Raw genomic sequence first — 196072 nt, forward strand, 5'->3', positions numbered from 1 at the left:
GTCGACGATGAAGGTACGCCAGCGGGTAATAACGTACTGATCGAGAAAGGTCGGCTGGTCGGTTACATGCAGGATAAAATGAATGCCCGGCTGATGGGAGTGGCGCCAACCGGTAACGGCCGGCGTGAGTCTTACGCGCACTTACCAATGCCGCGTATGACGAACACCTACATGCTTGGTGGTGACTCGGCACCGGAAGAAATCATTGCCAGCGTTAAGCGCGGCATTTATGCACCGCAATTCGCCGGCGGCCAGGTGGATATCACCTCAGGCAAGTTTGTCTTCTCAGCTTCGGAAGCTTATTTGATTGAAGATGGCAAAATTACCGCGCCGTTGAAGGGAGCCACCCTGATCGGCAATGGCCCGGACGCGATGCGCCAGGTCTCCATGGTCGGTAACGACCTGGCTCTGGACACGGGTGTAGGGGTTTGCGGCAAAGACGGGCAAAGTGTGCCGGTCGGCGTCGGGCAGCCAACCTTAAAACTGGATGCCCTTACCGTAGGTGGTACCGATTAAACGGTAGCCACCTCACGTAAATATTTGAACAGCTCACGCGCCGCTGCTGGCGGCTTGCCTTGCTGTTGTTGTTTTTGCGCCTGGCGGTAAAGCTGTCGCAGTTTCTGCCGATCAGCAAGGGGATAATCCGCCAGAAAATCCTGAATGGCGCTATCGCCGTCAGCAAGGATTGCATCGCGGTATTTTTCGAGCTGATGGAACAACGCGTTTTGTTCATGATGCGCATGCTCGAGTTCGTGTAGCGCTTGCTCAATCGGCGCAGTATCCCGATGGCGCATCATTTTACCAATGTGTTGCAGTTGGCGACGAAAGCCTTCGCGTTTATTGCGAATGCGCTGCGCTAACAAAATAGCCTCGAGCAGCTCTTCATCGAGCGGCATTTTGTCGAGTTTACCGACAGAAAGATCGACAAGTTGTCGGCCGAGTTCTTGCTGCGCTTCTGCATCACGTTTGAGTTGTGATTTACTGACGAGATCTTCGTCCTGGTCGTGGTCTTGGCTATCGTGCATGTTTTTTCCTCTGTGCAATAGCGACATTTTAACAGGCTAGTGACCAAGCAACCAATGGAGTTTACTTTGAAACCAGATTTAAATGAATTACAGGCCGAGCTTGTTGACGTAAAGCAGGTCGTTGCGGAAGCCCTGGAGTACGGAAAATCTCTGGGTTCTACTGCGATGGAGTGCGATTTGTCGCGCAGTCGTGGGATTAGCGTTGAAACGCGTTTAGGTGAAGTGGAAACTGTCGAGTTCAACCAGGACGGCGCCTTAGGTATTACCCTTTATCAGGGCCAGCGAAAAGGCTCAGCCTCTACCACCGATTTATCGCCGCAGGCGATTCGTGCCAGCGTGGAGAAAGCCTTTGATATCGCGCGTTTTACCTCACCAGACCCCTACGCCGGATTAGCGCCGGAAGAGTTGATGGCCTATGACAATCCGGATCTTGACCTCTGTCATCCGGGTGATCAGTCGGCTGATTATGCACTCGAACAGGCATTGCAGTGTGAGCGGCACGCGTTAGCATTGGATAAACGCATTGTGAACTCAGATGGTGCCAGTTACAGCAGCCATGTGGGCTATCGGGTGTACGGCAATAGTCATGGCTTTCTGGACGGCTACCTGCAGTCGCGACATGCAATCAGTTGTTCGTTGATTGCAAAACATGGTGATGCCATGCAGCGCGATTATGCCTATACCGTTGCGCGTGCTACTGCTGACCTGGACAGCCCGGAGTACGTCGCTGAACAGGCGGCTCATGAAACCCTGGCGCGACTGGACGGGCGGAAGATTGATACTGCCAAGGTACCTGTTATCTTTCGTGCTGATGTAGCGAACAGTCTGTTCGGCCACTTTGTTGGCGCTATCAGTGGTGGCAATCTCTATCGTAAGTCGAGTTTCCTGCTTGACCAGTTAGGCAAATCAGTGCTGCCGGATTGGCTAACTATCAAAGAAACTCCACATCTGCGCGGAGCATTGGCGAGCTCACCGTTTGACCATGAAGGCGTCGCCACTGAGGATCGCGTTATCGTCGATAACGGGGTACTGCAAAGCTACTTGTTAACAAGTTATGCGGCGCGGAAAATGCAAATGACACCGACCGGACATGCCGGTGGTATTCATACCTGGCAAGTCAGCCAACAGCAGCAAAGTCTTGCAGATCTCTGTAAGACTATGGGTACTGGTCTGCTGGTCACTGAACTTATGGGGCAGGGCGTGAATCTGGTCAATGGCGATTACTCACGTGGTGCCGCCGGCTTTTGGGTAGAAAATGGCGAGATCCAGTATCCCGTCGAAGAAATTACTATCGCCGGGAATTTACGCGATATGTTGCGCAATATTGTTGCCATTGGCAACGATACCGATATGCGCCACGGGGTACGGACCGGTTCGGTACTGCTGGAAAGCATGCGGGTTGCCGGAAACTAAGCCGCTCTGGCTGCTTAACTTAGCAACAAAGTCGCAGTGCCAAGGAAGGCAAAAATACCGACGACATCGGTGACGGTGGTCAGGATAACACCGCCTGCTAATGCTGGATCTATATTGTATTTTTTCAGAATCAGCGGCACCGTCACCCCAGCCAGGCCGGCTGCGAGTAAGTTGGCCATCATGGCAAAGGCGATAATTCCGCCAATTAACAGGTCCTGCTTCCAGACGGCCACCACCGCCGCAATCAGTAATGCCCAGATAACCCCGTTTAAGGCGCCAATGGCGAGCTCTTTCCCGATGAGCCAGCGTTGGTTGCTCGCGCCAATATGGCCTAATGCCATGCCGCGAATCACCAGAGTTAGCGTTTGTGAGCCGGCGATACCACCCATACTCGGTACGATGGTATTGAGGATGGCCAGGATGGCCATCTGCGCCAGAATATCTTCGAATAATGAACTGACCGCAGCAGCGAGTAGTGCGGTTGCGAGGTTTACCGCGAGCCAGACGGAACGACGGCGGGTACTTTTCAGGACCGGAGCGAAGGTATCTTCGTCGTCGTCAAGACCGGCCATGCTGAGCATTGAGTGTTGCGCATCTTCACGGATGATATCGACAACGTCATCGATGGTGATACGACCGACCAGGTGATTTTCAGTATCAACAACAGGGGCGGAAATCCAGTCCTGGCGTTCGAACAGCTTGGCCACTTCAGTTTCGTCCATGTCGACCGGAATACTTTGTACGTCGGACTCCATGACGTCGATAACAAGCTTGGACGGATCAACGGTGACTAAGCGGGAGATTGAGATCTCACCAATAAACTGATCTTCACGACTGACAACGTAAAGTTTGTCCGTTGCTTCGGGTAGCTCACCTTTTAAACGCAGGTAACGCAAAACCACGTCAATGGTTACGTCGGGGCGCAAGGTGATGGTATCGGTGTTCATGATCGAACCGGCGGTCTCATCCTCGTAGGAGAGGGCTTTTTCCGCCCGGTGCCGATCCTGTTCGTCCATGGACTTCAGAACTTCCTGATAGACCTGCTCAGGAAGGCCACGAAGAACGTAAGCAAGGTCATCGGTATCCATGCCCTCGGTGGCTGCCGCGAGCTTCTCAGGCGCCATTTGACGGATAACCGACTTCTGAACTTCTTCAGAAAGTTCTTCGAGGATGTCACCATGCTCGTCAGCATCGACAAGCTGCCAGATAATGGCACGTGCTTTAGGTGGTGAGGATTCGAGTAGGAGTGCAACATCCCAGGCCGGCAGATTATGCAACTGCCGACGAGCCTGCACGTACATGCCACGCGCAAGTGCTTCGGTCACGTCCTGGAGCCGTTGTTCGGCAAATTCTTTTTCGGCGACTTCTGGAAGCATAATGAAAACTCCTATGGATATGAGGAGTTTATCGTATTAAACGCATTTCGTCATGCGTCTTTGCTAGGCGTCTTCGTCAAACCGGGATTCGATAAGGGTGGCGATGGCATCAACTGCGGATTGCGCTTCACTGCCGCGCGCAACCACTTCAATTTCTTTGCCTTGCCCACTGGCGAGTAAGAGTAAACACATAACACTGGAGGCATCGACTTCTTTACCGTCCTGCACAATGGCCACTTTAGCGTCGAACTGTTGGGTAAGCTTTACCAGCTTGGTTGCCGCGCGGGCGTGCAAACCAAGTTTGTTGGTAATGATGACGGACTTGCGGGCTTCCTGGGTCATTTGCGGCGAAATCCTTCACGGTGGCGAACCTGAACTTTAAATTCATAATCTTTAAAGCGCTCCGCCAATTGTTCAGCAATGTAAACCGAGCGATGCTGACCGCCGGTGCAACCAATTCCGATAGTAAGATAACTACGGTTACTGCGTTGGAAGTAGGGGAGCCAGGTATCCAGAAAAGTTTCTACCTGATGAATAAACTTGGTGACCAAAGGCTGCTGTGCAAAAAAATGTTGTACTGCACTGTCAGAGCCGGTCAGTGGTTTTAATTCTGGTTCCCAGTGTGGGTTCGGCAGAATCCTGGCATCGAAAGCATAGTCTAGATCTGGAGGTAAGCCGTATTTATAGCCAAATGACTGGAATACAACGATCAACCTCGATGCGGCACGGCCCAGCACGCGCTCGCTGACCTGCTCGCTTAACTGATGGACACTGAGTTCACTGCTTTCGATACGCCAGGTGGCTCTTTCTGCAAGCGGCTCCAGCAGTTTTGATTCCATCTGCAATGCCTCACTGAGAGGCATCTCATTGCGTGACAAAGGATGCAGTCGCCGTGTCTCACCGAAACGTTGCAGAAGCACTTTGTCGTTGGAGTCGAGGTATAAAATTTCGGGCTTGATGTTATCTGGCAGAAAGTCGAGAGCATCGCTGAGGTCATCGTGAGAATCCGGAAGATTTCGCACATCGACGCTGACGGCGACGGTGGTGTATTGCTCCTGAATTGCATGCACTAATGTCGGCAATAACATAATGGGCAGGTTATCGACGCAGTAGTAGCCAAGATCTTCAAGCACACGCAGCGCTATAGTTTTTCCTGATCCTGAACGGCCACTAACGATGATAAGTTGCATTATTTAGCCACATTCGTCCTGGGTGAAGCGGTCGAACAGCTCCTGATCGTCACTAGCCTCGCGCAGTGCCCGGGTACAGCTCTTATCATTAAGGCGTTGCGCTACCGCAGCAAGTGTCTGCAAATGTTGCTCGTGCTCGTCTTCAGGTACTAACAGGGCAAACACGATATCGACAGGTTGGTTGTCGATAGCATCGAAATCAATGGGTTCGGCCAGGGTTATTAAAATAGCCACAGGTTTATTGGCGCTACTCAAACGACCATGAGGAATCGCGACACCTAAGCCAATGCCCGTGCTGCCAAGCCGCTCGCGATTGAGCAGACTTTCAAACACATCGAAACTGGTGGTCCCCGATAAGCGTGGCGCAGCAAGCTGACCAATGAGTTCGAGAACCTTCTTTTTACTTGAGCCCGAGACTGCACGACGCGTGCAGTCTGGGCTTAACAGTGAGGATAAATCCATGATTTAGTGACGTTTCATCTTTTCTTTGTGTTTAATCACCTGACGATCGAGTTTATTGATTAAACCATCAATCGCCGCGTACATATCTTCGTGCTCGGAATCGGCAAAAATTTCGCCACCACTTACATGCAGGGTAGCTTCCGCTTTTTGGGTTAACTTTTCAACATTTAAAATCACATGGACATTACTAATGTGGTCAAAATGACGCTCTAGCTTGGCAAACTTGGTGTTGACATAATCTCTCAACGCGTCAGTAATCTCGATATGATGACCAGTCAGATTAATTTGCATAACATCTTCCTTCTATTGTCCAAGTTTTAAATAAGACGTTTGCGTTGACTCGAAGGCGGTATCTGTAGCGCCTCCCGGTACTTAGCAATCGTCCGTCTAGCAACCTGAATACCCTGTTCCGACATGAGGTCAGTAAGTTTACTGTCGCTCAAGGGTTTTTTCGGGTTTTCGGCGGCAACTAGCTTTTTAAGCAACGCCCGGATCGCAGTTGAAGAACAGTCTTCACCGCGGTCGGTGCTGAGCTGACTGGAGAAAAAGTATTTCAACTCAAAAACACCGCGGGGCGTATGCATATATTTCTGGGAAGTAACCCGAGATACGGTGGATTCGTGCATCTCGATGGCTGCAGCGATATCAGCCAGTACCATAGGTTTCATCGCTTCTTCGCCAAGCTCGAAAAAAGCTTGCTGACGTTGCACGATGGAGGTCGCGACTTTCAGCAGGGTTTCATTGCGGCTTTCAATACTGCGAATGAACCATTTTGCTTCTTGTAAATGCTGGCGAATGTAGCTCATATCGTCGCTTGGTCTGGCATCCTGTATCAGTGCTGCGTAACTACTATTTACTTTTAGTCTAGGCAAACTTTGTGGATTTAGCTCAACTATCCAGCGACTATTTTTTTGCCGCACCACCACATCAGGAATAACATAAGCTTCATCGCTCTGCGCAAAGCTGTCCCCAGGATGCGGTTGCAACTGCTGGATAATAGCTAAGACCTCAGTCAATTGCGGTTCGTTCAGTTTCAGGTGACGGGAAAGTGACCGGTAATCGCGTTGACCCAGCAGTTCGACGTATTCGGTGACCGCTTTCTTTGTCTCAGCTAGAAAAGGTGTTGCTTCCGGAAACTGCTGGAGCTGGAGCAGTAAGCATTCACTTACGTCCCGAGCGCCAACTCCCACAGGGTCGAAATGCTGGATGCGCTTCAATACAACCGCAACTTCATCTTCCTCAATGGGTTCGTCGAGTTGGGCTGCGAGTGCCTGGGTCAGTTCGCTGACCGAAGTGGTTAGATAGCCGGTCGGGCTAATGGCATCTATAACCGCGAGTCCGATTTGTTCGTCTACCGGCGAGAAGTGCGAAAGCTGCAACTGCCACCGCAGGTGGTCATGCAGCGTTTCGTGGCCGCAGCCAAAGGTCATGGCATCGTAGTCGGCATCGTTTTGGCCAACAGCACCCATCAATTCAGCGGTGTAGTTTTGATCCCACTCTTCGGCGTCGGGAGTCGTTGATTCGTCACCATGATCCCGCAATGGGTCTTCGGTTTCTTCCTGCTCGAGTAACGGGTTCTCTTCGAGCGCTTGCTGGACTTCTTGTTGCAGTTCGAAGCTGGAAAGTTGAAGCAAACGGATAGCTTGCTGCAACTGCGGTGTCATCGACAGCTGCTGGCTAAATTTGAGTTGCAAGCCTTGCTTCATAAGGTAACCACCGAAAGTTGCGGTTGTGCGCTTACAGAGTGAATTGTTCGCCGAGGTAAACGTCTTTCACCTGCTGGTTACTTAAAATAGTATGGGCGTCGCCTTCAGCAATCAACTCCCCATGGCTAACAATATATGCATGCTCACAAACAGAGAGGGTTTCGCGTACATTGTGGTCGGTGATCAAAACGCCTATCCCGCGGTTGCGCAGGTGCTCGATAATCTTTTTAATATCTATTACGGAAATAGGATCAACCCCGGCAAATGGCTCATCCAGCAGAATAAACGCTGGTTCAGCCGCCAGCGCGCGGGCAATTTCGACGCGTCGGCGCTCGCCACCAGACAGACTCATACCGAGACTATTGGCGATATGACCGATGTGGAACTCTTCCAGCAAGCTATCAACTCTTTCTTCGCGAGCATTGCCATCAAGTCCTTTGCGGGTTTCCAGAATGGCCATGATATTGTCGCGCACCGTAAGCTTACGGAAAATCGATGATTCCTGCGGCAGGTAACCGATGCCTTTACGGGCACGTTCATGCATGGGAAGCAATGAAATGTCTTCGTCATCAAGTAAGATGCGGCCTTTGTCATGCCCGACCAGACCCACGATCATATAGAAGGTGGTCGTCTTACCCGCGCCATTAGGGCCAAGTAAGCCGATAACTTTACCCGACTCCACCGTCAGACTTACGTCTTTTACGACCTGACGTTTTTTATAAGATTTAGCAAGGTGCTCAGCGATTAATTGGCTCATTGTCATTCTTTTTATTGGGCTTAAAGATGGTGGTGACGCGGTCACTTTCATCGTCGCCACGGCTGGCGCGCAGTTGCTGCGTCGCAAAGTTGTAAACAATCTCGTTACCCTGAATTTCGCTGTTATCCTGGGTGACTTTAACCTCACCTAACAGGGTAAGAAGCTGCGCCGTTTCATCATAACGAATGATCTGCGCCTGCGCCTGAATCAGGCTACCGTCTTCTAACTCCTGCTGATACGTTGCTGGTGAGCCTTCTGCGGTGAAAGTGCGCACACCATCTTCGCCTTGCTGGGCGACTTCCAGATGGTCAGCGGTAATTTTCAGGGTGCCCTGAGTAATCACCGCATTATCTTCAAAGATTGCAATTTTATTCTGGATATCAAACCACTCACGCTCTGAGTCGATGATAATGTCCTGCTCGAAGTCCGCTTTCCCTTGCGCGGCCGCCGGTGGGCTCCAAAGCATGATGCCCAGCAGCAATAAACTGCCGCCAATAAGCGCTTTACGGATTGTGAGTGAAAGTAGTTTGTACATGCTCATTCAATTCCAATGTTTCGGCGCGGAGATCAGCAATCATGCCGTTACCGCGCACTAAAAAATTCTTACCAAAAATGGTTACCGGCTGATCTGTCACCATGGTTTCTGCCAGGGTATCAATGGTCAGATAGCTCGTTTCAACACGTTCCAGGTAGTCATCAGACGAAAGATGGGTTATCACGATACCACGCTCAAGTACGAGCGTCTTATCGTCATAAAATGAACCCTGTTCGGCCACTACACGCCAGGTGTCCTGCTTGCCGTCCGTGCGGACCTGATAAACCGGATCATCGAGCTCCGTCAACCCAATTGGACTGTAATGCGTCATTTTGGTTGCATTAATCTGATGTTCAAGCTGTCCTTTGCTATTGTACACGCGTGTGGCCAGGCCTTCAGCAATAAAGTCAGGCGGGATTTCGCGAAATTGCGGATCCGTCGCGGCCGTTTCGTCGGTGTCAAACGGCCGCCAGATAAGCAGCGCCCCAAGCAGAAAAATAATCGCTAAAATCCAACTAAGCTGGCGGTTCATAGGCTGACCCCACCGTGCAACTGTAAGTGTCCCTGGCTAAGTAAAATCAGGTCACTAAGTTCACGCACCGCGCCAAAGCCACCACGCATACTGGTGACGTAATCGGCTTGCTGTTGCACCCAGGGATGCGCATCCTGTGGCGCGACGCCAAGGCCAGCGTGTTGCAGCATAACGACATCGGGTACGTCATCGCCGATACTGGCAATTTGCGCGTTTTCTAACTGATACTTCTCGGCCAGGCGTTGATAAACAGCAAGCTTTTCGGTGGTGCCCTGAACTATATCCTGTACCCCAAGTGCCTGCATACGTTGCTCAACGATCTGCGATTGCCGCCCAGTGACCACAGCTACGCGAATGCCATTATTAAGTAGTGCTTTAACACCGAAGCCATCACGGGTATGGAACGCTTTTAATTCTTCGCCGGAGTTGCCGAGATAAATCCGGCCATCAGAAAAGACCCCATCGACGTCGCAGATCACCAGCTTAATCGCTTTCATGCGCTCAAACAGAGTTTCGTTGATGTCACCGTACCAGGTGCTAACGGTAGCTAATGCCATTACATGACTCCTGCTTTTAACAGATCGTGCATGTTGAGAGCGCCACGCGGATGGCCGTGGTCATCAACGACAAACAGACCGTTAATCTTCCGGTCTTCCATTAACTTCAGACCTTCTGCGGCAAGCACGTCGGCGTGAATGGTGATTGGATTTTTCGTCATCACCTCGGCAATCCGGGCTTGATGCACGTCCAGTCGTTGGTCGAGAACGCGCCGCAGGTCACCATCGGTAAACAGGCCGACCAATTTGCCATCTGGATCCGTGACCCCGGTCATGCCCAGTCCCTTGCGGGACATTTCCAGTAATGCCTCGCTTAAGCTTGCCGACTGTTCGACTAAAGGCATGCGCTCAGCGCTATGCATTACATCATGAATGTGCAGCAACAGTCGCCGTCCAAGGCTACCACCCGGGTGCGACATGGCGAAGTCGTCAGCCGTGAAGCCGCGGGCATGCAGCAGGGCAACAGCAAGGGCGTCACCCATGGCAAGTGTAGCTGTGGTTGATGAGGTCGGCGCCAGGCCCAGCGGGCAGGCTTCCTGCTTAACCGCGATACAAATATGTACATCGGCAAGTTCTGCAAGGGTCGAATCCGGATTGCCGGTCATACTGATAAGGTGCGCGCCCCGGCGCTTGATAAGGGGGGCGATGCTTAACACTTCGCCGGTCTCGCCCGAGTTAGACAGTGCCAGCACTACATCGTCTGCAGTGATCATGCCTAAGTCACCATGACTTGCTTCGCCAGGGTGGACAAAAAACGCTGGGGTACCGGTGGACGCAAGTGTTGCGGCTATTTTGCCGCCGATATGGCCGGACTTACCCATACCAATCACAATCACGCGACCTTTGCAGGCGAGTAAGTACTCACAGGCCTGAGTGAAATTTGCATCAAGGAAGCGTTTCAAGTCGCTCACCGATTGTGCTTCGATATCGAGTACACTAGCGGCAAGAGAGATAAAAGAGTCGGTTTTGGCAGCAGTCATAGCAAACCTTTAATCGCCGAAAAACATGAATGACTGCAATCATAACCGATCGATTCTGTAAATGCAGACGTAAAACGTTCAACAACTCATGATTTGTCACAAATTTTACCACCCTGCGCTAGGGAAAAGTCACGATTTCAGGTAAACTAGGCGGTCTAGAAAAAAGGGATGAGCCAGCTATGACAAGCGCTGACGTAGACGATCTCGTCGTTATTGAAAATGTGGATTTTGCCCACGGCTATGGTGCAAACAAGGTCTACAAAGGCCTGGAAATGCGGATCCCGCGCGGTAAGATCACTGCGGTGATGGGCCCGAGCGGCATTGGTAAAACCACCTTGTTGCGATTGATAGGTGGGCAACTCAAACCACAGCATGGCAGCATTAAATTTGCTGGTCATGATATTCCGCAGCTGTCGCGCAGTGCGTTGTACGAACAACGCAAACGCATGAGCATGCTGTTTCAAAGCGGGGCTTTATTTACCGATATGTCGGTATACGAAAATATAGCGTTCCCGATCCGCGAACACAGCGACCTGCCGGAAGAGATTATTGAGACCATCGTGCTGATGAAGCTGGAAGCTGTGGGCTTACGCGGTGCGCGCGACCTGATGCCTGCTGAATTGTCAGGTGGTATGGCTCGCCGTGCGGCACTTGCCCGCGCGATAGCGCTGGATCCCGAACTGATCATGTATGATGAGCCTTTTGCCGGACAGGATCCGATTTCGATGGGCGTTATTGTCAAGCTCATCAAATCATTGAATAACTCTCTGGGTATTACCAGCATTGTGGTTACCCATGATGTTGCAGAAGTCTTAACTATCGCTGATAAGGTCTTCATTATTGCCGATAAGAAAGTTGTTGCCGAGGGGACACCGGACGAACTGAAAGCGTCGGACGATGACTTAGTGCAACAGTTCTTATCAGGTGAGCCTGATGGCCCGGTGGCATTCCATTACGATGGACCAAGCTTTGCTAAGGATATTTTCGGGCAGGAGCTTGACTCCGACAGCGAGAAGTCCAGGGAAAGAGAATCAAAACAGCAAGAGTCAGCGGAGCAGAAGGGGAACGGCAATGCTGGATAAAGTCGCAGCACTGGGGAAATCAGTCCTTGATACGATAGCCGGTGCGGGCCAGGCTATGGTCATGCTGTTGCGGGCGCTGATAGGCAAACCGCAACTGCGTAAATCCTGGCCGTTGCTAATGCAACAGATGTATTCCGTTGGCGTACTGTCATTGGTCATCATTGTTGTGAGTGGGCTTTTTATCGGCATGGTTCTCGGCTTGCAGGGCTATACGATTCTGGTGGATTTTGGTGCCGAACAAAGCCTTGGTCCCATGGTCGCATTATCGCTGTTGCGTGAGTTAGGCCCGGTAGTTACGGCGCTATTGTTCGCCGGACGGGCAGGCTCGTCGCTAACGGCGGAAATTGGACTGATGAAAGCCACAGAGCAGCTTTCGAGCCTTGAAATGATGGCTGTCGACCCACTACGTCGCGTGATTTCACCGCGTTTCTGGGCGGGCTTTTACAGCATGCCAATACTGGCGATCATCTTTTCCGCTGTTGGTATTTATGGCGGTTATCTGGTCGGTGTGCGCTGGCTTGGCGTCGATGAGGGCGCGTTCTGGTCAGTGATGCAATCGAATGTCGAGTGGGGACAAGATATTCTCAACGGCATTATTAAAAGTTTAGTTTTTGCCTTTGTAGTGACGTGGATTGCACTACACAAAGGCTTTCATTGTACTCCAACCTCGGTCGGTATTAGTCGGGCAACGACATCGACTGTAGTGACAGCTTCATTGGCTGTTTTGGGGTTAGATTTTGTTCTCACCGCACTGATGTTTGGGTAACAGATTATGGAATCAAGAAATGCACAGTTAGCTGTTGGTTTTTTTGTCATTATTGGTGTTTTGGCACTGCTGTTTTTAGGCTTGCGTGCAGCCAACACCAGCATCGGAAGTAATGGTGAAACCTATAAACTCTATGCGAAGTTTGACAATATCGGCGGCTTGAAAGAACGTTCACCAGTCAAGGTTGGCGGGGTGGTTGTTGGCCGCGTTAGCCGTATCACCCTTGATGGTGACTACTACGAACCACTGGTCGAGATGACGATAAGCGCCAAGTACGATGAATTTTCTAACACTTCATCTGTCTCAGTACTGACCTCGGGCTTACTTGGCGAACAATATCTCGGTCTCAGCCCGGGTTTCATTGATGATACCGTCGAGATGTTAGATGACGGCGACTATATCCAGGACACAAAATCTGCATTGGTTCTGGAAGATTTGATTGGGCAGTTCCTGTTTAGCCAAGGTAACGATTAAGGAGTGGTGATGAAAACCTGGTATGCATTCTTGATGACAGCGCTGTTAGTGGTCTCTGGAACAGCCGTGGCGAAATCTGATTTGATCCGTTCTGACAACCCTTATGAGTTACTTGAAAAAGTCGCTAATAAAACTGCTGAGCGTATTGAAAACGAGCGTAGCAAGATTGATGAAGACCTTGACTACCTGCGCGTGATTATTCGCGAAGAACTGATGCCTTACGTTGATTCTACTTATGCTGCAAAACGTGTCTTAGGTCGAAACCTGAAAGACACTACGGAAGAGCAACGGCAAGAGTTCTATACGGTTTTTCGTGAGTACCTGATCGCAACCTATGGCCGCGCATTTACTCAATATGATGAAGAAAAGCACGACTTTAAGTTTGAACGTGCGCGCGAGGTAAGCCCCAGTGATCGTATGGTCGAAGTGGAAACCCGACTGATGGAGCCAGGTCGTCCGCCAATCCGACTGGACTTCAAAATGCGTTACGACGAAGATGAGAAATTATGGAAAGCCTACGATCTGGTCGTTGAAGGCGTGAGCTTGCTGAACAGTAAGGCGGCAGAAATATCCTCAGTTATTCGTAGCCGCGGCATTGACGGCACCATCGAGTTGTTGCGCGAAAAAGGACAAGACCCAATTCAACCTTATGAAGAAGAAGGTGATAGTTAAGCTTATGTCTGCACAACTGAGCTGGGAAATGGCTGATAAAAAGTTAAGCTTTAAGGGTGAAATGACCCGCGCTACCGTAGCTCGTGTCTGGCAGGAACGCGATGATTGGCTGACCGACGGACAAGAGCAGTTAACGGTAGATCTGGAAGCAGTCGATCATGTCGACTCCGCTGGTGTGGCACTGCTGCTGCAACTCAAAAAGTATTTAATGCAGCACCAATGTGAACTTCTTATCAGCAATCCGAGTCAACAGTTTGACGCCATCGTTGAAGTTAGCGGTGGCACGTCGTTGCTCAAGCATGTTTAAATGCTAAATCCACTCAATAAGAACTAAGTCCGATGACAATAGATACAATCAAAGAACTTATCCAAGCTGCTCTCGAGTTAGATGAACTCATTGTTAAAGTTGATGGTAGTCAGGCTTCGATTACTGCTGTCAGTGAAGACTTCGCCGACTTAAGCAGAGTGAAGAAACAGCAACTGGTATATGCACCGCTGAAAGACATTATTGCCAGCGGCGAATTACATGCTGTTTCTATTAAAACCTATACCCCAACTGAGTGGCAGCGCGAGAAAAAGCTCGCAATGCTGAGTTAAAGCGAGTAGCGAGCGATGCAAAAATTTGTGATTAAAGGTGGCCAGGCGCTGCACGGTGAAGTACGGATTTCAGGTGCGAAAAACGCAGCACTGCCAATACTGATGGCGAGTTTGTTAGCCACAGATGACGTTGAACTGCAGAATGTTCCAGCGCTGCAAGATGTGCAGACCTCGCTCAAGTTGTTGGCTGATTTAGGCATTGATAGCGATCGCCTGGATAGCAACAGCTATCGGATTCATCCTCAGACCATTGCTAACCATGTCGCCAGCTATGAGCTGGTGAAGACCATGCGTGCGTCTATTTTGGTTTTAGGACCACTGTTAGCGCGGCAGGGTAAAGCTCAGGTATCCTTACCTGGCGGCTGCGCAATAGGCGCACGTCCGGTGAACTTGCATATTGAAGGCTTACGGCAAATGGGCGCCGATATCACCGTCGAGAACGGTTATATCAATGCTCAGGTCGAAGGGCGTTTACAAGGCGCAGCAATTTTACTTGATACCGTTAGTGTAACGGGCACCGAGAATTTGATGATGGCCGCGACCTTAGCTGAGGGCGTGACTACCATTGAAAATGCTGCTCGGGAACCGGAAGTCGTCGACTTAGCAAACTTTTTGAATACTCTCGGTGCCGATGTGCGCGGTGCCGGAACTGACACCATCGAGATACATGGTGTTGAGAAACTGCACGGTGGCAGCTACGCAGTGCAACCGGATCGTATCGAAACAGGTACTTTTCTGGTCGCGGCGCTGGTTACCGGTGGAGATGTTACTTGCCGTAATACCGACCCGAGCATGCTTGATGCGGTATTGAAAAAATTAACTGAAGCTGGTGCCACTATAACTAAAGGTGCTGACTGGATTCGTCTACAGGCGCCAAAACGCCCGCATTCAGTAAACGTGATCACCGCACCTCATCCGGCTTTTCCTACGGATATGCAGGCGCAGTTCTGTACCCTCAATGCGATTGCTGACGGCACCGGTTGGGTACGTGAGACTATCTTTGAAAATCGCTTTATGCACGTGCCAGAATTACAGCGTATGGGTGCGCAGATCGAATTAGAAGGTAACACTGCAATTTGCAAAGGAACCGATCGGTTGGCGGGTGCGCAGGTTATGTGTACGGATCTTCGTGCTTCGGCTTCGTTGGTTATTGCCGGCCTGGTCGCAAGCGGCGAAACCACGGTACAACGTATCTATCACATTGATCGTGGTTACGAGACGATTGAGAAGAAATTATCTGCGCTGGGTGCACAAATCGAACGTCACGACTGATAACGTAGTTTGGCAATGGTTACCGTGGTCGTGAGTTCTTCATTGCCACGGAAATAACGAATTTCCAGCTCCGTACCCGGAGTAGTCGTTGATATCAAAGCGAGACCCTCAGCGGCGGATGAAATCTGCTCGCCGGCAATCTCGACAATATAATCCTCTGCCCGTAAGCCCGCGCGATCTGCCGGGCTGTTTGGATCTACGCCAGTAACAAAAATACCGGGCTGTTGGTAAACCTGTGCGGCAGGGGTGTCACCGGTATTTATACCTAAGTAGCCGCGCACCACCTCGCCTTCTTCTATCAGTGTTTTCATGATCGTCCGTGCCAGTGAATAAGGCACCGCAAAATAGATACCTTCAACCCCCTGGCCAGCAGGACCACGAAATTGTGCGTTGTTGATACCGACTAAATAACCTTCACTATTGACCAAAGCGCCACCGGAGGCACCTTCATTGATGACGGCGTCCATTTGCATCAGGTCAGCATGGCTATTGATCACGCCCATGCGGCCACCGGTCGCACTGACAATACCTTGCGTGATGGTTTGTCCAAGGTTCAGTGGATTGCCAATTGCCAGTACCACATCACCGACGTTTGAGCGGAGCTGGTTATCCTGCGGAATAACGGGGAGGTTATCGAGTTCAATGCGCAATACTGCCAGGTCGGTAACTGGATCCATGCCAATGACCTGGGCGCTGGTACGGCGACCGTCCTGCAGCGCGACCTCGATGGAACTGACATTGCCAACTACATGAGCAGCGGTCAGAACGTGGCCTACATTATCCATGATAACGCCCGAGCCTAACCGTAAAACTGTACTCGGACGACGGCTGTAATAGGAGCCGCGGAATTCAGTTAAACTATAGATATTAACCACTGCAGGAGCCGCACGGTTCACGGCTTTGGCAAAGCTCATCGGTTGGTTGCTCTGCTGCTGGGACGTCTGCCAGTTTTGCAACAATGGCTGCAGCCAAATCACCAGTGCCGCAACAACCAGACCTAGAACAATCGAGCGTAGGATGTAACTAAACCAATTTTTAGGCCGGGTCGATCGCGTCATTATTCTTCCATTAATGTGTTGAGCAGAGTTGATCACGAATTACTGAATAAGCATACCACTTCTATAAAAAAGAAGGCAGCTTTGTTAGGCTGCCTTCGGAACTTGCGCTGTGTGATTCACTTACTGTAGAAATTATATGGGGTTAGCCACCTCGTAAAACAAGGTACAACGATGAATTTCCGCGTTGAATATTGAGTGCGACAACTCCCCGTGCACTGTCCAGAGCGTTTCTTAGCTCACTTACCGATGCGACCGGCTGACGATTTACCGCCATAATGATGTCGTCCTTACGCAAGCCATAACGGGCAGCTATTGAGCCTTCAACAAGCTCGGTGATGATGACACCACCGTCTTCATTTGCGGCTAAGGTTGCACCTTCCAGCGCCGGATGCAGGCTTGCTGCTTCGACCGCTGTTTCTTCTGCACTGAGGGTAACTTCAAAATTCCGTTCATCACCATCGCGCAATACGGTTAACTCAATAGGTTTACCAACGCCCATGGTTTTTACCCGGGCACTCAGGTCTGAGAAGCTGCGAACTTTCTCGTCGTTAACTGCCACGATAACGTCGCCAGATTTTAATCCAGCGCGCGCCGCTGCGCTGTCGGGCAGAACTTCGGCAATAAATGCACCTTGCTTAGCTTGAAGGTTCAGTGCTTCAGCAATATCTGCAGTCAAGTCGTTACCGCGAACGCCAAGCACTCCACGGCGCACTTCACCGAACTCAATCAGCTGTTGTACAAGTGCCAGCATCATATCGGATGGAATCGCAAAACCGATACCAATGTTGCCGCCGCTGGGGCCTAAAATAGCGGTGTTAATGCCGATAAGCTTGCCGTTAAGGGTGACCAGAGCGCCGCCAGAGTTACCACTATTGATGGCAGCATCGGTCTGGATGAAGTTTTCAATCTCTTCAATACCCAGGCCGCTGCGACCCAATGCACTAACAATGCCTGAAGTAACCGTTTGACCAAGACCGAATGGATTGCCAATGGCCACAACAAAATCGCCGACCCGCAAATCTGCAGAACTACCGATTTCGATTTCGGTAAGACCTTCACCATTTTCGATTTTTAACAGTGCGATATCAGAGTTAGCATCTGTACCTATAACTTCGGCATCAAATTGCGTACCGTCTTTAAGTGTCACTAAAATCTCTGATGCGCCGTCGATAACATGATTATTGGTCACTACATAGCCTTTATCGGCGTCAATAATAACGCCTGAACCTAAGCCCCGGAATGGACGTTCCTGCACTTGCTCACGAGGGCTATCCGGACCAAAGAAAAAGCGGAACATATCGGGAACGCGCTGCCGCACTTCGCGACTGCCTTTCACTGAGATGTTGACCACGGCGGGGGTCACTTCTTCCAGCATAGGCGCCAATGTTGGCGTTTCGTCCTTATCGCTGAAAAACGGGATATTGGCCTGAGCGGGGCTCAAGGCCAATAAACTTGTCAGGGTAATAACTGCAAAGAGTTTAATTCTCATAGGGTACAGGCTCCTTTATACAACACGACTGTTCGTGCAAGTAAAGACCGACCCTAACGAAATAAGTTCAGCTTAGAGATGTTTCAAGATGTTTTTTGCTTTGATGAAGAAAAAAGTCCACTTTTCTTATCAGAGTAGTCCTGCGGTGGTTGTTCCGCAGACTCATTCTTAGCCTGGCGACTATCATTTTGTAGCTTGCTGGCCATCCGTAGTTGACGCATGGTGTCTTCGGCAAAGAATGGCAAACTTGGTTGCGTCTGCTCTTGTTGCAGGAGTTCCGAGCTATGGTTCAGATAGGCTTTTAGCTTGTCCTGAGTTTCCTCAAGTTGCTCTACCAAAGCGCTGGCGGTGGAAAAATGTTCTGCAACTTCTTGCTGATAGGCTGCTAACTGTTCGCGGCTTTGCTGCACTTCTTCAGTTAATCGCGCCTCGTCAGAGTGTTCTTTGAGCCAGTAACGCGCTACAAAAAAACCGAAAACAGCTCCTGCCAGCACTAACAGAATGCCAATGATTGCATCCATAAAAACTCCTTAAAAACACGATTCGCATGATAAACTAGTACCCCATAGCATAATGCAGAATAGGGTCGAAGTGGTAGTGACAACGCAAAACATCACCCCATTAATTAAATACGAAGCCGATCTGGCAACCGGCGGATTCAGTCCGGACGCAGCGCAACGTCGCGCTGTTGAGGCGTTGCAGCGATTATATGATGATTTGATCAGCTATCGTGCGCAGCAAAAGAGCAGTTTGCTGTATAAGCTTAAAAGCGTATTCGGTGCGACTAAACCGGCTCCCAAAGGCCTCTACTTTTGGGGTGGCGTAGGGCGTGGCAAGACCTATCTGGTCGATACGTTCTATGAAACCTTACCCTTTGAAGAGAAGTTACGCGTGCATTTTCATCGGTTTATGCACCGCGTCCACAAAGAGTTAAAAGAACTCAAAGGGCAAAGTGATCCCTTGCCGATTATCGCCGACAAGCTTGCCAGTGAAACTCAGGTGATTTGCTTTGATGAGTTCTTTGTTCAGGACATTACTGACGCAATGATTCTTGGCACCCTGATGCAGGAACTCTTTAGTCGCGGAGTTGTATTGGTTGCGACATCGAATATTGTTCCCGATGACCTTTATCGTAATGGCTTGCAGCGGCAGCGTTTTCTTCCAGCGATTGCCTTAATCAAAGAGCACTGTGAAGTCATTAACGTTGACAGTGGCATTGATTATCGGTTGCGGACCCTGAGCAAAGCTGAAATTTATCATTCGCCCCTTGATGCCACAGCCGATGCCAATTTAAAGCGCTATTTCACTGAACTTGCTCCCGATCATTGCAGTCGCAACACCGACGGCACCATTCGCATTAACGGTCGCGATATCCCTGTGCGTCTTGAGTGTGATGATGTTGTATTGTTTGATTTCGAAGCGATCTGCGGCGGGCCGCGTTCACAGAACGACTACATTGAACTGGCGCACCTGTACCACGCAGTACTGATCAGTAATGTGCCGCAACTGGGCGCAAATAAAGATGATGCCGCGCGCAGATTCTTAGCCTTGGTGGACGAATTCTACGAGCGGCGGGTCAAGTTGATTTTGTCTGCTGCAGTGCCACTGGAAGACATTTACGCCGAAGGTAAGCTGGAGTTTGAATTCCGCCGTTGTATTTCGCGATTGCAGGAGATGCAAAGTCATGATTATCTCGCGCAAGCGCACAAACCCTAAAACAGCAAAACCGTTATTCGCTATCAGATATTAGTTATTGGTTTAAAACACATACCTTTTTCCAATAACGAGTATCTGATAGCGAATAACGCTTTTGTCTTTCCCAATAACCACTAGCTGATATCCAATAACGCTGTTGATCTTTTAAACTGTTTTCCCTATAATCCGCGCAGCCCACGTTACAGGTACAACTAACCAGTGAGTGGCGATGCCACAACGGTTGTTGTGGTTCGCGGGGAAGCCCGGAACTACTGTCGTGAACCTTTAATAAAGAGTATGTTTCAATGAGTACATTTGTTGCAAAACCAGAAACCGTACAACGTGACTGGTATGTTATTGACGCCGAAGGTAAAACCTTAGGTCGTTTGGCGACTGAAGTCGCTCGCCGTTTACGCGGTAAGCATAAGCCTGAGTACACGCCTCACGTCGACACTGGTGATTACATCATCATCGTTAACGCTGAGAAAGTGGCGGTTACTGGCCGTAAGGCACAGAACAAGATTTATTATTCACACTCTGGGTATCCAGGTGGTATCAAGGAAATCAGCTTCGAGAAGTTGATCGCCAAGGCACCAGAAATGGTCATTCAGAAAGCGGTGAAGGGTATGTTGCCTCGTGGTCCACTAGGTCGTGCCATGTTCCGTAAACTGAAAGTATATGCAGGCACTGAGCACAACCATGTTGCTCAACAGCCTAAACAACTTGAAATTTAAGACGGAGCATTAAGACAATGGCAGAGAATCAATACTACGGTACTGGTCGTCGCAAAAGCTCAACTGCACGCGTTTTCTTGCGTCCGGGCAGCGGCAACATCAGCATCAATAACCGCACCTTAGAAGAATACTTCGGCCGTGAAACCGCACAGATGGTTGTTCGTCAACCGTTAGAGCTGGTAGACATGGTTGAGAAATTCGACTTATACATCACTGTTTCTGGTGGTGGTTCAAGTGGTCAGGCTGGCGCAGTGCGTCACGGTATCACTCGTGCGCTTATGCAATATGACGAAGCTCTACGTGGCGACTTACGTCGTGCGGGTTATGTAACTCGTGACGCGCGTCAGGTTGAACGTAAGAAAGTCGGCTTGCACAAAGCACGTAAACGTCCACAGTTCTCCAAGCGTTAATCTATCGCTTACGAAGCTGTACGTTACAGAAATACAAAACCCGGCCTTTGTGCCGGGTTTTTTGTGTTTATCCTTGTAAAAATCAGGGTATTTCTTTATCATCTGAAAGCATTTTTATTGCCGTTCGCCTGTGCCGGTTGGTATGGGTGGACCTAACGCAGCAGCTAATTACTGACTTCACGGCAATGTCCCGTGAAGCGTCCAAACTGGAGAGTAAGTGGATGAGCAATGCGCCTGTAGATAAAGGCCGCCGTCGTTTTCTGACTGTCGCAACCTCTGTGGTTGGTGCAGCAGGCGCGGTGGGTGTTGCTGTTCCTTTCATAGCGTCATGGAACCCGAGTGCGAGAGCTAAAAACGCGGGTGCCCCTGTGGAAGTGAACATCGGAAAAGCCGAACCGGGTCAACTGATTCGGGTGGAGTGGCGAGGCCAGCCGGTATGGGTGGTACGCCGTACACCAGAAATGTTGGCGAGCCTTGAAGGTTTAGCAGACCAACTTCGTGACCCTAATTCAGAACAACCTCAACAACCAGAGTATGCTGAAAATCTCTATCGCTCGCGGAAGAAAGAATATTTCGTGGCGGTCGGTATTTGTACGCATCTCGGCTGTTCTCCGCAGTATTTACAGAATGACTTCGCGGAACAGGTTGAGGGCGTCGACGCGGGCTTCTTCTGTCCTTGCCATGGTTCAAGGTTCGATATCGCTGGTCGCGTATTTGAAGGTGTTCCGGCACCTTATAATCTGGTCGTGCCTCCGCATTACTACATAAATGAAAACACCATTTTGGTAGGTAAAGACGGGGAGCAAGCGTGATGAGTAAATTAATCGCATGGATTGACGAACGCATTCCGATGACCAAGACGTGGAACATCCACCTTGCGCAATACCCGGCTCCGAAAAATTTCAACTTCTGGTACCTCTTTGGTGTACTCGCCATGTTGGTATTGGTGAACCAGATTCTGACCGGAATTTGGTTGACGATGAACTACGTGCCTTCTGCTGATGGTGCTTTCGCGTCAGTCGAATACATTATGCGTGATGTCGACTACGGTTGGTTACTGCGCTATATGCACTCAACGGGAGCCTCAGCGTTCTTTGTTGTGGTCTATCTGCATATGCTGCGGGGGATGATGTACGGGTCTTACCAGAAGCCACGCGAGCTGCTGTGGGTATTCGGTATGCTGATCTTCCTGGTACTGATGGCCGAAGCTTTTATGGGCTATCTGCTGCCGTGGGGACAGATGTCGTACTGGGGTGCGCAGGTTATTATTTCGCTGTTTGGCGCGATTCCGGTTATCGGTGATGACCTCACACTTTGGATTCGCGGTGACTATGTCATCTCGGGTGCTACGCTGAACCGCTTCTTTGCATTGCATGTTATCGCGCTACCATTAGTACTGGTTATTCTGGTGTTCCTGCATATTGTTGCACTGCACGAAGTAGGCTCAAACAATCCGGAAGGTATCAACATTAAGAAGCCGAAAGGCTCGATACCTGAGGAAGAGAAACCCAAGTTCAAATTCCATGAGCGCTTCACGAAGAAGTACGACATTGTTGATGCGTTCCCGTTCTTCCCCTATTACGTAGTGAAAGATCTGGTCGGTATCGGTATTTTCCTGTTCTTCTTCTGCTATGTGATTTTCTTCGCACCAGCGATGGGTGGCCTGTTCCTTGAGCCACCAAACTTTGAGCCGGCGAACCCGTTGAAGACACCTGATCATATTGCTCCGGTCTGGTACTTCACGCCGTTCTACGCAATCTTGCGCGCGGTTCCAGAGAAACTGCTCGGTGTCATTCTGATGTTTGGCTCGATTGCGGCATTGTTCGTATTGCCATGGCTTGATCGCGCTAAAGTGCGCTCAATCCGTTATCGCAGCGGCTTCCACAAGGTTAACCTTGCGATCTTTGTAGTTAGCTTTGTGGCACTTGGTTACTTGGGTCTGAAACCAGCAACGGAGGTCTATACCTTCTTTGCCCGAGTCTTCACCTTCTTGTACTTTGCGTTCTTCGTTTTACTGTTCTTCTATAGTAAAAACGAGAACACGAAGCCAGTTCCAGAGAGGATTACTAAGTGATGAAACAGTTTCTTAAAACGACTCTGCTGGTAGCCGCAACCCTATGGTCAGTAGCAAGCTTTGCTGCTGACCCAACGGTACCACTTGATGAAGCTAAAGTAGATTTGCACAACAAAGCCTCGTTACAGCGTGGCGCGCAATTGTTTATGAACTATTGCCTTGGTTGTCACTCTATGGAGTATCAGCGTTATAACCGCACTTTCGAAGACCTGGGTATTCCGGAAGAAATCGGGATGGAAAACCTGCAGTTCACTGGCGAGAAAGTAGGTGATCTGATCACCAATGCTATGCCGGCTGAGTCAGCAGGCAACTGGTTTGGTACTGCGGCACCCGATTTGACCCTGGTTTCACGCGTGCGCGGTGCAGATTGGATTTACACGTACTTGCGTTCATTTTATGTAGACGAGTCTCGCCCATTTGGCGTGAACAATGCAGTTTTCCCTAACGTGGGTATGCCTCATGTGTTGGAAGAGTTGCAGGGTATACCGCGTAAGACCTATGAAGAACAGATGGTCGATGGCGAGATGACAGAACGTTACGTGGGTATTAAAACCGACGGTAGCGGCATGTTAAGCCCGTCTGAGTACGATCAAGCTATGCTCGATTTAACCAATTTCCTGGTGTATACCGGCGAACCGATGCTGCTTGAGCAGCGTCGTATGGGTTGGTACGTCTTCGGGTTCTTATTTGTCTTTACACTCTTCGCGTGGTTCTTGAAGCGCGAATTCTTTAAAGACGTGAAGTAATGATGGAGAAAGACATGTCGGTTGCGGCAAATAAACGGTCAGTGATGACTTTGTATTCGGGACGTAATGACTTACGTAGTCATCAGGCTCGAATCGTGTTGGCAGAAAAAGGCGTAGGTGTTGAAATTACCTATGTCGACAACGATCAAATACCGGAAGATCTGTTGCAACTTAATCCTTATCCGGATGCGTTGCCAACTTTGGTGGATCGTGAGTTGGTTCTGTACAACGCGCACATCATCATGGAATACCTTGATGAGCGTTTTCCGCATCCGCCATTGATGCCTGTGTACCCGGTTGCCCGTGGTACCAGCCGTTTGATGATGTACCGTATCGAACGCGATTGGTATGCACTTGCTGATGCAATCGTTAAAGGTGGTAAAGGGGTAGAGGCAGCACGTCAGGAACTGCGCGAAGGTATCCTTGCCCTCGCGCCGATTTTTGCCGATACGCCTTACTTCATGAGTGAAGAGTTCACTCTGGTTGATTGCTACCTGGCACCGCTGTTGTGGCGTCTGCCAAGCTACGGTATTCAACTCGAAGGCGCTGCCGCAAAAGCTGTTAAAGCTTACATGCTGCGGGTATTCGAGCGTGACTCCTTCCAGGAATCTCTCACTGATGTCGAGCGAGACTTAGGTCGGTGAGTGAATTGACGGCAATGTCCGCACGTCGCCCGTACATGTTACGGGCGGTGTACGAGTGGTTAGTAGATAATCAGTTAACCCCACACCTTGTTGTCGATGCAGATGCACCTGGTTGTCAGGTGCCACGCGAGTTTGTCCAGGAAGGGCAAATCGTACTCAATATTGCGCCAGGCGCGGTGGGTAATCTGCAACTGCTGAATGACTGTGTCGAGTTTAATGCTCGCTTCTCGGGTAAGCCACAGCGTGTTTATGTTCCGATGATTGCGGTCAGTGCGTTGTATGCGCGCGAGAACGGCGCGGGGACAATCTTTGAAGAAGAACCTCAGCTGGAAAATCAGGCGCCGGAGCCACCTCCTGAGCCACCAACTCCAGGCAAGAAAAAACGGCCCAGCCTGAAAGTGGTCAAATAACAACAAGAGCGTTAGTAGCTATCAGTTATTAGTTAGTAACGCTTTCCTTCTAATAACCACTATCCAATAACCAATAACGCTCTTGCCTTTTAAATTAACGGGTTTCGAAGGCGTCGATGACGCGTTCTACACCATTGGTGTTGCGCGCAATATCAATTGCCTTTCGCGCCATGTTGCGATCAATCAGCCCCATTAAAAAGACCTCACCATTCTCAGTCACGACTTTAATTTTGTTCGCATCGACGGTTTCATCGGTGACATATTTGGCTTTGATTTTACTGGTTAGCCAACTGTCGTTACTGATGGTTTTCATGCCAATAACAGGTGCGGTCCGCAGCTCATTGTGAACCCGTTGAACACCCTCGATATCGCGGGCAATACTTGCAGCTAAACCGGCTAAGTTGGCCGACGGCACCTGCCCAATCAACAATACCGAACGATTGAATGACACCACCTGAATACGGGTCGTGGACAGGCGTTCTTCGCGTTTCAGTGCGGTGATGACTTTGATCTCAATGGCCTGATCGTCAACCTGTGTGCCTACAGTGCGCGAATCCGTTGCCGATGAAATACCAATGGCAGTGGCGCCAACCAACGCTGCCGCGCAGCCGGACAGACCAAGCATAACGATGAAAGCAACTAGTGGCAGACTTAATCTATTGTTCACGAGTCGTCCTCCTGAGGAAATATCTGTTGTTCGGCAAGACTGCATAACATATTGACCAGCTGCAGTAAGTGTTCACTAACGCGGGCGGCATTGCGTGAGGGAATGCGGATTTCCACATCGTCCGGACCAAGCAAACCCACGACGTCCTGATCGGCGTCATTGGTGAGCGCTATGATAAGCATATCGCGGCTCAGCGCGGCTTCCATTGCGCGGCTGACACGCGGAGCCTCGGCACCAGCGTTTAGTACCAGCAACAAGTCGCTGGGCTGACCTACGGCAAGGATCTGTTGGGCGAAAATACCTTCATGGTCGTTGGCACCATAGTCGGCGTGCAGTGCGTTCACCGGAAAAGGCGGCCGCTCAAACTGTAGTCCGGTGAGCATGATATGGGCAAAATGACGCGCGCTGGCGTGGGCCATACTCTCCCCACAACAATAGATTTTCTGTCCTCTTAACAGCGAATCCACTAACAGCTCTGCAGCGCGCATGAGTGGCTCCTGCAGCTGATCTGCAGCAGCAATCTGGGTTTGAATGCACTCTGTAAAAATTGCTTTTACCGGTTCTTGCATACGTCCTCTTTAAAAAGCATCTTGCAACCAATGCAGTTGCGCGGGCTGCTGACAAATCGCGATAACATCAAAGCGCATATAGGTCTGATGTTCATCAAGTTTGTGTGATAGTAAATAAAATTGTGCACTGCGTCGAACCCGCTGACACTGGGCTGCGGTGATTTGCTCAACCACCGTGGCAAAGTCCTCATTACTGCGAGATTTGACCTCAACGAAGACCCAATGTTCACCGTCACGCATGATGATATCTATTTCGCCGAGGTCACAGCGGAAATTGCGTTCCACCAGGGTGAGTCCCTGTTGGGTCAGGTGATCTATCGCTTGATCTTCGCCGGCGTTGCCCTGCGCTTTACGAAGCATATTAGTCAGCTACTGCGGCCGGCTTAACAATATGGCCGTCATAGCGTGCCCAGTCTAGCTCACGCTTGATACCACCTGGTTGGCGTCTCAGATCACCGGTTAATCCGGCAATCCGAAAACCAGGTAAAGCTGCCATGGTGGTCAGGTTCTGGGTAAGTAACACGGCGTCATGGCCAAAGGCTGCGAGTCGTGCAAGGTTATAATTCCAGTGGCGACGTAACTGCAATAGTTCACGCAGTCTGGGATACTGCGGGTGATTTGGCAGTAGCCACGGAACTTCGGTGAAGCGCACGTTATCAAGATCATTTTCGCTTAACTGATCACCGCGGATATGGCTTGCCGAGGTCGCGTATACCGGAATGGGAGTCATGAATGGCGCAATATTAACGTCGATAAAAGGCTTTAACAGGCGGTTTTGTTCGATAGGGCCGGGCAAAAATATCGCGTCAATATCGTCACGACTGCGCGCCTGAGCATCAACCAGAATCTTTCCCGCTGTTATTTTAACTTCCCAGATGCGTGCCTCACTAGCGGTAACGCCAAGCTTGTCCTGAACCACAGTTTTCATGTCGTCGGTGGTGCGGTAAACGCCGCTCTCAACGGTGCCATCGGGCTGTTTGGCGAGGAAGTAGTCGCGGAACACGCTGATAGCTTCCTGGCCCCGGTTGCTATCTGCTGCAAGAATTAACGGGTGCTTTACTCCACGTTCGACCAGGGTTTCCGCCACCTGGCGGATCTCCATTTCTGGCGCCAATGCGTACCACAAATCCGGTTGTGCCATAAGCTCATCAACGGTATTTAACGCGATCCAACGCACCTCTGTGCTGGCTAAAATCTGGTTGTCGATCTTACCAATCTGCTCGCGTAATAATGGACCGATCAGGGTGTCCGCCTGGACCTTCTGCAGTTCTTCACCGAGGTTTGCGTAATCGAAAGTGGTACTATCGCGAACGGTAATACTCAGGTCCTGCTGGTCCTCCAGGGCCATTACCATACCATCGAGCACAGCCTGGCCCTGCTCGGCAAATGGGCCACTTAGCGGTAACAGGACCAACGCATGGCGATCGGTTTCGGCGTACTGGAGTTGCTCACGCAGTTGACTTGCGAGTGCGTTCGCCTCATGTCTTGGATGACGTAGTTGCCAGCCCTGAACGGCACTGGAGTCACTGGCTTCGGCTTGCTGATGAGCGGCGCGCAACAGCGACAACCAAGCTTCCGCATCGGCCCCACGGGCAGTGAGAGCCGCTGGGTTTTGGGCACTACGTAAATACAGCCACGACTGCTCAGGTTCTGTGGCGGCCTGACCCAATGCGAGCAAATTGAGTTGATACTGTGCGGTATCCTGTGTGCGTTGCAGCTGCCAGGCGAGGTCGCGTGCGAAACGTAGGGCGTCCACTTGTTGTTCACCGCCTTGTTGCGCATCTTTAGCCAGTAGCTCGGTTAAACCTTCCTGCGCTTCACGTAATAGTCCCTGACTAGCAAGCCACTGCAGTCTGGCAAGTCGGTATTGGCGTTGTTGCGAAGGCGATAAGGACGCAACTGAAGGCTCAAGCTGGCTTAGCAATAATGCACTGGTCTGCCACTGATTTTCGCTTTGCAGTCGTTGCACCTGCGTAAGCAGATAACGCCGTTGGGCTGCTTCATTGGGTTGTCTTTCGAGCTCGGCCAGGATCTGTTCCAGCGATTGTATTGAAACCGCAGCTTCTGGCTCACTGAAATTAGGAACCTGGGGTTCGACAGTGGATGAGTCATCGGTTCGATCCGGTGCCGATGCGCAGGCCACCAAACTACAAACAACGATGCACAGGGCTAGTTTCTTTGGCACAATAGCAAAGTTCACCAATTTAACACTCACACTTGGTTCGGCTGTAAAGGTTTGACATAGACATACTATAAACCTAGCTGTGCAGTGACACAACGCAACAGAGCGAATCTTACAAGGGGTTAACATGCTTCACGCAGCTCCGGGCATACTTTATATCGTGCCGACACCTATTGGTAATCTTGGCGATTTATCGCCCCGGGCCCAGGATGTGCTTAGTTCCGTAGCGGCAATCGCTGCAGAAGATACCCGTCATAGCCGTCAGTTGTTGCAGCAATTTGCTATAAAAAATGACGTCTTTGCGCTGCATGAACACAATGAGCGTGAGCGCGCCGCTAAGGTCATCGAGCGATTACAGAGTGGCGACTCAATTGCTTTGATCAGCGATGCCGGTACACCGTTGATCAGCGACCCTGGTTATGTGTTGGTACAGCAGTGTCGTGCGGCGGGCGTTAAAGTTGTGGCCTTGCCGGGGCCTTGTGCTATTACCACAGCGCTTTCTGCGGCCGGATTACCAACGGATCGTTTTACTTTCGAAGGTTTTCTGCCGGCGAAACCACAGCAACGTCGGAAAGCCTTGAGCGCCTTACTCGATGAGCCACGCACCATGGTGTTTTACGAATCACCGCATCGCATCCTGCATACGCTGAAAGACCTGCAAGAGGTGATGGGCAATGATCGTTCATTAGTCGTCGCCCGTGAGCTGACCAAGCAATTTGAAACTTATTTAAGCGGTAGTATCAGCGAGGTACTGCAACAGGTTGAAGTGGACAGCAACCAACAACGCGGTGAGTTTGTGCTGGTGTTGGCCGGCGCTCCGGTACAGGAGTTTGCCGCAGCAGATGAACAACAAGCTTTGCGGACCGTACAACTATTGCGTCAGCATCTGCCTTTGAAGAAAGCCGCCGCCTGCGCCGCGGAAATTCATGGTGTGCGTAAAAACCAGTTGTACCAACTGGCGTTAGACGCCGATAACACGTAGAATGCGCCGCAGAGTTAGCCAGACAATCGCTGCTTGCCAGAGTTCGCTCAGGTAAGGGGAGGAAAGTCCGGGCTCCACAGGGCAGGGTGCCAGATAACGTCTGGGCGGCGCGAGCCGACGACCAGTGCAACAGAGAGTAAACCGCCGATGGCCTGCGCAAGCAGGATCAGGTAAGGGTGAAAGGGTGCGGTAAGAGCGCACCGCGCGGCTGGCAACAGTTCGTGGCACGGTAAACTCCACCCGGAGCAAGGTCAAATAGGGGTTCATTGGCGCGGCCCGCGTTGAACCCGGGTAGACTGCTTGAACGCTAGAGTGATTTAGCGGCTAGACGAATGATTGTCCACGACAGAACCCGGCTTATCGGCTAACTCGCTGATTAAAACGTTTGGTGTAGTCAATGAAGGTGTCCAGGCGCATGCTTTGGCCATAGTAGAAACCCTGCTGATAGTGACAGTTTTTGCTTTGCAGAAACTCAACTTGAGCGCGGGTTTCGACACCTTCGGCGACCACCTGTAGCTCCAATGTGTGGGCAATTCGGATAAGCACCTCAACCAACGCCTTCTGCTGTTTATTTTCCGGCACACCTTTCATAAATGCGCGATCGATTTTTATCACGTCAATCGGGTAATAGCGCAAGTAATTCAGACTCGAATAACCGGTACCAAAGTCATCTATGGCTAAATGCACACCGGCGCGGCGTAGCCGGCGTAAACTTTTTACCTGTCGTTCCTGATTGCGCATCAGCATGGATTCGGTGATTTCCAACATCAGCCGATCAGGCGGCATGTTTGCCTGCTCCATGGCCATGAGCCAATCGCCAGCAACGTCTTTATCGTTAAACTCTCGCGGCGAGCGGTTAACCGCGACGGTCAAATCTAAACCGGCATCGCGCATCACTTGCCAGTCATGAATGACTTGTTTCAGTACAAACTCACCTAACCAGACGATGGCGCCGGTTTTTTCCGCAATCGGAATAAATTCACAGGGTGGAATTTCGCCATGTTCCGGATGGTGCCAGCGAATTAAGGCTTCGCAACGGGTCAAGCGGCCACTTACCGTTTCTATAACCGGCTGATATTCTACATGAAATTCGTTGGTGTCCAGCGCGTTGATCATCTGATGATGTAAGGCAATGTGCTGTTCGGTGTTTTGTCGTAAGGTTTCATCGTAAAACGCAACCGACAGTGAGCCAGTCGATTTGGCCGCATACATAGCCAGCTCAGAACACTTAATCAGTTGCTGCGGCTGCCGGGCATCCTCCGGATACATCGCGATGCCAACGCTTGCCGTGACATTAATATGATTTTGTTCGATATCAGCGGTATTAAGGAGATCACTGACAATAGCTTTAGCGCGTTGCTCGGCTTGCGCAGGAGTTTGCACGTCGGCGAGTACCACGCTGAACTCGTCGCCGCCAACCCGGGCAAGCAAGTCATGTTCGCGCAACGATTGGCGGATTTGCTTGGCGACATGCATCAACAGGGCATCGCCCACATCCTGGCCGAGGGCATCGTTGATATCGCGCAGGTGATCAAGATCAAGCATCACCAGCGCGAATCGATGCTGCTGACTGCAGTCACGGATACGCTGCTGCAGTTGTTGCTGAAAGTAATTGCGGTTAGCCAGACCTGTCAGCGGGTCGAAGCGCGCCTGATAACTGATGGTATGCACGGCCCGGCGCAAGCGTTGCTGGGTGAGAATTAGTATGGCAAAAGCGGCAACAATAAGTCCGGTTAGAGACAAGCCGATCAGCCAGTGCAAAAAGAAGTCGTTTTGCTCGTCAATCCAGCTACCGTCGCGCGGCGCAATAGCAAGTTCCCACCTGTCGCCCGGTACTTGTACATGGCTAATGATCGGGTCGTGCTCAAGTACTTCGGCATCACCAGCAATCAAAGTGCCGCGACCGGAGAGTGACTTGCGATGAATTACAAAGTGGTATTCGGGGTGATCATAAAAGGCAATCTGACTGAACAAGTGTTCGTGCTTGATTACCAGCGAAGCAATCCCCCAGAAACTACCATCGGCCTGGAAAATCGGTAAGCGCGCAATAAACGCCGTGCCTCCCTGCAGCAAATCGACCGGACTACTTAAAATAATGTCGCGACTACCGATAGCCTGCAGAATTTCATGATATTGGTCTTTAACATTGCGGTAATCGAGACCCAGTAACTGTTCATTACCAGCCAGTGGATAAATAAAACTGATGCGCAAGTCAGGAGCGAGGGCCAGGTGACTGATATCAAGATCTGTATTGAGGAATTCATCAATAATTTTTTGCAGCCGCATGCGGTCAGGGGTGTCCTGCCACAGAATTTCTGGTTTCAACGCGCGCAATACCAGCACATTCGCCTGAATGCGTTGCTCTATACTTGCTCGCATCGAGCTCATGTGTTCCAACGCACGGCGTTTCTCGGCTTCGCGCTCTTGTTCACGTTCGGTATCGACAATCAGGTAAACAGCAAAGAGCAAAGCGCTGGCAATCAAAGCGAGGGCAAAAAAATCACGGAACATGCGCCAGCGTGCCTGAGCCGGCGTAAGTGGGTGGGATGCTCTCGTTAAGTCGCTGATAAATTTACGCAATGTTTTAATTATTTTTGTTAGTCAGGCGTGTTTTAGCATCTTCTAGTACATTGTGCGGTGCGTCAAGCCCTGTCGCATGTCGCAAACTCCCCTTTTTTTCTTGACAGTAGTAAAGATCGGCACCTAGACTGTCACATTGTGGGGATTTGTGGGTAATAGTGGATCAAATTTATGTTTCGTGGTGCAGCAGCATTAAGTCTAGATGACAAAGGCCGTCTTGCGATACCAGCAAAGTATCGCAAGAGCCTTATGCTTGATTGCGAAGGCCAAATGGTCTGTACCATCGATATCAAGCAGCCTTGCTTGCTGTTATACCCTTTGCCGGAATGGCAAATCATCGAACAAAAGCTTACCACCTTATCCAGCATGAACCCCGCGGAGCGTCGTCTCCAACGTTTGCTGTTAGGCCACGCCGAAGACTGCCAGATGGACAAGAATGGCCGTATCCTGATCGCGCCAACCCTGCGTCAACACGCAGATTTGGATAAAAAGATCATGATCATCGGTCAGTTGAACAAGTTCGAACTCTGGTCAGATGCGGCATGGCAAGAACAGGTCGCTGCTGATATGGCAGCAGAACAACAAGACGATTTGGCACTTAGTGATCGACTACAAGACTTCTCATTATAATGACAAAAGCGCCGCAACATGTCTCGGTGCTGTTACAGGAGTCACTTGAGGCTCTTGCCATCAGACCAGACGGAATTTATCTCGATGCCACCTTCGGAAGAGGGGGGCACTCACGTGCCATTTTGTCGCAACTCAATGACCAGGGACGTTTAATCGCGCTCGACCGTGACCCCACCGCGATCGAAGCTGCTGAAGCCCTGCGTGATGACCCACGCTTTACTATAATCCACACTCCCTTTTCGCGTCTTGACGACGTGCTGGACGCGCAGCAATTGCGCGGCAAACTTGACGGTATCTTGTTTGATCTTGGCGTCTCATCCCCACAACTTGATGATGCCGAACGGGGCTTTAGCTTTATGCGCGAAGGCCCGTTAGACATGCGCATGGATACCAGCAGCGGCGTAACAGCAGCTGACTTTCTGAATACCGCAAGCGCTGATGAAATTGCCTTTGTGCTGCGTGAGTACGGCGAAGAACGCTTCGCCTGGCGTATCGCGCAGGCCATCGTGCAGCAGCGTGAAGCAATGCCATTGAGTACTACCAAGCAGTTGGCGGACTTGATTGACAAAGCCGTGCCGTTTAAGGATAAGCACAAGCATCCGGCGACCCGCAGCTTTCAGGGCATTCGCATCCACATTAACGGTGAGTTAGAGGAGATTGAGCACGCGTTAGCAGCGGCAGTCAGTGGTCTGAAACCCCATGGCCGACTCGCAGTGATCAGTTTTCACAGCCTTGAAGACCGCCTGGTTAAACGTTTCCTGCGCGCTCAAAGCAAAGGTAAAGAGATTCCGCCAGGGTTACCCCTGCGGGACGACCAGATTGATCGTGGACAGACCGTGAAATTGATCGGCAAAGCACATAAACCAAGTGCCGCAGAGACGCGTGAGAACCCGCGCGCACGCAGTTCGGTGTTAAGGGTTGCGGAGAGGTTAGCTTATGACCAGTAGCCGCGTACCAAGCTTGTTAACCGTATTATTTAACGATCTGCAACAGCAGAAGCTGGTACTGCTGCTGTTTAGCTGTATTTTGGCGACGGCGCTGGGGGTCATTTACGTTGCCCATGCCAATCGGTTGTTGACGATTGAGCGCGATGAGTTGTTGTCTCAACGTGACCAGATCGACATCGAGTGGCGCCATTTACAAATTGAGCAAACCGCCCTGACAGAGCACAGTCGGGTTGAGCGCATTGCCCGGCAGCGGCTTGGTATGGTCCGCCCGGAAGGTGAACAGGAGGTGCTGGTGCCATGGCAATAACACCTCGGAAAAGGAATCAGAAAAAAGGAATTCAGCCACATCTGGGACAGGGCCGGTTTTATTTCGCTCTGTTCATTGTATTTGGTGTGTTTGCCAGTCTGGTTGCGCGTGCCGCCTATATCCAGGTGATTGAGCCGGAGCAACTTATCTACGAAGGCGATCGCCGCTCGTTGCGCATGGATCCAACCACGGTACAACGTGGCACTATCGTTGACCGTCATGGCCGGGAACTGGCAGTAAGTGTGCCGGTGCAAACGGTTTGGGCAGATCCGCAACGGGTCCATGAAGGTCAGGGATTAGCCAATCGCGAACGCTGGCTGGCGCTGGCCGAGGTGTTCCGCACCGACGTCGACAGTCTGATGGAGCGTGTGGCGGATCCCAAGCGCCGTTTTGTTTACCTTGAGCGCAAGGTAACGCCGGCAGTCGCTGACTACGTACGCCAGTTGGGAATTCCCGGGGTGTACCTGAAAACTGAATCACGCCGGTTTTATCCGGTCGGTGAGATTACCGCGCATTTGGTGGGTTTCACGGACATAGATGGAAACGGTATCGAGGGGCTTGAAGCCGCTTATAACGAGGTTCTTACAGGGAAGCCGGGTGAACGGCTGTATCGCAAGGATGCACAAGGACGGGTTGTTGAGGAAGTGCGAGCCACAGACGCTGAACAACCACAACAACTAACGCTAAGTATCGATCAACGTTTGCAATCCCTGGCCTATGCCGAGTTAAAAAAAGCCGTGCGCTATCATCAGGCAACCTCGGGTTCAGCAGTGATTGTTGATGTTGACACTGGCGAAGTGCTGGCGATGGTCAACAGCCCGTCCTTTAACCCGAATAACCGCACTGACTGGCAGCCGCACCGGATGCGTAATCGCGTGATTACCGATGCCTACGAACCCGGCTCCACCATGAAGCCGTTGGTGGTTCTGGCCGGGCTCGAGTCAGGTGCAATTGAGGTCGATACAGTCATCGATACCAATCCGGGTTGGATGCGACTCGGCGGTCGTCGCGTCAGTGACCCTACCAATCGCGGCGAGCAAAGCATTACCGAAATTTTACAGAACTCCAGCAACATGGGTTCATCCAAGATTGCTCTACTCACAGGCGTTGAACAGCTGTTGGCGACTTACGCTGCAGTTGGACTCGGCAACGACACAGGTATTGGCATGATTGGTGAAAGTTACGGGGTACTGCAGCATCGTACCCGTTGGTCCGACTTTGAAGTCGCGACTTTGTCTTTTGGCTATGGACTGACAGCAACAACTTTGCAGCTGGCCCAGGCCTATACGGTAATAGCAAATGGCGGCGTATTTCGTCCGCTGACCATTCAGCGTCGCGCTGAAGGTGAACTCCCGCCCGGACGTCAGGTGGTATCTCGCGAGAATGCTGAGGCAGTATTGCTGATGCTGGAACAAGTGGTCGCCGATGGCAGTGCAAAAAACGCCCGGGTACCTGGCTATCGCGTGGCTGGCAAAACCGGTACGGCCCGTAAAGCCATAGCAGGCGGTTACGGTGACGAATATGTGACACTTTTTGCCGGAGTGGCTCCAGTCAGTGATCCGCGCATTGCGGTGGTTGTGACTATCAACGAACCAAGTGGTGATGACTACTACGGTAGCACCGTGTCGGCGCCAATTTTTGCTGAGATTGTCGGTGATGCGTTGCGCGCCATGAATGTGCCACCGGATCATTTAGAAGACACTCAGTTACACGTCGCGGGTTTTGGAGGTGGACAATGATTCATCTGCCACAATTGTTGCCCGTTTACCCATTACCTTTACCTGATGTTGCCATCGGCGGTCTCAAGTTGGACAGCCGGCAGGTGGCATCAGGTGATGCTTTTGTCGCGGTACCTGGCTATCAGGTGGATGGGCGCGATTACATTGACGCTGCAATCACCGCTGGCGCAAGTGTAGTGCTGTGTGAATCCGATGGTGTTGACGTCGAGCAACGCGGCGACACCATCATTGTTGAAGTGCCCCAGCTAAAAGAGCAGTTATCAAAAATTGCTGCCCGTTTTTATGACGAACCGGCCCGTCATATACAGGTCGTCGGTGTCACCGGGACCAATGGCAAAACTTCAGTGACGTACCTGATTGCCCAGCTACTGCAAGCATTAGGCGTAAAAGCTGGGGTGATTGGCACCACCGGCAGTGGCTTTCCAGGCGCATTGTTGCCGGAAACTCATACCACGCCGGACCCTATCGCAGTGCAGCAACGTTTGGCGACCTTGCGTGCTGAAGGCGCGGCCGTGGTGGCAATGGAAGTATCTTCCCATGCACTGGTGCAACGTCGGGTCGAAGCTATTCCGTTCGCCATTGGGGTGGCGACCAACATTAGCCGGGATCATCTCGATTATCACGGCACTATGGCCAACTATGCCGGGGCAAAACGCCGGCTGTTTACCGAACTGGATACGGCGCAATCTGTACTCAATTGTGACGACGCCGCACTTAGTGCCTGGTTACCGGATCGTCCTGACACCTGGCGCTTTAGCCTACACCCACAGCAACACGAGCATGGCGTGTATGCCACAGCCATCCATTACGGTGATAGCGGTACTGAGTTTACGCTCAATGTGCCTGATACCGATGGTCGGTCAAGCTATCCGGTAGCTTCGCCGCTACTGGGCGAATTTAATGTCTATAACCTGCTGGCAGCGATTGTCACGGTTGCGCGCTTAGGCCATAGCTGGGATGTGATTTGTCAGGCGGTGCGAACCCTGCACCCAGTGCCCGGGCGGATGGAAGCCTTTACTCAGCAGGGCCGGCCATTAGTAATCGTTGACTACGCCCATACTCCGGACGCGCTACAACAAGTCCTGACCGCTGTGCGGCGGCATTGCCATGGTGAGCTTTGGTGTCTGTTTGGTTGTGGCGGCGACCGTGATCGCGGGAAGCGTCCACAGATGGGTGCTGTTGCCGCTCAGTTTGCCGACCGTGTGGTCGTGACCGATGACAATCCGCGCACCGAAGATCCTGCCCAAATTGTACGCGATATTCTGACAGGAATACCGCAGCAGGATCATGTGGAGGTAGTGGCGGGGCGTCGGCAGGCCGTTACGGCAACCATTGCTAAGGCTCAACCCAAAGATGTGGTGGTGTTGGCAGGCAAGGGCCATGAAGATTATCAAGTGATTGGTCAGCAGCGCATTGCGTACGACGAGCGAGCGCTGGTGGCTGAGTTATTAGCGACCCAAAACGTGAATGGGGGGCTGTCATGATTAAAACTGATATGCAGTGGATATGTCGTGCCGTTGATGGTCAGTTGTTTGGTGATAACTGCAGTATCGATGCGGTCAGCACCGATACCCGTGACTTACCCGAAGGCTGCTTGTTTATCGCGCTGCAGGGCCCTAATTTCGACGCCCATGAGTTCGCCGCAGACGCCGTTAGCAAAGGTGCAAAAGCATTGATGGTTGCGCGCCACGTGCAGTTGCCGGAAGGACAGCAGGTACCCCAAATCGTGGTGAAAGATACGCGCTACGCGCTCGGGCAGTTAGGTGCCGCAGTCAAAGCCAGTGTGCAGCCCAAGACCATCGCGATTACCGGCAGCAGCGGTAAAACCACAGTGAAAGAAATGCTGGCGGCCATTTTACGGACCCAGGGCAACGTTCTCGCTACGGCGGGGAATTTTAACAATGACATCGGTGTGCCGCTTACTTTGTTGCGTTTAGAGCCAAGTCATGACATAGCGATCATCGAGCTTGGCGCCAACCATATAGGTGAGATCGGTTACACCACCCGTTTAACACAACCTGACGTGGCAATTATTAATAATGTTGCACCTGCTCATGTTGAAGGCTTTGGCAGTGTACATGGCGTGTTCCGGGCAAAATCTGAAATTTTTAAAGGCTTAAATGCTGATGGTCTGGCGCTGACGCCGATCCGCTCGGAATTTGCGCCAAGCTGGCAGAAGCAGATTACCCATTGCCAGCATTTAACCTTTGGCCAAGACGAAGCTGCGGCGATTCGCGCCACCGACGTGACCCTGAATGAACAAGGCTGCGCACATTTTCGGGTACACCTCGACAGTGCCCTGACCGGTACCGCCGAAACGGCTGAAATTCAGCTGAATCTGCCAGGTTTACATAACGTTGACAATGCACTGGTAGCCATAGCTGCGGCGGTTGCGGTAGGTTGTCCGCTCGCTGATGCCCAGACTGCACTGGCCGGACTTAAACCCGTCCCCGGACGCATGCACGTGATGCCGTTAAGTGACCAGATCAAACTCATTGATGACAGTTACAACGCCAATGTAGGGTCGGTCAAAGCCGCGCTCGATATGCTCGCGGTATACCCCGGCTGGCGCATGATGGTGCTCGGCGATATGGGAGAGCTTGGTGAGCAGGCCCGCCACTATCATGAAGAGGTGGGAGCTTATGCGATTCAAGCCGGAATTGACAACCTCTATACCTTGGGTGTGCTCAGCCAAAGTGCCAGTGAAGTCTTTAATGGCCGTGGAGGTAAACATTTCTCCACCAAAGATGCTCTGGTCGACGCCATTATCGACGTTGCCCAGCAGGCAAGTACGCCAATCACCATTTTAGTAAAAGGCTCGCGCAGTGCGCACATGGAGCAGGTGATTAGTGCATTACAGGAACGCGCGGCTGAATTGCACCCAAGCTTAAGCAAAGAAGAAGGAACCCAGGCATGCTAGTTTGGCTTGCTGAATACCTCACCCAGTTTGCGACCGGCTTCAACGTCGTCTCGTACCTGACCATGCGCGCTATCCTGAGCGTATTGACAGCATTGCTGATTGCGTTGTGGATGGGACCGCGGCTGATACGCTACTTGCAGCGGTTACAAATTGGTCAGTCGGTACGTGATGATGGTCCACAGTCGCACCTGAGTAAAGCGGGCACTCCGACCATGGGCGGCGTGCTCATTATTGCCGCTATTGTGCTCTCGACCCTGTTATGGGCGGACCTTTCCAATCGTTATGTACAGGTTGTACTTGGTGTGGTGATTGGCTTTGGCCTAGTTGGCTTTATCGATGATTACCGCAAAGTGGTACAAAAGAATTCACGTGGCTTACCGGCGAAATGGAAATATTTCTGGCAGTCGTTAATTGCCACAGTTGCAGCAGTATTCTTATACGCCAACGCTACCGTTGGTGCTGAGACACAGTTGCTGGTGCCGTTTTTTAAAGACGTGATGCCGCAATTGGGCATGCTTTACATATTGTTGGCTTATTTTGTCGTGGTCGGCACCAGTAACGCGGTGAACCTGACCGATGGCCTGGATGGTCTGGCGATTGTGCCGGTGATTATGGTTGCCGGAGCTTTAGGGATTTTTGCCTACGTGTCGGGCAACATCAATTTTGCTGCGTATCTGAATATTCCGCACCTGCCATTATCCGGCGAGTTGCTGGTTGTCTGTACTGCAATTTGCGGGGCAGGGTTAGGTTTCCTTTGGTTTAACACCTACCCGGCGCAAGTATTTATGGGCGATGTCGGCTCACTTACCTTAGGTGCTGCGTTAGGCATTATCGCTGTGATGGTTCGTCAGGAACTCGTTTTATTCATCATGGGCGGGGTGTTTGTGATGGAAACCGTATCGGTGATGTTGCAGGTGGGCTCGTTTAAGTTGCGCGGTAAACGCGTATTCCGGATGGCACCTATCCATCACCATTATGAATTGAAAGGCTGGCCGGAGCCGCGCGTTATCGTGCGGTTCTGGATCTTATCAATCGTGTTCGTGCTGATTGGTCTGGCGACCCTGAAGCTGCGTTAAGGAGATACCTTGAGTTACCTTGCTGCACTACGCAATTACGAAGTTATCGGAGTGGTCGGCCTCGGCCAATCCGGACTTTCGTGCGTGCGTTTCCTGCTGCAACAAGGTATCCGGCCGCTGGTATTTGATACCCGCAACGAACCACCGCTAACTGACGCGTTACGGGAGCTCGACACTAGTATTGAGCTGTTTGCCGGCGAACTTGATATCGGTGAACTTGCAGCGTGCGATGTATTGATTGTCAGCCCGGGGCTGGACTTACGGATGCCGGCACTGCAAATGGCACATGATGCGGGTATTCCGTTGGTTGGCGATGGCGATATTTTCGCCCAGTATGCGAAAGCCCCGGTCATAGGCATTACTGGCTCGAACGGTAAATCAACGGTTACTAAGCTAGTCGGTGAACTGCTGGCCGCAGCAGGTAAGAAAGTAGCCGTTGGCGGTAACATTGGTGTACCGATGCTGGATGTGCTGGCTGACGATATTGATTTTTATGTACTGGAGCTTTCGAGCTTCCAGCTTGATAGTCTGCATGATTTACAACTGCAGGCGGCAACCTTACTGAATATCAGCGACGACCATCTGGATCGTTACGCTGACCGTCACGCCTACGCTCAGGCCAAGCAAAATATTTATACCAATGCCAGACAAGGTGTATGGAATCGTGACCAGCGTGCTACCGCACCGGAGCATCTGCCGCTCGCACGGCAGTTAAGTTTTGGCAGCGATGCGCCCGATGCGGAAGCGCCGGGGCTGTTCGGTCTGGTTATGCATGACAATGCGCTGCACATCAGTGTTGCTGAGCAGCCGTTAATCGCCGCCAGTGAATTGCAACTGACCGGCATCCACAACCTGCTGAACGTTCAGGCAGCGCTGGCGTTAGTGCACAGTGTCGGCGTTGAATTGTCTCTCATTCTCCCTGCGTTACGCGAATTCAAAGGTCTGCCGCACCGCTGTGAGCTGGTTGCAGAGCACCATGGCGTGCGCTGGATAAACGACTCCAAGGCAACCAACATTGGCGCAGCGGAAGCTGCGATTCAGGGACTGCGGCCGTTGGTTAGTGGCAAACTGATACTGATTGCAGGCGGCGATGGCAAAGGTGCAGACTTTGCAACATTCCGCGATGCTTTAGATCAGGTTGATGAGCTTATTGTGCTCGGGCGTGACGCAGAACGGATCGCTCAGCATCATCCGTGTGTGACCCGGGTGCAAACGCTGGATGAGGCGGCGCACGCTGCCGCCAGACTAGCGGACAAGGACAGTGTTGTGCTGCTTGCGCCTGCGTGTGCAAGTCTGGATATGTTCAGTAACTACCAGGAACGCGGTGAGCTATTCAAGCGCGCGGTGCAGGAGCAGATTAAATCAGCGGGTAAAACTACGGAGGTGGCACATGACTAATGCTGCAGCGCTTCGTAGTAAGAAGCTACAAGAGCAGAAAGCGCGCAAAGAGCGTAATGAACAGCAACTTGAACTGAGCATACAGGAAGTTGCGGCGGCGCAATCACCCTGGACACGGATTCGTGACTGGTGGTTGCCTGAGCAAAGTATATTATTCGACCGCGTGTTGCTGTGGCTGGCGCTAGGTTTGTTAACCTTTGGCTTTGTTATGGTCAGCTCCGCTTCATTCCCGATAGCCGAGCGGTTAACCGATAATCCGTTCCATTTCGTGGTTCGTCACTGCATGTACCTGGTGCTGGGTGTCGCCCTCTTAGCAACGGTCATACAAATCCCGTCAGACTGGTGGTTTAAAGGTAGTGGCGTGTTATTGCTAGGCGCGTTGGCCTCCCTGATTCTAGTGCTGATCGTTGGCCATGAAGTTAACGGCGCCCGTCGCTGGATTAAAATAGGGCCGATGACCTTACAGGTGGCAGAGCTGGCGAAGCTGTTCTTCGTGGTTTACCTGGGTAGCTATCTGGCCCGGCGTATCGACCTGGTGCAGGAAAACCTGCGTGAATTTATAAAACCGCTGGTAGTGCTGTTTTTCTTCGCGGTGTTGTTGTTGATGCAACCGGATTTTGGCTCGTTAGCGGTGATGGTCAGTATCGTTGTCGGCATGCTGTTTTTAGCCGGTGCACGGTTGTGGCAGTTCTTCGCCATTATGATCGTACTGGCCTTCGGACTGACCCTGCTGATTATTAAAGAGCCTTACCGGATGCAGCGGGTCACCTCCTTTCTCGACCCCTGGCAAGACCCCTTCGGCAGCGGCTATCAGCTGACCCAGTCACTGATGGCCTTTGGTCGCGGTGACTGGTTCGGTCAGGGACTTGGCAACAGTATTCAGAAATTACAGTACCTGCCGGAAGCTCATACCGACTTCATTATGGCAGTGGTTGGCGAAGAACTGGGCTTCATCGGTATCGTTGCGGTATTGCTGGCGGTGTTTGGCATTGTGATACGCGCCTTGCTGATTGGCCGTCGTGGACTGCAGATCGACCAACGCTTCGGCGCCTTTGTCGCCTATGGAATTGGTATTTGGTTCGCTTTTCAGGCGCTGGTCAATATTGGCGCCGCAGCCGGCATGTTGCCCACCAAGGGCTTGACGCTGCCGCTGGTATCTTATGGTGGTACCAGCTTGCTGATCAGTTGTGTCGCTCTGGGGTTATTGCTGCGTATTGATTATGAAATTCGGGTGGCGAGTGTGAAGGTCGCGCCACGTTCAGGGGTACGGCGCCGGAGGGCTTCGACATGAGTCAGATTATGATCGCAGCCGCTGGTACTGGCGGACACGTGTTCCCTGCCTTGGCAGTTGCCGAACAGTTACGTGAGCGTGGACACGAGGTGATTTGGCTGGGTACCACGGAGCAACGGCTTGAAGCGCAGGTGGTGCCAGCGGCAGGCTTTACACTCGAGCAGATTTCCATGCAAGGACTGCGCGGTCACGGCTTCTTGCGCAAGCTGATGATGCCACTGCGTATGATGAAAGCTATTAGTCAGTGCCGCAACTTATATCGCAAGCACAACACCCAGCTGGTGTTGAGTTTCGGTGGCTACGTTTGTGGGCCGGCGGGGCTTGCGGCGAAAGCGGCGGGCATTCCGCTGCTGGTACACGAACAAAATGCCGTCGCCGGACTTACCAATAAGATGCTGGCGCGTTTTGCTCAGCACGTGATGGTTGGTTTTGCCGCGGCGCAGCAGCAGCTCCCGCAGGCGGAAGTGACCGGTAACCCGTTGCGCGCCGACTGGCTCGCGGCACAGCAACAGAGTAAAGCGAAATCTGACGATAACTTACGCCTGCTGGTCGTTGGCGGCAGCCTCGGCGCCCAGGCGTTAAACCAGGCGGTGCCCGAGGCGTTGGCGCAATTGAGCCAGCGTGACAAATTAGAGGTGCTGCACCAGTGTGGCAAAGGTCGTATCGCTGAAGTTGAACTTGCCTACAGGGAGCGTGGCCTGGAGCAGGTTGAAGTGGTCGAGTTTATTAACAGCATGCATGCAGCTTACGCCAATGCCGATGTGGTGATTTGCCGGGCGGGCGCCTTAACTGTCAGCGAGTTGGCAGTCGTGGCTACTCCGGCAATATTTGTGCCGTTACCGCACGCAGTGGATGATCATCAGACTGCCAACGCCAACGAACTGGTGCGCGCAGGTGCTGGCGCCTTGCTGCCGCAGCATGAATTAGAACGTATCAAGCCGTTAGTCGAATTACTTGAAGCCTGGCTGGCGGCACCTGAACTATTAGCACAAATGCGTACGCGTGCAGAAGCCGCTGCGCGTCCGGATGCCACCGCTGTCGTGGTCGAGAGGTGTGAGCAATGGCTATGAAGTCACCATCATTTACCGTCGTAAGCGTGCCAGAGATGCGTCGTGTCCGCCGTATCCATTTTGTCGGTATCGGCGGCGCCGGTATGGGTGGTATTGCCGAAGTTCTGTTAAACCAGGGCTATGAGATTACTGGCTCTGACCTGGCTGAGAATACCAACACCAAACGACTGGCTGAACGGGGCGCGACCATTTATATCGGCCACGACGCAGCCAATGTCAGCGGTGCTGATGTGATTGTGGTCAGTTCAGCCATCGATGCCGGTAATGCCGAATTAAAAGCTGCTCAGGCAGCCTTTATTCCGCAAGTCCGGCGTGCCGAAATGCTGGCTGAGCTAATGCGTTTCCGTCATGGCGTCGCTGTTGCCGGAACCCATGGCAAAACCACCACCACCTCATTGCTGGCGAGTATTTTCGCTGAAGCTGAGCTGGACCCAACTTTTGTCATTGGCGGTTTGTTGAACAGTGCCGGCAGCAATGCACGACTGGGATCGAGTAAATACCTGATTGCCGAGGCTGATGAGTCTGATGCATCTTTTCTGCATTTGCAGCCGATGGTCGCGGTGGTGACCAACATTGAAGCGGATCACATGGACACCTACGGCGGTGATTTTAACCGCCTGCTCGACACTTATATCGACTTTTTGCATAACTTGCCGTTCTACGGGTTAGCCGTAATGTGCATTGATGATCCGGTGATCCGGAACCTGTTGTCGCGCGTTGGCCGTCAGTTCACCACTTATGGTTTCAGCGACGACGCTGATGTGCGTGGCGCGGATTACCAACAGCAGGGCGGGCAAAGCCATTTTACCGTACATCGGAAAGATAAAGCGCCATTAACGGTCACGGTGAATTTGCCGGGCCGTCATAATGTGTTAAATGCGCTGGCGGCTATTGCCGTCGCAACCGATGAAGGCATCGATGATGAAGCCATTCAGCGGGCGTTAGAGAAATTTGATGGCATCGGCCGGCGGTTTCAGTTGCTGGGGCAGTATCCAGCAGAACGAGACGACCAGCGTGGCGAAGTCATGCTGATTGATGACTATGGTCATCACCCGACGGAGGTCGCGGCGACTATTGCTGCTGCGCGCGCCGGTTGGCCTGACCATCGTTTAGTTATGGCGTTTCAACCGCATCGTTACTCGCGTACCCGCGATCTTTATGATGAGTTTGTCTCAGTTCTGGCCGAGGTTGATGTATTGCTGTTGCTTGATGTGTACAGCGCTGGTGAGGCACCGGTGCAGGGTGCGGACAGCCGCTCGCTGGCAAAGTCGCTACGTTTACGCGGCAAGGTCGAGCCGATTTATGTCGGCGACCGGGGTGAATTAATGCAAGTGCTGGCCGACGTATTGCAACCAAATGACATGTTGCTGGCGCAGGGTGCCGGGAATATTGGCGCTATCGCACGGGATCTGGCGGCCACTGAGTTGCAGCCCGATGCGCTGCGCAGTGCCGGCAAAGCTTTTACGGAGGAGCAGGCATGAGTGAATTTGGCAAAGTAGCTGTACTGCTTGGTGGTGACTCCGCAGAGCGCGAGGTTTCGCTACGCTCAGGTCAGGCGGTGGTGAAGGCGTTACGCAATGCTGGCATTGATGCGCATGCCTTTGATCCAGCGCACAATCCTCTGGCCGAACTTAAAGAACAAGGCTTTGACCGGGCTTTCAATGTATTGCATGGTCGCGGCGGTGAAGACGGTACCATTCAGGGGGCGTTGCACTACTTAGGCGTTCCTTACACAGGCAGCGGTGTACTGGCCTGCGCCCTGGCAATGGACAAAGTAAAAACCAAGCAGATCTGGCAGGCGTCCGGCTTGCCTGTCGCCCCGAGTGTGGTGGTGCAGAAAGGTCAGACGCTGGACTATCAAATGTTGCTTGGTGAACTGGGTGGCAAGGTGATGGTGAAGCCGGCACAAGAGGGTTCCAGCATTGGCATGAGTTCAGCGGCAAACGCCGAACAACTCGAGCAAGCGCTGGCCCTGGCATTTGAGTTCGACCATGAAGTGTTGGTGGAGAGCTGGTTAACCGGACCTGAATATACCGTGGCGTTATTAGGCAATAAGGCGCTGCCAGTGATTCGGCTGGAAACCACCCACGAATTTTACGATTACGATGCTAAGTATCAGGCTTCGGATACGCAATACCATTGCCCGGCTGGCTTGCACGAGGTTGAAGAAAACGCCTTACGCCATCTGGCTGAAGTTGCTTTTGCCAGCCTGGACGGAGCAGGCTGGGGACGCATCGATGTGATGTGCGATAAAGCCGGCAACTACCGGCTACTCGAAGCCAACATGGTGCCGGGAATGACAGAAAAGAGTTTAGTGCCGATGGCAGCAAAAGCAGCTGGAATGAGCTTTGAGCAGTTAGTCGTGGCGATATTACGCCACAGCGAGGGCTAATATGGCCGCTGCAGAACGTAAACCGAACTGGCAATTTTGGTCAGGACTTGCGTTCTTTTTAGTGGTTATTGCCAGCACTTTCACGGGTATAGGCTGGTTGTATTACACCGCCATGGATGCTCAGGAAGTGCCGTTAAAACGGCTGGTAGTGCAAGGTGAACTGAATTACATGACGCCAAATGATGTGCGTGACACCTTGCTTGGCGAACCGCTGGGAAGTTTTTTCTCGGCTGATGTGGATCAGATTCGGGCGCGTGTTGAAGCCATGCCCTGGGTGGCGAAAGCTTCGGTGCGGAAAGAATGGCCCGATATATTGAAAGTTTTTGTGGTGGAGCAGCAACCGCTGGCCCACTGGAATGCAAATCAGCGCGATGACGCGCTGGTGAATCAGGAGGGTGAAGTGTTTTACGCCGATAAGTCAGTGCTGGAACATGCGTTGCCTTACTTGTCCGGACCGGAGCATGCGGTCGCGGAAGCGGTAAAACATTATCGAAATACCAGTGAGTTACTGGGCCTGAACGGTTTTCAGGTGAGTCAGGTTGAGCTCAGCGAGCGGTTTGCACTGGAGCTGCTACTGAATGACGGTACCAACCTGCGTTTAGGGCGCGAAGCGCTGTTGGAGCGCGTACAGCGGTTTATTGACCTGTACCCGCAACTGAAAGAGCATCAGGATGCGCCGCTGGATTCGGTAGATTTACGTTATGACACGGGTGTCGCCGTACGCTGGCGCAACCCAGAAGAACAACAACAAGAGAGTTAATAGGCATGTCAAAAGCAACAGAACGGAACATGGTCGTTGGCTTGGATATCGGCACAAGTAAGATTGTGGCGTTAATTGGCGAAGTCATGCCTGACGGTGAAATCAGTGTGATCGGCGTGGGGGCGGCAGCAGCCCGCGGCATGGACAAAGGCGGAGTGAACGACCTGAACCTGGTGGTGCAGTCGATTCAACGGGCGGTTGAAGAAGCCGAGCTGATGGCAGATTGCCGCATTGCCTCGGTTTACCTGAACATCTCCGGACGCCATATTTCATGTCAGAACGAAAGTGGCATGGTACCGATTAATGAAGCAGAAGTGACACAGGATGATGTTGATAGCGTGATTCACGCCGCAAAATCCGTGCCCATTGCGCAGGAGCGCCGCATCCTGCACGTGCTGCCACAAGAATTTGTCATCGATTCGCAGGAAAGTATTAAGAGTCCGATTGGTATGTCCGGTGTGCGGATGGAATCCAAGGTGCATATCGTCACCTGTGCCAACGACATGGCCAAGAATATTGAAAAAGCGGTTGAGCGCTGTGGCTTTCGCGTCGACCGGCTGATTTTCTCAGCACTGGCATCGAGCTATTCGGTGTTAACCGATGACGAAAAAGATTTGGGCGTGGCACTGGTCGATATGGGGGCCGGTACTATTGATATCTGCATCTACACCGGTGGTGTATTGCGGCATACGGCGGTCATACCGGCCGCCGGTAATCAGGTGACCAGCGATATCGCCAAGATTTTCCGCACGCCGCTCAATCATGCGGAAGAAATTAAGACCAAATACGCATGTGCACTTTGTCAGTTGGTCAGCAAGGACGACAACATTGAAGTGCCATCGGTAGGCGGTCGCCCGTCGCGGGTCATGCAACGCCATATTTTGGCCGAGGTGGTTGAACCACGGTACCAGGAGCTGTTTGAATTGATCCGGGACGAAATTAAACAAAGCGGATTGGACGAGCAAATTGCTGCAGGCATCGTGTTAACGGGTGGTTGCGGTCGCATGGAAGGCGCTATTGAATTTGCCGAAGAAATATTTCAGATGCCCGTGCGCTTAGGCGAACCGTTGGGAATGCAGGGTTTAAGCGACTATGTGCAAGATCCAACCTACGCCACGGCCGTCGGATTACTCCGTTATGGCCAACAAGATCTGCAATCGCGCCAGGACGAAGCGCGTGACAACAACGTGATCGGATTATGGAAACGAGTTCACGGTTGGTTTAAAGGCGAATTTTAATAAAAACAACACTTTGGAAATCATTTTTGGGGTAGTACACTTAGCAGGTAAAAGGAGAAACAACATGTCTGAAGTATTCGAAGTAGTCGACAACTTTGACAGCGATGCCGTTATAAAAGTAATAGGCGTTGGTGGCGGTGGTGGTAATGCCGTCAAACACATGATCACAGAGTCCATCGAAGGTGTGCAGTTTATCGCTGCCAACACCGACGCGCAGTCTTTGCGTAACCACGGTGCCCACGTGACCATTCAACTGGGTGACGATATCACCAAGGGACTTGGTGCTGGGGCGAACCCGGAAGTAGGTCGTCAGGCAGCGGAAGAATCACGTGAAGAGATCAAGAAGCACTTACAAGGTGCCGACATGATCTTTATCGCTGCAGGTATGGGCGGGGGTACCGGTACTGGTGCTGCTCCTGTGGTTGCCGAGATCGCACGTGAACTGGGCATTCTGACGGTGGCAGTGGTTACCAAACCCTTCCCGTTCGAAGGCCGTAAGCGCATGGCGATCGCCGATGAAGGTATCGCGCAGCTGGCGCGTAACGTTGACTCGCTGATCACCATTCCGAACGAGAAGCTGCTGAAAGTCTTAGGTAAAGGTACCAGCTTGCTGTCAGCGTTCAGTGAAGCGAACAACGTGTTACTGGGTGCGGTGCAAGGTATTGCCGATTTGATTACCCGCACCGGTTTGATCAATGTCGACTTTGCTGACGTAAGAGCTGTTATGCGTGAAATGGGTACCGCAATGATGGGTACCGGCATCGCGCGCGGCGAAGAACGTGCTCAGGAAGCTGCTGAGATGGCGATTAACAGTCCGCTGTTAGAAGACATCGACTTGTCAGGTGCGCGTGGCGTACTGGTGAACATTACTGCCGGTATGGACATGAGCATTGAAGAGTTCGAAATCGTGGGTAACACGGTGAAAGCTTTCGCTTCAGAAAATGCCACAGTTATCGTAGGTACGGTCATCGATCCGGAAATGTCGGAAGAGATGCGCGTTACCGTGGTAGCGACCGGTATTGGTGCAGAGCGTAAGCCGGATATTTCACTGGTCAATAATGCTGGCCGTGAGAAACCGCGTGATACAGGTTACGGTCGTTCTGCCGGCTACCAGGGTAGCGGTGCAGCAACAGCACGTGTACTTGACGAAGATGCGGACGAGCTGGAACAGGACGATTACGAAGTTCAGGTTGAGAAGCCGACAGCAAAACCGCAGGCGCAGGGCAACAAAGATATGGATTACCTTGATATCCCAGCGTTTTTACGCCGTCAAGTAGACTAAAAGCTGCGTAAAGAATAGGTAAAGTGGTGTAGAAAATTGCGAAAAATGCAATTTTTAGGTAAACTATTGCGCCTTTTACTGGTCAGACGACAAGTGAGATTGAGATCGAATGATGAAACAACGCACAATTAAACAGCCGATTGCGACCACTGGTGTGGGTTTGCACAAAGGCAACAAGGTTCAATTGACCCTGCGTCCGGCACCGGCGAATACCGGTCTGGTGTTTCGCCGTGTTGATTTGAAACCTGCCGTGGATATTCGTGCCGATGCTGAATTGGTGCGCGATACCCGTATGTGTACGTGTTTGATCAACGATGACAATGTCCGCGTTTCTACGGTTGAGCATTTGCTTGCCGCAGTTGCTGCAATGGGCATCGATAATCTCATTATTGAAGTCGACAGCCATGAGATTCCAATCATGGACGGTAGCTCGCATCCTTTCATTTACCTGCTGCAAAGTGCGGGCATCCAGGAACAGGGCGTAGCGAAAAAGTTTATCCGGATCAAGCAACCGGTTCGTGTTGAAGAAGGTGACAAATGGGCGGAACTACTACCCCATAATGGCTTCCGCATTGATTTTGCCATCGACTTCGACCATCCGGCGATTGCTGACACCAACCAAGTCGTAAGTATGGACTTCAGTACGTCCAGCTTTATGAAAGACATTAGCCGTGCGCGGACCTTTGGCTTTATGAAAGACATCGAGTTCCTGCGCGCCAATAACCTGGCGCTCGGCGGAAGCTTTGATAATGCAGTAGTGCTGGATGAGTTCCGTATTCTTAACAGCGATGGTTTGCGTTATGACGATGAGTTCGTCAAGCACAAGATCCTGGATGCCGTGGGCGACCTGTACATGGGCGGCCACGCTATCCTCGGTCACTTGCGCGCCTTCAAATCAGGCCACGCGCTGAACAACCAGCTGTTACGCGAAGTCCTGCAGCATCAGGAAGCATGGGAATTTGTCACCTTCGAAGACGAAGCTGTCGAAGCCCCCATCACCTTCGCCAACCCCGTCACCGCGTAACCCGTAGTAGAACTACGGGCTACTGTATTTGTCGGCTAAAGCGAGCAGTTGCGAGCGCAGCGGCTCGTCACACAATTCCGCTTGTTCGCGCAGTTTGCGTACGGTATCTGACTCTTTTACCTCAACTTTCGGCGGCGCGGCCGGCGCTTTTTCAGTGCTCAGATGACGACTCGGGCGTATGCGGATCTCAAGGGATGTCACCGTAGGCGTAGCATGCGTTTGAAAATACGTTATAATGCGGCCTTGTTCGGTTTTTAGGCGCTGCGCAATAGCAGCCGAAGAAACCTGTAAAATCAGGCTCGGTGCACGTACCGCAATGACCTCACAGTGAGGCAATAGCTGCTCCAACGGCTGTTCTTTGAAACAGTCGCGTAATAGCTGTTGCCAGCGTTGGTGTTGCTCGGTAAAGTCAGCAAACTGTTGTAGCCGCTGACTACCCAGCAATTGATCCAGTTTCTTCGGTCGGCGACGTGGCATAGCCCAGTAAATGTTTTAGCAACGAGAGGTTGCATGAGTTTAACAGTCTTCTATAAAGGCGCCAAAGTTAAATTTGGTCTGCGCCTGAGCCGGCGGCGATTAGCTTCGTTCGCCGGAATTATGGTGCTTGGCGCTTTAGTCATCGGCCAACCCTGGTCCAGCTTAGATGCCATGGATCCTGCCGAAGTGCGCAGCAAGATAACCGCTGAGCAAATCGCCCTTGCAGCGCAGTCCGCGGCGGTACAGCAGATCAAGGACGACACCGAAAAGAAACTTACCGCCATGACCATGCAACTAGGTGAGATGCGGGCCAAGCTGCTGAGCCTCGACCAACTGGGCGCACGCCTGGCGCAAGCCGCTGAGATTGATGCCAGTGAACTGGCGCCAAGTGAGCAAGATATGCTCGCCATGGGTGGCCCGGAAGTATCCATTCTTGATGCACCGAAGATGGCACCAGCCGATGTCATGGCCGACCTCGATTTAGTGCTTTCACAGCTGGAAGATAAACAAAAACAGCTGGCGCTACTTGAATCTGTGCTTATGAGTCATCATATCTCTGCAGAGAGCTTCGTTGCCGGGCGACCGGTGGACGATGGTTGGCTCAGTTCACATTATGGCGTGCGCAAAGACCCGTTTAACGGTACGCCAACCATGCATAACGGTATTGATTTCGCGAATCTGGCGGAAGATGCTGGTGTTTTTGCAACAGGTGCGGGCGTAGTGACCTGGTCGGGCGAGCGGTACGGCTACGGAAAACTCGTCGAGATTGACCACGGTGGCGGTTTAAAAACGCGCTACGGCCATTGTGCCGAACTCTTAGTTAAAGAGGGTGACGTTGTAACGCGCGGCCAACAAATCGCGAAACTGGGCAGCACAGGACGCTCGACCGGGCCCCATGTGCATTACGAGGTGTTGCGCAACGAACGCCATATCGATCCCAGCAAGTATGTTTATCGTGATGCTCGCTAGAGCATCGCTGTCATTTAAATACAGGATTAAATAATCACATGTTTGGTAGTCTTTTCCGCAAAGTATTTGGTAGTCGCAACGACCGCATCCTTAAAGGGCTGCAGAAACCAGTTAATGCGATTAATGCCTTAGAGCCAGAATTTGAAGCACTCAGCGATAGCGAACTCAAACAAAAAACCGCTGAATTCAAACAACGTCTGGCCGATGGTGAAACCCTTGATGACATCCTCAACGAAGCTTTCGCAACGGTGCGGGAGGCCAGTAAACGGGTCTTCAACATGCGCCATTTCGATGTGCAGCTGGTCGGCGGGATGATCCTTAACGATAACCGTATTGCGGAAATGCGTACAGGTGAGGGTAAAACCTTAACCGCAACGCTTTCAGCCTATCTGAATGCCTTATCCGGCGACGGCGTCCACATCGTGACCGTGAATGACTACCTCGCGCGTCGTGATGCCGAAACCAACCGTCCGCTGTTTGAATTTCTTGATATGACCGTGGCGTTTAACATCCCCGGCATGCCCCATCAGGAAAAACAAGAGGCCTATCGGGCAGACATTACTTACGGTACCAACAACGAATTTGGTTTCGATTACCTGCGCGATAACATGGCGTTCTCGCCGAAAGAGCGCGTGCAGCGCAAACTGAACTACGCCATCGTGGATGAGGTTGACTCCATCCTAATCGATGAAGCACGTACGCCATTGGTTATTTCCGGTGCCGCCGAAGACAGTTCTGAACTGTACATGAAAATGAATGAGATCGTGCCATTACTGGTGCGGGCCGACGAAGAAGATACCGAAGAAAAACGTGGCGAAGGCGATTTCACCATCGACGAAAAATCCAAGCAGCTGCACTTGACTGAGAACGGTCAGGAGCACGTCGAAGAGATCCTCAAAGAACGCGGCTTGCTGGATCCGGAAGACTCGCTGTACTCGGCAGCCAACATTACTTTACTGCACCATGTGAATGCCGCCTTGCGGGCGCATCACCTGTTCCAGAAAGACGTCGATTATATCGTCAAAGATGATCAAATTATTATCGTTGATGAACATACCGGACGTACTATGGAAGGCCGCCGCTGGTCTGAAGGTCTGCATCAGGCGATGGAAGCCAAAGAAGGCGTGAAGATCCAGAATGAAAACCAGACGCTGGCATCGATTACCTTCCAGAATTATTTCCGTCTGTACGACAAGCTTGCCGGCATGACCGGTACAGCTGACACCGAAGCCTTCGAATTTCAATCCATTTATGGCCTGGAAACCGTCGTGATTCCAACTAACCGGCCGATGGTACGTGATGATCGTCCTGATTTGATTTTCATCACCGCCGAAGAGAAATTCGAAGCAATCGTTGCTGACATCGAAGAATGTCGGAAGAAAATGCAGCCGGCGCTGGTGGGTACCATTTCCATCGAAAGCTCAGAGCTGTTATCTAACTTCCTGAAGAAGAAAAAGATCCCGCACGAAGTGCTGAATGCGAAGTTCCACGCCAAAGAAGCACAAATCGTTGCCCAGGCGGGTATGCCGGGCGCGATTACTATTGCAACCAACATGGCTGGTCGTGGTACCGACATCGTGTTGGGCGGTAATTTGCAGGTCGAAATTGAGCAACTGGAAGAACCGACTCAGGAACTTATCGACAAAGTAAAAGCCGACTGGCAAAAACGTCATGACGAAGTCGTGGCCGCCGGTGGCTTGCATATTATTGGCACTGAGCGCCACGAGTCGCGCCGTATCGATAACCAGCTGCGCGGTCGTTCCGGCCGTCAGGGTGACCCGGGTTCATCACGTTTCTATCTGTCACTGGAAGATAGCCTGATGCGCATTTTCGCGTCAGACCGCATGGCAGGCCTGATGAAGCGTCTTGGCATGAAGCGCGGCGAAGCCATTGAACATCCATGGGTAACGCGCGCAATTGAAAACGCCCAACGTAAAGTTGAAGGGCGTAACTTCGATATCCGTAAAGCCTTGCTGGAATTTGATGATGTTGCCAACGACCAGCGTAAAGTTGTGTACGAACAGCGTAATGAGCTGCTCGATGAGGGCGATATCTCTGAAACCATCCAGGTGATTCGGGCGGATGTGATTGATCAGGTGATCAGCGAATACATCCCACCACAGTCTTTGGAAGAAATGTGGAACGTGCAGGGTCTTGAAGATCGGCTGCGTTCTGACTTCGATCTGCCATTGCCAATTCAAAGTTGGTTGGATGAAGACGATAATCTGCATGAAGAAAACCTGCGCGAGAAGATCGCCGAAGAACTGGAAAAAGCTTACGCCGCGAAAGAAGAGCAGGTTGGCAAAGAAGTTCTGCGTCAGTTTGAAAAAGCTATCATGCTGCAAAGCCTGGATTCACACTGGAAAGAGCATCTGGCGGCCATGGACCATCTGCGTCAGGGTATTAACCTGCGTAGCTACGCGCAGAAGAATCCGAAGCAAGAGTACAAGCGTGAGGCCTTTGAGCTGTTCACCGATATGCTGGAAGCACTGAAACTTGATGTCGTGACCATTCTTAGCAAAGTGCGGGTGCGCGCCGAAGAAGACGTTGAAGCGGTAGAGCAGAAGCGTCGCGAAGCCGCTGCGCGTCAGCAACAGGAATTCAAACACGAAAGCGCTAGTGCGACCGCTGCCGCTGACACCCAGCCAGCGCCACAAGCCACTCCACAAACTGCACCTCCAGCGCCTGCGCAAGCCGGACCGCGGGTTGGCCGCAACGAGCCATGCCCATGTGGTTCAGGTAAGAAGTACAAGCATTGCCATGGCAAGCTCTGATCCGGTTCACGTTGCCGTCGGCGTTATTGAAAACGCTGACGGTGACGTGTTCATTAGCAGACGTCACAAAGATCTCCATCAAGGCGATAAATGGGAATTTCCCGGCGGCAAAGTTGAAGCCGGGGAGACCGTTTACGATGCGCTGGTGCGCGAATTGCAGGAAGAGTGCAACATTCGCGTAGAGTCAGCTTCGCCGCTGACAGTGATCAACCATGCCTATAACGATAAACGCGTCGTATTGGACGTCTGGCGGGTTACATCCTTTACTGGTGAGGTGAGCCAGTGTGACGGTCAGGAGTGGCTCTGGGTGCCAATATACGCCCTGGGCGCCTACCAATTCCCCGAAGCTAATGTAGCCATCATTGAATTACTGGAGAATCCGCTTTAAGGGCAGAGCGCCAGTTCGAATTCGACATTGTTTTCGAAGGAGGCTTTGCCTTGCTGCGGGGTGCAACTCAGAAAGCGGATGCTGAAGCGTTGCTTGTGACCGCTGATTACCGGGTACGCCGGCACTTCGTCTGGCACACGGATGCGCAATAAACTCAGCGGCTCAGTACTTTCCTGCAATAAACCACCTTCTGCGACCACCCACTGAAAATGCGCCTGCCCGCGCAGCAGTTGAAGTTCCAGTTCCAGGCCATTAAACAAAACCGAAAATTCGTGCCACCAACGCCGGCAATCTTCGTCGCGCTTGGCCTGGTCCTGGTGCAACCAGAAATGCAGCTGCGGTACGTCAAAATTACAGGTACCGCCTGGCATGCCAAAACGCTGACGGGTGACGCTGAGCAGACGGTCCTGCTTGAGGTGACTGCCAATGCGAGTGAGTGGTTGGATCGACTTGATGGCGTCCTGAACCCGATTCGCCAGGGCTTGCACCTGATCCTGATTGACATCAGGATGCTGGGCCCAGATTTGTATCTGCCCGCGGCGACGGTCGAGATCTTTTTGCACATCGGTGCGCACATCACTGCGCTCGCAGAGTTCCAGAATCGCGAACAGTGCGTCAAAATAGCGCGAGTAATTGGTGGCGTCGACGGTTTGCTCAGGTTTCAATAACTGCTTGAGGTGTTCGAGGCGCAGGTAAGTACGTACCCGCTCATGTAACGGATATTCGTAATTAATTGTGGCACCTTCAAATTTTTCGCTCATCGGCTCTATGATAGCGGCTTCTTCCACCGTTGCAACGTCTTGAAACAAGTCTGACTGGTAACTCATCTCAGCTCTCCGGCGCTTGGTCGGCTTGCTGCGACTTGCTGGAACGGGCGGATGCCGCAAACTTAAGGTAGTTCTGGTGGAGTTTGGCGACCTGGGGCGCGAGGTCTTCCAAGGGGCCGTCGTTGTTAATGACATCATCCGCCGCGTTTAACCGATCCTGGCGGGTCGCTTGTGCTGCCAGAATTTGTTCAATCTGCTCCGCGCTAACATTGTCACGTTTTAGGGTGCGTTCGCGTTGGGTGTCTTCGCTAACATCAACCACTAACACCCGATCACAAAATTTAGTGAGATTGTTTTCGACTAAAAGTGGCGCAGAGAGAATCACGTAGGGTGAATCAGCTGCCTTGAGTTGTTCGAGAATCTGTTTGCGGATCAGCGGATGGGTCAGCTCATTCAGCCATTGTTTTTCATCGGGCTCGGCGAAGATTTTTTCGCGTAACCAGGCGCGGTTGAGTGCGCCATCCTGCTGCAACGCCTGTCCGCCAAAACGCTCGGTAACTGCCGCCAACGCCGGTGTGTCTTTGTCGATGATATGACGGGCGATAACATCGGCATCGACAACCTCAATGCCCTGACTGGCAAAAAGGTCAGAGACGGTTGTTTTACCGGAGCCAATACCGCCTGTTAAGCCAAGAACCCACATTAGATGCGCACCAGGCCCCAATACCACTGAAGTAATGGCTCGCCCCAAAGCAGTGCAATGACACCACCTAAGATCAGAAAGGGACCAAAGGGAATCGGCTGACCGCGCTTGTTGCGTTGAACCAGTTGCAGGGTAATGCCAATTACTGCACCACTGAAAGCCGCCGCAAGCACGATGACCGGCAAAAGTTGGTAACCCGCCCAGGCCCCAAAAGCCGCCAGCAGCTTAAAGTCGCCATAACCCATACCTTCCTTGCCAGTGAGCAACTTAAACGCCCAGTACACCGACCACAGGAAGAGGTAACCGCCAATAGCACCCATCACCGCATCGGGTAAACTTACCGGACCACCGGTCCAGGCGACAAATAACCCCAACCAAAGGGTGAAGTAGGTGAGCTGGTCAGGCAACAGCATGTGATCGTAATCGATGAAGAACATCGCAATCAGTAAGGCTGCAAACACCATGTAATAAAATGCCGGCCAACCGGCACCGTAGAACCAGGCGATGCTGGCAAAGACCACTCCTGTCAGTAATTCAATGGCAGGGTAACGTAGTGAGATCGGCGCATTACAGTGACGGCATCTCGCTTTTAATATTAGCCAGCTGATAACCGGTATGTTGTCGTACCATTTAATCGGATGTTTGCATTTGGGGCAGTGCGAGCCGGGGGTCGAGATGTTGAAAGTGTCGGGTTTGGCAGCTGGATTCTCGTTAACCGTATCACTGCCCGTATCGCCTGAAAGAAAGACCGCGCACTCCCGCTGCCACTGCCGCTGCATCATGATCGGTAAGCGGCCGATGACGACGTTTAAGAAGCTGCCGACCACCAGGCCAAGTACGAGTCCTAGAATCAAAGTGAGGTGGCTGTAGGCCGGATACAACTCATAAATTTGTTGCAGCATTAACCGACCACCGCGCCGAGGTTAAAGATCGGCAAGTACATCGCGATAATTAGGCCGCCCACGAGTATACCAATGACCACCATGATCATCGGCTCTAGCAATGCGGTAAGGTTATCAACCAGATCGTCAACTTCCCGCTCATAAACATCAGCGACTTTGGAGAGCATGTCGTCCAATGAACCGGCTTCTTCACCGATATAAACCATTTGTGTGGCCATGGTCGGGAAGATATCCACGCTCATCATTGCGGTGTGCATTTGCATGCCTGAGGTAACATCCTCCTGAATACGGTAAATGGCATCGCGGTAGACAGAGTTACCAGAAGCGCCGGCAGCGGATTCCAGTGCGCTGATAAGGGGAACACCTGCGGCAAAGGTGGTGGACAGTGTGCGGGCAAAACGCGCAACGGCGGCTTTGTCGAGAATCATGCCCACCACAGGAATTTTTAAGGAGTAAGCTTGCACTTTGTCCCGGAATTTATCACTTTTAAGCATTGCGCGGGCAAATAGCCAACCGAACACGAAAAAACCTGCAATGACATAAATGGCGTAAGCTTGCATTATTTCGGAAAGATTCACGACGAATTGGGTCATTGCCGGAAGCTCGGCACCGAAATCGCTAAAGACACTTTCAAACTGAGGAACAACATAAATCAGCAAAATCATGGTTACTGCGATAGCAACGACAATGACTGCAGAGGGGTAGACCAGGGCTTTTTTAATTTTCGCTTTTAACGCTTCCGATTTCTCACGATAGGTCGCAATACGATCGAAAATAGCTTCGAGTGAACCTGACTCTTCGCCGGAAGCAACAAGGTCACAATAAAGCGGATCAAAAACCTCGGGATGCTTACGTAATGAAGCTGCTAATGGCGAACCGGAACCCACATCGTCAGCGATGGTCAGCATAAGGTTACGGACTCTGACATGGTCGGTACCCTTGGCCACCATCTCCAAACCTTGCAACAGCGGTACGCCTGCTTCGAGCATGGTGGCAATCTGACGGGTAAATAGCGCAATATCGCCGCCTTTTATTTTTTTATCGCCAAAAAGCGGTTTAGCTTTTTTCTTAACCGAGCGGGGATTAATGCCCTGATCGCGAAGTCGCGCACGAACTTCTTTCTCGTTGTCGCCCCGCATCAGGCCTTTTACTTTTTTGCCCCTACGGTTTAGCCCTTGCCATTGGAATTCACTGAAGTCTTCGATTTTTTTACTTTTTTTAGCTGCAGTTGCCATAGCGGACCCTTAGTTGCTGCTGACGCGATTTGCCTCCGCAAGGCTAATGGTGCCGTCAGCGACTTTTTCTAATGCGGACTGTCGTAATGAATTATAGCCTTCTTTTCGCGCTTGCCGGGCAATTTGTATGGATCCGGCACTCGACATAATAAGCTCCTGGATGGCTTCCGTCACTGGCATCACTTCGTAAATACCTGTGCGCCCTTTATAACCGTTTGTGCATTGGTCGCAGCCAATGGGCTTATGAATCGTCAACGTAGGGATTTGTTCTTCGGTAAAGCCCTGACGAAGAAGTTCCTCGTGGGGAATTTCTTCTGGTTCTTTACATTCATTACATAGGCGGCGGGCCAGGCGCTGGGCGATAATCAGCGATACCGAGCCAGCAATGTTGTACGAAGGCACACCCATGTTCATAAGGCGCGTAAGAGTTTCTGCAGCTGAGTTGGTATGCAGGGTCGACATTACCAGGTGACCTGTTTGTGCTGCTTTGATGGCAATTTCGGCGGTTTCAAGATCGCGAATCTCACCGACCATTACCACATCGGGATCCTGTCGCAAGAACGACCGCAAAGCATCGGCAAAGGTTAAGCCTGCTTTGACGTTGATCTGCACCTGGTTAATGCCGTACAGGTTAATCTCGACGGGGTCTTCAGCGGTCGAAATATTGACCTCCGGGGTATTTAAAATATTAAGACCAGTATAAAGGGATACCGTTTTACCTGAACCAGTGGGGCCGGTGACTAATATCATGCCCTGCGGCTTGTTAAGCGCTTCTTCGTATAGCCGTTGCTGCTCGGGTGCATAACCGAGTGATTCAATCCCCATCATGGCCGCAGCGGAATCGAGAATACGCAGAACTATTTTCTCACCGTACATGGTGGGCAGCGAGCTCACCCGAAAATCAATGGCTTTGTTTTTTGACAGGCGCAGCTTAATACGACCATCCTGGGGTAAGCGTCGTTCGGCAATATCAAGCTGTGACATTACTTTTAAACGCGCTGCAATTCGTGCAGAAAGCGCAAAGGGTGGTCGTGCTATTTCAAGCAACACACCATCGACACGGAAGCGAATACGGTATTCGCCCTCGTAGGGCTCAAAGTGCAAATCCGACGCGCCCCGCTTAATGGCATCAAGCAACATCTTGTTGATATAAATGACGATAGGCGCATCGTTTTTTCCATCAAGAGCGACTGCCCCGTGTTCTTCGCGAACTTCGCCGTCAGCATCGATTTCCCGCAGTTCTTGTTCATCCTGCTCAGTAACACCAAGCATCGAACTTTCGTTTTCCAGCAACTTATCAATAAGCTTTTGCAGTTTGTCTTCCTGAACCAACACTGCTTCGGATTGCAAACGGGTGCGGAACTGAAACTCGTCTAAGGTTTCAATCCGGGTCGGATCAGAAACTGCGACGTAAAGCACATTGCCACGCTGATACAAAGGCACCGCATGGTTTTTGCGTATCAAACGCTCATTGATAAAGTGTTGGGGGATGAGTTCGGAATTGAAGCTATCGAGATCTAACCAGGGACAATTTGATTCCTGATAACAAAATGCAGCCAGTTCCTGGGGCTGCATAAGTTTACGTTCAAGCAAAATCGAGGTGAAAGGTAACTTGGTTTCCCAGGCGTATTCACTACAACTTTTCAGTTGCGCTTCAGGAATTCTTCGATCGCGCAGCAAAAGCGCCGCAAGGGAGTGGTGTAGCATACTGCTTGAGTAACCTTCTAGAATTTAATTGAGCCGAGAAAGTTACCTTATCTCAGCTCAAACTTTATCTAAATATGAATTGGCGTAATGTTAAGTTGGTATTCATTGATTCGGGAGCGCGTGTAACTTCCTGACAACACCAAATACATACGCTACAGGCTCAAGACTACAACTAACTAAATCATATTGACGGAATTACTAAGTCCCTGTAGTCCCTGTCGATACGACAGTGTTTGTAATAGTGCCCGCCGTCAACTGTTCTTCAGTTGTACAGCCGTCTACTCGGTTGAGATCTGTACAGTGTATTTTCCAATCAATATTGCTGCCGCCGACAGGATTTGGTACCAGTTCAACAACTATGTTACCAGAGGTCACTGCACCATCCGGACCATTCGTAGCGTCTAACTGGGCATTAATTACTCCATCGGTAACAGTCGAGGCAATAATTCCGCTAACATCATCTGCATCAGCTATATTTTCTGGAATCCGAGTTGGAACGGAAGCCGTAGACGCTGAACAGCCCGCAAATGATCCAGTATTTTGATAGCAAAGTGAAATAGCTTGTTTGTAAGAAGATAATGCCGAAATACCAGTGCTAGCCTTAGCACGCTGCGTATAATCAGAATAAAGTGGAATGGCGACGGCCGCCAAGATGCCAATGATCGCAACAACGATCATCAATTCGATTAAGGTAAAACCTTTTTGTACTTGCGCTTTCATGTCAAATCTCCCGAAAGGTACGGTAAGTAAAGTTATTATTGTTGTACGGTGTGGCATTCCCTTGTTGGTAAAAACACACACCAACAACAAACTCTGCATCAGCCGAAAGACTGTGGTTGCGCCTGCGACCAAAAAAGTCGAAAAGCCACTCCATCCACCAGACTTTAGCCTGCAGCCCCGCTATCCGCCAGTACCTTTACAATAAAGGTTAAAAAGGCACCGGTGGGACCGGAGGTTTTGCGTCACCGCTTCTCAACGGCTTTGCCTTTTAAGCAATTGCCTGGCATTCCACAGACTGAGTCTGCGGTTTGCGCACTGCAAGATAAACATAGCAGATGTAAGGGAATCGTCAATACTTATACATCTGAAATTCGCAAGGAAAGATCAACGGCCTGCACATGTTTTGTTAACGCACCCGAAGAAATGTAATCAATTCCAGTGCTTACAAGAGTTTTGAGTTGATCGCGAACAACGTTGCCAGACACTTCAATACGAATATTTTTTGACTTCAGCTTAACAGCAGTATGAATATCGTCATAACTGAAGTTGTCTAACATGATGATATCTGCGCCTGCGTGCATGGCGATTTCATACTCTTCAAGGCTTTCGACCTCAACTTCCACGGTTTTATCGGGGTTCAGGCGCCGTGCTTCAGCGATGGCGGCGGGTATGGAGCCACAAGCCATGATGTGATTTTCTTTAATTAAGTAGGCATCGTACAAACCGATCCGGTGATTACTGCCGCCTCCGCACACCACTGCATACTTGAGTGCGGTGCGTAGCCCCGGAATGGTTTTACGCGTGTCGAGCAGCTTGGTTGATGAACCTTCGAGCAATTCGACATAGCTGGCGGTGGTCGTCGCGACGCCAGACAGGGTTTGTAAGAAGTTTAGCGCGGTGCGCTCGCCGGTCAGCATCGTGCGGGCAGGGCCATGCAGTTCGCATAACAGGCTGTTCGCGCTGACGCGGTCGCCGTCGGCCACATGCCAGCTGATCTTTACCTCACCACCGAGTTGCGCAAATACCTCATCGACCCAGGCGGTACCGCAAATCACCGCATCCTCGCGGGTAATAATGCGACCGTGGGCCTGCTGCGTAGCTGGGATAAGCTGCGCGGTAATATCGAGGTTACCACTTACACCGTTCAAGTCTTCAGTGAGGGCGCGAGACACCATTTGCTGGCGATCGGCGGCGAGAAGTTCAGGCTGTACCCGTGTATCCATGGTGGCGCTCGTTGTGGTCATTGATGAAAGCGCTTATTGTAATGGCTTGCAGCGGGGGTGACAATGGTGGAACTATCAAGGCCGCGACAAAGAACCTTTAATAAGATGATAGAAATGATGGCAGACGCATGATCAAAAACGGAACCTATCCACAAGCAGAACAAAAGTTATCGCCGCACCATGACGATCGCACGGATCCCGATGGTATCAGCGTGTTAGTGGTGCATTGCATTAGCTTGCCCGCCGGCGAATTCGGTCAGCCTTACATTGACCAGCTGTTTATGGGCACCATAGATACCAACGAACACCCGACGTTTGGGATTTTAAAGGGCCTGCGCGTTTCAGCGCACATGGTCATCCATCGTGATGGGCGAATGGTGCAGTATGTCCCCTTCCATAAACGTGCCTGGCATGCAGGAGTCTCCCATTACTGCGGGCGCAAAGGCTGTAATGAGTTTTCGATCGGAATAGAGCTTGAGGGAACGGACACCGCCCCCTACACTAAAGAGCAGTACCAGCAACTGGCAAAAGTAGCCGCGGCACTGGTGCAGGAGTATCCCGCCCTGACGCCGCAGCGCATCGTTGGTCATCAGCATATTGCGCCCGTACGCAAGACCGATCCAGGTCCGGCATTCGATTGGCAGCACTTTAAACAGCTACTTGATCAGCAGCTGTATAACGAGGACATTTAAATGCAATTACTGGCGATTTTATTGGCGTATTCATTAGAACGTTCGGTAACCCTAAGTCGCAATTTGCACTGGCGCCGCATCGTGTTGCGCTGGCAACAATGGCAGGCGAAAAAGACCCAGGTAGGTAGCGACAGTCAGGAAAAAATCGCTGAGTGGCGTCAGCATTTGCTCGGCGAAGTGGTCTGGGCGGTATTGCCGGCGCTGATCATCACCTTTGTTGTGGTGTTGGTTGATTCGTTCCTGCTTTCCTTTGTGATTGGCGTGCTGGCGCTGCTTGCCGCCATGCAATGCGGACAAGCGCGGGCTGCGTACAAAGCTTATCTTGAAGCCGCAAATAGCGGTGACACCGGCGCAACCGCCGAGCAGTTACGTCAGATACGTCGGGCGTCGGGCCATCAGGAAGCGGCGCCGGTTCATGATCTGCTGCTGTGGATTCACTTGCGTTATTACTTCGCTCCGCTGCTTTACTATGTGTTGTTCGGCATCTTCGGGGTGCTGGTGTACGCCACGCTGCGCGATATGAAACATCCACGCAATAAGGCCTGGGATCAGCTACAACTGATTGTGCACTGGCTACCTACACGTATCATGAGCTTCGGCTTTTTGATGGTCGGTAATTTCGGTAAAGCTTTGCCGGTGTGGCTGAGCTCAGTGGGCAACACGCCGCAAAACAATTTTGCCGCCTTAAGTAAAGTCGCAAACGCGGCGGAACAGCTGGAACCGAGCCATGAAGACGACGTTACTTCTACTGCTCTGACCACTGTTGCGTTAATGAAGCGTAACTTGCTGTTTTTCATTGTCTTACTCGCAGTAATGACCATCGCTGGCTGGTTCTGATGAATTAATGTTTGGGTTCACGCCCAAACTAGTCTAAAATACGTTTGGTAAGACCAATGCACCAACAAACAGCAAGAGCGTTATTCGTTGTTCGAACGCTTCGCTCTTCGTACGCTACGCTATTCGGTAACTTCAAGCTCGAGCAGCGTAGCGTACGAACAGAGAGGCGAAGCCGAACGTACGAGCAACGGACAACGCTCTTAAAGGTTTTTATGAATGGCTTTTGATCGCATACAACCGACGAAGCTTTCTGATGTCATCATGCAGCGGATTGAAGTGATGATTGTCGACGGCACCTTAGAAGCTGGCGCGCGCTTGCCGTCGGAGCGGGATCTTGCGCATCAATTTTCGGTGTCGCGGCCAAGTTTGCGCGAAGCCATTCAAAAGTTAGAAGCGCGCGGTTTACTTGAGCGACGTCAAGGCGGCGGCACATATGTTTGCGATAATATGCAGAAGCGCGTGGCGGAACCCCTCCTGGAACTGCTGACACAGCACCCTGAATCGCAGTTCGACCTGCTAGAGTTTCGCCACGCGCTCGAAGGCATTTCGTCGTATTACGCTGCTATGCGTGGTACGCCAACCGACATCGCCCGCATTGAAGAGAGCTTTGCGGCGATTAAGCAGGACGATAATGCGGAGCTCACCGCACAAGCGGAAGCACTCAACGAATTCAACCTGCGCATCTGCGAAGCATCGCATAATGTGATCCTCCTGCACCTGGTGCGGAGTATGCAGCCACTATTACAAAAAAATATTCAGCAAAACCTGCAGGACCTGTCGCATAAGGCAGGCGTCATGCAACAACTTCACGAACACCGGCAGCACATTGTCACTGCCATTTCAGCTGGCGAGCCAGAACAAGCGCGCGAAGCTTGTCATCAGCTGCTAGCCTATATTGAACACGCGTTGCTGACCTCGAATCGTGAACAGTCACGGATTCAGCGGTCATTGCGCCGAACGTAAACTGGGTAAGGATAAAGTATGACTGACCATTTAAAAGACGACATTGATCCACAGGAAACACGCGAGTGGCTTGACTCCCTCGAAGTCGTGTTAGAAGAAGATGGCCCGGAGCGCGGCCATTTCCTGATGGAATCATTGATTGAGAAGGCGCGTCGCAGCGGTGCTTACCTGCCTTATGCGGCGACTACCGCTTACTTGAATACGATTCCGGCCAGTCAGGAGCCGACCATGCCAGGCGACCAGAGTATGGAAGCCCGGATCCGCTCAGCGATTCGCTGGAATGCGCTGGCAATGGTACTGCGCGCATCGAAGAAAGAGCTCGAGCTCGGCGGTCACATTTCCAGCTTCGCGTCATCAGCGATGCTTTATGATGTTGGCTTCAACCACTTCTTCCGCGCCCCGACCGATAAAGACGGCGGCGACTTCCTGTTTATTCAGGGCCACGCATCGCCAGGTATCTACGGTCGCGCATTCTTGGAAGGCCGCATCAGTGAAGAGCAGCTCAACAATTTCCGTCAGGAAGTTGACGGCGAAGGCGTGAGTTCTTACCCGCACCCGAAATTGATGCCTGATTTCTGGCAGTTCCCGACGGTATCTATGGGCTTAGGTCCGATTCAGGCCATTTATCAGGCCCGCTACCTGAAGTACCTGACTGACCGTGGCATTAAAGATTGCTCAAATCAGCGCGTGTACTGTTTCTTAGGCGATGGCGAAGTCGATGAGCCAGAAAGCCTGGGTGCCATTGGTCTTGCCACCCGTGAAGGTCTGGATAACCTGACCTTTATCGTTAACTGTAACTTGCAGCGGCTGGACGGCCCGGTCCGTGGTAACGGCAAAATCATTCAGGAACTTGAAGGCACCTTCCGCGGCGCTGGCTGGGAAGTAATTAAAGTGATCTGGGGCCGCTACTGGGATCCATTGCTGTATCGCGATACCGAAGGCAAGCTTGCGCAAATCATGCAGGACAGCGTCGACGGTGAGTATCAGAACTACAAAGCCAAAGGCGGCGCTTACACCCGTGAGCACTTCTTCGGCAAAACTGAAGAAACTAAGGAAATGGTCGCCAACCTGTCTGATGAAGACATCTGGCGTCTGAACCGCGGTGGTCACGATCCAGTGAAAGTCTACGCGGCTTACCATAAAGCGGTGAACACTAAAGGTCGGCCACAGGTGATCCTGGCGAAAACCGTCAAAGGTTACGGCATGGGCTCGGCTGGCGAAGGTAAAAACATCGCTCACCAGGTTAAGAAAATGGACATGGACGCGATCAAACACTTCCGTGACCGTTTCAATATTCCGATTAAAGACAGCGAGTTAGAAGACATCCCATTGTACAAATTCCCGGACGACAGCCCGGAAATGAAATACATGCGCGAGCGTCGTGAGTCGCTGGGTGGCTACATGCCAGTACGTCGTCCGAACACCGACGTAGAACTGGAAATGCCAGCCCTGAAAGCATTTGAGTCAGTACTGAAAGGCTCAGGTGACCGTGAGATCTCAACCACCATGGCCTTTGTGCGGGTGCTTAACTCACTGTTGAAAGACAAGAAAATTGGTAAACGCATTGTGCCGATTATTCCGGACGAAGCGCGTACCTTTGGTATGGAAGGCTTATTCCGTCAAGTTGGTATTTACTCCAGCCAGGGCCAGAAATATGAGCCGCAAGATGCGGATCAGGTCGCCTATTATCGCGAAGATAAAGAAGGCCAAGTACTGCAGGAAGGTATTAACGAGCTTGGCGCCATGGCCTCATGGGTGGCGGCAGCGACCAGCTATTCAACCAATAACGAACCGATGATTCCGTTCTACATCTATTACTCGATGTTCGGGTTCCAGCGCGTTGGTGATTTGGTCTGGGCTGCCGGCGATAGCCAGGCACGTGGTTTCCTGATTGGCGGTACCGCCGGTCGCACCACGCTCAATGGCGAAGGTTTGCAGCATCAGGATGGCAGCAGCCACTTGTTGTTCAACACCGTACCAAACTGTGTGACTTACGACCCAACTTTCGGTTACGAAGTTGCTGTTATCGTACAAGACGGCTTACGTCGTATGTATGGCGAGCAGGAGAACGTGTTCTATTACCTGACCGTCATGAACGAGAACTACCAGCAACCAGAAATGCCTGAGGGTGTCGAAGAAGGCATCATCAAGGGTATCTATGAACTGGAAGAGCACAAAGCGAAAGGCTCGAAAGGTCATGTGCAGTTGCTGGGCTCAGGCACAATTCTACAGCAGGCTCGTAAAGCCGCGCTTATCTTGCTGGAGCAGTTTAACGTATCGTCGAAAGTCTACAGCGCGACCTCGTTCAATGAACTGGCCCGCGATGGTATGGACGTCGATCGTCATAACATGCTGAATCCGGGCAAAAAAGCCGAAGAAGCTTATGTGACCAAAGTACTGAGCAAGGCGAAGGGCCCGACCATTGCCGCAACGGATTATCAGAAACTTTACGCTGACCAGATCCGCGCCTGGGTGCCAACCCCTTACCGCGTGTTAGGTACCGATGGTTTCGGTCGTTCAGACAGCCGCGAAAACTTGCGCCGTCACTTTGAAGTGAGTGCCGAGTACATTGTGGTAGCAGCCTTGGCAGAACTTGCCAAAGCAGGGGATATTGATGCCAAGGTGGTGCAAAAAGCCATTAAGGATTTCGATATCGATACCAACAAAATCAACCCACTGTACGCATAAGCGACGGGAGCGGAGACAAACATGGCAGATTCAAAAGAAGTGCTCGTCCCCGATGTGGGCGGCGAAGAAGTCGAAGTAATTGAAATTATCGTCAGTAAAGGCGACAGCGTTGACGCTGAAGATGGCTTGATCACCGTTGAAAGCGACAAGGCATCAATGGACATTCCTGCGCCTTTCGCTGGTACGGTGAGCGAAATCAAAGTCAGCGTCGGCGATAAGATCAGCGAAGGCGACTTGATCGCGATGATCGAAGCTGCGGGTGACTCCGATGACGATTCCGACGACACCAACGGTGATTCCGACGATGATGTAGCCCGCAGTTCTACTGCGGGGAAATCCTCCGACGACACCAATGGCGATTCCGACGATGACGAGTCCGACGACGATGACGACGATAAAGAAGGGTCAGCCCCTAAAGGGTCTGACCCGGACGGCGACACCGAAGTCATCGACGTCAAAGTCCCCGACATCGGCGATGACGGCGAAGTCGACGTCATTGAAGTATTGGTCAGCGTTGGCGATACCATCGAAAAAGAAGACGGCTTAATCACCCTCGAAACCGACAAAGCAACAATGGATGTACCCAGCCCGGAAGCAGGTACAGTGAAATCCGTTGAAGTCAGCACCGGCGACAAAGTGAAAGAAGGCTCGCTGGTAATCACCCTAGAAGTAGCCCGCAGTTCTACTGCGGGGGATGCTTCAGGCGACGAAAAATCATCGTCCAAAGATTCGAAATCATCGTCCAAAGATTCGAAATCTTCGTCGGCTGACGCCGATGCATCTTCTGACGAAGATGCAGAAGGGTCAGACCGCTCCGGGTCGGACCCAAGCGGCCGGATAACGGCAAGTGGTGAGCGCAAAGCGCCGCCAGTACCTGATCACCCGTTGGACAAAAAAGGTAAAGCTGAAGGCTTAGCCTATGCTTCACCGGCAGTGCGTCGTCTGGCCCGCGAGTTCGGTGTCGATCTGAACCAGGTAAATGGTTCTGGCCGCAAAGACCGCATCCTCAAAGAGGACGTGCAAGAGTACGTGAAGTATGAACTGTCACGTCCGAAAGCGACCTCCTCTGGCAGCACCTCCCAAGGCGCTGGTGGTTTGCAGGTTATTGCGCCGCCGAAAGTCGACTTCAGTAAGTTTGGTGAAGTAGAAAAAGTACCGATGTCTCGGATTCAGAAAATTTCCGGTCCGAATCTGCATCGCAACTGGGTGACCATCCCGCACGTTACGCAATTTGATGAAGCGGATATCACCGAGCTGGAAAACTTCCGTAAGCAGGAAAACAAACTGCAGGAGAAGAAGAAAGACGGCGTGAAGATCACCCCATTGGTGTTCATCATGAAAGCAGTGGCCAAAGCGCTGCAGGAGTATCCGCAATTTAACTCGTCGCTGCATGAAGATGGCGAGCACCTGATCATGAAAAAATACATCAATATCGGGATTGCGGTGGATACCCCTGGAGGCCTGGTGGTACCGGTTATTCGCGACGTCGACAAGAAAGGCATTTACGAGCTTTCTGAAGAACTCATTGATGTCAGTACGCGGGCCCGTGACGGCAAGCTGAAAGCGCAGGACATGCAGGGCGGTTGTTTCTCAATTTCCAGCCTGGGCGGCATTGGCGGTACGGCATTTACGCCAATCGTTAATGCACCGGATGTCGCTATCCTCGGGGTTTCGAAAAGTGAAATGAAACCTAAATGGAACGGCAATGAATTTGAGCCGCGCTTAATGTTGCCAACCAGCCTGTCTTACGACCATCGTGTCATTGACGGTGCGGTTGCGGCGCGCTTTAGTGTGTATCTGTGCAACGTGTTGTCAGATATCCGTAAGATGATTCTATAAATTAAACAAATGCCGGCGGGGCTGCTATAATGCGCCCCGCGCGATAATTAACCGAATTCAACGAAATTCTACGAAAGTAAGAGGTCGTCATGAGCAAAGAAATTAATGCCCAAGTGGTCGTACTCGGTGCGGGCCCTGGTGGTTACTCAGCAGCCTTCCGCGCTGCCGATTTAGGTTTGGAAACAGTACTTGTTGAGCGTTACAGCACTCTTGGTGGCGTCTGTCTGAACGTCGGTTGTATCCCATCAAAAGCCTTATTGCACCTTGCTAAGCACATTGAAGATGCCAAGCACATGGATGCCGAAGGCGTTGAATTTGGTGAGCCAAAAATCGACCTCGACAAAATCCGTAAGCACAAAGAAAAAGTCGTGGGTCAGTTGACCGGCGGTCTTGGCCAGATGTCGAAAATGCGTAAAGTGAAAGTCGTTACTGGTAAGGGCGAGTTCGCCAGCGACAAGCAGCTGAGTGTAAAAGATGACGACGGCAATGAAACCGTGGTTAATTTTGAGCATGCCATTATTGCCACCGGCTCACAATCGATCAAGCTACCTTTCGTACCTCATGACGACGAGCGTATCTGGGATTCGACAGCGGCACTTGAGCTGCGCTTCATCCCAGATCGTATGCTGGTACTTGGTGGCGGTATTATAGGCCTGGAAATGGGCTGTGTTTACAGCGCACTAGGTTCGAAAATTGACGTAGTCGAAATGACCGATCAGCTGATTCCGCCAGCAGATAAAGACATCATTAAGCCTTTCACTAAGTCAATGAAGAACAAGTTCGACAACGTCATGCTGAACACCAAAGCAGCGAAGGTCGAAGCCAAAAAAGACGGCATCCACGTTACCTTTGAAGGTGATAACGCACCTGACAAGCCGGTTAAATATGACGCAGTTCTGGTCGCTGTTGGCCGCGCGCCAAATGGTAAGAAGATTGCTGCTGATAAAGCTGGCGTGAAAGTAACAGACCGCGGTTTCATCGAAGTTGACAAGCAAATGCGTACCAACGTGAAGAATATTTTCGCGATTGGCGATTTGGTAGGCCAACCGATGCTGGCGCACAAAGCTGTGCACGAAGGTCACGTTGCCGCGGAAGTTATTTCTGGCAAGAAACACTACTTCGATCCGAAAGTGATTCCATCGATTGCTTACACGGATCCAGAAGTCGCGTGGGCCGGTCTCACCGAGAAAGAAGCCAAAGAGCAAGGTATTGAGTACGATACAGCGGTATTCCCGTGGTCAGCTTCTGGCCGTGCCATCGCACAAGGCGCAACGGACGGCATGACCAAGTTGTTGTTCGATAAGAACAACCGCATCATCGGTGGCGCTGTGGTCGGTTCTAACGGTGGTGAACTGATGGGCGAAATCTGTCTCGCTATCGAAATGGGTTGTGACGCAGAAGACATCGCACTCACCATCCATGCTCACCCAACCCTGCACGAATCTGTAGGCCTGGCAGCTGAAGTGTTTGAAGGCTCAATCACTGACCTGCCAAACAAAAAAGCCAAGAAAAAGTAGCCCGTAATTCTATTACGGGTCCAATCCTCGTACACCACGATGATTAAACAAACACCGCGATGGCTCAGCCGCCGCGGTGTTTTTTTGTATGTATTCCAACCCTCACTTGTACGCCAGAGTAAAAAAATATACAATCTAAATCCAACATAAAAAATACAAGGAGTTTGAAGGTGAACTATTCAAGGAGTCAGTTATTTAACACAGGATGTTTGCTACTTAGTTTGATTACCTTCCCATCGTTTGCGCTACAGGTGGACGCCGTACAGCCCTCGTCTGATCATTTAATTGTCTGTGATTCAGGTATTGATGCTACCCGTTGCCAAAGTTTTACCGATCAGCAACTGGTTGAAAGTGTGCGCGTCAGGTATGGCGATGCCGAACTGGGGAGTTGTAGTTTGAACTGCTCAGAACCTTCCCCCGCGATACCATCGTTGCGGGTGCCGATATTGATTCTTGATATAGATAATGAACAAGCCTATCGAAAGGAGGTTATTCGCGTCGAAATTTCGGGTCAAAGCACTTATTCTGTTTGGGATAAACCTGTCTTAGATTCCGACTTAGCACTGCTTACAAAAACCGTTGATGCAGTGGAGGCATTCGATGTTTTATCGATGAAGCTATCCTTTGTTCAGGACACAAGCTCATCAGAATTTAAGAATAGTTGGGGGGAAATGCCCTCGGAACTTGGAATGTCCTATGGAACGGTCAGTGACGCTGTTCTTAACAGATTAGGAAATTGTCAGACAGCTTATTCCTGGTACGATCAGCGCCTGGCCGATGAAACGCTACCATTTTGCAGTGCGTTTGTGACTCGACAACTCGATCGTATGTTTGCTGAAGCGCGAGCAAGTCGCAATTGGCTTGATCATCTGGTTGAGGTTGTCAGAGATTGGCAAATGGCAGTAAATCCATTATTTATTTCCATAAGTGTGCCGCAAGCTGACCATTTGGTTCAACGATTTCAGTTTGCAGATGGCTCACTACTTGTCATTGAAATTGAGCCCAGTGATGAAGGGAGCCCTGCAATTGCGGTTAACAAAACGAAGTCGCGAACGAGTACCGGCGAATCTTTTGAGAACTTTTCCGCACGGTTGGCAGACCTAGGTAGTGGTTCACAACTTAACCTGTCGTCTGGTGAGGCATTTGGTCTATTTGGAACCTTTGATTGTCGACATCAATTGCTAAACGCGGGCGTATTTCAAAGGTTTCGTGTCGAGATCCTTGCTGTCGATAGTGAAGGCAAACCCACCCGGGTTAATTTTGTATTGCTCTCACAAGAGTCACTCGTTGAAGAACAATTTGTGTGTGAAGCATTTTAATTTGATTTAACTGACGCGCTGCGGCCGGATTACCTCTAGGTCGCAGCTTCCTCAACATTGCGACCAAACCTCACGCACCGCGTTGTTTTTTGTTGGTCATCAGCTCATCCGCCGCTTGTGCTAAAAAATCGGATCGATCTTTGTACTCAGAATGGACCTGTACGAATGAATCGACCCGTGTCAAAAGTGTTTCAGGAAGCGTAATGTTGATGCGCTTTTGCCTTACGCGCAAAGAGTCAACGGGCACCTCTAACGCCAGCCACTCCAGACGCTCCGGGTTGTCCTCGCGGTAATTCGCTAAATCAATCTCTAAAGCACTCAGCAAATGTCCATCGCGCAACGCTTCTTCGACCATCGTTAAAATAGCTTCTTTGGCTCTAAAAATGATGTCATCGCGCTTATTAGCGGCAGAAGCACATACCATGCCCAACTTTTCAAAAACTGGCACGACAATACCCCAGGCTTCGTTTTCATTCTTTGGCGCTTCAATCCCAACTAAAAATAACATATCGCTCACTCCTAATGAGGATTAACATCAATGCCTGCGGCTCGCAAAATGGCCTTCAAAGTGCCGATGGGCAGATTTTTCTTCGGATGAGGTACGGTGAACTTAAGTCCTGTGCTTGGTGAATACCAAACCTGATGGTCTCCCTTACCTTGTCTGACAAACGTGCATCGATGACTTTTTAAAAGTCGAATAAGCTCGCGTGACTGCATACTATTCCCTTAGATTTAATTGTTTATACACACGCATGTGTAATATGTCAATATCGAGTTAAGCGTCTTGTAACCTAAGTCAAAAAGACATTTATCTGCGACATCGAGCATAGCATTCCAGTTGTATAGCTGCGGCGCATCCCGTAAGGTAAAGAGGTGCTTCACAGAAAGACTTTTTAACAAAAGAAAGGAGCGAGTTATGGCGAATGAAGGTTATCATGAACCCTATGAACTTTTGTCGGACGAAACCCGTGACATGCATCGTGCGCTGATTTCCCTCATGGAGGAGCTGGAAGCTGTCGATTGGTACAACCAACGCATTGATGTCTGCAAAGATGATGAGCTCAAGAAAATTCTGATCCACAACCGTGATGAAGAGAAAGAACATGCGGCCATGACGCTGGAATGGATTCGTCGCCGCGACAAGAAGTTTGATGAACAATTGAAAGACTACCTATTCACCGACGACGTGATAGGACATTAATAACAACAAAACCGTTATTGGCTATTTGATGTTGGTTATTAGATAGAGCGAAACGCTTTTAAACCAATAACTAATAGCGAATAGCCAATAACGCTCTTGAATTTAATGAGGAAGTTATGCGTAAAGTGAGTACTTTGGCCCTAAGCGTGGCCCTGGCCCTTGGCGTTGCAGCATGTTCACCGCAACAAAACCAAACCGAAACTGCCAGCGAACAATCTGCTGAGCAGGCACAAAAACAGTTGTCTTCAGGCCTGGACATGAGCGACTTCAACACTGAAGTCCGTCCACAAGACGACCTCTTCACCTATGTGAATGGCGGTTGGGTTGAGAAGACTGAAATTCCTGCGGACCGTTCACGGGTTGGCTCATTTAATGAGCTCCGTGATGAAAACCAGGAACGCCTGCGCAAAATTATTGAAACAGCTGCTGCGAGCTCACCAGAGCCAGGCTCTAACGCTGACAAAATCGGTGATTTTTTCAATAGCTTTATGGACGTTGAGCGCCTGAATGAGCTTGGTTATCAGCCAATTGCGGGCGATCTGGAAGCCATTAATAAATTACAGAACCACGATCAGGTGGCGGCTCACTTTGCACAACTTTCACGTTTAGGGGTCAGTTCACCCTTTGGTTTTTACGTCTACGCTGATGCGAAAAACCCTGATGTGAACACCATGTACATGTCGCAATCAGGCCTGGGCTTACCCGACCGTGATTACTACCTGAAAGACGAAGAAAAATTTGTCGAAATTCGCGATGCCTACCAGTCGTACATCGCCGATATGTTGACCTTAGTGGGCTACGAAGCAGAAGCGGCAGCAACTGCTGCTGAGAAAGTGCTTGAGCTTGAGACCAAACTGGCTGAAGTACAATGGAGCCGGGTCGAGAGCCGTAACGCTGACAACACCTACAACAAAAAGACCATGGATGAAGTGCAGGAGTTGCTGGGCGAGTTTAATTTAGGCGCGTACACAGAGGCTGCAGGTATCGCAACCGTGCAGGAAGCTGTTGTTCGTCAACCTTCATACTTCGAAGAGTTCGGTGGCATGTTTGAGAATGTACCGCTGGACACCTGGCAGGATTACATGAGCCTGCGTCTGGTTAGCAATTTCTCCAATGCATTAAGTGAAGAAATTAACGACCGTCAGTTCGCTTTCTACGGTAAAGTTTTGCGTGGTACACCAGAGCAGGAACCGCGTTGGAAGCGAGGCGTTGATGCAGCTGACAGCGCCTTAGGTGAAGTTCTTGGTCAGCTTTACGTAGCCGAATACTTCCCACCAGAAGCGAAAGATCGGATGGAAACCCTGGTCGACAACCTGATCAAAGCTTATGGTGAGTCGATTAAAGAACTCGAGTGGATGAGCGAAGAAACCAAGCAGAAAGCGTTGGAAAAACTCAGCAAGTTCACCCCTTATATCGGTTACCCGAGCGAGTGGCGCGATTATTCCGCATTAGTTGTAGCGGAAGATGATCTGGTGGGCAACTACAAGCGCTCAGCGGAATTTGACTATCAGGAAAACATCAGCAAAATCGGCGAGCCAGTGAAAGCTGAAGACTGGGGCATGACACCGCAGACGGTAAACGCTTATTACAGCCCAGTGCGTAATGAGATCGTATTCCCTGCGGGTATTCTGCAGCCGCCATTCTTTGATATGAATGCTGAAGATGCAGTGAACTATGGTGGTATTGGTGCGGTTATCGGTCACGAAATCGGTCACGGCTTTGACGACCAGGGTTCAAAATACGATGGCGACGGAAACCTGAAAAGCTGGTGGACCGATGCTGATCGCGCAGCCTTTGATGAGCGCGGCGCACAATTAGCTGCGCAATACGGTACCTATGAGCCGCTCGAAGGTGTATTCGTCAACGGTAAATTAACCCTGGGTGAGAACATCGGTGATTTGGCCGGCCTGACCATCGGTTACCGTGCTTATGTCGATTCACTGAATGGCGAGCCGTCGCCGGTACTTGATGGTTTCACCGGTGAGCAACGCGTATTCCTGGGTTGGGCGCAAGTCTGGCAAACCAAGCAACGCGACGAATACACCCGTAACCAGGTGCTGAGCGATCCGCACTCGCCAGCTTACTACCGGGTCAACGGTACTGTTGTCAATGTACCTGCGTTTTACGAAGCCTTTGACGTCAAGCCAGGAGATGACCTGTACTTGCCGCCAGAAGAGCGCGTGACTATCTGGTAGGAAATAGGTTAGACTGTCGCCATGAAAGCATTTCTTTGGTTGATTATCGTCTCATTACTTCTGGTGCCGCTTGCGGCGCCAGTTGCTGCTGCGTCTGCGTCATACGTAGAGCCAGCGAGTGAGACGGCAGTCAGCCACCATGCCAACATGGCGGCGGATCACGCCTGCTGTGATGAATCGGTAAAGGCGCAAGCAGCGTCTTTTGCCAGTCAAATGGATTGCGATGGTAGTTGTGGCGATTGCCAACACCATTGTGGTGCCAGCGCGCTAGCGTTGTTGCCAAGCTTTAGTTCAGCCGCACCTGTCAGTGAGCAGGGGCAATGGCTACTCCCTTCACGTCATTTATTAACCCGTCAGGATCGTCACGATCGTCCCCCTATGCCTGCAAACAGCTGATTAAACCTTTTTCAGTTTTTATTGCAGGAGTAAGTTATGTTTTTACAACGTTTTCTAGTGGCTGTCATTGCCATGACTCTTATGGTTTCTGCCGTTGCGGCACAAGACCATAGTGATCATTCTGAGCATCAACAACAGCAGGATTTAACCGCACCAACCCCCGCTGAGCAACAGCTAAACGATGCTGATGCTATCGAGTACGTGTGTCCGATGCACAGTCACATTGTGCGTGATGAGCCGGGTACCTGCCCGATTTGCGGTATGGATCTTGAGCCGCAGGTTCAGGTCGATGAGATTGTGGTGCAGGTCAGTGGACAAATGCAGCAAAACTTAGGCATCACCACCGCGACTGTTGCAGAAACAACCCTATGGCGCTATCTGCCGACGCTTGCCACCGTGCAATGGAACGATAATGCGCGATGGCACGTGCATCCGCGAGCCTCGGGCTGGCTGGAAGAGTTGTTTGTGCGCAGCGAGGGCGCGCAGGTGCAAGTCGGCGATCCGCTTTACAGCATTTACAGCAAAGAGCTGGTGGTCGCGCAACAAGACTTCCTGCAAACGCTGGACACCATTAACGGCTTATCCGCACAGCAAAAACAGCGGCTGATCCGCGACGGACGCTTACGGCTGGAATTGCTCGGATTATCTGCCGAACAAGTGAAAGACATCGAACAAAGTGGTGAAATTCTTTACCGCGTACCGGTGTATGCCAAGCATGCCGGCGTTGTAACAGCATTGAACGTCGCTGAAGGCATGTACGTCGAGCCGGGCGTTGAGGTGATGACAATCACCGGTGCTGACAGTGTCTGGCTGATTGCCGATGTACCTGAGCGTTATGCTGACTGGATGCGTCCAGAGGCGCCGGTTGATGTGACCTTGCCGGCGGCAGGACTCAATGCCTACGAAACTGAAATCGATTACATCTACCCGGAGCTGGATCCGGTTGCCAGAACTCAGCGGGTGCGCATCAAGCTGCCACAGGATATCGATGCTGGCAGTCTGCATGTCGGCATGCAGGCCCAGGTTGAGCTGTACGGTGGACCTAAGCGTGACGTACTGGCCGTTCCGGTGAGTTCATTGATCATGACGGGCACCAACAACCGCGTGATTGTGCAAACCGATGATCAGACCTTTGAGCAGCGTGATGTTCATGTCGGCTTGATTGTTGATGATGAAGCAGAAATTATGCATGGTTTAAGCGCCGGTGAGCGCGTGGTCACCTCAGGCCAGTTCCTGCTCGATTCCGAGGCAAGTCTTAAAGGCAGTCGCCTGAAAGGCAGCGCTGGAGGCGGTCATGCTCACTAGTGTTATTGACTGGAGTTTGCGCAATCGCATTCTCGTACTTATTGCTGCACTGCTCGCCGCCTGGTTCGGCTGGCGCGCGATGACCAGTACGCCCTTAGACGCGATACCGGATCTGTCCGACGTACAGGTTATCGTCAAAACACCTTACCCGGGACAAGCTCCGCAGTTGGTAGAAGAGCAGGTGACCTGGCCGTTGGCTAATCTGATGTTGGCCGTGCCCGGTTCGACCCAGGTTCGTGGTTACTCGTTCTTTGGCGATTCTTATCTGTACATACTGTTCGAGGAAGGTACCGATATTTACTGGGCCCGCAGCCGTGTGCTTGAGTATCTGAATCAAGCCAGTGAGCGCCTACCTGAAGGCGTGACGCCCCGACTTGGCCCTGATGCCAGTGGGGTTGGCTGGGTGTTCCAGTACGCGTTGGTGGATCGCACCGGAGAACATCATCTTGGTGAACTCACCAGTTTGCAGGACTGGTTTCTAAAGCAAGAGCTGCAAAGTGTTGCTGGTGTGTCTGAGGTTGCGACCGTCGGCGGTATGGTGCAAGCCTACCAGGTCGTGGTTGAACCGCGTCGTTTGCAGACCTATGGCCTGACTTTAGAACAGGTGCAGGACACCATTGTCGCTGCCAACCAGGAAGTCGGTGGTGGCATTGTGGAAATGGCCGAAGCTGAGTACATGGTGCGCGGCACGGGTTATATTCAGTCGCTGGAAGATTTACGCAGCTTACCGTTGCCAGTGCAAAGCGCAGCCGGCACCAATATCACGTTGGCTGACGTGGCGACGGTACGCCGTGGACCGGAAAGTCGCCGCGGTATTGCTGAACTGAACGGTGAAGGCGAAGTGGTCGGCGGCATCGTGGTGATGCGGCACGGCGAAAATGCCCTTGCCACCATCGAACGCGTGCGCGACAAATTAAAGAGCCTGCAGCAGGGGCTGCCCCCTGGGGTCGAAATCGTACCGACGTACGACCGTTCTGACCTGATTAATCGGGCAGTAGATAATCTGACCACCAAGCTGATTGAAGAAATGGGCTTTGTGGCGCTGATCACGATTTTATTTCTGCTGCATATTCGCTCTGCAATGGTGGCAATTATTACCCTGCCATTGGCGGTACTCATGAGCTTTATCGTCATGCGTGCGCTGGGTATTAATGCCAATATCATGAGCCTGGGCGGTATTGCGATTGCGATTGGTGCTTTGGTGGACGCTGCTATTGTTATGGTGGAGAACGCCCATAAACACCTGGAAAATTACCGTAATAAACATGGTGAGGAACCTAAGGGCGCCACACATTGGCAGTTGATCCGCAACGCTACCGTCGAAGTGGGACCCGCGCTGTTCCTGTCCTTGCTGATCATCACCTTAAGTTTCGTACCGGTGTTCTCGCTGGAAGCCCAGGAAGGACGCTTGTTCGCGCCGTTGGCGTACACCAAGACCTTCGCTATGGCAGCGGCGGCATTACTTGCCATTACGCTGGTGCCAGTGCTGATGGGCTATTTCGTGCGTGGCAAAATCATTAGCGAGCAACGTAACCCATTAACCCGTGCCTTGATATGGATTTACCGGCCGGTGTTGCATTGGGTATTGGCGTGGCCGAAATTGACAGTGGTCATCGCCGTGGTGGTCGCGGCAAGCGGTTACTACCCGTTAACGAAAATGGGTAGCGAGTTTATGCCGACCATGCAGGAAGGTGATTTGCTCTATATGCCAACCACACTGCCGGGTATCAGTCCGGGTGCAGTGGGCGAGTTATTGCAACGCACTGACCGCTTGATCAAGCAGGTTCCCGAAGTCGAGAGCGTATTTGGTAAAACCGGACGCGCTGATACGGCAACGGATCCGGCACCACTGACGATGCTCGAAACCACCATTCAGCTAAAACCTGAAAGCGAGTGGCGCGAGGGCATGACGCTGAATAAAATCATTGAGCAGCTGGATGCTACGGTGCGGGTACCGGGCATCACCAATGCCTGGGTGCAACCGATAAAAACCCGTATTGATATGCTCTCAACGGGTCTCAAAACACCGTTGGGTCTGAAAATTGCGGGTCCGGAACTGGCGGCTATTCAAGAAATCGGCGGTGATCTCGAAGAGCGTTTAAACAACGTTCCCGGGGTGGCTTCGGTGTTTGCTGAACGACCAGCTTCAGGGCGTTACCTGGAGATCCGACCGCGTCTGGATGAAGCAGCACGCTATGGTATCAGTCAGGCCGTCATTCAACGGGCAATTAAGTTCGCCATTGGCGGCGCTGAGATTACGGAGACCGTTGAAGGGACCGAACGTTATCCGATCACCTTGCGCTACCCGCGCGAGCTGCGTGACCACGTCGAGCAAATTAAACAACTACCTATTGCCAGTGCCAGCGGTACTTGGGTGACTCTGGAACAGGTTGCCGACGTCGAGGTTACCGTTGGTCCGGCAATGATCCGCAGTGAAAATGCGCGGCCGACGGGCTGGGTGTTTATTGATGTTGATGCGGATGTCGCCGTCGGTGACGTCATCGCCGCAGCTGAGCCGTTACTTGCTGATTATGAGCTACCACCGCGCTATTCCTTGTCGTGGTCAGGGCAATACGAATCGATGCAACGGGTCGAGGCGAAGTTAAAAGAAGTGGTGCCGGTCACTCTGGCGGTTATCCTGATCTTGCTGTATTTCACCTTCCGCTCGTTTAAACAAGCGGCACTGATCATGGCCACACTGCCATTAGCATTGACCGGTAGTCTGTGGTTCATCTGGTGGCTCGACTATAACCTGTCGATAGCGGTCATGGTGGGTATGATTGCGCTGGCTGGGGTCGCGGCAGAGTTTGGGGTGGTGATGTTGCTCTACCTCAACAATGCCTGGAAGGACCGCCAACAACACACCCGTGCGACACTTTACGACGCGATAGAAGAGGGCGCGGTGCTGCGAGTGCGGCCGAAGGCGATGACAGTGATCACTATCATTGCCGGCTTGTTGCCGATCATGCTTACTCAGGGTACGGGTAGCGAGGTCATGCAACGTATCGCAGCGCCGATGATTGGCGGCATGATATTGGCACCGTTACTGTCGTTACTGGTACTGCCAGCGGTGTACCTGTTGTGGCACCGCCGGCATTTGAGTTAGTCGCCGCTCTGAGGTACGCGCATCACCAGCGCGTACATCACCGGCACGACGATTAGCGTGAGCAGGGTGGCGAAGCCCAGGCCGAACATGATGACCACTGCCATGCTGACAAAGAAAGCATCAAATAACAGCGGCACCATGCCCAAAATCGTGGTGACCGCTGCCATCATTACCGGCCGTACGCGGCTGACCGCAGCATCTTCCAGAGCTTTTAACGCTGCTTTGCCTGACGCCAGCTCAACCCGGATTTGTTCAAGCAGCACCACACCGTTTTTAATCAGCATGCCTGACAAACTTAAGAAACCGAGCAAGGCCATAAAGCCAAAGGGCTGTCCTGATAGCGCCAGACCCAGGGTTACGCCGATAACGCTAAGCGGCACCGTGGTCCACAATACCCCGGCCTGACGGATAGAGCTAAACAACAGCACGGTGATAATAAACATCACCACAAAGGCTAACGGCAGGGCCTGAAAAACTGCCCCCGTAGCTTTTTGCGAAGCTTCATGTTCACCACCCCATTGCAGCTGATAGCCTACGGGCAGCTCGATGGCTTCAACCGCAGGACGGATGCGTTCCAGCACCATTGCCGCAGTTTCCTCACCAAAAATGTCATGATCAGCCATTACGGTTAGGGTGCGTTTGCGATCGCGGCGCAGAATCAGGTTATCTTCGGCAATCAGACGCATGTCACTGACCACCTGAGCCAGTGGGACATGCTGTTGCAATGCCTGCGAGTAAATCTGCAATTCATGCCAGTCAGAAATTTCCCGACGCTCGGCAAGGGGTGCCCGTACAACGATAGGCATTAGCTCAGTGCCGTCACGAAATAAGCCCACGGTCTGACCGCTGAAATTGCGCTTGAGTACGTCATTGACGTCAGCTTTAGTGACTCCAAGCCGACGTGCGGCGGGCTCATTGAACACCGGCTGCAATACTTTAGTGCGCTGGCGCCAGTCGTTGCGTAAATTGCGAATGCCGGGGTCTTTGGCCATGATAGCTTCCGCCTGCGCGGCCAGTCGATGCAGCACCAGCGGATCAGAGCCGCTGAAGCGCGCTTCAATTTTAGCGGTCTGCGACGGTCCCATTTCTATCGGCTTCATTTTGAATTGCACATCGGGCTGATGCTGGCGCAGGTACTCCGCCAAGCCGTCATGCACCGGCGCTAATTCTTCGTTCGACGCCGCGCGTAAAATGATTTGCCCGTAGCTTTCGTAGGACTTCTCGACCATGTAAGTCAGGGTAAAACGCGGCGCACCGCGGCCAATGGTACTCGCCACATAATCCAGCTGTGGGTAATTATCCTGCAGGTAGCTTTCAAGCTCGGCGACCTGGCGGGCAGTGGCCCGGATATCGGTGCCCTGCGGATACCAGACATCGACAAACAGCATTGGTGTGGTCGAAGGCGGGAAGAACGACTGTTTGATGGTGGTAAAGCCACCTATGGCCACAATCAGCAGCACCAACATGCCCAGCATGGTCGCCTTGCGCCATTTCAGGAACCTTTGCAGAAGTCGGCGATACCCCTGGAAAAACCAGTGCTGATACACATGGTCATCATCTTCTGGCTGTTCTTTCGCGCTTTTTGCCCGTGCGTCGCGGCGGTACAGCATATTCCCCAGAAAGGGCGTCAATGTGATGGCAGTAAACCAACTCAGGAACAGCGAAATAAACAGCACCCAGAACAGCGAATTGGCGTATTCACCACTGGCATCTTTTGACAAGCCGATGGGGGCAAAGGCAATGACAGCGACAGCCGTGGCACCAAGTAATGGCCAGATGTTTTGCTGGACGATGACACTTGCCGCCTGCAGCCGCGACAATCCGCGCCGCACCCCAACGAGCATGCCTTCGGCAATAACTATGGCGTTGTCGACCAGCATACCCAGCGCGATGATCAGCGCGCCGAGGGATACCCGCTGCAACTGAATGTCCAACAGGTACATAAAGATAAAGCTACCCAACACGGTGATCAGTAACACGCTGCCGATGAGCACACCGCTGCGCAGACCCATAGTGAGGAGCAGGGCGATGACAACAATGGCTACGGCTTCGGCAAGATTAAGCAAAAAGCTTTGTACTGACTCATCAACTTCAGCAGGCTGGTTGTAAATGTAATGCACGTCGATACCGACGGGCTGTGCGTACTTCAGCTCGGCCAGACGTTGTTCAACGCGTTGACCAACCTCCACCACATTCACGTCAGGGCCAAATGACACGCCCAACCAGAGAGAGGGCTCGCCGTTGTAGCGTACGAGATGTTCCGGAACCTCGCGGTAGTCACGCGTTACGGTAGCGACGTCGCGCAGCAATATGCGCTCATCAGCTCCCGGGTTACTGATCATCAGGTTAGCCAGGTCCTCAACCTTGTCGAACTCACCGGTGGTGTGCAAACGAATGCGTTCATCGCCACTTAACACGCGTCCCGCATCAGAGACTACATTTTGTGTTTGCAGTAAGTTCACTACCTGCTGCGGTGGAATATTGACGTTAGCGAGCTTGCTGCGGGAAATCTCGACAAATACCTGTTCCTGCTGCTCACCATCGACCAATACTTTGCCAACGCCTTCAACCAGAACCAGTTCGCGGCGCAGAAAGTCGGTGTAATCTTTGATGTCTTCATAGCTGTAACCGCTGCCGGTAACAGCGAGCATAATGCCGTAGACGTCGGCAAAGTCATCACGCACCATGGGTTGCTGAGCGCCGGGCGGTAAACGCCGGGTCACATCATTTACCTTGCGTCTTAATTCGTCCCAGATCTGGGGCATGTCATCGGCACGTAAGGTGGTCTTCATATCGATGGTGATTTGGCTGAGACCGGGCTGGGAAATCGAGCTGATGTGATCGATATTGCCGAGTTCCTGAATGGCATTTTCCAGCCGATAAGTGACTTCCTCTTCGACCTGTTGCGCCGAAGCACCGGGGTAGGCGGTAATCACCATCGCCCGTTTTAAGGTGAACTCGGGATCCTCAAGCCGACCTATGTTGGTAAGCGCTAACACACCGCCAACAAACAGTAGAATAAGGAGTAACCAGCTGGTGGTGCTACGACGAATACTATAACGGGCGATATCCATTACAGACCGCGCTCCTTAATCCATGGGCGCACCTGTTGGTCTTGTTTAAGTGCATGCACACCAGCAACGACAATTTGTTCACCCTTCTCGAGCCCTGCGGTGATTTCGATACTGGCATCCGTCACGCGGCCAACTTCAACTTCGCGTTGGCTGACGGTGCCTTGGCTGCTGCTTTCATCTGAGGGCGTATACACCCAAACGCGCTGGCTGGAATTTACCGGTGTGGTGGTGTCGGAGAATACCGCCGACGTCGGTATCAACACGCCCTGGGTTGGCTGAGTCGCAACCGCATAAGAATCGACCCTTACTGTTGCGGACATGCCTGGCAGGATGTTGAACTGCGCGGGCGTCGGCATAGTGAATACGACTTCGTAGGTGTTGGTCGCTGGATCAGCGGTGGTATCCCATTCTTTTAATTTGGCGCGGAAGCTCTGTTCAGGAGCTGAGGCGAAGATAACTTCCGGCTGGTAGTCGAGCTGGCGCTGCACCCGGGCAAACAGCTGCTCCGGCACGCGAATACTCACGTCGATGGCGTCGGCCATTTGTAACGTGGCGATGGGGCGCTGTGGTTGCACGGTTTCGAAGGCTTCAACAAAAACATGAGCAATGGTACCGGCAAAGGGAGCACGTAATTCGGTGTAGCGCAGATTAGCTTTCGCGGTTTCCAGGTTTGCCCGGGTAACCTCAAGATTGGCTTTGGTTTCATCAAACTGCTGACGGGATATCACGCCCTGTTCAACTAAACTCTCCGTGCGCTGGAATTGCGCCTGGGCAAGTTCGTAGCGCGCCTGGGCTTGATCCAGCACCAGTTGATAGTCGGTGGGATCCAACTTGGCGATCAGCTCACCTTGTTCGACGGCAGTGCCGGGCTTAATCGGGAATGCGCTGATTTCACCGCCAACCCGAAATGCCAGCTGTGCCACCTGCGCCGCTTCAATCACCGCCGGAAATTCGCGAAAACGCTGTTCGGTCAGGCTACCGACTTCGTGCAGTTTCACCGGCTGCACGACGGCGTCAGCTTGCTGTTGTGCGGGCGTAGGCTCGCAACCCGCGAGTATACTCAGGGATAGTGCGAGCACCAAACTTTGCCAGTTGTACATGGTTACCTTGTTCCTAATACGGATTCATTCGACTTGCATAAAGTGTAGACTTAAAATATATAAAGTAATACTGAATAAAAATTAAAAACACCATAAGAAAAACTAAAGCGTTACTAGTTATTAGATATTGGTTATTGGTTTGGTGTTTGGCTAATAACTGGTATCTGATAGCCAATAACGGGTTCAAGGGGTTCGATGAAACTAAACCAGTTGGAAATGCTTTTGCACCTTGCCGACACCGGGTCCGTGCAAGGTGTTGCGGAGCGAATGCACCGGACTCAGGCGGCGGTGAGCATGGGGCTAAAGCATCTCGAGGAGGACGCTGGGTTTGAATTGTTCGATCGCAGTGGCTATCGCTTAACGCTTACCGCGCGGGGGCGTCAGTTTTTGCGCCAGGCGCGGGAAGTCATTCGGCAACAACAACGGCTGCAGTCCTTAGCGCAACAACTGCAAACGGGTGCCGAACCGCAACTACGCATTGCTTATGACTACACCTGTGCACCATCGGCATTGTTTCCGGCGATGCGTGAGGTGCAAACCCAGTATCCGGCGACTGAGTTACTGCTAAGTGGTGACTCGCAGCTACGCGTATTACGGAAAATTTCGAACGGTGAAGCTGAACTGGCGCTGTCACCCTGGTTACCCATATTTCGGCAACACGGTGACTTTGAAACTATTCGGGTGCGGCCGTTCGAGTTATTAGTGGTGTGTGCGCCGGAATTGTTAGCGGGGCTTGATCGTCATCAACTGCAGCGGCACGACTTGCTGGAATTACCCATGCTGATCCCACAGAATCAGGACGTCGGGATAGATCTCGACAGCATCATCCGTATGCCGAGTAAGCAGCGTATTCGGGTCAATGATTCGATTACCCAGCGCGAGCTGTTACTGGCAGGTATGGGCTGGGGCATTATTCCCGGCGATCTAGTCGGGGATGCGCTGCAGCGTAAAGCGTTGCAGCGCATAGACATCCCCGGCTTCATTAATAACGTGAATCTAGAGGTACATTTGGTACGATCGGCCGAGCGTATAGCCGGTCCGGCGGAAGAGCTTATCTGGCGCTCCTTCGCTGCCAGCGTCTAATGCCACTTGAGCAACTTGTGTGTAGCCACTGAGCTCGCTGGCACTTGCCTCTAGCGCAGCATGTGCGCTGAGTCTGTTCTGTTCGCGCACATCAGCCAATATCGACTGTTGCGTCAGTTGCAGGTCGTGCGCAATGCTGCCGGTAAAATTCGCCGGTGCGTAGGTGTAACGGTAGATCTGCTGCGGCTGTACTTTTTCACTTTGCCCAGTGTCTACTTGCGCAATTGCTGGCGCGCTTAACGCGGTAAAGACAACAACCGCATATAATGTTTTTACAGTTTTGATGGTTGCAGTTTTCATAATAGGCCCCCTCCAGTTGACCTACCTATTAAGATAGATCGGGAATGTGAAAGGTTTATGTCAGCAACACATTTTTTAGCAACCAAGTGTAACCGGAAGTAACAAGAACGTTGTTCGTTATTCGTACGCTACGCTGTTCGTGCGCTCACTTCGTTCGCTGTTCGTTGATTTTGCGAAAAGCGAAGCGTACGAGCAGTGAGGCGTAGCCGAACGTACGAATAACGAGTAACGGGTTTGTATTCACCACATTTATGCCAAAGATTACCTTTTATGCGGTCGGATGAATTTTAATTGGGCCGCAAACCCCCTATAATTGCGCCACTTTTTCCACCCGCATAGCAAAGTAGAGGTAATCTGTGCTGCAAGACTATCGTAAGCATGTTGAAGAGCGCGCTGCTGAAGGCATCCCACCTAAGCCGTTAACGGCAGAACAAGTCGCTGATTTGGTCGAATTATTGAAAAACCCACCGGCTGGCGAAGAAGAGTTCTTAGTTGAGCTGCTGTCTGAGCGTGTGCCTCCGGGCGTTGATGAAGCAGCCTATGTTAAAGCTGGCTTCTTATCTGCCTTGGTTAAGGGTGAAGTATCCAGCCCGGTTATCAGCAAGCAGGACGCAGTAAAATTGCTGGGCAATATGCATGGCGGTTACAACATCGTGACGCTGGTCGATTTGTTAGATGATGCTGAGCTGGGCGAACTTGCGGCTTACGAGCTGAAACATACTTTGTTGATGTTCGATGCCTTCCATGACGTTGAAGAGAAAATGAACGCGGGCAACGCGCTGGCAAAAGAAGTGGTTGAATCCTGGGCCAACGCTGAATGGTTCACCAGCCGCAATGAAATGCCTGAGCAAATCAAAGCCACTGTATTTAAAGTGACTGGCGAAACCAATACCGATGATTTGTCACCGGCACCTGATGCGTGGTCACGTCCGGACATTCCTTTGCACGCTAAAGCCATGTACAAAATGCCACGTGAAGGTGTTACTGACGCGGCGAAACAGATTGAAGAACTGAAAGCCAAAGGTCATCCGGTTGCCTTCGTTGGCGACGTGGTCGGTACCGGCTCTTCACGTAAGTCAGCGACCAACTCGGTGCTGTGGTTCATTGGTGAAGACATGCCTGGGACGCCTAACAAGCGTGCTGGCGGTATCTGTATTGGTGGCAAAGTTGCACCGATCTTCTTCAACACGATGAAAGACGCGGGTGCGTTGGTGTTTGAAGCTGACGTTGAAAAAATGGATATGGGTGATGTGATCACCATTTATCCTTATGCCGGCAAAATTGAAAACGAAGCGGGCGATGTCATTGCTGAGTACGATTACGCTTCACGCGTCATTCTTGACGAAGTGCGTGCTGGTGGCCGGATCAACCTGATCATCGGTCGTGGTCTGACTGAAAAAGCCCGCGAATCATTAGGCCTGGGCCGTTCAGAGTTATTCCTGAAGCCGGAGCAGCCGACAGACACTGGTAAAGGCTATACCTTAGCGCAAAAAATGGTGGGTAAAGCCTGTGGTATGGACGGCGTACGTCCAGGCACCTATTGCGAACCGAAAATGACCACCGTAGGCTCTCAGGACACTACCGGTCCTATGACCCGTGATGAGCTGAAAGATCTGGCGTGTCTGGGCTTCACTGCTGATTTAACTATGCAGTCATTCTGTCATACCGCTGCGTATCCTAAGCCTGTTGATATTGACACACAACACACTCTGCCAGACTTCATCATGAACCGTGGCGGTGTGTCACTGCGCCCAGGTGACGGTATCATCCACAGCTGGCTGAACCGCATGTTGTTGCCAGACACAGTGGGTACCGGCGGCGATTCGCACACGCGTTTCCCGTTGGGTATCTCATTCCCTGCCGGTTCAGGGTTGGTCGCTTTCGCGGCGGCAACCGGTGTTATGCCGTTGGATATGCCTGAGTCAGTGCTGGTACGTTTCAAAGGTGAGATGCAACCAGGTATTACGTTGCGCGACCTGGTTCACGCGATTCCGGCGTTCGCCATTAAAGAAGGCCTGCTGACGGTTGAGAAACGCGGTAAGAAAAACGCCTTCTCTGGTCGTATTCTGGAAATCGAAGGTCTTGACCATTTAACCGTCGAGCAAGCCTTTGAGCTGTCTGATGCATCTGCTGAGCGTTCTGCTGCGGGTTGTACCATCAATTTGTCAGAAGAATCAGTGGCGGAATACCTGCGTTCTAACATCACCATGTTGCGTTGGATGATCAACGAAGGTTACGGCGATGTGCGTACCCTTGAGCGTCGTGCGCAGAAGATGGAAGATTGGCTGGCGAACCCGTCGCTGATGCGTGCTGATGCTGATGCAGAATACGCTGAAGTGATTGAAATTGATCTGGCTGAGATTCGTGAGCCGATCGTTTGTTGTCCGAACGATCCAGACGATGCCAAGTTCTTGAGCGAAGTTGCTGGCGATAAAGTCGACGAAGTGTTTATCGGTTCGTGCATGACCAACATCGGTCACTTCCGTGCAGCAGGTAAGTTGCTGGAGAAAAATACTGCGGAGCTGAACACGCGTCTGTGGATTGCGCCGCCGACCAAAATGGACGAAGCGCAGCTGCGCGAAGAAGGCTACTACAACATCTACGCCAATAACGGTGTTCGCACCGAAATGCCAGGCTGTTCACTGTGTATGGGTAACCAGGCACGGGTAGAGCCGGGCGCGACCGTGTTGTCGACTTCAACGCGTAACTTCCCGAACCGCTTGGGTGATGGCGCCAATGTTTACCTGACCTCTGCTGAACTTGCAGCAGTGGGTGCAATTTTAGGTAAATTGCCAACGCCAGCTGAGTACCTGGAGTACGCGTCGGACATCAACTCGATGGCCGGTGAAGTCTACAAGTATCTCAACTTCGACCAGATGGACGCTTTCCGCGCCGCCGAAAAAGCCGCCAAAGCCAACATCATCCCCACCATCAAAGTCGCCTAACCCCAGAAGGGGCAGCCCTTACAATGTAAAGATGGTTTTAAAAGGAGGGGCTGCCCCTCCTTTTTTGTGCCTGCCATTCCAGCAGGGGCAGCCCCTCTTATTTTTTTACGAATAAATGAGTTAAATCTGAGTCAATCGTGAGTCTTTTTCGTGCGTGTAAAGTGAAGTCAATATTGAAGTAAAGAATGGAGTATTTAGTGAGTTATTAATGAGTTCAGTATGAACGAAGTTAGACTTCGAATTTAACTCAATAAAGAATGCACTGTTCATTCTTTTGAATAGCAGATCTATCCCCAGCAGGCCATAGTGAATGGGTGAGCTCATGGCAATCATTTCATCAAGTACGGGTTTTAACTTACGTAGTTGTTGCTGAATACTAGATAGCTTTTTATCGGCATCGGGCAGTTCGGTGATGCGCTTCATCTTAATAGGGCTATCCGGTTGGTGATAGCCACGGTGGTCGACCTGTGTTGCGAAATCTATGCTTTTGTCGTTATAGGGCGTGCCGTGGATCATGACGAAACCATCATCGAAAACATATAGCTTTTTGTCGTGAATGAAGACATAAGCGCGAGCGGTATACTTACGGCCCTCGTACAGTTCTATTTCATCGACTTGCTCTTGAATGAAATGAAACTTCGGCAGCTCCAGACTTTTCAGTGACTCGTTCGTATGACAGGTAATCCCCCGACCGCCAGTCATATGGGTTGGTTTGACGAACCAAATAGCATCAGCTTTGGTGCGACTGGCTAATGCATCAGCAACCGAAAAATAACTTCGCGGAAAAACATCCGTGATACCAAGCTCGTCAACCCGCTTGGCGATATATCCTTTGTTCTCAAAGCGTTGAATTGTCTTGTAATCAAGCAGCTGAAAGTGCTCTGAAGTAATCTGTGGATTTACGCCGTAATAGTTATCCCAATAGCTGAACGGTCGCAAGTGGCGATAGGGTAGCAGTTTCCCGCTAACCTGTTTAAAAGCAGCTTGTATGTTACTGCTGGCGCGGTTGGTTATAATTTCCGGGCTTACGTGCATCAATCGAATCTCATGGGAAAACAGCAAGATACTAGCATAACAATAGATATTGTCTTACGCTTGATGTTGACAATTTGTGGGTATCCCGTAAGTCTAAAGCAAACATAACCCGAATAAAAAGGAAATTAATGATGGAACCTGTGCAAGAAACAACCGTAATTACCGGGCCAAGCCAGGAAGACCGTACTTATGCGATGTTACTACATCTCTCGCAGTTTACTGGCTACCTGATTCCATTTGCTGGACTACTTGTGCCGTTAGTGATGTGGTTAATGAAAAAAGATACGAACCCCTATATCGACGCGCATGGGAAAGTGGTTTTTAACTGGATCCTTTCTGCTCTTATCTGGGGTGTGATAGGTGTGATATTAAGCTTTGTCGTTATCGGCATTTTCTTACTGATTGCGCTGGCTATTTGCCACATTATCTTTGCCATTGTAGGCGCGATTCGAGCCAATGATGGTATCGTCCGAAATTATCCATTGACCATTAAGTTCTTCAAAGTCTGATGCTAAGAAGGGGCAGCCCCCTTTATTTGCAGGCATAAAAAAAGGAGGGGCAGCCCCTCCTTTGAAAACAGTCTTTACAATGTAAGGGCTGCCCCTTCTAAACTTGTGAGTCGATCCAGGTGCGGATTTCCTGCTCGAGTACGTCGAGCGGTATGCTGCCGTTTTTCAGAACTTGGTAGTGGAACTCGCGAATGTCGAATTTTCCACCTAAGGCAGCTTCAGCTTCGGCGCGCAATGAGCGAATCAAGATTTCTCCGAGTTTGTAGGAGAGCGCCTGACCTGGCCAGGTGATGTAACGGTCGATCTCGGTGCGCACGTTATGCAAGCTCAGCGCGGTATTCGCAGCCATGAACTCCATAGCCCTGGCGCGGCTCCAGCCCATTGAGTGCATACCCGTGTCAACGACCAGACGCGCGGCGCGCCACATTTCGTAGCTTAAACGGCCAAAATTGCTGTAGGGGTCCTGATAAAACCCAGCTTCCAGACCCAGCCACTCAGAATACAGACCCCAGCCTTCACCGAAAGCAGAAATGTAGGTACGCTGACGGTAACTGGGTACATCTTCCATTTCACGGGCCAGGGCGCCTTGCAAGTGATGGCCCGGCACCGCTTCGTGTAAGGTCAAAGCTTCGAGTTGGTACAAGGGCCGGCGGTCAAGCGCGTAGGTATTCACCCAGTAGAAGCTGGCGCGGTCATCACGCGACGTCCCGGCGTAGCGGCCAGTGGTGTACTTCGGTGCAATCTCAGCCGGCACCGGTGCTATACCGTAAGGTTGCCGTGGCAGATGTTTAAAGAACTTCGGCAGCTCACCATCCATACGTTTAGCGATGTACGATGCTTCTTTCAGCAACTCCTCGGCAGACGAAGGGTAGAAACGCGGATCCGTACGCAGGAACTCGACAAACTCGTCAAAGCTGCCGTCGGAGCCTGATTGCTCAATCACCACCGCCATTTCATTGCGGATACGTGCAACTTCGGCCAGCCCTATCTCGTGAATTTCGGCGGGGGTCATCGACAGAGTGGTAAAGTGTTCGATTCTGTTCTGGTAATACGCATCACCATTGGGTAGCGCACTTGCGCCCACGGTCTCGCGACAGTTGGGTAAGTAGTCCATCACCATAAAATCGAAGTAGCTTTGATAAGCCGGTATCACCTCATCGTCAATAACCTGCGCTGCTTCAGCCTGCAGTGACGCCCATTGCTCATCATCGATAAATGCTGGTTGCTGCAATAGCGGTTCAAAGAAAACGCTTTGAATAGGGTCTTGCACAATAAATGCAGCAATACTGTCTTCAAATCCCATCATGGCCGCGCGTGGTTGAGTGTAACCTTCGTCCAGAGCGCGTTCGAGCCAGGCGGTTTGCTCGTCCATATAACGTGGGATCGTCGCCAGCTTAGCGACATAATTCTGATAATCTTCATAGCTGCGCAAGGCCGTATTGCGCACCATAAACGACAATGAGCTGTGGAATCCGCCTTCGGCATTTAGCGGCATGTAGTGCTCTTTGTAGTCGTAGGCATCAACTTCATTTTGCAAGCGATAGGTCAGCATGCGCCAGTTAATATAGGCTTGACGCGACAGTGCGTCTGTATCGATGCTTTGCAGCTCATTGAGCCATGCCCGCTGCTGTTCAGCGCGGGCGGCAACGGCTTCGGGAGTCATGCTGGGTAGCGCGGCGTCAAGGTTTTCACTGCCCACAGGATTTTGCATCCCCTCCCAGATACGTTCGGCCATTGCGGTAAAACGCTGATCTTCACTTGCGACGGTGCTGGTTTCTGCCGCAGCAGCTGACGCATCGGCACCTGAAGTTGTAGCGCAGCCGCCTAAAAGCATGGCCAACGAGGCGGCCATCAAAGTAGTTGTAAATCGCTGTGGTAGTCCCATAATAACTCCGCTTAAATTCTCATTTTTTTAGATAATCTTTGCTAAACTGACAAGCATTGTATGCCAGTTGGTAAGCAGCGCAAGTTGGTTGCGACCAAGCTGCATGGTTTTTCGAGCAAGTACCGATAAAAATAACGATTACAAACCGGTGAGGGTAGGCATGGCACAAGCGCAAAAAGGCATCTTTGCAGAGCCAAATTTGCATGGCTTAACACTATCATTGAACGTAATGACCGATGATGTTGAGAGTGTGCGACGTAAGTTAGCCCAAATTCCAGCGTTGCTCAATGAGCTCGATGAACGTTTTTCCGAAGCTTTACTCAGTGGTTACGTTGCCATCGGCAGCGATTATTGGGACATTCTTTACCCGCAGCAGCGACCTTCTCAGCTGGGTAACTTCCCTGACCTGCGTGATGGTGATCGTCAGGCTCCGCGCGAGCCGGTTGATCTGTTGCTCACGGTGCGCTCAGATCGTTTCGATGTAAATTATCACAGCGCGCGGGCGTTACTCGAGTGGCTGGGGCATGACGTGGAACTCACCGAACAATTGCCCACCTTCAGATTTATGGACGGCCGCGATCTGACCGGCTTCATCGATGCGCCGGAAAATCCGCGCGGCATCCGCCGACGCCAACTCGCGCTGATTCATGCCGATGATGATCCGGTATTCGCTGGCGGCAGTTATTTGTATGTGCAAAAGTTTCGTCACGACCTGCGGCGCTGGGAACAATTGACGCAAGAAATGCAGGAATTCGTTATCGGTCGTAAGAAGCTGACCGGCGAGCGCATCAGTGAAGCGGTGCTACAGATGGTGTCTCACACCCAAAAAGCCAAACTTCAGAATGAACAAGAGCAGCCGCTGAGCATGTTGCGACAGAACATGCCATGGGGAGATATGCGCGAGCAGGGCTTGCTGGCAATGTATTTTTCGGGGCATTCACGGGACGTGCTGCAATGGCTGAAACAACGCTACATTGCCGATGAAAATGGCGATTACGACCCTTTGCTGGATTACACAGAAGCGGTTAGTAATGCGGCTTTTTTTGCCCCCTCCGTCGATTTCCTGACACAGTAGCCCGTAGTTCTACTACGGGTAAAACCTGCCGGCACCATCCATTGTTATGCCGTGACCGGTAGACACTGCTCATTTTTATAGTTTCACCCGTAGTAGAACTACGGGCTACACCTACACCTACACCTACACCACATTTTCAAAGAGTTCGGTGACTTTTTGCAGGGTGAAGTCGATATCTGAAACTTTTACCGGTGCAATAAAAATGGTGTCGTCGCCGGCAATAGTGCCGAGCACGCCTTCCTTTTTTCCGACCGAATCAAGCAAGCGCGCAATCAGCTGTGCAGCACCCGGAGAAGTGCGAATGATGACCATCACGTCGTTATGCTGAATATCCAGAACTAACTGCGATAGCGGTGCGCGGGTCGAAGGAATACCAAGCTCCGCAGGCAAACAGTAAACCATTTCCTGGCGCGCGTTACGGGTGCGCACAGCGCCATACTTACTAAGTAAACGTGAGACTTTCGATTGACTGATGTTATCGAAACCACGTTCCTTCATGGCATCAACGATTTCACTTTGCGAGCCATAACGTTCTTCTTTTAGCAGCCCTTTAAAAACATCGATCATCAATTCTGATTTCGCTTGAGTCATGGTGCGAAGTGACCTCTTAAGTTCATTCCGGTAAGCCAGGCAAGCGCAAGCCAACCCGTTGAAAGGTCAGTCTATCGCAAAAGCCGTAAAACGCCTAGCCAGAGCGGTCTCGGTTGTAATTTGGGCAGTTTTGCAGTAGTCTTTTGGCACCAAAAATTTCCCTAACAACTGGATGGAGTCTGAGATGAAAGTTGCAGTTTTAGGTGCAGCTGGCGGTATCGGCCAAGCACTATCATTACTTTTGAAAACCCAATTACCTGCTGGATCTGAGCTGGCGCTGTACGATGTTGCGCCGGTAGTACCAGGCGTTGCTGTTGATCTCAGCCACATCCCAACCGCAGTCAACGTAAAAGGCTACGGTAAAGACGACCTCGCGCCGGCACTTGTTGGTGCTGACATCGTCTTAATTCCTGCTGGTGTGCCACGCAAACCTGGTATGGACCGTTCTGACCTGTTTAACATCAACGCTGGCATCGTTGCCAACCTGATTGAAGCCATTGCAGACAACTGCCCGGATGCGGCTATCGGCATCATTACTAACCCAGTGAACACCACCGTTGCTATCGCCAAGCGTGTGCTTGAGAAAAAAGGCGTGTACAACAAGAACAAATTATTCGGTGTTACTACCTTAGACGTGATCCGCGCGGAAACATTCGTAGCAGAAATCCACGGCAAGAACCCTTCAGAAGTTAAGGTTCCGGTTATTGGTGGCCACAGTGGCACGACAATTCTGCCATTGCTATCGCAAACAGGCCTTGATTTTACTGACGAGCAAATCGAACAACTGACCCACCGCATCCAGAATGCCGGTACCGAAGTTGTTGAAGCAAAAGCTGGCGGCGGTTCTGCAACCCTTTCTATGGGTCAGGCTGCAGCACGTTTCTGCCTGTCATTAGTGAAAGCCCTGCAAGGCGACGACAGTGTCGTTGAATGCACCTACGTTGAAACTGACGGCAGCGATGCATTGTTCTTCGCTCATCCGGTTCGTTTAGGTCCAAATGGTGTTGAAGAAATCCTACCTTATGGCGAGCTAAGTGATTTCGAGAAGAAAGCTAAAGCATCAATGCTCGACGGCCTGAAGAACGACATCCAGACAGGTTTGGATTTCGTAAACTAAAACGCGCTTCTGGCACGACGATAACTAAACGCCGGGTACGCTGAACACAGCACCCGGCGTTTTTTATAGGTAAAAAAGTATGCAAGTGCTCGGCTTTCAGATTCCGACATCACGCGATGCAATCGCTCCCACGCTGAGTGTAATGGCGATTTTGACGCTAATTATGCTGTTGCCGGGGACCTGGCAGGATGCGCTAAAATTAAATCGACACGCAGTACTTGAAGGCCAGTATCTTTGGCAGCTTATCACTGGACAACTGGTGCATCATAGCTGGTCACATCTGGCGCTAAACCTGCTTGGCTTAATGGTGTGTTGGGCTCTTTTCATTGATCATCAACGCGGTTGGCAGCGCTGGTTAGGTGTGCCGGTGATTATGCTTAGCAGTAGCCTTGCACAGATTTTTTTCGACCCCGATGTACGCTTCTATGCTGGCTTCTCGGGCACATTGTATGGCCTGTTTGCGTATTGCGCTTTAATTGATGTGATCAACAAACGCTGGTTGGGAGTACTGATCCTGGCAGGGGTGATAGGAAAGGTTATTTTCGACCTGATTTACCTCCCCGAGTTAAGCGGGCTCGCATTTGCTGCGCACACAGGCGGAGTTGTTGCTGGACTTGTACTAGCATTTCTTTGTAAAATCTTAACCTTAAACCATAGCTAGCGTTGCCGAATGAAGTTATCTGAAATTAATACGTTAATGGCCGCCGACATGAACGGTGTCAACCAACTGATCGGCGCTGAGCTACAATCAGATGTTGCCCTTATCAATCAGCTTGGATTGTACATTGTAAATAGCGGTGGAAAGCGTCTGCGCCCCTTGCTGGCGGTGACTGCCGCGCGGGCCGTTGGCTATCAGGGCGAGGGCCATCTGACCCTCGCAACCATCATCGAATTTATTCACACTGCGACCTTGCTCCACGACGACGTGGTTGATGCATCTGAGCTGCGGCGTGGCCAGGAAACTGCTAATGCGGTATTTGGCAACGAAGCCAGTGTGCTGGTGGGCGACTTTCTTTATACTCGCGCCTTCCAGTTGATGGTGACGCTTGACTCGATGAAAGTGATGAAGATTCTGGCAGATGCCACCAATATCATTTCCGAAGGCGAAGTCCTGCAGTTGATGAATTGCAATGACCCAGACACCACCGAAGAGAGTTATTTCGGCGTTATTTATGGGAAAACCGGCAAGTTATTCGAGGCCGCAACGCAACTTGGCGCTGTCCTTGCTGAACGTTCTCAGGCAGAAGAAGATGCTTTAGCTGCTTATGGGCGTCATCTCGGTACGGCGTTCCAATTAGTCGATGATTTACTGGATTACACAGCCGACAGCGAAGTCATGGGTAAGCAAGCCGGTGATGACCTGGCGGAAGGTAAGCCGACACTGCCATTGCTGTACGCTATGTGGCACGGCAATGAAGACGAAGCCAGCCTGATCCGAAAGGCGATCGAGCAGGGTGATGGTCGTCAGCATTTACAAACGATTTTGCTGGCAATGCGCCGCACTGGTGCGCTGGATTACACCCGCGATCGGGCATTGGCAGAAGCTAAACTGGCGCAGGAACAACTGGCGGAATTACCGGCGTCGGAGCATCGGGATGCATTACATGCACTCGCCGACATCGCCGTCGATAGGGTGGCGTAAAAGCAAAACCGTTATTAGATATCAGATATTAGTTATTAGATATTGGATATTAGTTATTGGATGAAAGCGTTGGTGGGTTTTTAATAAACAATAACCAGTATCTAATATCCAATAACGCATTTGCAGTTTTAACGTATTTGCAGTTAAAAGGACTCTTTACTCAGGGGTGAAGTTCGCCTATAATTCGCGCCCTGATTTAAATCTAACGTGCCCATATGGGCGAATCGGAGAAAACTATGTACGCAGTATTCCAAAGTGGCGGTAAGCAGCACCGTGTGACTGAAGGCCAAATCGTCCGCCTGGAAAAGCTGGAAGCAGCCACCGGTGAAGTGGTTGAGTTCGACGAGGTATTAATGATGTCGAACGGCGATGACGTGAAAATCGGCGCGCCTTTTGTTTCTGGTGGATCCGTAAAAGCGGAAGTCGTCAACCATGGTCGTGCAGACAAAGTGAACATTATCAAGTTCCGCCGTCGTAAGCACCACATGAAACATCAAGGTCATCGTCAGTGGTTCACTGAAGTGAAGATCACTGGTATTAACGGTTAATTAAGGAGTAACGACACATGGCACACAAAAAAGCTGGTGGTTCAACCAAGAACGGTCGTGACTCAGAAAGTAAACGTCTGGGTGTAAAACGCTTCGGTGGTGAGTCAGTTTTAGCTGGCAGCATCATCGTTCGTCAACGTGGTACTCGTTTCCACGCTGGTGATAACGTCGGTATTGGTCGTGACCACACTTTGTTCGCTCTGAGCGACGGTAAAGTTTCTTTTGCGGAGAAAGGTCCTAAAAACCGCAAATACGTTAGCATCGTTACTGACTAATTCAGGCGAGTTAACGAAAAACATAGAAACCCCGTCCTGTGTGGCGGGGTTTTTTTATAGTGGCAGGTAAAAAAGTATGAAGTTTGTAGATGAAGCTGACATCCGGGTCGAAGCTGGCGACGGCGGCAATGGCGTCGTAAGTTTTCGGCGCGAAAAATATATCCCCAAAGGTGGCCCCGACGGTGGTGACGGTGGCGATGGCGGCGATGTTTATCTGGAAGCCGATGAAAACCTGAACACTCTTATCGATTATCGCTTTGAGCGCATCCACCGTGCGCAACGCGGGCAAAACGGTATGGGCAAAAACTGTACCGGTAAACGCGGCGAAGATATCGTGCTGAAAGTGCCTGTGGGTACCCGCGCAACAGATGAAGAAACCGGCGAAGTGCTGGGCGATCTAACGCGTCACGGTATGCGCCGCATGGTTGCCAAAGGCGGCTTTCATGGTCTTGGTAACGCGCGCTTCAAAAGCAGTACCAACCGTGCTCCGCGGCAGAAAACCATGGGCACCCCTGGTGAAATCCGCAGCCTGAAACTGGAGCTGATGTTGCTTGCCGATGTTGGCCTGTTGGGTATGCCTAATGCCGGTAAATCGACCTTTATCCGTTCTGTCTCTGCGGCTAAACCTAAAGTGGCTGATTACCCATTTACCACTTTGGTTCCTAACCTCGGTGTAGTGCGTCCTGTTCATCACGCTAGCTTCGTTATTGCTGACATTCCGGGACTTATCGAAGGTGCAGCTGAAGGAGCCGGGTTAGGCATTCAGTTTCTGAAACACCTTGAGCGTTGCGGACTACTGTTGCATCTTGTTGATTTGGCACCTTATGATGGTACTGATCCAGCAACACAAGCAATGACCATTGTCAGTGAACTGGAAAAATACAGTCCGAAACTCGCGGCTAAACCGCGTTGGTTAGTGGTCAACAAGGTTGACCTGCTGACGGAAGAAGAAGTGGAAGCGCGTATTGCCGAACTGAAAGAAGCATTGGACTGGGAAGGTCCGGTGTATCAGATTTCCGCAATCAGTGGTAAAGGTACCGATCAGCTCTGTAAAGAAATCATGAGCTATCTGGAACAGCTACCAAAAACTTCGGCGGAAGATCAGGAAGAGCAAGCGCAAGCGGCAACCGAGTTTAAATGGGACAATTATCATCAGGAGCAGTTGGATGCTTATGATGATGAAGATGACGACGATGATGATTTCGACGACGACGATTCCGACGTCGAAGTGATTTATCAGAAGTAAAAAACAAAAGCGTTATTTGATATCGGATATTAGTTATTGAGCAAGGCAGCGTGTCACCAATAACTGATAACTAATATCGGGTAACGCACTGGGGTTTTTTATGCGGATTGCTTTGATTGCGGCGATGGCTCGTGACCGTGTTATCGGTAAGAACGGTGACATGCCGTGGCACCTGCCAGCCGAACTTCAACACTTTAAACGTATTACTATGGGCAAGCCGGTAGTGATGGGGCGTACCACCTTTGAGTCCATCGGTCGCCCGCTGCCTGGTCGCACGAATATCGTGCTGACGCGCAGTTGCCAGCAACCGTATACCGATGAGCAGGGTGTTATCTGGGTGAGCGATACCGAGCAGGCAGTTAACGCCGCCGGTGAAGCGGAGGAGCTCATGGTGATTGGCGGTGGCCAGGTTTATCAGGAATTTCTGCCGCATGCCGGACGTTTGTACCTGACCCAGATTGATACCGAGGTTGAAGGCGACACCTGGTTTCCAGATTTCCAGGTGTTAGGCGAGTGGGAATTGCGCGAGCAAGTGGAGCATCCAGCTGACTCACAGAACCCTCATGCCTTTACAACACAAGTATTTGAGCGCGTAAATAATTTGTAAATACGCGTCACGTTGTTAACAATTTATTCCGTTGTAAGGCCTGGTTTTGCAGGGTAGGATTAATCTCAATAAGATGAATTGGGGTTTGCCGATGTTGAAAACGGTTACATCATGGCTTGCTGCGACGACTGCAGCCTTTGTCCTGATCCCGCTCATGCAGCCGGTCGCCGCGCAGTCGTACGTCGAGTCAGAGGAAGTCGCACTGATTTTCTGTTCTTATGTGCGCGACAACCATACAGTGCGCCTGCAGCGCAAACTCCGTGATCTGCGCATTCGCTTACGCGATGTATACGCCCATATCCGCTGTAATGACGCCACCCTGATTCAATTCGCAGTAAAAAATAATGCCAATGATATCGGTAGTTTTATCGCCCGCAGTGTGAGCGCTGACGTTATTGAGAAAGCCGGGGATTACCGATGGTTACGCGAACAGAATCTGCTGCAAACTCCCATCGGTGAAGCTTTGGCTCCGCGTTTCCAGAATTAGCTGCGGTATGCCACATTTCTTTACAGTTTTCCCTCTTTCAGAAGTATCCCCGAACGTTTAGACTGACTGCATTCGTTACAAATGGATAACAATGCATGAAAACCTTGATCGCACCTTTTATTTTGGCTCTCGGCTGCGCCAGTTTCGTTGCCCAGGGACAAGATAAGTCGATAGCTGACAGCGCACCCAAAGTTGAACTTGAACAGTGCTATCTAAAAGGTATCGCCGAGCAATTACGTTGCGGCACTCTGCAGGTTCCGGAAAATTATGACGAACCTGATGGCAAAACCATCGGGATAAACTTTGCCGTGTTACCTGCGGTGCGTGAAAATAAGCAGAACGATCCTCTGTTGATTCTCGCTGGAGGACCGGGGCAGGCAGCGACGGAATTGGCGAACATGATCGATCGGACCTTTCAAAGCGTCCGTCAGCAGCGTGATATTCTGTTAATTGATCAGCGTGGCACAGGCGATTCACATCCGCTTAGCTGTGCTATGAGCCATGTTGAAGAGCTGGTAAAAACCGATGAGGCAATAGATCTCGCTGAAGTTGCCGAACAGTGTTTAGCCAAATTCGAAGACACGGACCTAACGCAGTACCACACTGTCAACGCGATTCGTGATTTTGAAACCGTCCGCCAGGCGCTTGGCTACAACCAGGTGAATCTCTATGGAGGCTCTTACGGATCACGGGCTGGCCTGGTCTATATGCGTGAGGCACCGGATTCAGTTCGTGCGGCAGTATTGGATGCAGTGGCACCGGTGCAGGTTGTGGTGGGCCCATTCGGCTTACATGGTGCCGAATCGTTTAGCAAATTGCTCGAGCGTTGCGCCGCATCAGAGGTTTGTAGCAGCACTTTCCCGAATCTGGGCGCGACCTACACTGATCTCATGGCACAACTGCAAGCCAATCCAGTCCCTTTGACTGTTCGTGACCCACTGACGAATGAGCCGGTCGAGATTTTAGTTACCGCCGGGCGCTTCAGTTCAGTGATGCGGGTCGGACTCTATCATCCCACTACGCGGCAAATGCTGCCTTATGTCATTGAACGCACAGCTAATGGGGATTACATCCCATTAACCGGTCTGTTCGGCAGCACTATGGCCCAGTCAGAGCTGTATATGGGCCTGACCCTTAGCGTCCTATGTAGTGAAGACTTACCCCGTGCTACACCCGAGTTATTGGCTGCTGATGGCGATAATACCTTTATTGGCAGCCGCACCGCTGATGCCTTTATTGAGATGTGTTCGGTCTGGCCGCAGGAACAACGCCCGGACGAATGGTTTGAGCCGGTAACAAGCGCGATTCCGACCTTATTGCTATCGGGGGAACTTGACCCGGTGACGCCACCCGCCTGGGGCGAAATAGCTGCTGCGACGTTAAGCAATAGCCGCCATCTGATTGCTCCGCAGGGTGCGCACACCATTGTCAGCCATACCTGTGCGAATAAATTGGTCAGCCAGTTTATTAAAGATTTAGATCTTGCCGCACTAGATGCCAGCTGCCTTACAGAACAGCGGCCACAACCTTTCATTCTTAATAGTAACGGTAAAGGATTATAAGAGAGCCACTATGATCGAAGTAAAATCATTACAAAAATCCTTCGGCAAAGTGACGGCTCTAAATGGTCTGACATTTAGTGCGCCGGAAGGGCAGATTACCGGACTTCTAGGTCCCAATGGAGCGGGCAAAACCACCTGCTTACGAACCATTTATGGCTTGTTGAAAGCAGATACCGGAGAAGCCTTGATTGATGGCATAGATGCTAATATCAACCCGCTTGAGGTACGCCGGAAAATTGGTATTTTTCCTGATAAGTTTGGGCTTTATGAACGTTTAACGGCGCGTGAGCAAATCGCTTACTTTGCAACCCTGCATGGCCTTGACGGTGAAGCTGGAGCTGCAGCGGTTGAAAATGTGATTTCACGACTGGGTATGGATGCCATCGCTGATCGCCGGGCGACCGGCTTTTCACAGGGACAACGAATGAAAGTGGCGTTGGCTCAGGCCATCGTGCATCGGCCCAAGCACCTTATTCTGGATGAGCCAAGTCGCGGTCTCGACGTCATGAGCACGCGCATTTTACGGGATTTATTGCGCGAGTTGCGTGATCAAGGCACCAGTATCTTATTTTCAAGTCATGTGATGCAAGAAGTCGCCGCGCTGTGTGACCAGGTGGTGGTTGTGGCATCGGGTAAAGTTGCTGCGCAAGGTACCCCGACGGAACTCTGTGAGCAAACCGGCGAAACTGCATTAGAAGAAGCATTCGTTAAAATCATCGGCACCGACGAGGGTATTGCGGCATGAGATCACCGATAACTATAGTGATGCGTAAGGAACTCAAAGACGCGTTACGTGATAAACGCTCGGTCATGGCCGCTATGTCGTACGCATTCTTTGGACCTCTGCTGATGGCAGTGGCTTTCTATGTGTTGATTAGCCAGCTTACTGACACCAGTGATGTGAAGATTGATATTGAAGGTGCTGAGTACGCGCCGGCTTTTGTCGCTCATCTTGAGCGGCAGGGTATTGCCGAACGTGACGAGCCCTGGCCAGCCGGACAGCAGCCGATTACTTTGGCTATAGCGCCGGATTGGGCAGAGTCGATCGCGACGGCACAACCGGCAAAGGTGACCCTGACTGCCGACTTTTCGTCACAGAAGCAACGTACGGATATCCGCCGGGTTGAAAGCGCCGTTGAGGGCTACACAGCGCAGCTTAGCTATATTCGCCTGCAAATGCGCGGTATCGACCCACGGGTTACGCAAGGCATTGATTTGGTCAAGCACGATACTGCTACCAAAGGCTCACGCGCCGCTATCCTCCTCGGTAGTGTACTGATCTTTATCCTCCTGTCGGTGTTCTTCTCTGGCATGAATGTCGCTATCGATACCAGTGCGGGTGAGCGCGAACGGAATTCCCTCGAACTGCTATTATCGCAGCCACTGACCACCAACCAACTGGTATGGGGCAAAGCGCTGGCTGCATCGGCCTTTGCTATGTTCGGCGGCTTTTTGAGTGCAATACTTATTCCGTTTATTTTCAAACTGCTGCCGTTGCATGAGATTGGTATCAGCATTGCGCTGGCGTGGCCGATGATACTGCTTATCGTTGCGCTGCTGGTGCCGTTAGCGCTGCTGGCTACCGCCTTACAACTTTTCGTATCCTTCCGGGCCAAAAGCTTTAAAGAGGCGCAAACCTACATCTCTTTGCTGCTGATGGCGCCAATGCTGGTGGTGTTTGGCGTTGAGTTTGCGCGGGTGAAGAATCAGATCCTGTATTACTTGCCATTGACTGGGCAGCATCAGGCGTTGCTGGACATTATCAAAGGTGAGTCATTACAGTGGGGTGCGATGGCGATAAGTGCTATTGCAACTGTGCTGGTTTCAATGCTGTTGCTGCGCCTCATCAGCCGCATGCTAAGTAGTGAAAAAGTGGTGTTCGGTCTATAAAGCCAGGCTGTTACAAGCTGCGCCATCGGGCCAGCTGGTAGAAGGCCCATTGGCCGAGGCGGCGAAAATGGGGTAAAGGAAATCTGGGTAACGGCGATTGATAAAACGGAAGTGGCGGTAACTCTTCTCCCATCGCCAGCTCTGCCAGTCGTTGCCCGGCAATTTGAGTAAAGGTCACACCAGCACCGCAATACCCCATACTGGTGTAGACCCCCTCAGCAGGACTATAAATTCTCGGATAATCGTCCAGGGCGACGCTGACCCAGCCACTCCAGTAATAATCTGCAGGCTCACTCGTCAATTGCCTTAATGCTGGGAAACTGCCCCGTAGCGCTTGCAGTAAGTGCCTTGCATAGCGTGGGTGTTGCGCGTCTTTGCCACGAATCGCCCCGCGTCCGCCAAATAGCAAACGGCCATCGGGCAGTAACCGATAGTAGTATTTCAAGGTGCGGGTATCCATTACCAGCTCGGTAGTGGCAACGCCAATGGCCTGACGTTCATCAGCGGTTAATGGGCGGGTGACAATAACGCTCGAGAGCACCGGCAGTGAACGGCCATGAATACTCGGATGTAAATGGTTTGGGGTATAACCATTGCTGGCGATAATAACTTTAGGCGCACAAATACGGCCTTTACCGGTATGCAGTCGGTGCGCTCCGCCAACCTGGTCCCAGCGCTGCACCGGGGCGTTCTCGACTAAAGTTACTCCTGCCTTACTTGCCTGACGGGCGATACTGGCAGTTAACAGCAGCGGATTTAAGCCGAAACTCTGTGGATAATGAATAGCCGCATGTGCTTGTGGGCTGTGAATGCGCGCCTGGGTGGCATCTGCATCAAGCCAGCGTGTGTCCGGCTCATATTTCTTCAATGTTTCATAAGTGCTGTGAAGCGCTTCCACAGCACTGGGCTGGTGGGCTATTTTCAGATAGCCACCGCGCTGCACCTGCAGCTGCTGTGGGCACTGTTGCAGATGGTGTTCGAGTTTCTCGAAGGCGCGTTGATATTCCGCCTGAATCGCCCGCGTTACCTCGTCGCCAACGTACTTCTGCCAATCCGCGTAGCCGCGCCGACCGGTTCCTGGCATCGCAAATCCGGCATTGCGCGTAGAACACCCCCAACCAATACGGTTCGCCTCCACCAGGGTCACATGTTGATCGAAACGTTGGGCAAGCTCGAGTGCAGTATTGAGTCCGGTGTAGCCGGAGCCAATGACAATACAGTCGGCACGTTCCGGGAGAATAGCGGAGGGTGTGGGTAAATCAACCTGCGTCGTCGCTTGCCAATAACTGCGAGCATGCGGTTGCGCAGGGCCAGGGCAGTTATCAACAAGCGGATCGTACATAAAGTTAGGTCTGTTTGAGTTAGCGATCGAAGCGCAGGACCATTTCTCCGGCGGTGCAATGACAAATACCATCGCACACGGGGCAATGGTAGCCACCATGGATCGAGAGTTCATACCAGCGTCCGGGGTGCTCCTGAATCATCTCACCGCCGCAACGCGTAAAATAAGAGTATGCACTATTATTCGGACTTTGCATCCAAATGTGTGCCAGCCCAGCTTTGCAGCCAAGTTTCTGTGCAGCGGCCGTGGACCGTTCTAACAAGCCCCGACCTATGCCTAAACCACGGCTGATTTCCGCTACCGCAGAACATTTAAAATAGCACATGTTTTCTTTGGCTACGGGCCAGGCTTCTGGCGTGCAATAATCATCGATCTCCCACTGTCCGGGCGCAAAGGTCAGACGAATTCCAGCCAGTTCATCATCGACGAACGCCAGCCAGTTGAGATTCACTCCGTCCTTCTGGCCACGTTGCATGTAGTCGGCCAAATTCTCGTCGGTTAAATAGTTTTCGCCATGAACCCTATTACCTAATTCAATAACGGCCGCGTGATCGGCGGCCGTTAGTTCGCGGTAGGTGACTACCGGTTGTTTCTGCGTCATAGAAGACACCATTAGTAGCGGTATTCGTCGGTTTTGTAGGGGCCGTCGACGTCTACATGAATGTAATCAGCCTGCTGCTGAGTCAGTTTGGTCATAACACCACCAAAACCTTGCACCATGTAGCGCGCAACTTCTTCATCAAGTTGTTTGGGCAGCACTTCGACACGTAGCTTGGCAGTTTTTTCAGACGCTGACAAGTCGGCAAACTTCTCGCCAAACAAATGTAATTGCGCCAATACCTGGTTGGCAAAAGAACCGTCCATGATACGGCTTGGGTGACCAGTTGCATTGCCGAGGTTGACCAGGCGGCCTTCAGACAGCAACAGCAAGTAATCGTGCTCATCATCGCTGCGATGAATTTTGTGTACTTGCGGCTTCACTTCGTCCCAACGCCAGTTTTTACGCATAAATGCCGTATCGATTTCGTTATCGAAATGACCGATATTACAAACCACCGCCGTAGATTTAAGCGCTGTCAGCATGTGCTGATCGCAGACGTTGACATTACCTGTGGTGGTGACGATCAGGTCGATAGTTTGCAGCAAGTCTTTGTTGATACCACCAGCTTCACCGGTGTTGACACCGTTAAGGTAAGGCGATACCACTTCGTAGCCGTCCATACAGGCCTGCATCGCACAGATTGGGTCAATCTCGGCGATACGCACGATCATGCCTTCCTGACGCAAACTTGCAGCCGAACCTTTACCGACATCGCCATAGCCGATAACCAGGGCTTTCTTGCCTGATAAAAGGTGGTCAGTGGCGCGCTTGATGGCATCGTTTAACGAGTGACGGCAACCGTACTTATTGTCATTCTTAGACTTGGTTACTGAGTCATTGACGTTAATGGCAGGCACTTTCAGGGTACCGTGTTTCAGCATTTCCAGCAGGCGGTGTACACCGGTTGTAGTTTCTTCGGTGATGCCGTGTACCTTATCCAGCATTTGTGGGTACTTGTCGTGAATTAACAAGGTCAAGTCACCGCCATCATCAAGAATCATATTGGCATCCCATAACTCACCGTCTTTATGACAAGTTTGCTCGAGACACCATTCGTATTCTTCTTCAGTTTCGCCTTTCCAGGCAAATACCGGAACGCCTGCGGCGGCCATTGCAGCTGCGGCGTGATCCTGAGTTGAGAATATATTGCACGATGACCAGCGCACTTCGGCACCAAGTTCAAGCAAGGTTTCGATCAGCACTGCCGTCTGAATGGTCATGTGAATACAGCCAATGATACGGGCGCCTTGCAGCGGCTTTTCCTCTGCGTATTTACGGCGAATGGTCATCAATGCCGGCATTTCTGATTCGGCAATGGAAATTTCTTTACGGCCCCAGTCGGCCAGGCTGATATCTGCAACTTTGTAATCTGTCATAAAAACCTCAATGCGTTATAGGTTATTAGCTACTGGTTATTGGTTGAGGACGTTTCCTGCTCTGATAACTAGTATCTGGCATCCAATAACGTTTTTGTAGTTAATTGAATTCGGGTTCGTGCTGTAGCTTGATCAGTAACTGCTGTTGCTGATCGAGACTCAAACGTGGGCCGAAGCTTGCAACTACCTCTGCCGCCGCGTGACTTGCTAACAACCCACAGGCTGCCAACGAGTAACCACGAGTCAGACCGAACATCATTGCGCCAGCGAACATATCGCCAGCACCATTGGTGTCGATTGCTTTCACCGGGATGCCCGGTACTGCAACCTGGCGGACACCGTCACCAACCAGTGCACCATCTTTACCGAGTGTAATAGCTACCAGTTTGGCGTGGCGTTGCAGTTGTTGCAATGCCGCTTGTACGTCATCAGTACCGGTTAAGATCCGTGCTTCTTCCTGATTACAGAACATGACGTCGACGCCACCGGCAAGAATCTCATCCACGCCTTCGCGGAAGTACTTCACCATGGCCGGATCCGAACAGGTCATGGCGATTTTGGTATTATTGGCACGGGCAACTTCTTTGGCGCGTGCAATCGCCTCCCGGGCAACGGGCGAAGTCACTAAATACCCTTCAATATAAAGATAGTCGGCACGTGCGATAGCGTCTTCATCCAGTTCGGCGCTACTCAAGTCGGCGGTGATACCAAGATAGGTGCGCATAGTGCGCTCAGCATCAGGCGTGACCATTACCAGACAACGGCCGGTTTTGCCTTCGTGTTTCTGATTACCGGTATTCGTGGTAATGCCAACGCGTTCCATATCGTCGCAGTAGAACTGGCCAGCCTGATCGTCCGCAACTTTACAGCAATAAAACGCTTTGCCGCCAAACTGACTAAAGCCCACCAGCGAGTTCGCTGCAGAACCGCCGCCAGATTGTTTCTTAAGTTCACCGCGCTTGCTGAGCTCGGTGATCAGGCGTTCTTGTTCCGCATCTTCGATTAAGGTCATCATGCCTTTCTCGATTTTATGCTGCTGTAAAAATTGGTCCGTGACTTCAAACTCTTGGTCGACCAGCGCATTGCCGATGCCAACGATATCAATTGAATCCATGTGATACTCGGGTAGTAGTTTCTAAAACAAAAAAATCCGGCCGCTTAGTATACAGCAGCCGGATCTTGAGGTCGATTAATTAGGCCTGAAAGCCGCCAGAAACGCCTTTGGTAGTGATACTTACTGCGTCATGGGCGTGCAGTGACTCATAATGGTTTACGCGCACCCAGAAGTCGGAAAACACCGGCTGCTGGTTGAGCGCGTGCTGTAACCGGCGTGCTGCATCTTCACAGAACATCAGGTTCTGACCATTTAAGCGGGCGAATTCTTGTTCATCTTCGCGCTTCACAGCTGCCTGTACTGGTGTTTGCAGGGCATCTTCGATGGAATCGATTAAGGCAATGATCGGCAGCTCAGAGATTTGTTCGCCCATCACAACTTTCACTTCAGCAATCGAGCGCTGACTGTGAGGTGTGGCTACAATACCCTGAGTAGTACCTAACCAGCGGTGCACCAGCTCGGCATCAACGTCTGCGTCGGTGCCAAACTGATTTGCAAAGGCCTCTTGAATCAACTGGCGTGCCAGAGCTGCTGAACAAGGACAAGTCGACGAATAGGGCACATCGACCGCTAACTGCAGATAAAGTTTGCCGTGATCATAACGGCCGATAACAGTCACCGGATAAGATTTCCAGCCCGGCTTTTTGCTGATTAATGCCTTACGACGGAGATGGTAATCAAAACTAAACTTAACATAAGCTTGATCTGACAGGCCTTCATGGCTATCAATAAAGTCATGTAATAGTTTACTGAGAGACTGATGCGACAACACGTTATTATTGGATAAATCTTCCAGCAATAAATAGAGTCGCGACATGTGAATGCCTTTGGCTTTCGGATCTTTCAGGTTCACGAAAGCATCGACCCGCGCGCTGACTGGGCGCTCAGGTTCATTGGCTGCGCCAACAACCAATGGCATCTCAATGTTACTCATGCCGACCCAATCGAGAGCGCCTTCGGTTTGCGCTTTGGTTTGATTGGCGATATCTGGCATCATTGTCGGTGTAGCTGTTGGCATGCGATTACGGCTCCAAACATTGCAGTTAGTACTAAAAAGTACAGATGTACCCAAAAATGGGGCGATAGTATACAAGATTTAACCTGATTACGGTAGTTTGCCATAACAGGTTCAGTTTCGAAGGAAAGTTTTTCGATTGCCCCTATCGATTCAGCACAAGGAAAGCAGGTTATGCTAAATAAAAAGCTACTGGAAGAATACGCAGAGCTGATGGGCGCCGATGGAGTGCAGGAAATGTACACGACCTTTGCGGATAACATCAATGGTTATCTGAACCATTTAGAGTGGTTAATAAAGGAGCGTAAGGAACAAGAAGTTCGCAATCAGGCACATCGCATTAAAGGAGCGTGTCGCTCAGTCGGCTTACAGCAACTGGCAGAAGGCATGGAGCGTCTTGAACGCGACCCGTGGCAATGGGATGAAGCGATTGAAGAGGTGGTGCAGTGGAAAGCTGAGCTTCCCATGCACCAACATCAAATCGAGGCGTGGTTAAACGCTCGGCGAATTCAGTGACGGTTGATCGAGGTGACGGACATTGACGTCGCCGACAAAGCGGTAGCCTTCACCATGGATGGTGGTAATCAGATTCGGTGACTGGCTGTCTGCTTCAAAATGACGACGGATACGGCGAATGGCAACATCTACGGTACGGTCATTCGGGCGTAAGTCGCGGTCGAGCATTTTCTTGACCAGCGTCTCACGGTCAAGGATCTTGCCGGGGTTGGTCAGGAACAATTCCATCGCGCGGTATTCACTTTTTGGCAAACGGAACATTTTACCATTTGGTGAAAACAGGCAACGGCTGTCGCTTTCTAAGCGCCAGTTATTGAATTCGTAAACAATGCTGTCGTGCCCCACGGCTTTTTGCTGACTCTTGATCGCTTCGATGCGGCGATAAAGATTGCGCACACGCATCAACAACTCTTTCGGGTTGTAAGGCTTAATAATATAGTCGTCAGCGCCAAGTTCCAGGGCGAGTAATCGGTCTTCTTCAGCATCTCGACCAGTTAAGAAGATTAAACCTACATTTTCGTTCTCACGAAAACTTTCTGCAAGTTCAATACCGCTCTTACCCGGGAGATTGACATCCATGATAACCAAGTCGACTTGCTGACGCGCCATGATACGTTGCATTTGCATGCCATCAGCCGCATCGTAGACGTCGTAGCCTTCCTGTTGAAACAGCCGCGTAAGAGTATTACGGGTGACGACTTCATCTTCTACGATTAGTAATCTAGCGCTCATATTGGTTGATCCGTTCGTCGTTAACATATGTTGAAATCTGGTGTTCACCGGAAGTGTAGCACGAGATTCTAATAAGTGCGTAAAAATCCTGCAAGCCTTGTCGACGGTTTTTACATTAAGCCGCGATATTTATAAGAAATTCGGTATAGCGCCCCGATTTTGAATGCACTTCGATACTGCCGCCCAAGGCCTGGGTCACTAAATTGTAAACCAGATGTAACCCCAGACCTGTAGAACCTTGTCGACGTCGACTGGTAATAAAAGGATCGAAGATCCGCCGGCCAAGTTGCTCAGGAATACCACTCCCATTGTCATGGTAGTGAATTTGGACGCGCTGATCGGTGATTCGTTCCACCTTAATCGTAATTTTGCCATGCACTTTTTCAGCAAAGCCATGAATGGCGGAGTTTTGAAGCAGTTGAGTCAATACGTGTAGCAACGGGCCGGAGCGGCAAGTGATGTGCAAGTCCCGCGGGCAGTCGAGATGAATTTCGATCGACGCAAGTTCGGGAAAGCGATTCTGTGCTGCCTTGACTGTCGATTCGCAAAAATCGTAAATGGCGATATCCCGGGTTTCTTCGGCGAATTGGTCCATCGCCAGCTGGCGGAACTGGTTAATCAGATCGGCGGTGCGTTCAATATTGCGCTGGATCAGGCTCAGGTTATCATCGCTGGCTTCCATGAAGCGCTCAAAATCTTGCCGCGACATGGTGCTGTTTTCGAATTTCTCCTGCATGAATTCAAGCTTATCCTGCAGGATCGAGGTGGAGGTAATCACTAAACCGACTGGGGTATTTATCTCGTGCGCGACCCCGGCAATGAGATCGCCCAGTGACGACATCTTTTCGCTTTCAATAAGCTGGCGCTGGAACTGGTGCAACTTTTCCAGCGTCGCCATCAGTTCTTCATTCGATTCACGTAGTGCATTGGTGCGCTGCTGCACCTGGCGTTCAAGTTCAACGTTCAATTCATTGGCTTGCCGCTCTGCCTGTTGCTGCCGTTCGAGATGCTGTTCGACGCGGCCAAGCATAGTATTAAATGCGATTCCGAGTTGTTGCAGTTCGAGCAAGTTCGATTCTGGCAGCTGCATCGAATAGTCACGGTTGCGACTGATCCTTTGGATAGTGCCGACAGCTTTGTCCAACTGTCGCATTAACCGACTACGAACGCGAATGGATACCAGCCATGCAAACAGCCCTGCGACGACGATAATGACGCTGGCAGTGACAAATAGTTTCCAGGTGTTGGAGATGATTGTGGCGCGGCTGATTCGTAAATAGACCACCCCCAGAACTTCATCGTCGATGGTCACCGGTTGCGCGACCTCGACATAGGTTGAGCGGCTGCGAACGCCGCTGAATTCATCCAGTAATTCTGTCCGTGCCGGAATAGGCGCTAAACCTTCACGATTATAGCTGGCAAAGTAACGCAAACGGACATTGTCAGCGACTGTGTTGCGTTCATAGACGTGCACATGCTGTAGGAAGGGCGTCAGTTTGAAATAATTCAGGTAGTTGCGCAGACCTTCGGGATCATCAAACAGTAAGTACCGACTGGTCGCCTCGGCGATCACTTTGGCGACATCCTGAGCGCGGGTCTCGGCGTTTTCATTCATTTGCTTGACGTAAGTTAAGCTTAAAATGAGCGCCGTGAAAACACAGAGCAACACCGAAACACTGACGACCAGCCAGGTGATGCCCTGCCGAATAGACCCGGTGCGAATCATCTACGGCGGCCCCGTTTTTTTGGCGCACGTTGCACGGTGTTAACGGCACGATAAACGGCGAATTTATTGTCGGTAAAAACCCGCTCACAGTGCCCGAAACTTTCTTCGACGAGCTCCGGCCAGGCTAGAAAGCGATTGGCAACCAGCCACAACTCGCCATTTGGTGTTAAATGTTCGCGCGCATTGCGCAGGAATTGCTGGCCGATACTGTAGTCGGTCGCTTGCCCGGTATGAAACGGTGGATGGCTGACAATGTAGTCATACTTGGGCAACTCAGCGCCAAGGTGATCTTCGGCAATAATTGTGCCCTGTAAACCATTCAGCTCAAGGGTAGCTGCACACGCAGCTAATGCCATGGCGCTGACATCAAGATACGTCATCTTCAAATCAGGCTGTTGCAGCTGTAAAGATACCCCGAGTACGCCATTGCCACAGGCAAAGTCGAGCACCGAGCCACGTTTGAACGAGGGGAGATGTGCCAACAGCATAGTACTCCCCAGATCAATTTTCGGATAGGCAAACACCCCCGGATAGGTGACGATTTGCGCTGCGGTAGCACCCTCTGCAGAGAGGGGCTGCCCCTCCTGCGGAGGCGTAAAAACGTGTCGGTAATCGTCGAGTTGGCATGTCTCCGCCGGCTCGGTCAGAGTAGTAACAATCAGCGTTGAATGACTGCCATTGGCAACTTTCTGGGCGGGGCTGTACCCCTCGCCAAGTTGTTTATGAATGCTTTTAATACCACTGCGATTATCGCCGACGAGCCATACGGGCGCGCCTTTTGGCAGGCAGGTAGCGAGTTGACGAAGAATGTAATCGGTCAGTTTTTTCTCTTTCGGTAGCCAAATCAGCGCGCCATCATACTCACCGCGCGGCGGAGTGGTACCAAACTGATGCTCGCTGCCGAGTTGGCTCCAGCCGCGGAACCAGCCTGCGTGCAGATGCCAGCCAGCGACAACAGGAAACTCATGTCGCCATTCATGATCCGGTGGATTGACCACCAGTAGGGCCTGACTGTTAATTTGGTCGGCCTGTCGGACAACAAGTTGTGAGGGAGGACTAAGAGTTTTTAATGACTTCATTTAGACTGGTTTACCATCGTAGGCTTCACTGAATACATCAACACTAGATGAGGCTTCACCGAACACGTCATCATCATATTGCGCCACATTAAATAAGGCTTCACCCTCGTTAGCGACGGGAATATTACTAATCCCGATCACAATGCCGTTATGGGGGCTGCGTAATGGGTACAGAATATCACCGTGAGGGTTTACCGTCTGGGCGATCACCTGACCTTTTTGAATGGTTTCGCCAAGCTGCACCTGCGGCACGACCAGACCGTCATGTTCATTGCGGATCCAGGCACTGCGGTGGGCAACCACGGGTGTAACTTTTTTACGGGTACGCCGGCCTTTGAGCATCTTTAAACGCTTCATGACATTCTGTACGCCAATCACACCCGACTTGATGGCGGCATAATCAAACCGTAAAGCTTCACCTGCTTCGTAAAGGATCAGCGGAATACCGAGCTCAGTCGCGAGCGACCGTAATGAGCCATCACGTTCTTTGGAATGCAAAATCACCGGTGAGTTAAAGGCGTGGGCCATTTCCAGCGCTTCAGCGTTATCGGTATCCACACGAATTTGCGGCAGATTACTGCGGTGGATCGCGCCGGTATGCAAATCGATAATGTGGGTTGCATTTTGCACTAAGGTTTCACTGAACAGAAAGGCCAGGCGGCTGCCTAATGCGCCCCGCTCCGAGCCAGGAAAACAGCGGTTCAGGTCGCGACGGTCAGGCAGGTAGCGTGATTGCTGGATGAAGCCGAAGACGTTAACGACAGGGACAACAATTAGTGTACCGCTTAGCTCATCCGGATCGGTCTGGCTGATTAAACGTCGACAAATTTCAATACCATTGAGTTCATCGCCGTGGATTGCAGCACACACCAGCAACACGGGGCCGGGCTTTAGGCCGTGAAAGACTTCGGCATGAAGATCCATCGGTGTATCGTTGTACAGCCGTGCTGCAGGGATCTTTATACTGTGCCGTGAGCCTGGGGCGATCTTCTGCCCCGCGAGTTTAAATGAAACTGGTTTCTTCACCCTTAACCTTTTCCTTTCGTCCGTGTGCGATGGGCTTTTGCTGTGTTCTCAATAAAGCTGATAATTTGACTGGCTACATCTTTCTCGGTCGCCAGTTCAATACCTTCCAGACCTGGCGATGAATTTACCTCCATCACCAGCGGACCATGATTGGAGCGCAGAATATCAACACCTGCGACATTCAGACCCATAGTTTTAGCAGCTTTTATCGCTGTCGCACGTTCTGCTGGTGTTAATTTCACTAATCGAGCCGAGCCGCCACGGTGCAAGTTCGATCGGAACTCGCCTGGCTTGGCCTGGCGTTTCATGGCCGCGATAACCTTATCGCCAATGACCAGACAGCGAATATCAGCGCCACCAGCTTCTTTAATAAATTCCTGTACCATAATATGTGACTTGAGTCCCATAAAGGCTTCAATGACGCTCTCTGCAGCCTGTCTGGTTTCGGCAAGCACCACACCAATGCCCTGGGTCCCTTCCAGCAACTTGATTACCAGGGGGGCGCCGCCGACCATCTCAATCAGATCAGGAACGTCATGCGGCTGACTGGCAAAGCCGGTAATTGGCAAGCCAATACCTTTGCGACTGAGTAGCTGTAACGAGCGCAGTTTGTCACGGCTACGGGATATCGCTACGGACTCATTTAGCGGGTATGTTCCAATCATCTCGAATTGGCGTAATACGGCGGTGCCGAAGAAAGTAATCGAAGCGCCAATACGCGGAATCACCGCATCGTAAAACGGTAAAACCTTACCTTTCATGTGAATCGAAGACTCACGCGCATTAATGTTCATGTAGCAGCGCAAGGGATCCAGCACATCTACGCTATGGCCACGAGACTCAGCCGCTTCAATTAAACGACGCGTGGAGTAGAGTTTTGCATTACGCGACAGAATCGCAATTTTCATGAGCTGACTCCTTTAGATTCAGGTTGCTGATGACCCAACAGATAAGACGCGTCAGGATCGACTAAAAAATGCCGGCGCATAGCCTGGCGGCCGAGTAGCATGCGAAACTTCATGCTATCGCGGTTGGTTAAGGTCAACTCAACAGCTTGTTCGAACTCGCCTACCACCAGCTTACTTTTGATCACATAACGCAGTTCGGTATGACCGCCTGAATCGGTGACTTCGCGTTGGTCATGGATTTTGGTTTCGCAAACATGCTCGCGCATCGAATCCTGTTCAGGATGGATCCAAATACGCAACCAGTCTTCCCCATTACGTTCAAATGGCTCAAGTTTGAAAGCGTGGAGACAAGAGGTTCTTGCGCCCGTATCGACTTTCATTTTAATCGCTTCAATGCCGAGCTCGGGGAGTGCACCCCATTCGCGCCAGCCAAGTGTTTGCATGGGCAGTTATGCTCCAATTATAAAGAATTTATACCCTTCAAGAATATAGACGCAGCAGTGAAACAGCAAGCGTTACAGCTGGTCGACGTTGTGCCGGTGGCTTTCGACTTGGTGCAGCCACTGACAAAATTCGTCCAGTGGGCGATCAAGTGCACTGGAAGGCACATAGAGGTCGTAACCAAGAAGCTGGCGCAGTTGCTCACAGCGTACCGCGAATAGCGCTTGCACACCGCGATAAACTTTGCCGCTTGCGGTCTTGTAGCTGGTTGGGATGTCATAATAGGGAGTGTAATCGCCGCCTGACGCCAGCTCGCGGCGCAACGCGGCAGCCAACAGGTGGCGCTGCTCGCTGACCAGGTGCACCGCCAGACGCGGCGAAATGGTATCCAGCACCGGCTCAATATCTTTCAGGCGAAAGCCGATGTAAGGCAGCTCTTCTAATTCAGCACCGCGATGAACGCGGGGGATATCGAACCGGATTACATTTTCCCAATCAATGTGCCAAGTGCCACGACGGTGCTCGTAGCGGATCTCGCGCGGTGAAATCATCAGGCTTATCGGCGGCTCGATCAGCTTCGCTACGCCAAGAAAGAACAGCGCAGCGCTGGCAATATACATTAAGCCCCAGACGGCCTGATGGAGCTCAAACCCGGAGAGATAAAGGAATACATTTACCGCAAACACCAGCACTCCGAAAACACAGAAGGTAAGCGCGTCACGTCGTGTGCTTGGTTGAACGCTAAGTTGTTGGTCTGTCATGTTAATCCCGAAGTTGCTTCGTTATAGGTTGCTAGTTGCTGTCGGCCAGGTCAAAGGTGCGCTTGATAATGGCCCAGGTAAACCCGGTCTTCAGGTAGAAGCCCCGCGGCAGGGTCTGGATGATCTCACCCCCGGGCCCGACAGCTTCGGTTAATACCCGGCTATTTGCTGCCTTGGGCCGCAATTGCAAAACTTCGCCCTGATGCGCAGTGATTTGCTCAACCTGTCCCAGCGCAATTTTGTCCATGTGCTCCTGCCAATCTGCTTTAAGCTGCGCTTCCTCAGCCGCACTGGGCTGCCATAAAAAAGCAGTACCGACGGTACGTTGTGCCAGGGCAATTTCCCGGCGGCCGTCAATTGGTATCCATAATACACATTGTAACTTATTACGTACGTTACTAGCTTCCCAGTTCAGTCCGGTAACATCAAGTAATGGGGTGGTGCAGACAAATGTGGTCTCAAGTGGACGACCGCGGGCATCCAGCGGGATGGTTTTAAGTTCAACGCCAAGCTCCGGAAAGTCCTGTAAAGCTTGTGAGCCGGCACTGGCGCCTAAAGCTGCTTCCAGTAGCTGCCCAACCCAGCCCTTGTGACGGCGTAAATCAGCAGGAACTGACATTCCCTGCGCGTCAGCAAGCTCGGCAAAACTCTGCCCGGCAAGGGCGCTGGCAGCGTCAAAAAGAGTGCGCAAGTCGCTCATGAAACTCCTTAATAGTGGACAGTACTTTCTTTCAGGCGTCGATTATGGAAAAATCGACGACAGAAGTCGAATTTAAGAGGATGCCCGCGTGATAGACGCAGAAGGATTCCGCGCAAATGTTGGAATCATTATCTGTAATGATCAGGGACAAGTATTTTGGGCGCGTCGATTTGGGCAACATAGCTGGCAATTTCCGCAGGGTGGTATTGATGATGGTGAGACGCCAGAACAAACCATGTACCGGGAGTTGTGGGAAGAGGTCGGGCTGAAGCCCGAACAAGTGGAGATCGTTTACACCAGTCGCCACTGGTTCCGTTACCGCTTGCCGAAACGTCTCGTTCGACGCGAACAGCGTCCCACGTGTATTGGTCAGAAACAGAAATGGTTTTTGCTGCGCTTAACGTGCAAAGAACAGGATGTGAATGTTCTTTGTTCGTCGCATCCGGAGTTTGATGACTGGCGTTGGGTCAGTTATTGGTATCCGGTGCGGCAAGTCGTGTCGTTTAAAAAGGACGTTTACCGACGCGTAATGAAAGAGTTTGCGCCAATAGTGATGCCGACCAACACCCCACAAGGGCGTTCCGGCGGCAAACGACAGCGCGGACCACGACGGAAACGTTAATATGCTGCGAGTTTTGCAACGCATTGTCGAAGCTGTGAATCAGGCGCCAGATTTCGAGCTGGCGCTACAGACCATGGTGCGGCAAGTTAAAGAAGCGTTGCAGACGGATTCCTGTACAGTCTATCTCGCAGACCACGAACAAAAGCAGTTCGCCCTGGCGGCAACCGATGGGCTAAAACTCAACTCCGATCAACCGATTCACGTGCCCTTTGGCGAGGGCGTGATCTCTCTGGCTGCGCAACGCGAAGAGCCGTTGAATATTGCCAATGCAAGTTCACATCCGAAATTTTTGAAACTCGATGAAGTGGACGAAGAGCGCTATAACGCCATGTTAGCCGCGCCGGTCATACATCGGCGCCGGGTGCTTGGTGTATTGGCAGTGCAGCAAGAGCATACGCGTGCCTTTACCCGCGATGAAGAAGCCTTTGTGGTGACCTTAGCGGCACAGCTGGCGGTGGTCATCGCGCATGCTGAAGCTAAGGGCTTTTTACGTACCACCAAGCAGTCGCCCTGGCTGCAAACAATTAAAGGTCTTGCGGCAGCGCCTGGCGTGGCCATCGGCCAGGCTTACGTAGTGAAACCACGGGCGCGCTTAAGTGAAGTGACACCGAAGAAGTCCGACAAGCCGGAGCATGAAATTCGCAGGTTCCGCTCGGCAGTGGCGCGCACCAGACAAGAGTTACTTGATTTAAGTGAAAGCATGAAAGGTCAGATTGCCGACGAAACACTGGCGATTTTTGACGTTTATCACGCTATGCTCGATTCAACCAACCTGGGTCAGGAAGTCGAGCAAACCATCAACGACGGCTGGCGCGCGCAAACCGCGTTAAAACTGGTGGTGGAGAACCTGGTCAATCAGTTTGAGAATCTGGACGACGAGTACATCCGTGAGCGCGCCAGTGATGTGCGCGATCTCGGACAACGGATATTATCTCATCTGAAAGATAAAGCGCGGCAGCAACTCGAGCCGCCGGCGGAATGTATTCTGGTCGCGCATGAAGTGACCGCAACCATGCTCGCTGAACTACCCAATACAGAGATTCTGGGCATGGTATCGGTGCGCGGTTCGGGCAGCTCTCATGCGGCCATTATGGCGCGCAGCATGGGAATTCCCGCGGTACTGGGCGCCGACGATATTGAGCTGAATGAGCTTGATGGCGAGACGGTTATTGTCGATGGTTACAATGGTGATGTGTTCGTTGATCCGCCATTGCAAGTCGAAAATGAGTACCGCCAGTTAGCCGAAGAAGAACTTGAACTGCGGGCAAAAGTCGAGCAGGCGCGGGGGAAACCCGTAGAAACATTAGACAGCGTACGGCTGACATTACAGCTCAATGTAGGGCTTAACACCGAGCGTGACTGGCTCAAAGAACTCGACATTCAGAGTGTTGGCCTCTACCGCTCGGAAATACCCTTTATGATGCGCGAACGGCTGCCCACTGAAGATGAGCAGGTTGAGCTGTATACGCAAATCCTTGAGCAGTTTCGGGCTGGCACGGTGGTGATGCGTACCCTTGATGTCGGCGGCGACAAACCCCTGCCGTACTTACCCATGTCAGAAGAGAATCCTTTTCTTGGCTGGCGCGGTATCCGCTTAACACTTGATCACCCGGAGATTTTCCTGGTGCAAATCCGCGCCATGTTGCGTGCTGCGGTGGGGCGCAACAACCTGCACATTCTGTTGCCGATGATCACCAGTGCCGACGAGGTCGATGAAGCTGCGCGGATGGTAAAACAGGCGTATCATGAGGTAGCCGAAGAATCGAACGGACACGATCGCACGCAACTGGTACCGCCAAAGCTTGGCGTGATGATCGAAGTTCCAGCGATGGTGTATCATATGCATACCATTGTCGATAAGGTCGATTTCTTCTCTGTTGGCAGCAATGATTTGACCCAGTATATGTTGGCGGTCGATCGCAACAATCAACGGGTAGCCGCCCTGTACGATGCGTTTCATCCAGCGGTACTGCATGCTTTACAACAAATTATCCATCGCGCTAATGAGTTGGATAAGCCGGTGTCTGTATGCGGCGAGCTCGCAGGTGAGCCGGGCGGCGCATTGTTGTTACTGGCCATGGGCTACCGGACCCTGAGCATGAACAGCTACAATATCGATCGGATACGCTGGATTATCCGGCATGTTAAAGCTGCAGACCTTGATGCGATGCTGGCGAAAGCCCTGCAAGCGCGCTCGCCACAAGAGGTAAGAAAAATCGTCACCATGACCCTGGAAGAAGCGGGTCTGGGTGGTTTCGTTCGTGCCGGTGGTTAAGAGCCGGAACAATTCTACTTGGTAAACTAAGGAGTCAGGGTGCTCATCACAGGCTGGTTATGGTGTTTAGCCGGAGGCGTGATTGCTGGCCTGTTGGCCGGCATGTTAGGTATTGGTGGCGGCCTGGTTATTGTTCCCTTACTGATTTACTTATTGCCATTGCTTGGGGTGCCACCTGAGTTAGTGGTTCAGATGGCGGTCGCTACCAGTTTGGCCACCATTGTCATGACCACGCTTAGTTCCGCCCGCTCGCACTACCGACATGGGCAGATCAGCTGGTTCTGGGTACGGCGCCTGATTCCCGGTCTGATGCTGGGGGCAATCTTTGGTGCCTGGCTGGCGACCCAGCTTAAACCCGAATGGCTGCAACGTATTTTTTCCGCCGTACTCTTGATACTATCCATTCGAATGCTGGTACCGCAGCGTACGGGCGAGCCAATAACGGATGTGTCAAAGCGCCTGATGGCTGTTATCAGTGCCTTTGTCGGAAGCTTATCAGCGTTGGTCGGCATCGGCGGCGGATCGCTGACAGTACCTTTGTTACAACGTCTGCGGGTGCCCATCCGGCAGGCGATTGCGGTATCCTCGGTGGGAAGTCTGAGCATCGGCATCAGCGCCGTGCTGGCGTTTATTGTATTAGGTCAACAAATGGAATCGAATGAAGGCCTGTTTGGCTACGTCCATGGTCCTGCCTGGGTGGCGATTTCAATTACTTCAGTTCTTTGTGCACCCTTAGGGGCTGCTTTGACGCAGCGGATACCGGTCAAACGCTTGCAACAGGGTTTTGCGACTTTTTTAGTGCTGGTGTCTATCGAATTGTTCATAGGATAAAACATGCAAACTGAGTTCATGATGCACCCGAGCATCGACCCGGTGATTTTCAGTATTGGGCCACTGGCGTTGCGCTGGTACGGTTTGATGTACTTGTTGGGGCTGGCGTTCGCCTATTTTTGGGGTAAACGGCAGTGCCAGATGCCGCATTATGCGGCTGTGGGTTGGACCGAAAAGCGCTTCAGCGACCTGCTTTTCTGGGGTTTCATGGGGGTTATTCTCGGTGGCCGCATCGGCTACGTGCTGTTTTATCAGTTTGAGTATTTTAGTGAAAACCCGTTGTACTTATTTGATATGAGCAGCGGGGGTATGTCATTTCATGGCGGGTTACTGGGCGTCATTACCGTCCTGGCCATCTTCTCTCGCACCACCAAGATTAATTTCTTACAGGTAGGCGACTTTGTTGCCCCCTTGGTGCCGATGGGGTTGTGCTTCGGCCGTATCGGTAATTTCCTGAATGGTGAACTATGGGGTCGCGTCACTGATGTGCCCTGGGCGATGATTTTCCCTGCCGCCGGACCGGATCCACGCCATCCGTCGCAACTCTACCAAGCGGCGCTGGAAGGGCTGTTGCTATTTATTGTGTTGGCGTTATTCAGCCGCAAACCACGACCAATGGGCGCTGTCAGCGGGCTGTTTTTAGTCGGTTATGGTGTGGCGCGCTTTGTCGTTGAGTTCTTCCGTGAACCTGATGCGCATCTGGGGTTACTTGGTATGGGCTGGTCGATGGGCCAGTGGCTGTCGGCGCCTATGGTGCTGGCGGGTATTCTGTTAATGCTCTGGGCCTACAAATCTAACTCTGCAGCCGGCAAAGGAGGCACCGCATGAACCAGTATTTAGAGCTTTGTCAGCGCATTGTCGATGAGGGTGTCTGGGTCACCAATGAACGTACCGGTAAACGGTGCTTAACGGTAATCAATGCTGACCTTGAATACGATGTGGCGGGCAATGCGTTTCCGTTGATTACAACTCGTAAAAGCTATTGGAAGGCGGCGATTGCCGAATTCCTAGGTTACATTCGCGGTTACGACAGCGCCGCGGACTTTCGTGCACTGGGTTGCAAGACCTGGGATGCCAACGCCAACCTGAATGAAGCCTGGTTACAGAATCCGCACCGCAAGGGTGAAGACGATATGGGCCGGGTTTACGGAGTGCAGGGAAGAAGCTGGGCGAAGCCTGATGGCGGTCATGTCGATCAATTGCGCAAGGTGGTTGATAATTTATCCCGTGGCGTTGATGACCGTGGTGAAATCATTAGTTTTTATAACCCGGGCGAGTTTCACATGGGTTGTCTGCGGCCGTGCATGCATACGCATAATTTTTCTCTGCTTGGCGATACCCTACACCTGACAAGTTACCAACGTTCATGCGATGTGCCGCTGGGGCTGAACTTTAATCAGGTGCAGGTGTTTACCTTTTTGGCGTTGATGGCACAAATCACGGGGCATAAAGCGGGTAAGGCGTATCACAAGATAGTGAATGCTCACATTTACGAAGACCAGCTGGAATTAATGCGCGATGTACAGCTCAAACGCGAGCCTTTTGATGCGCCGGAGCTGGAAATTAACCCTGCGATCAAATCGCTGGAAGATCTGGAAACCTGGGTGACGCTCGACGACTTCAAAGTCCACAACTACCAGCACCACGATCCGATCGCCTATCCCTTTAGCGTTTAGGTACTTGATGTTATGGCAGACGAACGATTTTCAGGTGTGGAGCGCGTGTATGGCGCGCATGAATTTAGTCGCTTTCAGCAGCATCATGTGGCCGTGATTGGTCTTGGTGGCGTGGGCTCGTGGGCGGTGGAGGCGTTGGCGCGTTCGGGCGTGGGCGGAATTACACTGATCGATCTCGACGATGTTTGCCTGACTAATATTAACCGGCAACTACCGGCGATGACGAGTACTGTTGGGCAGCTGAAAACTGAAGTGCTGGCGCAGCGGGTGCGGGATATTCATCCTGATTGTCAGGTGCGGGTGATTGACGATTTTCTGGCGCGGGAAAATCTGGATGATTATCTGGGTGAGCCGGTGACGGCGGTGCTGGATGCGGTGGATAGTGTGCAGGTTAAAGCTGCGTTGATTGCCTGGTGTAAGCGCCGTAAATTGCCGCTGGTCACCTGCGGTGGTGCAGGCGGTCAGGTTGATCCGGGCAAGGTGACGTCTGCGGACCTTGCTAAAGCGTCGCAAGACCCATTGCTTGCCAAAGTGCGCTCAATGCTGCGGCGGGATTATAATTTTTCGCGTAATCCGAGCCGTAACTTTGGCGTAAAAGCGGTGTACTCAACAGAGCAGTTGCGTTATCCGGTGGGTGACGGCACCTGGGATCACGCAAAACCTGGAGCTGGCTCCATGCGTATGGATTGCAGCACCGGATTCGGCGCGGCGATGCCGGTGACCTGTACCTTTGCGATGCACGCGGTGGCGCTGTTATTAGAAAAACTGGAACGTAAATGAAACTCTATATGTTTTACATTGGCGGCTCGGCGCCAGGCGCGAATATTGAAGTACATGATGTTCGTTTTGTCGCTGGCGCATCGGTTGAGGACTGCTACCCGGCGCTTCGTAAAAGCTGGTATGGCACTTTACGGGGCTTGCACCTGGATAGCTACGTGCAGGTGCATCATGTCGACGGCTATCGCGTTGAATTACAACAGCAACCGCGTGCCCAGGCGGAGAAGCTGTGGTTTGTTAATTTCGGCGGGTATTACCCGGGGCGTCTGGCGGAGTTTCATGATTTCACTCTGACGGTTGCGAAAAGTGCCGACGAAGCCAAGCGTGTTGGCTATCAGCGGCTGCTCACCGATAGCATCGAACCGCACAAGGATGATCTTTACGATGTTGATAATTGCCTGAACGTCGATTTATTAGAAGGCTGGTACGTGCATCTGGTGAAAGATGGCGAGCAACAACCTTTGGTACCTGACTGGTCAGGCTACGAGGTGATTGCTTAGATTTGCTTTAGGCAAGTGCTAAGGCTTGATTGCGGCTACCACGGCGCGCAGGCCATTACGGCGTGAGACGCTGACGAGGTCCTGCAAGCCGAGCGCTTGTAACAAGGCGTCCAGGTCAAAATTGGCGACCTGATCAACTGAAGCGTGATGCAAGGCCTGGTAAATTAACGCCAGCAGACCTTTTACCACGCGAGACGCGGAATCCAACTGCAGTTCCAGTCGACCGTCCTGCCAGTATGACAGCAGCCAGACTTTGGCTTCGCAGCCGTGGACTTCGTTTTCCGGCACGCGCGCATCAGCGGGGAACGCGGGCAACTGGGCGGCTTGCTCAATCAGAAACTTAAGTCGCTGTGGCTGTTGCTGAGCCTGGTGCTGTAATGCTGACAGATCAGCTTCAGCTAATTTTCCGTACACCATCGGTAGACACCATAAAAGCGCTGAAAATTGCGCCTGAACAAGGCAAAAGATGGGCGAATAGTATCATTTTTGCTGCGAAAAATGTTAATCTTGGGCGGTCTAAGATAAAACGTGAATCCAAATAACGTAACAGGAACGACAACATGAAAATATTAGTGGCGGTCAAACGCGTCATTGATTACAACGTCAAGGTCCGGGTCAAAGCCGACCAATCTGATGTTGATCTGGCCAACGTAAAAATGGCTCTGAACCCGTTCTGTGAAATCGCAGTTGAGGAAGCAGTACGACTGAAAGAGAAAGGCATTGCCGAAGAAGTGGTAGTGGTTTCTATCGGTCCGAAAGCGGTGCAGGAACAGCTTCGTACAGCCCTCGCGCTAGGCGCTGACCGGGCAATACAGGTCGAAACTGAAGACATGCCCGATTCGCTAGCGGTAGCTAAGCTGCTTAAAGGTGTGGTCGAGAAAGAAGAGCCGAACCTGGTGATTCTTGGTAAACAAGCTATCGATTCAGATAACAACCAAACCGGACAAATGCTGGGCGCGTTAACAGGTATGCCGCAAGGTACGTTTGCGTCAAAAGTTGATGTTGCTGACGGCAGTGTGAACGTCACCCGTGAAGTCGATGGTGGTCTGCAAACGGTGAAATTAAGCTTGCCAGCGATAGTAACCACTGACTTACGTCTGAACGAGCCGCGTTATGCGTCGTTGCCAAATATCATGAAAGCCAAGCGTAAACCGCTTGATGTCACCTCAGCAGACGAGTTGGGCGTGAGTTTAAACCGCACCGTTAAGTTGCTCAAAGTTGAAGCGCCAGCGGAACGCAGTGCCGGCGTGAAAGTGGCAGACGTCGCGGAGTTAGTAGACAAATTGAAAAACGAGGCAAAAGTGATATGAGTATCTTAGTCATTGCCGAACACGACAATAATGAATTAAGTCCTGCAACTTTAAAGACCTTAGCGGCGGCCCAACAAATGGGCGGCGACATTGAGGTATTGGTTGCCGGACACGATTGCCAGGCTGTTGCGGAAGAAGTTGCAAAAGCTGAAGGCGTAAGCAAGGTTCGCGTCGCCGATAATGCTGCTTATGGACATTTTCTGGCGGAAAATCTAGGCGCTTTAGTGGCCGAGCTGGGTAAGGATTACAGTCACATCGTTGCGCCTGCAACCACCACCGGTAAGAACTTTATGCCGCGTGTGGCAGCGTTGCTTGATGTTGCCCAGGTTTCTGACATCATCGCCGTCGAAAGCGCAGATACTTTTAAGCGGCCGATTTACGCCGGTAACGCCATTGCGACAGTTCAATCAGAAGATACGATTAAAGTGATCACGGTACGTGCCACAGCTTTTGATGCCGTCGCCGCAGAAGGTGGCAGCGCAGCAGTGGAAGCCGTTGATACTGTTATCGATAACGACAAATCAGAGTTTGTTGGTGAAGAGCTGGCAGAGTCTGAACGTCCTGATCTGACTTCGGCGCGGGTGGTGATTTCCGGCGGCCGCGGAATGCAAAATGGCGAGAACTTCCATTTGTTGGAAAAAGTTGCTGACAAGCTCGGCGCTGCCGTAGGCGCGTCACGTGCCGCAGTCGATGCAGGTTTCGTACCTAACGACATGCAGGTTGGACAAACCGGCAAGATTGTCGCACCTGAACTGTACATCGCGGTAGGTATCAGTGGCGCGATTCAGCATCTGGCAGGTATGAAAGACTCGAAAATTATCGTCGCTATCAACAAAGACGAAGAAGCACCAATTTTCCAGGTCGCTGACTATGGTTTAGTCGCTGATTTATTTGATGTGCTACCGGAGTTGGAAAAAGAGTTGTAATTTTTTATTCCCCTAAAAAAGGGCAGCCCTTACATTGTAAAGGCTGCCCTTTTTTGTGAGTTACCCACATATCCACAGGGGGCTGCCCCTTCTTCGATTTTTCTCAATACACCACTTGCATATTTGCAACTCATCGGACATGATTGAGCTTATAACATCCTAGTGGGATTAGGTGGCTAACATGAAAAGAAGAACAACTATGCTTAAAAAATTACCTCTCGCTACAGCTATAGCGCTGGCATTCGCAGGAAGTGCAGGGGCCCACGCAGCAGAATTCGAAGTGGGTGATTTCCGCGTTAAGTTCGATTCAATTGTTTCTTACGGCGCCGCATGGCGTATGGAAGACCGTGATCTGAATTTAATCCATCCAGGCAATATGGATGGTGGCATGGGCCAGTCAGGTGTTGCCGATGATGGTAACCTGAACTATGACAACGGCGATTTGGTTTCGTCTGTGGTCAAAGGCGTTCATGACCTCAGCATTGACGGTGGTGACTACGGTGCGTTCGTACGCTTCAAGTATTGGTATGACGACGTAATCAAGAACAACGAAGTGCCGCATGGCCACACGGCGACGAATTATTTCCCGGATGTAACCCTCAATAACGACGGACTAGATGATTTCTCAACCGGTTCAGGTTTTGAATTACTTGATGCGTTCGTCTATGCCTATTTCGATCTAGGTGATATGCCCGTCAACTTACGGGTCGGTCGTCAGGTATTGAGCTGGGGCGAAAGCACCTTCATTTTTAATGGCATAAACTCTATCAACCCGATTGACGTGAATGCTGTGCGCCGTCCGGGTGTTGAAATTAAAGAAGCATTACTGCCGGTGGGTATGGTTAACCTTAATTTGGGTCTTACCAGCGAAACCAGTCTGGATATGTTCTATCAATACGAGTGGGACAACACCAAACTCGACGGTTGTGGTACGTTCTTCTCTACCGTTGATATTCTTGGAGGTCCCGGTTGTAACAAAGTAACTCTGAACCCGACGCTGGTAGCCGGCATGCCTTCAAGTAGCCTGAGCGACCGTGAATCGGTTGAGTTCGGTGCTTATCTAGATCGCTCAGCTAATATTGAGCCAGACGATGGCGGTCAATACGGTTTTGCGATGCGTCATTACGATATGGACCTCGATGTTGAGTTTGGTCTGTACTACATGAACATTCATAACCAAACACCAATCATTTCCGCTGTTAACTGGATTGAGCAGCCAAGCCCTGGTTTAAGTCACCCTGATGGCTACCCAATTGCCGGGCCAAACTACTTGTTACAGTACCCGGAAGATCAAGAGATCATGGGTGCGAGTTTTAGTACCAACTTCGGACTTTGGTCAGTCGGTGGTGAATACAGTTTCCGTCCGGACTTAGCGGTTCAGATCAACACTACCGAAATTTTGACTGCTGGTTTGCGTGCAGGTGTCCCAAGCACTTTCGCAGACCGCATCCGTCGTGACGAAACCGGAGCGATTACTAATTTAGGTGAATTGCAGGAAGGCTATGACGAGCTTGACGTGAGCCAGTTCCAGTTAACAGGTATTCGCTTCCTTGATAACGTGTTGGGCGCAAGCCGCTTAACCTTTATCGGTGAAATTGCGATGAATAAAGTTCACTCGCTACCGAGTCTAGATGAGCAACGCTATGGTCGTAACCCCGTTTACGGCAAGTGCCTGACAGTAGCCGATCAACGTGCTTTGGGTAACCCCTCACCATCAGCTGATATCAACTGTGAAGGCTTCGTCACAGCTTCTTCATGGGGCTATCGGACACGTTTTGTGGCGGAGTACAACAACGTGATTTCAGGTTGGAATTTGACTCCAACTCTGGCGTTTGGTCATGATGTGAAAGGCTATTCACCCAATAGCAACTTCATCGAAGGTCGTAAAACTATTGGTCTGAGTGTCGATGCCGGCTACTTGTCGACCTATAAGATTGGTGTTGGCTACAATATCAACACCGGCGGTGATTACGAGCCAGCAAGTGACCGTGATTTCGCCTCGGTTAGCTTTAGTTACAGCTTCTAATCTTTGATTAGAAAAAGAAAAACCCGCTTCGGCGGGTTTTTTTGTGCCATTCATCCCACTTCACTTGCCAAAAAGACCTGTAGCCCGTAGTTCTACTACGGGTAAAACACAAAAAATTAGACTATGGTGAATTGAATAAATAGTAATACTTCGGGTTACAAGAGGATCAAACTATGAAAAAAATTCTTGCCTTATCGTTGGCGGTTTTAGCAACACCAACGCTGGCTGTAGAGAGCAACACCTTCCAGCCGGAAGACGTGTTTCAACTTGAGTACGCAAGTTCGCCAACCATTCATCCCAAAGGTGACTACACCGTATTTGTGCGTAATTACATGGACATCATGACGGATCGCAAATACGGCACTTTGTGGCGCGTCGACAATAAAGGCGAACTACGCCCGTTAATCGGTGGTGACGCCAATGACCGCTCGCAGACATGGTCGCCTGATGGCAGTAAACTGGCATTTGTATCCAATCGCAGTGGCAGTAATCAAATTCACATGTATTGGACCGATACCCGGGATCAGTCTCCAGTAACCCGTCTGACAGGTTCACCTAGTAATCTGAGCTGGTCACCGGATGGCAAATGGCTGGCGTTTACCATGTTCACCCCAGCACCTGAGAAGCCGCCGGTAAGCTTGCCTAAGCCTCCTAAAGGAGCTGATTGGGCAGAGCCTCCAAAGTATATCGACAAAGACAACTATCGCTATGACGGCGGTGGTTATGCTAAAGATGGCTTCACCCAGATTTACGTGATGCCAGCGAGTGGCGGCACTCCGCGCCAGCTTACCAGCGATGATTACAATCATGGCGGACAGCTCACCTGGACCCACGATGGCGAGAGCATTATCTTCTCGGCTAACCGACGCGAGGATGCTTTTCATCAACCGGCTAACTCCGAGTTGTACAGTGTCGCTTTAGCTGACGGCGAAGTTACTCAGCTCACCGACCGTGTCGGTCCTGACCATTCGCCAGTTATCAGTCCTGATGGCAAGAAACTCGCATGGTTAGGTTACGACGACGAAATGATGAGTCATCAGCTGACCCAGCTGTACGTAATGGATCTTGCCGGCGACGAACCGCGGCTATTAACCAGTGACCTCGATTATAGCGTTGATGATGTTCAATGGGCTGACGATAGTCGAGGGGTTTACTTTGCTTATGACCGTCACGGCGATGGCCACATCGTTTATCAGAACCTCAATGGCAAACGCACGCAACTGACCGATGAAATGGGCGGTTTAAGTTATGGTCGCCCGTATAGCGGTGGTGCTTTTGATGTACACGGTAACGGGCAGTTGGTTTATACGTTAGCGCATCCGCAGCGGCCAGCGGATCTGGTGCTGAAAGATAGTAAAATGAAGCGCCAACTGACCCACTTGAACGAAGATTTATTCGCTCATAAAGAATTGGGGCGCGTAGAAGAGATCTGGTACGACTCTAAGCACGGTGATTACAAAATTCAGGGCTGGATTGTTTACCCGCCAAATTTTGACCCGGAAGAGAAATATCCGCTGATTCTGGAAATTCACGGCGGACCTCATACTGCATATGCCGAAACGTTTTCTGCGGAAGTGCAGCTTATGGCCGCAGCGGGCAACGTGGTGTTGTATACCAACCCGCGCGGCAGCACCAGCTACGGCGAAGAGTTTGCACAGGAGATCCATCATAACTACCCGAGTCAGGATTACGATGACCTGATGGATGGTGTGGATGCGGTGATCGAAAAAGGCTTCATCGATGAAGAGCGCTTATACGTAACCGGCGGCAGTGGCGGCGGCGTGTTGACGGCGTGGATTGTCGGCCATACGGATCGGTTTGCAGCAGCAGTGGTCGCCAAGCCGGTAATCAACTGGTACAGCTTTGTGTTGACTGCGGACATGTATAACTACTTCACCAAGTACTGGTTCCCGGGCCTACCGTGGGAGAACCCGGAGCACTACCTGAAGTATTCACCCATCACTTACGTCGGCAATGTAACCACACCAACGATGCTGTTGACGGGTGAGGCTGACTACCGCACACCTATTTCTGAGTCTGAGCAATATTATCAGGCCCTAAAACTTGAAGGTGTGGACACAGCCATGGTTCGCGTGCCCGATGCCCCTCACGGCATCTACAGCCGCCCATCGAACCTGATCGGCAAAGTCGCTTACATCCTGCACTGGTTTGAAAAATACGGTGACGGGAAAAGCGAAAGCAAGTAATTGAGGCCGCGGGTCAGATCACCATCTGGCCCGCAAACTATCCCAATAAAGCATGAGCTGATGTTTTACCCTTAATAGAGGCCGCTGTGGTTGTTTCCGCCGATCCCCCATAGCGAAAATATCGCTTCCATGTTGATGGCTGTTATCCACCGGGAACGGCATCAACCCTCGCACGACTAAACCCAGTTCTGTCTGCCACTGCAAATCAACATCCACCGGGCGAAAAAACGGAGGCCGTTGCGCCAATAACTTAGCAGCGCCGGCGGCACTGACAACGTGACCACATGCTCCCATAGGCGGTTTTTTAAAACGCACCGAGCGGAAGCCATCTAGTTGATTCAGTACATAGCTTTTTTGTTGCTTAAAAGGCGCTGCAATTTTAATTAAGTCCCATGCTTCGTCACACTGGACAATCACCTTCGGAAGCAAGCGGAATTTGGCGTCTAGAACGACGTCGTCTTCTAGAACAATCGCATAATCCAGCTGTTGGTTTAAAATGGTTTGCCAGGCTTTCAGATGGGAAAGGTAGCAGCCAATTTCGCCGCGTGAGAGTTGGTAATGGTAATTGTGACGAGCTGCTTTACTATCGAAGACCTGAGCGATCTGCTCAGCGGTTAACGTATCGCCCGCGACGGCTTCAACTCGCTCATAAGGCAGGCCGCTTGCTTCAAGTTGCTCTACCATGGCATGCCAGCGCTGCGGTGAGCGCTCAAGGTTAATGACCAGAACTTTCCATTTCATGGTGTCAGCCACAGACAGGACCTCCTTTTTGCCCCCTATGAACAGTGACAAAAAATTGAACTGCTTACTTCTTCTTTTGCTCGGCCTGCTTCCGACGATAGGCCATTTCATATAGTTTAGCTTCGGTGAGGAAAAAGTGGAACGCATCGATGTTAGCTTTTATAAAGCCGCGCCAACCCGACCAAATCATCTGTCGGCCAAGATAGAATTTTAAGAACATCAGCGGAAATATCAGTAACAGCCGTGGCAAGCTGCAGTGGCGGCCTTGTTGCTCACGTTGCTTGGCTTTTAGCAGTGAGTAGGTGTTCAGTTTATCCATGTAACCGTGGGCGGTGTCATAGCCGTAATGTTTCAGGTAAATCGGCAAGTAGGCCAGTGGTGGCTCGACCTCAATATGCTCATGTACCAGCACGCTGGTATTCATGTGACACTTGTCTTTACGGTACACCCGACGGTACTTATGGTGGCGCGCTTTACGCAAACTTTGGCCCATAAAGATATCATCATGATGAATCCAGATACCGTTCACATCACCCACAGCGATACGCTCGCGGATCATTTGCAGGCCGCCTTCTGGCATCACTTCATCGCCATCCAGGTTTAAAATCCAATTATGCGTACATTGCGCAATGCCGAATTCTTTCTGCTTTGCATAGCCAGGCCAGTCGTTGTGTACAACACGGGCGCCGTGCTGTGCGGCAATTTCCAGAGTACGATCCGTTGACCCCGAATCGATGATGACGATTTCATCTACGCCGCGCACGCTCTCAAGCACTTCATCTAAGTGTGCTTCCTCGTTCAAGGTGATGACAAAGACACTCATTGGCGGGTAGTCGGTTTTTGCTGACATGCAAAGCCTCGTGTTGTTACCATAAAGACAGCACTATCATACCGCAAAATGCGTCTTTCGACACAGCGACCGACACAGCGACCGACACAGCGACAACGGGACAACAAATGGCACATAGTTCTTGGAGTGATCTGCTTGCTGAGGAAAAGCAGCAACCTTATTTTCAACAAGTAATGCAACGTGTCGAAGGTGAGCGCGAGCAAGGAAAGGTTATCTACCCGCCGAAGGATTTGGTGTTCAATGCGTTTAAACTAACTCCGCTCGATAAGTTAAAAGTGGTGATTCTGGGCCAGGATCCTTACCATGGCCCGGGACAGGCTCATGGTCTTTGTTTTTCGGTTCCAAAAGGTGTGGCTCCACCGCCGTCGCTGAAAAATATTTTCAAAGCCCTGCAACATGATTTTCCTGGTTATCAGCCACCTGAACATGGCGATTTGAGCCATTGGGCAGAGCAGGGGGTATTGCTGTTGAATACGGTGTTAACTGTGGAGCAAGGGTTGGCAGGCTCCCACGCAAAATGGGGCTGGGAACGTTTCACCGACCATGTCATCGCGCAAATTAATGCGCATTGTGATGGGATTGTGTTTTTACTATGGGGCGCGCACGCTCAGAAAAAAGGCGCACTGATTGATCGCGAGCGTCATCATGTACTGACCGCGGTGCACCCGTCACCGTTATCTGCACACAGAGGGTTTCTGACGTGCGGACACTTCAGACGTACCAACGAACTGCTGGCCCAGCCAATAGATTGGTAGGACCTAAAAAGCAAAAGCGTTAGTCGTTACTCGTACGTTCGGCTGCGCCTCACTGTTCGTGCGCTCACCTTGTTCGCTGTTCGCAATAACGAACAACGAATAGCGAAGCGTACGAGCAGCGCAGCGTACGAATAACGTTTTTCTGATTTAGAATTCCAGCTCGTCGAGTTCGAGATCGAGGCCATGATCCATATCTTTTAGCTCGTCCCGCAACCGGTACTTTTCTTTAAGCGCTTCAATTTCCCGCCACTTGCGTTTACTACGACGTGATTTGTTCTGTTTTGCTTCAACACCGTTTAGCTCTTCTGAATGATCCATTGGATCCTCCTAGCTTATAGTTGTTATTTTAGGCATAGCGCAACACTTTAATAACACCTGCAGGAATAAAATACAAGAGCGTTGTTCGCTCACAAAATACAAGAGCGTTATTTGCTAACAGGTATTAGTTATTGGAGAGCGGCCTTCAACCAATAACTAATATCTAATAACTAATAACGCCCTTGTTTTTCCATATCCAATAACGGTTTTGCTTTTCACGAGCGAAGCGATTATAATCCGCCGCCATAAAATCGTTCTTTTACAGCACAGGTAAATTGGTATGCATCCCATGTTAAACATAGCGGTGCGCGCTGCGCGTGCGGCCGGTAAAATTTTGACCAAGAACTTCGGTGTCGAAGCAGATTTCAATGTTCAGGCCAAGACGCAAAATGATTTCGTAAGTGAAATCGATAAGTCGGCCGAGCAAGCGATCATTCGCACCATTCAGAAAACCTTTCCTGACCACAGTTTCTTAGCTGAGGAAAGTGGTACGATCGATGGGGCTACACCTGAGCATCAGTGGATTATTGATCCCCTTGATGGCACCACCAATTACCTGCGCGGTATCCCGCATTTCGCGATTTCCATTGCTTATCTTCACCGAGGTTCAGTGCAAGCTGCGGTCGTTTATGATCCTTTGCGCGAAGAACTGTTCTCGGCCACCAAAGGCGTTGGCGCACAACTCAACGGTAAGCGTTTGCGGGTAAAAGCCCAGCGCGACTTAAATGGTGCCCTGTTGGCAACCGGTTTTCCATTCAAACGTAAAGACTTACAAACCAACTACCAGGCGGTATTCGGTGCTTTGTTCGAGCATACCTCGGACATGCGGCGTGCAGGCTCGGCTGCGCTTGACCTTGCTTATGTAGCTGCAGGCCGGTTCGATGGTTTCTGGGAATTCAGTCTGGAGCCGTGGGACATCGCTGCGGGCGGTTTAATTGTGCGTGAAGCTGGCGGCCTGGTTACCGATTTTGCCGGCGGCCATGAATTTATGCAAAGCGGCCACGTTGTCGCTGGCAACCCGAAAGTGGTACAACACCTGCTGACAAAAGCACGGCCACATCTGCCGCAAAGCATGAAGTAAACCGTTATGCTGGACAATATCCGTATCGTACTCGTCAATACCTCGCACACCGGCAACATAGGTTCGGTGGCGCGGGCTATGAAAACCATGGGACTGAGTCAGTTAACTCTGGTTGATCCGGTGCAGAAACCAGACAGCCACGCATCAGCACTGGCAGCTGGTGCCACGGATGTCCTTCACGGCGCAACCATTGTCGACGACCTGAGTAGCGCCATCGCCGACTGTGGGTTGGTGATAGGCACCAGTGCGCGTAACCGAACACTGGATTGGCCGTTGCTAGGCCCGCGCGAAGCGGCCGGACAATTACTGGCGGAAAGCGCCAATTATAATGTGGCACTGGTATTTGGTCGCGAAAGCAGCGGGCTTACCAATGAAGAGTTGCAGCAGTGCACGCATCATGTGCACATCCCTTCCAACCCCGAATATAGCTCACTGAATTTAGCCATGGCCGTACAAACCCTTGCTTACGAGGTTCGTATGCAATGGCTGGAAGCTAAAGAACATCCTGAGCAAGCTGTAAGTGAGTATCCACTTACTGACGACCTTGAGCGTTTTTACGGCCACCTAGAGCAGACGCTGACGGAGACTGGCTTTATCATTAAGCACCATCCGGGGCAGGTCATGGCGAAATTGCGACGTTTGTTTACCCGTGCTCGTCCGGAGACGAATGAGCTGAATATTTTGCGTGGCATCCTCGCCTCAATTGATAAACAGCAAAAACGTTAATTGATAAAGTACGAAAGCGTTATTGGTTACTGGATATTGGATATTCGTAACCATTAACGAGTAACCAGTAACGAGTAACGCTCTTGCTCTTGTGAATACTTGACTAAAATACTCGGGAATGCGAGAATTACGGCATAAACGTGGAGGAAAACTAGCTATGCGCTTAACCTCAAAAGGACGTTACGCCGTAACCGCAATGTTAGACGTAGCGCTGCATACAGAACAAGGTCCTGTGCCATTAGCCGATATTTCGGAACGGCAGGGGATTTCATTGAGTTATCTTGAACAATTATTCGCACGCTTACGTAAGCATGGTCTGGTAAGTAGTGTACGCGGCCCCGGCGGCGGTTACCGGCTGGGGTTCACGGCGCAGGAAATTTCAATTGGCGCAGTGATTCAGGCGGTGGATGAATCCATCGATGCCACACGTTGTGGTGGTAAAGGCGGGTGCCAGGGGGGCAGCCGTTGTTTGACCCACTCCCTGTGGTCAAATTTGAGTGATCGAATCGAAGACTTTCTCGCAAATATTAGCTTAGCCGAATTGGTGAAACAGCAAGACGTCAACGCAGTAGCGGAACGACAGAACAATGCCATCGCTGAGCAAAAGAAACGCGAACAACAAATTGCACTGAATTGTCAGTTGTAAGTAGCCTGACAACTTAAGGAGTAGCACTGAATGAAACTACCAATTTATTTTGATTACGCAGCTACCACTCCGGTTGATCCGCGGGTAGCAGAGAAAATGATGCAATTTTTAACGCCAGACGGCCAGTTTGGTAACCCTGCGTCACGTTCGCACCGCTTTGGTTGGCAGGCCGAAGAGGCAATTGATGTTGCGCGTAACCAAATCGCAGAGTTAGTTAATGCTGACCCGCGCGAAATCGTTTTCACTTCAGGCGCTACCGAATCCGACAATCTCGGTATTAAAGGTGCGGCGGAGTTTTATCAGAAAAAAGGTAAGCACATCATTACCGTCAAAACCGAGCACAAAGCTGTGCTGGATACCTGCCGTCAACTCGAGCGCGAAGGCTTCGAGGTGACATATCTTGACGTAAAAGAAGATGGCTTATTGGATCTCGACGTGTTCAAAGCTGCATTGCGAGAAGACACCGTATTAGTAAGCGTTATGCATGTAAATAACGAAATCGGTGTGATTCAGGACATCGAAACCATTGGCAATCTTTGCCGCGAAAATAAGACTATTTTCCATGTCGACGGTGCGCAGAGTGCTGGTAAAATTGACATTGACTTGCAGAGTCTACCAGTTGATTTAATGAGCTTTTCTGGCCACAAAATGTATGGACCGAAAGGAATTGGCGCTTTATTTGTACGCCGTCGCCCACGCGTTCGTCTAAACGCACAGATGCACGGCGGTGGTCATGAGCGTGGTATGCGTTCAGGCACTTTGCCAACGCACCAGATCGTCGGTATGGGCGAAGCTGCGCGGATCGCCAAAGAAGAAATGGCCGCCGAAGGCGAACGTTTCCGGGCATTACGTGACCGCTTATGGAATGGCGTAAAAGATATCGAAGAGGTGTACATCAACGGCAGCCAGGAACACGGTGTGCCACACATCTTCAACATTAGTTTCAACTTCGTCGAAGGCGAGAGCCTTATCATGGCGTTGAAAGATTTGGCGGTATCTTCGGGCTCAGCCTGTACTTCCGCAAGTCTTGAACCATCTTACGTATTGCGCGCTCTGGGCCGTAATGATGAACTTGCTCACAGCTCAATACGTTTTAGCTTCGGCCGTTTTACGACCGAAGAAGAAGTTGATCACGCGATAGAACAGATTCAGAAATCAATTGGTCGCTTGCGCGACATGTCGCCCCTATGGGAAATGTTCAAAGATGGCGTTGACTTAGACAGCGTCAAATGGGCGGCACACTAAGAGAGGTAAAGTGTTATGGCATACAGTGAAAAAGTAATCGACCATTATGAAAACCCGCGTAACGTGGGTGCATTCGACAAGAATGATCCGTCGATCGCAACCGGTATGGTTGGCGCACCTGCCTGTGGTGACGTAATGAAGCTGCAATTGAAAATCAGCGATACTGGCATCATCGAAGATGCGAAGTTCAAAACCTATGGCTGCGGCTCGGCAATTGCCTCAAGCTCGCTGGTCACGGAATGGGTAAAAGGCAAAACTGTAGAAGAAGCTTCGCAGTTGAAAAATACCCAGATCGCAGAGGAACTTGCGCTGCCACCAGTGAAAATTCACTGTTCGATTTTGGCCGAAGACGCCATCAAGGCAGCTCTTGAAGACTACAAGACAAGACACGCAGGTTAAGCTAACACAGCTAAAGGGTAAGTAATGGCAATTACCATGACCGAAGCAGCGGCGCAACGTGCCCGCTCGTTTTTGGAACAGCGCGGTAAGGGTGAGGGCATCCGGTTAGGTGTAAAAACGACCGGATGTTCAGGCCTTGCCTATGTAATGGAGTTCGTCGATGAAGTCGACGACACCGATACTGTATTTGAAGAACGAGGTGTGAAAATCATCATCGATGGCAAGAGCCTTGTTTATCTTGATGGCACCGAGCTCGATTTCGTTAAAGAAGGCCTGAATGAAGGCTTTGAATTCAACAACCCAAATGCCAAGGGCGAATGCGGTTGCGGCGAGAGCTTTAACGTTTAACCATGAATCATTTCGAGCTGTTTGATATCAAACCAGACTACGCTCTTGACCTGGCCGACTTGCAGCAGCGCTACCGCAAGCTGCAACAGGCCATGCATCCCGATCGCTTTGCGAATGCAAGTTCGCGCGACAAGTTACTTGCCGTGCAGCGCACTTCGCAGTTAAATGACGCTTATCATACGTTACGTGAACCTTTGTCGCGGGCAGAATACATGCTCACGCTACGCGGCGTGGATATGCAGCATGAGCAGAAGACGTTGCAGGATCCTGAGTTCCTGATGGCGCAGATGGAATGGCGGGAGCGTGTTGAAGAGCTTAGCCCCGGCGATTTTGCTGCTATTGATACGGCGTTTCGTGACCTTGAGGGCGAAACCAAGCTGCTGCAGGACAAATTAGAGCAACAGCTGGCGGCGGATGCGAACGAAGAGGCGGCGGATACGATTCGAAAGCTCAAGTTTATGCATAAACTGGGTCGCGAACTCGAAGCGCTGGAAGATCAGTAGCCCGTAGTTCTACTACGGGTCAAGCCTGAACATAGCGCCATCGCCGGCAATAGCTGTAAAAGCGGCAGCACCATCGCCGCGACACCAGCGATATCAGCAGATTCAACCCGCAATAGAATTGCGGGCGACAAAATTGGACAAAAGGTTAGTTCATGGCATTACTCCAAATTGCAGAACCTGGGCAAAGCACCGCACCACATCAACATCGACTGGCAGCAGGTATTGACCTGGGTACCACCAATTCATTGGTGGCGACTGTACGTAGCAGTGAATCCCAGGTTTTGAACGATGAACAGGGCCGCGCGATTTTGCCGTCGGTGGTTTATTACGGCGCAAACGAAGTCTTAACTGGCTACGAGGCATTAGAGAAACATTCCGATGAATCCATCGAAACCGAAAACACCATTGTTTCGGTCAAACGTTTTATTGGCCGCACCGTTGCCGATGTAAAACGTAACTTTTCCAATTTACCCTATCGCATGAGCGAAACGGATAACGGGGTACCGGTATTCCACACCGCTGCTGGGGACAAGAATGCCGTCGAAGTCTCGGCCGACATCCTGCGCACCCTGTCAGCGCGCGCTCAGGCAGCGCTTGGCGGCGAACTGACTGGTGTAGTGATAACCGTACCAGCGTATTTTGATGATGCTCAGCGGCAAAGCACCAAAGATGCCGCGCAACTGGCCGGCCTGAATGTGTTGCGATTGCTGAATGAACCCACCGCAGCAGCTGTTGCTTACGGTCTGGATTCTGGTCAGGAAGGTCTTATTGGCGTCTACGATCTGGGCGGCGGAACCTTCGATATCTCGATCTTGCGTCTGCAAGGTGGCGTGTTTGAAGTTCTGGCAACTGGTGGTGATAGTGCGCTTGGTGGCGACGACTTTGATCAGCTGATTGTCAATTATTTAAAAGCTGAATGGGACTTGCCTGGCGATGTTCCAGCCCGGCTCGAACGTGACCTCATCAATGCTGCCAAAGCGGCGAAAGAAGCGTTAACCGATGCTGATAGCACTGAAATTACCCTGCCTTCTACTGATTTGCGGGCGACCTTAACCCGGGCACAGCTCGACGAGCTGATTGAACCGCTGGTTCGCCGCACCCTGGTTAACTGCCGTCGTGCTTTGAAAGACGCTGGTGTCAGTGCTGATGAAATACTAGAGGTAGTCATGGTCGGTGGCTCGACGCGCGTGCCGCGTGTTCGGGAAGCCGTAGGCGAATTTTTTGGCCGTAAACCACTTACCTCCATCGATCCGGATCAAGTTGTAGCAATTGGTGCTGCGGTGCAGGCTGACATTTTGGCAGGTAATAAGCCCGATTCAGATATGCTGTTGCTTGATGTGATCCCACTTTCGTTGGGCCTGGAAACCATGGGTGGCCTGGTCGAAAAGGTGGTGGCGCGAAACACTACAATTCCCGTTGCCAAGGCGCAGGAATTCACTACCTTTAAAGACGGCCAAACGGCAATGATGATCCACGTCGTGCAGGGCGAGCGTGAGCTCGTCGATGACTGCCGCTCGCTGGCGCGTTTCGTTTTGAGCGATATTCCGCCAATGGCTGCCGGCGCCGCGCACATCCGCGTTACCTTTCAGGTTGACGCGGACGGCTTGCTCAGCGTCGATGCGATGGAAAAATCCAGCGGCGTCAGTGCGTCGATCCAGGTTAAACCATCCTACGGACTGAATGACGAAGATATTTCCAGTATGATCCAGTCTTCGATGAGCAATGCCAAAGAAGATATGGCAGCACGCATGTTGCGTGAGCAACAGGTGGAAGCCGACCGGGTGCTCGAGGCATTAAGCAGCGCACTCGCTGCCGATGGCGATTTACTCGATGAGCAGGAACGTGAACGTCTGGATAATGCGATGGCTGCACTGCGCGAAGCGCGTGCAGGCACTGATGCTGAAGCTATCGAGAAGGCCATTGAAGTGGTCGATAAAGCAAGTGATGACTTTGCCGCGCGCCGCATGGATGCAGGTATTCGAAAAGCTCTATCCGGTAGCAACGTTAACGAACTTTAGCCCGTAGTCCTGTTACGGGTGCAACTGGCCAGCGCCGCAATTCATGGGGCGCTGTCTGATTGAACTGAATTTTAAGTGAGGAATAGTAATGCCAACAATCGTATTCTTACCGCACGAAGAGCTGTGTCCTGAAGGCACCGCCGTAGAAGCTAAAGATGGGGAAACCGTCCTGGATGTGGCACTACGTAACGGCATTGGTATTGAACATGCCTGTGAAAAAGTCTGCGCCTGTACCACCTGTCATGTTTATGTGCGGGAAGGCTATGACTCGCTGCCGGAAATTAACGATAACGAAGACGACATGCTCGATAAAGCCTGGGGCCTCGACCCCGATTCACGCCTGAGCTGTCAGGCTCGCCTCAACGGCGAAGACCTGGTCGTCGAAATCCCCAAATACACCGTCAACATGGTCAAAGAAAACCATTAGAAGGGGCAGCCCTTACAATGTAAAGATGGTTTTCAAAGGGGGGCTGCCCCCCTTTACAATTGTTATAACTGATTATTCAAGTTTTTCGGCGAATGTGCGTTTGAATTTAGCCAGTTTTGGGCTTACTACAGCCTGGCAATAAGCATTTTGCGGGTTACGCTCGACATAATTCTCATGATAGTCCTCTGCGGGCCAAAACTTCTCAAGCGGCTCAAGCTCGGTGACAATCTCGCCATCCCAGGTACCTTCCTCACGCATTTCTGCAATAATATCTTCGGCCGCTAAACGTTGATCTTCCGACTGGTAAAAGATCGCCGAGCGGTACTGAGTTCCCACATCATTGCCTTGCCGATTCAACTGTGTCGGATCATGCAAAGCGAAGAAGATTTCAAGCACTTCCCGTACTGAAAGTGCCTGCGGATCGAAGGTGACCTGCACAACTTCGGCATGGCCGGTTTCACCGGCACAAACCTGCTCATAAGTTGGGTTTTCTTGCTCGCCACCAGCGTAGCCAGATTCAGCTTTCAATACGCCGCGTACTTGCTTAAACGCGCCTTCGATACACCAGAAACAGCCACCCGCTAAGGTAATTTGTTGAGTCATACGTTACTCCTAATAGACGTTTAGACATCTATACCATAATCACTGACTTCAGAGAAGAGCCCAGCTTGTATTTTACTATAACAAAACTCAAGGAGGGGCAGCCCCTTCTGGGGTGGTGGCTTGTGTGCTGAGGAACGTGTATAATCCGCGCGACTTCAATCTAAGCATCCAAACTTAAAGCAAAGCGGAGATAACCATGGCTTTAGAACGTACTTTATCGATGATCAAACCTGACGCAGTTGGCAAAAACGTCATCGGCGCAATCTACAACCGTTTCGAGACTTCAGGTCTGCGTATCGTTGCAGCGAAAATGATGCACTTGAGCAAAGAACAGGCTGAAGGCTTCTACGCTGAACATAGCGAGCGTCCTTTCTTCGGCGCACTGGTTGATTTCATGACGTCTGGTCCAATCATGGTAAGCGTTTTAGAAGGCGAAAACGCAGTTCTACGTCACCGTGAAATCATGGGTGCAACGAACCCTGCAGAAGCACTGGCAGGAACTTTGCGCGCTGACTATGCTGAAACTATCGACGAGAACGCGGTACATGGTTCTGACGCGGTAGAATCTGCGGCACGCGAAATCGCATACTTCTTCTCCGACGAAGAAATCTGCGCCCGCACCCGCTAATTAAATGAGCAAGGCTCGGATAGCCGAGCCTTGCGCTATTAGTTACTGGATATTAGTTATCAGTGGTTTTTCAACTAATAACTAATATCCATTATCCAATAACGAATTTAGGTTTATATGAACGCAGTTGACAAAAAAGTGAATCTCCTTGACCTGAATCGCCAGGCGATGCGCGAGTTCTTCCAGGAACTCGGCGAGAAGTCTTTCCGTGCCGATCAAGTCATGAAATGGTTGTATCACTTCTGTGTCGACAACTTCGACGACATGACCAACCTCAACAAGGGCTTAAGAGAAAAGCTTAAGCAGATCGCCGAAATTCGTGCACCGGAAGTGCGTGAACAAAAGCAATCGAGCGATGGCACCATCAAGTTTGCCATGACCTTGTTCGACGGTCAGGACGTCGAAACCGTGTGGATCCCTGAAGCCGACCGTGCCACATTGTGCGTAAGTTCACAGGTAGGTTGTGCGTTAGAATGCACCTTCTGCAGCACCGGCCAGCAAGGCTTTAACCGTAACCTACGGGTTGCCGAAATCATCGGTCAGGTGTGGCGGGTCAATAAGTTGCTCGGCGCCTATGGCGAAACCGGCATCAAAGCTGTTACCAACGTGGTCATGATGGGTATGGGCGAACCCCTGCTGAATCTGAAAAACGTGGTGCCAGCGATGGATCTGATGATGGACGATAATGCTTTCGGCCTCTCCAAACGTCGTGTGACCCTCAGTACCTCTGGCGTGGTTCCGGCACTTTATAAGCTGAAAGAAGAAATCGATGTGGCGCTGGCGATTAGTCTACATGCGCCTAACGACGAACTGCGCAATCAGATTGTTCCCATCAATAAAAAGTACAATATTGCTGAGTTTCTCGAAGCCAGCCGCCATTACATTGACGGCTCCAAAGCAAATAAGAACATCACAATTGAGTATGTTATGCTCGATCATGTGAATGACTCGATGGATCAGGCCGCTGAGCTTGCAGAAACGTTGAAAGATACGCCGTGCAAAATCAACTTGATACCATTTAATCCATTCCCAGGTAACGACCATGGCCGTTCCAGTAATTCGCGTATTGACCGATTCGCTAAGGTTCTGATAGAAAAGGGCTATATAGTAACGGTGCGGAAAACTCGCGGTGATGACATCGATGCCGCATGCGGCCAGTTGGTCGGCGATGTGGTAGACCGTACGAAACGTATCCTGAAGAAACAGCAAGCACAGCGTGGGGCTGACGGAATCGACGTCAAGGTTTCGTAAATATCCAGCAACGACGTAGGCAGGCGGGGTGGTTCAGGGTAGCATTGCGAATAACCTAAGAGGAACTGTAATGCGACGACTCCAACGATGTTTGCTAGTAGCCAGCTTAGCACTGTTGGCGGTAGGCTGTGTGAGTCAACGTACTGTTGATGGAAAAGACCAGCCCACGCAACAATTTAATGCTGAAGAAGCTGCTGCTACACGGTTGGCGCTGGGTTTTCAGTATCTGCGATCGGGCAATTATCAACAGGCCCGGGCAAACCTGGAACGGGCACGCGATTACACTCCAAAAAATCCTTCGGTTCATACCGGCCTTGCGATTTATTATCAGCAAGTGAAAGAATACGATAAAGCGGAACGTTATTATCGCAACGCTATCGATTTACAGCCCAGTAACGGCGATACCTATAACAACCTTGGCGCATTACTGTGTACGATGGGGCGCTATGATGAAGCCGATAGTTTATTTAACCAGGCGCTGCAAATTCCAGACTATGTGAAAGTCGCATCTACCTATGAAAATGCCGCACTATGTGCAGCGCAAGCAGGTAAGTTCGATAAAGCCGACAACTATTTTAATCGCGCCCTGAATCACAGTGCGCGAAATAGCACTATTCTTGAAAGTTACGCTGCGGTATTGTTAGACCAGCAGCGCATTCAGGAAGCAGCACAGATTTTAGCGCAACGAGCAAATTTACCGCAGTTATCACCGGAATATCTGCGGCTGGAAATTGAGCTCGCGCGCCAACAAAACAACAAAGTTCGGCAAGTAAGTTTTGGCGAGTTGTTATTATCGCGCTTCCCGGACTCACGCCAGGCGCGTGAGTACTTAGCGAAGATCTCAGAACCTAATTCCTAATTGAAGTAGCCCATGACCACGGATAACGACCTTTTTAACGATGCCCCGAACGAGTCTGAGAAACCAGATTCGATTTCACCCGGGCAACTACTCAAACAAGCCCGCGAAGCGAAGGGGTTAACCCAGCAGCAAGTGGCAGATAGCTTACGTTTGCGCGAAGTTGTGGTGCAATTTATTGAGAACGATGAGTTCGATAAATTGGCATCAGCCACTTTTGTGCGTGGCTATTTGCGCTCCATCGCCAGAGCGCTGGAGGTCGACGAGAATGAAGTTTTTGCCGCCTATCGCGCGCACGGTCATGAACAAGTCACTCCCAACACGGTGCAGATGCAGAGTTTTTCGCGGCGCAAAGTGAAAGAACGTAATGACAATCGACTGATGTTGATGAGCTACGGCATTATTATTGTCGTCATTGCATTGGTGTTGATTTGGTGGTGGCAGGAAAGCAATTTTAGCCTTAGTACCATCACCGGCAGTGAAGATGCGCCAACAGAACAGGAAGCTCAGCAGTCGCGAGAAAACGCCGCAAGTCTGCCGCAAGTTGTGCGCCCTAGCGCACACCGCGCCGAAGGTCGTCTAACCGAGGAGGAAGTTGCCGCAGGCGATACCTCAACGGTTTCGATCGAAGCAGAGCAGGCGCCTGATGTGCCACCAAATCTTGCGGAGCCCGAGGTTACCAGCCCAGAAGGGACTGACCCGGAGGGTGAGGCGGTACGGCCTATCGACGAAACGCAGGAACTGACTGACCTGACCGATGAGGAGGCAACTGAAATAGCTACAGATACACCACCAACAACTACCGAATCAGCCCCTGTGGTTACAGAACCAGTTACAGGTGCACCGGCTGCAGTCGATGAGCAACTGGTATTTACCTTCAACGAAGCCTGTTGGGTCAAAGTTGTTGATGCCACCGGCGAGGAATTAGCCGTAGGCGTAAAAGCTGCAGGTTATCGCATGCCGCTGACGGGCGAGCCTCCTTTTGATATCATCTTGTGCAGACCAGAATCAGTGGACATGACCTACAACGGTGCCACTGTGAACTTAGACGATTACGTGCGTGGTAGAAGTGTAACTCTGACGCTCGATTGACTGAAACGAAGTACCCAAAATGATGCATGAGAATCCAATAAAACGTCGTCCTTCACGACGCATCTATGTCGGTAATGTGCCGATAGGAGATGGTGCGCCGATCGCGGTGCAGTCGATGACCAACACCGAAACCACGGATATTGAAGCTACAGTTAAGCAGGTGAAAGCCATTGCCGCTGCTGGTGCTGATATCGTGCGGGTATCGGTACCCACCATGGATGCTGCCGAAGCTTTCAAATTTATTAAACAGCAAAGCCCGGTGCCATTAGTGGCCGATATCCATTTTGATTACCGCATTGCACTTAAAGTTGCTGAATACGGCGTCGATTGTCTGCGTATCAACCCAGGCAATATTGGTAACGAGCAACGCATTCGTGCAGTGGTTGATGCCGCGCGCGATAAAAATATTCCGATCCGCATCGGCGTCAACGGCGGCTCGTTAGAAAAAGAGATCCAGGAAAAATACGGTGAACCTAACCCTGCAGCGCTGGTTGAATCGGCGATGCGGCATGTCGATATTTTAGATCGGCTGAATTTCCTCGATTTTAAAGTTAGCGTAAAAGCGTCCGATGTATTTCTGGCGGTTGAGTCTTACCGCTTATTGGCGCGACAAATAGACCAGCCGTTACACCTCGGGATCACCGAGGCTGGTGGCTTACGAAGTGGTTCGGTGAAATCATCGATCGGCTTAGGCATGTTATTGGCCGAGGGCATTGGTGATACCCTGCGCATCTCGTTGGCGGCTGATCCCGTGGAAGAAGTAAAAGTCGGTTTCGATATTTTGAAATCGCTACGTATCCGCAGCCGCGGCATAAACTTCATTGCCTGCCCAAGTTGTTCGCGACAGGAATTTGATGTGATCAACACAGTCAATGCACTGGAGCAACGCTTAGAAGACGTGACCACGGCGATGGACGTGTCGATTATTGGCTGTGTGGTGAATGGTCCAGGTGAGGCTCTGATTGCTGAAGTAGGCCTTGCCGGAGCGAAGAACAAGAGCGGTTTTTACATCGGCGGCGAGCGCCAGAAAGAACGACTCGACAACAATGATTTGGTCGATCAACTGGAACGCCACATCCGTGCCCGCGTAAAACTGCTCGAAGCCGAGCAGATTCCTGTGAAGCAAGCGTAAAGCTGCGGTATACTACCCGCCATTTTTAGAATTTAAACGAAACGGTAAGTAAGCTCGTGGCAAAATCTATTCAAGCAATTCGTGGAATGAATGACATCCTGCCGGGCCAAAGCCCGGCATGGCAGTATGTCGAGAGCGTGCTGCGCGACGTCGCGGCGGCCTATACCTACCAGGAAATCCGCATGCCGGTGCTGGAAAGTACCGATCTGTTTAAGCGCTCCATTGGCGAAGTCACCGATATCGTCGAAAAAGAGATGTATACCTTTGACGATCGCAATGGAGACAGCCTTACACTGCGTCCGGAAGGCACGGCGAGCTGTGTACGTGCGGGTAACGAGCATGGTCTGCTGTACAATCAAACTCCACGGTTGTGGTACATGGGTCCGATGTTCCGCCACGAACGCCCGCAAAAAGGTCGCTACCGTCAGTTTCACCAGTTTGGTCTGGAAGCTTTCGGTATGGAAGGTCCGGAAATAGACGCTGAGGTGATTTTGTTTTCCGCGCGCTTGTGGCAAGCCTTTGGTATCAGTGAGCAAGTGCAACTGCAACTGAACTCGCTAGCCTCAAACGAAGCGCGTGCACGCTATCGCGAAGCCTTACGCGAGTTTTTACGCGAGCACGAAGCGCAGCTCGACGAAGATTCGAAGCGGCGGCTTGATACCAACGTGTTACGGGTACTCGATAGTAAATCAGCAGAAACCCAGGCCGTATTAGCCCATGCGCCGAAGCTTTCAGAATACTGGGATGATGCGTCCCGTGAACATTTCGACGGCTTATGCAAACGACTTGATGCTGCAGGTATAGACTACGTATTGAACGAACGTCTGGTGCGTGGCCTTGATTATTACAACCGCACGGTATTCGAATGGGTTACTACCGAGCTGGGGGCGCAGGGCACTGTCTGTGCGGGTGGACGCTATGACGGCTTAGTCGAGCAACTGGGCGGCAAACCTACGCCGGCAGTTGGCTTTGCGATGGGCATTGAGCGACTGGTATTGTTGCTGGAATCACAAGAGAAGATTCCGGTCACGCAGACCGTTGATGTCTATGTGATTGCCGTTGATGCCGACGCGGAACTAATCGCGCCTGCCGTTGCCGAAAAACTCCGTAGCCAGGCGCCCGGATTGAAAGTACAGTTGCACAGCGGCAGCCAGAATATGAAGAAAAAGCTTATCAAAGCAGACAAGTCAGGCGCGGATTATGCCCTGATTGTGCGCTCGGATGATTACGAAATTAAGCACCTGCGTGACCGCGAGCAAGAAGACCGTATCGTGACCACGATTGGTGATGTAGCAGCAGTATTAATTTGAGACAGAGGTCAAAATGGAAACAGAAGAACAACAAATTGAGCAATTAAAAACCTTCTGGAAAGAGCATGGCAAAGGTATTGTAGCCGGCTTGGTTATAGGTTTTGGCTTGTTCTATGGTTGGCGCTATTACGATGCGCACACCCTTGCCGCACAAGAAGCGCAATCTGAACGGTACCAGCAACTGGTGGCTCAACTTGAAGCGGGCAACAGTGAAGCAATGGCTGCGGCGAAGCGGTTTGTCGAAAACGAAAAAGGCAGTGCTTACGCGACCTTAGCAGCTTTTGAGTTGGCCCAGGAGGCTATCGATCAGGGCGATTTGGAAACCGCTATTACTGCTTTGCAAACGGCTCGCGATAACGAAACTGGCGCACTTAAATTCGTTGCTGATTTACGCCAGGCACGCTTACTTTTAGCGCAGGAACAATATGATGCGGCACTTGCGGCATTAACAGAAGTGAGCAACGCGGAAGGCTTTGCCAGTAAAGCAGCAGAGCTGCGTGGTGACGTGCTATTAGCGCAGGGCAATACTGCTGGCGCCCGCCAGGCTTATCAGGAAGCCATTGCAGCGGCAGAAGACGACGGTTCAACAGTACTTGTTGAAACGAAACTCAACAGCATTCCGGCGGCATCATGAAATCAATTAAGTATTTGCAGAGTGGTCTCCTCGCAGTTGTGGCGCTTAGCTTAAGCGGCTGCTCGATTTTTGGCGATGACGAGCTCACCTACAAAGAACTACAACCGTTTAATGCCACAGTGGCTCCGAGCGTAGCCTGGGATGCTTCAGTGGGCGGCGGTATTGGCGACTATTTCTCACGACTCAATCCAGTGGTAGTTGGCGACCTCGTGGTTGCGGCAGATCGTGAAGGTTTGGTCGTAGCGCACAACCGTGAATCAGGCAAGCGCGTATGGCGTCGTGACCTGCAAGCGGAATATGCCGTGCAAGGCGAGGGCTGGTTAGATGGCGCTGAGTCATTGCGCATCAGTGGTGGTTTAAGCGCGTATAACAACATGGTTGTGCTTGGCACTGAAAATGGCAACATCATCGCGCTTGATGGTACCGATGGCAGCGTAATCTGGCAGCAGACTGTAAATGCCGAAATCCTTGCCGACCCCGCAGTTGATGCCAGCGTGGTAGTGGTAGCAGCCGGTAACGGTGAGCTATTCGCATTTGATGCGGAAACCGGTGAACAACTCTGGAATCTGCCAACCGATGTTCCGGCGCTGAGCCTGCGTGGTACTGCCGCACCAACGCTTGCCGCCGGTGGTGCTATTTTCGGTACTGCCACAGGTAAGCTGAGTGTTGTCGTGACCAGTAATGGTCAGCAAGCCTGGGAAGCACGGCTTGCGGTCCCGAAAGGCGCAACCGAATTGCAGCGCATGGTGGATGTCGACAGCAATCCTCTGGTACGTGGTGGCACCATTTATAATGTCGCTTACAACGGCCAGTTGGCCGCAGTAGAAATCCGCACCGGCCGGGTGGTTTGGCAACGCGAGTACTCTTCCTTTCAGAATATTGAATTGCAGGGTAACACCTTGTTTGTGACAGACGTTGATGACCGTGTTTACGCAATCAATGTCGACGGTGGCATTGAAGAGTGGGTTAACAACGACCTTGAAGGTCGCGAAGTGACAGCTCCTGTTTATTTTGACGGCTACGTCGTGGTCGGCGATGACTTCGGCTACCTGCATTTTCTTGACGCCCAGACGGGCGAGATGGCTGGTCGTTTAGATGTTGATGACCCGGTGTATGTAGCACCGGTCGTTGCTGATGGTCAGCTTTATATTCAAACACGCGACGGCACATTACTCGCGGTAAGGACTAACTAAGTATGTTACCTGTTGTGGCCCTGGTCGGCCGCCCGAATGTGGGCAAATCCACCCTGTTTAACCGGCTCACCCGAACTCGGGACGCACTGGTAGCTGACTTTCCTGGTCTCACACGTGATCGTAAGTACGGTCGCGCCAATTACGATGGGTATCAGTTCATCGTTATCGACACCGCGGGTGTGCATGGCGATGAAGAAGGTATCGACGCTGAAATGGCGTCGCAATCGTTACGTGCTATCGATGAAGCTGATGTTGTGCTCTTTATGGTTGATGCCCGTGACGGTATTACCAGCGCCGATATGGCCATTGCTAAGCATTTACGTAGTATCGGTAAAAAAGCCTACGTCGTGGCGAATAAAATCGACGGCATTGACGCGGAAGCTGCGCAGGCTGATTTCTACGAACTTGGGCTGGGCGAAATCTATGGTATCGCTGCGGTTCACGGACGTGGTGTTGAGCAATTGCTCGATAAATGTTTTGCGCCGTTAATCCAAGACTATCCCGAAATGGCCGTCGCCCGCAGTTCTACTGCGGGGGATCCCGACGATGAGCAGAATGGCGTTGATGAACCCCCGCCAGATCTCGCCCACGACGAAATCGACTATGATGCGTTGCCATTAAAGCTTGCTATCGTCGGCCGCCCGAATGTTGGTAAATCTACCTTGATTAACCGCATCCTTGGCGAAGAACGGGTGGTAGTTTTTGATATGCCCGGCACCACTCGTGATTCGATTTACATTCCGATGGAGCGGGATGGCCGTGAGTACATTCTGATTGATACCGCTGGTGTGCGTCGCCGTGGGAAAATCGATGAAACCGTTGAAAAATTCTCAGTTATCAAAACCCTGCAAGCGATCGATGATGCCAACGTTGTCATCTGCGTGATCGATGCCCGGGAAACCATTTCTGATCAGGATTTAAACCTGATTGGATTTGCCCTGAATGCCGGACGTTCTATCGTTATCGCGGTCAACAAGTGGGATGGTTTGACAAATGACGACCGCGAAGAGATCAAACGTGAACTGGATCGCCGGCTTGGTTTCGTTGATTTTGCCCGTTTGCACTTTATCTCTGCGTTGCATGGCAGTGGCGTCGGTAATTTGTTCGAATCTGTGCTTGAAGCCTATGCCAGCGCGACCCAAAGGGTCAGTACCTCAAAGCTGACTAGAATTCTGGAAATGGCGGTCGACGAGCATCAACCACCGCTGGTGCGTGGACGCCGCGTGAAGCTGAAATATGCGCACGCCGGAGGCTACAATCCACCGCGGATCATTATCCATGGTAACCAGGTGGAGGATCTGCCAGGCTCCTATCAGCGTTACCTGATTAACTATTTCCGTAAATCTTTAGGCGTTATGGGCACCCCGATCAAAGTCGAGTTCCGCGAGTCGGAAAATCCCTTTGCCGGGCGCAAAAACAAACTGACCATGACCCAGCAGCGCAAACGCAAGCGCCTCATGCGCTTCATCAAAAAGCGCTAACCCCCTGTTGTAGTGGTAGCCCGTAGTTCTACTACGGGTCCAACCTACCGCATCAGCAATGCCGGCAGTTGCAGACACAATCGCAAAGTTCCAATCTGATCCGTACTAGAAGTACGGGCTACAGCACATTCTCTGAACGCTTAGCGCTTCATCTTCATTAATTCGCGACGCTCTTTTTTATCCGGCTTGTGGTCCGGGTGCGGATTGTATAACGCGTTCATCTTACGCAATTCCGCTTCTTTTTCCCGACGCTCAACCGAATCGGAAGTCTCCGCATAAAGCTTCTGTGCCTCGGGCGCACCGCGCCGCTGATCGCTTAACTCCAGCACTTCAACTTCCATGATGTCGCTACCTTTGGCTAACTTTATCAGTTGCCCAACGGTAATAGTCTTAGCCGGTTTCGCACGTTGGCCATCGACCTGCACTTTACCTGCTTGCACCTTTTCCCGTGCCAGCGACCGCGTCTTGTAAAAGCGTGCCGCCCATAACCATTTGTCCAGGCGTACATTTTCCATATTGAACCTTTGCTACTGTTCGTGGCTTCCGAAAACGTCATCAAGCCAGGTTGGATTTATATCTGCCCAATCGGCCGGGTATTTTCCGCTTGCCAAAAATGTATTAAGTGTTGAATAAGGCCATAACCGCGCATTTTCAACATAACCATGCTTAACCGGATTATAGCAACAATAGAGAATATATAATTCGTATTCACGGTCGTTTCGGATGGTGTGTTCCCAGTATGAATGATGCCAAAGGGCGCCATTCCCGCGGCGATGGCGGGCGGTCGAATTCTTATGAGTTGCTGAAGCGTTCGTAAACTCCTTTAGTGCCTTGGTTGTAAGAGATTTAATTTTGCGCCAACGAATTGGGATATCCTCGTCATGCACGATCCAAACACAATGCATGTGGTCAGGTAAAACGACCCACGCCTCTATTTCAAAGGGATGAGTTTTCATCGTTGCGCGTATGGCATTGCGCAATGCGGCCATAAAAGTCTGGGTAGCAAAGAAAGGCTGGCGGCGGTAACTGGTTACTGTAAAGAAGTAATACCCGCCTTCGTAATAACGTCGTACGTTTCTCATACGCAAAGCATGCGCGACTGCGGCAAAATTTACGACCTTAAAAATTTGTAGGCAATCACGTAGGCCGTACTTCTAGTACGGGTCAGATTGGAACTTTGCGATCGTGTCTGCAACTGCTGGCATTGCTGATGCGGCGGGTTGGACCCGTAGTAGAACTACGGGCTACCGATATGGATTCGAACGCTCCAGTAATGTCTGCAGCGGCTGGCATTGCTGATGCGGCGGGTTGGACCCGTAGTAGAACTACGGGCTACCGATATGTATTCGAACGTTCCAGTAATGTCTGCAGTGGCTGGCATTGCTGATGCGGTGGGTTGGACCCGTAGTAGAACTACGGGCTACCCGATATGGATTCGGCCATTGCGATTATGTAGGAAGTAGACGTGTTACAGGTCGCCTTCGGTGAAGCGGTAGTCGGTGAGACAGTAGTCGCAGGTCATGACGATTTCGCCATCCTCCGCCAGCATGTCAGCGATTTCTTCCGGCGATACCGTGGCGAGCGCTGCAAGGGTGCGCTCACGTGAACAGCCGCAATGGAAATTAACGCGCTGGGCACCATAAAGCTCAACCCGCTCCTCGTGATACAAGCGGTGCAGAATTTCTTCGCCGTGCAGGGTAAAGAGCTCGTTCGCAGTCATGGTCGCGGTTAAGGTTTCTAAATGCTGAAACGCACTCAGGTCATTACCGGCTGCCGGTAAAACCTGCAACATCATACCGGCTGCATACTCACCATCAGCATGTAGCCAGATGCGCGTGTGTAGCTGCTCTGACTGCGCGAAGTAATTTTCCACTACCGTGGCCAGGCTATCCGCATTGGCATCAACCACGCCCTGATAGCGCTCGCCCTGTTCGGGAGTAATGGTGATCACCATCACCGCTTTGCCAAATAACGTCCGAAAATCATTTTCGTCGTCGGCAATTTCGGCGCGTACCCGCGCAAGTCCACGAAGGTCCTGTTCATGAGAACCATTCACGGCAATAAAGTTAATTGGCCCGTCACCCTGAACTTGTAGGTTGATGTGCCCCTCAAACTTCAGGGTCGCACTTAATAATGCCGTCGTCGCCATCAGTTCACCGAGCAGGCGCTGCACGGGAGCGGGGTAGTTGTGGCCTTGCAACATGCGTTGATAACTGGTACTTAATTGCACAAGTTCTCCGCGCACATCTTGCTCGGAAAAGGTGTATCTATAGAGTTGGTCGGTGGGGTAATTCATTTCACTTCATCACTATGTAATATTTTGTACGCATAATACCATATTCGCCCAATTTGATCTGTTCAGTTCGCAGTTAAGGGGTTAGAATGACTTTCAACTCTGTGTTGTCACAAAATTATAACGAAACCAAACATGCAGATTCAGAACCCACAATTAAAGCGCTTCACTTTTCTCGCTACTCAACCGCGTATCGTACGCTTGGTGCTGTGGGTGCTGACCGCTATTTTTGCGATCTACGCAGTTTGGCTGCTGGCACAACTCACCTGGCAATTAGCCGCTCCGGCGAGTGCACCGGCAAGCGGACCTGTTGCAGTACAATTGCAGCAACAAAATACTGCGGCCAGCGGCTCGCTGCGAGGCCTTGCTGATCTCGAGCTGTTCGGGGCAACCCTGACCACCGCAGGCTCTGTACGCAACGCACCAAAAACCACTTTGAACGTCCGCTTATTAGGTGTTTCGGCCAGCACAGTGCCGGAACGTTCAGCGGCAGTTATTGAGCGAAATCGTAACCAGGATACTTACGTTATCGGCGACAAGATCACCGATACTCAGGTTTCTATTGAACAGATCTACGCCGACCGTGTCATTCTTAATAATAACGGGGCATTGGAGACACTTGAACTCGAAGGTATTGGCGAGCTGAGTCAGGGAGTAAATCTTACCCTGCCCAGTCAATTGCCAGAGCGCGGAACTGATGAAGAGCCGCTGATGTCCGATGAGGAACTGAAAGCCGTCTCTGAAGCGCAAAGTGCTTATCGCGAATTACGGCAGGGCGATACGACTGCGTTGCTCGATTACATTCGTATTCGCCCCGAGATGTCAGGTCAAACCCTAACAGGATATCGCCTGAGCCCGGGCAAATACCCTGAAGTTTTTACCAACGCCGGCTTTCAAGCAGGTGATATTGCCGTGGCAATAAACGGCCAGGATTTAACGGACATCGCCAGTGCCCAGGTGGCAATTGGTGAATTGCGCAACGCGCAGCAGATCATTGTGACTGTATTGCGCGGAGACGAATATCTCGATTTAGAACTAGCTGTTCCGAGCGAGTAACCAGAACAACGATAAATAGGACCAACTATGCGTATTTTGACCACCGCATCGATTTGGCTCACCAGCATGAGTCTGGCTTGCGCATTGGGTGTAAGCCCAACTGCCTTTGCCCAGCAGGCCGGCCAAGCAACCAATTCAGAAGCTGTTGAATATACCGCAAGCTTCAAGAACACTGATATCACCGAGTTCATTCAGGTGGTTGGTCGTAATCTTGATAAGACCATGATCATTGATCCAGATGTGCGCGGCACTATTGATGTGCGCAGCTACGATGTAATGACGCCGGAGCAGTACTGGCAATTCTTCCTGAACGTGCTGGAAGTTTACGGTTTTGCGACGGTTACTATGGAATCTGGTGTGGTCAAAGTGATGCGCGATAAAGATGCGCGTAACGGTGCAATTCCTGTGGTTGATGACAACTCACTTGCTGGTGATACCCTGGTGACCCGAGTTGTACCGGTCAACAATGTTAGTGTTCGTGAGCTGGCGCCACTGTTGCGCTTACTTGCCGACAGCAGTGGCGGCGGAAACGTGGTCAGTTACGATCCATCCAATGTCATTATGATCACTGGTCGTAGTGAAACGGTACAACGGCTGACGGAAATTATCGAGCGGGTGGACCGGGCCGGTAACCAGGACGTCGATGTGGTAAAACTTGAGTACGCATCGGCATCGGAGCTTGTTCGCATTGCTTCAGCACTTTATGAAAAAGCCAACGAAGGTACGCCACCACTATTAATTCCTAAAATTGTTGCGGATGAGCGCACGAACTCAGTCATCATCAGCGGCGAGCCGCGTGCGCGTAAACGGGTCGTCGACCTTATTAATCGCCTTGATCAAGACCTTAAAAGTGAAGGCAACACGCGGGTTTATTACTTAAAATACGCTAAGGCGAAAGAGCTGGTTGATGTACTGCAGGGTGTTAGCGAGAGCATTCAGGCAGATATGCAAAGTGCCGGAGCGCCCACCCAACAGGCGCGCATGACCCGCGGGGGTGCTGGTGGCGCAAATGGAGGGCAAATCAGTATTTCCGCCCATGAAGACAGCAACTCATTGGTGATTACAGCCCAGCCAGACCTGCTGGCGAATTTAGAAAATGTCATTCGGCAACTGGATATCCGCCGCGCACAAGTACACGTTGAAGCTATTATCGTTGAGATCCTTGAAGGCGATGGCATTGACCTGGGCCTACAGTGGATTTCCGAAGACGGCGGCATGGTGCAGTACTCAAATGGCCGACAGGTTCCTATTGGTCCGCTGGCTGCTGCAGCTTATCAGGCACGTGAACGCGAAGGCCGCACCACGCAAACCATCGTTGATGGAAATTTGGTGACCACTACTGAGCCAGACGAGCCAGGCGACGTCAGTTTACTTGCCGAATTGCTTGGCAACGTTAACGGTATGATGATTGGCGTGGTGAAGAACGACTGGGGCGCAATTTTGCAGGCAGTGTCGACTACCACCAACTCGAATATTCTGGCAACCCCCAGCATTATGACCGTCGACAATGAAGAAGCTTCGTTCCTGGTCGGTCAGTCCGTACCTACCATTACCGGTGCCACGGCTGGCGATAATAACCAAAACCCGTTCCAGACCGTGGAGCGTGAAGACATTGGTATCAAGCTGAACGTAACCCCACAAATTAATGAAGGCAATGCGGTTCAGTTGGTCATTGAGCAAGAAGTCTCAAGTTTGAGCGGCGCCACTGCGGTGGATATCACCATCAACAAACGCTCGTTGAAAACTACGGTGATGGCAGACGATGGTGAAACCATCGTGCTTGGTGGCTTGATTGATGAAGATGTACAGGAAAGTGAATCGAAAATTCCATTGCTTGGTGACATACCTTTTGTCGGTGCCTTGTTCCGTAGTACTTCGACCACTCGTCAAAAGCGCAACCTGATGATTTTCCTGCGTCCGACTATTGTGCGTGATAATGAGACCGCGCAGGGCTTGAGCAGCCGCAAATACAACTACATGCGGGCGCAGCAACTGAAACGTCAGGATGAAGGTATTGCGTTGATGCCAAATACTGATACCCCCGCACTGTCTGAGTTTGAAGATTCAGAGCTGGCGATTCCACCAGAATTACAGGAGTATCTCGATAAACACGCCGAGGGTAATGGCAATGACTAATGTTGCCGAAGTTGCAGCACGCATTGTGCCACGACGCCTGCCGTTTGGCTTTGCCAAACGCTTCGGCGTCGTGGTTGCCGACGTGCATGCCGAAGGCGAACAGGATGCGCATTGTACCGTGCATTGCCGTAAAGATGTCGAGCAAACGGTGTTACTTGAAGTACGGCGTGTACTGGGCATGCCATTTACCGTCATTGAGCATGAGGCGGATGAGTTTGAAGCTATTTTAACGCAAGCCTATCAGCGTGATTCCTCAGAGGCGAAGCAGCTGATGGAAGATATCGGCAACGAAAGCAACCTGTTCTCATTGGCCGATGAGTTACCGCAAACGGAAGACCTGCTGGAGAGTGAAGATGACGCTCCGATTATCAAGCTAATCAATGCCATGCTCTCTGAAGCCATCAAAGAAGGCGCTTCAGATATCCATATCGAGACCTTTGAAAAAGACCTGTTGGTGCGGTTTCGTATCGACGGCGTGTTGCGCGAGGTGATTCGTCCTAACCGCAAACTGAGCTCGTTGCTGGTGTCACGGATCAAAGTTATGGCCCAACTCGATATCGCCGAAAAGCGCGTGCCGCAGGACGGTCGTATCAGCTTGTTGATTGCAGGACGTGCGGTCGACGTGCGGGTCTCAACCATGCCATCAAATCATGGTGAGCGGGTGGTGCTGCGGTTATTGGATAAAAATAATGCGCGCCTGAACCTGGAACAGCTGGGGATGACTGAAGCGAACCGGAATATTTTTGCGCAGCTTATCAAAAAGCCCCACGGCATTATTCTGGTAACGGGCCCCACCGGCTCCGGTAAGTCGACTACCTTGTATGCCGGATTAACGGAAATTAACTCCCGCGATCGCAATATTCTGACCGTTGAAGACCCCATCGAATACGCGATCGAAGGTATTGGTCAGATGCAGGTCAATCCGCGTGTGGATATGACCTTTGCCCGTGGTCTTCGGGCCATCTTGCGTCAGGATCCTGATGTGGTTATGGTCGGTGAGATCCGCGACGTGGAAACCGCGCAGATTGCAGTACAAGCGTCACTTACCGGTCACCTGGTGATGTCGACCTTGCACACTAACACCGCGGCTGGCGCCATCACCCGGCTGGAAGATATGGGCGTCGAGCCCTTCTTGTTGAGCTCATCGTTGCTTGCTGTGTTGTCACAACGGCTGGTGCGAACGCTGTGTGAAGAGTGTAAAGTGCCGTTGGCCGAAGGTAGTCAGGAATGCCGTGCCGTGGGTTGCGACAAGTGTAGTCATACCGGCTATCGCGGTCGGACCGGTATCCACGAGTTACTGATCGTTGATGAACATATCCGCGAACTGGTACATAACGGCCATGGCGAACAAGCCATCGAAAAATACGTACGTAAATCGACCCCTAGCATTCGCCAGGATGGCCTCGATAAAGTCATGCAAGGCATCACCACACGCGAAGAAGTGTTGCGTGTAACGCGTGAGGAGTAATCATGGGCGCGTTTTCCTATCATGCCTTAGATGCCAACGGGCGTAAGAAAACCGGTGTACTTGAAGGGGACACTGAACGGCAGGTACGGCAACTGTTACGTGATCAGGGCTTACTGCCGGTCAATGTTGAAGTCGCTGAGCAAACTTCCAGCGCCGCAACTGCAGCAGAACGCGGTTTTAGTGGCTGGTGGGCACGGCAGAAGATCCGCAAAATCAGCTCCTCTGATCTCGCCCTGATCACCCGTCAGCTGGCGACCCTGGTGGCTGCGGCCATGCCTATTGAACAGGCATTGCTGGCAGTCGCCGAACAAACCGAGAAGCCACGTCTGCAAAAACTAGTCATGGCGGTGCGGTCACGGGTGGTAGAAGGTTACTCCCTGGCGGTGGCAATGTCCGATTATCCGCATATTTTCGATAAACTTTTTACCGCAATGGTCGCCGCTGGTGAGCGTTCCGGACACCTTGACGAAGTACTTAACCGGTTGGCCGATTACACCGAGCAGCGCAATCAGCTCAAAGGTCAGCTCACTCAGGCCCTGGTGTATCCCGCGGTGCTTACCTTTGTGGCTATTAGCGTCATCATATTCCTGCTGGTCTCGGTGGTGCCGCAAATTGTCGAGCAGTTTGGCAATATTGGTCAGGACCTGCCATTTATTACCCGTGCTTTGCTGGCAGTCAGTGAGTTCCTGCAGTTCTTCGGCCCCTTTATCCTGGTTGCCGCGCTGGTGCTGTTGATCGTTGGCGGGCAAATGTTGCGCGACGAAAAGAGACGCGACAAATTTCATGCCTGGCAACTGAAACTGCCGGTCATCGGTGGTGTCATAAAAGGGGTGAACACCGCTCGTTTTGCCCGCACCCTGAGTATTCTGACTGCTTCGGCAGTGCCCTTACTGGAAGGTTTGCAGATCACTGGCCGGGTGCTTGGCAATCGCGCTATGCAGATTGCTGTCAATGGCGCGGCCGATCGGGTTCGGGAAGGCTCATCCTTACGCGCGGCGCTCGCGCAAACGAAATTGTTCCCGCCAATGATGCTGTATATGATCGCTGCCGGCGAAAAATCCGGACAACTTGAGCAAATGCTAGGGCGTGCGGCGGACAACCAGGATCGTGATTTTGAAAACACCATGAATGTGGCGTTAAAAATATTCGAGCCGGCCCTGATCATTGTGATGGCTGCGGTGGTCTTAGTCATTGTGATGGCGATTATTCAGCCTATCTTGCAATTAAATCAGGCGGTCGGCCTGTAATCTGGAGGAAGTATGACAAAAGCAAAAGGTTTTTCACTAATTGAAGTGATGGTGGTTATTGTCATTTTGGGCCTGTTGGCGACGATGATTCTACCTAACGTGTTAGGTTCGGCGGAGCAGGCCAACCGGCAGAAAGTGAAGTCCGATATTATTGCGCTGGAAAATGCCTTGTCACAGTACAAACTTGATAACGGTATGTTCCCAACTACTGAGCAGGGGCTGGAAGCTTTACTGAACGAACCTACGGTCGAGCCGACCCCACGCAACTATCGTCGTGGCGGCTACATTCAGCGCTTACCACAGGATCCTTACGGTTCAGATTATTTGTTGCTGAGCCCTGGCGAGTACAGCGACATTGATATTTTCTCGGCTGGCGAAGATCGCCAACCAGGCACCGACGATGACATTGGCAACTGGAACCTTGAACAAAACTAAGGCGGGGTTCACCCTTGTCGAGATCATGGTGACCATTGCCATCATTGCGGTGTTGGCGATGTCGGTCACCTTTGTCATTCCAGACGAGCAAGATGATCAGATTAATGAGACGGCAGAAGAGCTGGTACAGCGTATTCGCTACGCCCAGGAATATGCGCTGGTACGCCACGCAATATTAGGTTTACACCTGACCCCCGACGGTTATGAGTTTTTGCAATGGCGCGAACAGCAGTGGCAGCCGATTGAGCAGCGCGGTCTGCGCGCGCAGAACTGGCCCGACGGTTTGGTTTGGGAAGTTGAGAGCGAGACGGAAGAACTGCTGGGTCAGGATGAAGACGCTGTGGAAGCATTTTTTGCGCCGCAAGAGGATGACAATGCGGAACCAGAAGATCAGCCCATGCCGCAAGTATGGATCTTAGGCAGTGGCGATATTTCCGTCTTTACCCTGACACTGAGTTCCATTGATGTGTTTGCCAGTCGCAGCTGGCGCTTAGTTAGTGAAGACGGCTATGAAGTAACAGCTCAGGCGGTGAATGAATGATGCGTACGCAGCACGGCTTCACGCTGATTGAGGTTATGGCGGCGCTGGCGATTTTCGCGATGGCCGCGCTTGCCGGTGTGGCAGCTGCCACCAACCATTTGAACGACCTGTCTTACATGCAGGAGCGTACCCTGGCGCGCTACGCTGCAAGCAACGCACTGGCGCGCTTGTCATTGCAGGAAGAGCCACAGAAACTGACCGAAGGTGTGGAAATTGTCGGTGACCAGCAATGGCACTGGCGCGCGACCTTTACCGAAACCGTCACCGAAGCTGTGCTGTACGTTGAAGTGACCGTCAGACCAAGTGCCGACAGCACCGATTCCAATTACCGCCTGGGCCGCTACCTCGAGGTGTCGGAATGAGCACGCGCCGGTCTCAACGCGGCTTCACACTCGTCGAAGTGCTGGTGGCGATGGTGGTGTTTGCCATTATTGGCCTGGCGAGTGCCGCGGTCATCAACACCATGATGCGCACCAACGAGCAAAGTGCCGACGCACGCGAGAATTTATCTGAGCTGCAGCGCGCAATGTTTCTGTTGGAGCAAGACCTGCGACAAGCTGTGTCACGCCGAACGCCAGAGGGCGATTATTACGTGCGGGCAGGCTGGTTCAACCCGGGCAATTTACTGCCACGCAGCGAACTACAGCCCGTACGGTACCAAATCGACAGGGATAAAAACTTAGTTCGTCAGCATTACACCTATGTCGATATGAGCAGCAGTCAGGAACCCACCGAGCGCATCGTCCTGCGGGGCGTGACCAGTTTTGAGGTCGAGCCGATAATTAAAGGACAGGAACGCGACAGTATGTCGGCGCCGATGACGGCAGAAGACCAGGAAAGCGACTCTATGGCGATCCCGGATGGGGTAGAAGTGACACTGGAAACCGAACGATGGGGCACTATCGTGCGTGTGTTCGTGCTTAACGGAGGCGATTTCAGTGAACCGGAAAGTTAAGCTGAAGCAGCTTCATACAAGCCCGCCGCAACGGCAGCAGGGCGTGGCACTGATCATGGTGTTACTGGTTGTCGCTCTGGTGACCGTATTAGCGGTGCAGCTGAGCGAAAAGCTGCAGATGAACGTTGTCCGTACCATGAATTATCAGCAGACCGAGCAGGCGTACTGGTACATGCTGAGCGCCGAAGAAATTGCGCGGAATCTGTTGCAGGTGCAGTTAGACGAAAGCGATGGCGTGGTGCATCTTGACCAGGTGTGGCACGAGCAAACCGAAGAAGAACGGGTGTATCCGATTGAAGGCGGCGGCCTGGTGCGGGTTGGCATAAAAGATTTGTACAGTTGCTTTAATCTGAACGCACTGAAAGGCGATGGGCTCAGCAATGAAGTTCTTGCACGGCGTAAAGTGCAGTTTCGCATGCTGCTACATGCCGTTATCGAGGATTTGGACGCTTATACAGCAGACACTATCGTCGAGAGTCTTGCCGACTGGCTCGATAAGGACGATCAGCTGGCTAGCAGCTATGGTGCTGAGCGCGCCGATTACGAGAGTCTGGCGGTGCCTTATCAGGCGGCCAATGACTATTTTGTGCATGAAAGCGAGTTGCGCTTGATTCGCGGGGTCACCCAACCGATCTATCAGGAGCTGAAACCCTTTGTTTGTGTAGTGCCGAACAGCAATAAGCTGCGGCTTAACTTCAATACCGTTGCCCCTGAGCATGGTGAGTTGTTGCACGCAGTCAGCCTGGGTGGGCTAACTACCGATGCCGGCAATGCCGCGTTAAGTGAGCGGCCGGATGATGGCTACGAGCGCAGTGAAGACTTGCAGAACAACTCAATTTTGCAGCAGGCCAGCCAGCAAGTGATTCGTCCCAATTTTGGTGGTGTGCCGCAACCGAGTGGCGTTACTGCCGAAACCATCGGCGGAATGTTTGACGACCTGGTCGTAAAGAGTAATTATTTTGAACTGGATACCCATGTTAGCGTAGGTGATATGGTCTTACGCGGGCAAAGCAAACTCTACATCAGCACTGACGAAACCGTGGTGCTGATGCGTGGGTTAGGAGAACCTTAATGGAACAGCTTTATATTCATTTGGCGCAGCCAGTGCAGTGGCTGATTTGGCATCCGGGCCAGCGTGAGGTGATTGCCAGCGGTGAATTGGCTGACGCCGGCGCACTGACACAACTTCAGGATCAGGCGCAGCGCTGCGAGATTACCGTGTTTGTTCCGGGTCAGGATGTGGTGTTGACCGAAGTTCGTCTGCCCTCAGGCTCGCAACGCTTGCTACCGCAGTTGATCCCCAATGCGCTGGAAGATGAGCTGGCGAGTGATATCGAAGCCCTGCATTTTGCCTGGCCAGCAAACGCCAAGCCGGCTGGTATCGAACAGCCGATTCCGGTCGCAGTGGTCAACCGGGAAAGCCTGCAAAACTGGCTGACCGCGCTGGAAAAAGCCGGTCTGGAATGCGATGCGGTCTATCCGGATTACTTTATGCTGCCGGTGATGGAGCAGGGCTGCCAGCTGCAACTGGGGCACAGCACCTTAGTGCGCGAAAGCCAATGGAAAGCCTACAGCGTGGACCATCCACCGGTATTTACCATAACAGCAGAAGATATTACGGATCAGTTTGAAATACCGCTGCAAGTCGCAACACTCAATCACGCCGCAACCACTATTAATTTGCGGCAGGGCGAATTCCGGGTAATGCGCAAGCGCAGCAAGCAAAATGTTCAGTTGCCCTGGCGTCCAGCTGCCATCGCGGCGGGTATTGCTGTCGTAGCTCTGTTTGCCCAGCAACTGGTGACTTACGTGCAGCTTGGCCAGGAGAACCAGGCCTTAGACCAGGCGATTAATGAAACCTATCTGACCGTGTTTCCGAATGAGTCGCGGATTGTGAATGTCCGCAGTCAGTTACGCCAGCACCTTGTTGAAGTTGGCAGTGACACAAGTGCGACCAGCACGGATGGCGGGCAGGGGCTGACCCTGCTAGCGCAACTGGACCCGGCTTTTCGTGCCACCCCGCAGTTGCAGGTCGAGCTGTTGCGCTACAGTAACGACGCGCTGACCTTGCAAGTGAATGCCGACAATTTTGATAGTTTGCAACGCTTTCAGGAAGCCGCCGGACAGGCAGGTTTAACCGTTAAACAAGGCCAGGTGACCAACCGCGATGGTGTAGTCACCGGCAATTTCGAAGTGCGAAAGGAGAGTTAAGCGATGTTGCATGATCAATTGCAATTACGTTGGCAACAACTCAATGGCCGCGAACGGCTATTGGTCAGTTTAGCTGGCATCGTACTGGCAATAAGTGTGGTGTATTTCGCACTCTGGCAACCACTGCAAAGTGGGATTGAACAGCGCCAACTACAGCGCGACGCTCAATTGGAGACCCTTAGCTGGGTCCGTGAAAATACCGGTCGCTATTTAGCGCTGAAGCAGCAGTCGGGCCAGCCCCAAACTGGTTCAACACCGCGACGGGCTAACGAGTTGGGCGATATCCCACGGTTGGTCACTGAGTTTGCCAGCGCCCAGCAGCTTGCTGTGGGGCGTATGAGTCCCGAAGGCGAGAGCCTGGTGGTGGTGCTCAACGATGTGCCTTTTGTCAATGTACTAGCCTTTCTTGATGCGCTGCAAGCCGAGTCGGGCCTGGCCATTGAGCAACTGGATATTACCCGGGGCAATAAACCGGGACACGTTCACGTGCGCCGGCTTAAGGTCGGTCTGACATGAGTTGGCGCTGGCTACTCTGGCTGATCCCTATCTACCTGGTGGGCCTGGTAGTATTTGCGCCGGCGCGCATGGTGTTGTGGTTTATACCCGCCAACGCAGATGTTGAATTAACTGCGGTGCAGGGCACCCTCTGGCAGGGGCAGGCGACCCTCAGCTATCGCGTGACGCCACAACAGCAGATCATCTTTAACGACGTCCGCTGGCAACTCGCGCCCTGGCGGTTACTAAGTGGTACTGCAGCTGTGGATGTGCAAGTGCCAGAAACGAACGTTGTGGCCGGAGAAGGGCAGGTTGAATTAGGTCTTGGTGGCGAGGTTAAGCTGGCCGGAGAATTCGGCGGTAACTTGCAGCAAGCAGTGGTTGCCTATCAGTTGCCAGTGCCAGTAACTCTCGATGGGCAATGGAGCTTGCAACTGGAAAATTTCCAACTGAGTGATCTAAGCAGTGGTGAATGGTGTAGCCAACTTATAGGTAAGTTAACCACGCGGGGCACGGCGATTCGTCTGAATCGGCAGTGGACCGACTTAGGCCCTTTCGCAACAGCACTCAGCTGTTCCGCAAACAATGAAATTGTTGCTAAGATGGAAGGGAATAATAGCGTTGGCTTGAGTTTCGAAACGCGCCTGGCGGGCAGTCAGATGGCTCCGCAAGTGTTTATCAGCGGTAAGTTACAGCCCACAGTGCAAACGCCGCGGACCGTAACAGACGTATTGGTATTTCTCGGCGCACCGGACGCAAGCGGAGCGTATCCGTTTAGTTTTAGATTGTAATAAGTAAATTTCAGAAGACTTTATAGAAAGGAGTGGAGTAATGGATCGATTTCTGACGTGGGTAACCGACAACCAGGAACTTATTGTGAGCTACACGATTAAGTTTGTTGTCGCAATACTCATCCTCGTCATCGGTAAGATGATTGCTAATAGTGTGGCCAAACTTATTGCCCGCGGGATGAATCGAAAAGGAGTTGATGGTGCGGTCATCAGTTTTCTCAGCGCAATTGTTAAAAGTGTCATCTTCATTGCCGCTATTCTCATGGCCTTATCGCAAGTCGGTGTACAAACCACATCCTTTATCGCCATTTTAGGTGCAGCGGGTTTAGCGATTGGTTTGTCGTTGCAGGGTTCATTGTCAAATATGGCTTCGGGCGTGTTGATTATTACGTTCCGTCCCTTCCGTGCTGGCGAATATGTCGAGGCGGGTGGTGTATCTGGTACGGTGGAAGAAGTAAATATTTTCCAAACGATCTTGAAAACACCCGATAATAAGGTTGTATTTGTACCCAATGCGCAGATTACGAGCCAGCCGATCACCAATTACAGCCGCGAAGATACCCGCCGCGTGGATTTGTTGATTGGCGTTTCGTACGATGCGGATTTGCATAAAACGAAAGAAGTACTGGAATCTGTGTTAAAAGCTGAAGACCGCTTATTAAAAGATCCGGAGTGGAATATCCAGGTGCACGCACTTAATAACTCGTCGGTGGACTTTATTGTTCGCCCATGGGTGAATGTTGGTGATTACTGGCCGGTGTATTGGACTCTGATGCGCGAAATTAAAATCGCTCTGGATAAAAATGACATTGGAATTCCTTATCCACAAATGGATGTACATTTACATAAACAGACTTCACAGGATTAAAACATTCTGCTTCACAACAGAATTTTTAAGTGCTAGTCTTAAAGGTAATCACGAGACTGAGTTCTTGATGATTGGCCAATCAAGCACATAGAGGTGTATTTATATGTTAAAACGTACTGCAATAGCCGCAGCGGTGAGCTTAATCTTAAGCCCTGTCGCTTTGGCGCAGACCGGTGCTGGCACTTCTGAAGGTAATGATGACGGCTTAGGTTACTTTACCAAAGGTACAGTAACTGCTGGCGGTATCGCTCTTCTGACGTTAGTGGCGACACTGGATAACGACGATTCAGAAGCGGTTTTACCTCCGGAGCCAGAACCTGAGCCGGAACCAGAACCTGAGCCAGAACCAGAACCTGAGCCAGAACCTGAGCCAGAGCCAGAGCCGCCGGTGACAACCACCACGACTCCGACCACCACTACTACATCACCAGTAGTGACAACGACGACTACTACGACCACTTTCTAAAAAGTGGATCGCGGGTCGAAGTGATAAATCGAAATACCGCAGGTGCGCACTGCGGTATTTTTTTGAGATTTTTTTGTTGGTAGTTAATGGGGTAAACCTACATGCGTTTTCGCTTTTCTTTGATGGTGCTAACCCTTGCCACAGTGACTCTGCTTGCTGGCTGTAGTGTGCGCATGAAAAATATAGCCAATACCGCTAACGAGGCTATTTTCGGTAGCCCTGATATTTCCCTGACATCCCAGGAAATAGCTGACTTACCCTACGCAGCAATCTATTTCAAAGCCGATGAAAAACCACAAGTCGTCGCAGTACTGGATCGCGCCACCGACGCTCAGCGCGTTTTCCGCACCGCTGGTGAGGAAGCTTTTATCACACGCTATGGCCGTATTATCGCAAGTAGTGGTATGCAGGGCCTACCTTTGTATACCAGTGGTTGGGAAAATGACCCTCTGGGCTGCTATGTCGCACAGACCGCGCAAGCTGAGCCTGAACAGGATTGCCCTGGGGTATGGCAACGCACCGTTGAATTCGGCAACTATGGCAGTAACCAGTTACATCAGGTAAAGGTGCAGTCAACATTTCAAAAATCTGGAACGCAGAACTACCAACATCCTGACGGTACGCCACTGACGGTGACAGAGATTATCGAAACCGGAGAAGCGAATGGTGAATCCTTTACCAATCGATTCCTGGCGGTGAAAGGTCGGGTCGTCTTTGCAAAACATTATCTCTCTGAAAATTTAGGCTATGGTAGTTTAAGCGAAATTAAACCTTACATGGGAGATCTGTAATGTTACGCTGGCTTGGGTTCCTTATTCTGATAGTAAGTTTGGGGCTATTGACCGCTAATGTGGCGGAGGCATCTGGCCCGACCCAAGACACTACGTCTGAAACCTCTTCTGACGCGAACTTTGAACGGGTTGTTCGCGTTGCAGTGAACGATCAAACTTACAGTTTTACGCGCCTACCTAATTTAATGCAGGTGTATCTGGCAGCGGAATTCGAACCGGCAGACTATTGGCCCGTTAGCCGCTTGCTCAGTGATAAGCAGCGACGCGCGGTTTTTGGCCAGCGCGATGCACTGGTACAGCAGTTGCAGGAACTTGAGCAATGGGCACGTGAGCAAGATCACAAAACATTAGCGAACCGCGCTGCAAAGTGGTCGCGTAGCGTGGCGACATGGCCATTGGTGGGGGCTGAATGGGTGGGGCATACCAAAATTGTCGACCGCCTCGACCAACAAAGTGGCGTGAGTTATGAGCGTCCGAGTTTATTCAGCAGTTTTTCCGACGCTGTCACCCATCTTAAAAATAATCCGACGCTGCCCAGCGGAGTTTATAGCTTTCTGCCACCGACAACAACGCCCGAGCAATGGCACACCACGCTGGTGACCGCCGAGGGGTTTTACACAGTCACCTTCGATGAAGACGATACGGTGCGCGACGTGCTGGAAAACTTTGGCGTGTTTAGCAAACATAAAACCCTGACCGAAGTAGAGCTGGTGTATTTGACCGGATATACAAAACGTTCTGCAGTGGCGTATTACAATGATGAAAAACACATGCCGCCTGTCGGTGGCGTTATTCTCGTTGGAGTCCCGCAAAAGAATCTACCTGAAAGGTGGAAGACTATAGGCCAGCAACTGGTCGAACTCGCACGCTATTGGAATCCTCAATCATGACTGTAGTTTCCCGTTCTCTAGTGGCAGTCAGTGTCGCCGCAGCACTTAGTTATAGCCCATTAGTAAAAGCAGATACCGCCAGTCAATCTGATTTCGGTGGTGTCGGCTTAATGCAAATGCCAACGGCACGTTTTGCTGACTATGGTACCTTGACGGGACTCTATTACGATAACGAAGAATATCGCCGTCTGGCGGTGAGTTTACAGTTGTTACCCTGGTTGGAGACGACCATCAGGTATAACGATATCCGTCCGATCCGGTACAGTGCAGATCCCAATTTCAGCGGTGACCAAACCGGCAAAGACAAAGGTTTTGACGCCAAGATACGACTTTTAAAAGAAAGTTACTGGCTGCCACAAGTTGCAGTAGGGTGGCGTGATTTGGCCGGCACCGGTATTTTCGCCAGCGAGTACATTGTCGCCAGTAAGCAGCTTGGACCCGTCGACGTCACTTTGGGCTTAGGCTTTGGGTACATGGGTAATCGTGAAAATATCGATAACCCGTTCTGTGAGATTGCCGATCAATTTTGTAATCGCTATAGTGGCTATAGCGGCTACGGCGGACGTTTTGAGGTCGACAAATGGTTCCGCGGGGAAACCTCGTTATTCGGTGGATTCAGCTACCAGACGCCATTCGATCCTTTAGTACTAAAAGCCGAATACGACGGTAACGATTACCGCAACGAGCGCTACCTCGGTAACCTGAACGCTACGTCGGCGTGGAACTTCGGTGCCGATTATGCCCTTAACGATAACGTTACCCTCAAGCTTAGCTACGAGCGTGGTGAAACCTGGATGTTTGGTTTTACCGCCAGCCTCGACTTAAATCAGTTAGGTCAGGTGAAATCGAATCGCGGTGAAGTGCCACAACCGAACAAAAAAGACTCACTATCGCGCTTTAATGACGTCACCAAGTCGGCCAACGTTTTGGCTTTTGCCAACGACTTGCGCTACTACGGCGGTATTGAACCTACGCGTATGCAACTAGTGCGTAGTGACGACACCGATGACATTGATACCATCCGGATTTACGGCCCACAGTTACGTTACCGTGACCAGGAAGAGGGCATTCGCCGTATTGCCCGCGTGGTTGACCAGCGCATGCCTGAATGGGTCGAGCAAGTCGAGGTTGTGCAGCGACGCGATCTGGTGCAAACCCATACTACGACCATCGATATGGATGTTGCGCGAACGGCCATACAGCGCCAGGATTTAAGTACCGAACTCGACGACGCGCTGAGCCGTGGCGATACGCCATTGGAAGACTACGATAATCAGCCGTTTTTTATTGCCAAAAACGAAATCAGCTGGCCGCGGCTGAGCGTTAAGCCGTTTCTTGACCAAAGCTTCGGCAACCCTGAAAACTTTTACATGTATCAGTTTGGTCTCGATGTGAACGCCACCATGTGGCTGGCCCCCGGCACTTTTGCCCACGGTACAGTTAGTGGCAATCTAATGACCAATTTTGACGACTTTAAATTCCTGGTCGATAGGTTCAACTCGCGACTACCGCGGGTGCGCACCTATGTGCGCGAATATGTCACATTCAGCGATATCTGGCTCGGCAACCTGCAGTTGACGCACGTGAATCAGCTTGCCCCAAGTGTCTACACCAGCTACTACGGTGGTTACCTGGAACGCATGTTTGGTGGCGTAGGTACTGAGCTCCTTTATCGCGAGCTCGACAGCGACTGGGCAGTGGGCGTTGACTTAAACTGGGTCAAGCAACGGGACTTTGAAAGCCACACCGGCTTCTTAGACTATGACACCTTCACCGGCCACGTGACCGGCTATTACACACCGAAGTTTATGCCCAATACGCTATTTAAAGTAGCAGCCGGTAAATTCCTTGCGCAAGACAACGGTGTTCAATTGAATGTGGAACATAAATTCCGTAGTGGTGTCGTAGTAGGTGCCTATGCTGCCAAAACCAATGTATCATCTCGAGAGTACGGTGAAGGTAGCTTTACTAAAGGTTTTTATATTAGTATACCCGTCGATATTTTACAGACTGCCCACAGTCCAAACCGTGGCATGATAAGCTGGACGCCGCTGACCCGCGATGGCGGCCAAATGTTGAACCGCCAAATGCAGCTGTTCTACGCCACCGACGAACGCAGTCCGTTTTACAAAGAATAATGGAGTAACCGTATGAAGCGCATCCGCTCATGCAACGTAGAAAAAACGTTTGGCTTTACCTTAATCGAATTACTTATCGTTATTGTTATTTTAGGCTTGTTGGCGAGCTTAGTGGCACCGCAAATGTTCTCGAAGGTCGATTCATCAAAAATCAAAACCGCTGAGACGCAAATGAAGATGCTGGAAACCTCGCTAAACACCTACCGTTTAGATATGGGACGTTATCCGGAGAAGCTGGATCAATTGCTGACTGGCGACGAACCGAACTGGCAGGGACCGTATTTCCCAAAAGACGTGCCGCCTGATCCGTGGGGCAACGATTATCTTTACAAAATGCCTGGTGATAACGGCCAGCCGTTCACACTAATGTCATACGGTGCAGACGGACGTGAAGGCGGCGAAGAAACCAACGCCGATATTATTTTGCAATGAGCGAAACCACAGTGCATCACCTGTTCACTGAACGTTTTCGGGTCAATCCCGACGATTTGAGTAAGGCGCTACAGTTCCAAAGCCGCAATGGCGGCCAGTTGGAACAGATTTTAGTGCGTATGGGGGCACTGAGCTCGGAGTTCTTACCTGACTATTTTGCCCAGGTGTATGAACTTGAACGGGTGAATGACAACGAAATTAAAGCACTGATTGACGATGATGAGCACTGGCAGGCATTGCAGGAGCAACTCCCGGCAGGTTTGCTGCGTCAGTGCTTGTCACACGACTGTCTGCCACTGGCCTACAGCGAACAGCAGTTGCTGGTGGCTTGTACTAATCCGACCGCTACCGATCTGTTAGAATTTGTGGGGACGCAGCAGACCCCACCGGTGCAGTTAAAAATTGCTACTGACGAACAGTTTTCGCAGCTTAAGAACCGTTACGAGCAAAATACGGGTCAGCGCAACGAAAATGCCGATCTGACCGTGCTTGAAGAAGACCGCCTGCGGGAACTGGCTTCTGAAGCACCGACGGTCAACCTGCTGAATAACCTGATTGCCAAAGCGCTTCGCCGCCGTGCATCTGATATGCACATTGAACCATGGAAAGGCAAAGGCCGCGTGCGCTACCGTATTGACGGCGTATTGCATGAAGCAGATTTTATTCCTATGCACATGGTGTTGCCGGTCGTTACCCGACTGAAACTCCTGTCGAATATGGACATCGCCGAAAAGCGCCGGCCACAGGATGGCAAAATTGAACTGCGCATCGATGGCATGGACGTTGACGTGCGGGTTTCGGCGCTGCCGGTGGGTGAAGGCGAATCGGTTGTGATGCGCTTTTTGCTGCAGGGCAACCTCGCCTACGACGTAAAAACCTTAGGTATTGAAGAAGACGTTGAAACCGAGCTGTTAAAGGACATCCAGGCGACCGCCGGAGTTATTTTGCTGACCGGTCCGACGGGCTCCGGTAAAACCACCAGTTTGTATTCATTTTTATCGCGCCGTAATGCGCCCGACGTAAAAATTATCACCATTGAAGATCCGGTCGAATATCAGCTCGACGGTATTAATCAGGTGCAGGTACAAAGCGACATCGGCTTTACCTTTGCCAACGCACTGCGCTCAGTGGTGCGACAGGATCCCGACATCATCATGGTCGGTGAGATCCGTGACCAGGAAACCGCAGGCATCGCCCTGCAATCGGCGCTGACCGGGCACCTGGTATTCAGTACATTGCACACCAACGACGCCGCGAGTGCGTACACGCGTTTGCTCGATCTTGGCGTGGAAGAATTCTTATTAGCGGCTGCAATTAAAGTGATCGTCGGCCAGCGTCTGGCACGTAAGCTGTGCGCACACTGCAAAGCGCCAGATACCGAAGCAGAACTGCAGTATCGACAAATGAAAATGCAGTGGCTACAGGAACGTTTTGCAGTGACACAGAGCTTTCAGCGTGCGGTGGGCTGCGAAAAATGCGCCCACACCGGCTATGCCGGGCGAGTGGCCCTGATTGAATACATGCGCTGCGACGAACAACTGACCGAATTACTTGGCGAGCCTGACTTCCTGAGCAAAGCACGGCGGCTCAACCGTGAGCGAGGCTTCCGCAACTTGCTGGAAGATGGCGTATTGAAAGCTATGCGTGGTGAAACCACGCTGGCAGAAGTGGTTCGGGTGGCAGGCTAATGGCGCAATTTCAGTTCACCGCTTATAACGCGAGTGGTGTGCGTCAGGAGGGCACCATCGAAGCTAGTGATTTAGCCGGTGCCAAAGCTAAGCTGCAAGAGCAACAACTGCTAATTGCCAGTATCAAAGCCAAACAGACCGACGTTGGCACCGCGTTGTTTGGCGAGCGCCAACTCAACCTGAAGGATGTCGAGTTCTTCACCTCGGAACTGGCGCTACTGCTCAATTCCGGCCTGAAAGTCGACAAAGGCCTGGAAATACTTTTGCAGAACGTGGAAAAACCTGCGTTGCGGCAATTTTTACGCACGGTGTTACAGGAACTCAAACAAGGTCACAAACTTTCCGATGCACTGCGCCCCTATTCGGTGTTTAGTTCATTGTATGTGGGCTTGGTGCAGATCGCTGAAGAGACCGGCGAACTCGCCACCACCTTTGACCGACTCTCTGCTGAGCTCAACTACCAACTCGACCTGAATGACAAAATAAAACAGGCACTGGTCTACCCCGCGGTGATTTTAACCGTGTGTATTGGCGCCATTCTGTTTATCTTCAATTTCGTGGTACCGAATCTTAGTACCTTGTTCCGTGACCAGGAAGGGTTACCCGGGTACACCGTGGCACTGCTGGCAGTGAGTGAATTTTTCATTAATTACCAGCTGTGGATGTTGATCGCCATTATTGTCAGTGCCTTCGTGCTGTGGCGCTGGCGCGAGCATCCGCAGGTCAGCGCGTTGCGTAGTTGGCTGCGCGAACGCATGCCGGTTGTCGCCAATGCCAACTTATTGGTGGAGCGGATCAGGTTTAATGCTGCGTTGAATGTCATGTTGTCGTCGGGCGTGGCAATTGACCGCAGCCTGAAGCTGGCACAGAAAACCCTGCGTTCGACCGCGTTGCAACAGGAACTTGCGCGTGCCGCAGAAAAAATTAACCGTGGTGAAAGTCTGGCGCTGAGCCTCAGTGAAACCCGGCTGTATCCGCAATATTATGCCGCACTGCTGAAAATTGGCGAAGAAAGCGGCGAGCTTGCCCGTGTATTCGGCGAAATCGCTGATCGCTCGCGGCGCACGTTTTACGGTTGGGTGACCCGCTTCACCAGCCTTCTTGAACCTATCCTCATCTTATTTATGGGAGCTGTGGTCGGTAGCGTCGTGGTGATCATGATGCTCAGTATCTCTGCGGTCACAGACATGCCAATATGATCCGACGCCGCTGGGGCTTCACCCTGATTGAATTGTTGGTGGTACTGACCATCGTCGGGGTGGCAGCGAGTCTCATCGGCCCGGTAGCCATTGAGCAATACGAACGTACCAAAGTGACGCAGGAGCGCGAACAGCTGCTGCGTATAATCGATGACGTCACATTTCGGGCTTACACTGAATTCCAGCACTTTGAACTTGAGGTGGAAGGAAATCAATGGCTGCTAAAGAGTGGTTCAAATGAACCGACAATACACAAATTCGATTTTATTGAATTTAAAAGGCAGTCATTTGATGTAAATAGCCACGGATTTTGGTCAAATGACCTACTTTTCTGGCTGGAAGGCGAGCGTCAGCGGCAAACCCGGCTCAACCCGGAGCGCATTGAAGGAAGCGACGATGACAGCAACTAATCGCGGCTTCACTTTGCTGGAAGTATTGATCGCCATGACCATACTCACCGCCTCGGTGGTGACCGCTATGCTGGCCTTTCAGAACAACATGCGCAACTCAGCCAAAGCCGCTGAGGTCACCCATCTATTGACCCAGGTTGAAGTGGTGCGCAGCGCAGTGGAGTTCGCCTTGCGCGAAACCGACGTCCGCGAACAGGAACTGGAAAGCCAGGGCGTGGTCGCGCACTGGACCGCGCAACAGGTCGCCTATGAACCTCCGTCAAAGTATTTCAGCGATTCAGAACTCGGCTTCGCCACCTACGGCCCGCGCTACCGCTTGTATGCGGTAACTCTGGAATTCAGCTTTGGCACCAGCACACGAACTTTCAATTATGAGGAACTGGTATGGGACAAACGACTCAGCGCGCCTTCACCTTAATTGAAACGCTGATTGCCATGGTGCTGCTATCGCTGCTGATGTTAGGTGGCGCGCTGGCTTACGACTATTTCACCCAGAACTGGCAACGCAACAAAGGCAACATGGACGCCGCCATGGAGCGCCACCACATCACCACTCTGGTGCAGCGGGTAACGCAGCATACGTACCCGAAGGTGGTGTTTAAAAACATGCAAATGGAACAATTAGGGTTTTATTTCCTCGGCCGTGAAGAAGGCTTCACGGCGGTAGCGTCGGCGAGTGTTCAGAGCCCAAATGTTCCCGCTGTTTATCGTCTGTTTCGTGAACGCAACGAGGATGGTAACTGGCGTCTGGTTTATGAAGAGGCACTGCTCAGTGGCTTCGTTCTTAAAGAAACCGACCGGGTTTTGCCCTTTAATTTTCGGCGTGTTCTCTACGACAATATTAGCGAACTTAATTTCAGTTACTTTGGCTGGGAAAATTACGATGTAAGACGCGATATGATTTCGGCAGAGAACACCGTGGAACATGTTCCCGAATGGTTTAGTGAATACGATGGCGTGCAAAGGGTTATCCACCCTATGGCAATACGCATTAACCTGAACGGCATGAGTTGGCTAATCACGGTATCCGACGCGAGTATCGATATACTCGGGGGGTACACGACAGATGTTTAAGAACTCGGCCGCTTGTAACGATCATCATCAAAAAGGCATGGCACTGTTTCAGGTTCTGCTGATCGTCGCTATTATTTCGATGTTGCTGCTGATGATGTCAGCGACAACCAATCAGCAAGTCGAGCGGGCCCAGCGCTTACAGGATCAGACGGAGCAACAACTGGCGCTACACTCTGCAGCAAATTACCTTGATTTCGTATTACTGACCAACGATTGGTATGACATGCTTAACGCCGGTGAGCCCTTAGCAAACTTAAATTTCCATAATTATCCAAGCAGCTTAAAATTACCGTCCCGGGTAGCCTACGACCCATTACCTGATGGCATTGAGGTGCGCCTGCAAAATATCGGCAGTCTGGTTGGCATTAACCAGGCCAATCAGCAGTTGCGCGAATTGCTGGTTACGCTGGGCGTCGGCGAAGTACAGGCCAATACCATGATTGAGGCTTTGCGCGACAGACTTTATGGTGCCGAAAAGCTTTATCTTCAGCACGTCAACGAACTCACCGGTGTACCCGGCTGGACGGAGGAGTTGATCGAGCGATTACGTCCGTTAGTCACAGCAAAAATCTTACCCTTTAACGGAGCCTGGTCACCAGACGCTTTATTACCAATCTTGCTCACCTCGGGGCAAGCTGATACTATCATCGCGTTACGTCGTTCGGGCGATTATTATGCGGGTATTTATCAAGAGTTTTCCGGGCAGGATACAGGCTTCGGGGTGTCGTTATACCCTAGCGACGAACAACGTGTAACCATTACTGATCCAGTGACTGGTGAACAGTTACGTCGCGCGGTGATTTATGCGGCACATGATAAAAACCCAAGGACGATAGAATACAAGCGCTATCTTCGCGAACAACAAAGCATATCTAATGAGTAAAACCAGGCCGAATCAGTCGAACTACCTTAACCGTCTATCAGCACAGCTTACCCAGGGCCTGTGGCGTGTGGCAGCGGACTTTAGCTGGTATCAGGGTACCTCGTCTGAGCCTGTGGCAGCGCCGACCAAACGCGTACCTGTTGTGGTATTGGCACGACAGCTCTATCAGGAGCAGTGGCAGACCTTTGCCATCAGGTCACAGCGCGAGCTGAAGAAAATTGTGCAGCTTCGCGATGATGGCGACGCTTCGGTAATGCATTTTATTGGTGCAGAACATGACGGCCAACGCCAGGTGTTGACCGTGCGTCTAACAGAACGCGGTTTGGCAGCTGCCGCGCAGGGTTACGTTGTGTTGCCTGAAACTCTGGTACTGAATGCCGCACTTGATAACGGGTTTTACCAGATCGGCGCAGATTCCCGCGTCTATTTTATGCTGTGCGACGACAAGCAGTGGAAAAGTGCGTTGCAATCGCCGTTACTGAAAACCGCTGAAACAGCAAAGTTAGCTTTAGGTGCCGCCGCCGAACAAACCCCGAAAACAATAACCCTTGCGCAATTACAAGCACTTTTACCACAAGGGGTAAAGCGCCTTGGTTACCGTATGTGGCAACAAGGCTGGCAGCGAGTGTCAACCACGCGAGCGTTTCCGTGGCGGCAAACCTTGATCGCCAGCACTGCAGTAGTGGCCCTGTATGCAGCGATATCGACATTGTATTTGTTCGGTGAGCGCTGGTGGTTGGAGCGGCAGTTAGCGGCTATTGATGACGATGTCGCCGTTGTGCTGCAACAGCAAACAGCCATGCAGGACGCCCGACAAAATATTGAAGCATTGGAAAAATACCAGACCAACTGGCAGGCAGTGAATCAGTTTTGGCAGGTGTATCGGCTCATCGAAGAACAGCAGCTGCAGTTAAACTTTTTACGCGGTGACTTTCAAACGTTCATGTTAAGTGGTGTTGCAGATGGAGCTTTACCCTTTTTGCAAAAGTTGAATGCCAGTCCGGCAGTAGCCGAAGCTGACTTCGACGCACCGGTGCGATCGAACGGTTCGGAGCAGCGATTTATTATCAAGTTTGCATTCACCGAAAGTGATGTCTGGCAACAAAAGGTGATGCCAGCAGATACAGCATCACCAACTGCCGGGGAGGCAACGGATGAGTAAGTCACAACGACAACTCCTTATCGTTGCTGCCATTCTGGCAGGCATTCAGTTTGTTATTCTGCCGCTGATGGATTACCAGAATCAACAGCATGACGAACTGACGTTGCTTGAGCAGCGTTTGTCACGCAGTGAGCAATTGCTACAAAATCAGGAAGAACTCAAGGAATTATCGGCAGCAGTGCAAGCTAATGAAGAGAAGATTCTAGCTGCCATTCCAATGGCGACCGACAAAACCATGATGCGTATTGAGTTGCAGGGCGAAGTGCAAAGCATTGCGCGGAAATACAGCGTTAACGTTGATGAATTTAACTGGATGACAGACTCACAAAGCGTGTCGGCAACTGTAGATCTGCAACGGGCAAAAATTCGCCTGGAAGGACCGGTTTCACAATTGGCACAAACTCATTTAGAAATGACCCAGGAGTTACCTTCCATTCGTTTTGTTGATGCGAGCTTAACCTCAGCTAACAACCGCCGTAATAAGTTGACGGGCGATCCACAAATGCGCCTGGAGCTCATTTTGGAAATTGCCACCCGTTCTGCGGTTGGAGGTGAGCAATGAGCTGGCTTACCCGCATCCGACATATCGACAGAACCGCGTTACTGGTGGCAGGAGTATTTGCCGTTCTGTGCCTCATAGACTTCAGCCAGCGCTTATGGGTGCCAGGCACCGATGCAAATGCGGTTGCCAACGAACTTGCCGCCGCGTCGAACGTTAAGGTTAGCGATGTTCAGGTGGTCGATGGACTAACCGCCTGGATGAACCAACGCCGGGAAGAGCGTCAAGCTGCTGCAGGACCAGAGGCGACAGATAATGCCAGCAAACAGAAACCCTTGCTTGAGGGGGGTGTTGATCTGGGGCCTTTGCGGGTGCGCCTGAGAGCCATTTTAATTACGTCTGATAGCGGCAAACAGGTTGCTATTATGGAAGCTCAGGATAACACTGAACGAGATGTCGAGTTCATCGAACGTACTCTTGGCGAGAAATTAGGCGACTACACAGTTAGCGCAGTTCGAGTGAATGAAATTGTATTCCAACACGGCGACGACAGTGTCACCGTGCCGATATTTGACTATCAGCGCAAAGTAGAGGACTAAACAGGCCATGAATTTAACGATGTCAAAAAACGCCGTTGCGCTAGTTGCAGCTCTTAGTTTGTGGGGGTGTGCTCAAATTCCTGATCCTATGGAGGTGAAGCCTAATCGACTGGAAGTAAAAAACGGCGAAGTCCTTAATGAAAACGAAATGCCGGGTGGTAGTCAGGGTAACCTTCGGGAAAGTAGCTTTGAACGTATGCAAAGCATGCAAACTGAGTCATCAGCATTGGGCAGTGACCGCGATCCCGCGTTACAGTTTAGTGACAACGATCAGCAGCAGATTAGTGCGAATCAGTTACCACTTCGCGCCTTCGTTGAAACAGTATTTGGCCAGGCTCTGTCAAGCAATTATGTCATCGCTACACAAGATGAGTTAGCACAAACAGTAACCCTAAACGTTGCAGATGCCGTGAGTTCACGTGAGCTTTTCCGCTTAGCGCGGCAATTACTAAATGACAACGGTTTAGAAGTTTCGTTACGGGAAAATACCTTTTATATCTTTCCGGTGAATGCAAGTCAGCGGGGCGATGTTGCCATTGGGCTAGGCCGCCGGCCTCAGGATGTACCGGATACAGCGCAACGAATCCTGCAGGTCATCCCATTAAAATATGGTTTACGACCCACGCTGGAACGTACCATTCGCGGTTTGACTGATGTGCGCTTAACTGCAGAACTGAGCCAGAATGCTTTTTTTGCTGAAGGTCAACGACAACAGATTTTGCGGTTATTGGATCTCATTCAGCTGCTTGACGTACCAGCCACCCGGGGACGTCACATAGCCATGGTGAATTTAACCTTCATCAGCCCCAGTGATTATATTCAACAGTTGAAGAGTCTGATGGATGCCGAAGGTATTAGTGTGGGGGATAATCCATCCGGTGGTGTGGCGATACTTACGGTGCCTGTACCGCAACTCGGTTCAGTCGCAATGTTTGCGTCCAATGAAGAGGTGCTGGCACGTGCACAGTTCTGGACTCAAAAGCTTGATCAACCGAGTCAGGGCGCGGAGAAAAGTTATTACATCTACCATCCGCGTTATGCCCGGGCAAATGACCTGGGCGAGTCCATCGGTACATTAATTGGCGGTGATATGGGCGGTGGTAATGACAGTCGTGACACCCGCTCGGCGCAGGCACAACGTGGTAGCAATGCCGGCAGCACCGGTGCAAGGTCTGGCGGGAGTATATCCGCTGAGAACGAAAACCTGCGCATGACCGTTGATGAACGTTCGAACTCGATCATTTTTCATTCGACCGGCTCCGACTACAAAGCTCTGCTGCCGATTATCAAGCAGCTCGATGTCATGCCGAAACAGGTGGTGCTCGATGCCACCATTGCCGAGGTGACCTTAACGGACGAATTTGCCCAGGGTTTTGAATTCGCTTTTCGCTCGGGGAAAATTACCGGCGGCACCTTAGGTGCCTTAGGTGTGGGTGATATGGGTGGATTCTTTGTCAACTGGACCGATGGTATTTCGTCAGTGCGCGCCCGCTTGCAGCAAAGTTCCAGTTTGATTAACATTATATCCAATCCAACTATCGTGGTGCGTGACGGTGTATCTGCGAGCATAAGCGTTGGTAATGATATTCCGACCATTGGCTCAGTGACCACCAATCCAAACTTTGAAAGTCAGACACAGAATGTCGTTTATCGCAAAACCGGTGTGCAATTAACGGTCACTCCGACCATTAATGCACAAGGCTTGGTAGTACTGCAAATTGACCAGACCATTTCGAATACATCCTCCGGTGGACCGACGGTCGCCGGCAGCCCGAGTGTCTTCGAGCGCACTATTCAAACTGAAGTGCTTGCGCAAAACGGTCAGACAATATTGCTAGGCGGCTTGATCTCGGAAAGTAAACAAAATGGTAACAGTGGCGTACCCGGGTTGTCAGATGTCCCAGTGTTAGGTAATCTGTTCAAAGGTAAGAATAGCAACACTGAAAAAACGGAGTTGGTGATCTTCATTACGCCGCGAATTATTGATTCCACCGATCAGTGGGCAGAAATTCGCCAAACTATTGCAGATGGCTTGACAACCATTCAACTTAACGACTAATCTTGCTTCTAACTTTGCGAAAATGTTGCTACCGAGGGTATTCAATACTATAAAAACACGGTAAAGTAACAGGCGAAGTGAAATTAATTGGGAAAGGGCACAGAAATGTGCGCTTGACTTAGAGAGATTTGAATTATGGCTAACTCAATAAGAAAGGTAGACTTAGTTCAAAAATATCGGAGCAGCCTTAAGGCTAATTTGATAACAACAGAGGAAGTGGCGAAAGCCAAAACTCTATTTCATGAAATTGGAGAACATCATGACAAACATGTTTAAAAAATCGCTGGTCGCACTAGCTCTTGCTGGTGTCAGCACAGGCGCGATGGCTGCAGACATCTCGTCGTCGGTTACGACCGTATCGAATGAATATTTGGAAGTTAATGCTACAGCCGCATCAAACTCAATTTCTGTAACGCTTAATGACGAGTACACAGAAAATGACTTTCTGATTTTGACCTTTCCAGGTGAAAACTCAGTAGATCTGAACAACCTTACAACAAGCATCAATGTTGCTTCGCAAACTGTAGTTGTGGGTTTTGACGATACCAGTGCCGAGTGTACCAACGGCACAGGTACTACTGGTAGTGAAACAGATCCTGCTGACAGCGATACCACATGTACCAACGATTATCAGTCTAAAGGGTTCACTGTTGACTACGTATTGTCTGACGTAGACGTTATGGGTAACACCTATGTTAAGTATCGTGTTACAAATCTTGGTACCAGCGGGTCGAGCACTGTCGGTGCTACCATTCCGTTCGGCTCTGTAACCGTAAACAGTTCAGCTATCCAAGGTTCTTCTAGCTTTGACGTAACTTACTTTGCGCGTCCTAACTATGAAAACTACAACGGTAGCGGTGAAGCAACAGAAACTGGTGTTGATCCACTTGATACCGCAGATACTGCTGCATTGTTTGAAACTGGTGACCAGTTTGCGTTAACCGTCGGCGCGACTGTTTTTGACGAGACAATTGACGTTGAAGGCAACGCGTACCGCAAAGTTTTCGTAGGTTCAACGTCTGACGCGGGTGAGTTCACCTTAGTTGATAACGCTGCCGACTTTATGTTGAATGCTACATTTGAAAGTGCTGATGTGAGCGTTACTGGTAACAACATGTTCGGTTGGTTAGCCGACGGCGACACTGACACTGCTGGTTTCCAATACTCAGGTACCTTTGATACTGTAACTGTGGATCAGGTGGTATTTACTGGTGGCGCTACGTGTGGCACTCCGTCACATGATGCAAACGAGTTGATGTTCAGCTGTGACGCTATTGGTCAAGAGGTTGTTACCTTCAACTTGAACCAACAAGAAGTTGTTCAAAATGGTAAGTTCTCCATCTCAGCTGTGTTCAACTTCAGCGATGGTGCTACAACAGATCCAGTTGAAGGCTCAACTGAAACTGATGCAAAAGCATTTGGTGAGTGGGACATCAACGGTTCTGTAACCTTTATCCCTTACATGCCTTACTCAGCTCAGTCAGTAGCGAATGAAGCAGGTTTGGCGATTGACCAAATCATCTACATCACCAACAAAAATGCGTCAGGCTACGGCTCAGGCCCAATGCCTGGTATCACAGTACGTTACATCTTAGAAGATGGTACTGAAGGTACACTTAGCAACGCTGATTTAGGCGGTGTTAAAGCTGATGCTGGTATCACTAAGATTACTGGTCAAGTGCGTCAAGCATTGTTTGCTGCAGGTCTGTTGACTTCTAGCAAGAAGGTTGCACTTGAAGTAGTAGTTGAAGAAGACCCAGAGTTGATCGAAATCTACTCAGCATACAACGTCGGTGGTTCTGACCGCGGTTGGGTACAAAACGATTCACAACGCGTTTATCATCCAGCTACCAATCCGCAATAATTGTATAAATCAGTATCTAAAAGAAACTGAGATACAAAAACATAAAACGCTCCCTCCGGGGAGCGTTTTTTTTGCTTGTTATATACCAACTGACTAAAAACTAAGAAAAAAAACTGTACAATTCCTGAGCATGCGCTAAATTAACTTTGCGGTAAAAACGGACAAAGGACCCAGCGTATCTCACACCGCAAGTTTGTTGGAGCTGTTACGCTGCTGATTCAGATACAAGGAATATGGACATGCGTACTCAACTCCTTTACACAGCGACGCTGTGTGCTGCTGCATTACTATGTGCTCCTGCTCATACAGCAGATTTAAGCCAAACCTCTTCACTGAAAACATCACATGAATATTTGTCTCTGGTGTCGAGCGTCGACTCCCAGCCGTTGCGCGTTAACCTAAGTGATAACTATGTAGTTGGTGATTTTTTAATTTTCGAATTTCCCGGCAACGGCATCGTCGATACTGAAAGTTTGCCCAACACCGTATGGGTTGATCCCAAAGAAGAATATGATCTGCCAACGGTAAATTTCGCCTTTAACAGTGATACCGAAATTGAACACCCGTGTAACACGGCCGTGGCGGAGTATCCTCAGTACACGCACTGGCACTACGAATCGCAAACCACTTACCCCTGGTTAACCACCGATGAGTTGTGTCGTGGTTACATTAGTGAGTCAGAGCATCTACTGCGGGTTATGACAGCACCGGATCTGCTGTTAGCGCACGGCGGGATCACATTCGATGCAATAGGAACAGGTTACGATACTGTCCAGGATTTAACCTGGGCTAAGTATCGTGTCACTGCCATCAGCGGTGAAGTGCACCTGAGCACCGTTGGTGCTGAAGCTGACTTCGGCTCAGTGACATTCAACGCGAGTGCCTTAAGCGAGTTCGGTCCGGCGTTTAGCGTGCGTACGCTGTCGAGGACAGGTTATGACAATTATCCCGATAGCACTAGCGGGCAAACGGACAGGATTGACGAGCATGAACACGACTCGGCTGTTTTGTTTGAGCTTGACCATCAGTGGCAATTGCTTGCCGGGGAGGTGTTATTTCAACGCACCGTTGATGTAGGAGAGCCCTACCGGCGTCTTTTTGTGCCCGCATCAGGTTGGGCACAAGCTGATGTCGACGAAGGATTTTATCAGCTCGGATCCGGTGCTTTCGATTTGGCTGCGCAACCACTGCGGGTGGTTTACCAACTCACGGGACCGCAACGATTCTCCTGGATAATAGATTACGACCATGCCGATGCCATCCAGGATTATTCTACTCAGATTAGCTTCAGTGACAGCAAATGCGGGCTACTGAGCTTAAGTGAAAACGAGTTAACCTTTGAGTGTGTTACCGAAATGACCGATGGCAGCGATTTGCTTAGCGCAGCAAGTATCAGACTGACACTGAATGGCCAGGAAATTGTGGAACACGGGGAATTTAAACTCAATGCTGACGTGGTTTATGGTCTTTCTAACCCGGCCTCTACAGAGGGTACGACGACTTTGGCGGCGATTCCGTTTGGTGAGTGGGGACTGAACGCGGCGGTCATGAATGTCGCTGCTATGCCGTTTGCCGCGCAAACGGCGACTCAACAACAAGCTACAGGCATCGACCAGATCCTGTAGCTCAATAACCGATATGACGCGGCTTCGGATGATTTGCCTCCGCGGGTAGCTATAGATGTGGTCGAGCCCAACGGGAAGGTCCATTATTTTAGTAACGAGATGCTGAACGGGCTACGCGCTGCTAAAGGGGTTACAAAGCTTGCTGGCGTGCTGCGCGAAGCCTTATTTATGAAAGGGCTACTTGAACAGGAGCAAATGCTGCAGTTGAAAGTCATCGTCGAACAATCTGGCTCGGGCCTCACGCTTTACTCAGCCTACAACGTTGACGGCGACCGCGGCTGGATACAAAACGACTCCCAGCGCGTTTACGACAACACACCATAACCCGTAGCCCGCAGCTCTACTGCGGGTTATCACGAATTCACCACTAATGTATTAACGAAATAACAACATCCGTGCATATTATATGGATCGTGTAAAACTGTTGTGACCAACATCATTGTTTTTTAGACTGAGCAGGCTAAAACCTCTATCTAAAAACAACAAATAGAGCCATTACCTTCATCTGGAAATGTAATCGGCTTGCAAGGATTCTGATGAAAAAGTTAACCTTACTCTCAACTGCAATCGCAGCATTATTATTGAATGGAATCGCGGCGGCAGCGCCCGCAGGTCGAATTTCCACTAACGATGTACTTGTCTCGTACGCATTTTTGTCTTTTGTTGAAACTTTTGACACGCGCGATATCACTGTTACTTTGCGTGATGAATACGCCGAAGGCGATTTCGTTATTTTGCTGTTTCCGGGCGAGAATATCGTGGATACCAGTGCCTTAGACCCAAGTGCATCAAGCACTGCAGGCTCTGGTTTGAAGGGCGTAACGCTCGATTACGTGACCGCAGGTTATGACGCTGAAAATGAAGAAACCTGGGTCAAGTACCGCGTAACCGAACTTACCGGTAGTGGCAGTGATACCACCGTCGGGGTCTCGCTTAATCTTGGCAACGTAACGATTAATGCTCCTGAATTGGAAGGCCTGGATAGCCTATCAGTTGAGACCATTTCCCGAACCAGCTACGACAATTATCCAGATGCCGAGGGCGATACCCCGGACCCGTTAGATGTTTCTGATGAAAACTCTGTGAGCCTGGTTTCGATTGCGATTCAATATCAGTATTACAGCCAAATGCTGACCAATAGTACGTGGGGTTTTGATCGCACCGTTGATGTCATCAATGATTACCGCGTTGCATTTACTTCAGGTACAAGCGACACAGTAATTTGGGATATCGATGAAAATAGAGATGTCAGCTGGTTCGACGGTTGGGCTGCACCTTATGAACGTCGCGTGACCTATTCCGGCGCTAATATGTTCAGTTGGATTATTGACGAATCTCCGAATGACCCCAGTTCATTTGACTTCAGTAGCCAAGCAAGCGCCACCGGCAGTGGATGTAAAGTTGAATTAGTGTCTGAGAGCGAACTGGTTTCCGTATGTGAAACAACGGCGCTTGGACATTTTAGAAGTGACCTCACCTTGACACCGAATGGAACAGCGCTCATTCCAAGTGGTACGTTCAAAGCTCAAGGCCGCATTTTTACAAATGGTGTGTCTAGTTCGACAACTGTGCCCTATACCCTGCGCAGTGGGGAACAGCCGGATTACATCGTAGAGTTAGCAGAGCTTGACTACGGCGAGTGGGACATCAACGGTTCTGAAACGCGTATTCCATACATGCCTTATTCAGCACAAGCATCGGCTGAAGCTGGAAGTACTGGCATTGACCAGATTCTGTATGTGACCAATAAGAGCCAGAAGGACTATGATGACTTTGTGCCGCCGATTTACATTGACGTGATCACTGAGTCGGGTGAGCGTGAGCACTTTAGTAGTGATGATCTTGGTGGTTTGACCGCTGGTAAGGGTATTACCAAGCTTGCCGGTGCATTGCGTGAAGCGATGTTTGCCCGTGGCTTGCTGGATAATAGTCAGAAAGTCTCGATCATGGTGACGGTGCCTGAGAATCCAGCCAATATTGAAGTGTATTCAGCTTACAATGTTGGTGGCAGCGACCGCGGCTGGGTGCAGAATGACTCACAGCGTGTTTTTGAAGAGACACCATTGCGCGACTAGTATGTAGCCCGCAGTTCTACTGCGGGTAAAACTCGAATACACCGACAATGTCAAATTAACGTAGCCCGCAGTTCTACTGCGGGTTTTTTTGATGTTTCGACAATGGTGAAAACGTCAGGTTAGGCCCGTAGTAGAACTACGGGCTACGGTCTGGACAGTAGCGGAGAAAAAGTGTTAAATTAGCATAGCTAAAACAACATAAGACACATTAAATTTAAGAGAATAACTATAATGAAACATATTTTCCGCACTTCACTTGCTACACTTATCCTGATGAGCAGCACTGCTACAGCGGCAGATCTCTCTGTAAATAATGCAGGCGTCTCTAATCAGTTTCTTGATATCGCTGCCACGCTGAATTCGTTCCCTATTTCAGTAACATTGCAGGACGAATACTCCGAGGGTGACTTTATCATGCTGAGCTTCCCCGGCGAAAACGTAGTTAGCTTTGCCAGCCTTGCGACCACTTTAAATGTTGAAGCAACATCAGGTAAGAAAGGCGTAACCCTAGATTATGTGACGTCAGGTTACGATGCAGATGCAGATGAAACCTGGCTGAAATACCGTATTACTGAACTTGGTGAAACGGGTAATACTACTGTAGGCGTTAAGCTGAACTTCGGTGCAGTCACAGCGGATACGGATGAACTGGCTGCTTATGACAGTTACTCCATGCGTACATTCTCACGCACAAGCTACGATAATTATCCGGATACCGCAGGTAACTCGCCGGATCCACTTGATGTGAGTGAAAACAGTGAAGCTGAGCTTTATTACATGTATGACCAGTTTCAGTATGATACGCGTACCGGGGCGATGACCGAGGAATCCAATTGGTTGTTTGACCGGACAGTCGATGTTATCGACAGCTATCGTTTGACTTTCGCGGATGGTTATTCAAGTGATAGAGTGAAAGTACGCGTGTTGCACCCTTGGTTTTTAAATCCTGGGAAATATGTACCAAATTCATATCTGCGTCCAAAAAGTCTCCGGGTGATCTATTCGGGTGCGAACATGTTCAGCTGGGTAGTTGATAGCAACCCACAAACAGAAACGCTGGATTTTAACGGTCAGATTAATAGTGAAACACCATGTGTCATCGAGTCAGTGAGTGCTGATCAAGTTGTACAGGTTTGTGATTCACCAGGCTACGATCGTACTGCCATAGCAGATTTCTATCCAAATGGAACGGAATTATTACCTGACGGCTCGTTTACGGTTAGTGCTGAGGTTGACTACGATCAGAGCAATTTTATCGGTTCGGATACTGACTACACATTAAAAGAAATTGGCGACACAATTTTCACTTATACGCTGCCGACGATTTCTTACGGGGAGTGGGATATCAACGGTTCTGTAACGAATATCCCGTACATGCCTTATTCAGCGCAGGAGTCGGCTGAGGCTGGTAGCACCGGTATTGACCAGATTCTGTATGTCACCAACAAGAGCCAGAAAGAATACAGCGACGATGTGCCGCCAATTTATATTGACGTGATCACTGAGTCGGGTGGGCGTGAGCACTTCAGTAGCGATGACCTTGGTGGCTTGGTGGCGAATCAAGGTATTACCAAGATTGCCGGTGCATTGCGTGAAGCGATGTTTGCCCGTGGCTTGCTGGACAACAGTCAGAAAGTCTCGATCATGGTGACGGTGCCTGAGAATCCAGCCAATATTGAAGTGTATTCAGCTTACAATGTTGGTGGCAGTGACCGCGGCTGGGTGCAGAACGACTCGCAGCGCGTTTTTGAAGAGACACCATTGCGCGACTAGTATGTAGCCCGCAGTTCTACTGCGGGTTATTTCGGATTCATCGACAATGTCAGATTAACGTAGCCCGCAGTTCTACTGCGGGTTTTTTTTGATGTTTCGACCATGGTGAAAACATCAGATTAGACCCGTAGTAGAACTACGGGCTACGAAACAGTATGCTAAGGCCCCATAACTTGGGGCTTTTTTTTGCCTCTTTGCAAAATCAGGGTTGGACATGACACGAGCGGTAGTGGCAAACGCTTCCTGGATGATGATTGAACGCGTGTTTACCATGGCGGTTAATTTGGCCGTGACGCTGTGGCTTGCCCGTTCGTTAGGTCCCGAAGTGTTTGGTCAGCTGGCCTATGTGTTAGCGGCGGTCACTCTAGTGCTGCCGCTTGCCGCCCTGGGCGTGAATGATGTGGTGACCCGCGAGCTGGTCGAAGCACGCTATGAACCCAAACAGGTGATGGCGACGACCCTGGGAATGCGCTTGTTGGGTGCGGTACTCGGCCTTGGCGTGTTGCTGGCCTGGGTGCTGCTGGCCAGTGATTTAACGCTCGAGGCACGCATGGCACTGGCAGTGCTGGCACTGGCCAGCGTGACCCAGGCTGTTCAGGTGGTGCGCTTTTATTTTCAGGCGCGACTTGCGCACAAAGCTGTCAGTCTTGTGCGCGGCGCTGTGGTCTTAGCCAGCGGTATTGCGAAAGTTGTGGTGGCGTGGTGGACCCAGGATTTGTTCTGGATCGCTGTGGTGTTTGCCGCTGAATACGTCGTCGCCGATGGTGGTCTGCTGCTGCTCTACCGGCAGGCAACGCGCGCCTGGTTAGGCTTGCGCGACTTTTCACTGAGCTATGCCCGGCTGCTGTTCCGACAAACCGGCTGGCTTGTGCTGTCGGGCGTGGCCGCAGCGATTTACCTGAAAATCGACCAGATCATGCTGGGTCATATGACCACTGACGAAATCCTGGGCCAGTACGCGCTGGCTGCGCGGCTGTCAGAAGCCTGGTACTTTCTGGCGGTGGCAATTGTAAGTTCCTACTTTACCGTACTAATGAAACACCGTGAGAAACGGCCTCAGTGGTTCACAGCGCGCGTGCAACACTTATTGGATGCCATGTTACTGCTCGCGCTTAGTATCGCTGTGGTGGTGAGTTTAGCGGCACCTGTGCTGGTACCTTGGCTGTTTGGTGCGGAGTACCAGGCGAGCGCAGCAATTTTGACGCTGCATATTTGGGCCGGGGTGTTTGTGTTTATGCGTGCGGTGGCGAGTAAATGGCTGCTATCGCTGCGCTATACCAGATTTTCGCTGGTGACCCATGGCGCCGGCGCGATACTTAACGTACTGGCTAACCTTTGGCTGATCCCACGCTACGGCGGCATGGGGGCAGCGCTGGCAACGGTGATGGCGTATGCCGCTGCGGGCTACTTTAGTTTTTGGCTGAGTGCCGCGACCCGGCCGATGGCTTGGCAGATGACCCGCGCCTTGCTGTTGCCACTGACACTTGGCGCACGTTATTGGCATCACTTACGATTTAAATAAACGGGCGTTGCTGATAAACTCAGTTTTTGCTTACGAATGAGACCAAACCAATTTTATGGGACTCCGAACCCTTGCGCGTCGGTTACTGCCGAGTGGAATGAAAGCGAAGCTGCGGACGATGGCCGAAGCGCTGCATCGTCGCGTGCTGCCGTTGTTCGCCCATTCGCGTTGGAGCGCATCACTCTATTACGGACTTTTCAGCCGTACCTTTACCCGCGAGCACTATGGTGTGCTTCAGGGACGGCGTGAGTACTGGCGCTCGTTGAACCGTGACCAAAAGAGTTACGCTTTGTTACGCCGTAACACGCATCGGCTGGAAAAAGGTTTGATCATGCGGCCGCGGCGCACCAGCTTCGCAGAGGCCTACATTGAAGAAACGGTGACGATGTTTTTGCGGGCGGAACAAAGTGCTGTGATTGCGCAGTCAGAATTGCAGTGGGCCCATGACGTGTTAGCAGAATATTTTAGCGTAGTGGCCGATACGCCGGTTATCGCGCAGGCGCGGGAGCTGTGGCAGCAACGGAGCGATGCTAATCGCTTGACCGGCGATGCTGTCCCTTATCGCCGCGCCGATGCGCCGGAGACGGACATTCAGCCTGAGCAACTCGAACAGTTGTTTCGGCGTCGGCGGTCCGTGCGGTGGTATATGCCTGAGCAGGTACCAGAAGAACTGATCCGCCGGGCGCTCAATATGGCAGCACTGGCACCGTCGGCGTGTAACCGTCAGCCGTACGAGTTTTATTTTATCAGTGAGCCGGAACGAGCGGCGCGCGTTGCAGGTTTCGCCGGTGGTACCGTCGGTTTTGCCCAGCAGATCCCGGCCTTGATTGTGGTGGTAGGCGATTTAAGTGCGTATCCACTTGAACGGGACCGGCATTGCATATACATTGACGGCGCTCTGGCGGCGATGCAGTTTATGTTAGCGGCAGAAACCCTGGGTCTGGCCACGTGCCCGATCAATTGGCCTGACATTGAGCCGCGCGAGCAGGCCATGCAGCGCGAACTGCAACTGGCGCCTTACCAACGCCCCATTATGTTGATGGCGGTAGGCTACGCGGACCCTGAGGGTGGCGTGGCGTATTCAGCGAAGAAGGATGACCGCGTTTTGATGCGGCAATAGATTTGGACAGTCAAACAGAAAACTTGCTGCTTAACAGAGAATCGATTGTCGCCCACATTTTGAGAGTTTCCTGGCGCTGAGTCTCTGCGTTATGTTGGAGATGTTTTCTTATGGTGTTTAGAGCTTCATCCGATTTTAGTATTTCAAGCACGCGCTCAACTTCAGTGTTAACTGAGCTCAAATCAACCAGCTTGTCAGAACTGTCATAATCGTTAAGCAGGGCCTGATATTTATGGCTCCAGCTCGTGGCGAATACTGGAGTCGCTTGACTTAGTGCGCTTATCAATCCGTGATAGCGGCTTGAGACAACTAAACGAGATCTGCCGATCACCCATTTACACTCTTTTGCCGTGGCTGGAATAATGACGGGAAATTCGTAGTCTTTCAGATTCTCAAGAAGCTTGTCACAAACTGGTTTATCTTCGGCTTCTTCATGAACTAACAAAAACGGTTCATAACCTGACTTTTTTGCTTTACATAGCAGGGCGCGAAAAAAATCCAAATAGTTCTCTGCTAATTTAGTGTGCTGCAACATTTTTAAGTTAGGTATCAAACAGAGTGATTTCGGGCCGGGCTTAAAATGGGGGTACTCATCTGCTGTGACTAAGCTGGTAAAGTCAGGGGCACGTTCTACTCGAGTAGTCACTTTGGCTATATCGTTTAGATAGTTTAAGGACTGCTCATCGCGCGCAAAAATAATATCTGCTTGTTCCAGTATAGGTAGAAAAGCAGACCGAACGCTGTCTTTTTTAAAAGGGCCAAATGCTTGTGGCATCAATATTATAGGTGTGCCAGCCTGTTTCAGGCTTTCCAGCTCTAAAGCGAGTTTGTTACGAATAGCTCTCGGAGGAAAGGGATCCCCATAAGCGTAGCCACTAGCATCGATCACCATATTAATTTCTGACGCTTTAACAATGTTTAATTTGTGTAAAATGAACTTGGGTAAGAAGTTTAAAAACCTTACAATGTTGTGTCCGCGCCTTAAATAACGGGTTTTTAGATGTAAGTTGAATTGTTTGAGTTGTCGGCGAGATACGGGCAGCTCAACTATGAAGCGGACGTTTGGAGAAATCGAAGTAAAGTGGTCAATGATGGCATTGAGCATCAGTTCAGCGCCCTTATTGTGGAATCCAATTCCTTTGATTTCAATATTAAGCATATGGTTCGGTGTTGAGAAATAATAGGGTATAATACAGCGCTTTTGTAGAATCTCAATTCAAACATGAAGTGATCGGCCAAGGAAGTTTTGTGAGCAAACAATTTAGTAAAGTTTCTGTTATCGGGTTGGGCTACATTGGTCTCCCAACGGCCGCAATTTTTGCGCGCGAAGGCATCGAAGTAATAGGTGTCGATATTAATCAAGTAACAGTTGACACCATAAATAAAGGTGAAATACACATTGTCGAACCAGGCTTGAAGGAAGTTGTGCGTCACACGGTCGCCGAAAATAAACTTCGCGCAACAACACAGCCTGAAGCGGCCGATGCCTTCGTGATCGCTGTCCCGACGCCTTTTACTGATAATCGTGATGGTGACCTGACCTACATTAAAGCAGCTGCCAAAGCTATTGCGCCGGTCTTACAAGCAGGAAACTTGATTGTTCTTGAATCAACATCACCAGTTGGTACCACAGAAAAAATGGAGCAATGGTTAGCGGCTGCGCGACCGGACCTTAAATTTCCAAAAAGTCACGGCGATGACGCTGATATTTTTGTCGCGTATTGTCCTGAGCGAGTTCTGCCAGGAAAGGTAATGGATGAGCTGGTGCAGAACGATCGTATTGTGGGTGGGTTATCGAAAGCCTCCAGCGACCTTGCCGGCGATCTTTATGCAATTTTTCTAAAAGGTAATTGCTTAAAAACGAATGCTCGCACCGCGGAAATGGCAAAACTCACAGAAAATAGCTTTCGTGACGTAAATATCGCATTTGCGAATGAGCTTTCATTGGTATGCGACGAGTTAGGTATTAACGTGTGGGAGTTGATTCGCCTAGCGAATCGTCATCCGCGCGTTAACATTTTACAGCCAGGACCGGGTGTTGGTGGTCATTGTATAGCTGTCGATCCCTGGTTTATTGTCAGTTCTGCTCCTGATACAGCAAAGCTTATTCGAACCGCGCGTGAAGTAAATGATAGTAAGCCGTTGTGGGTGATTCGACGAGTGCTTGAGACATTGAGCCGTGTGGCTAAAGAGAAACAAAAGCCGGTTTCAGAACTAACGGTAACCTGTTTGGGGTTGTCATTTAAACCAAATATTGACGATTTACGAGAAAGTCCAGCAGTAGCAATTGCGAAAGAGATAGCGGCGCAGCATACGGGGAAAACCTTCGTAGTTGAACCACATATAAAAGCAGAACAAAATCCAATAAAAGATTCTGATTTGGTTGAAATTGACGTCGGTTTAAAAAACGGAGATGTAGCTGTCTTACTTGTTGACCACGATGAATTTAAAGCTATTAGCCGGGGCGAAATTGATCATTTAGCATGGATCGATACGCGCGGCTTAATGGATTATTAGGTGTATTGAATGCTTTTTATCGTAAGCACGGCGGTTAAAGTTGGCAAAGGTGGTATTAGCTCTGCTTTAGTTGGGTTCACCCAATCGAGAGTTCTCCAAAAGTATGGCTTTCGTACGGTGAGTTCACACAGCGAGAATCAAAAAAGACGACTTTTCCTTTCCGCATATAGGACGCTCCGAAAGGAGGTTACGCCTGAAGATACTGCTTGGCTTCATTGTGGTCCTTGGCTTTCCTTATTTCGCAAGTGGTTGCTTGCCCTGGCAGTAAAGCGATCGGGTGGCAAGGTGATTTACCATTTCCACAGTGCAAAAATGGAAGCGTATCTTTTGAGTCGATGGGGGCGCCTTCTGATTCGTTTGATGCTTCGTAGCGCCGACGGAGTTCTCGTTTTAACGCCCTGGTGGCAGAGACTTTTCGAAAGAAAGTTAGGGCCTCTTAATTGTCCGATTGCTGTGATCGGCAATCCTCTTGGTGTAGAACTTGAAAATATTGCTCATCAACCTGCAATAGATAAACAGACAGGTGGTGAAATAAATATATTGGCAATGGCTAGACTGCTCGAACAGAAAGGCGTAGCCGATGTCATTCATGCATTAAAGAGACTTCCCGAATACTATGTTCTTACGGTTGCAGGAAGTGGTCCTCATGAAGACGAATTAAAGCAACAGGTTAAAAAATTACAACTATCCAGTCGTGTTAAGTTTCTTGGCTGGGTTGATTACGATAAGAAGTTAGCTGTTATTGAACAAGCGGATGTCTTTTGTCTCCCTTCGCGTTATGACTCCTTTGGTATGGGATTTATCGAGGCGATGGCAGCAGGCCTTCCAGTCGTTGCTCTGCGTCAAGGAGCAGTTCCTGATGTTGTCCTGGACGATGAAACGGGAGTGCTGGTAAATGACGTTTCGCCAGCCACGCTTGCTGTGGCAATTCAAAAAGCCTATGCAAACCGCGCTCAATTCGCACACAATGGCAAACAACATGTTTTAAAGAATTACGTTAGTGAAACTTTGGCGGAATCGTTTATTCAATTTAACGAAAGCATAGTAAGACAGCGAAAATGACAAAAAAGAAAATATTAGTGGTGTTCGGGACTCGGCCTGAAGCTATAAAGATGGCGCCATTAGTAAAAAAGTTACAATCGAATAAATACATCGACTGCAAAGTCTGCGTCACGGCACAACATCGCGAAATGTTGGACCAAGTCCTTGAGCTGTTCGCCATTACACCAGATTTTGATCTGAATATTATGAAGCCAGGTCAGGGGCTTCATGAAATCACCAATGCTATTTTAAGCGGACTAAAGCCTATTTTAGACAGTCTGCAACCAGATTTCGTTTTAGTTCATGGGGATACCGCAACGACATTTGCTACGTCACTTGCAGCTTATTATGGTCAATATAAAGTCGGGCATGTGGAAGCAGGACTGCGAACGGGGAATATATACTCGCCGTGGCCCGAAGAGGCAAACCGCAAGCTGACAGCAGTCTTAACAAATCTGCATTTTGCACCCACAGCTTCGGCTGTAGACGCTCTTGTTAACGAAGGTTATTCCGAAGATGCGATTGTGCAAACTGGCAATACTGTTATCGATGCCTTGCTTGATGTTGTGGCGTTACTTAAAAACGATACCGGCTTGCGCGTGCGGTTGGATGAGCGATTTAATTTTCTGGATGACTCCAAGCGTTTAGTTTTGGTGACAGGGCATCGCCGGGAAAGTTTCGGTGGCGGTTTTGAGCGCATTTGTCGTGCGATTCGTTCGATTGCAGACAGCTTTGAGGACGTTGAGTTTCTGTACCCGGTCCATTTAAATCCGAATGTACAGAAGCCCGTCCGTGAGTTACTGGCAAGTCACCCGCGGATTCACCTAATATCACCACAAGACTATCTTCCTTTTGTTTATTTGATGCAACGAAGTTATTTAATTTTGACGGACTCTGGCGGTATTCAAGAGGAAGCCCCTTCGCTGGGTAAACCCGTTTTAGTCATGCGCGACACCACAGAACGTCCAGATGCAGTTAGCGCGGGTGTGGTTAAACTGGTTGGTACGGAACAAGATAATATTGAAAAAGGGTTGCGACAGCTTTTAACTGATCAAGATGAATATGCTCGTATGAGTATTGCACAAAACCCTTATGGCGATGGAAAAGCCTGTGAACGCATCGTTAAAGCGTTGGAAGAATTCAAAGGATAATGAAAATATGACAAGTGAAGTAAGGGTCGGAGATGTTCCTGTTCAGCCATTTCGGTCAATGGAAGAAGCGATAGCTTATGTATTGAACGATGGACATGTGATATCAGGATCAGCAATTGCAATTAATCCGGAAAAAGTGATGCTCGCAAAAGAAGATCAGGAGCTGCGCACCGCCATTGAGCGAGCAACGTTGCGCTATGCCGATGGAATCGGCGTAGTAAGAACTATTCGTCGCAAGGGTATAGAGAATATCCGTATTCCAGGTTGTGAGTTATGGCAAGCGTTAATGCATAGAAGTGCAAGATTTTCGACGCCTGTGATGTTGCTTGGTGCAAGACCGGAGATAAACGAAAAGGTGGTTTCATCGCTCAGGGCGCTTGGCGTTAACGTGGTATATGCCTGTGATGGTTATTCACTTAACGAAAACGAACTTTTTAAGGCGTTACGAGAAACACAGCCGAGAATTGTCAGCGTAGCGATGGGCTCGCCAAAACAAGAGAAACTCATTCATCGTATGCAAGAAGCCTATCCAATTGCTTTTTATCAAGGCGTGGGCGGCTCTTTTGACGTATATGCAGGAGTCGTAAAGCGGGCCCCTAATTGGGCATGTAGATTGCACATCGAGTGGCTTTATCGATTACTGAGCCAACCTCGTCGCATTCTACGTCAACGAAACTTAGTTAAATATCTGCTCGCTGATATGCGTGGGAAGCTGTAATTTCAAAAGGATATATCATGAGTCATCAGCCGTTAGTTACGGTTTATATGCCAACCAAGAACCGCTTGTCGTTATTAAAGCGCGCGATTGCTTCTGTAGAATCACAGACGTTAGCTGACTGGGAATTAATCGTTGTAAACGATGCCTCCACAGATGAAACCGCCAGTTACTTAAACGATCTATGTGATAAAAATCCGAAGGTTCGTGTGATTCACAACGAAGAAAGTATCGGAGCTTGCGCAAGTCGGAATAAGGCGATCAATGCTGCCAGCGGAAAATTCGTGACTGGGCTTGATGACGACGATGAATTTTTGCCGAAGCGGCTTGAGAAAATGATTGCTGCTTACTCGGAAGAATATGCTTATGTTTCCTCTGGTGCATACTGGGTCACTGAAAAAAAAGCTAAACCGATTTTGGCGACCGATCTCATTATGTCGCCGGACACGGAGCTATATACTAATAATGCAAGTAGCCAGGTGTTAACGACTAAGGAAAAGTTTTTAGCAATTGGGGGCTTCGATGAAGCTTTTGTAGCGCTCCAGGATTATGACTGTTATTTTCGATTAGTGTGTCGATTCGGAAAGGCTAGAAGAATTGGTGAGCCATTGATGAATGTTCATGTAGCCCATGGACAAGAACGAATTTCATCGAGTTCTAATTCGGTAAAAGGTTTTGATCAATTTCTTGAAAAACATGGACACATGATGAAGCCTTCTCACTTACATACTCTAGCGAAGCGACGTCTAGCGCGAATGAGAAAAAAGGTATCGTTGGCTTATTTATGGCACTCGCTAGCAGCTCGTTTCTACCTTCTTCAGCATCGTTAATTTAATGAAAAGATGCAATCGGATATAAACATGAAGATTAAATGGATCTATACAATTTTGATTTCTTTCAGCTTGTTTGGATGTCAGTCAGGAGACGATGATAGACAAGACAAGGTTACTCAATTAAAGATTATTGCACCGGATATAATTGAAGAAGGAAGTCGAGTTTTAGTGAAAGTTGAAGATGCTCCGCAAGGAATAACATTGGATGTTGGTGGTGCGTTTCGTCTTGATGATTCAGATGCTCACGTTGAGTTCGTTGCACCAAATGTAGTTTCTGATGACGAGATGTTAATAACGGTAAACCTTCAGGACGGCGAATCAGTTACCCGGAGTCTACTAGTAAAGAATCTGGAGCCTCCCATTTTCTATAGTTTGCCTCGATCGTATCCACTAGAGAGCGGCCGTATAGAAAAGCACGCAAACGCTCCGAGAGATGCTAATGGCGTCCCGTTATTTGTCTACGGTGATGAGCAAGTTTACTTCCATGTTTATATATCTAAGATTGCACAGGTATATTATCAGTATATCCGCGCTAACAATTTGCCTGGCGCTGAAACTCAAGAATTCCTAGCTATGGCAGATTGGCTTCGGGATAACTGCGTTTATACCGCATATGGTTTTTGTAGTTGGCAGGCAACTTTCGACATTCCAGCCTATAGCCTTCCTGATAATTGGACTTCTGCTATGGCTCAAGGGCAAGCGATAACAGTGCTTTTATCTGCTTACGCGCTAACTCAGGATGAGACATATTTTAATACTATGTCGGATGCTTTATCTGCTTTCAATTATCCCGTTGAAGAAAAAGGTGTTTTTGCAGATTTTGAGGGGCATAGATTTTATCAAGAATATGGTTCTGAAGATCGCCCGGCGAATGTTTTAAATGGATTTTTGTTTGCGATGGCGGGTCTGTATGACGTATGGGATTTGAGTGGGAGTGAAACTGCACATCAAGCATTTGAACAAGGATTAGAATCACTAAAAAACGTCATTTCACTTTACGACCTTGGTTTCACGACTCGTTATGATTATTCTCACTTAAATCAGATTGCGTCAACTAAAGGTGGTGGTAACGGAGATTTGTACCATGAAATTCATATCTCACAGTTAGCATGGTTATATACGGTGACTCGAGAATCTTGGGTTTTAGATTATCTTAAGAAATTTTTAAGTTATGACACCGGTGGCTTAACGGCTTTTGGCATGCTCGCAGGACCTTCATTAAAAATCACTGACGTTCAGGTTAGTTCGAGTGTTTCAGCGGAAACACACGGACCAAACTATTTAACGGATTCTAATTGGACTTGGCGTCGATATTGGTCATCGGTTCAAACGCCAACGACAGTTAAGCTAACGCTTAATAATGGCTCAACAGGATCTTTAGATATTAATGAAATTCGTTTGACGTCATTACGAGAGAATACTTTGCCGAGTAGTATTTCTGTATTTGAATGCGACGGAGTGCAGCGTAAAATTTTGATGGAAAATCTGATAGACGCTGAAACCACTACTACTTTTCATTATGACGTGAACGGTTATCAGTCATCTACTTATGTCTATAAGACAGAACTGAAACTATCTGACTGCCCTGAGATTATTGGACTTCCCAGCTTTCACTAGACAGTCTGTAGATTTTCAAAGTACGCCTTTTCAAAGTTAGCTGGCGATACGCCGCCTGTATGAGAATGACGTTTTTTTGGATTGTAAAACATCTCGATAAAATTA

194 protein-coding genes, 1 other RNA gene, 1 pseudogene and 1 riboswitch (1 of these 197 only partly in view) are annotated in these 196072 nt (G+C 50.9%); of the genes and pseudogenes, 138 read left to right on the plus strand and 58 right to left on the minus strand.

Going from position 1 to position 196072, the window contains the following annotated elements:
* On the plus strand, positions 1-516 hold the final stretch of the coding sequence (gene tldD / locus CWI69_RS08140; protein ID WP_126763628.1) for a metalloprotease TldD. 945 nt of this gene lie to the left of the window's left edge; the window shows 516 of its 1461 coding nt (coding positions 946-1461); the start codon falls outside the window, past its left edge; it ends in the stop codon at positions 514-516.
* Here tldD and yjgA read toward each other — a convergent pair.
* Entirely contained in the window at positions 513-1025 is a 513-nt protein-coding gene (gene yjgA, locus CWI69_RS08145) for a ribosome biogenesis factor YjgA (protein WP_198678923.1), read from the minus strand. The genes tldD and yjgA overlap by 4 nt on opposite strands.
* A gap of 66 nt (positions 1026-1091) precedes the next feature.
* Here yjgA and pmbA point away from each other — a divergent pair, with 66 nt between their 5' ends.
* On the plus strand, positions 1092-2438 hold the full coding sequence (gene pmbA / locus CWI69_RS08150) for a metalloprotease PmbA (RefSeq protein WP_126763632.1): 1347 nt from the start codon (positions 1092-1094) through the stop codon (positions 2436-2438).
* Between the two features lie 14 nt (positions 2439-2452).
* Here pmbA and mgtE read toward each other — a convergent pair whose 3' ends face one another.
* The 11 genes from mgtE to CWI69_RS08205 form a co-directional block, all read right to left on the minus strand.
* Positions 2453-3814 (minus strand): magnesium transporter, encoded by a 1362-nt coding sequence (gene mgtE, locus CWI69_RS08155; RefSeq protein ID WP_126763634.1) that lies wholly within the window; start codon positions 3812-3814, stop codon positions 2453-2455.
* A 63-nt stretch (positions 3815-3877) separates the two neighbouring features.
* A complete protein-coding gene (locus CWI69_RS08160) occupies positions 3878-4156 on the minus strand; it encodes an HPr family phosphocarrier protein (RefSeq protein ID WP_126763636.1) in 279 nt (92 codons plus the stop codon).
* Positions 4153-5004, minus strand: a complete 852-nt coding sequence (gene rapZ, locus CWI69_RS08165; RefSeq protein WP_126763637.1) for an RNase adapter RapZ — start codon at positions 5002-5004, stop codon at positions 4153-4155. The genes CWI69_RS08160 and rapZ overlap by 4 nt, the downstream gene beginning before the upstream one ends.
* 3 nt (positions 5005-5007) lie before the next feature.
* On the minus strand, positions 5008-5466 hold the full coding sequence (gene ptsN, locus CWI69_RS08170; RefSeq protein ID WP_126763639.1) for a PTS IIA-like nitrogen regulatory protein PtsN: 459 nt from the start codon (positions 5464-5466) through the stop codon (positions 5008-5010).
* A gap of 3 nt (positions 5467-5469) precedes the next feature.
* On the minus strand, positions 5470-5757 hold the full coding sequence (gene hpf / locus CWI69_RS08175) for a ribosome hibernation promoting factor (RefSeq protein WP_126763641.1): 288 nt from the start codon (positions 5755-5757) through the stop codon (positions 5470-5472).
* Between the two features lie 26 nt (positions 5758-5783).
* Complete coding sequence (locus CWI69_RS08180; RefSeq protein ID WP_126763643.1) at positions 5784-7172, minus strand: RNA polymerase factor sigma-54; 1389 nt, start codon at positions 7170-7172, stop codon at positions 5784-5786.
* Between the two features lie 31 nt (positions 7173-7203).
* Complete coding sequence (gene lptB, locus CWI69_RS08185; RefSeq protein ID WP_126763645.1) at positions 7204-7929, minus strand: LPS export ABC transporter ATP-binding protein; 726 nt, start codon at positions 7927-7929, stop codon at positions 7204-7206.
* On the minus strand, positions 7910-8464 hold the full coding sequence (lptA, locus tag CWI69_RS08190) for a lipopolysaccharide transport periplasmic protein LptA (RefSeq protein WP_157984257.1): 555 nt from the start codon (positions 8462-8464) through the stop codon (positions 7910-7912). The genes lptB and lptA overlap by 20 nt, the downstream gene beginning before the upstream one ends.
* Positions 8433-8996, minus strand: coding sequence for an LPS export ABC transporter periplasmic protein LptC (gene lptC, locus CWI69_RS08195; protein ID WP_126763648.1), 564 nt, complete (start codon positions 8994-8996; stop codon positions 8433-8435). Before lptC ends, lptA begins: the two co-directional genes overlap by 32 nt.
* Entirely contained in the window at positions 8993-9553 is a 561-nt protein-coding gene (gene kdsC / locus CWI69_RS08200) for a 3-deoxy-manno-octulosonate-8-phosphatase KdsC (RefSeq protein ID WP_126763650.1), read from the minus strand. The genes lptC and kdsC overlap by 4 nt, the downstream gene beginning before the upstream one ends.
* On the minus strand, positions 9553-10533 hold the full coding sequence (locus CWI69_RS08205; RefSeq protein WP_126763652.1) for a KpsF/GutQ family sugar-phosphate isomerase: 981 nt from the start codon (positions 10531-10533) through the stop codon (positions 9553-9555). Before CWI69_RS08205 ends, kdsC begins: the two co-directional genes overlap by 1 nt.
* A gap of 179 nt (positions 10534-10712) precedes the next feature.
* Here CWI69_RS08205 and CWI69_RS08210 point away from each other — a divergent pair, with 179 nt between their 5' ends.
* The 7 genes from CWI69_RS08210 to murA are packed head-to-tail and all read left to right on the plus strand — an operon-like array spanning position 10713 to position 15396.
* Complete coding sequence (locus CWI69_RS08210; RefSeq protein WP_126763653.1) at positions 10713-11615, plus strand: ATP-binding cassette domain-containing protein; 903 nt, start codon at positions 10713-10715, stop codon at positions 11613-11615.
* Positions 11605-12381, plus strand: coding sequence for a lipid asymmetry maintenance ABC transporter permease subunit MlaE (gene mlaE, locus CWI69_RS08215; RefSeq protein ID WP_126763655.1), 777 nt, complete (start codon positions 11605-11607; stop codon positions 12379-12381). The genes CWI69_RS08210 and mlaE overlap by 11 nt, the downstream gene beginning before the upstream one ends.
* 6 nt (positions 12382-12387) lie before the next feature.
* Positions 12388-12855 (plus strand): outer membrane lipid asymmetry maintenance protein MlaD, encoded by a 468-nt coding sequence (mlaD, locus tag CWI69_RS08220; protein WP_126763657.1) that lies wholly within the window; start codon positions 12388-12390, stop codon positions 12853-12855.
* A gap of 9 nt (positions 12856-12864) precedes the next feature.
* Positions 12865-13527 carry an MlaC/ttg2D family ABC transporter substrate-binding protein gene (locus tag CWI69_RS08225; RefSeq protein ID WP_126763659.1) on the plus strand — a complete coding sequence of 221 codons (663 nt, stop codon included), beginning with the start codon at positions 12865-12867 and terminating at the stop codon, positions 13525-13527.
* A gap of 4 nt (positions 13528-13531) precedes the next feature.
* Positions 13532-13834, plus strand: coding sequence for an STAS domain-containing protein (locus CWI69_RS08230; protein WP_157984258.1), 303 nt, complete (start codon positions 13532-13534; stop codon positions 13832-13834).
* Between the two features lie 32 nt (positions 13835-13866).
* On the plus strand, positions 13867-14124 hold the full coding sequence (locus CWI69_RS08235) for a BolA family protein (RefSeq protein ID WP_126763662.1): 258 nt from the start codon (positions 13867-13869) through the stop codon (positions 14122-14124).
* Between the two features lie 15 nt (positions 14125-14139).
* Positions 14140-15396 (plus strand): UDP-N-acetylglucosamine 1-carboxyvinyltransferase, encoded by a 1257-nt coding sequence (gene murA, locus CWI69_RS08240; RefSeq protein WP_126763664.1) that lies wholly within the window; start codon positions 14140-14142, stop codon positions 15394-15396.
* On the opposite strand, the gene CWI69_RS08245 is transcribed toward murA, so the two are convergent.
* The 3 genes from CWI69_RS08245 to CWI69_RS08255 form a co-directional block, all read right to left on the minus strand.
* Positions 15387-16454, minus strand: a complete 1068-nt coding sequence (locus CWI69_RS08245; RefSeq protein WP_126763666.1) for a trypsin-like peptidase domain-containing protein — start codon at positions 16452-16454, stop codon at positions 15387-15389. The genes murA and CWI69_RS08245 overlap by 10 nt on opposite strands.
* 142 nt (positions 16455-16596) lie before the next feature.
* Positions 16597-17943: a DegQ family serine endoprotease gene (locus CWI69_RS08250; protein ID WP_126763668.1), complete on the minus strand. Its 1347-nt coding sequence runs from the start codon at positions 17941-17943 to the stop codon at positions 16597-16599.
* Positions 17944-18026: 83 nt separating this feature from the next.
* A complete protein-coding gene (locus tag CWI69_RS08255; protein ID WP_126763669.1) occupies positions 18027-18464 on the minus strand; it encodes a Z-ring associated ZapG family protein in 438 nt (145 codons plus the stop codon).
* 52 nt (positions 18465-18516) lie between these two features.
* Between CWI69_RS08255 and zapE the strand changes: the two genes are divergently transcribed.
* The 8 genes from zapE (at position 18517) to CWI69_RS08295 (ending at position 24656) form a co-directional block, all read left to right on the plus strand.
* Positions 18517-19659 carry a cell division protein ZapE gene (gene zapE, locus CWI69_RS08260; RefSeq protein WP_126763670.1) on the plus strand — a complete coding sequence of 381 codons (1143 nt, stop codon included), beginning with the start codon at positions 18517-18519 and terminating at the stop codon, positions 19657-19659.
* A 284-nt stretch (positions 19660-19943) separates the two neighbouring features.
* Positions 19944-20372 (plus strand): 50S ribosomal protein L13, encoded by a 429-nt coding sequence (gene rplM, locus CWI69_RS08265; RefSeq protein ID WP_126763672.1) that lies wholly within the window; start codon positions 19944-19946, stop codon positions 20370-20372.
* Between the two features lie 17 nt (positions 20373-20389).
* Positions 20390-20782, plus strand: a complete 393-nt coding sequence (gene rpsI, locus CWI69_RS08270; protein ID WP_126763673.1) for a 30S ribosomal protein S9 — start codon at positions 20390-20392, stop codon at positions 20780-20782.
* Between the two features lie 221 nt (positions 20783-21003).
* Positions 21004-21594, plus strand: coding sequence for a ubiquinol-cytochrome c reductase iron-sulfur subunit (petA, locus tag CWI69_RS08275; RefSeq protein WP_126763675.1), 591 nt, complete (start codon positions 21004-21006; stop codon positions 21592-21594).
* Positions 21594-22856, plus strand: a complete 1263-nt coding sequence (locus CWI69_RS08280; protein ID WP_126763676.1) for a cytochrome b — start codon at positions 21594-21596, stop codon at positions 22854-22856. The genes petA and CWI69_RS08280 overlap by 1 nt, the downstream gene beginning before the upstream one ends.
* On the plus strand, positions 22856-23602 hold the full coding sequence (locus CWI69_RS08285) for a cytochrome c1 (protein ID WP_126763901.1): 747 nt from the start codon (positions 22856-22858) through the stop codon (positions 23600-23602). Before CWI69_RS08280 ends, CWI69_RS08285 begins: the two co-directional genes overlap by 1 nt.
* A gap of 14 nt (positions 23603-23616) precedes the next feature.
* Positions 23617-24246, plus strand: a complete 630-nt coding sequence (sspA, locus tag CWI69_RS08290; RefSeq protein WP_126763678.1) for a stringent starvation protein SspA — start codon at positions 23617-23619, stop codon at positions 24244-24246.
* A 14-nt stretch (positions 24247-24260) separates the two neighbouring features.
* The gene (locus tag CWI69_RS08295) at positions 24261-24656 is read left to right on the plus strand and encodes a ClpXP protease specificity-enhancing factor (RefSeq protein ID WP_126763902.1); all 396 of its coding nucleotides are present in this window, start codon (positions 24261-24263) and stop codon (positions 24654-24656) included.
* 94 nt (positions 24657-24750) lie between these two features.
* On the opposite strand, the gene dolP is transcribed toward CWI69_RS08295, so the two are convergent.
* Genes dolP through CWI69_RS08315 form a run of 4 tightly spaced genes read right to left on the minus strand, consistent with a single transcriptional unit; the run spans position 24751 to position 28107 of the window.
* Positions 24751-25323: a division/outer membrane stress-associated lipid-binding lipoprotein gene (gene dolP, locus CWI69_RS08300; protein ID WP_241971068.1), complete on the minus strand. Its 573-nt coding sequence runs from the start codon at positions 25321-25323 to the stop codon at positions 24751-24753.
* On the minus strand, positions 25320-25892 hold the full coding sequence (locus tag CWI69_RS08305) for an SIS domain-containing protein (RefSeq protein WP_126763681.1): 573 nt from the start codon (positions 25890-25892) through the stop codon (positions 25320-25322). The genes dolP and CWI69_RS08305 overlap by 4 nt, the downstream gene beginning before the upstream one ends.
* Before the next feature lie 9 nt (positions 25893-25901).
* Positions 25902-26252 carry a YraN family protein gene (locus CWI69_RS08310; protein WP_126763683.1) on the minus strand — a complete coding sequence of 117 codons (351 nt, stop codon included), beginning with the start codon at positions 26250-26252 and terminating at the stop codon, positions 25902-25904.
* Between the two features lies 1 nt (position 26253).
* Positions 26254-28107: a penicillin-binding protein activator gene (locus tag CWI69_RS08315; protein ID WP_157984259.1), complete on the minus strand. Its 1854-nt coding sequence runs from the start codon at positions 28105-28107 to the stop codon at positions 26254-26256.
* A 94-nt stretch (positions 28108-28201) separates the two neighbouring features.
* On the opposite strand from CWI69_RS08315, the gene rsmI reads away from it, so the two are divergent.
* The gene (gene rsmI, locus CWI69_RS08320) at positions 28202-29056 is read left to right on the plus strand and encodes a 16S rRNA (cytidine(1402)-2'-O)-methyltransferase (protein WP_126763687.1); all 855 of its coding nucleotides are present in this window, start codon (positions 28202-28204) and stop codon (positions 29054-29056) included.
* Positions 29057-29066: 10 nt separating this feature from the next.
* An RNA gene (gene rnpB, locus CWI69_RS08325) (RNase P RNA component class A) lies at positions 29067-29432 on the plus strand.
* A gap of 56 nt (positions 29433-29488) precedes the next feature.
* Here the strand turns inward: rnpB and CWI69_RS12380 are convergent.
* Positions 29489-31342 (minus strand): annotated as a pseudogene (locus tag CWI69_RS12380) (putative bifunctional diguanylate cyclase/phosphodiesterase); the annotation flags it as partial.
* On the opposite strand from CWI69_RS12380, the gene CWI69_RS12320 reads away from it, so the two are divergent.
* The 17 genes from CWI69_RS12320 to lpxC all read left to right on the plus strand — a co-directional run bounded on the left by CWI69_RS12320 (position 31286) and on the right by lpxC (position 49710).
* Complete coding sequence (locus CWI69_RS12320) at positions 31286-31615, plus strand: hypothetical protein (protein ID WP_241971069.1); 330 nt, start codon at positions 31286-31288, stop codon at positions 31613-31615. The pseudogene CWI69_RS12380 and the gene CWI69_RS12320 sit on opposite strands and share 57 nt — an antisense overlap.
* 192 nt (positions 31616-31807) lie before the next feature.
* Positions 31808-32266, plus strand: coding sequence for a division/cell wall cluster transcriptional repressor MraZ (gene mraZ / locus CWI69_RS08345; protein ID WP_126763691.1), 459 nt, complete (start codon positions 31808-31810; stop codon positions 32264-32266).
* On the plus strand, positions 32263-33213 hold the full coding sequence (gene rsmH / locus CWI69_RS08350; RefSeq protein ID WP_198678931.1) for a 16S rRNA (cytosine(1402)-N(4))-methyltransferase RsmH: 951 nt from the start codon (positions 32263-32265) through the stop codon (positions 33211-33213). The genes mraZ and rsmH overlap by 4 nt, the downstream gene beginning before the upstream one ends.
* Complete coding sequence (gene ftsL, locus CWI69_RS08355) at positions 33203-33520, plus strand: cell division protein FtsL (RefSeq protein ID WP_126763695.1); 318 nt, start codon at positions 33203-33205, stop codon at positions 33518-33520. Before rsmH ends, ftsL begins: the two co-directional genes overlap by 11 nt.
* A complete protein-coding gene (locus CWI69_RS08360; RefSeq protein ID WP_126763697.1) occupies positions 33511-35259 on the plus strand; it encodes a peptidoglycan D,D-transpeptidase FtsI family protein in 1749 nt (582 codons plus the stop codon). Before ftsL ends, CWI69_RS08360 begins: the two co-directional genes overlap by 10 nt.
* Entirely contained in the window at positions 35256-36743 is a 1488-nt protein-coding gene (murE, locus tag CWI69_RS08365) for a UDP-N-acetylmuramoyl-L-alanyl-D-glutamate--2,6-diaminopimelate ligase (RefSeq protein ID WP_126763699.1), read from the plus strand. The genes CWI69_RS08360 and murE overlap by 4 nt, the downstream gene beginning before the upstream one ends.
* On the plus strand, positions 36740-38179 hold the full coding sequence (locus CWI69_RS08370; protein ID WP_126763701.1) for a UDP-N-acetylmuramoyl-tripeptide--D-alanyl-D-alanine ligase: 1440 nt from the start codon (positions 36740-36742) through the stop codon (positions 38177-38179). The genes murE and CWI69_RS08370 overlap by 4 nt, the downstream gene beginning before the upstream one ends.
* Positions 38173-39255 (plus strand): phospho-N-acetylmuramoyl-pentapeptide-transferase, encoded by a 1083-nt coding sequence (gene mraY / locus CWI69_RS08375; protein WP_126763703.1) that lies wholly within the window; start codon positions 38173-38175, stop codon positions 39253-39255. Before CWI69_RS08370 ends, mraY begins: the two co-directional genes overlap by 7 nt.
* Positions 39256-39264: 9 nt before the next feature.
* The gene (gene murD / locus CWI69_RS08380; RefSeq protein ID WP_126763705.1) at positions 39265-40653 is read left to right on the plus strand and encodes a UDP-N-acetylmuramoyl-L-alanine--D-glutamate ligase; all 1389 of its coding nucleotides are present in this window, start codon (positions 39265-39267) and stop codon (positions 40651-40653) included.
* Positions 40646-41944 carry a cell division protein FtsW gene (gene ftsW, locus CWI69_RS08385; RefSeq protein ID WP_126763707.1) on the plus strand — a complete coding sequence of 433 codons (1299 nt, stop codon included), beginning with the start codon at positions 40646-40648 and terminating at the stop codon, positions 41942-41944. The genes murD and ftsW overlap by 8 nt, the downstream gene beginning before the upstream one ends.
* Positions 41941-43014: an undecaprenyldiphospho-muramoylpentapeptide beta-N-acetylglucosaminyltransferase gene (murG, locus tag CWI69_RS08390; protein ID WP_126763708.1), complete on the plus strand. Its 1074-nt coding sequence runs from the start codon at positions 41941-41943 to the stop codon at positions 43012-43014. The genes ftsW and murG overlap by 4 nt, the downstream gene beginning before the upstream one ends.
* On the plus strand, positions 43005-44495 hold the full coding sequence (gene murC, locus CWI69_RS08395; protein ID WP_126763710.1) for a UDP-N-acetylmuramate--L-alanine ligase: 1491 nt from the start codon (positions 43005-43007) through the stop codon (positions 44493-44495). The genes murG and murC overlap by 10 nt, the downstream gene beginning before the upstream one ends.
* Positions 44492-45406 (plus strand): D-alanine--D-alanine ligase, encoded by a 915-nt coding sequence (locus CWI69_RS08400; protein WP_126763712.1) that lies wholly within the window; start codon positions 44492-44494, stop codon positions 45404-45406. Before murC ends, CWI69_RS08400 begins: the two co-directional genes overlap by 4 nt.
* 1 nt (position 45407) lies before the next feature.
* Complete coding sequence (locus CWI69_RS08405; RefSeq protein WP_126763714.1) at positions 45408-46166, plus strand: cell division protein FtsQ/DivIB; 759 nt, start codon at positions 45408-45410, stop codon at positions 46164-46166.
* Between the two features lie 5 nt (positions 46167-46171).
* Entirely contained in the window at positions 46172-47404 is a 1233-nt protein-coding gene (ftsA, locus tag CWI69_RS08410) for a cell division protein FtsA (protein ID WP_126763716.1), read from the plus strand.
* A 64-nt stretch (positions 47405-47468) separates the two neighbouring features.
* Positions 47469-48686: a cell division protein FtsZ gene (gene ftsZ, locus CWI69_RS08415; protein WP_126763718.1), complete on the plus strand. Its 1218-nt coding sequence runs from the start codon at positions 47469-47471 to the stop codon at positions 48684-48686.
* 109 nt (positions 48687-48795) lie between these two features.
* Positions 48796-49710, plus strand: coding sequence for a UDP-3-O-acyl-N-acetylglucosamine deacetylase (gene lpxC, locus CWI69_RS08420; RefSeq protein ID WP_126763720.1), 915 nt, complete (start codon positions 48796-48798; stop codon positions 49708-49710).
* A gap of 12 nt (positions 49711-49722) precedes the next feature.
* On the opposite strand, the gene CWI69_RS08425 is transcribed toward lpxC, so the two are convergent.
* Complete coding sequence (locus CWI69_RS08425; RefSeq protein ID WP_126763721.1) at positions 49723-50187, minus strand: DciA family protein; 465 nt, start codon at positions 50185-50187, stop codon at positions 49723-49725.
* Positions 50188-50220: 33 nt separating this feature from the next.
* Between CWI69_RS08425 and CWI69_RS08430 the strand changes: the two genes are divergently transcribed.
* Genes CWI69_RS08430 through mutT form a run of 3 tightly spaced genes read left to right on the plus strand, consistent with a single transcriptional unit; the run spans position 50221 to position 54318 of the window.
* Positions 50221-51156 (plus strand): M23 family metallopeptidase, encoded by a 936-nt coding sequence (locus tag CWI69_RS08430; protein ID WP_126763723.1) that lies wholly within the window; start codon positions 50221-50223, stop codon positions 51154-51156.
* 38 nt (positions 51157-51194) lie between these two features.
* On the plus strand, positions 51195-53930 hold the full coding sequence (secA, locus tag CWI69_RS08435; protein ID WP_126763725.1) for a preprotein translocase subunit SecA: 2736 nt from the start codon (positions 51195-51197) through the stop codon (positions 53928-53930).
* Positions 53917-54318, plus strand: a complete 402-nt coding sequence (gene mutT, locus CWI69_RS08440; protein ID WP_126763726.1) for an 8-oxo-dGTP diphosphatase MutT — start codon at positions 53917-53919, stop codon at positions 54316-54318. The genes secA and mutT overlap by 14 nt, the downstream gene beginning before the upstream one ends.
* Here the strand turns inward: mutT and zapD are convergent.
* The 7 genes from zapD to nadC form a co-directional block, all read right to left on the minus strand.
* Positions 54315-55145 (minus strand): cell division protein ZapD, encoded by an 831-nt coding sequence (zapD, locus tag CWI69_RS08445; protein WP_157984260.1) that lies wholly within the window; start codon positions 55143-55145, stop codon positions 54315-54317. The two genes, mutT and zapD, sit on opposite strands and share 4 nt — an antisense overlap.
* Before the next feature lies 1 nt (position 55146).
* Entirely contained in the window at positions 55147-55788 is a 642-nt protein-coding gene (coaE, locus tag CWI69_RS08450) for a dephospho-CoA kinase (RefSeq protein WP_126763730.1), read from the minus strand.
* Positions 55788-56690: a prepilin peptidase gene (locus CWI69_RS08455; RefSeq protein ID WP_126763731.1), complete on the minus strand. Its 903-nt coding sequence runs from the start codon at positions 56688-56690 to the stop codon at positions 55788-55790. Before CWI69_RS08455 ends, coaE begins: the two co-directional genes overlap by 1 nt.
* A complete protein-coding gene (locus CWI69_RS08460; protein WP_126763733.1) occupies positions 56690-57925 on the minus strand; it encodes a type II secretion system F family protein in 1236 nt (411 codons plus the stop codon). The genes CWI69_RS08455 and CWI69_RS08460 overlap by 1 nt, the downstream gene beginning before the upstream one ends.
* Before the next feature lie 9 nt (positions 57926-57934).
* Positions 57935-59632: a type IV-A pilus assembly ATPase PilB gene (pilB, locus tag CWI69_RS08465; protein WP_126763735.1), complete on the minus strand. Its 1698-nt coding sequence runs from the start codon at positions 59630-59632 to the stop codon at positions 57935-57937.
* A gap of 198 nt (positions 59633-59830) precedes the next feature.
* Positions 59831-60352 carry a pilin gene (locus CWI69_RS12370; RefSeq protein ID WP_126763737.1) on the minus strand — a complete coding sequence of 174 codons (522 nt, stop codon included), beginning with the start codon at positions 60350-60352 and terminating at the stop codon, positions 59831-59833.
* Between the two features lie 167 nt (positions 60353-60519).
* Positions 60520-60628: riboswitch (cyclic di-GMP riboswitch) on the minus strand.
* Positions 60629-60708: 80 nt separating this feature from the next.
* Positions 60709-61596 carry a carboxylating nicotinate-nucleotide diphosphorylase gene (gene nadC, locus CWI69_RS08475; RefSeq protein ID WP_126763739.1) on the minus strand — a complete coding sequence of 296 codons (888 nt, stop codon included), beginning with the start codon at positions 61594-61596 and terminating at the stop codon, positions 60709-60711.
* Between the two features lie 107 nt (positions 61597-61703).
* Between nadC and ampD the strand changes: the two genes are divergently transcribed.
* From ampD to CWI69_RS08510, 7 genes are all read left to right on the plus strand, one after another.
* Entirely contained in the window at positions 61704-62267 is a 564-nt protein-coding gene (gene ampD / locus CWI69_RS08480; RefSeq protein WP_126763741.1) for a 1,6-anhydro-N-acetylmuramyl-L-alanine amidase AmpD, read from the plus strand.
* The gene (gene ampE / locus CWI69_RS08485) at positions 62268-63104 is read left to right on the plus strand and encodes a regulatory signaling modulator protein AmpE (protein WP_126763743.1); all 837 of its coding nucleotides are present in this window, start codon (positions 62268-62270) and stop codon (positions 63102-63104) included. It abuts the gene before it with no gap.
* A gap of 216 nt (positions 63105-63320) precedes the next feature.
* A complete protein-coding gene (pdhR, locus tag CWI69_RS08490) occupies positions 63321-64067 on the plus strand; it encodes a pyruvate dehydrogenase complex transcriptional repressor PdhR (protein WP_126763745.1) in 747 nt (248 codons plus the stop codon).
* A gap of 18 nt (positions 64068-64085) precedes the next feature.
* A complete protein-coding gene (gene aceE / locus CWI69_RS08495) occupies positions 64086-66755 on the plus strand; it encodes a pyruvate dehydrogenase (acetyl-transferring), homodimeric type (RefSeq protein WP_126763747.1) in 2670 nt (889 codons plus the stop codon).
* Positions 66756-66776: 21 nt separating this feature from the next.
* Positions 66777-68594 carry a dihydrolipoyllysine-residue acetyltransferase gene (gene aceF / locus CWI69_RS08500; protein WP_126763749.1) on the plus strand — a complete coding sequence of 606 codons (1818 nt, stop codon included), beginning with the start codon at positions 66777-66779 and terminating at the stop codon, positions 68592-68594.
* 89 nt (positions 68595-68683) lie between these two features.
* A complete protein-coding gene (gene lpdA / locus CWI69_RS08505; RefSeq protein WP_126763750.1) occupies positions 68684-70111 on the plus strand; it encodes a dihydrolipoyl dehydrogenase in 1428 nt (475 codons plus the stop codon).
* A 170-nt stretch (positions 70112-70281) separates the two neighbouring features.
* Complete coding sequence (locus CWI69_RS08510; RefSeq protein ID WP_126763752.1) at positions 70282-71430, plus strand: hypothetical protein; 1149 nt, start codon at positions 70282-70284, stop codon at positions 71428-71430.
* A 70-nt stretch (positions 71431-71500) separates the two neighbouring features.
* Here the strand turns inward: CWI69_RS08510 and CWI69_RS08515 are convergent, their stop codons facing one another.
* A complete protein-coding gene (locus tag CWI69_RS08515; RefSeq protein WP_126763754.1) occupies positions 71501-71938 on the minus strand; it encodes a type II toxin-antitoxin system HicB family antitoxin in 438 nt (145 codons plus the stop codon).
* Positions 71939-71949: 11 nt separating this feature from the next.
* Complete coding sequence (locus CWI69_RS08520; protein ID WP_126763756.1) at positions 71950-72147, minus strand: type II toxin-antitoxin system HicA family toxin; 198 nt, start codon at positions 72145-72147, stop codon at positions 71950-71952.
* 199 nt (positions 72148-72346) lie between these two features.
* On the opposite strand from CWI69_RS08520, the gene CWI69_RS08525 reads away from it, so the two are divergent.
* The 5 genes from CWI69_RS08525 (at position 72347) to CWI69_RS08545 (ending at position 79633) form a co-directional block, all read left to right on the plus strand.
* Positions 72347-72631, plus strand: a complete 285-nt coding sequence (locus CWI69_RS08525; protein WP_126763758.1) for an encapsulin-associated ferritin-like protein — start codon at positions 72347-72349, stop codon at positions 72629-72631.
* 116 nt (positions 72632-72747) lie between these two features.
* Positions 72748-74826 (plus strand): M13 family metallopeptidase, encoded by a 2079-nt coding sequence (locus CWI69_RS08530; protein ID WP_126763760.1) that lies wholly within the window; start codon positions 72748-72750, stop codon positions 74824-74826.
* Positions 74827-74847: 21 nt separating this feature from the next.
* Positions 74848-75222, plus strand: a complete 375-nt coding sequence (locus CWI69_RS08535) for a hypothetical protein (protein ID WP_126763762.1) — start codon at positions 74848-74850, stop codon at positions 75220-75222.
* A gap of 36 nt (positions 75223-75258) precedes the next feature.
* The gene (locus tag CWI69_RS08540; RefSeq protein WP_126763763.1) at positions 75259-76527 is read left to right on the plus strand and encodes an efflux RND transporter periplasmic adaptor subunit; all 1269 of its coding nucleotides are present in this window, start codon (positions 75259-75261) and stop codon (positions 76525-76527) included.
* The gene (locus CWI69_RS08545; RefSeq protein WP_126763765.1) at positions 76517-79633 is read left to right on the plus strand and encodes an efflux RND transporter permease subunit; all 3117 of its coding nucleotides are present in this window, start codon (positions 76517-76519) and stop codon (positions 79631-79633) included. The genes CWI69_RS08540 and CWI69_RS08545 overlap by 11 nt, the downstream gene beginning before the upstream one ends.
* On the opposite strand, the gene CWI69_RS08550 is transcribed toward CWI69_RS08545, so the two are convergent.
* Positions 79630-82707: an efflux RND transporter permease subunit gene (locus tag CWI69_RS08550; RefSeq protein WP_126763767.1), complete on the minus strand. Its 3078-nt coding sequence runs from the start codon at positions 82705-82707 to the stop codon at positions 79630-79632. The genes CWI69_RS08545 and CWI69_RS08550 overlap by 4 nt on opposite strands.
* Positions 82707-83807, minus strand: coding sequence for an efflux RND transporter periplasmic adaptor subunit (locus CWI69_RS08555; protein WP_126763769.1), 1101 nt, complete (start codon positions 83805-83807; stop codon positions 82707-82709). Before CWI69_RS08555 ends, CWI69_RS08550 begins: the two co-directional genes overlap by 1 nt.
* A 195-nt stretch (positions 83808-84002) precedes the next feature.
* On the opposite strand from CWI69_RS08555, the gene CWI69_RS08560 reads away from it, so the two are divergent.
* Entirely contained in the window at positions 84003-84890 is an 888-nt protein-coding gene (locus CWI69_RS08560) for a LysR family transcriptional regulator (protein WP_126763771.1), read from the plus strand.
* Here the strand turns inward: CWI69_RS08560 and CWI69_RS08565 are convergent.
* On the minus strand, positions 84804-85190 hold the full coding sequence (locus CWI69_RS08565; protein WP_126763773.1) for a hypothetical protein: 387 nt from the start codon (positions 85188-85190) through the stop codon (positions 84804-84806). The genes CWI69_RS08560 and CWI69_RS08565 overlap by 87 nt on opposite strands.
* Before the next feature lie 356 nt (positions 85191-85546).
* On the opposite strand from CWI69_RS08565, the gene acnB reads away from it, so the two are divergent.
* A complete protein-coding gene (gene acnB, locus CWI69_RS08570; RefSeq protein WP_126763774.1) occupies positions 85547-88135 on the plus strand; it encodes a bifunctional aconitate hydratase 2/2-methylisocitrate dehydratase in 2589 nt (862 codons plus the stop codon).
* A gap of 120 nt (positions 88136-88255) precedes the next feature.
* On the opposite strand, the gene CWI69_RS08575 is transcribed toward acnB, so the two are convergent.
* A complete protein-coding gene (locus CWI69_RS08575) occupies positions 88256-89170 on the minus strand; it encodes a tubulin--tyrosine ligase family protein (protein WP_241971080.1) in 915 nt (304 codons plus the stop codon).
* 128 nt (positions 89171-89298) lie between these two features.
* Between CWI69_RS08575 and CWI69_RS08580 the strand changes: the two genes are divergently transcribed.
* Positions 89299-89679, plus strand: coding sequence for a DUF4870 domain-containing protein (locus CWI69_RS08580; RefSeq protein WP_241971070.1), 381 nt, complete (start codon positions 89299-89301; stop codon positions 89677-89679).
* Positions 89680-89776: 97 nt separating this feature from the next.
* Here CWI69_RS08580 and CWI69_RS08585 read toward each other — a convergent pair whose 3' ends face one another.
* On the minus strand, positions 89777-91564 hold the full coding sequence (locus CWI69_RS08585) for a DUF885 domain-containing protein (RefSeq protein WP_241971071.1): 1788 nt from the start codon (positions 91562-91564) through the stop codon (positions 89777-89779).
* A gap of 160 nt (positions 91565-91724) precedes the next feature.
* Between CWI69_RS08585 and CWI69_RS08590 the strand changes: the two genes are divergently transcribed.
* Positions 91725-92639, plus strand: coding sequence for a Dyp-type peroxidase (locus CWI69_RS08590; protein WP_126763776.1), 915 nt, complete (start codon positions 91725-91727; stop codon positions 92637-92639).
* A 123-nt stretch (positions 92640-92762) separates the two neighbouring features.
* On the opposite strand, the gene argR is transcribed toward CWI69_RS08590, so the two are convergent.
* Complete coding sequence (argR, locus tag CWI69_RS08595) at positions 92763-93230, minus strand: transcriptional regulator ArgR (protein WP_126763777.1); 468 nt, start codon at positions 93228-93230, stop codon at positions 92763-92765.
* A 184-nt stretch (positions 93231-93414) separates the two neighbouring features.
* Between argR and mdh the strand changes: the two genes are divergently transcribed.
* From mdh to CWI69_RS08650, 11 genes are all read left to right on the plus strand, one after another.
* Positions 93415-94347 (plus strand): malate dehydrogenase, encoded by a 933-nt coding sequence (gene mdh / locus CWI69_RS08600; protein WP_126763778.1) that lies wholly within the window; start codon positions 93415-93417, stop codon positions 94345-94347.
* 79 nt (positions 94348-94426) lie between these two features.
* Positions 94427-95008, plus strand: a complete 582-nt coding sequence (gene rrtA, locus CWI69_RS08605; RefSeq protein ID WP_126763779.1) for a rhombosortase — start codon at positions 94427-94429, stop codon at positions 95006-95008.
* 9 nt (positions 95009-95017) lie between these two features.
* Positions 95018-95989 (plus strand): octaprenyl diphosphate synthase, encoded by a 972-nt coding sequence (ispB, locus tag CWI69_RS08610; protein ID WP_126763780.1) that lies wholly within the window; start codon positions 95018-95020, stop codon positions 95987-95989.
* Between the two features lie 236 nt (positions 95990-96225).
* Positions 96226-96537 (plus strand): 50S ribosomal protein L21, encoded by a 312-nt coding sequence (gene rplU / locus CWI69_RS08615; protein WP_126763781.1) that lies wholly within the window; start codon positions 96226-96228, stop codon positions 96535-96537.
* A gap of 17 nt (positions 96538-96554) precedes the next feature.
* The gene (gene rpmA, locus CWI69_RS08620; RefSeq protein ID WP_126763782.1) at positions 96555-96812 is read left to right on the plus strand and encodes a 50S ribosomal protein L27; all 258 of its coding nucleotides are present in this window, start codon (positions 96555-96557) and stop codon (positions 96810-96812) included.
* A 76-nt stretch (positions 96813-96888) separates the two neighbouring features.
* Positions 96889-98058: an Obg family GTPase CgtA gene (cgtA, locus tag CWI69_RS08625; RefSeq protein ID WP_126763783.1), complete on the plus strand. Its 1170-nt coding sequence runs from the start codon at positions 96889-96891 to the stop codon at positions 98056-98058.
* A gap of 100 nt (positions 98059-98158) precedes the next feature.
* The gene (gene folA, locus CWI69_RS08630) at positions 98159-98665 is read left to right on the plus strand and encodes a type 3 dihydrofolate reductase (RefSeq protein ID WP_126763784.1); all 507 of its coding nucleotides are present in this window, start codon (positions 98159-98161) and stop codon (positions 98663-98665) included.
* 91 nt (positions 98666-98756) lie between these two features.
* Positions 98757-99152, plus strand: a complete 396-nt coding sequence (locus CWI69_RS08635) for a DUF3718 domain-containing protein (protein ID WP_157984261.1) — start codon at positions 98757-98759, stop codon at positions 99150-99152.
* Positions 99153-99247: 95 nt separating this feature from the next.
* Positions 99248-100714 carry an alpha/beta hydrolase gene (locus CWI69_RS08640; protein WP_126763786.1) on the plus strand — a complete coding sequence of 489 codons (1467 nt, stop codon included), beginning with the start codon at positions 99248-99250 and terminating at the stop codon, positions 100712-100714.
* 10 nt (positions 100715-100724) lie between these two features.
* On the plus strand, positions 100725-101459 hold the full coding sequence (locus CWI69_RS08645) for an ABC transporter ATP-binding protein (protein WP_126763787.1): 735 nt from the start codon (positions 100725-100727) through the stop codon (positions 101457-101459).
* Positions 101456-102604, plus strand: a complete 1149-nt coding sequence (locus CWI69_RS08650; RefSeq protein ID WP_126763788.1) for an ABC transporter permease — start codon at positions 101456-101458, stop codon at positions 102602-102604. Before CWI69_RS08645 ends, CWI69_RS08650 begins: the two co-directional genes overlap by 4 nt.
* Positions 102605-102614: 10 nt before the next feature.
* Here CWI69_RS08650 and CWI69_RS08655 read toward each other — a convergent pair whose 3' ends face one another.
* The 5 genes from CWI69_RS08655 to folE2 all read right to left on the minus strand — a co-directional run bounded on the left by CWI69_RS08655 (position 102615) and on the right by folE2 (position 108055).
* Positions 102615-103946, minus strand: a complete 1332-nt coding sequence (locus CWI69_RS08655; RefSeq protein ID WP_126763789.1) for an NAD(P)/FAD-dependent oxidoreductase — start codon at positions 103944-103946, stop codon at positions 102615-102617.
* A 19-nt stretch (positions 103947-103965) separates the two neighbouring features.
* Positions 103966-104547, minus strand: coding sequence for a GNAT family N-acetyltransferase (locus tag CWI69_RS08660; RefSeq protein WP_126763790.1), 582 nt, complete (start codon positions 104545-104547; stop codon positions 103966-103968).
* Positions 104548-104558: 11 nt separating this feature from the next.
* Positions 104559-105923, minus strand: a complete 1365-nt coding sequence (gene ahcY, locus CWI69_RS08665; RefSeq protein ID WP_126763791.1) for an adenosylhomocysteinase — start codon at positions 105921-105923, stop codon at positions 104559-104561.
* Between the two features lie 100 nt (positions 105924-106023).
* Entirely contained in the window at positions 106024-107037 is a 1014-nt protein-coding gene (locus tag CWI69_RS08670) for an adenosine kinase (RefSeq protein ID WP_126763792.1), read from the minus strand.
* A gap of 79 nt (positions 107038-107116) precedes the next feature.
* Positions 107117-108055, minus strand: coding sequence for a GTP cyclohydrolase FolE2 (gene folE2, locus CWI69_RS08675; protein ID WP_241971072.1), 939 nt, complete (start codon positions 108053-108055; stop codon positions 107117-107119).
* 171 nt (positions 108056-108226) lie between these two features.
* Between folE2 and CWI69_RS08680 the strand changes: the two genes are divergently transcribed.
* A complete protein-coding gene (locus tag CWI69_RS08680) occupies positions 108227-108568 on the plus strand; it encodes an Hpt domain-containing protein (RefSeq protein ID WP_126763793.1) in 342 nt (113 codons plus the stop codon).
* Here CWI69_RS08680 and CWI69_RS08685 read toward each other — a convergent pair.
* The 8 genes from CWI69_RS08685 to mutH all read right to left on the minus strand — a co-directional run bounded on the left by CWI69_RS08685 (position 108545) and on the right by mutH (position 115941).
* Positions 108545-109300: a response regulator gene (locus tag CWI69_RS08685; protein WP_126763794.1), complete on the minus strand. Its 756-nt coding sequence runs from the start codon at positions 109298-109300 to the stop codon at positions 108545-108547. The two genes, CWI69_RS08680 and CWI69_RS08685, sit on opposite strands and share 24 nt — an antisense overlap.
* 115 nt (positions 109301-109415) lie before the next feature.
* Positions 109416-111026, minus strand: a complete 1611-nt coding sequence (locus CWI69_RS08690) for an ATP-binding protein (protein ID WP_126763795.1) — start codon at positions 111024-111026, stop codon at positions 109416-109418.
* Positions 111023-112105 carry a class I SAM-dependent methyltransferase gene (locus CWI69_RS08695; protein WP_126763796.1) on the minus strand — a complete coding sequence of 361 codons (1083 nt, stop codon included), beginning with the start codon at positions 112103-112105 and terminating at the stop codon, positions 111023-111025. The genes CWI69_RS08690 and CWI69_RS08695 overlap by 4 nt, the downstream gene beginning before the upstream one ends.
* On the minus strand, positions 112106-113131 hold the full coding sequence (locus CWI69_RS08700; RefSeq protein ID WP_198678925.1) for a succinylglutamate desuccinylase/aspartoacylase family protein: 1026 nt from the start codon (positions 113129-113131) through the stop codon (positions 112106-112108).
* 2 nt (positions 113132-113133) lie between these two features.
* Entirely contained in the window at positions 113134-114039 is a 906-nt protein-coding gene (gene rimK, locus CWI69_RS08705) for a 30S ribosomal protein S6--L-glutamate ligase (RefSeq protein ID WP_126763797.1), read from the minus strand.
* Complete coding sequence (locus CWI69_RS08710; RefSeq protein WP_126763798.1) at positions 114036-114482, minus strand: ATP-dependent zinc protease family protein; 447 nt, start codon at positions 114480-114482, stop codon at positions 114036-114038. The genes rimK and CWI69_RS08710 overlap by 4 nt, the downstream gene beginning before the upstream one ends.
* 72 nt (positions 114483-114554) lie before the next feature.
* The gene (locus tag CWI69_RS08715) at positions 114555-115241 is read right to left on the minus strand and encodes a DUF2982 domain-containing protein (protein ID WP_126763799.1); all 687 of its coding nucleotides are present in this window, start codon (positions 115239-115241) and stop codon (positions 114555-114557) included.
* Positions 115242-115272: 31 nt separating this feature from the next.
* Positions 115273-115941: a DNA mismatch repair endonuclease MutH gene (gene mutH, locus CWI69_RS08720; protein WP_126763800.1), complete on the minus strand. Its 669-nt coding sequence runs from the start codon at positions 115939-115941 to the stop codon at positions 115273-115275.
* An 88-nt stretch (positions 115942-116029) separates the two neighbouring features.
* On the opposite strand from mutH, the gene rppH reads away from it, so the two are divergent.
* From rppH to CWI69_RS08755, 7 genes are read left to right on the plus strand one after another with little or no spacing between them, the layout of a single operon-like run.
* A complete protein-coding gene (gene rppH / locus CWI69_RS08725) occupies positions 116030-116563 on the plus strand; it encodes an RNA pyrophosphohydrolase (protein WP_126763801.1) in 534 nt (177 codons plus the stop codon).
* 1 nt (position 116564) lies between these two features.
* Positions 116565-118838 carry a phosphoenolpyruvate--protein phosphotransferase gene (gene ptsP, locus CWI69_RS08730; protein ID WP_126763802.1) on the plus strand — a complete coding sequence of 758 codons (2274 nt, stop codon included), beginning with the start codon at positions 116565-116567 and terminating at the stop codon, positions 118836-118838.
* 39 nt (positions 118839-118877) lie between these two features.
* Positions 118878-119669, plus strand: coding sequence for a sulfite exporter TauE/SafE family protein (locus tag CWI69_RS08735; RefSeq protein ID WP_126763803.1), 792 nt, complete (start codon positions 118878-118880; stop codon positions 119667-119669).
* A gap of 3 nt (positions 119670-119672) precedes the next feature.
* Positions 119673-120497 (plus strand): prolipoprotein diacylglyceryl transferase, encoded by an 825-nt coding sequence (gene lgt, locus CWI69_RS08740; protein ID WP_126763804.1) that lies wholly within the window; start codon positions 119673-119675, stop codon positions 120495-120497.
* Positions 120494-121345 (plus strand): thymidylate synthase, encoded by an 852-nt coding sequence (locus tag CWI69_RS08745; RefSeq protein WP_126763805.1) that lies wholly within the window; start codon positions 120494-120496, stop codon positions 121343-121345. Before lgt ends, CWI69_RS08745 begins: the two co-directional genes overlap by 4 nt.
* A 12-nt stretch (positions 121346-121357) precedes the next feature.
* On the plus strand, positions 121358-122125 hold the full coding sequence (gene tcdA / locus CWI69_RS08750) for a tRNA cyclic N6-threonylcarbamoyladenosine(37) synthase TcdA (RefSeq protein ID WP_126763806.1): 768 nt from the start codon (positions 121358-121360) through the stop codon (positions 122123-122125).
* Positions 122122-122622 (plus strand): DUF1543 domain-containing protein, encoded by a 501-nt coding sequence (locus tag CWI69_RS08755; RefSeq protein WP_126763807.1) that lies wholly within the window; start codon positions 122122-122124, stop codon positions 122620-122622. Before tcdA ends, CWI69_RS08755 begins: the two co-directional genes overlap by 4 nt.
* Before the next feature lie 18 nt (positions 122623-122640).
* On the opposite strand, the gene CWI69_RS08760 is transcribed toward CWI69_RS08755, so the two are convergent.
* The gene (locus CWI69_RS08760) at positions 122641-123039 is read right to left on the minus strand and encodes a SufE family protein (protein WP_126763808.1); all 399 of its coding nucleotides are present in this window, start codon (positions 123037-123039) and stop codon (positions 122641-122643) included.
* Positions 123040-123182: 143 nt separating this feature from the next.
* On the opposite strand from CWI69_RS08760, the gene CWI69_RS08765 reads away from it, so the two are divergent.
* From CWI69_RS08765 to CWI69_RS08780, 4 genes are all read left to right on the plus strand, one after another.
* A complete protein-coding gene (locus CWI69_RS08765) occupies positions 123183-123932 on the plus strand; it encodes an electron transfer flavoprotein subunit beta/FixA family protein (RefSeq protein ID WP_126763809.1) in 750 nt (249 codons plus the stop codon).
* Positions 123929-124858 carry an electron transfer flavoprotein subunit alpha/FixB family protein gene (locus CWI69_RS08770; protein ID WP_126763810.1) on the plus strand — a complete coding sequence of 310 codons (930 nt, stop codon included), beginning with the start codon at positions 123929-123931 and terminating at the stop codon, positions 124856-124858. Before CWI69_RS08765 ends, CWI69_RS08770 begins: the two co-directional genes overlap by 4 nt.
* Positions 124859-125039: 181 nt before the next feature.
* Complete coding sequence (locus CWI69_RS08775) at positions 125040-126884, plus strand: DUF1302 domain-containing protein (RefSeq protein WP_241971073.1); 1845 nt, start codon at positions 125040-125042, stop codon at positions 126882-126884.
* Positions 126885-127057: 173 nt separating this feature from the next.
* A complete protein-coding gene (locus CWI69_RS08780) occupies positions 127058-129091 on the plus strand; it encodes a S9 family peptidase (protein ID WP_126763812.1) in 2034 nt (677 codons plus the stop codon).
* Between the two features lie 18 nt (positions 129092-129109).
* Here CWI69_RS08780 and CWI69_RS08785 read toward each other — a convergent pair whose 3' ends face one another.
* Positions 129110-129844 (minus strand): glycosyltransferase family 25 protein, encoded by a 735-nt coding sequence (locus tag CWI69_RS08785; protein ID WP_157984262.1) that lies wholly within the window; start codon positions 129842-129844, stop codon positions 129110-129112.
* Between the two features lie 52 nt (positions 129845-129896).
* A complete protein-coding gene (locus tag CWI69_RS08790) occupies positions 129897-130682 on the minus strand; it encodes a glycosyltransferase family 2 protein (RefSeq protein ID WP_126763814.1) in 786 nt (261 codons plus the stop codon).
* A 107-nt stretch (positions 130683-130789) separates the two neighbouring features.
* Here CWI69_RS08790 and ung point away from each other — a divergent pair, with 107 nt between their 5' ends.
* Complete coding sequence (gene ung / locus CWI69_RS08795; protein WP_126763815.1) at positions 130790-131437, plus strand: uracil-DNA glycosylase; 648 nt, start codon at positions 130790-130792, stop codon at positions 131435-131437.
* Between the two features lie 147 nt (positions 131438-131584).
* Here ung and CWI69_RS08800 read toward each other — a convergent pair whose 3' ends face one another.
* Entirely contained in the window at positions 131585-131755 is a 171-nt protein-coding gene (locus tag CWI69_RS08800; protein WP_126763816.1) for a DUF3545 family protein, read from the minus strand.
* A 280-nt stretch (positions 131756-132035) separates the two neighbouring features.
* On the opposite strand from CWI69_RS08800, the gene suhB reads away from it, so the two are divergent.
* The 9 genes from suhB (at position 132036) to fdx (ending at position 139148) form a co-directional block, all read left to right on the plus strand.
* A complete protein-coding gene (suhB, locus tag CWI69_RS08805) occupies positions 132036-132836 on the plus strand; it encodes an inositol-1-monophosphatase (RefSeq protein WP_126763817.1) in 801 nt (266 codons plus the stop codon).
* 6 nt (positions 132837-132842) lie between these two features.
* Positions 132843-133562: a tRNA (cytosine(32)/uridine(32)-2'-O)-methyltransferase TrmJ gene (trmJ, locus tag CWI69_RS08810; RefSeq protein WP_126763818.1), complete on the plus strand. Its 720-nt coding sequence runs from the start codon at positions 132843-132845 to the stop codon at positions 133560-133562.
* A 157-nt stretch (positions 133563-133719) separates the two neighbouring features.
* Positions 133720-134208 (plus strand): Fe-S cluster assembly transcriptional regulator IscR, encoded by a 489-nt coding sequence (iscR, locus tag CWI69_RS08815; protein WP_126763819.1) that lies wholly within the window; start codon positions 133720-133722, stop codon positions 134206-134208.
* A gap of 30 nt (positions 134209-134238) precedes the next feature.
* Positions 134239-135453 (plus strand): IscS subfamily cysteine desulfurase, encoded by a 1215-nt coding sequence (locus CWI69_RS08820; protein ID WP_126763820.1) that lies wholly within the window; start codon positions 134239-134241, stop codon positions 135451-135453.
* Positions 135454-135468: 15 nt separating this feature from the next.
* Positions 135469-135852 carry a Fe-S cluster assembly scaffold IscU gene (gene iscU, locus CWI69_RS08825; RefSeq protein ID WP_126763821.1) on the plus strand — a complete coding sequence of 128 codons (384 nt, stop codon included), beginning with the start codon at positions 135469-135471 and terminating at the stop codon, positions 135850-135852.
* Positions 135853-135876: 24 nt separating this feature from the next.
* A complete protein-coding gene (gene iscA, locus CWI69_RS08830) occupies positions 135877-136200 on the plus strand; it encodes an iron-sulfur cluster assembly protein IscA (RefSeq protein ID WP_126763822.1) in 324 nt (107 codons plus the stop codon).
* Between the two features lie 2 nt (positions 136201-136202).
* The gene (gene hscB / locus CWI69_RS08835; RefSeq protein ID WP_126763823.1) at positions 136203-136703 is read left to right on the plus strand and encodes a co-chaperone HscB; all 501 of its coding nucleotides are present in this window, start codon (positions 136203-136205) and stop codon (positions 136701-136703) included.
* Positions 136704-136855: 152 nt separating this feature from the next.
* Positions 136856-138721, plus strand: coding sequence for a Fe-S protein assembly chaperone HscA (hscA, locus tag CWI69_RS08840; protein WP_126763824.1), 1866 nt, complete (start codon positions 136856-136858; stop codon positions 138719-138721).
* 88 nt (positions 138722-138809) lie between these two features.
* Positions 138810-139148 (plus strand): ISC system 2Fe-2S type ferredoxin, encoded by a 339-nt coding sequence (gene fdx / locus CWI69_RS08845; RefSeq protein ID WP_126763825.1) that lies wholly within the window; start codon positions 138810-138812, stop codon positions 139146-139148.
* A gap of 72 nt (positions 139149-139220) precedes the next feature.
* On the opposite strand, the gene msrA is transcribed toward fdx, so the two are convergent.
* Entirely contained in the window at positions 139221-139751 is a 531-nt protein-coding gene (msrA, locus tag CWI69_RS08850; protein WP_126763826.1) for a peptide-methionine (S)-S-oxide reductase MsrA, read from the minus strand.
* 196 nt (positions 139752-139947) lie between these two features.
* Between msrA and ndk the strand changes: the two genes are divergently transcribed.
* The 9 genes from ndk (at position 139948) to der (ending at position 149328) form a co-directional block, all read left to right on the plus strand.
* Positions 139948-140379 (plus strand): nucleoside-diphosphate kinase, encoded by a 432-nt coding sequence (gene ndk, locus CWI69_RS08855; protein ID WP_126763827.1) that lies wholly within the window; start codon positions 139948-139950, stop codon positions 140377-140379.
* A 117-nt stretch (positions 140380-140496) separates the two neighbouring features.
* Positions 140497-141630: a dual-specificity RNA methyltransferase RlmN gene (rlmN, locus tag CWI69_RS08860; RefSeq protein ID WP_126763828.1), complete on the plus strand. Its 1134-nt coding sequence runs from the start codon at positions 140497-140499 to the stop codon at positions 141628-141630.
* Between the two features lie 70 nt (positions 141631-141700).
* Positions 141701-142489, plus strand: a complete 789-nt coding sequence (gene pilW / locus CWI69_RS08865) for a type IV pilus biogenesis/stability protein PilW (RefSeq protein ID WP_126763829.1) — start codon at positions 141701-141703, stop codon at positions 142487-142489.
* A 12-nt stretch (positions 142490-142501) separates the two neighbouring features.
* On the plus strand, positions 142502-143578 hold the full coding sequence (locus CWI69_RS08870; protein WP_126763830.1) for a RodZ domain-containing protein: 1077 nt from the start codon (positions 142502-142504) through the stop codon (positions 143576-143578).
* Positions 143579-143597: 19 nt separating this feature from the next.
* On the plus strand, positions 143598-144710 hold the full coding sequence (gene ispG / locus CWI69_RS08875; RefSeq protein WP_126763831.1) for a flavodoxin-dependent (E)-4-hydroxy-3-methylbut-2-enyl-diphosphate synthase: 1113 nt from the start codon (positions 143598-143600) through the stop codon (positions 144708-144710).
* Between the two features lie 56 nt (positions 144711-144766).
* Positions 144767-146020 carry a histidine--tRNA ligase gene (gene hisS, locus CWI69_RS08880; protein WP_126763832.1) on the plus strand — a complete coding sequence of 418 codons (1254 nt, stop codon included), beginning with the start codon at positions 144767-144769 and terminating at the stop codon, positions 146018-146020.
* 13 nt (positions 146021-146033) lie between these two features.
* Positions 146034-146654, plus strand: a complete 621-nt coding sequence (locus CWI69_RS08885; protein WP_126763833.1) for a YfgM family protein — start codon at positions 146034-146036, stop codon at positions 146652-146654.
* Positions 146651-147847 (plus strand): outer membrane protein assembly factor BamB, encoded by a 1197-nt coding sequence (gene bamB, locus CWI69_RS08890; protein ID WP_126763834.1) that lies wholly within the window; start codon positions 146651-146653, stop codon positions 147845-147847. Before CWI69_RS08885 ends, bamB begins: the two co-directional genes overlap by 4 nt.
* A 2-nt stretch (positions 147848-147849) precedes the next feature.
* Complete coding sequence (gene der, locus CWI69_RS08895; RefSeq protein WP_126763835.1) at positions 147850-149328, plus strand: ribosome biogenesis GTPase Der; 1479 nt, start codon at positions 147850-147852, stop codon at positions 149326-149328.
* A 140-nt stretch (positions 149329-149468) separates the two neighbouring features.
* On the opposite strand, the gene hslR is transcribed toward der, so the two are convergent.
* The 3 genes from hslR to hslO form a co-directional block, all read right to left on the minus strand.
* On the minus strand, positions 149469-149843 hold the full coding sequence (gene hslR / locus CWI69_RS08900; RefSeq protein ID WP_126763836.1) for a ribosome-associated heat shock protein Hsp15: 375 nt from the start codon (positions 149841-149843) through the stop codon (positions 149469-149471).
* Between the two features lie 12 nt (positions 149844-149855).
* Complete coding sequence (locus CWI69_RS08905; protein ID WP_126763837.1) at positions 149856-150410, minus strand: REP-associated tyrosine transposase; 555 nt, start codon at positions 150408-150410, stop codon at positions 149856-149858.
* A gap of 386 nt (positions 150411-150796) precedes the next feature.
* Positions 150797-151624 carry an Hsp33 family molecular chaperone HslO gene (gene hslO / locus CWI69_RS08910; RefSeq protein ID WP_126763838.1) on the minus strand — a complete coding sequence of 276 codons (828 nt, stop codon included), beginning with the start codon at positions 151622-151624 and terminating at the stop codon, positions 150797-150799.
* Positions 151625-151756: 132 nt separating this feature from the next.
* On the opposite strand from hslO, the gene gspC reads away from it, so the two are divergent.
* The 35 genes from gspC (at position 151757) to CWI69_RS09085 (ending at position 188093) form a co-directional block, all read left to right on the plus strand.
* A complete protein-coding gene (gene gspC, locus CWI69_RS08915) occupies positions 151757-152677 on the plus strand; it encodes a type II secretion system protein GspC (RefSeq protein WP_126763839.1) in 921 nt (306 codons plus the stop codon).
* Positions 152678-152704: 27 nt separating this feature from the next.
* Positions 152705-154813 (plus strand): type II secretion system secretin GspD, encoded by a 2109-nt coding sequence (gene gspD, locus CWI69_RS08920; RefSeq protein ID WP_241971074.1) that lies wholly within the window; start codon positions 152705-152707, stop codon positions 154811-154813.
* Positions 154806-156281 carry a type II secretion system ATPase GspE gene (gene gspE, locus CWI69_RS08925; protein WP_126763840.1) on the plus strand — a complete coding sequence of 492 codons (1476 nt, stop codon included), beginning with the start codon at positions 154806-154808 and terminating at the stop codon, positions 156279-156281. Before gspD ends, gspE begins: the two co-directional genes overlap by 8 nt.
* 2 nt (positions 156282-156283) lie before the next feature.
* Positions 156284-157528, plus strand: coding sequence for a type II secretion system inner membrane protein GspF (gene gspF / locus CWI69_RS08930; RefSeq protein WP_126763841.1), 1245 nt, complete (start codon positions 156284-156286; stop codon positions 157526-157528).
* A gap of 12 nt (positions 157529-157540) precedes the next feature.
* Entirely contained in the window at positions 157541-157963 is a 423-nt protein-coding gene (gspG, locus tag CWI69_RS08935) for a type II secretion system major pseudopilin GspG (protein ID WP_126763842.1), read from the plus strand.
* Positions 157929-158504 carry a pilus assembly FimT family protein gene (locus CWI69_RS08940; RefSeq protein WP_126763843.1) on the plus strand — a complete coding sequence of 192 codons (576 nt, stop codon included), beginning with the start codon at positions 157929-157931 and terminating at the stop codon, positions 158502-158504. Before gspG (CWI69_RS08935) ends, CWI69_RS08940 begins: the two co-directional genes overlap by 35 nt.
* Positions 158501-158866 (plus strand): type II secretion system minor pseudopilin GspI, encoded by a 366-nt coding sequence (gene gspI, locus CWI69_RS08945; protein ID WP_126763844.1) that lies wholly within the window; start codon positions 158501-158503, stop codon positions 158864-158866. Before CWI69_RS08940 ends, gspI begins: the two co-directional genes overlap by 4 nt.
* The gene (locus tag CWI69_RS08950; RefSeq protein ID WP_126763908.1) at positions 158863-159459 is read left to right on the plus strand and encodes a type II secretion system protein GspJ; all 597 of its coding nucleotides are present in this window, start codon (positions 158863-158865) and stop codon (positions 159457-159459) included. Before gspI ends, CWI69_RS08950 begins: the two co-directional genes overlap by 4 nt.
* Positions 159443-160531 (plus strand): type II secretion system minor pseudopilin GspK, encoded by a 1089-nt coding sequence (gene gspK, locus CWI69_RS08955; protein ID WP_126763845.1) that lies wholly within the window; start codon positions 159443-159445, stop codon positions 160529-160531. The genes CWI69_RS08950 and gspK overlap by 17 nt, the downstream gene beginning before the upstream one ends.
* Positions 160531-161670, plus strand: coding sequence for a type II secretion system protein GspL (gspL, locus tag CWI69_RS08960; protein ID WP_126763846.1), 1140 nt, complete (start codon positions 160531-160533; stop codon positions 161668-161670). The genes gspK and gspL overlap by 1 nt, the downstream gene beginning before the upstream one ends.
* A 3-nt stretch (positions 161671-161673) precedes the next feature.
* Positions 161674-162186: a type II secretion system protein GspM gene (gspM, locus tag CWI69_RS08965; protein ID WP_126763847.1), complete on the plus strand. Its 513-nt coding sequence runs from the start codon at positions 161674-161676 to the stop codon at positions 162184-162186.
* Positions 162183-162956: a type II secretion system protein N gene (locus tag CWI69_RS08970; RefSeq protein WP_126763848.1), complete on the plus strand. Its 774-nt coding sequence runs from the start codon at positions 162183-162185 to the stop codon at positions 162954-162956. Before gspM ends, CWI69_RS08970 begins: the two co-directional genes overlap by 4 nt.
* Before the next feature lie 40 nt (positions 162957-162996).
* A complete protein-coding gene (locus CWI69_RS08975) occupies positions 162997-163824 on the plus strand; it encodes a mechanosensitive ion channel domain-containing protein (protein ID WP_126763849.1) in 828 nt (275 codons plus the stop codon).
* Positions 163825-163927: 103 nt separating this feature from the next.
* Positions 163928-164290: a hypothetical protein gene (locus CWI69_RS12275; RefSeq protein ID WP_198678926.1), complete on the plus strand. Its 363-nt coding sequence runs from the start codon at positions 163928-163930 to the stop codon at positions 164288-164290.
* 101 nt (positions 164291-164391) lie between these two features.
* Entirely contained in the window at positions 164392-165081 is a 690-nt protein-coding gene (locus tag CWI69_RS08985) for a YjbF family lipoprotein (RefSeq protein ID WP_126763851.1), read from the plus strand.
* Positions 165081-165971, plus strand: coding sequence for a hypothetical protein (locus CWI69_RS08990; protein WP_126763852.1), 891 nt, complete (start codon positions 165081-165083; stop codon positions 165969-165971). Before CWI69_RS08985 ends, CWI69_RS08990 begins: the two co-directional genes overlap by 1 nt.
* Entirely contained in the window at positions 165968-168109 is a 2142-nt protein-coding gene (locus CWI69_RS08995; protein ID WP_126763853.1) for a YjbH domain-containing protein, read from the plus strand. Before CWI69_RS08990 ends, CWI69_RS08995 begins: the two co-directional genes overlap by 4 nt.
* A 12-nt stretch (positions 168110-168121) precedes the next feature.
* The gene (gene gspG, locus CWI69_RS09000; protein ID WP_126763854.1) at positions 168122-168541 is read left to right on the plus strand and encodes a type II secretion system major pseudopilin GspG; all 420 of its coding nucleotides are present in this window, start codon (positions 168122-168124) and stop codon (positions 168539-168541) included.
* Positions 168538-170229 (plus strand): GspE/PulE family protein, encoded by a 1692-nt coding sequence (locus CWI69_RS09005; protein WP_126763855.1) that lies wholly within the window; start codon positions 168538-168540, stop codon positions 170227-170229. The genes gspG (CWI69_RS09000) and CWI69_RS09005 overlap by 4 nt, the downstream gene beginning before the upstream one ends.
* Positions 170229-171428 (plus strand): type II secretion system F family protein, encoded by a 1200-nt coding sequence (locus CWI69_RS09010; RefSeq protein ID WP_126763856.1) that lies wholly within the window; start codon positions 170229-170231, stop codon positions 171426-171428. Before CWI69_RS09005 ends, CWI69_RS09010 begins: the two co-directional genes overlap by 1 nt.
* Positions 171425-171838: a type II secretion system protein gene (locus tag CWI69_RS09015; protein ID WP_126763857.1), complete on the plus strand. Its 414-nt coding sequence runs from the start codon at positions 171425-171427 to the stop codon at positions 171836-171838. Before CWI69_RS09010 ends, CWI69_RS09015 begins: the two co-directional genes overlap by 4 nt.
* Positions 171825-172256 (plus strand): type II secretion system protein, encoded by a 432-nt coding sequence (locus CWI69_RS09020; RefSeq protein ID WP_157984263.1) that lies wholly within the window; start codon positions 171825-171827, stop codon positions 172254-172256. The genes CWI69_RS09015 and CWI69_RS09020 overlap by 14 nt, the downstream gene beginning before the upstream one ends.
* A complete protein-coding gene (locus CWI69_RS09025; protein WP_126763859.1) occupies positions 172223-172912 on the plus strand; it encodes a PulJ/GspJ family protein in 690 nt (229 codons plus the stop codon). Before CWI69_RS09020 ends, CWI69_RS09025 begins: the two co-directional genes overlap by 34 nt.
* Complete coding sequence (locus CWI69_RS09030; RefSeq protein WP_126763860.1) at positions 172905-173795, plus strand: type II secretion system protein GspK; 891 nt, start codon at positions 172905-172907, stop codon at positions 173793-173795. The genes CWI69_RS09025 and CWI69_RS09030 overlap by 8 nt, the downstream gene beginning before the upstream one ends.
* The gene (locus CWI69_RS09035; protein ID WP_126763861.1) at positions 173788-174957 is read left to right on the plus strand and encodes a hypothetical protein; all 1170 of its coding nucleotides are present in this window, start codon (positions 173788-173790) and stop codon (positions 174955-174957) included. The genes CWI69_RS09030 and CWI69_RS09035 overlap by 8 nt, the downstream gene beginning before the upstream one ends.
* Positions 174950-175519: a hypothetical protein gene (locus CWI69_RS09040; RefSeq protein WP_126763862.1), complete on the plus strand. Its 570-nt coding sequence runs from the start codon at positions 174950-174952 to the stop codon at positions 175517-175519. Before CWI69_RS09035 ends, CWI69_RS09040 begins: the two co-directional genes overlap by 8 nt.
* Positions 175516-176055, plus strand: a complete 540-nt coding sequence (locus CWI69_RS09045; protein WP_126763863.1) for a hypothetical protein — start codon at positions 175516-175518, stop codon at positions 176053-176055. Before CWI69_RS09040 ends, CWI69_RS09045 begins: the two co-directional genes overlap by 4 nt.
* 7 nt (positions 176056-176062) lie before the next feature.
* Positions 176063-178114: a secretin N-terminal domain-containing protein gene (locus CWI69_RS09050; RefSeq protein ID WP_126763864.1), complete on the plus strand. Its 2052-nt coding sequence runs from the start codon at positions 176063-176065 to the stop codon at positions 178112-178114.
* Between the two features lie 259 nt (positions 178115-178373).
* Entirely contained in the window at positions 178374-179978 is a 1605-nt protein-coding gene (locus CWI69_RS09055) for a hypothetical protein (protein WP_126763865.1), read from the plus strand.
* Positions 179979-180217: 239 nt separating this feature from the next.
* A complete protein-coding gene (locus tag CWI69_RS09060) occupies positions 180218-181603 on the plus strand; it encodes a hypothetical protein (protein WP_126763866.1) in 1386 nt (461 codons plus the stop codon).
* Positions 181604-181702: 99 nt separating this feature from the next.
* Positions 181703-181927 carry a hypothetical protein gene (locus tag CWI69_RS09065; protein WP_126763867.1) on the plus strand — a complete coding sequence of 75 codons (225 nt, stop codon included), beginning with the start codon at positions 181703-181705 and terminating at the stop codon, positions 181925-181927.
* Positions 181928-182139: 212 nt separating this feature from the next.
* Entirely contained in the window at positions 182140-183678 is a 1539-nt protein-coding gene (locus CWI69_RS09070) for a hypothetical protein (protein WP_126763868.1), read from the plus strand.
* 231 nt (positions 183679-183909) lie between these two features.
* The gene (locus tag CWI69_RS09075) at positions 183910-185451 is read left to right on the plus strand and encodes a hypothetical protein (protein WP_126763869.1); all 1542 of its coding nucleotides are present in this window, start codon (positions 183910-183912) and stop codon (positions 185449-185451) included.
* 214 nt (positions 185452-185665) lie between these two features.
* Positions 185666-186973: a flippase gene (locus tag CWI69_RS09080; RefSeq protein WP_126763870.1), complete on the plus strand. Its 1308-nt coding sequence runs from the start codon at positions 185666-185668 to the stop codon at positions 186971-186973.
* A 97-nt stretch (positions 186974-187070) separates the two neighbouring features.
* A complete protein-coding gene (locus tag CWI69_RS09085; protein WP_241971075.1) occupies positions 187071-188093 on the plus strand; it encodes a nitroreductase family protein in 1023 nt (340 codons plus the stop codon).
* Positions 188094-188103: 10 nt separating this feature from the next.
* Here the strand turns inward: CWI69_RS09085 and CWI69_RS09090 are convergent, their stop codons facing one another.
* Complete coding sequence (locus tag CWI69_RS09090; RefSeq protein ID WP_126763872.1) at positions 188104-189252, minus strand: polysaccharide pyruvyl transferase family protein; 1149 nt, start codon at positions 189250-189252, stop codon at positions 188104-188106.
* Positions 189253-189341: 89 nt separating this feature from the next.
* Here CWI69_RS09090 and wecC point away from each other — a divergent pair, with 89 nt between their 5' ends.
* From wecC to CWI69_RS09120, 6 genes are read left to right on the plus strand one after another with little or no spacing between them, the layout of a single operon-like run.
* Positions 189342-190610, plus strand: a complete 1269-nt coding sequence (gene wecC / locus CWI69_RS09095) for a UDP-N-acetyl-D-mannosamine dehydrogenase (RefSeq protein ID WP_126763873.1) — start codon at positions 189342-189344, stop codon at positions 190608-190610.
* A gap of 9 nt (positions 190611-190619) precedes the next feature.
* Complete coding sequence (locus tag CWI69_RS09100; protein ID WP_126763874.1) at positions 190620-191672, plus strand: glycosyltransferase family 4 protein; 1053 nt, start codon at positions 190620-190622, stop codon at positions 191670-191672.
* Complete coding sequence (gene wecB / locus CWI69_RS09105; RefSeq protein ID WP_126763875.1) at positions 191669-192802, plus strand: non-hydrolyzing UDP-N-acetylglucosamine 2-epimerase; 1134 nt, start codon at positions 191669-191671, stop codon at positions 192800-192802. Before CWI69_RS09100 ends, wecB begins: the two co-directional genes overlap by 4 nt.
* Positions 192762-193520 (plus strand): WecB/TagA/CpsF family glycosyltransferase, encoded by a 759-nt coding sequence (locus tag CWI69_RS09110; protein WP_241971076.1) that lies wholly within the window; start codon positions 192762-192764, stop codon positions 193518-193520. Before wecB ends, CWI69_RS09110 begins: the two co-directional genes overlap by 41 nt.
* A gap of 17 nt (positions 193521-193537) precedes the next feature.
* Positions 193538-194347, plus strand: a complete 810-nt coding sequence (locus CWI69_RS09115; RefSeq protein ID WP_126763876.1) for a glycosyltransferase — start codon at positions 193538-193540, stop codon at positions 194345-194347.
* Positions 194348-194377: 30 nt separating this feature from the next.
* On the plus strand, positions 194378-195967 hold the full coding sequence (locus CWI69_RS09120) for a D-glucuronyl C5-epimerase family protein (protein WP_157984264.1): 1590 nt from the start codon (positions 194378-194380) through the stop codon (positions 195965-195967).
* Positions 195968-196072 lie beyond the last annotated feature (105 nt).

Source organism: Pseudidiomarina halophila (genome assembly GCF_003987215.1).
GTDB lineage: Bacteria > Pseudomonadota > Gammaproteobacteria > Enterobacterales > Alteromonadaceae > Pseudidiomarina > Pseudidiomarina halophila.

Bases quoted from the DNA above. Each gene is read 5' to 3' on its own strand.
- yjgA (WP_198678923.1), bottom strand. From the start codon at position 1,025: ATGCACGATAGCCAAGACCACGACCAGGACGAAGATCTCGTCAGTAAA.
- mgtE (WP_126763634.1), bottom strand. From the start codon at position 3,814: ATGCTTCCAGAAGTCGCCGAAAAAGAATTTGCCGAACAACGGCTCCAG.
- CWI69_RS08160 (WP_126763636.1), bottom strand. From the start codon at position 4,156: ATGACCCAGGAAGCCCGCAAGTCCGTCATCATTACCAACAAACTTGGT.
- rapZ (WP_126763637.1), bottom strand. From the start codon at position 5,004: ATGCAACTTATCATCGTTAGTGGCCGTTCAGGATCAGGAAAAACTATA.
- ptsN (WP_126763639.1), bottom strand. From the start codon at position 5,466: ATGGATTTATCCTCACTGTTAAGCCCAGACTGCACGCGTCGTGCAGTC.
- hpf (WP_126763641.1), bottom strand. From the start codon at position 5,757: ATGCAAATTAATCTGACTGGTCATCATATCGAGATTACTGACGCGTTG.
- CWI69_RS08180 (WP_126763643.1), bottom strand. From the start codon at position 7,172: ATGAAGCAAGGCTTGCAACTCAAATTTAGCCAGCAGCTGTCGATGACA.
- lptB (WP_126763645.1), bottom strand. From the start codon at position 7,929: ATGAGCCAATTAATCGCTGAGCACCTTGCTAAATCTTATAAAAAACGT.
- lptA (WP_157984257.1), bottom strand. From the start codon at position 8,464: ATGTACAAACTACTTTCACTCACAATCCGTAAAGCGCTTATTGGCGGC.
- lptC (WP_126763648.1), bottom strand. From the start codon at position 8,996: ATGAACCGCCAGCTTAGTTGGATTTTAGCGATTATTTTTCTGCTTGGG.
- kdsC (WP_126763650.1), bottom strand. From the start codon at position 9,553: ATGGCATTAGCTACCGTTAGCACCTGGTACGGTGACATCAACGAAACT.
- CWI69_RS08205 (WP_126763652.1), bottom strand. From the start codon at position 10,533: ATGACTGCTGCCAAAACCGACTCTTTTATCTCTCTTGCCGCTAGTGTA.
- CWI69_RS08210 (WP_126763653.1), top strand. From the start codon at position 10,713: ATGACAAGCGCTGACGTAGACGATCTCGTCGTTATTGAAAATGTGGAT.
- mlaE (WP_126763655.1), top strand. From the start codon at position 11,605: ATGCTGGATAAAGTCGCAGCACTGGGGAAATCAGTCCTTGATACGATA.
- mlaD (WP_126763657.1), top strand. From the start codon at position 12,388: ATGGAATCAAGAAATGCACAGTTAGCTGTTGGTTTTTTTGTCATTATT.
- CWI69_RS08225 (WP_126763659.1), top strand. From the start codon at position 12,865: ATGAAAACCTGGTATGCATTCTTGATGACAGCGCTGTTAGTGGTCTCT.
- CWI69_RS08230 (WP_157984258.1), top strand. From the start codon at position 13,532: ATGTCTGCACAACTGAGCTGGGAAATGGCTGATAAAAAGTTAAGCTTT.
- CWI69_RS08235 (WP_126763662.1), top strand. From the start codon at position 13,867: ATGACAATAGATACAATCAAAGAACTTATCCAAGCTGCTCTCGAGTTA.
- murA (WP_126763664.1), top strand. From the start codon at position 14,140: ATGCAAAAATTTGTGATTAAAGGTGGCCAGGCGCTGCACGGTGAAGTA.
- CWI69_RS08245 (WP_126763666.1), bottom strand. From the start codon at position 16,454: ATGACGCGATCGACCCGGCCTAAAAATTGGTTTAGTTACATCCTACGC.
- CWI69_RS08250 (WP_126763668.1), bottom strand. From the start codon at position 17,943: ATGAGAATTAAACTCTTTGCAGTTATTACCCTGACAAGTTTATTGGCC.
- CWI69_RS08255 (WP_126763669.1), bottom strand. From the start codon at position 18,464: ATGGATGCAATCATTGGCATTCTGTTAGTGCTGGCAGGAGCTGTTTTC.
- zapE (WP_126763670.1), top strand. From the start codon at position 18,517: ATGCAGAATAGGGTCGAAGTGGTAGTGACAACGCAAAACATCACCCCA.
- rplM (WP_126763672.1), top strand. From the start codon at position 19,944: ATGAGTACATTTGTTGCAAAACCAGAAACCGTACAACGTGACTGGTAT.
- rpsI (WP_126763673.1), top strand. From the start codon at position 20,390: ATGGCAGAGAATCAATACTACGGTACTGGTCGTCGCAAAAGCTCAACT.
- petA (WP_126763675.1), top strand. From the start codon at position 21,004: ATGAGCAATGCGCCTGTAGATAAAGGCCGCCGTCGTTTTCTGACTGTC.
- CWI69_RS08280 (WP_126763676.1), top strand. From the start codon at position 21,594: ATGAGTAAATTAATCGCATGGATTGACGAACGCATTCCGATGACCAAG.
- CWI69_RS08285 (WP_126763901.1), top strand. From the start codon at position 22,856: ATGAAACAGTTTCTTAAAACGACTCTGCTGGTAGCCGCAACCCTATGG.
- sspA (WP_126763678.1), top strand. From the start codon at position 23,617: ATGTCGGTTGCGGCAAATAAACGGTCAGTGATGACTTTGTATTCGGGA.
- CWI69_RS08295 (WP_126763902.1), top strand. From the start codon at position 24,261: ATGTCCGCACGTCGCCCGTACATGTTACGGGCGGTGTACGAGTGGTTA.
- CWI69_RS08305 (WP_126763681.1), bottom strand. From the start codon at position 25,892: ATGCAAGAACCGGTAAAAGCAATTTTTACAGAGTGCATTCAAACCCAG.
- CWI69_RS08310 (WP_126763683.1), bottom strand. From the start codon at position 26,252: ATGCTTCGTAAAGCGCAGGGCAACGCCGGCGAAGATCAAGCGATAGAT.
- rsmI (WP_126763687.1), top strand. From the start codon at position 28,202: ATGCTTCACGCAGCTCCGGGCATACTTTATATCGTGCCGACACCTATT.
- mraZ (WP_126763691.1), top strand. From the start codon at position 31,808: ATGTTTCGTGGTGCAGCAGCATTAAGTCTAGATGACAAAGGCCGTCTT.
- ftsL (WP_126763695.1), top strand. From the start codon at position 33,203: ATGACCAGTAGCCGCGTACCAAGCTTGTTAACCGTATTATTTAACGAT.
- CWI69_RS08360 (WP_126763697.1), top strand. From the start codon at position 33,511: ATGGCAATAACACCTCGGAAAAGGAATCAGAAAAAAGGAATTCAGCCA.
- murE (WP_126763699.1), top strand. From the start codon at position 35,256: ATGATTCATCTGCCACAATTGTTGCCCGTTTACCCATTACCTTTACCT.
- CWI69_RS08370 (WP_126763701.1), top strand. From the start codon at position 36,740: ATGATTAAAACTGATATGCAGTGGATATGTCGTGCCGTTGATGGTCAG.
- mraY (WP_126763703.1), top strand. From the start codon at position 38,173: ATGCTAGTTTGGCTTGCTGAATACCTCACCCAGTTTGCGACCGGCTTC.
- ftsW (WP_126763707.1), top strand. From the start codon at position 40,646: ATGACTAATGCTGCAGCGCTTCGTAGTAAGAAGCTACAAGAGCAGAAA.
- murG (WP_126763708.1), top strand. From the start codon at position 41,941: ATGAGTCAGATTATGATCGCAGCCGCTGGTACTGGCGGACACGTGTTC.
- murC (WP_126763710.1), top strand. From the start codon at position 43,005: ATGGCTATGAAGTCACCATCATTTACCGTCGTAAGCGTGCCAGAGATG.
- CWI69_RS08400 (WP_126763712.1), top strand. From the start codon at position 44,492: ATGAGTGAATTTGGCAAAGTAGCTGTACTGCTTGGTGGTGACTCCGCA.
- CWI69_RS08405 (WP_126763714.1), top strand. From the start codon at position 45,408: ATGGCCGCTGCAGAACGTAAACCGAACTGGCAATTTTGGTCAGGACTT.
- ftsA (WP_126763716.1), top strand. From the start codon at position 46,172: ATGTCAAAAGCAACAGAACGGAACATGGTCGTTGGCTTGGATATCGGC.
- ftsZ (WP_126763718.1), top strand. From the start codon at position 47,469: ATGTCTGAAGTATTCGAAGTAGTCGACAACTTTGACAGCGATGCCGTT.
- lpxC (WP_126763720.1), top strand. From the start codon at position 48,796: ATGATGAAACAACGCACAATTAAACAGCCGATTGCGACCACTGGTGTG.
- CWI69_RS08425 (WP_126763721.1), bottom strand. From the start codon at position 50,187: ATGCCACGTCGCCGACCGAAGAAACTGGATCAATTGCTGGGTAGTCAG.
- CWI69_RS08430 (WP_126763723.1), top strand. From the start codon at position 50,221: ATGAGTTTAACAGTCTTCTATAAAGGCGCCAAAGTTAAATTTGGTCTG.
- secA (WP_126763725.1), top strand. From the start codon at position 51,195: ATGTTTGGTAGTCTTTTCCGCAAAGTATTTGGTAGTCGCAACGACCGC.
- mutT (WP_126763726.1), top strand. From the start codon at position 53,917: ATGGCAAGCTCTGATCCGGTTCACGTTGCCGTCGGCGTTATTGAAAAC.
- zapD (WP_157984260.1), bottom strand. From the start codon at position 55,145: ATGAGTTACCAGTCAGACTTGTTTCAAGACGTTGCAACGGTGGAAGAA.
- coaE (WP_126763730.1), bottom strand. From the start codon at position 55,788: ATGTGGGTTCTTGGCTTAACAGGCGGTATTGGCTCCGGTAAAACAACC.
- CWI69_RS08455 (WP_126763731.1), bottom strand. From the start codon at position 56,690: ATGCTGCAACAAATTTATGAGTTGTATCCGGCCTACAGCCACCTCACT.
- CWI69_RS08460 (WP_126763733.1), bottom strand. From the start codon at position 57,925: ATGGCAACTGCAGCTAAAAAAAGTAAAAAAATCGAAGACTTCAGTGAA.
- pilB (WP_126763735.1), bottom strand. From the start codon at position 59,632: ATGCTACACCACTCCCTTGCGGCGCTTTTGCTGCGCGATCGAAGAATT.
- CWI69_RS12370 (WP_126763737.1), bottom strand. From the start codon at position 60,352: ATGAAAGCGCAAGTACAAAAAGGTTTTACCTTAATCGAATTGATGATC.
- nadC (WP_126763739.1), bottom strand. From the start codon at position 61,596: ATGACCACAACGAGCGCCACCATGGATACACGGGTACAGCCTGAACTT.
- ampD (WP_126763741.1), top strand. From the start codon at position 61,704: ATGATCAAAAACGGAACCTATCCACAAGCAGAACAAAAGTTATCGCCG.
- ampE (WP_126763743.1), top strand. From the start codon at position 62,268: ATGCAATTACTGGCGATTTTATTGGCGTATTCATTAGAACGTTCGGTA.
- pdhR (WP_126763745.1), top strand. From the start codon at position 63,321: ATGGCTTTTGATCGCATACAACCGACGAAGCTTTCTGATGTCATCATG.
- aceE (WP_126763747.1), top strand. From the start codon at position 64,086: ATGACTGACCATTTAAAAGACGACATTGATCCACAGGAAACACGCGAG.
- aceF (WP_126763749.1), top strand. From the start codon at position 66,777: ATGGCAGATTCAAAAGAAGTGCTCGTCCCCGATGTGGGCGGCGAAGAA.
- lpdA (WP_126763750.1), top strand. From the start codon at position 68,684: ATGAGCAAAGAAATTAATGCCCAAGTGGTCGTACTCGGTGCGGGCCCT.
- CWI69_RS08515 (WP_126763754.1), bottom strand. From the start codon at position 71,938: ATGTTATTTTTAGTTGGGATTGAAGCGCCAAAGAATGAAAACGAAGCC.
- CWI69_RS08520 (WP_126763756.1), bottom strand. From the start codon at position 72,147: ATGCAGTCACGCGAGCTTATTCGACTTTTAAAAAGTCATCGATGCACG.
- CWI69_RS08525 (WP_126763758.1), top strand. From the start codon at position 72,347: ATGGCGAATGAAGGTTATCATGAACCCTATGAACTTTTGTCGGACGAA.
- CWI69_RS08530 (WP_126763760.1), top strand. From the start codon at position 72,748: ATGCGTAAAGTGAGTACTTTGGCCCTAAGCGTGGCCCTGGCCCTTGGC.
- CWI69_RS08535 (WP_126763762.1), top strand. From the start codon at position 74,848: ATGAAAGCATTTCTTTGGTTGATTATCGTCTCATTACTTCTGGTGCCG.
- CWI69_RS08540 (WP_126763763.1), top strand. From the start codon at position 75,259: ATGTTTTTACAACGTTTTCTAGTGGCTGTCATTGCCATGACTCTTATG.
- CWI69_RS08545 (WP_126763765.1), top strand. From the start codon at position 76,517: ATGCTCACTAGTGTTATTGACTGGAGTTTGCGCAATCGCATTCTCGTA.
- CWI69_RS08550 (WP_126763767.1), bottom strand. From the start codon at position 82,707: ATGGATATCGCCCGTTATAGTATTCGTCGTAGCACCACCAGCTGGTTA.
- CWI69_RS08555 (WP_126763769.1), bottom strand. From the start codon at position 83,807: ATGTACAACTGGCAAAGTTTGGTGCTCGCACTATCCCTGAGTATACTC.
- CWI69_RS08560 (WP_126763771.1), top strand. From the start codon at position 84,003: ATGAAACTAAACCAGTTGGAAATGCTTTTGCACCTTGCCGACACCGGG.
- CWI69_RS08565 (WP_126763773.1), bottom strand. From the start codon at position 85,190: ATGAAAACTGCAACCATCAAAACTGTAAAAACATTATATGCGGTTGTT.
- CWI69_RS08575 (WP_241971080.1), bottom strand. From the start codon at position 89,170: ATGCACGTAAGCCCGGAAATTATAACCAACCGCGCCAGCAGTAACATA.
- CWI69_RS08580 (WP_241971070.1), top strand. From the start codon at position 89,299: ATGATGGAACCTGTGCAAGAAACAACCGTAATTACCGGGCCAAGCCAG.
- CWI69_RS08585 (WP_241971071.1), bottom strand. From the start codon at position 91,564: ATGGGACTACCACAGCGATTTACAACTACTTTGATGGCCGCCTCGTTG.
- CWI69_RS08590 (WP_126763776.1), top strand. From the start codon at position 91,725: ATGGCACAAGCGCAAAAAGGCATCTTTGCAGAGCCAAATTTGCATGGC.
- argR (WP_126763777.1), bottom strand. From the start codon at position 93,230: ATGACTCAAGCGAAATCAGAATTGATGATCGATGTTTTTAAAGGGCTG.
- mdh (WP_126763778.1), top strand. From the start codon at position 93,415: ATGAAAGTTGCAGTTTTAGGTGCAGCTGGCGGTATCGGCCAAGCACTA.
- rrtA (WP_126763779.1), top strand. From the start codon at position 94,427: ATGCAAGTGCTCGGCTTTCAGATTCCGACATCACGCGATGCAATCGCT.
- ispB (WP_126763780.1), top strand. From the start codon at position 95,018: ATGAAGTTATCTGAAATTAATACGTTAATGGCCGCCGACATGAACGGT.
- rplU (WP_126763781.1), top strand. From the start codon at position 96,226: ATGTACGCAGTATTCCAAAGTGGCGGTAAGCAGCACCGTGTGACTGAA.
- rpmA (WP_126763782.1), top strand. From the start codon at position 96,555: ATGGCACACAAAAAAGCTGGTGGTTCAACCAAGAACGGTCGTGACTCA.
- cgtA (WP_126763783.1), top strand. From the start codon at position 96,889: ATGAAGTTTGTAGATGAAGCTGACATCCGGGTCGAAGCTGGCGACGGC.
- folA (WP_126763784.1), top strand. From the start codon at position 98,159: ATGCGGATTGCTTTGATTGCGGCGATGGCTCGTGACCGTGTTATCGGT.
- CWI69_RS08635 (WP_157984261.1), top strand. From the start codon at position 98,757: ATGTTGAAAACGGTTACATCATGGCTTGCTGCGACGACTGCAGCCTTT.
- CWI69_RS08640 (WP_126763786.1), top strand. From the start codon at position 99,248: ATGAAAACCTTGATCGCACCTTTTATTTTGGCTCTCGGCTGCGCCAGT.
- CWI69_RS08645 (WP_126763787.1), top strand. From the start codon at position 100,725: ATGATCGAAGTAAAATCATTACAAAAATCCTTCGGCAAAGTGACGGCT.
- CWI69_RS08650 (WP_126763788.1), top strand. From the start codon at position 101,456: ATGAGATCACCGATAACTATAGTGATGCGTAAGGAACTCAAAGACGCG.
- CWI69_RS08655 (WP_126763789.1), bottom strand. From the start codon at position 103,946: ATGTACGATCCGCTTGTTGATAACTGCCCTGGCCCTGCGCAACCGCAT.
- CWI69_RS08660 (WP_126763790.1), bottom strand. From the start codon at position 104,547: ATGACGCAGAAACAACCGGTAGTCACCTACCGCGAACTAACGGCCGCC.
- ahcY (WP_126763791.1), bottom strand. From the start codon at position 105,923: ATGACAGATTACAAAGTTGCAGATATCAGCCTGGCCGACTGGGGCCGT.
- CWI69_RS08670 (WP_126763792.1), bottom strand. From the start codon at position 107,037: ATGGATTCAATTGATATCGTTGGCATCGGCAATGCGCTGGTCGACCAA.
- folE2 (WP_241971072.1), bottom strand. From the start codon at position 108,055: ATGCCAACAGCTACACCGACAATGATGCCAGATATCGCCAATCAAACC.
- CWI69_RS08680 (WP_126763793.1), top strand. From the start codon at position 108,227: ATGCTAAATAAAAAGCTACTGGAAGAATACGCAGAGCTGATGGGCGCC.
- CWI69_RS08685 (WP_126763794.1), bottom strand. From the start codon at position 109,300: ATGAGCGCTAGATTACTAATCGTAGAAGATGAAGTCGTCACCCGTAAT.
- CWI69_RS08690 (WP_126763795.1), bottom strand. From the start codon at position 111,026: ATGATTCGCACCGGGTCTATTCGGCAGGGCATCACCTGGCTGGTCGTC.
- CWI69_RS08695 (WP_126763796.1), bottom strand. From the start codon at position 112,105: ATGAAGTCATTAAAAACTCTTAGTCCTCCCTCACAACTTGTTGTCCGA.
- rimK (WP_126763797.1), bottom strand. From the start codon at position 114,039: ATGAAAATTGCGATTCTGTCGCGTAATGCAAAACTCTACTCCACGCGT.
- CWI69_RS08710 (WP_126763798.1), bottom strand. From the start codon at position 114,482: ATGCAAACACTTGGCTGGCGCGAATGGGGTGCACTCCCCGAGCTCGGC.
- CWI69_RS08715 (WP_126763799.1), bottom strand. From the start codon at position 115,241: ATGACAGACCAACAACTTAGCGTTCAACCAAGCACACGACGTGACGCG.
- mutH (WP_126763800.1), bottom strand. From the start codon at position 115,941: ATGAGCGACTTGCGCACTCTTTTTGACGCTGCCAGCGCCCTTGCCGGG.
- ptsP (WP_126763802.1), top strand. From the start codon at position 116,565: ATGCTGCGAGTTTTGCAACGCATTGTCGAAGCTGTGAATCAGGCGCCA.
- lgt (WP_126763804.1), top strand. From the start codon at position 119,673: ATGCAAACTGAGTTCATGATGCACCCGAGCATCGACCCGGTGATTTTC.
- CWI69_RS08745 (WP_126763805.1), top strand. From the start codon at position 120,494: ATGAACCAGTATTTAGAGCTTTGTCAGCGCATTGTCGATGAGGGTGTC.
- tcdA (WP_126763806.1), top strand. From the start codon at position 121,358: ATGGCAGACGAACGATTTTCAGGTGTGGAGCGCGTGTATGGCGCGCAT.
- CWI69_RS08755 (WP_126763807.1), top strand. From the start codon at position 122,122: ATGAAACTCTATATGTTTTACATTGGCGGCTCGGCGCCAGGCGCGAAT.
- CWI69_RS08760 (WP_126763808.1), bottom strand. From the start codon at position 123,039: ATGGTGTACGGAAAATTAGCTGAAGCTGATCTGTCAGCATTACAGCAC.
- CWI69_RS08765 (WP_126763809.1), top strand. From the start codon at position 123,183: ATGAAAATATTAGTGGCGGTCAAACGCGTCATTGATTACAACGTCAAG.
- CWI69_RS08770 (WP_126763810.1), top strand. From the start codon at position 123,929: ATGAGTATCTTAGTCATTGCCGAACACGACAATAATGAATTAAGTCCT.
- CWI69_RS08775 (WP_241971073.1), top strand. From the start codon at position 125,040: ATGAAAAGAAGAACAACTATGCTTAAAAAATTACCTCTCGCTACAGCT.
- CWI69_RS08780 (WP_126763812.1), top strand. From the start codon at position 127,058: ATGAAAAAAATTCTTGCCTTATCGTTGGCGGTTTTAGCAACACCAACG.
- CWI69_RS08790 (WP_126763814.1), bottom strand. From the start codon at position 130,682: ATGTCAGCAAAAACCGACTACCCGCCAATGAGTGTCTTTGTCATCACC.
- ung (WP_126763815.1), top strand. From the start codon at position 130,790: ATGGCACATAGTTCTTGGAGTGATCTGCTTGCTGAGGAAAAGCAGCAA.
- CWI69_RS08800 (WP_126763816.1), bottom strand. From the start codon at position 131,755: ATGGATCATTCAGAAGAGCTAAACGGTGTTGAAGCAAAACAGAACAAA.
- suhB (WP_126763817.1), top strand. From the start codon at position 132,036: ATGCATCCCATGTTAAACATAGCGGTGCGCGCTGCGCGTGCGGCCGGT.
- trmJ (WP_126763818.1), top strand. From the start codon at position 132,843: ATGCTGGACAATATCCGTATCGTACTCGTCAATACCTCGCACACCGGC.
- iscR (WP_126763819.1), top strand. From the start codon at position 133,720: ATGCGCTTAACCTCAAAAGGACGTTACGCCGTAACCGCAATGTTAGAC.
- CWI69_RS08820 (WP_126763820.1), top strand. From the start codon at position 134,239: ATGAAACTACCAATTTATTTTGATTACGCAGCTACCACTCCGGTTGAT.
- iscU (WP_126763821.1), top strand. From the start codon at position 135,469: ATGGCATACAGTGAAAAAGTAATCGACCATTATGAAAACCCGCGTAAC.
- iscA (WP_126763822.1), top strand. From the start codon at position 135,877: ATGGCAATTACCATGACCGAAGCAGCGGCGCAACGTGCCCGCTCGTTT.
- hscB (WP_126763823.1), top strand. From the start codon at position 136,203: ATGAATCATTTCGAGCTGTTTGATATCAAACCAGACTACGCTCTTGAC.
- hscA (WP_126763824.1), top strand. From the start codon at position 136,856: ATGGCATTACTCCAAATTGCAGAACCTGGGCAAAGCACCGCACCACAT.
- fdx (WP_126763825.1), top strand. From the start codon at position 138,810: ATGCCAACAATCGTATTCTTACCGCACGAAGAGCTGTGTCCTGAAGGC.
- msrA (WP_126763826.1), bottom strand. From the start codon at position 139,751: ATGACTCAACAAATTACCTTAGCGGGTGGCTGTTTCTGGTGTATCGAA.
- ndk (WP_126763827.1), top strand. From the start codon at position 139,948: ATGGCTTTAGAACGTACTTTATCGATGATCAAACCTGACGCAGTTGGC.
- rlmN (WP_126763828.1), top strand. From the start codon at position 140,497: ATGAACGCAGTTGACAAAAAAGTGAATCTCCTTGACCTGAATCGCCAG.
- pilW (WP_126763829.1), top strand. From the start codon at position 141,701: ATGCGACGACTCCAACGATGTTTGCTAGTAGCCAGCTTAGCACTGTTG.
- CWI69_RS08870 (WP_126763830.1), top strand. From the start codon at position 142,502: ATGACCACGGATAACGACCTTTTTAACGATGCCCCGAACGAGTCTGAG.
- ispG (WP_126763831.1), top strand. From the start codon at position 143,598: ATGATGCATGAGAATCCAATAAAACGTCGTCCTTCACGACGCATCTAT.
- CWI69_RS08885 (WP_126763833.1), top strand. From the start codon at position 146,034: ATGGAAACAGAAGAACAACAAATTGAGCAATTAAAAACCTTCTGGAAA.
- bamB (WP_126763834.1), top strand. From the start codon at position 146,651: ATGAAATCAATTAAGTATTTGCAGAGTGGTCTCCTCGCAGTTGTGGCG.
- der (WP_126763835.1), top strand. From the start codon at position 147,850: ATGTTACCTGTTGTGGCCCTGGTCGGCCGCCCGAATGTGGGCAAATCC.
- hslR (WP_126763836.1), bottom strand. From the start codon at position 149,843: ATGGAAAATGTACGCCTGGACAAATGGTTATGGGCGGCACGCTTTTAC.
- CWI69_RS08905 (WP_126763837.1), bottom strand. From the start codon at position 150,410: ATGAGAAACGTACGACGTTATTACGAAGGCGGGTATTACTTCTTTACA.
- hslO (WP_126763838.1), bottom strand. From the start codon at position 151,624: ATGAATTACCCCACCGACCAACTCTATAGATACACCTTTTCCGAGCAA.
- gspC (WP_126763839.1), top strand. From the start codon at position 151,757: ATGCAGATTCAGAACCCACAATTAAAGCGCTTCACTTTTCTCGCTACT.
- gspD (WP_241971074.1), top strand. From the start codon at position 152,705: ATGCGTATTTTGACCACCGCATCGATTTGGCTCACCAGCATGAGTCTG.
- gspE (WP_126763840.1), top strand. From the start codon at position 154,806: ATGACTAATGTTGCCGAAGTTGCAGCACGCATTGTGCCACGACGCCTG.
- gspF (WP_126763841.1), top strand. From the start codon at position 156,284: ATGGGCGCGTTTTCCTATCATGCCTTAGATGCCAACGGGCGTAAGAAA.
- gspG (WP_126763842.1), top strand. From the start codon at position 157,541: ATGACAAAAGCAAAAGGTTTTTCACTAATTGAAGTGATGGTGGTTATT.
- CWI69_RS08940 (WP_126763843.1), top strand. From the start codon at position 157,929: ATGACATTGGCAACTGGAACCTTGAACAAAACTAAGGCGGGGTTCACC.
- gspI (WP_126763844.1), top strand. From the start codon at position 158,501: ATGATGCGTACGCAGCACGGCTTCACGCTGATTGAGGTTATGGCGGCG.
- CWI69_RS08950 (WP_126763908.1), top strand. From the start codon at position 158,863: ATGAGCACGCGCCGGTCTCAACGCGGCTTCACACTCGTCGAAGTGCTG.
- gspL (WP_126763846.1), top strand. From the start codon at position 160,531: ATGGAACAGCTTTATATTCATTTGGCGCAGCCAGTGCAGTGGCTGATT.
- gspM (WP_126763847.1), top strand. From the start codon at position 161,674: ATGTTGCATGATCAATTGCAATTACGTTGGCAACAACTCAATGGCCGC.
- CWI69_RS08970 (WP_126763848.1), top strand. From the start codon at position 162,183: ATGAGTTGGCGCTGGCTACTCTGGCTGATCCCTATCTACCTGGTGGGC.
- CWI69_RS08975 (WP_126763849.1), top strand. From the start codon at position 162,997: ATGGATCGATTTCTGACGTGGGTAACCGACAACCAGGAACTTATTGTG.
- CWI69_RS12275 (WP_198678926.1), top strand. From the start codon at position 163,928: ATGTTAAAACGTACTGCAATAGCCGCAGCGGTGAGCTTAATCTTAAGC.
- CWI69_RS08985 (WP_126763851.1), top strand. From the start codon at position 164,392: ATGCGTTTTCGCTTTTCTTTGATGGTGCTAACCCTTGCCACAGTGACT.
- CWI69_RS08990 (WP_126763852.1), top strand. From the start codon at position 165,081: ATGTTACGCTGGCTTGGGTTCCTTATTCTGATAGTAAGTTTGGGGCTA.
- CWI69_RS08995 (WP_126763853.1), top strand. From the start codon at position 165,968: ATGACTGTAGTTTCCCGTTCTCTAGTGGCAGTCAGTGTCGCCGCAGCA.
- gspG (WP_126763854.1), top strand. From the start codon at position 168,122: ATGAAGCGCATCCGCTCATGCAACGTAGAAAAAACGTTTGGCTTTACC.
- CWI69_RS09005 (WP_126763855.1), top strand. From the start codon at position 168,538: ATGAGCGAAACCACAGTGCATCACCTGTTCACTGAACGTTTTCGGGTC.
- CWI69_RS09010 (WP_126763856.1), top strand. From the start codon at position 170,229: ATGGCGCAATTTCAGTTCACCGCTTATAACGCGAGTGGTGTGCGTCAG.
- CWI69_RS09015 (WP_126763857.1), top strand. From the start codon at position 171,425: ATGATCCGACGCCGCTGGGGCTTCACCCTGATTGAATTGTTGGTGGTA.
- CWI69_RS09020 (WP_157984263.1), top strand. From the start codon at position 171,825: ATGACAGCAACTAATCGCGGCTTCACTTTGCTGGAAGTATTGATCGCC.
- CWI69_RS09025 (WP_126763859.1), top strand. From the start codon at position 172,223: ATGGGACAAACGACTCAGCGCGCCTTCACCTTAATTGAAACGCTGATT.
- CWI69_RS09030 (WP_126763860.1), top strand. From the start codon at position 172,905: ATGTTTAAGAACTCGGCCGCTTGTAACGATCATCATCAAAAAGGCATG.
- CWI69_RS09035 (WP_126763861.1), top strand. From the start codon at position 173,788: ATGAGTAAAACCAGGCCGAATCAGTCGAACTACCTTAACCGTCTATCA.
- CWI69_RS09040 (WP_126763862.1), top strand. From the start codon at position 174,950: ATGAGTAAGTCACAACGACAACTCCTTATCGTTGCTGCCATTCTGGCA.
- CWI69_RS09045 (WP_126763863.1), top strand. From the start codon at position 175,516: ATGAGCTGGCTTACCCGCATCCGACATATCGACAGAACCGCGTTACTG.
- CWI69_RS09050 (WP_126763864.1), top strand. From the start codon at position 176,063: ATGAATTTAACGATGTCAAAAAACGCCGTTGCGCTAGTTGCAGCTCTT.
- CWI69_RS09055 (WP_126763865.1), top strand. From the start codon at position 178,374: ATGACAAACATGTTTAAAAAATCGCTGGTCGCACTAGCTCTTGCTGGT.
- CWI69_RS09060 (WP_126763866.1), top strand. From the start codon at position 180,218: ATGCGTACTCAACTCCTTTACACAGCGACGCTGTGTGCTGCTGCATTA.
- CWI69_RS09065 (WP_126763867.1), top strand. From the start codon at position 181,703: ATGCTGAACGGGCTACGCGCTGCTAAAGGGGTTACAAAGCTTGCTGGC.
- CWI69_RS09070 (WP_126763868.1), top strand. From the start codon at position 182,140: ATGAAAAAGTTAACCTTACTCTCAACTGCAATCGCAGCATTATTATTG.
- CWI69_RS09075 (WP_126763869.1), top strand. From the start codon at position 183,910: ATGAAACATATTTTCCGCACTTCACTTGCTACACTTATCCTGATGAGC.
- CWI69_RS09080 (WP_126763870.1), top strand. From the start codon at position 185,666: ATGACACGAGCGGTAGTGGCAAACGCTTCCTGGATGATGATTGAACGC.
- CWI69_RS09085 (WP_241971075.1), top strand. From the start codon at position 187,071: ATGAAAGCGAAGCTGCGGACGATGGCCGAAGCGCTGCATCGTCGCGTG.
- CWI69_RS09090 (WP_126763872.1), bottom strand. From the start codon at position 189,252: ATGCTTAATATTGAAATCAAAGGAATTGGATTCCACAATAAGGGCGCT.
- CWI69_RS09100 (WP_126763874.1), top strand. From the start codon at position 190,620: ATGCTTTTTATCGTAAGCACGGCGGTTAAAGTTGGCAAAGGTGGTATT.
- wecB (WP_126763875.1), top strand. From the start codon at position 191,669: ATGACAAAAAAGAAAATATTAGTGGTGTTCGGGACTCGGCCTGAAGCT.
- CWI69_RS09115 (WP_126763876.1), top strand. From the start codon at position 193,538: ATGAGTCATCAGCCGTTAGTTACGGTTTATATGCCAACCAAGAACCGC.
- CWI69_RS09120 (WP_157984264.1), top strand. From the start codon at position 194,378: ATGAAGATTAAATGGATCTATACAATTTTGATTTCTTTCAGCTTGTTT.